This window comes from Streptomyces sp. NPDC002144 (assembly GCF_053593695.1).
In genome coordinates this window covers 1-162,823 of the sequence record NZ_JBSFDB010000025.1, presented here as the reverse complement: position 1 = coordinate 162,823, position 162,823 = coordinate 1, and the positions used below count along the sequence as shown (strand labels likewise).

Annotated in this window: 147 protein-coding genes and 5 pseudogenes; 84 read left to right on the top strand and 68 right to left on the bottom strand. The window is 69.9% G+C overall.

Annotated elements, in window-relative coordinates; translation table 11 throughout:
* Positions 1-227 precede the first annotated feature (227 nt).
* The 5 genes and pseudogenes from ACWCQ1_RS32580 to ACWCQ1_RS32560 all read left to right on the top strand — a co-directional run bounded on the left by ACWCQ1_RS32580 (position 228) and on the right by ACWCQ1_RS32560 (position 4,585).
* The gene (locus ACWCQ1_RS32580) at positions 228-1,328 is read left to right on the top strand and encodes an NAD(P)-dependent alcohol dehydrogenase (protein WP_451028003.1); all 1,101 of its coding nucleotides are present in this window, start codon (positions 228-230) and stop codon (positions 1,326-1,328) included.
* 194 nt (positions 1,329-1,522) lie between these two features.
* Complete coding sequence (locus ACWCQ1_RS32575; RefSeq protein WP_451028002.1) at positions 1,523-3,220, top strand: thiamine pyrophosphate-binding protein; 1,698 nt, start codon at positions 1,523-1,525, stop codon at positions 3,218-3,220.
* Positions 3,217-4,014, top strand: coding sequence for an SDR family oxidoreductase (locus ACWCQ1_RS32570; RefSeq protein WP_133047054.1), 798 nt, complete (start codon positions 3,217-3,219; stop codon positions 4,012-4,014). The genes ACWCQ1_RS32575 and ACWCQ1_RS32570 overlap by 4 nt, the downstream gene beginning before the upstream one ends.
* 96 nt (positions 4,015-4,110) lie before the next feature.
* Positions 4,111-4,362, top strand: a pseudogene (locus tag ACWCQ1_RS32565) (VOC family protein); the annotation flags it as partial.
* A 43-nt stretch (positions 4,363-4,405) separates the two neighbouring features.
* Positions 4,406-4,585, top strand: coding sequence for a hypothetical protein (locus tag ACWCQ1_RS32560; protein WP_451028005.1), 180 nt, complete (start codon positions 4,406-4,408; stop codon positions 4,583-4,585).
* A 63-nt stretch (positions 4,586-4,648) separates the two neighbouring features.
* On the opposite strand, the gene ACWCQ1_RS32555 is transcribed toward ACWCQ1_RS32560, so the two are convergent.
* The 8 genes from ACWCQ1_RS32555 to ACWCQ1_RS32520 all read right to left on the bottom strand — a co-directional run bounded on the left by ACWCQ1_RS32555 (position 4,649) and on the right by ACWCQ1_RS32520 (position 11,805).
* Complete coding sequence (locus tag ACWCQ1_RS32555) at positions 4,649-5,587, bottom strand: dioxygenase family protein (RefSeq protein WP_451028001.1); 939 nt, start codon at positions 5,585-5,587, stop codon at positions 4,649-4,651.
* 11 nt (positions 5,588-5,598) lie between these two features.
* Entirely contained in the window at positions 5,599-6,666 is a 1,068-nt protein-coding gene (locus ACWCQ1_RS32550; protein WP_451028000.1) for a maleylacetate reductase, read from the bottom strand.
* Positions 6,666-7,262 carry a nuclear transport factor 2 family protein gene (locus ACWCQ1_RS32545; protein ID WP_451027999.1) on the bottom strand — a complete coding sequence of 199 codons (597 nt, stop codon included), beginning with the start codon at positions 7,260-7,262 and terminating at the stop codon, positions 6,666-6,668. The genes ACWCQ1_RS32550 and ACWCQ1_RS32545 overlap by 1 nt, the downstream gene beginning before the upstream one ends.
* A 39-nt stretch (positions 7,263-7,301) precedes the next feature.
* A complete protein-coding gene (locus tag ACWCQ1_RS32540; protein WP_358604162.1) occupies positions 7,302-7,493 on the bottom strand; it encodes a hypothetical protein in 192 nt (63 codons plus the stop codon).
* Positions 7,493-8,983, bottom strand: coding sequence for an aldehyde dehydrogenase (locus tag ACWCQ1_RS32535; protein WP_358604159.1), 1,491 nt, complete (start codon positions 8,981-8,983; stop codon positions 7,493-7,495). The genes ACWCQ1_RS32540 and ACWCQ1_RS32535 overlap by 1 nt, the downstream gene beginning before the upstream one ends.
* Before the next feature lie 142 nt (positions 8,984-9,125).
* A complete protein-coding gene (locus tag ACWCQ1_RS32530; protein WP_358604156.1) occupies positions 9,126-9,539 on the bottom strand; it encodes a nuclear transport factor 2 family protein in 414 nt (137 codons plus the stop codon).
* Positions 9,536-10,498 (bottom strand): PDR/VanB family oxidoreductase, encoded by a 963-nt coding sequence (locus ACWCQ1_RS32525; protein ID WP_358604154.1) that lies wholly within the window; start codon positions 10,496-10,498, stop codon positions 9,536-9,538. The genes ACWCQ1_RS32530 and ACWCQ1_RS32525 overlap by 4 nt, the downstream gene beginning before the upstream one ends.
* Before the next feature lie 8 nt (positions 10,499-10,506).
* Complete coding sequence (locus ACWCQ1_RS32520; RefSeq protein WP_451027998.1) at positions 10,507-11,805, bottom strand: Rieske 2Fe-2S domain-containing protein; 1,299 nt, start codon at positions 11,803-11,805, stop codon at positions 10,507-10,509.
* Positions 11,806-12,024: 219 nt separating this feature from the next.
* On the opposite strand from ACWCQ1_RS32520, the gene ACWCQ1_RS32515 reads away from it, so the two are divergent.
* Together ACWCQ1_RS32515 and ACWCQ1_RS32510 are read left to right on the top strand one after the other, a co-directional pair.
* Complete coding sequence (locus tag ACWCQ1_RS32515) at positions 12,025-12,666, top strand: TetR/AcrR family transcriptional regulator (protein ID WP_358604148.1); 642 nt, start codon at positions 12,025-12,027, stop codon at positions 12,664-12,666.
* Positions 12,667-12,793: 127 nt separating this feature from the next.
* A complete protein-coding gene (locus ACWCQ1_RS32510) occupies positions 12,794-13,216 on the top strand; it encodes a GlcG/HbpS family heme-binding protein (protein ID WP_451027997.1) in 423 nt (140 codons plus the stop codon).
* 43 nt (positions 13,217-13,259) lie between these two features.
* Here ACWCQ1_RS32510 and ACWCQ1_RS32505 read toward each other — a convergent pair whose 3' ends face one another.
* Positions 13,260-14,141 carry a LysR family transcriptional regulator gene (locus ACWCQ1_RS32505; protein WP_208776560.1) on the bottom strand — a complete coding sequence of 294 codons (882 nt, stop codon included), beginning with the start codon at positions 14,139-14,141 and terminating at the stop codon, positions 13,260-13,262.
* A gap of 71 nt (positions 14,142-14,212) precedes the next feature.
* On the opposite strand from ACWCQ1_RS32505, the gene ACWCQ1_RS32500 reads away from it, so the two are divergent.
* The 3 genes from ACWCQ1_RS32500 to ACWCQ1_RS32490 are packed head-to-tail and all read left to right on the top strand — an operon-like array spanning position 14,213 to position 16,754.
* A complete protein-coding gene (locus ACWCQ1_RS32500; protein WP_133047042.1) occupies positions 14,213-15,418 on the top strand; it encodes a thiolase family protein in 1,206 nt (401 codons plus the stop codon).
* Entirely contained in the window at positions 15,415-16,110 is a 696-nt protein-coding gene (locus ACWCQ1_RS32495; protein ID WP_208776562.1) for a 3-oxoacid CoA-transferase subunit A, read from the top strand. Before ACWCQ1_RS32500 ends, ACWCQ1_RS32495 begins: the two co-directional genes overlap by 4 nt.
* Positions 16,107-16,754 (top strand): 3-oxoacid CoA-transferase subunit B, encoded by a 648-nt coding sequence (locus tag ACWCQ1_RS32490; protein WP_451027996.1) that lies wholly within the window; start codon positions 16,107-16,109, stop codon positions 16,752-16,754. The genes ACWCQ1_RS32495 and ACWCQ1_RS32490 overlap by 4 nt, the downstream gene beginning before the upstream one ends.
* An 86-nt stretch (positions 16,755-16,840) precedes the next feature.
* Here ACWCQ1_RS32490 and ACWCQ1_RS32485 read toward each other — a convergent pair whose 3' ends face one another.
* Positions 16,841-17,920 (bottom strand): lipocalin family protein, encoded by a 1,080-nt coding sequence (locus tag ACWCQ1_RS32485; protein WP_358604130.1) that lies wholly within the window; start codon positions 17,918-17,920, stop codon positions 16,841-16,843.
* Between the two features lie 379 nt (positions 17,921-18,299).
* On the opposite strand from ACWCQ1_RS32485, the gene ACWCQ1_RS32480 reads away from it, so the two are divergent.
* Entirely contained in the window at positions 18,300-18,875 is a 576-nt protein-coding gene (locus ACWCQ1_RS32480; protein ID WP_451027995.1) for a TetR/AcrR family transcriptional regulator, read from the top strand.
* A 330-nt stretch (positions 18,876-19,205) separates the two neighbouring features.
* Here ACWCQ1_RS32480 and ACWCQ1_RS32475 read toward each other — a convergent pair whose 3' ends face one another.
* On the bottom strand, positions 19,206-20,081 hold the full coding sequence (locus ACWCQ1_RS32475; RefSeq protein WP_358604124.1) for a LysR family transcriptional regulator: 876 nt from the start codon (positions 20,079-20,081) through the stop codon (positions 19,206-19,208).
* Between the two features lie 123 nt (positions 20,082-20,204).
* On the opposite strand from ACWCQ1_RS32475, the gene ACWCQ1_RS32470 reads away from it, so the two are divergent.
* From ACWCQ1_RS32470 to ACWCQ1_RS32440, 7 genes and pseudogenes are all read left to right on the top strand, one after another.
* The gene (locus ACWCQ1_RS32470; RefSeq protein WP_451027994.1) at positions 20,205-21,200 is read left to right on the top strand and encodes an NADP-dependent oxidoreductase; all 996 of its coding nucleotides are present in this window, start codon (positions 20,205-20,207) and stop codon (positions 21,198-21,200) included.
* A gap of 379 nt (positions 21,201-21,579) precedes the next feature.
* Positions 21,580-22,122, top strand: a complete 543-nt coding sequence (locus ACWCQ1_RS32465) for a hypothetical protein (RefSeq protein ID WP_451027993.1) — start codon at positions 21,580-21,582, stop codon at positions 22,120-22,122.
* 241 nt (positions 22,123-22,363) lie between these two features.
* Positions 22,364-22,546: pseudogene (locus ACWCQ1_RS32460) on the top strand (acetyl-CoA C-acyltransferase); the annotation flags it as partial.
* A 143-nt stretch (positions 22,547-22,689) separates the two neighbouring features.
* The gene (locus ACWCQ1_RS32455) at positions 22,690-23,940 is read left to right on the top strand and encodes a substrate-binding domain-containing protein (protein ID WP_358604115.1); all 1,251 of its coding nucleotides are present in this window, start codon (positions 22,690-22,692) and stop codon (positions 23,938-23,940) included.
* Entirely contained in the window at positions 23,937-25,526 is a 1,590-nt protein-coding gene (locus ACWCQ1_RS32450; RefSeq protein ID WP_451027992.1) for a sugar ABC transporter ATP-binding protein, read from the top strand. Before ACWCQ1_RS32455 ends, ACWCQ1_RS32450 begins: the two co-directional genes overlap by 4 nt.
* Positions 25,519-26,481 carry an ABC transporter permease gene (locus ACWCQ1_RS32445; RefSeq protein ID WP_451027991.1) on the top strand — a complete coding sequence of 321 codons (963 nt, stop codon included), beginning with the start codon at positions 25,519-25,521 and terminating at the stop codon, positions 26,479-26,481. Before ACWCQ1_RS32450 ends, ACWCQ1_RS32445 begins: the two co-directional genes overlap by 8 nt.
* Positions 26,478-27,527: an ABC transporter permease gene (locus ACWCQ1_RS32440; RefSeq protein ID WP_358604106.1), complete on the top strand. Its 1,050-nt coding sequence runs from the start codon at positions 26,478-26,480 to the stop codon at positions 27,525-27,527. The genes ACWCQ1_RS32445 and ACWCQ1_RS32440 overlap by 4 nt, the downstream gene beginning before the upstream one ends.
* A 51-nt stretch (positions 27,528-27,578) precedes the next feature.
* Here the strand turns inward: ACWCQ1_RS32440 and ACWCQ1_RS32435 are convergent, their stop codons facing one another.
* Positions 27,579-28,043 (bottom strand): MarR family winged helix-turn-helix transcriptional regulator, encoded by a 465-nt coding sequence (locus ACWCQ1_RS32435; protein ID WP_358604103.1) that lies wholly within the window; start codon positions 28,041-28,043, stop codon positions 27,579-27,581.
* Positions 28,044-28,123: 80 nt separating this feature from the next.
* Between ACWCQ1_RS32435 and ACWCQ1_RS32430 the strand changes: the two genes are divergently transcribed.
* A complete protein-coding gene (locus ACWCQ1_RS32430; protein ID WP_358604100.1) occupies positions 28,124-28,804 on the top strand; it encodes an ester cyclase in 681 nt (226 codons plus the stop codon).
* A gap of 199 nt (positions 28,805-29,003) precedes the next feature.
* Here the strand turns inward: ACWCQ1_RS32430 and ACWCQ1_RS32425 are convergent, their stop codons facing one another.
* From ACWCQ1_RS32425 to ACWCQ1_RS32415, 3 genes are read right to left on the bottom strand one after another with little or no spacing between them, the layout of a single operon-like run.
* Positions 29,004-30,023 carry a dihydrodipicolinate synthase family protein gene (locus ACWCQ1_RS32425; RefSeq protein WP_358604097.1) on the bottom strand — a complete coding sequence of 340 codons (1,020 nt, stop codon included), beginning with the start codon at positions 30,021-30,023 and terminating at the stop codon, positions 29,004-29,006.
* A 54-nt stretch (positions 30,024-30,077) separates the two neighbouring features.
* A complete protein-coding gene (locus ACWCQ1_RS32420; RefSeq protein ID WP_358604094.1) occupies positions 30,078-31,559 on the bottom strand; it encodes an NAD-dependent succinate-semialdehyde dehydrogenase in 1,482 nt (493 codons plus the stop codon).
* A gap of 17 nt (positions 31,560-31,576) precedes the next feature.
* Positions 31,577-32,557, bottom strand: coding sequence for an ornithine cyclodeaminase family protein (locus ACWCQ1_RS32415; protein WP_451027990.1), 981 nt, complete (start codon positions 32,555-32,557; stop codon positions 31,577-31,579).
* Between the two features lie 477 nt (positions 32,558-33,034).
* On the opposite strand from ACWCQ1_RS32415, the gene ACWCQ1_RS32410 reads away from it, so the two are divergent.
* Both ACWCQ1_RS32410 and ACWCQ1_RS32405 read left to right on the top strand, forming a co-directional pair.
* Entirely contained in the window at positions 33,035-34,282 is a 1,248-nt protein-coding gene (locus ACWCQ1_RS32410; RefSeq protein WP_451027989.1) for an MFS transporter, read from the top strand.
* Between the two features lie 340 nt (positions 34,283-34,622).
* Positions 34,623-35,468 (top strand): MHYT domain-containing protein, encoded by an 846-nt coding sequence (locus tag ACWCQ1_RS32405; RefSeq protein ID WP_358604085.1) that lies wholly within the window; start codon positions 34,623-34,625, stop codon positions 35,466-35,468.
* Positions 35,469-35,610: 142 nt separating this feature from the next.
* Here ACWCQ1_RS32405 and ACWCQ1_RS32400 read toward each other — a convergent pair whose 3' ends face one another.
* On the bottom strand, positions 35,611-36,444 hold the full coding sequence (locus ACWCQ1_RS32400) for a PIG-L family deacetylase (protein WP_358604082.1): 834 nt from the start codon (positions 36,442-36,444) through the stop codon (positions 35,611-35,613).
* Positions 36,445-36,803: 359 nt separating this feature from the next.
* On the opposite strand from ACWCQ1_RS32400, the gene ACWCQ1_RS32395 reads away from it, so the two are divergent.
* Positions 36,804-37,313 (top strand): MEKHLA domain-containing protein, encoded by a 510-nt coding sequence (locus ACWCQ1_RS32395; RefSeq protein ID WP_358604079.1) that lies wholly within the window; start codon positions 36,804-36,806, stop codon positions 37,311-37,313.
* Here ACWCQ1_RS32395 and ACWCQ1_RS32390 read toward each other — a convergent pair.
* The gene (locus ACWCQ1_RS32390) at positions 37,302-40,127 is read right to left on the bottom strand and encodes a SpoIIE family protein phosphatase (protein WP_451027988.1); all 2,826 of its coding nucleotides are present in this window, start codon (positions 40,125-40,127) and stop codon (positions 37,302-37,304) included. The genes ACWCQ1_RS32395 and ACWCQ1_RS32390 overlap by 12 nt on opposite strands.
* 110 nt (positions 40,128-40,237) lie before the next feature.
* A complete protein-coding gene (locus ACWCQ1_RS32385) occupies positions 40,238-41,461 on the bottom strand; it encodes an acetyl-CoA C-acetyltransferase (RefSeq protein WP_358604073.1) in 1,224 nt (407 codons plus the stop codon).
* Between the two features lie 320 nt (positions 41,462-41,781).
* Here ACWCQ1_RS32385 and ACWCQ1_RS32380 point away from each other — a divergent pair, with 320 nt between their 5' ends.
* Genes ACWCQ1_RS32380 through ACWCQ1_RS32365 form a run of 4 tightly spaced genes read left to right on the top strand, consistent with a single transcriptional unit; the run spans position 41,782 to position 45,865 of the window.
* The gene (locus ACWCQ1_RS32380; protein WP_451027987.1) at positions 41,782-42,651 is read left to right on the top strand and encodes an ABC transporter substrate-binding protein; all 870 of its coding nucleotides are present in this window, start codon (positions 41,782-41,784) and stop codon (positions 42,649-42,651) included.
* The gene (locus ACWCQ1_RS32375; RefSeq protein WP_451027986.1) at positions 42,648-43,250 is read left to right on the top strand and encodes a hotdog fold thioesterase; all 603 of its coding nucleotides are present in this window, start codon (positions 42,648-42,650) and stop codon (positions 43,248-43,250) included. Before ACWCQ1_RS32380 ends, ACWCQ1_RS32375 begins: the two co-directional genes overlap by 4 nt.
* 32 nt (positions 43,251-43,282) lie before the next feature.
* Positions 43,283-44,884 (top strand): bifunctional 3-(3-hydroxy-phenyl)propionate/3-hydroxycinnamic acid hydroxylase, encoded by a 1,602-nt coding sequence (locus ACWCQ1_RS32370; RefSeq protein WP_358604064.1) that lies wholly within the window; start codon positions 43,283-43,285, stop codon positions 44,882-44,884.
* 42 nt (positions 44,885-44,926) lie between these two features.
* Positions 44,927-45,865, top strand: coding sequence for a VOC family protein (locus tag ACWCQ1_RS32365; RefSeq protein WP_358604061.1), 939 nt, complete (start codon positions 44,927-44,929; stop codon positions 45,863-45,865).
* A gap of 41 nt (positions 45,866-45,906) precedes the next feature.
* Here ACWCQ1_RS32365 and ACWCQ1_RS32360 read toward each other — a convergent pair whose 3' ends face one another.
* The gene (locus tag ACWCQ1_RS32360) at positions 45,907-46,506 is read right to left on the bottom strand and encodes a TetR/AcrR family transcriptional regulator (protein ID WP_358604059.1); all 600 of its coding nucleotides are present in this window, start codon (positions 46,504-46,506) and stop codon (positions 45,907-45,909) included.
* Positions 46,507-46,619: 113 nt separating this feature from the next.
* Here ACWCQ1_RS32360 and ACWCQ1_RS32355 point away from each other — a divergent pair, with 113 nt between their 5' ends.
* From ACWCQ1_RS32355 to ACWCQ1_RS32340, 4 genes are read left to right on the top strand one after another with little or no spacing between them, the layout of a single operon-like run.
* The gene (locus ACWCQ1_RS32355; protein ID WP_451027985.1) at positions 46,620-47,639 is read left to right on the top strand and encodes a fumarylacetoacetate hydrolase family protein; all 1,020 of its coding nucleotides are present in this window, start codon (positions 46,620-46,622) and stop codon (positions 47,637-47,639) included.
* A 17-nt stretch (positions 47,640-47,656) separates the two neighbouring features.
* Entirely contained in the window at positions 47,657-48,235 is a 579-nt protein-coding gene (locus ACWCQ1_RS32350; RefSeq protein WP_133047017.1) for a cupin domain-containing protein, read from the top strand.
* Positions 48,232-50,175 carry an acetoacetate--CoA ligase gene (locus ACWCQ1_RS32345; protein WP_451027984.1) on the top strand — a complete coding sequence of 648 codons (1,944 nt, stop codon included), beginning with the start codon at positions 48,232-48,234 and terminating at the stop codon, positions 50,173-50,175. Before ACWCQ1_RS32350 ends, ACWCQ1_RS32345 begins: the two co-directional genes overlap by 4 nt.
* A 7-nt stretch (positions 50,176-50,182) precedes the next feature.
* The gene (locus ACWCQ1_RS32340; protein ID WP_451027983.1) at positions 50,183-51,136 is read left to right on the top strand and encodes a fumarylacetoacetate hydrolase family protein; all 954 of its coding nucleotides are present in this window, start codon (positions 50,183-50,185) and stop codon (positions 51,134-51,136) included.
* A gap of 6 nt (positions 51,137-51,142) precedes the next feature.
* Here ACWCQ1_RS32340 and ACWCQ1_RS32335 read toward each other — a convergent pair whose 3' ends face one another.
* A complete protein-coding gene (locus ACWCQ1_RS32335) occupies positions 51,143-51,682 on the bottom strand; it encodes a MarR family winged helix-turn-helix transcriptional regulator (RefSeq protein ID WP_451027982.1) in 540 nt (179 codons plus the stop codon).
* 169 nt (positions 51,683-51,851) lie between these two features.
* Positions 51,852-52,787, bottom strand: coding sequence for a LysR family transcriptional regulator (locus ACWCQ1_RS32330; protein ID WP_451027981.1), 936 nt, complete (start codon positions 52,785-52,787; stop codon positions 51,852-51,854).
* Positions 52,788-52,936: 149 nt separating this feature from the next.
* On the opposite strand from ACWCQ1_RS32330, the gene ACWCQ1_RS32325 reads away from it, so the two are divergent.
* From ACWCQ1_RS32325 to hpaD, 10 genes and pseudogenes are all read left to right on the top strand, one after another.
* A complete protein-coding gene (locus ACWCQ1_RS32325) occupies positions 52,937-54,130 on the top strand; it encodes a cytochrome P450 (RefSeq protein ID WP_451027980.1) in 1,194 nt (397 codons plus the stop codon).
* The gene (locus ACWCQ1_RS32320) at positions 54,127-54,465 is read left to right on the top strand and encodes a bifunctional 3-phenylpropionate/cinnamic acid dioxygenase ferredoxin subunit (RefSeq protein WP_133047012.1); all 339 of its coding nucleotides are present in this window, start codon (positions 54,127-54,129) and stop codon (positions 54,463-54,465) included. Before ACWCQ1_RS32325 ends, ACWCQ1_RS32320 begins: the two co-directional genes overlap by 4 nt.
* On the top strand, positions 54,462-55,643 hold the full coding sequence (locus tag ACWCQ1_RS32315) for an NAD(P)/FAD-dependent oxidoreductase (protein ID WP_358604037.1): 1,182 nt from the start codon (positions 54,462-54,464) through the stop codon (positions 55,641-55,643). Before ACWCQ1_RS32320 ends, ACWCQ1_RS32315 begins: the two co-directional genes overlap by 4 nt.
* A 38-nt stretch (positions 55,644-55,681) precedes the next feature.
* Positions 55,682-55,990 (top strand): annotated as a pseudogene (locus tag ACWCQ1_RS32310) (alcohol dehydrogenase catalytic domain-containing protein); the annotation flags it as partial.
* 248 nt (positions 55,991-56,238) lie between these two features.
* Complete coding sequence (locus ACWCQ1_RS32305) at positions 56,239-56,742, top strand: flavin reductase family protein (protein ID WP_358604032.1); 504 nt, start codon at positions 56,239-56,241, stop codon at positions 56,740-56,742.
* Between the two features lie 38 nt (positions 56,743-56,780).
* A complete protein-coding gene (hpaB, locus tag ACWCQ1_RS32300; protein WP_358604029.1) occupies positions 56,781-58,232 on the top strand; it encodes a 4-hydroxyphenylacetate 3-monooxygenase, oxygenase component in 1,452 nt (483 codons plus the stop codon).
* A gap of 15 nt (positions 58,233-58,247) precedes the next feature.
* A complete protein-coding gene (locus ACWCQ1_RS32295) occupies positions 58,248-59,714 on the top strand; it encodes a fumarylacetoacetate hydrolase family protein (RefSeq protein WP_451027979.1) in 1,467 nt (488 codons plus the stop codon).
* Positions 59,711-60,658, top strand: a complete 948-nt coding sequence (gene dapA / locus ACWCQ1_RS32290) for a 4-hydroxy-tetrahydrodipicolinate synthase (protein WP_451027978.1) — start codon at positions 59,711-59,713, stop codon at positions 60,656-60,658. The genes ACWCQ1_RS32295 and dapA overlap by 4 nt, the downstream gene beginning before the upstream one ends.
* Positions 60,655-62,142 (top strand): 5-carboxymethyl-2-hydroxymuconate semialdehyde dehydrogenase, encoded by a 1,488-nt coding sequence (hpaE, locus tag ACWCQ1_RS32285; protein ID WP_451027977.1) that lies wholly within the window; start codon positions 60,655-60,657, stop codon positions 62,140-62,142. Before dapA ends, hpaE begins: the two co-directional genes overlap by 4 nt.
* Positions 62,139-63,143, top strand: a complete 1,005-nt coding sequence (gene hpaD, locus ACWCQ1_RS32280; RefSeq protein WP_358604550.1) for a 3,4-dihydroxyphenylacetate 2,3-dioxygenase — start codon at positions 62,139-62,141, stop codon at positions 63,141-63,143. Before hpaE ends, hpaD begins: the two co-directional genes overlap by 4 nt.
* Positions 63,144-63,208: 65 nt before the next feature.
* Here the strand turns inward: hpaD and ACWCQ1_RS32275 are convergent, their stop codons facing one another.
* The 9 genes from ACWCQ1_RS32275 to ACWCQ1_RS32235 form a co-directional block, all read right to left on the bottom strand.
* Entirely contained in the window at positions 63,209-64,183 is a 975-nt protein-coding gene (locus ACWCQ1_RS32275) for a sugar phosphate isomerase/epimerase family protein (protein ID WP_451027976.1), read from the bottom strand.
* A complete protein-coding gene (locus ACWCQ1_RS32270) occupies positions 64,180-64,788 on the bottom strand; it encodes a nucleoside deaminase (protein ID WP_358604556.1) in 609 nt (202 codons plus the stop codon). The genes ACWCQ1_RS32275 and ACWCQ1_RS32270 overlap by 4 nt, the downstream gene beginning before the upstream one ends.
* Positions 64,789-64,803: 15 nt before the next feature.
* Entirely contained in the window at positions 64,804-66,330 is a 1,527-nt protein-coding gene (locus ACWCQ1_RS32265) for a GMC oxidoreductase (RefSeq protein ID WP_451027975.1), read from the bottom strand.
* 59 nt (positions 66,331-66,389) lie between these two features.
* Positions 66,390-67,520, bottom strand: a complete 1,131-nt coding sequence (locus ACWCQ1_RS32260; RefSeq protein WP_358604562.1) for an ROK family transcriptional regulator — start codon at positions 67,518-67,520, stop codon at positions 66,390-66,392.
* Positions 67,521-67,528: 8 nt separating this feature from the next.
* Positions 67,529-68,896 (bottom strand): carboxylesterase family protein, encoded by a 1,368-nt coding sequence (locus ACWCQ1_RS32255; RefSeq protein ID WP_358604565.1) that lies wholly within the window; start codon positions 68,894-68,896, stop codon positions 67,529-67,531.
* Positions 68,893-69,774, bottom strand: coding sequence for a carbohydrate ABC transporter permease (locus ACWCQ1_RS32250; RefSeq protein ID WP_451027974.1), 882 nt, complete (start codon positions 69,772-69,774; stop codon positions 68,893-68,895). Before ACWCQ1_RS32250 ends, ACWCQ1_RS32255 begins: the two co-directional genes overlap by 4 nt.
* On the bottom strand, positions 69,771-70,691 hold the full coding sequence (locus ACWCQ1_RS32245; protein WP_133046998.1) for a carbohydrate ABC transporter permease: 921 nt from the start codon (positions 70,689-70,691) through the stop codon (positions 69,771-69,773). The genes ACWCQ1_RS32250 and ACWCQ1_RS32245 overlap by 4 nt, the downstream gene beginning before the upstream one ends.
* 7 nt (positions 70,692-70,698) lie before the next feature.
* Positions 70,699-72,000, bottom strand: coding sequence for an extracellular solute-binding protein (locus ACWCQ1_RS32240; RefSeq protein ID WP_451027973.1), 1,302 nt, complete (start codon positions 71,998-72,000; stop codon positions 70,699-70,701).
* A 642-nt stretch (positions 72,001-72,642) separates the two neighbouring features.
* Positions 72,643-73,587 carry an AraC family transcriptional regulator gene (locus tag ACWCQ1_RS32235; RefSeq protein WP_451027972.1) on the bottom strand — a complete coding sequence of 315 codons (945 nt, stop codon included), beginning with the start codon at positions 73,585-73,587 and terminating at the stop codon, positions 72,643-72,645.
* Positions 73,588-73,770: 183 nt separating this feature from the next.
* Between ACWCQ1_RS32235 and ACWCQ1_RS32230 the strand changes: the two genes are divergently transcribed.
* The 3 genes from ACWCQ1_RS32230 to ACWCQ1_RS32220 are packed head-to-tail and all read left to right on the top strand — an operon-like array spanning position 73,771 to position 75,360.
* Positions 73,771-73,974 (top strand): hypothetical protein, encoded by a 204-nt coding sequence (locus ACWCQ1_RS32230; RefSeq protein WP_451027971.1) that lies wholly within the window; start codon positions 73,771-73,773, stop codon positions 73,972-73,974.
* Positions 73,971-74,693 carry a molybdopterin-dependent oxidoreductase gene (locus tag ACWCQ1_RS32225; RefSeq protein ID WP_451027970.1) on the top strand — a complete coding sequence of 241 codons (723 nt, stop codon included), beginning with the start codon at positions 73,971-73,973 and terminating at the stop codon, positions 74,691-74,693. Before ACWCQ1_RS32230 ends, ACWCQ1_RS32225 begins: the two co-directional genes overlap by 4 nt.
* On the top strand, positions 74,677-75,360 hold the full coding sequence (locus ACWCQ1_RS32220) for a cytochrome b/b6 domain-containing protein (RefSeq protein WP_451027969.1): 684 nt from the start codon (positions 74,677-74,679) through the stop codon (positions 75,358-75,360). The genes ACWCQ1_RS32225 and ACWCQ1_RS32220 overlap by 17 nt, the downstream gene beginning before the upstream one ends.
* On the opposite strand, the gene ACWCQ1_RS32215 is transcribed toward ACWCQ1_RS32220, so the two are convergent.
* The 7 genes from ACWCQ1_RS32215 to ACWCQ1_RS32185 form a co-directional block, all read right to left on the bottom strand.
* Positions 75,353-77,110 carry a family 43 glycosylhydrolase gene (locus ACWCQ1_RS32215; protein WP_451027968.1) on the bottom strand — a complete coding sequence of 586 codons (1,758 nt, stop codon included), beginning with the start codon at positions 77,108-77,110 and terminating at the stop codon, positions 75,353-75,355. The two genes, ACWCQ1_RS32220 and ACWCQ1_RS32215, sit on opposite strands and share 8 nt — an antisense overlap.
* A gap of 71 nt (positions 77,111-77,181) precedes the next feature.
* Positions 77,182-78,600 (bottom strand): glycoside hydrolase family 5 protein, encoded by a 1,419-nt coding sequence (locus ACWCQ1_RS32210; RefSeq protein WP_358604585.1) that lies wholly within the window; start codon positions 78,598-78,600, stop codon positions 77,182-77,184.
* Positions 78,601-78,661: 61 nt separating this feature from the next.
* On the bottom strand, positions 78,662-80,779 hold the full coding sequence (locus tag ACWCQ1_RS32205) for a beta-galactosidase (RefSeq protein ID WP_451027967.1): 2,118 nt from the start codon (positions 80,777-80,779) through the stop codon (positions 78,662-78,664).
* A 66-nt stretch (positions 80,780-80,845) separates the two neighbouring features.
* On the bottom strand, positions 80,846-82,729 hold the full coding sequence (locus tag ACWCQ1_RS32200) for a hypothetical protein (RefSeq protein WP_451027966.1): 1,884 nt from the start codon (positions 82,727-82,729) through the stop codon (positions 80,846-80,848).
* A gap of 28 nt (positions 82,730-82,757) precedes the next feature.
* The gene (locus tag ACWCQ1_RS32195) at positions 82,758-83,654 is read right to left on the bottom strand and encodes a carbohydrate ABC transporter permease (RefSeq protein ID WP_358604593.1); all 897 of its coding nucleotides are present in this window, start codon (positions 83,652-83,654) and stop codon (positions 82,758-82,760) included.
* 2 nt (positions 83,655-83,656) lie between these two features.
* Positions 83,657-84,562, bottom strand: coding sequence for a carbohydrate ABC transporter permease (locus ACWCQ1_RS32190; protein ID WP_358604596.1), 906 nt, complete (start codon positions 84,560-84,562; stop codon positions 83,657-83,659).
* The gene (locus ACWCQ1_RS32185) at positions 84,562-85,896 is read right to left on the bottom strand and encodes an ABC transporter substrate-binding protein (protein ID WP_358604599.1); all 1,335 of its coding nucleotides are present in this window, start codon (positions 85,894-85,896) and stop codon (positions 84,562-84,564) included. The genes ACWCQ1_RS32190 and ACWCQ1_RS32185 overlap by 1 nt, the downstream gene beginning before the upstream one ends.
* A 245-nt stretch (positions 85,897-86,141) precedes the next feature.
* On the opposite strand from ACWCQ1_RS32185, the gene ACWCQ1_RS32180 reads away from it, so the two are divergent.
* On the top strand, positions 86,142-87,188 hold the full coding sequence (locus tag ACWCQ1_RS32180) for a LacI family DNA-binding transcriptional regulator (protein WP_451027965.1): 1,047 nt from the start codon (positions 86,142-86,144) through the stop codon (positions 87,186-87,188).
* Between the two features lie 40 nt (positions 87,189-87,228).
* Positions 87,229-89,895, top strand: a complete 2,667-nt coding sequence (locus tag ACWCQ1_RS32175) for a family 78 glycoside hydrolase catalytic domain (RefSeq protein WP_451027964.1) — start codon at positions 87,229-87,231, stop codon at positions 89,893-89,895.
* A gap of 151 nt (positions 89,896-90,046) precedes the next feature.
* Here ACWCQ1_RS32175 and ACWCQ1_RS32170 read toward each other — a convergent pair whose 3' ends face one another.
* A complete protein-coding gene (locus tag ACWCQ1_RS32170; protein ID WP_358604608.1) occupies positions 90,047-90,709 on the bottom strand; it encodes an NAD(P)-dependent oxidoreductase in 663 nt (220 codons plus the stop codon).
* A 225-nt stretch (positions 90,710-90,934) separates the two neighbouring features.
* On the opposite strand from ACWCQ1_RS32170, the pseudogene ACWCQ1_RS32165 reads away from it, so the two are divergent.
* Positions 90,935-91,075: pseudogene (locus tag ACWCQ1_RS32165) on the top strand (winged helix-turn-helix transcriptional regulator); the annotation flags it as partial.
* A gap of 139 nt (positions 91,076-91,214) precedes the next feature.
* Here ACWCQ1_RS32165 and ACWCQ1_RS32160 read toward each other — a convergent pair.
* The 4 genes from ACWCQ1_RS32160 to ACWCQ1_RS32145 all read right to left on the bottom strand — a co-directional run bounded on the left by ACWCQ1_RS32160 (position 91,215) and on the right by ACWCQ1_RS32145 (position 97,101).
* Positions 91,215-93,425 (bottom strand): MMPL family transporter, encoded by a 2,211-nt coding sequence (locus ACWCQ1_RS32160; RefSeq protein ID WP_451027963.1) that lies wholly within the window; start codon positions 93,423-93,425, stop codon positions 91,215-91,217.
* Positions 93,426-93,821: 396 nt separating this feature from the next.
* On the bottom strand, positions 93,822-94,499 hold the full coding sequence (locus ACWCQ1_RS32155) for a response regulator transcription factor (protein ID WP_133046995.1): 678 nt from the start codon (positions 94,497-94,499) through the stop codon (positions 93,822-93,824).
* Positions 94,496-95,842 carry a sensor histidine kinase gene (locus tag ACWCQ1_RS32150; protein ID WP_451027962.1) on the bottom strand — a complete coding sequence of 449 codons (1,347 nt, stop codon included), beginning with the start codon at positions 95,840-95,842 and terminating at the stop codon, positions 94,496-94,498. Before ACWCQ1_RS32150 ends, ACWCQ1_RS32155 begins: the two co-directional genes overlap by 4 nt.
* A gap of 620 nt (positions 95,843-96,462) precedes the next feature.
* Positions 96,463-97,101, bottom strand: a complete 639-nt coding sequence (locus ACWCQ1_RS32145; RefSeq protein WP_133046993.1) for a helix-turn-helix domain-containing protein — start codon at positions 97,099-97,101, stop codon at positions 96,463-96,465.
* A gap of 139 nt (positions 97,102-97,240) precedes the next feature.
* Between ACWCQ1_RS32145 and ACWCQ1_RS32140 the strand changes: the two genes are divergently transcribed.
* From ACWCQ1_RS32140 to ACWCQ1_RS32085, 12 genes are all read left to right on the top strand, one after another.
* Positions 97,241-97,762, top strand: a complete 522-nt coding sequence (locus ACWCQ1_RS32140; RefSeq protein ID WP_451027961.1) for a flavin reductase family protein — start codon at positions 97,241-97,243, stop codon at positions 97,760-97,762.
* Positions 97,759-98,643, top strand: a complete 885-nt coding sequence (locus ACWCQ1_RS32135; protein ID WP_451027960.1) for an MBL fold metallo-hydrolase — start codon at positions 97,759-97,761, stop codon at positions 98,641-98,643. Before ACWCQ1_RS32140 ends, ACWCQ1_RS32135 begins: the two co-directional genes overlap by 4 nt.
* Position 98,644: 1 nt before the next feature.
* Complete coding sequence (locus ACWCQ1_RS32130) at positions 98,645-99,850, top strand: amidohydrolase family protein (RefSeq protein WP_451027959.1); 1,206 nt, start codon at positions 98,645-98,647, stop codon at positions 99,848-99,850.
* 156 nt (positions 99,851-100,006) lie between these two features.
* The gene (locus tag ACWCQ1_RS32125) at positions 100,007-100,765 is read left to right on the top strand and encodes an ABC transporter ATP-binding protein (protein WP_358604630.1); all 759 of its coding nucleotides are present in this window, start codon (positions 100,007-100,009) and stop codon (positions 100,763-100,765) included.
* Entirely contained in the window at positions 100,762-101,640 is an 879-nt protein-coding gene (locus tag ACWCQ1_RS32120; protein ID WP_358604633.1) for an ABC transporter permease, read from the top strand. Before ACWCQ1_RS32125 ends, ACWCQ1_RS32120 begins: the two co-directional genes overlap by 4 nt.
* A gap of 45 nt (positions 101,641-101,685) precedes the next feature.
* A complete protein-coding gene (locus ACWCQ1_RS32115) occupies positions 101,686-102,858 on the top strand; it encodes a hypothetical protein (RefSeq protein WP_451027958.1) in 1,173 nt (390 codons plus the stop codon).
* Positions 102,858-104,243, top strand: a complete 1,386-nt coding sequence (locus ACWCQ1_RS32110; protein WP_451027957.1) for an FAD-binding oxidoreductase — start codon at positions 102,858-102,860, stop codon at positions 104,241-104,243. Before ACWCQ1_RS32115 ends, ACWCQ1_RS32110 begins: the two co-directional genes overlap by 1 nt.
* On the top strand, positions 104,240-105,025 hold the full coding sequence (locus tag ACWCQ1_RS32105; RefSeq protein ID WP_358604642.1) for a creatininase family protein: 786 nt from the start codon (positions 104,240-104,242) through the stop codon (positions 105,023-105,025). The genes ACWCQ1_RS32110 and ACWCQ1_RS32105 overlap by 4 nt, the downstream gene beginning before the upstream one ends.
* 9 nt (positions 105,026-105,034) lie before the next feature.
* Entirely contained in the window at positions 105,035-105,466 is a 432-nt protein-coding gene (locus tag ACWCQ1_RS32100) for a cupin domain-containing protein (RefSeq protein ID WP_358604645.1), read from the top strand.
* A gap of 1 nt (position 105,467) precedes the next feature.
* A complete protein-coding gene (locus tag ACWCQ1_RS32095; protein WP_358604648.1) occupies positions 105,468-106,997 on the top strand; it encodes an amidase in 1,530 nt (509 codons plus the stop codon).
* Complete coding sequence (locus tag ACWCQ1_RS32090) at positions 106,990-107,754, top strand: cysteine hydrolase family protein (RefSeq protein WP_358604651.1); 765 nt, start codon at positions 106,990-106,992, stop codon at positions 107,752-107,754. Before ACWCQ1_RS32095 ends, ACWCQ1_RS32090 begins: the two co-directional genes overlap by 8 nt.
* Complete coding sequence (locus ACWCQ1_RS32085; protein ID WP_358604654.1) at positions 107,751-108,818, top strand: acetamidase/formamidase family protein; 1,068 nt, start codon at positions 107,751-107,753, stop codon at positions 108,816-108,818. The genes ACWCQ1_RS32090 and ACWCQ1_RS32085 overlap by 4 nt, the downstream gene beginning before the upstream one ends.
* A 9-nt stretch (positions 108,819-108,827) precedes the next feature.
* On the opposite strand, the gene ACWCQ1_RS32080 is transcribed toward ACWCQ1_RS32085, so the two are convergent.
* The 4 genes from ACWCQ1_RS32080 to ACWCQ1_RS32065 all read right to left on the bottom strand — a co-directional run bounded on the left by ACWCQ1_RS32080 (position 108,828) and on the right by ACWCQ1_RS32065 (position 111,619).
* A complete protein-coding gene (locus ACWCQ1_RS32080) occupies positions 108,828-109,400 on the bottom strand; it encodes a hypothetical protein (RefSeq protein ID WP_451027956.1) in 573 nt (190 codons plus the stop codon).
* A gap of 76 nt (positions 109,401-109,476) precedes the next feature.
* The gene (locus ACWCQ1_RS32075) at positions 109,477-109,728 is read right to left on the bottom strand and encodes a hypothetical protein (protein WP_451027955.1); all 252 of its coding nucleotides are present in this window, start codon (positions 109,726-109,728) and stop codon (positions 109,477-109,479) included.
* Complete coding sequence (locus tag ACWCQ1_RS32070; protein ID WP_451027954.1) at positions 109,725-110,660, bottom strand: protein-ADP-ribose hydrolase; 936 nt, start codon at positions 110,658-110,660, stop codon at positions 109,725-109,727. The genes ACWCQ1_RS32075 and ACWCQ1_RS32070 overlap by 4 nt, the downstream gene beginning before the upstream one ends.
* A gap of 197 nt (positions 110,661-110,857) precedes the next feature.
* Complete coding sequence (locus tag ACWCQ1_RS32065; protein WP_358604663.1) at positions 110,858-111,619, bottom strand: nuclear transport factor 2 family protein; 762 nt, start codon at positions 111,617-111,619, stop codon at positions 110,858-110,860.
* 151 nt (positions 111,620-111,770) lie between these two features.
* Here ACWCQ1_RS32065 and ACWCQ1_RS32060 point away from each other — a divergent pair, with 151 nt between their 5' ends.
* The 4 genes from ACWCQ1_RS32060 to ACWCQ1_RS32045 all read left to right on the top strand — a co-directional run bounded on the left by ACWCQ1_RS32060 (position 111,771) and on the right by ACWCQ1_RS32045 (position 116,693).
* Positions 111,771-112,670, top strand: coding sequence for a helix-turn-helix transcriptional regulator (locus tag ACWCQ1_RS32060; RefSeq protein WP_451028004.1), 900 nt, complete (start codon positions 111,771-111,773; stop codon positions 112,668-112,670).
* Positions 112,671-113,358: 688 nt separating this feature from the next.
* Positions 113,359-114,564: a PucR family transcriptional regulator gene (locus tag ACWCQ1_RS32055; protein ID WP_451027953.1), complete on the top strand. Its 1,206-nt coding sequence runs from the start codon at positions 113,359-113,361 to the stop codon at positions 114,562-114,564.
* Between the two features lie 264 nt (positions 114,565-114,828).
* Positions 114,829-116,052, top strand: coding sequence for an acyl-CoA dehydrogenase family protein (locus ACWCQ1_RS32050; protein ID WP_358604669.1), 1,224 nt, complete (start codon positions 114,829-114,831; stop codon positions 116,050-116,052).
* 65 nt (positions 116,053-116,117) lie between these two features.
* On the top strand, positions 116,118-116,693 hold the full coding sequence (locus ACWCQ1_RS32045) for a flavin reductase family protein (RefSeq protein WP_358604672.1): 576 nt from the start codon (positions 116,118-116,120) through the stop codon (positions 116,691-116,693).
* 201 nt (positions 116,694-116,894) lie between these two features.
* On the opposite strand, the gene ACWCQ1_RS32040 is transcribed toward ACWCQ1_RS32045, so the two are convergent.
* A complete protein-coding gene (locus tag ACWCQ1_RS32040; protein WP_451027952.1) occupies positions 116,895-117,968 on the bottom strand; it encodes a maleylacetate reductase in 1,074 nt (357 codons plus the stop codon).
* Complete coding sequence (locus ACWCQ1_RS32035) at positions 117,965-118,846, bottom strand: dioxygenase family protein (protein WP_451027951.1); 882 nt, start codon at positions 118,844-118,846, stop codon at positions 117,965-117,967. The genes ACWCQ1_RS32040 and ACWCQ1_RS32035 overlap by 4 nt, the downstream gene beginning before the upstream one ends.
* A gap of 146 nt (positions 118,847-118,992) precedes the next feature.
* Between ACWCQ1_RS32035 and ACWCQ1_RS32030 the strand changes: the two genes are divergently transcribed.
* Positions 118,993-120,036 (top strand): AraC family transcriptional regulator, encoded by a 1,044-nt coding sequence (locus tag ACWCQ1_RS32030; RefSeq protein WP_451027950.1) that lies wholly within the window; start codon positions 118,993-118,995, stop codon positions 120,034-120,036.
* Between the two features lie 124 nt (positions 120,037-120,160).
* On the opposite strand, the gene ACWCQ1_RS32025 is transcribed toward ACWCQ1_RS32030, so the two are convergent.
* Both ACWCQ1_RS32025 and ACWCQ1_RS32020 read right to left on the bottom strand, forming a co-directional pair.
* Positions 120,161-120,601, bottom strand: a complete 441-nt coding sequence (locus ACWCQ1_RS32025; RefSeq protein WP_133047766.1) for a DUF6069 family protein — start codon at positions 120,599-120,601, stop codon at positions 120,161-120,163.
* Positions 120,602-120,661: 60 nt separating this feature from the next.
* Positions 120,662-121,270, bottom strand: a complete 609-nt coding sequence (locus ACWCQ1_RS32020) for an NAD(P)-dependent oxidoreductase (RefSeq protein WP_451027949.1) — start codon at positions 121,268-121,270, stop codon at positions 120,662-120,664.
* 146 nt (positions 121,271-121,416) lie between these two features.
* Here ACWCQ1_RS32020 and ACWCQ1_RS32015 point away from each other — a divergent pair, with 146 nt between their 5' ends.
* Both ACWCQ1_RS32015 and ACWCQ1_RS32010 read left to right on the top strand, forming a co-directional pair.
* Entirely contained in the window at positions 121,417-121,929 is a 513-nt protein-coding gene (locus ACWCQ1_RS32015; protein WP_451027948.1) for a MarR family winged helix-turn-helix transcriptional regulator, read from the top strand.
* Positions 121,930-122,049: 120 nt separating this feature from the next.
* Positions 122,050-122,901 carry a fructosamine kinase family protein gene (locus tag ACWCQ1_RS32010; protein WP_358604687.1) on the top strand — a complete coding sequence of 284 codons (852 nt, stop codon included), beginning with the start codon at positions 122,050-122,052 and terminating at the stop codon, positions 122,899-122,901.
* A 75-nt stretch (positions 122,902-122,976) separates the two neighbouring features.
* On the opposite strand, the gene ACWCQ1_RS32005 is transcribed toward ACWCQ1_RS32010, so the two are convergent.
* Positions 122,977-123,882 carry a fumarylacetoacetate hydrolase family protein gene (locus tag ACWCQ1_RS32005; protein ID WP_451027947.1) on the bottom strand — a complete coding sequence of 302 codons (906 nt, stop codon included), beginning with the start codon at positions 123,880-123,882 and terminating at the stop codon, positions 122,977-122,979.
* A gap of 79 nt (positions 123,883-123,961) precedes the next feature.
* Here ACWCQ1_RS32005 and ACWCQ1_RS32000 point away from each other — a divergent pair, with 79 nt between their 5' ends.
* On the top strand, positions 123,962-124,657 hold the full coding sequence (locus tag ACWCQ1_RS32000; RefSeq protein WP_358604693.1) for a FadR/GntR family transcriptional regulator: 696 nt from the start codon (positions 123,962-123,964) through the stop codon (positions 124,655-124,657).
* A gap of 23 nt (positions 124,658-124,680) precedes the next feature.
* The gene (locus tag ACWCQ1_RS31995; RefSeq protein ID WP_451027946.1) at positions 124,681-125,925 is read left to right on the top strand and encodes a DUF3500 domain-containing protein; all 1,245 of its coding nucleotides are present in this window, start codon (positions 124,681-124,683) and stop codon (positions 125,923-125,925) included.
* 15 nt (positions 125,926-125,940) lie between these two features.
* On the opposite strand, the gene ACWCQ1_RS31990 is transcribed toward ACWCQ1_RS31995, so the two are convergent.
* Positions 125,941-126,588: an NAD(P)-dependent oxidoreductase gene (locus ACWCQ1_RS31990; RefSeq protein WP_358604697.1), complete on the bottom strand. Its 648-nt coding sequence runs from the start codon at positions 126,586-126,588 to the stop codon at positions 125,941-125,943.
* A 137-nt stretch (positions 126,589-126,725) separates the two neighbouring features.
* On the opposite strand from ACWCQ1_RS31990, the gene ACWCQ1_RS31985 reads away from it, so the two are divergent.
* Positions 126,726-127,163, top strand: coding sequence for an Rrf2 family transcriptional regulator (locus ACWCQ1_RS31985; protein WP_358604699.1), 438 nt, complete (start codon positions 126,726-126,728; stop codon positions 127,161-127,163).
* 14 nt (positions 127,164-127,177) lie between these two features.
* On the opposite strand, the gene ACWCQ1_RS31980 is transcribed toward ACWCQ1_RS31985, so the two are convergent.
* Genes ACWCQ1_RS31980 through ACWCQ1_RS31965 form a run of 4 tightly spaced genes read right to left on the bottom strand, consistent with a single transcriptional unit; the run spans position 127,178 to position 131,075 of the window.
* A complete protein-coding gene (locus ACWCQ1_RS31980) occupies positions 127,178-128,011 on the bottom strand; it encodes an SDR family oxidoreductase (protein WP_451027945.1) in 834 nt (277 codons plus the stop codon).
* 36 nt (positions 128,012-128,047) lie between these two features.
* On the bottom strand, positions 128,048-128,863 hold the full coding sequence (locus ACWCQ1_RS31975) for an enoyl-CoA hydratase-related protein (RefSeq protein ID WP_358604704.1): 816 nt from the start codon (positions 128,861-128,863) through the stop codon (positions 128,048-128,050).
* Positions 128,860-129,762, bottom strand: coding sequence for a fumarylacetoacetate hydrolase family protein (locus tag ACWCQ1_RS31970; protein WP_358604707.1), 903 nt, complete (start codon positions 129,760-129,762; stop codon positions 128,860-128,862). The genes ACWCQ1_RS31975 and ACWCQ1_RS31970 overlap by 4 nt, the downstream gene beginning before the upstream one ends.
* A gap of 17 nt (positions 129,763-129,779) precedes the next feature.
* Positions 129,780-131,075 carry a CaiB/BaiF CoA transferase family protein gene (locus tag ACWCQ1_RS31965; RefSeq protein WP_451027944.1) on the bottom strand — a complete coding sequence of 432 codons (1,296 nt, stop codon included), beginning with the start codon at positions 131,073-131,075 and terminating at the stop codon, positions 129,780-129,782.
* Between the two features lie 319 nt (positions 131,076-131,394).
* Between ACWCQ1_RS31965 and ACWCQ1_RS31960 the strand changes: the two genes are divergently transcribed.
* Positions 131,395-132,012 (top strand): TetR/AcrR family transcriptional regulator, encoded by a 618-nt coding sequence (locus tag ACWCQ1_RS31960; RefSeq protein ID WP_358604713.1) that lies wholly within the window; start codon positions 131,395-131,397, stop codon positions 132,010-132,012.
* Between the two features lie 246 nt (positions 132,013-132,258).
* On the opposite strand, the gene ACWCQ1_RS31955 is transcribed toward ACWCQ1_RS31960, so the two are convergent.
* Both ACWCQ1_RS31955 and ACWCQ1_RS31950 read right to left on the bottom strand, forming a co-directional pair.
* Positions 132,259-133,032 carry an IclR family transcriptional regulator gene (locus ACWCQ1_RS31955; RefSeq protein ID WP_358604753.1) on the bottom strand — a complete coding sequence of 258 codons (774 nt, stop codon included), beginning with the start codon at positions 133,030-133,032 and terminating at the stop codon, positions 132,259-132,261.
* Between the two features lie 266 nt (positions 133,033-133,298).
* Positions 133,299-133,586 (bottom strand): annotated as a pseudogene (locus ACWCQ1_RS31950) (LysR family transcriptional regulator); the annotation flags it as partial.
* Positions 133,587-134,044: 458 nt separating this feature from the next.
* On the opposite strand from ACWCQ1_RS31950, the gene ACWCQ1_RS31945 reads away from it, so the two are divergent.
* The 4 genes from ACWCQ1_RS31945 to ACWCQ1_RS31930 all read left to right on the top strand — a co-directional run bounded on the left by ACWCQ1_RS31945 (position 134,045) and on the right by ACWCQ1_RS31930 (position 136,993).
* Positions 134,045-134,659, top strand: a complete 615-nt coding sequence (locus ACWCQ1_RS31945; protein ID WP_358604716.1) for a DUF1326 domain-containing protein — start codon at positions 134,045-134,047, stop codon at positions 134,657-134,659.
* The gene (locus ACWCQ1_RS31940) at positions 134,656-135,414 is read left to right on the top strand and encodes a DUF2182 domain-containing protein (protein WP_451027943.1); all 759 of its coding nucleotides are present in this window, start codon (positions 134,656-134,658) and stop codon (positions 135,412-135,414) included. Before ACWCQ1_RS31945 ends, ACWCQ1_RS31940 begins: the two co-directional genes overlap by 4 nt.
* 374 nt (positions 135,415-135,788) lie before the next feature.
* A complete protein-coding gene (locus tag ACWCQ1_RS31935; RefSeq protein WP_451027942.1) occupies positions 135,789-136,493 on the top strand; it encodes an alpha/beta fold hydrolase in 705 nt (234 codons plus the stop codon).
* Positions 136,490-136,993, top strand: coding sequence for a hypothetical protein (locus tag ACWCQ1_RS31930; RefSeq protein WP_451027941.1), 504 nt, complete (start codon positions 136,490-136,492; stop codon positions 136,991-136,993). Before ACWCQ1_RS31935 ends, ACWCQ1_RS31930 begins: the two co-directional genes overlap by 4 nt.
* Positions 136,994-137,194: 201 nt before the next feature.
* Here ACWCQ1_RS31930 and ACWCQ1_RS31925 read toward each other — a convergent pair whose 3' ends face one another.
* The 3 genes from ACWCQ1_RS31925 to ACWCQ1_RS31915 form a co-directional block, all read right to left on the bottom strand.
* Positions 137,195-137,971 (bottom strand): maleylpyruvate isomerase family mycothiol-dependent enzyme, encoded by a 777-nt coding sequence (locus ACWCQ1_RS31925; protein WP_451027940.1) that lies wholly within the window; start codon positions 137,969-137,971, stop codon positions 137,195-137,197.
* Between the two features lie 665 nt (positions 137,972-138,636).
* A complete protein-coding gene (locus ACWCQ1_RS31920) occupies positions 138,637-138,867 on the bottom strand; it encodes a tautomerase family protein (RefSeq protein ID WP_133047777.1) in 231 nt (76 codons plus the stop codon).
* 296 nt (positions 138,868-139,163) lie between these two features.
* Positions 139,164-139,928, bottom strand: coding sequence for an SDR family oxidoreductase (locus tag ACWCQ1_RS31915; RefSeq protein ID WP_451027939.1), 765 nt, complete (start codon positions 139,926-139,928; stop codon positions 139,164-139,166).
* A gap of 179 nt (positions 139,929-140,107) precedes the next feature.
* On the opposite strand from ACWCQ1_RS31915, the gene ACWCQ1_RS31910 reads away from it, so the two are divergent.
* Positions 140,108-141,013, top strand: coding sequence for a helix-turn-helix transcriptional regulator (locus tag ACWCQ1_RS31910; protein WP_451027938.1), 906 nt, complete (start codon positions 140,108-140,110; stop codon positions 141,011-141,013).
* Positions 141,014-141,342: 329 nt separating this feature from the next.
* On the opposite strand, the gene ACWCQ1_RS31905 is transcribed toward ACWCQ1_RS31910, so the two are convergent.
* Complete coding sequence (locus ACWCQ1_RS31905; RefSeq protein ID WP_451027937.1) at positions 141,343-141,819, bottom strand: MarR family winged helix-turn-helix transcriptional regulator; 477 nt, start codon at positions 141,817-141,819, stop codon at positions 141,343-141,345.
* A 172-nt stretch (positions 141,820-141,991) separates the two neighbouring features.
* Here ACWCQ1_RS31905 and ACWCQ1_RS31900 point away from each other — a divergent pair, with 172 nt between their 5' ends.
* The 4 genes from ACWCQ1_RS31900 (at position 141,992) to ACWCQ1_RS31885 (ending at position 147,918) form a co-directional block, all read left to right on the top strand.
* Positions 141,992-142,816, top strand: a complete 825-nt coding sequence (locus tag ACWCQ1_RS31900) for an alpha/beta hydrolase (protein WP_358604738.1) — start codon at positions 141,992-141,994, stop codon at positions 142,814-142,816.
* Between the two features lie 592 nt (positions 142,817-143,408).
* Complete coding sequence (locus ACWCQ1_RS31895) at positions 143,409-145,055, top strand: serine/threonine-protein kinase (protein WP_451027936.1); 1,647 nt, start codon at positions 143,409-143,411, stop codon at positions 145,053-145,055.
* Positions 145,052-145,807, top strand: coding sequence for a hypothetical protein (locus ACWCQ1_RS31890; protein WP_451027935.1), 756 nt, complete (start codon positions 145,052-145,054; stop codon positions 145,805-145,807). Before ACWCQ1_RS31895 ends, ACWCQ1_RS31890 begins: the two co-directional genes overlap by 4 nt.
* A gap of 245 nt (positions 145,808-146,052) precedes the next feature.
* Positions 146,053-147,918, top strand: coding sequence for a ricin-type beta-trefoil lectin domain protein (locus tag ACWCQ1_RS31885; protein ID WP_451027934.1), 1,866 nt, complete (start codon positions 146,053-146,055; stop codon positions 147,916-147,918).
* Between the two features lie 37 nt (positions 147,919-147,955).
* On the opposite strand, the gene ACWCQ1_RS31880 is transcribed toward ACWCQ1_RS31885, so the two are convergent.
* Positions 147,956-150,064 (bottom strand): helicase C-terminal domain-containing protein, encoded by a 2,109-nt coding sequence (locus ACWCQ1_RS31880; RefSeq protein ID WP_451027933.1) that lies wholly within the window; start codon positions 150,062-150,064, stop codon positions 147,956-147,958.
* A 794-nt stretch (positions 150,065-150,858) separates the two neighbouring features.
* Between ACWCQ1_RS31880 and ACWCQ1_RS31875 the strand changes: the two genes are divergently transcribed.
* Positions 150,859-151,464, top strand: a complete 606-nt coding sequence (locus ACWCQ1_RS31875) for a dihydrofolate reductase family protein (RefSeq protein WP_451027932.1) — start codon at positions 150,859-150,861, stop codon at positions 151,462-151,464.
* 241 nt (positions 151,465-151,705) lie between these two features.
* Here the strand turns inward: ACWCQ1_RS31875 and ACWCQ1_RS31870 are convergent, their stop codons facing one another.
* Entirely contained in the window at positions 151,706-152,149 is a 444-nt protein-coding gene (locus ACWCQ1_RS31870) for a spore-associated protein A (RefSeq protein ID WP_451027931.1), read from the bottom strand.
* An 85-nt stretch (positions 152,150-152,234) separates the two neighbouring features.
* Positions 152,235-152,609, bottom strand: coding sequence for a hypothetical protein (locus ACWCQ1_RS31865; protein WP_133047787.1), 375 nt, complete (start codon positions 152,607-152,609; stop codon positions 152,235-152,237).
* A 438-nt stretch (positions 152,610-153,047) separates the two neighbouring features.
* On the opposite strand from ACWCQ1_RS31865, the gene ACWCQ1_RS31860 reads away from it, so the two are divergent.
* The 3 genes from ACWCQ1_RS31860 to ACWCQ1_RS31850 all read left to right on the top strand — a co-directional run bounded on the left by ACWCQ1_RS31860 (position 153,048) and on the right by ACWCQ1_RS31850 (position 158,468).
* Complete coding sequence (locus ACWCQ1_RS31860; RefSeq protein WP_451027930.1) at positions 153,048-153,584, top strand: AAA family ATPase; 537 nt, start codon at positions 153,048-153,050, stop codon at positions 153,582-153,584.
* Between the two features lie 270 nt (positions 153,585-153,854).
* Complete coding sequence (locus ACWCQ1_RS31855) at positions 153,855-154,931, top strand: pyridoxamine 5'-phosphate oxidase family protein (RefSeq protein ID WP_451027929.1); 1,077 nt, start codon at positions 153,855-153,857, stop codon at positions 154,929-154,931.
* A gap of 129 nt (positions 154,932-155,060) precedes the next feature.
* On the top strand, positions 155,061-158,468 hold the full coding sequence (locus ACWCQ1_RS31850) for a BTAD domain-containing putative transcriptional regulator (RefSeq protein WP_451027928.1): 3,408 nt from the start codon (positions 155,061-155,063) through the stop codon (positions 158,466-158,468).
* Positions 158,469-158,473: 5 nt separating this feature from the next.
* On the opposite strand, the gene ACWCQ1_RS31845 is transcribed toward ACWCQ1_RS31850, so the two are convergent.
* Both ACWCQ1_RS31845 and ACWCQ1_RS31840 read right to left on the bottom strand, forming a co-directional pair.
* A complete protein-coding gene (locus ACWCQ1_RS31845) occupies positions 158,474-159,391 on the bottom strand; it encodes a TIGR03619 family F420-dependent LLM class oxidoreductase (protein ID WP_133047790.1) in 918 nt (305 codons plus the stop codon).
* Between the two features lie 85 nt (positions 159,392-159,476).
* Positions 159,477-160,160: a hemerythrin domain-containing protein gene (locus tag ACWCQ1_RS31840; RefSeq protein WP_165955057.1), complete on the bottom strand. Its 684-nt coding sequence runs from the start codon at positions 160,158-160,160 to the stop codon at positions 159,477-159,479.
* 339 nt (positions 160,161-160,499) lie between these two features.
* Between ACWCQ1_RS31840 and ACWCQ1_RS31835 the strand changes: the two genes are divergently transcribed.
* Positions 160,500-161,042: a DUF4760 domain-containing protein gene (locus ACWCQ1_RS31835; protein WP_133047792.1), complete on the top strand. Its 543-nt coding sequence runs from the start codon at positions 160,500-160,502 to the stop codon at positions 161,040-161,042.
* Positions 161,043-161,156: 114 nt separating this feature from the next.
* On the opposite strand, the gene ACWCQ1_RS31830 is transcribed toward ACWCQ1_RS31835, so the two are convergent.
* On the bottom strand, positions 161,157-161,714 hold the full coding sequence (locus ACWCQ1_RS31830) for a CGNR zinc finger domain-containing protein (protein ID WP_451027927.1): 558 nt from the start codon (positions 161,712-161,714) through the stop codon (positions 161,157-161,159).
* An 83-nt stretch (positions 161,715-161,797) separates the two neighbouring features.
* Here ACWCQ1_RS31830 and ACWCQ1_RS31825 point away from each other — a divergent pair, with 83 nt between their 5' ends.
* On the top strand, positions 161,798-162,670 hold the full coding sequence (locus ACWCQ1_RS31825) for an alpha/beta fold hydrolase (protein WP_451027926.1): 873 nt from the start codon (positions 161,798-161,800) through the stop codon (positions 162,668-162,670).
* Positions 162,671-162,823 lie beyond the last annotated feature (153 nt).

Below are 162,823 nucleotides of genomic sequence, written 5' to 3'. Positions count from 1 at the left end.
CAGCAGTCTTACGCCAGCTCCACAGACCTGACATCCCGCCAGCCCGGCGGTAGGCCCGGCCAGCTTGGTCATCGCCGACCAGACGCCACACAAACCACCACTCACCTGCGGCTGGTTGGCGGTGAACGCCGATCCGCCCTGGCGGCGCATCGGCTTTCCGTGCCCTGCTCCGCAGGAGTCCGCTTCCTCCCCCGCCTGACGGCGGGGGTATCCACGGAGGAATCCCGATGAAGGTCATCGCGGCGGTGTCGCGCCACAGCCGGACCGTGCTCGAACTCGAACAGGTCGACCTCGAGGACCCGAGAGCGGACGAAGTCCTGGTGCGCATGGTGGCAACCGGCATCTGCCACACCGACATCAACGCGCACAACGGCCGTGGGGTGCCCGTTCCGCACCCGATCGTGCTGGGGCACGAGGGCGCGGGGGTCGTGGAGGCGGTCGGCGCCGGGGTGACCCGTCTCGTGCCCGGTGACCACGTCGTGCTGTCGGGCAACTCCTGCGGTGTGTGTACCCGTTGCCTCGACGCCCGGCCCACGTATTGCCGTGAGGCGATGCGGGTGGCCTTCGGCGGCGCGCGACTCGACGGCAGCTCACCGATCAGCCAGGCCGGTGACCGGGTCGCGGCGATGTTCTTCGGTCAGTCGTCCTTCGCCACGTACGCGCTGGCGCCCGCACGGAGCGCGGTCCTGCTGTCGAAGGACGTCCCGCTGCACCTGATGGGGCCGCTCGGCTGCGGTGTCATCACGGGGGCGGGCTCGGTCCTGGAGGCGTTGCGGCTCCGCCCGGGACAGTCGATCGCGGTGTTCGGCACCGGAGGTGTGGGGCTCGCCGCCGTCATGGCCGCCCGTCTGGCCGGTGCCCGGCGCATCGTCGCCGTGGACATGAACCGGCCGCGGCTGGAGCTGGCCACGGAGCTGGGTGCGACCGACACCGTGCCGGGCGGTGCCGGTGCCGAACAGGCGTTGCGAGACATCGAACCCGAGGGCTTCGACTTCGCGTACGTCACCGCGGACGTACCGTCCGTCTATGCGACCGCGACGACCTGCCTGGGGGTGGAAGGCACCCTGGGATATGTCGTGGCACCGGCGGGCGAATGGACTCCGGACACCGGTTTCCTGCTCGCCGGCGGTCGCAGGCTGCAGGGGATCATCGGAGGCTCAGCCAATCCCCACGTCCTGATACCCCAGTTCGTCGACTACTGGCGAGCGGGCCGGTTCCCGTTCGACCGGATGATCGAGGAGTTCCCCTTCAGCGACTTCGCCCATGCGTGGACGGAGACCGGTTCCGGGCGTGTGATCAAGGCCGTGCTCAGGATGCCCGAATCCTGACATTGCTTCCGCGAACAGTTCGGTCCGCGCGGTTCCGATCTTTCCCATGCCGGGCAAGGCGTTGACCGTCCAACGAACACATCCGTTGTCGTGACCCAGCTCCTGCTCAAGACTCCCGTACGGGCGGCCCGACTTCGGGCCTGGCCCCCAGCATGTGTCGAAGCCTTGCATCGCCCAGAGAGGCGGACCAACGAATGGCAACCGCAACCGGCAGCGCACTCGTCGTGCGAACCCTGCAGCGAGCCGGAGTCAATGTGGCCTTCGGCCTGCCCGGAGCGCACATCGACGGCATCCTCCAGGACGCCCTCGACGCCAAGCTGCGCGTCGTCGACGTACGGCACGAGATGAACGCCGGTCACGCCGCCGAGGGATACGCGCGGGTCACCGGGGAGCTGGGGGTCGCCGTCGTCACGGCGGGCGGTGGTTTCACCAACGTCCTGACCTCGGTCGCCAACGCCCATCTGGACCGCACCCCCGTCCTGTACATCGCGGGCTCCGGGCCCCTGGAGACGGACCAGATCAACGACCAGCAGGCCGGCTTCGACCAGGTCGCCATGGCGGCCCCGGTGACCAAGTTCGCACACCGCGTCACCCGCACCGAGCTGATCCCGCGCCTGGTCGCCCAGGCGATCCGTATCGCCCGGTCGGAACCCAGGGGCCCGGTGCTCCTGGACATTCCCTGGGACGTCCTGCGCCAGTCGGTGGACGTCGACGAAGTCGACGACTACCGCATCGAGGTCGACGGCACCGGCGTATCCCCGGCCGGTGCCGTCGACCGTATCCTCGAGGCGCTCAGCGCCGCCCGGCGCCCCATCGCGCTGGTCGGCAAGTCCTTCGTCACCGCCGAGGCGCGGGCCCGGCTGCACGAGTTCGCCGCCCGTACCGGAGTGCCCCTGTTCTCCGACTGGGAGGGCCTCGGGGCGATCGTCGGCTCCGAACGCCACGTCGGGCTCCTGCAGACCCTGGCCACCGTCCCCGAGGACGCGCGGCCCGACCTGGTCCTCATGCTGGGGCTGCGCTTCGGAATGGCCACACAGTTCGGCACGGGCCGACTGCTGCCGAAGGGTTCGCGCATCTTCCAGATCGACCCCGACGGCCGGGAACTCGGCAGGCTGCAGGATGTCGAACTCGGCATCCAGGCCGACCCGGTCGGCACGATCGGCCTGTTGAACGAGCGGCTGAGCGAGCGCGCCGCGCCCTCGGGGCGCGACGACTGGCTCGCGACCCTGCGGGACATCTCCGCCACCCGGCGCTCCGCCCTCGCCGCCGAGACCGAGCAGCACGAGGACGCCGCGATCCACCCGTACCTCGCGGTCCGTACGATCGCCGAGAGCGTCCCCGACCAGGCGACCGTCGTCGTCGACGGCGCCCTGACCGAGCTGTGGCTCTCCGAGACCATCGCGCTCGCGCCGCTGTCCCACTACCTCGGCCACGGATACCTCAGTTCCATGGGAAGCAACTTCGGCGTGGCGCTGGGAGCCCAGTACGCCGCCCCCGACAAGGCGACCATCCTCGTCACCGGCGACGGCGCCGTCGGCTACAGCCTCGCCGAGTTCGACTCCCTCGTCCGGGCGGGACTCCCGGTCGTCGTGATCGTGCTGAACAACCGGGCGTGGGGCGCCACCCTGCACACCCAGCAGTTCTTCTTCGGACAGGACCGCGTTACCAACAACCGCCTGGAGAACGGCTCCTACAGCGCGGTGGCACGCGCACTCGGCGCCGACGGCGTCGACGTCACCGAGCTCGACCAGCTGCGCCCGGCGATCGAGGCCGCTCTCGCGGCCCGCCGGCCGACCTGCATCGACGTACGAGTCAGCCTCGCGCCCATTCCTCCGGAGGAGCGCGTCCTCAATGGCGGAGCTCCCTTCGGTGGTATCGAGGTCGACGCATGAGCCGTGACCTGCCGGTCGTGGACCGGCGGCAGCGCTTCCTCGGCAAGACCTGCCTCGTCACCGGCGGCAGCAGAGGACTGGGCCTGGCCGCGGCACAGGCCTTCGCGCGTGAGGGCGCACGCGTGGTCATCATCGCGCGAGACCCGGACCAGCTGAAGATCGCGAGCGGCATCATCGGCGACGGCACGGTCACCGTCGCGGCCGACCTCTCCTCGGTGGTCGGCATCAAGGCCGCGATCGGCGAGGTCGCCGCACAGGTCGAGCGAGTGGACGCCGCCTACGTCAACGCCGGGCACGCCGGCATGAAGCGCCTCGACGACATGGACGAGGCCACCTGGGACAGGGTGTTCGACACCAACGTCAAGGGCTCGTTCTTCCTCATGCAGGCGCTCAGGCCCCTGCTGGCACCCGGCGCAGCCGTCGTCTTCTGCGGCTCGGCGGCCGGCCGCAGGGCCAGCGCGGGAACCGCCGCCTACGGAACCAGCAAGGCCGCACTGGAGCACCTGACGCGCATCCTCGCCGCCGAGGTCGTCGCCGACGGCATCCGCGTCAACATCGTCATCCCGGCCGGCATGAACACCGACATCGCCTCCCGCACGACGGGCCTCGCACCCGGGGGAGCCGACGCCTTCCGTGAGCGCCTCAGACTCAGCACCCCCATGCTCCGCGAAGGGGAGCCCGAGGAACTCGCCGACGCCGTGCTCTTCCTGGCCTCGTCCGAAGCCGCATACATCACCGGTTCGGCCCTCCTGGTGGACGGCGGCCTCACCAGCTTCCTCCGCCCGTCCGCCTAGGCCCCCGAGAGGACGACCACCGTGGAGTTCCCCTTCGGCCAGCCGACCGACGCCGTCATCCAGGTCGCCTACGCCGTCCCCGACCTGACCGCCGGAATGCGCTGGTGGACCGAACACCTCGGCGTCGGCCCCTGGTTCGTGAACCACAGGATCGGCGGCGAGGGCTCCACCTACCGTGGTGCGCCGGGCAGGGCCGAGTTCACCCTGGCGCTCGCCTTCTCGGGGCACATGATGATCGAGCTCCTCCAGACCCTCGACGACGAGCCGTCGATCTACAAGGACGCCTGTGAACGCCATGGTTACGGCTTCCACCACGTCGCCAAGATCGTGCCGGACGTCAGGGCGGAGGTCGAACGCCGTGAGGCGAGCGGGGCGATGGTGCGCTTTCACGATGTCGCACCGGGGGGGCGAGGTCTTCTTCCTGGACGGCGGCGAAGACGCCCCGGGGATGATCGAGCTGGTCCAGGACAACGACATCACCCGGCAGTTGTTCACCTCCGTCTGGCGGGCATCGGTCGACTGGGACGGGTCGCGCCCCGTCAGGGACTTCGCGGAGTTGCTGCCGGACTGACCATTCGGCCGAAAACGACGGAGGGGCGGTCCTACGGGACCGCCCCTCCACCGCGTGTCCGGGTCACACATCCGCAGGCGCGAGGACGATGTCGAAGCGGACCCGGCTCCACGTGCCGTCGATGACACGGCCGTCGGGCGTCGGGGTGCCCGCGGGCTGCCGCTCGAACCGTTTGATCAGTGAGTCCTTGACGCCGAAGACAGTGTCCTTGCGGCCGATCGGGTCACCCTCGGGGAAGATGTGGGTCACGAGGGTGCGCGCGCCCTCGTGGGACACCATGAAGTGGAGGTGCGCGGCACGAAGCGGCGAGCGGCCGACCGCGTCGAGCATCCTGCCGACCGGTCCGTCGTCGGGAATGGGGTACGGCGTCGGAGTGAGCGCCCAGAAGCGGTAGGCGCCGTCGGCTGCGGAGAACAGGTGCGCGCGGCCCGCGCGCTTGCCGGCGTCGTACTGCACGTCGTAGAGCCCGTCCTCGTCGGCCTCCCAGACCTCGATCCGCGCACCGGCGAGCGGCACGCCGTCCGTGTCGGTGACGGTGCCCTCGACCCAGCAGGGTTCGCCGGGTGCGCCGAAGGCGATGTCCTCGCCGAGTTCGACCGCGGGGGAGTCCTCGACGAAGAACGGACCGAAGACGGTGGCCTCGGTAGCGCCCTTGTACGCCTGGTTGTTGACGTTGATCGTCTGCATGCTCGCGCCGAGGGTGTCGGAGAGCAGGATGAACTCCTGCCGTACGTCGTCGGTGATGTGACCGGCCTTGGTGAGGAAGTTGATCGCCGCGCCCCATTCCTCCTCGGTCAGCCGGACTTCCCGGATGAAGGAATGCAGGTGTTTGACGAGAGCGACCATGAGTTCCTTGAGCCGTGCGTCCTCGCAGGCGTCGAAGGAGGCGATGACGTTGTCCGCCAGCCGCTGTTCGACCGCCTGCTGTTCCGGCGACACCTCGCGGTAGACCGTGCCGCGGGCAGCGGCCCGGACGGAGTCGGGGTTGACGTAGGTAGCCATGGCGGCCTCTTTCAGGTGATCGGTTCGCCGGCCCACGCCGCCTGCAGCAGCAGGGTCAGGTTCGCGTAGGTGACGGGGGTGGGGTTGTTGGCGGGGATCGCCTTGATGATCGGCCCCAGCGCCTTGGCGATGCCGGTCTCCGGCATGCCGTAGTCGCGCAGTGCCCTCGGCGCGCCCAGAAGTTCACGCAGGGCGGCCAGGCCGGCGCTCGCCGTGCGGGTTCCGCACTCCGCGCCGATGGCCTGGCCGATGCGCGCTTCCGCCTCAGGGGCGTGCGGGGCGTTGAAGGCCAGAACGTAGGGGAGCACGACCGCGTGGGTCTGGGCGTGGGGGAGATCGAACATGCCACCCAGGACATGGCAGATCTTGTGATGCATGCCGGAGCCGGCCGAGGCGAACGCGACAGCCGCCAGATAGGCGCCGTACAGGGTCTGTTCGATGCCCGCGACGCTCGTCGCGTCCTTCGCCACCTTCGGCAGGCCGGCCGCCAGTGCGCGGATGCCCTCCTGGGCCAGCGCCCGGTCGATGGGGTCTGCGCGCGGCCCCCACATCGAGTCCACGCAGTGGGCCATGGCGTTCAGGCCGCTGGCCACGGTCATGTCGCCGGGCAGAGTGGTCAGCAGAGCGGCGTCGTAGACGACCGACGCGGGCAGCACCCTGTCGTCCACGCCGGTGGTCTTGGTCTCGCCCTCGGTCAGGCCCCACACGTTGGTCGCCTCGGACCCCGCGTACGTGGTGGGCACCGCGACGATCGGCAGTCCGGTGGTCATCGCCACCGCCTTGGCCAGACCCGTGGTCGAGCCGCCGCCGACGCTGACCAGGATGTCGGCGCCCGCGTCGGCCGCGGCTCGACGGGCCCGCTCCGCGACGTCGACCGGTACGTGCATCACGACTTCCTCATGACGCAGCACGACCGGGATCTCCTTGGCGATCGGGTCGGCCAGTTCCTTCTCGCGGTCCGAAGCGATCAGCATGACCTTCGTGCCGCCGAGTGCCTCGACCTCCGCCGCCACGGCGGCAGGCGATCCCCCGGCCGCGAACACGACCCGCTGGGGAAGGGTCTCGTGGGTGAATCGCATCAGGCTTCCGTCAGCCACTGTCTGCCTTCCGAGTAGAGCTGCTCGACCGCTTGGCCGGTGAGGCCGGGGAGTCCTTGTTTCACCGTGAAACCCGCCTTCGTCTGCAGGTAGGCCAGGTGCCGGTAGCCGGTCGGGAACCGGTTCAGCAGGTCGGGGTCAAGGGTGAGTGAGGCGGCGGGGTCGACGACGTCGAGCCGGTCCTTCTCGTAGATCGGCTGCCGGCGTACGAGGGTCCAGCGGCCCTCGTGGCGGGCGAGGAAGTCGTAGAAGCGGCCCGTGCAGACGACGTCGACCTCGACGCCGTCGACGCTCGCGCGCTGGTTGATGGTCATCTTCGTCTGGGCGACGGCCCGGTCTCCGACGATGTCCGCGGTGTGGCCGCCGAGGAAGTGGAGGATGCTGACGCCGTTGTCGAAGCCCTCGCGGCTGGCCTTGATGAAGTCGGCGGCGCTGCCCTGGAACCAGGTGGCGCTCATCCAGCCGTCGCGCGGGTGCCAGACCGTGGCGAAGCGGTCCCAGTCCCCGGCGTCGCGCCACAGCGCCCAGTTCTCGACGAGCTGCCGGATCTCGTTTCGATCGTCGTCGCCCTGCGACATGTTGACTCCTTGAAAGGGGCGGAGGGTACGCGGATCTCGTCAGAGAGTCCGGAAGAACTCCTCCAGTTCCCGGTCGAGCTGTCGGGAGGCTTCTGTCTCCCGGGCGTCCGCCAGCCATGCCGCTCCCACCGCGGGGCTGAAAGCCGCGGCGAGGAACCACAGCCGGGGGAGCGGGGACCGACGCAGGGGCGCACGCCGTGTCGCGTGCGCCTCGCGCTCTCGACGCATCATCAGATGGGGTAGTGGCGGGATCCGGACTGGATGGTGATCCAGCGTAGTTCCGTGAACTCCTCGAGCGCGGCGCGGGAGCCGAATCGGCCCCAGCCGCTGGCGCCGACCCCGCCGAAGGGCATCTGGGGTTCGTCGTGCACGGTGGCACCGTTGATGTGGCAGATACCGGACTTGATCCGGCGGGCCACGTCGAGCGCCGCGGCGGCGTCCTTGCCGAAGACGGCGGCGGAGAGGCCGTATTCGGTGTCGTTGGCGACCGCGACGGCCTCGTCGGTCGAGTCCACCTCGATGATCGAGACGACCGGGCCGAAGGACTCCTCGTGGTAGATGCGCATGTCCGAGGTGACACCGCGCACCACGGTGGGCTTCACGAACAGGCCGTCGGCCGTACCCCCGGTCAGGATCTGCGCGCCCTTGTCCCGGGCGTCCTCGATCAGCGCGATGACGTGGTCCCGGGCGGCCGTGTGGACCAGGGGGCCGATCTGGGAGCCGGGGTCGCTCGGGGGCCCGACGACCAGCTTGGCGGCGCGCTCGGCCAGCCGGGCGGACAAATCGTCCGCCAACGCCCTGTTGACGATGACCCGTTCCGTCGACATGCAGATCTCGCCCTGGTTCATGAAGGCCCCGAAGCTCGCCGCCGCGGCGGCCTCCTCCAGATCGGCGTCGGGAAGCACCAGGAAGGGAGCCTTGCCGCCGAGTTCGAGGACCACCCGGGTCAGGTGGCGGCCGCCGAGTTCGCCGATGATGCGGCCGACCCTGCTGGAGCCCGTGAAGTTCACGCGGGTGACGGCCGGGTGGGCGATCAGGGCCTCGACGACGGCCGGACCGTCCTCGGGTGCGTTGCTGATGAGGTTGACCGCTCCGGCGGGTACTCCGGCGTCGTGCAGCACCTGGACGATGGCGGCCTGGGTGAGCGGGGTCTGCTCGGAGGACTTCAGCACCACGGTGTTGCCCCACACCAGCGGCCACACGATGGCGCGTACGCCGAGGATCAGTGGGGCGTTCCAGGGTGCGATGCCGACGACGACACCGACCGGCTGGCGTACACCGAGGGCGGTGAGGCCGGGCACGTCCGAGGGGATGACCTCGCCGACGGCCGCGTAGGCCTGGGCCGCCGCCTCCACGAGCATGCCCTTTGCCACGTGCACGTTGAAGCCGCACCACGGAAGCGTGGCACCCATCTCGCGGCTCATCGTGGCGACGATGTCGTCGGTGCGTTCGCCGAGCAGGACGGCCGCTCGCTCCAGGACCGCCCGCCGGGCGGCCGGCGGGAGCCCCGACCACTCGTCGAGAGCGGCCGACGCGGCGTTCACCGCGAGGTCGACATCCTCGACGGAGGCCGCGGCGACCCGGGCGATCGGTTCGCCGGTCAGCGCCTCGGTCGTCTCGAAGTAGCGGCCGTCCCGGGCCGCGACGCGCTCGCCCGCGATGAGGAGGTCGCTGGTCCGGACCGCGCCGGACGTGGGTGTCTCGATCTCAGTGGCTGACATGTGTTGCCCCATCTCCACGACAGCGGCGCCATCGCCGCTCGAACCTGCATGTCGAACTCTCGGCGGTCGGCGTCCCGCCCTGAACCCTCTTGTCCGTTCATCGAACAGCGGCGTGGGACCAGGGCGGACGGCGGCCGGGGTGTCAGACCGGCGGCAGACGCTTGGCCTGGTGCATGTGCGCGAGCCGCCAGCCCTCGGCGGTCTCCTCCCACACGCGCGTCACCGCCTCCTGGACCGGGAACGGCGGAAGGTTCTCGTCGAAGACGATGTGCATCTCCTGCAGGCACGTGGTGATCGCGGTGTTGCCGCGCACCGTGATGCTGAGTTCCTCGGCCTTCGCGAAGACGTGGCGGCGGCGGGTCCAGGTGAAATGGGCGAAGGTCCTGCCGTCGTCGATCTTTCCGACCGGGCCGTGGACCGCCCGGCTGTCGTCGAGCATGAGGGCGGTCATCGCCTCCTCGCCCTCGGTGAGCGCCACGAGCCAGGCGGCCTCCGCCTCTTCGATCGCCCGTACGGTGGCGGCGACTGTGGCGGCTGTGGCGGACGTCGTCGTCATAGATCAAGCTCCAGAATCGGTGAGTGTGCTCGCGAGGAGCACGTCGTGAACAGGCCGTCGGCGCGTTCGCGGTCGGTCAGGATGTCGTCGCGGTGGTCGGGTTCGCCGGCGAGGACGCGCACGATGCACTCGCCGCAGATCCCCTGCTGGCAGGAGTACGGGGCGTCGACGCCGCTTGCGAGCAGGACGTCGAGGACGCTCTCGCCCTCCTTGATCTCGTATTCGCCGCCGGACTTGGCGAGCCGCACCGTGAACGCGCCGCCGCCGGCGGGCGAGCCGGTGTCCTGCGCGGGGGCGAAACGCTCCTTGTGGATCGCTTCGGCGGGCCATCCCGCTCCCTGGGCGGCGGAGATCACGAAGTCCATGAATCCTCCGGGCCCGCAGACGTAGATCGCCGTGTCGGGGGAGGGCGGGCCGAGGTCGCCGGCGACGGTGAACCGCTGCTCGTCCGGACCGTCGTCGAAGTGCAGCCGGACACGGTGGTTGTGCTCCAGCTCGTCGAGGAACGCCGACTCCGCCCGGCTGCGCGCACAGTAGTGCAACTCGTAGTCCGCGCCGCCGGCTTCGAGCGCGTGCGCCATGGCGAGCAGGGGGGTGACGCCGATGCCGCCGGCCACCAGCAGATGGCGGCTTGCCTCGCCGGACACGCCGAACCGGTTGCGCGGACGGGAGATCCGCAGCCGGTCGCCCTCGCGGAGCCGGTGCATCCCGAGGGAGCCGCCGCGTGACGCCGTCTCGGCCAGCACGGCCAGCCGGTAGCGGGTGCGGTCGTGCGGCGGGCCGCACAGGGAGTACTGGCGGACCAGCCTCGCGGCGCCGTCCACGAGTACGTCGACATGGGCGCCGGCGGCGAACTCCGGGAGGTCGGCGCCGGCGGGACTGACCAGGTCGAGCACCACGATCCGGGCGGTCGCGTCGTGCCGGGCGACCACGATGGTGTCGAGCCACTCGTCGCTCATGCCGCCGCTCAGTTCACAGCGGTGGCGGAGGCGTCGGCGTTCTCGCTCGCGGGACGCCTGCCGAGGGTGAACAGACCGGACTGGGTGTGGTGGACCTCCGACGCGTCGCGGATGACGTTGATGGGATCACGCCCGGCCTCGACGTCGTCGGCCATCGTCAGAAGCATCCGGCGCAGCATGACGACGCCGCGGTCTCCGGTGGCCAGGGTCTCCTCGGAGTCCAGGGTGATGGCGCCCTGCGAGCCCTGGGCCTCCGCGTCGCCGGGGAACCTCTGGCGTTCCTCGTCGGTCAGTTCGTGGTTCTGCTTGCCGTTCTGGGTGATGCCGATGACGAAGCGGACCATGCGCTCGGGGTCGTTGGTGCGGATGGAGAAGAAGAGGCGGTGGCTGGTGTCGTCGGAGGGCACGACCCACAGCAACTGGTCCGGCCGTATGTCGGGAGCCATCTTCACGAAGTCCGCCAGGCCGAAGACATTGGGAAGGTGTTGCTCGACGGCGAAGCCGTACTCGGTGACCTCGCCGTCCTCGCCCTCGACCTCGAAGCGCTGGGTGTACTTCACGCCGTGGTCGGTGCGTTCGTAGGTCAGGCGGTCGGCGATGGTGGCCGGGTCGAAGAAGTTCTCGGGGTAGCCGAAGGTGCCGGTGCCCAGCATCTGGTAGCCGCTGTGGGTGGAGTGCAGCCAGGTGACGTGGGTGGGGTCGGCGGAGTTCTCGTAGATGTTGAGCCAGCTGAAGTCGGCCGGCATGCCGGTGACCGCGGCGTGCGGGACCGGCCAGCTGGCGAAGTACCTCTCGTCCTCGGCGGGGTTCTCCAAGGCGTCGTAGCGGGGGAGTTCGGGCTTGAGTTCGGGCGGGCCCATGTAGACGAAGACCAGGCCGTAGCGCTCCGCGACGGGGTACCAGGGCTGCCGGGCGGCGTCGCGCCTGCGCCCGAGGGCCGGCTCGCAGGCCTGCTCGACGCAGCGGCCCTGGACGTCGAACTTCCAGCCGTGGTAGCAGCAGCGGATGCCGTCGTCCTCGACGCGGCCGTAGAAGAGGCTGGCGCCGCGGTGGGTGCAGCGCTCGATCACGACACCGGGGTTGCCGTGTCCGTCGCGGAAGACGACGAGGTCCTCGCCGAGGACGCGGGTCTTGTGCGGCAGGGCGCCGGCGACGAGCGTCTCGGAGCTGGCGATGGGGTGCCAGTAGCGGCGCAGGGCCTCGCCCATGGGCGTACCGGGCCCGACCTGGCGGAGGCGGGCGTTGTAGGAGGGTTTCGGGCGGCCGTAGCCGGTGCCGGTGTCGGTCTGTGGTGCGGTGGTGGTCATCGTGCTGTCTCCCGTGCGGCTCGGGGGCACAGCCGGTGGCCCGTGCAGGGCGTTGTGGGGGGACCTGCGAGGGCTCCGTCGTGTGCGACCCTCAAACTGATAAGTAGATTCACATTCGCATTTTCCTTCCTCGGGCGTCAAGAGGAAGTTCTGCCGCGGTCTTGACGGGGAGGTTGTGCGGTGGCCGAAGTGGATGTCGGCTCCGTATACGGTGGGCGGGTGACTACCGAACCGTCGCTCGATCTTCCGCAGCCACAGCAGGCGCGCAGTCGGCGGACCCAGCAGCGGATCCTGGAAGCCGGCACGGCCCTTCTCGAGGAGGGCGGCACCGAAGCGCTCACCATCGCGGCCGTCGCCGCTCGGGCGGGCGTCTCCGTGGGCAGTGTGTACCGCCGTTTCGGCGGCAAGGACCGGCTGATCGCGGGTCTCCAGCACGCCATGATCGAGGAGTTCCGCGCCGACATCATCCGCCGGTTCGCTCCGCTGCGCAGCGATGCGGCCACGATGGTCACCTCGGCGGTCGCCGGGCTCACCGAGACGTTCGAGGCGCACGCGCGTCTGATGCGCGTCTTCGTCATCGCGAGCACCACGGATCCCGCGGTGGCCCGGGCGGGATCCGCGGCCAGCATCGACGCCGGCCAGGTCTTCCGGCGGTTCCTGGAGCCGCTCGTGCCGATGATCGATGCGCCGGAGCCCGAGTTGCGGCTCGATGTCGCCTTCCGCCTGGTGTACGCGGCGTGCATGAACCGTGTGCTGCACGGCGAACGCTTCGAGTCCGAGCGGCCGCTGACATGGCGCCAGCTCACCGACGAACTGGGCGACGCCCTCTGCCTGTACCTGCTCGGTGCGCCGCCGAAGTGATCCGCTGGGTGGATCTCCCGATGCGAATGTGATTCCATCTTCACATTCGCACCCGGTGGCGGCACCCGGCCCGAGCCACGGGTGACGGCCGGTCGACCGCTCGGTCGACGAGGGAAGGAACCGCTCCATGCGAGAGCCGCTCAGCTACGAGATCGCCCACGGTGCCGCGCTTGCCGCTCTGGAAGCGGGAAGAGCCGGCGGGCACAAGGTGTGCGCCGTCGTGGTCAACCGCAGTGGCGTCACGAAGGTCCTGCTCAGTGACGACGGCGTCGGTCTTCTCGGGGTGGAGACCGCGCGACGCAAGGCCTACACCTCCGCCGTCAGCGGTGTCCCGACGGCCACATTCGCCGCCTTCGCCGCGTCCCCTCAGATGCGGGTGGCGCCTCCCCACCTGGTCGACTCCAACCTGCTGCCGGTGGCCGGCGGCGTGCCGCTCGTGACGGCCGACGGGGAGGTCATCGGCGCCATCGGGGTGGGCGGCGCGGACGACACCACGGACGACCGGATCGCGAACCAGGCGCGCGACGCGGTCGCGAAGATCGTGGCGTAGGGCTCCTGCCCGGAAATCCGCCGGCGCCCCGGGCCCCTCTTTCTCAGGCCGCCGTCCGGATGACTCCCACGGTGCGCACCAGGTGCGGCTCGGAGCGGTCGGCACGGTGGGCGACGGCCAGCTCCACACGTGCGTCGGCCCCGGTCAGCGGCACGTAGGCGACACCGTCGAGCGCCAGCGCGGTCACCGGTTCCGGCACGACGGCGACGCCGAGGCCACCGGCCACGAGCGTGACCAGCGTCGAGGTCTCACCGACCTCATGGCGCAGATGCGGCTCGACACCGGCGTCCCGCAGGAGGCCCAGCACGACGTCGTACATCACGGACCGGCGGTCGGCGGAGTGCACGATCAGGTCGGCGCCGGCGAGGTCCGTGACGCGCAGGCGTTTCCGGCGCGCGAGGGGGTGCTCGACCGGTACGGCCACCACCAGCCGGTCCCTGCGCAGGGTGTGCACGGTGAGGGAGAGGTCGGCCGCCGGCGGACGCAGCAGCGCGACGTCGATCGCGCCGGTGCGCAGCGCCTCGACCTGGTCGGGTGCGAGCATCTCGCCGCGGAAGGAGAAGTCGACACCGGGCAGTTCCTCCGTGAGCCGGCGCGAGAGCGCGGGCAGGAGGCTGTACGTCGCCGAGCCCACGCAGCCGATCGCGAGGTGCCCGACCGAGCCCGCGGCGACGAGGCGCGCGTGCTGGGCGGCCTCGTCGACATCGGCCAGGATGCCGCGTGCCCGCTGGAGATAGGCCCGGCCGGCCTCGGTCAGGTCGACGCGGCGCGTGGTGCGGTGCAGCAGCTCCACGCCGAGCTCGGCCTCCAGCTGCCGGATCTGCTGGGACAGCGGGGGCTGCGCCATGTGGAGACGCTCGGCGGCACGGCCGAAGTGCCGTTCCTCGGCCACCGCCACGAAGTACCGGAGATGACGCAGATCCATATCTCACTCATATCAATCGGCTTGGATATGCGTACTTCAGAATATCGCGGCCCGGGACTAGCGTCACTGACATGAGCGCTTTCATCTATGCCGCGACCCGGACGCCGTTCGGCCGCTTCAACGGCGCGCTGGCCGGCGTCCGCCCGGACGACCTCGCCGCCGCCGCGATCACCTCGACGCTCGCCAGGGTGCCCGGTCTCGACCCCGCCGCGATCGGCGACGTGGTGTGGGGCAACGCCAACGGCGCGGGGGAGGAGAACCGCAACGTCGGACGCATGGCCGCGCTGCTCGCCGGCCTTCCGGTGAGCGTGCCCGGCACCACGGTCAACCGGCTGTGCGGGTCGAGCCTCGACGCGGCGATGACCGCCAGCCGCACCATCGAGTCCGGCGATGCCGAGGTGGTGCTCACCGGGGGCGTGGAGTCGATGACGCGCGCACCCTGGGTGCTGCCCAAGTCGGCGAAACCGTTCCCGGCGGGCGACGTCACCGCTGTCTCGACCACCCTCGGCTGGCGGCTGGTCAACCCGCGGATGCCGAAGGAGTGGACGGTCAGCCTCGGCGAATCCAACGAGCAACTCCGCGAACGCTTCGGGATCTCCCGGGAGCGCCAGGACGAGTTCGCCGCCCGCTCCCACCAACTCGCCCACGCCGCTTGGGAGTCGGGCTTCTACGACGACCTGGTGGCACCGGTCGACGGCGTCGACCTCACGCGCGACGAGGGCATCCGGCCCGGATCCACACCGCAGGTGCTCGCGGGCCTCAAGCCGGTCTTCCGCACACCGGAGCAGGGCGGCACCATCACCGCGGGCAACGCCAGCCCGCTCAACGACGGCGCGTCCGCGGTGCTGCTGGGCAGCGAGAAGGCCGCCGCCGCGATCGGCGCCGACCCCGTCGCCCGTATCGCCGGGCGTGGTGTGATGGCGCTGGAGCCGCAGTCCTTCGGCTACGCCCCGGTCGAGGCCGCCAACCGTGCGCTGGCCCGCGCCGGGATCGGCTGGGACCAGGTGGGCGCGGTCGAGCTGAACGAGGCCTTCGCGGTGCAGTCGCTCGCCTGCCTGGACGCGTGGAAGATCGACCCCGCCATCGTCAACCAGAAGGGCGGAGCCATCGCGATCGGCCACCCGCTGGGCGCCTCGGGCGGCCGCATCCTCGCCACGCTGGCCAAGGTGCTGCGCGAGACACGGCAGCGCTACGGCGTCGCCGCGATCTGCATCGGAGTCGGCCAGGGCCTGGCCGTCGTACTGGAGAACTGCGCTGCCACGGAGGCGGCCCAGTGAGCCGGGCGGAGCTGGTCGACAACGCCGACGCGGCGGTCGCCGGGATCGAGGACGGGTCCACCGTCCTGGTCGGCGGCTTCGGGCTGGCCGGCATGCCGTTCGACCTGATCGACGCGCTCATCCGCCAGGGCGCCAAGGACCTCACCATCGTGTCCAACAACGCCGGCAACGGCGACGTCGGCCTGGCCGCGCTGCTGGCCGCGGGCCGGGTGCGCAAGGTGCTCTGCTCCTTTCCGCGCCAGGCTGACTCCTGGGTCTTCGACGACCTCTACCGAGCGGGGAAGATCGAACTGGAGGTCGTCCCGCAGGGCAACCTCGCCGAGCGGATGCGCGCGGCCGGTGCCGGCATCGGCGCCTTCTACTGCCCGACCGCGGTCGGCACGCCCCTGGCCGAGGGCAAGGAAGTACGGGAGATCGACGGCCGCACGTACCTGCTGGAGTACCCGATCAAGGGCGACTACGCGCTGATCGGCGCACATGTCGCGGACACCCTGGGCAACCTCGTCTACCGCAAGACCGCTCGCAACTTCGGACCCGTCATGGCCACGGCGGCCACGACGACCATCGTCCAGGTCGAACAGGTCGTCGAGCCAGGCGCGCTCGACCCCGAAGCCGTCGTCACCCCGTCCATCTACGTCGACCGGATCGTCCAGGTGACGGCCCGTCACTACACCGTCCAGGGGGCACGATGACCACCACGACCATCGACCACCGCCTCTCCATGGACGAACTGGCCGCCGTCATCGCACGCGACATCCCGGCCGGTTCCTTCGTCAACCTCGGCATCGGACAGCCCACCAAGATCGCCGATCATCTGCCCGCCGACTCCGGGGTGGTGCTGCACACCGAGAACGGCATGCTCAACATGGGCCCCAAGGCCGAGGGCGACGCGGTCGACCCCGACCTCACCAACGCCGGCAAGGTCCCGGTCACCGAACTGCCGGGCGCGGCCTACTTCCACCACGCCGACTCCTTCGCCATGATGCGCGGCGGACACCTCGACGTCTGCGTCCTCGGCGCCTACCAGGTCGCCTTCAACGGCGACCTCGCCAACTGGCACACCGGCAAACCCGACGACATCCCCGCCGTCGGCGGCGCCATGGACCTCGCCATCGGCGCCAAGGACGTCTACGTGATGATGACCCTCTTCACCCGCTCCGGCGAGACCAAACTCGTACCGCAATGCACCTACCCCCTCACCGGCGTCGGCTGCGTCAGCCGCGTCTACACCGACCACGGCGTCTTCGACGTCGGCACCGAGGGCGTACGGATCAGGGAGACGTACGGCATTGGCGCCGACGAACTCGCGGAGCGATGCGGCATCACGCTCCCTTAGGCTCCCCGCACAGCCGTGCCATCTGGCGATGGCCTCGGCGCCACCCTCCCCCCGGGAGGCGGCGCCGAGGCCATCGACGCATCGCGTTACTTGCCGCCGGCGATCTCGATGTAGGTGTTGCCGGTGACCGGGCGGTGGCCGTAGGAGCCGGTGACGGCGGCGCTGCCTTCGTAGCCGGGTCCGGGCACCAGCAGTTCCTGGTTCTTGGCGTAGACGGTGACGTTCAACTTGGCGTGCTCGCCGGGGATGCTGACCTTCCAGCGCGTGGGGTAGCTCCTGCCGCTGGTCGGGCTGGTCCAGCGGGTGGACTCGTCCGGCGTGAGGGTCGCCTCCGCGACGGTCTGCGTGCCGTCGGGCTTCACGATGGTGGCGAAGTTGTTCGTCCTGTCGCCGTACTTCTGGTTCCAGACGCTGACCTCGTCGCCGTTGGACAGGTTGAGGTTCATCCAGGACCAGGACGCGGTGCCGGTGGTGAGGTCGGGCAGAGGGCCCCACTGGCGGTCCAGCCAGGACTGCCCGCGGAGCTTGTCCGTGCGGCCGTTGAGGGTCAGGGTGCCGGAGGTGTCCACCGTGGGCAGGGCGTATTCGTAGTTGGCGTACTTCGCGTCACCGAACATGGGGAAGTAGCCCGTGCCCAGGTTGTAGAGGACGCTTCCGCGGGGGCGCAGTGTGACGTCGATGGTTCCCTCGGGAACCTTGGCGCGCAGCTTCATCTCCGTGGCGTCGCCGGTCCAAGTGATGTTGTCGGTGTGGATGTCCACGCCCCGCTTGTCGGACAGGCCCTTCCCGGACGGGAGGGGGATCTCCGACCGCGTGTACCAGCCGGTGTCCTCGTTGACCACGGACACCTTCGAGATGGCGCCTGCCTGCTTACCGATGCTGGAGTTCAGGTAGTGGACCAGGAAGCCGTACCGGTGGCCCCCGGCGGTCACGTGTGCGGTCACATACCAGGACTGGTTGGGCTGGCCGGGGTCGAAGGTGAGATTCGCGGCGGGGTCGACGAGGACCGGGACGCTCGTCTTGGACAGCCCCTTCGGGGAGGCGGTGGGGTGCGCCGGGGCCGAGCCGGCGGTCGTCGCCGTGGCCGTTCCTCCCGAAGCGAGGGTGAGTGAGGCGATGAGCGCGGCGGCGATGCCGGCGGCACCGAGGGTGGCAGTCTTGCGCATGATGACTCCTTGTTCGGCTTCCCTGCGCTGCTGCATCCAGGTAGCGTACGAAACTGTTTCGTACTCTTCCGTGACGCACTGATGGGTGGGTAGAGACTGTGGCGGGTGTTCCGCCCGGACGGTGGGGTGCAGAGGGCTGGGTTCGGAAGTGTCGTACGTTCGGCCTTCCGGAAGAAATCCTACACCCGTAGGATTATCTCTTGGTCGTTCGGTGTCAAGCAGGGAACGGGCGCCAAGATCGCGATGGCTACGCTGGTTCGACCGACGGGCGGACGCCCGTGCAACCGTCTGAGGAGGACGTTTGGTGGACAAGCCGAGTACTGCCCGGCGCCCTGGCCGCCCCAGGGCGGATTCCACCGCCGTGCCCGGGGAACGGGACGTGCTGCTACGGGGCCTGGAGGCTTTCGCGACCCTCGGGTACGACCGGGCGTCGGCGCGGGAGCTCGCACGTCGTCTGGGGGTCGGGCCCACGTTTATCAACGACCGTTACGGTTCCAAGGCGGCCTACTGGCGTGCGGTGGTGGACGCCGCGCTCGGCGCTCAGCTCGCGGGCATGGCGCAGCCAGTTCCGGGGAGCGCCGATGAGGACGTGGTTCGGCAGTTCGTCATGGAGTTCTACCGGGTCAGCATCGACGAGCCGTACCTCGCCATGCTGATAGCGGATGAGTCGACACGAGACACCGAGCGGCTGGATTACCTCTACGAGCGGTACATCGAGCCGCAGCTGGCCCTCGTCGTGCCCAGTATCGAGAGGTTGATGGCGGCCGGGCGCATGGCACGGGTCCCGATGGACATCGTGTTCTTCGCCATCATCGCTCCCGTATCGGGGCTGGTGCAGGAACCCCTCGCCCGGCGCCTGGGCAGCCCGGAACACATGCAGCAGGCGGACCGCCTCGCGAGGGCGGAGGCCCTGGCCGGCCTGGTCGTGGAGGGGCTGCTGGCGACACGAGGGTGAACCGGCCTGGAAGCCGCCCGACTTGACCTGTCGTTCAGCACCGCCCCAGGGATACTTCGTCTCCGCGCAGGACTCACTGCCGATGTACTCGATCTGGAAGTGGGGTGCGGAGGAACCATCAGCAGGAATGGCTGACCCGGCTCGCCGCCAGTGAGGCGATCGTTTGCTCCGGCCTGACGCGCCCGACCATGGCAACAGCAACCCGTTGCACCGTCTGCTCATGGCACGGACAGTTCCTGTCGAGCGGTGGCGAGCCTGCGGCGAGCCGGCGGAACTCTGCCCGGACGCCTTGGTGGACCTGGCGCCCTGGTCATGCCCGACTTCGTCCGGTCAGGCGGCCGGGGCGGTGAGGACGGCCTCGGCAGCCAGCCGGAGATTCCGGATCATCGGATTCGGGTCGCCCTTGCGGCTGGCCAGGACGACCTGGCTGGGGGGAGCGCCCTCGACCGGGACGGTGACGAGGTCGGGACGCAGTGAGCTGCGCCGGTCGCCGACCGGTAGCACGGCGATCGCCTCGCCGCTCGCGACGAGTTCGAGCTTGTCCTCGTAGCTCTCGATCGGCCGTACGCCGGCCCCGAGGATCCGGTAGGAAGTCCAGCCCGAGGTCTCGAACGCGCACGGTGCCGCCTCTTCGTCGGCCAGTTCTTCCGCGGTCACCGACGGGCGGTCGGCCCAGGGATGGCCGCGCGGGACCACCAGCATCCGGGGCTCCTCATACAGCGGGGTGGTGACCACGTCGTCGTCGGCGAGCGGCAGCGGGGACCGCGCGATCAGGGCGTCGACGCGCTTGTCCGACAGTGCCCCCACCTCGCGGCAACTCAGATGCCGGGTGGCGATCTCGGCGTCCGGGTGACGGCGGCGCAGTTCTCGTACGGCGGCAGTGATCACCAGGTCTTCGACGTAGCCGATGGTGATGCGGTCGGTCCGGGTTTGTTCACGCACGGCCAACTCGGCCTCGCGGGCGGCGTGCAGCAGGGCCTGGGCCCGGGGGAGGAACGTCTGGCCGGCCGGAGTGAGCCGGGTGCCCTGGGGGGTGCGGTCCAGCAGGCGTGTGCCGAGATGCTTCTCGAGCCGTTGGATCTGGCGGCTCAGCGCCGGTTGGGCAACGTGCAGTTCGGCGGCGGCCCGGCCGAAGTGCTGGTGTGCCGCGACCACGGTGAAGTAGCGCACCAGGCGCAGTTCCAGGTCCTGTCCGAGATCGTTCACTCGTCCCAGGGTACGCGTCATGCCGTTTCGGAATGATCGGGTTGCCGAACCGGTCTTGGACGTCCGTGCCGTCCCGAGCCTTGACTGAAGGAGCAACGTTTCCCGGAGAAAGCGACAGGCGCGATGAAGGCGATCCAGTTCCATGAGGCGGGCGGGCCGGAAGTTCTGCGGTACGACGAGGTGCCGGTTCCCGAGATCGGGCCGGGCGAGGTGCTCGTCCGGGTGCACGCGGTGGGCATCAACCCACCGGACTGGTACCTGCGCGAGGGGATGAAGGTCATGCCGGCCGAGATGAGGCCGGCGCTCGAATTCCCCCTGATCCCGGGAACGGACATGTCGGGCGTGGTCGAGGCGGTCGCTGCGGACGTGGCGGGGTTCGCCGTCGGTGACGAGGTCTTCGGCATGCTGAGGTTCCCCGGATTCGACGGCCGGACGTACGCCGAATACGTGGCCTCGCCGGCTTCGCACCTGGCGCACAAGCCGGCCGGCATCGACCACGTACAGGCGGCCGGGGCGCCGATGGCCGTGCTGACGGCCTGGCAGTACCTCGTTGATCTCGGCCACGACGTGCCGTCTCCCTTCACCGGCAAGGTGCACCAGCCGGTGCCCATCACGCCCGGGATGACCGTGCTGGTCAACGGGGCCGCCGGTGGAGTGGGCCATTTCGCCGTACAGCTGGCGAAGTGGAATGGCGCACATGTCATCGCGGTGGCCTCGGGCCGGCACGAGCAGTTCCTGCGCAAGCTCGGCGCCGATGAGTTCATCGACTACACCACGACGCGGGCCGCGGACGTGGTCAGCGGCGTCGACCTGGTCGTCGACACCGTCGGTGGCCCGGACAGCTCACGCTTCCTGACCGTGCTCAAGCGCGGCGGCACCATGCTTCCGGTGTTCTTCGCCGAGTACGACCCGGAAGTGACGGCGCGTCTGGGCATCACCGTCTCCAACATTCAGGTGCGTTCCAACGGCCCCCAACTCGCCGAGATCGGACGCCTCTTCGACGAGGGCAAGCTGCAGGTCGGGGTGGACAGCACCTACCCGCTGGCCGAGGCGGGCCGCGCACACACGCGGGCTGCGCAGGGCCACATCCAAGGCAAGATCGTGCTGACGGTGGTTTAGCTGTATTCGGGCGGGAGGTTGGTGACACACCTGCTGCCAATTGTTGATCATGAGTGGACCTCCGGGCGTGGTGGAGATTGCCGTCTTCACTCAGCTCGGAGGTCCTGGCGACTCAGGGCATGCTCATCGCTGGGTAAACCGCCTCCAGGCTCAGGGATGGCGGCGACCGCACGACTCCGTCCTTGAGGCCCGCCGGGCCTGCGCCGGGACCCGAGCACCTCTCTGAGGCCACCCAGGTCTTTGCCTGAACGGTGAGCCGGATCTGCGCTGCCACCCATGCCGCCCCTGGCGGCCTTGACCCGCTGACCGGGCGGGTGGTCCGCCCGGTGCACACCGCACCGCACGCTGCGAGTAGCACCAGCCCGGCGGCCTGGTCCACGTGGACGTCAAGAAGCTCGGAAGGATCCTCGATAGCGACGGCCAGCGGGCCCACGACCGCCGCGAGGACGTCCGCGGCCGCTGCATCGGCTACGAATGCGTGCACGCGGCCGTCGACGACCGCTCCCGCCGGGCCGCCGAGATCCTGGCCGATGAAAAGGGCACCACCCGCACGGCCTTCCTCACCCGCGCGGCCGAGTTCTTCACCCGCATCGAGCGCGTGATAGCCGACAACGCCAGGAACCACCGCACCTCCGCCCCATCCTGCGCCGCGGCCGGGGTGGTCTTGGGGCGCCCTGCGTCGGGTCCATCGAACCCGGCCAACCGCGCCTTCGCCGACCCGCCACAGCTCATGAGCGATGTCCGTGGCCCCGCCCGCGGGCGAACTCCATGGGTTTGCGGGATCGAGTGCTGGATCCCCGCCGCGAGGCCGGCGATTCGTGGCCCGTCGCGATGGTGGGCTCGGCGTTCTTCCGGGTGTTCCTTCCCGAAGAGGTGGGCACACGGTAGGACGTTCGAAACGAAACGTCTAGTTCTCTTCTGATGTAACGAGCAGGGTGTCGTCGTGTATCCGGAACCCTCCTCCAGCGTTACATCTACGCGATGTACGAGGTCTTCCGGTCGGCCCCTTTGAGGTCTATGGTCGACGCGAAACGGACCGTTTAGCAAGCGGTCCCGTCCCTGCTTGTGTCCTTGTCCCCAGCACACGCTCGGCGGTCCAAGGCGACTTGGCGTCCCGGGATGCCCGGGTCGCCATTGCATCCCCTCCCTCCGCCGCGAAAGGGCTCACTCACATGCCTGAGGCCGTCGTCGCCGCTGTCCGCGCTTACGCCCGAGAACTCGGCATCCCCTTCGAGAGGCTCAACGTGCACGGCGGAGCGATCGCCCTCGGCCACCCCTTCGGTATGACCGGGGCCCGCCTCGGCGGCGGCCAGGGCATGGCCCTCGTCCTGGAGCGCCTCGGCTAGTCAGCAAGCCGTACTCCGTACGTCCGCGAGAGATGGCTCGCGGCGATCAGTTGGATACCAGACGCCGTTCCCCGGTTGCTTCAGCCCCCTGCCCAGGCGACGCGCACCGACCGATGTCTGAGCGACAAGAAATGGAAAGAGCAATGGTCACACCCAGTGGACGCGCCAAGCGCCGCGTTCTCGCCCTCGCCGCGCTCGCCACCGCGATGACGTCGCTCGCGGCCTGCGCAGGATCGAACTCCACGAGCACCACGAGCGCCAAGGCGCCCAAGACTGTCGCCCCCGGCAAGTGCGGATCGGTACCGCGGAAGGCCCCCAAGGACAGCTCTGGCGTCCTCTCCTCACTCGGAGGTTCGGTCGCGGCGAACTACAACGGCTTCACCCAGCCGATCGAGGCCTCGGCCTGGAAGAACTGGAAGCCGTCGCACCCCGCCCCCTACAAGGTCGCGATCTCCTGGCCGCCGCCGATCAACACCTTCCAGGCAGAGACGGTCGACGGGGTCAAGAAGACCCTCACCGCGAGCGGGAAGGTCACCATCACCAAGGTGCTCGCACCGACCTCCCCGGCCGACGTGCCGGGCCAGCTGCAGCAGATGAACCAGCTCATCGCCGACAAACCCGACCTGATCATCGCGCAGCCCATCGCCCCGGGCCCCTCGGCCCAGGTCATCGACGCGGCCGCCAAGGCGGGCATCCCCGTCGTCTCGGGGTGGACCACCACACCCACGGCAGCAGCGGTGAACGTCGGGTTGAACAACTGGCTGCAGGCGGCGACGACGGCGGCCAAGGTCGTCCAGTCGATGGGCGGCAAGGGATCCGTCCTCCTCGTGCACGGCATCCCCGGCGTCCAGCAGGACGCGGACGCCATGGCCGGCTTCCGGGCCGCCCTCGCGCTCTGCCCGGACATCAAGGTCGCAGGTGAGGTGACGGGCGGCTACGTCAACGCGACGACGAAGGCAGCAGTACTGCAGTTCCTGTCGACGCACCCGGCGGGCGTGAACGGCGTCCTGCAGTCCGGCAACATGGGCCTCGGCGTGATCAACGCCTTCCAGCAGCTGGGCAAGCAGGTGCCGCCGCTCTCCGACCTCGGCTCGACCCGGGGCACGATCGCCTACGCGCACAAGAACGCGTCGAACTACCAGGAGTTCGGCACCGGGACGCCCAACAAGGCGATCGGCACCGCCATCGGCAAGGTGGCGTTGATGATGCTCGCCGGCGACGGGCCGAAGACGAACCAGATCATCACGCAGCCGGACTACATCACCAACGGCGACCTCGACGGGATCTACCAGAAGGGCTGGACCACCACGACCACGGGTGAGGCGGCGCGTCCGTCCGACGACTTCATGTCGGACTCCTACATCGCGAACTTCTTCACCAAGAGCGCGCGATGACGACGGCAGGCACACCCCGCACGGCCGAGGCCGAAGAGCCCACGGCCGCGCGGACACCGACAACGGGTGAGGCGATGCGGATCGAGGCGGTCGGGGTCACGAAGTCGTTCGGCGCCACCCGGGCGCTCACCTCCGGCACGCTGCGTCTCGCGCCGGGCGAGGTGCACACGGTGATCGGTGAGAACGGCAGCGGCAAGAGCACCCTCGTCAAGATCCTCTCGGGGGTGCACACCATGGACGGTGGCACCCTCACCGTCGACGGCACGCCGATCGACCGGATCACCTCGCCCAGGCACGCGCGGGACCTCGGCATCGCCACGGTGTTCCAGGAGGTGCTCACCGTGGCGAGCCGCTCCGTCCTCGACAACATCTGGCTCGGCACGGACGGAGTGATCCGTCAGACCGTACCGAAGGCCGAGCGGCGCCGACGCGCCGAGGAGGTCCTGGGCCGCCTCGCCGACACGCCGATCGACCTCGACCGGCCCGCGGGTGAACTCTCGCTCTCACAGCGCCAGTTGTGCTGCATCGCCCGTGCACTCGTCACCGATCCGCGCATCCTGATCCTCGACGAGTCCACATCCGCCCTCGACCTCGACTCACGCGACCGTCTGTTCGAGGTGGTCCGCGAGCTCACCGCCGCCGGCACGAGCGTGCTGTTCATCTCGCACCGGATGGACGAGATCTTCACGATCACCGACGTCATCACGGTCTTCCGCTCCGGCGCGACGGTCACCGAACGGACACCGGTGGCACAGTCTTCGGTCCCGGCCCTCATCCGCGACATGACCGGCGGCGAGGTGCGTGAGTCCGCCGCCGAGACCGAAGGCACCCGGGAATTCGGTCCGGTGGTGCTCGAAGCCGAGCAGGTCCGCCTCACCCCGGCCGCCGCGCCCGTGGACCTGTCGGTACGGGCGGGCGAACTCGTCGGGCTGGTCGGACTCGAAGGCCAGGGGCAGGACCGCTTCCTCCACGCGCTGCGCGGCGTGCCGGCGCAGTCCGGAACGGTCAGCCGGGTCGTTGACGAGTCGCGGCACCGCGTCACCGGACCGGAGGACGCCTACCAGCACGGCGTCGTCTACGTCCCGCGCGAACGGCGCGGGGAGGCGATGCTCGAACACCTCTCCATCCGGGAGAACTTCGGCCTGCCCACCCTGCGCCGGGACACCCGGGCCGGCCTGGTCCGGCCCGCGCGCACCCTCGCCCGCCTGCGCCGCCACGCCGAGCGCCTGCGGCTGGCGATGCGTTCGCACGGCGACTCGATCTCCACCCTGAGCGGCGGCAACCAGCAGAAGGTCGTCATCGCACGGTGGCTGGCCTCCGAGCCGGCGGTGCTGCTGCTCAATGATCCGACCCGCGGTGTGGACCTCAAGGCCAAGCGCGACCTCTACGCCGTGCTGCGGGGGCTGTGCGCCGACGGGGTCGCCGTCGTGATGCTCTCCAGCGAGGTCGACGAACTGCTCGAACTCATGGACCGGGTCATCGTCTTCCGCGAGTCGGCCGTGGTCGCCGAGATCCCCCGCTCCTCGCTCAGCAGGTCGGCGCTCGTCGGCGCCTACTTCGGCCACAAGGACCGTACCGATGACTAGACACCTCTCTCTGCTCCGCTCCCGCCCGTACGCCTTCGTACTCGTGCTCGTCGCGGTCCTCGTGATCGCGAACGCCGTGGTCCGGCCCTCGTTCCTCGACCCCGCCCAGTGGCCGGCACTGCTCGGCACGCTCGCGCCGTTCGCGATCCTCGGCATGGCGTCGACACCACCCGTGCTCGGCGGCGGCGGGGTCGACCTCTCCGTCGGCCCGCTGGCGACCGTCATCAACTGCCTCCTGGTCTCCGTACTCATGCCGCACGGGCTCGGCGGGCCGTTCGTGGCGATCCCGCTGCTCCTGCTCCTCGGCCTCGTCGCCGGCGCCGTCAACGGTGTGCTGGTGGCCGTGGTCAGGCTCGATCCGGTCATCACGACACTCGGCTCGCTGTTCATCCTCACGGGGATCGCACTGAAGATCGCCGCCACGCCGACGGACCTCCGGCGGAACTGGACGACCGGCCTCGCCGACCTGATCGGAGGCTGGTTCCCGGGCGCGCTGCTGACGATGGCCGCTCCGGCGGTGCTGTGGCTCGCCCTGCGCCGAACCGCCTTCATCCGCAACCTCTACGCCGTCGGCGGAGACGACGCCGCGTCGTTCTCGGCGGGTGTCAACGTCACCGCCGTACGCATCGGCGCCTACGCCGTCGCAGGCCTGTTCGCCGCGATCGGCGGTGTCGCGCTGACGGCGCTCATCCAGTCCTCCGACTCGTCGCTCGGCACGACCTACGCCCTCGTCGCGCTCGCCGCGGTCTCGCTGGGCGGCACCTCGCTCGCTGGCGGCAGCGGGGGAGTGCTGGGCTCGTTCCTGGGCGCCTGCGGGATCTTCCTGCTGCAGGAACTGCTCTCCGCGACGGGCGCTTCGTCCAACTACGTGCAGCTGGCGTACGGCGTGCTGCTCGTCCTCGGAGTGATCCTCGGCGCGACGCTCGCCCGCGGCAAGAAGGAGGTGTCCGCATGAGCAGCACCAGCAGTGCGCCGAACACCCTCGCGCCCGAGCGGCGGGAGGCGCCGGACGCACCAGGCGGGGCCCGGGCGCTGTGGCGCGCGTTCACCGCGACCCAGCAGCGGGTTCCGGTGTTCCAACTCGTGGCCGTCCTCGCGGTGTTCGGCTGGGGCGCGGTGGGAGTGCCCGGATTCACCGAGCATTCGGCGGTCATGTCGATGCTGGTCCTGGCGAGCCTGCTGGGCCTGGCGTCGGTCGGCCAGACCCTCGTCGTGCTCGTCGGCGGCCTGGACCTCGCGGTGGCCGGCTACGTCTCCGTCGGCGCGGTCGCGGCCGCCCAGCTTGCCGGAAAGCATCACTGGTCGCTGGCCGCGACCGCCGCGGTGGTCGTCGCTCTGACCGGTCTCGCGGGTGCGGCGAGCGGCTGGGTGTGCCAACGCTTCGCCGTCCAACCGCTCGTCGTGACCCTGGGCATGTACTCGATCCTGGTCAGCGGGATCCTCATCGTCACCGGCGGCAAGATCGTCGACCCACCGCCCGCCGTCCTGTCGCAGTGGACGTCCGTCGCCGGCTCGACCTTCGGGCTGCAGGTGCCCCCGGTGGTCGTGATGTGGGTGGTGGTCTCGCTCGTCCTGGGCATCGTGCTGGCGCGCACGCGCGTCGGTCGGCAGCTCTACGCCACTGGCGCCAACCCCCGTGCGGCGGCACTCATGATGATCGACGTGGGCCGGGTCCGGGTCCTCGTCTTCGCCTTCGCCGGCGCGTTCGCGGGCGTGGTCGGCATGCTCGTCGCCGGCTTCGCGAGCGGCGCGACACCGAACTCGGGCGATCCGTATCTCTTCTCCGGCATCGCCGCGGTCGTGGTCGGCGGCACCATGATCGGCACGGCTCGCGGCAGCTACACCCGTACCGTGCTCGGTGCGCTGGTGCTGACCGAGCTCACGACGATTCTCGCCGGCCAGGGTTTCGGGGAGGGCGACAACCGCATCCTCTACGGTCTCGCGCTGCTGGTGGTCGTCACCGCGTACGGCCGACAGCGCCGGCTCAACGACCGGGTCTGAGCACCCTCCACCGCACAGGGGGTCGAAGTCCGCGGCGAACCCGTCTGCGGGCTAGATCTTGCGCTCGACGATCCGGCGTCGGATGTCGGCGAAGCCTTCCGTCAGGACGTCCAGCTGCTCTTCGGTGAGGGCCTCGATCACCAGCTCGCGGACCAGGCTGACATGGCCGGGTGCCGCACGGTCCACCAACTCGATGCCGCGCGGAGTGATCGTGGCGATCACTCCGCGGTCATCAGTGGCACAGGCCCTGCGACTGACCAGGCCATCCTTCTCCAACTGCGCGATCTGGTAGGTCAGGCCGCTTTTGGTGACCGCCAGTGTTTCGGCGAGCGCCAGCATCCGCATCGACCCGTCGGGTGAGCCGGCGAGGTGGGACAGGATGCCGTACTGCACGTGGGAGAGCCCGGCATCGGTGCGCAACTGCTGATCGAGCACCCGGTTCAGCAGCGTGCTGGCGGTGATGAACGTGAGCCACGCCTGCTGCTCACGCTGGTCGAGCCACTTGGATTCTTCCACGAATCAAAACTACCACTCTTGTTCGAGTTGGAACTTCCTGCTAGCGTCCCCGTGTAGTTCAAGTTCGAACCTCTTCCCCGATGTGGCGTGATGTGACGCCATTTGTGCTGCGCGAACGGCGGCGCGTTCGAGGGCTTCGTTATTTCAAGGAGGACGAGATGATCAATCGTCGTGCTGTGCTCCGGGGCGGGGGCGCTGCCGCATTGGGCGCGCTCGCCATCACCGCGGTGGAAGGCGGGGGCGAATCAGCGTTCGCGTCGGTCATGCCCGCACTGCTGGGCGACCCCGCCGAGACCGGCGGGTCCCTGGGCTACCCCAAGCATCTGACCCACCAGGAGCGGCGCAATCTGGAGACCTTCGACGAGCTGGACTTCGTCGTCTACTCCGGCCAGCAGTGGGACCGGGTGCGTGAAAGCCACGCGGAGAACGTCCGTGCGCACTGGCCCGACGGTCACTACACCGACGGCCTGGCCAGGCATATCGAGGACATGAAGTTCAACTTCATCTTCGCCCCCGACGCCCGTACCAAGCTGCACCCCGTCCGCGTGGCCAAGGACAACTTCACCGCCGTCACCGGAGTCACCACCGGCACGTTCACCAGACCCATGCCCGACGGTAGCGGCGGCTTCATCCCGCCCACCGGCAAGAAATACTCCCTCAACATGGTCACCGTCGGCATCTGGAACAAGCGTGGCGTGATGGACGAGGAATTCATCATCTACGACCAGCTCACCCTCATGCGGCAAATCGGGCTCGCCTGAATTCCCCCTCGTTTGATATTCCCGGACATCCCCGCCAGGTCGGCGGCTCCACCTGCATCGAGGTCACCGGCCGCTGAACGACGGCTCGGGCGTCGACGAATGACGCCCGCAGCCTGATCGCACGAGCCTCGTCCTCGCCGCTGCCGGCGCTGCCCATGGTGGACAGCGCCGGCAGCGGCATGTCTGGGCCGGGTGTGTGTCAGGCGGGGTTCCTGCCGATGAAGAACTCCCGGAACGGATCCATGCTCGGTTCGAGGCCGGAGTCGACCAGGCCCTTGCGCAGCGCTGCCATCTGGCCGTCCTGCAGGCGCATCGTGGGCTGCCGCAGGGGGCCGCCGTTGTAGCCCTGGAGCCAGCCCTGGAACTTCCAGGCCATCCGGTTGAGCACGGACCCGCCGTGCAGGCCCTGGAAGAGGGCGGCCTTGGTCTTCCGCGCCGGGTGCAGCTGCCAGAAGATCTGCGTGGCGTCGTCGTACTTGCCTTCCCGCAGCAGTTCCATCACTCGGGGAATCACCGGGCCGTAGTACTCGTGGTCACTGGTGGCCGACAGCTGGATGGGCATGACCTGCGAAAGGGGGATCAGGTCGGCCTCGATCGGTACGGAGATGACGACCTCGTCGCCGAAGAGCCGGTTGCACTCGACGGCGCTCTGGATGTTCGGGAATCCGCCCTCGGTCTTGATCACCGCCAGGTTGGGGATGTCGTCGATGAGGCGACGGATGAGCCGGGTCGGGATGTCGGAAGGGTGGATCCGGGCGGAGAAGTTCCAGATCGTCATCGGGAACAGGATGATGCCGAGGCTGGTGGCCTCGCAGACGGCCTTGGTGTAGTCGTAGACCTCCTGTTCGGACTCGGGGTAGAAGTTCGGCGGGTACGCCAGCAGCACGAGGTCGGCGCCTGCCTCCTCGGCGCCGCGCACCGCCTCCAGGTTCTGCTCGAGGTTGTTCCAGCTCGCATGGTGGACGACATAGAAGTCGTCTCCGGCCTCGTCCTTGGAGATGCGAAGGAAGTCCAGGTACTCCGGCAGGGTGATGCTGATCTCCGAGACGCCGAGCGTGCCGATGAACCCGTGTTCCTTGGCCAGCCGGATGTCGTGCCGGACGGCCTGCTCGTTGATGCCGAGGAGGTCGTTCGTGAAGGACGGAATGGTGCAGTTGACGGCGCCGACGAGCTTCTCGCGCGCCCAGGCGCGGGCTTCCGCGCGGCCGTATGCGGGCATGGTGCTGCTTCCTTTCGGATCATGGGTCGCCTACGAGGGTGGGGGAGGGGCGGCTCACATCGGGCCGGCGCCTTCCCAGGACAGGTACTTCATCTCCATGTACTCGTCGATGCCGTAGACGGAGCCCTCACGGCCGATGCCCGACTGCTTGATGCCGCCGAAGGGTGCCACCTCGTTGGAGATGAGTCCCGAGTTGATACCGATCATCCCGGCCTCGATCGCGGCCGCGACGCGCCAGATGCGCTCGGCGTCCCGGCTGTAGAGGTAGGCGGCGAGTCCGAACTCGGTGTCGTTGGCCATGGTCACGGCGTCGGTCTCGTCGGTGAACCGGATCAAGGGTGTGACGGGACCGAAGGTCTCCTCGCGAGTGATCACCATGCCGGGGACGACGTCGGCCAGGACCGTCGGCTGGAAATAGAGCCCGCCCCGCTCGTGCCGCGACCCGCCGCAGAGGACCCGGGCACCGCGGCCCGTCGCGTCGGCCACGTGCTCCTCGACCTTGGCGACGGCCGCCTGGTCGATGAGGGGACCCTGCAGGACACCGGGTTCAAAACCGTCGCCCACGGGCAACTCGCGCACGCGCTTGGCCAGTTCCTCGGCGAAACGGTCGTAGACGCCGGACTGTACGTACACCCGGTTGGCGCTGATGCAGGCCTGACCGGTGTTGCGGTACTTGGCGGCGAGCACGCCGGAGACGGCGACGTCGAGATCGGCGTCGTCGAAGACCAGGACCGGGGCGTTGCCGCCGAGTTCCATGGAGACCTTCTTCACGGTCTCGGCGGACTGGGCGATCAGCAGGCGGCCCACCTCGGTCGATCCGGTGAAGGTCACCTTGCGCACGATCGGGTTGCCCGTCAGCTCGGGGCCGATCTCGCGGGCGTTGCCGGTCACGACGTTGAACACGCCCGCCGGGATCCCGGCTCGCTCGGCCAGTTCGGCGAGCGCCAGGGCGGTGAGCGGCGTCTGCTCGGCGGGTTTGACGACCATCGTGCAGCCGGCGGCGAGGGCGGGCGCCGCCTTGCGGGTGATCATCGCCGCGGGGAAGTTCCACGGCGTGATCGCGGCGCAGACGCCGACGGGCTCCTTGAGGACAAGGACCCGGCGCGAGGGGTCGGGTGCGGGGAAGATGTCCCCGCGGATCCGCTTCGCCTCCTCCGCGAACCACTCGATGAACGAGGCCGCGTAGGCCATCTCGCCCCGGGCCTCCGCGAGCGGCTTGCCCTCTTCGAGGGTGATGAGCCGGGCGAGGTCCTCCGTGTGCTCGGTGACGAGGTCGAACCAGCGGCGCAGGATCTGGGCGCGCTGCTTTCCGGACAGGGCCCGCCAGGCCGGGAGTGCCCGGTTCGCGGCGTCGATCGCCTCGGTGACCTGTGCACGGCTCAGCGAGGGAAGTTCGGCGAGCTTCTCGCCGGTCGCTGGGTTGTGCACGCCGAAGCGACCGGAGTCGCCCTGGTCGATCCACTGTCCGCCGGCATACGCGGCCGTACGGAGCAGCGCCGGGTCGTCGAGGCCGCGGGCGTCGGTGATCGTGGTCATGTCTCGTCTCTCGTCGCTCACTTCTGAACCGGCTGGATGCGGATGGGGAGTTGGACGCCGAGTCCGGCTTCCTGGGCGCGGCGGGCGCACATCGCGGCGACCGCGAGGTCCTGGATCGCCGAGCCGACGGACTTGTACAGAACGATCTGCCGGTCGCTGGTGCGTCCGGGGCCAGTGCCGCCGACGAGGGAGGCCAGGGAACTGGTCCTGCCGCTGACGTCGATGCCCGCCTGACGCGCGGCGATCAGGTCACCGGTGTCGTGGAGTACCTCCTCGACGACGTCGGCGATGACGACGTCAGCGCGCCTGATCACCTCGGTGTCGACCTCGCGCTGTTCGCGCACCGTCGATCCGATGGAGACCACGGTCATGCCCGGCTCCAGCCATGCGCCGAGCAGGATCGGGGTCTCGTCGTAGGAGCGTGCGGCGCAGATCACCAAGGAGGTGCCGGCGATCGCGGCCTGCGGGGACTCGGCGGGGACGACCGCCGTGCCGAGATCGGCGAGTTCGTCGGCGAAGCGGGCGCGGCTCTCGGCCCTGGGGCTGTAGACGTGCACGGACTTGAGGTCCCGCACGGCGGCCAGGGCGCGTACGTGCTTCTTGGCCTCGAAACCGGATCCGATGACGGAGACGTCCAAGGGGCCCGGCAGGGCGAGCGCCCCGGCCGCGAGCGCCGAGGTGGCCGCGGTCCGGTAGCCCGTGATCGAGTTGCCGTCGAGGAGGGCGACCAGTTCGGCGGACGACTGGTCGAAGAGCGAGATCAGGTACGAGAACTGCCGGGGACCCATGGCGCCTGCGATCGTCTTCGTGCCCATCAGGCCGCTGTCGCCCGGCACGCCGCTCAGGGTCCGGACCCAATTGCCCCCGCCTCGGGCGATGACCCGGGTCGGGAAGCGGGCGTCGTCGTCGGCGGCCGCGTACGCCTCGCGCAGAGCCACGATGGCGAGGTTCCAGTCGAACGCCGACTGAACGGTCGCGTCGTCGAGCAGGAGAGTCATGCGCGCCGGTCCTTCCGTTGTGGCAGGCATCGTCGCCTACCTCTCAGTGCCTCGATCCTAAACGATCCGTCTCGTATGAATAAGACCCCCAATGACGGCTTGTCTTTCGCCCTCTCCTTGCCGAAAGCCCTGGCAAGGATGTCATTACTGCGACGCGGATCGAAGCGATTCACATCCTAGACGCTCCGTTTCGATACTCCTAGGGTGGGACGCGCTGTGCAAGGGGCCCAATGGCGCCGTCCTGCTCGGGCCCCTGGGCGGACGAGTGCGCGACCTTCCCGTGTCAGAGGCCCAGTCGAACGTGACCGGGCGGTCGGTGCGGGCCTTGCACGACCCGGCCGGGATGTGCACGCCAAGGCTACGACTGTTGAAAGCGCTCTCTGGCGTGGTGGAATGGCATGTACATATATCCCGGCCCGGGCGGGATGACGAGACCCCGGCCGGGAGCCGCCCCACCTCGGACGGAGAAGTGCCCTCATGGACCAGGCCGTGCGTCGGAGGCGTCACGCGCTGTTCCTGCTCTTCCTGCTGACCGGGATCGCCATGTCCTCCTGGGTGACACGCACACCCGCGATCCGCGATCGGCTGGACCTCTCCACCGAAGGCATGGGCCTGGTGCTGTTCGGCCTGTCGCTCGGCTCGATGGCGGGCATCTCCTGCTCGGGACGCCTGGTGTCCAGACTCGGGACGCGGCCCGTCATCGTCTGGGGGACCTGGCTCCTCGTCGCGGGGATGGCGGTGATCTCTTGGGGGAGCGTCTCTGCTTCCGTGCCGGTTGTGGCCGCGGGACTGTGCGCCTTCGGCGCCGGGATGGGCGTCGGTGACGTGGCGGTGAACGTCGACGGCACGGACGTGGAGCGGCTCGGCAGCCGGACCACCCTGCCCGCGCTGCACGGCTGCTTCAGCCTGGGCACCGTGCTGGGCGCCGGAGCAGGCATGGCCGCGACAGGAGCAGGCGTACCGGTGCACTGGCACCTGGCGGCGATCGTCCTCCTCGCTGCCGGACTCCTCCTCTACGCGGCACGCGCCATCCCGGAAGGCACCGGCCGCGCCGCCCCCGAAGAGCCGCACGAAGCCGACGCCGACAAACATCTCCCGGCGGTGTGGAAGGACGGGCGGCTTCTGCTCATCGGTGCGATCGTGCTGGCCATGGCATTGGCCGAGGGGTCCGCCAACGACTGGCTGCCGCTGCTGATGGTCGACGGACACGGCATGGACGCCACGGCGGGCTCCCTCGTGTACGCGGGTTTCGCCGCCGCGATGACGCTGGGCCGCTTCGGCGGCACCTTCTTCCTCGACCGTTTCGGCCGCACCGCCGTCGTCCGTGCCAGTGCCTTCTCCGGTGCGCTCGGCCTGCTCATCGTCATTGTCTCCGACAATGCCGTCCTGGCCGGAGCGGCCGTGCTGCTGTGGGGACTGGGCGCCTCGCTCGGCTTCCCTCTGGCCCTGTCCGCCGCCGGGGAGTCAGGCCCGAACCAGACGGCGAGGGTCAGTCTCGTCGCCGTCATCGGCTACGTCGCCTTTCTCGTCGGTCCGCCCGGACTGGGTTTCCTCGGAGGTCACTTCGGCCTGCGCCCCGCCATGCTCGTCGTCATGGCGTGTGTCGCGTGCGCCGCTTTCCTGGCCCCCGCGGTGGAGACCGGGGCCCGCACCCTGAGCGCCGCCGCGGGGGGCGCCACCGAAGCCGACGCGACCGCCAGGGCCGAGGACATGGGTTCGGTGTAGATCAGCCCCGCCGCGGGAGCGGACACGCTGATACCCACGGACGCGTCAGGGCATGACCTCACGCCACATGTCGCCACGGCCCTGCTCGGCAGCCGAGAACCTGGAAGAACCGTTTCACCGAATGTGTAGGTTCTGTGTGCGCGACGTGGTTGAATCATGCACAACTCGGCCAGGTGGCTTGATCTGATCGATCCGGTTCCCCCATGCCCCGCACGCGTCGCGGGGCCCCGTGCGCTCCGTTCCTGTCCGCCGGGCCTGGCTGTGACCGTCCTCGCCGTGCAACGTCGTAGTCGACGTCATGCCTGCTGGGCGGCGTGCCGTCCCGCAGGAAGGAACTGTCGTGAACGCCACCGTCTCCAACTTCCATTACGGCGCCGTGACTCCCGTGGCCGCCTATCTCATGGCCTGCCTGGGCGCGGCACTGGGGCTGCGATGCACGACGCGTTCGCTGCGCCGCCCGCAGCGAAGAGCCGGCTGGCTGGCACTCGGGGCCATTTCGATCGGTTCGGGCATCTGGACGATGCACTTCATCGGCATGATCGGATTCAGCGTCCAGGGCGCCGCGCTCAGTTACGACACACCGAAGACCGTGCTCAGCCTCGCCGTCGCCATCGCGGTGGTCGCGGTCGGGGTGTTCCTCGTCGGCTACCGCGGCGGCTCACCCGTGAACCTGGGCGTCGCGGGGACGATCACCGGACTCGGTGTCGCGGTCATGCACTACCTGGGAATGGACGCTGTCCACACGGACGGGACCCTGCACTACGACACGACGACGGTGGCGTTGTCCGTCGTGATCGCGATCGCGGCGGCCACGGCGGCTCTGTGGGCGGCCGTTTCCATCCACACGTTCTGGTCCAGCCTGGGCGCCAGTCTGGTCATGGGAGTGGCCGTCACCGGAATGCACTACACGGGGATGACCGCGGTCTCCGTTCACATCACCGGGGCCAATGATGCGTCACAGTCGTCCACCAACCTGATCTCGTTCCTCCTGGCGATGCTCGCCGGCCCGCTCGTGGTCCTCCTGGTGGCGGCCGTGATCGTCATGTTCGACCCCGACTTGATGGTCGGAGACGAAGCACCGATCCGGGCGGTCGCCGGGACCGGGGCCTACGACCCCGCCGCCCCCTATCCGTCCCAGTACCAGGCACATAACCAGACGCACCGTACGGGAGGTTACGCGCCCTGACGGCCGTGCGCCGGGCCGCCTCGGGTGCGTCTGTGCCTGTAACTCCCAGGCGCCCGGGCCCCGGGATGTGTGCCCGGTGTTCGACTCGACCGGCCCGTGTGGTCCAGTCGATGGGCTCACCGGGCCGGTCGGACCGGTGAGGTCAGCGCAGTCCGGCGAAGAGGTCGTTCTCGGGTACGGCCGTGCCGGTCGGGTCCTCGACGCGCAGGAAGGTCTCCGTACCCATCAGTTCGCCGAACCTCTCCCGGCCCATCTTGAGGAAGAAGATGTTCTCGCCCTGGCTGGCGTGCGCGGCCAGCGCGTCGAACTTCTGGCCGCTGAACGCGGTGGTGTCCACCCACGTGGTGATCTCGTCGTCGGGAAGCCCGATCTGGGCCGTGGCGGCGGACTCGGCGGGGTCCGGCTCCGGCACGTCCTGACCGGACTCGCGCATGAGCTCGCCGAACCGCTGCATCGCCGAGTGGGGCATCGTGGTCCAGTACACCTTCGGAGTCAGCTCGGTCAGCTTCAACGCCGCCATGGTGATGCGATGGGCCTGGATGTGGTCGGGGTGGCCGTAGAAGCCGTTCTCGTCGTAGGTGACGACCACATCGGGCCGGTAGTGCCGCATGAGTTGGGCGAGCCGGCCGGCGGCTTCCGGGACGGGGGTCTGCCAGAAGGAGTGGGGGGCGTCGTTGGTCGGCCAGCCCATCATCCCGGAGTCGGCATAGCCGAGCATCTCCAGATCGCTGATCTTAAGAATGTCGCAGCTCGCCTCGAGTTCCTGGCGGCGCATCGCGGCGACGGCCGCCGGATCGTGCCCGGGATCACCCGGCTTGACGCCTCCCGGTCCGTCACCGCATGCGCCGTCGGTACAGGTCACGAGCACCGTGCGAATGCCTTCCGCCGCGTATCGCGCCAGGACTCCTCCGGTTCCGGTGGCCTCGTCATCGGGGTGGGCGTGCACGGCCATGAGCGTCAAAGGCCGGTCCGTCATGAAACAGTCCTCCTGCAGAGCGACGTCGTGGTCCAAGCAGCGCGGCGGGCGTGCCGTGATGCCGGTGCCAGGATCTTGGCGGGGCGCACGGTCCTGCGGTTTCAGTGGTTCACCTTGGTACCGTGCCGCCTTCTCTGTCGATGCAACCGCTCCGGCAGGACGGTCTGTTCCCGGCCCGCCGACTCGACACCGGCTGTCGTCGATTACTAGGAGCGGCTGAAGGAGATGCCGCGGCGCGAGCGGCGGGGCTCGTGAGCTGGACCCGGGGGACGTGGCACATGAATGCGAACGCATACTTGGTCGCGGCGCACGCACATGATCCACTCCCTTCCCGGGGACGGACGAGAGGCCCACCTCGAATGACCACGCTCTTCGACGACGGCGCTGACCCCACTCCCGGCGCGTCCCGGGTCACGCACGGCCGCGATGAGGCATTCACCCAGCTCCTTCTGTCCAGTTACCGGCGGCTGACCGGCTCCTCGCTGAGTCCGGCAGCACCTCTCGGCGATCAGGCTCGCTGGTTCTACGAGGACGCGCCGTTCGGACTGCTCGCACACGACACGAGCGCGGACCCGGTCTTCCTTTACGCGAACAGAACCGCCCAGCAGTGCTTCGAGTACTCCTGGGAGGAGTTCGTGCGGCTCCCGTCCCGGCTTTCCGCCCCCGCGGAAGGACAGGGGGACAGAGCGGAGTTCGTGCGATCGGTGGCGGAACACGGGTATGCGTCCGGCTACCGAGGCCTGAGGATCGCCCAGTCCGGCCGACGGTTCTGGATAGAGGACGTCACCATGTGGAACCTTGTGGATGCCGACGGCCTCGTCCGCGGACAGGCGGCCGTGTTCCGGTCATGGACGGACCTACCGCATTGACTCCGACGTCGGGAGGTGCCGCGCCGCATCGTGATCCGGGGGAAGCGCCTGCTCCGTCCAGATGCATTTGCCGTCGACGGTGTATCGGGTGCCCCACCGTTGGGAGAGCGCCGCGACGAGTTGAAGTCCGCGGCCGCCCTCGTCGGTGTCGAGGGCGCGGCGGACCCGGGGTGTGGTGAGGCTGTGATCCGATACTTCGCAGGTAAGGACACGGCCCCTTTGCAGCCGTAGCCCGAGGGGGCCCCGGGCGTGTCGTATGCCATTGCCGACCAGTTCGCTGGCGATCAGCTCGGTGGTCATGACGAGGTCGTCAAGGTGCCAGGTGTCGAGCTGCCGCCGTACGTGCTCACGGGCCTCACCCGCTGCGACCGGGCCCTCGGGAAGCTCCCAGGAGACCGCGGCCCCGGAGGGAAGACCGCCCGTCTGGGCGACGAGTACGGCGGCGTCGTCACTGCTCGCCGCCTGCCCCGGCCACAGGGTGCTGACGAGCATGTCGCAGAGCTGGTCCACGGAACCGGCCATGGCTGAGGGGCCGGCATGGTGTGAGGCAGCGAGTACGGCGGCCAGTTGCTTCATGCCGCCGTCGATGTCCCGGCTCGCTGATTCCACCAGGCCGTCGGTGTACAGGACCAGGACGGTTCCGTCCGGCACGTCGACATGACCGGTTTCGACGGGTGGGGTCGCCGCGCCGAGTGGTGGATTCGCAGGCAGGTCGGGGAAACGGACACGTCCGTCGGGCAGCAGCAGTGCGGGCGGAGCATGCCCGGTGCGGGCCATGGTGCAGACGCGGGTGACCGGGTCGTACAGGACGTACAGGCAGGTGGCGTAGAAGTCGTCGCCGAGGTCGCTGACCAGGTCGTTGAGCTGGGCGAGCAGTTCGTCGGGGGACAGTTCGAGGCTGGTGAGGGTGTGCACGGCGGTGCGCAGGCGTCCCATGGTGGCGGCTTCGGGAAGGCCGTGGCCCATGACGTCGCCGATGATGAAGGCGACCCGGTCCGCGGAGAGCGCGATGACGTCGTACCAGTCGCCGCCCACGCCCGAGCCGGTCGGCAGGTAACGGGCCGCTGTGGTCGCGGTGGGCAGGACCGGCAGTTCCCGGGGGAGAAGTCCGCGTTGCAGTTCCGTGGCGCGGCGGTGCTCGTCGTCGTAGAGCCGGGCTCGTTCCAGGGCCTGGGCCATCAGACCGCTGACCGCGGTGAGCAGCGTCTGCTCCTCCTCGGTGAAACGGCGCGACTCGGCGAAGGAGATCACGCAGCAGCCGATCGGGCGCCCGGATGCGATCAGGGGGAGAAATACCCAAGCGTGCTTCTCGCCCCGGAACGCATGGTCGGCGGCGTCGGGATAGCGGCGCACGAAGTCCTGCCGTGACGTCAGGTACACCGGGGTCCGGCGCTGTAGGGCTTCGCGGTTGGGCGCCGGGAAGGACGCGCGGGCGCCGCGGACGCGGTCGACGAATTCCGGCGGATATCCGACGGTCTCCGCCAGCCGCAGGAGATCACCTTCGAGGAACTGGACCATGAGTCCGACAGCGCCGAAGAGCGGCCGCAGCTCGGCGGCGATGGCATCCACGACATCCCGCACCGTGACAGCGCGCGCGAGAGCCGTCGTGAGCCGCCCCAGCTGGGCGGCGCGCTCAGCGGCGATCTGTCCTGTGTCCGTACGTTCCGCGTCCGACAGGTGCCTGTCGGTGATGTCCGCGAAGTGGAGTACCGGACCGTGCGGTGACGGCGTGAGGCGGATGCGGTACCAGCGCTGGTCGGTGGGCCACTGGACGTCGAACTCGGCAGGAGCCCCCTGCGCCATGGCCCGCCGGCAACGGGTTTCCAGTCCTGTCGAGCGCATGGCGGACTGCTCCCACAGCGGCCGCCCCAGCAACGTTCGGGCAGGCTCGAACAGACGCTCGGCCTGGGTGTTGACCGAGGTGATGGTCCAGTCCGGGTCCGCCGTCACGAACCCGTCGGCCATGTGCCGCAGGGTACGGGCGGCCGACTCGGCGCGGTTCCTCAGCTCCGTGTTGTCCCAGACAGTGCCACCGACGTGCGTCAGCTCGTGGTCGTCACCGGCGACCCAACCGTGCATCTGTACCCAGCGCACCTCGTCGTCACGGCGCCGTAGCCGGAACTCCGCTGTGTATGAGCGGCGGGTGACGAATGCTCCCGCGATGTCGGCCATCACCTGGGGCAGGTCGTCAGGGTGGATGGCGGCCGCCCAACTCCCCATCCTGCCGTCGAAGGTTTTGGGGTCGATGTCGAGCAACACCAGCAGGGCCTCGTCCCCCGTTACCTCGCCGGAGCGGACGTCCCAGTCCCAGACACCGACGCCGGCCGCGGGGGCCACCTGCTGAAGCACGGACGGGGCAGTGCGCCGGCCGTCGTGCCCTGGTAGCACCCCGCGCCGCCACCACGCAGAGACGCCTCGGGCGATCGCACGAAGGAAGTCCTGCTCCGCGCGGGAAGGCGGATCGGGCGCCGTCGTGATCACGGAGAGCGTACCGACCCGTCGCTCCGACGCCGTCAGGGGGACGGCGACCATCCCGGTGCCGAGAGGGAGGAAGCCGGCCCGTGGATCGGTCGAGGGCAGCCACACGGCCGTGCCGTCGCGCAGCGCCGATGCCGGGGCGGTCCCTCCGGCCCGGTCCGCGGTCCGCCATTCCTCCAGGACATCCAGGGGAACGTCGAGGGCGGAGGCCAACCGCAGCTGTGGTTCGCCGCTCCCGGCCAGATGCACCATCCCGCCGAGCCCCTCGATGGCCACGACGGCCTGACGGAGAGCCAGTCGCAGCTCAGGCTCGCTCCCTCCGTCGATGAGGTGCACCGGCGGACGACTCTGTCCCGGTCCTGCGATGTTCTCCACTGCGCGCTCGCTCTGAGTGGGCCCCTGGGGTCAACTATATGGTCGCTGACCGGACACCATGCGGCGCGCGATCAGCTGAGACGTTCCAGCACCATGGCCATGCCCTGCCCTCCGCCGACGCACATGGTCTCCACACCCAGCTGCGCGTCGCGCGTGCGCAGTCCGTTGATCAAAGTGGTCATGATGCGCGCACCCGTACTGCCGAACGGATGGCCCAGTGCGATCGCCCCGCCGTGCACGTTGAGCCTCTCCAGCGGGATGCGGAGCTCCCGCTGGGAGGCGAGGACCTGAACGGCGAAGGCCTCGTTCATCTCGAACAGGTCGACGTCTCCGACCGACAGGCCGGCGTGTGCGAGGGCGCGTCGGGTGGCCTCGACCGGTCCCAGGCCCATGATCTCGGGGGAGAGGCCCGAAACGCCGGTGGCCAGGATCCTGGCCAGGGGGGTGATGCCGAGTTCCCGCGCCCTGACGTCGCTCATGATGACCACGGCGGCGGCCCCGTCGTTCAAGGGGCAGGAGTTCCCGGCAGTGACCGTGCCGTCAGGCCGGAAGGCCGGCCGGAGACCTGCCAGGGCCTCGTAAGTGGTGCCGGGGCGTGGGCTGTCGTCGGTCGCGATCACCGTGTCGTCGGGCAGCCGGACAGGGGTGATCTCCCGGGCGTGGAACCCCGCCTCGGCGGCCTGGGCGTACAGCTGCTGGCTGCGCAGGGCGTAGCGGTCCTGTTCCTCGCGGCTGATCTTGAACAGGCCCGCGACGTTCTCCGCGGTCTGTCCCATGCCTATGTAGACGTCGGGCAGCAGGCCGTCGGAGCGGGGATCGGTCCACGGCCGGTTGGTGCGCGCGTCCTCCGAGGTGCGCTGCCTGGCCTGCTCGAATGCCGGGTTCAGGACGTCGTCGGCATCGGCCCCGGTGGGGCCGAAGTGCTGGTAGCGGGAGACGCATTCGACACCTGCGCTGACGAAGACGTGGCCTTCTCCCGCCTTGATGGCGTGGAAGGCCATCCGGGCGGTCTGCAAGGAGGACGAGCAGAAGCGGTTGACCGTGGTGCCGGGCACCGCGTCCAGTCCCAGCTGCACGGACACCCGGCGGGCGATGTTGGCGCCGTGCTCGCCGCTCGGCTCGGCGCAGCCCAGGTGGAGGTCGTCGATCCGTGTCGGGTCCAGTTCGGGCAGCTGGTCGAGGGCCGCGCGGATCGCTGTCGCCGCGAGGTCGTCGGGGCGGACATCCTTGAGGGACCCCTTGAAAGCGCGCCCGACAGGCGTGCGGGCGGCAGCTACTACGACGGCTTCGGGCATGTCATGCACCTCTCGGGATGGTCGACGGCTCGCGGAGTCGCGCGACTCGAGCGCGTTCCTCCGGTAAGCAGGATGCTAAACGGATCGTTTCGCAAATGGCGTGTGCGCACCGGGCTGACCGGGCTCGGCGACTCGAATGCACCCAAAGGCGCGGCGCGGCTCGGTGGAGCTTGTTTCGCCAGGTCATTACCGGTGAAGTCGGGCGTGGCGCGGTCGGGTCCCCCTGGGGCGGACCCAGGAAAATATTACGTACATCGATCCTAGACGTTCCGTTTCGATTGACCTAGTGTGATGGCACCTCGCGCAGAGAGGAGCGCTCAATGACGGCGCGGTTTCGACAGGCGGTGTTCGTTCCGCCCCCCGTGTGTGTCGTCGCCGACGAGCTGGGCCACTTCGCCCGGGCCGGCCTTGAGGTCGAGACCGTGCTGATCGAGTCGTCGACCGACCAGCGTGACCGGCTGCTGACCGACGACGTCGATGCGGCCGTCACGGCCATCGACAACCTGATCGTCTGGAATTCCGGCGGAGGCGACCTCCGGGTCGTCGCCCAGGTCGAGTCGACGACACCCCTCCGGCTGGTCGCACAAGCCTCGGTGAGGAGGCTGGAGGACCTGCGTGGAGCAACCCTCGGCGTCGATGCGCCGGACAACGGCTTCGCCGTCGTGCTGCGTCATCTCCTCGGCCACCACGGCCTCCCGCCCGGCGCATACGAGTTCGAGCCGGTGGGCGGAGTGCGCGAGCGCTTCGAGGCCCTGTGTTCAGGCGCGATCGACGCGGCATGGCTGGGGCCGCCGTTGGACGAGCTGGCACTGCAGGAGGGGTTGGTGTCGCTGCTCGCGGTCGAGGACGAGGTGCCGGACTTCCCCGGGCAGGGTGTCGTGGCCGGTCCCGCGACGCGGCAGGCGGGACGGGACAAGCTCTCGCGCTACCTCACGGCCCTGGAGGCGTCGCGCGACTGGCTGTACACCACCCCCGACGAAGAGATCCTGGACGTGCTGACCAGAGGTGGGTACGGACCGGCCTCGGCGCGGGCCGCGCTGCGCGCCCGCCCCGTGTCGCTGGCCCCCGCTCGCGTCGGCCTGGAGTGCATCCTGACGATGCGCGACAAACTCGGCATGATGCCCGGCCGGGCGCCCGGTGTCGAAGACTTGTACGATGGCCGCCCGCTCGGTCTGGAGCTACGTCCGTGACGGCCGACCTCGTCACCGCCGACGGCCATCGCGATCACTCGGGGCGGGGCGTGGACGGCCAGGTGGCTGCGAGCGTGCGCAGGATGCTCGACGAGGACCGCACGTCCGAGCTCCTCGGAATCCAGGTCGAGTCGGCCGTCGCAGGGCGGGCCCGCGCACGGATGCGGGTCCGGCCGGACATGGTCAACGGGCACGCGATCGTGCACGGCGGACTCGTGTTCGCGTTGGCCGACACCACCTTCGCCTGTGCTGTCAACAGCTTCGGCCCCCCGGTCGTCACGGCCGGCGCGGACATCGTCTTCCGGCGCCCGGGCCACCTCGGTGACGACCTGGTCGCCGAAGCCATGACCCGCTCCCGGCAGGGCCGCACGGTGATCTGTGAGGTCACGGTGCGGCGCGGCGACGACGTCATCGCCGAGTTCAGCGGGCGGGGGGCGCAGATCGCCGCCGGGGGCGGGAAGCCGTCCGCGGCGGGCAGTCCGGTCCGGACGGGTTCGCCGGACAGTGCCGGTCAAAAGGACGACCGGCCCCTTCGAACGGGCGCGGACACCGACGCGGTGGACGGACCAGCCGCGCCGGGGCACGCGCCGGGCGGCTAAGCCGCGGACGCCGAGCGCGCGCGGGCCGTCCGGTGGACGCGCGGGCGCGCGGAGAGCAAAAGGTATATCCAAGCATCAGAGCCGCTAATGGAGTTCAAGTGTCACAGGACTGCGAAGTCATCGTTGTCGGTGGTGGACCTGTCGGGGTGATGGCCCTCACCCTGCTCGGGCATGCCGGTGTACGGGCCGTGGGGATCGAACGCGAGCCCGAGCTGTGGCAGCAGGCGCGGGCCGTGCATTTCGACGGTGAGACCGTTCGTTCCTTCCAGGCCATGGGCCTGGCGGAGGAACTCTCCGCCCGGATCAAACCGATGTGCGTCTACCGCATGGAGAACGAGGCCGGCGAAACCTTGGTGGCCCCTGCCACAGGGCAGATAGGGCCCCAGGGATGGCACTCGGAGGTCCTCTTCCACCAGCCCGAGGTCGACACGCTGCTGCGTGCCGAAGTCGCCCGGCTCGCCGGTGTGGAACTCCGCCTCGGCACCACGCTGCTGGACATCCAGCAGGACGACGGCTCGGTCCGCTGTACCGTCAGTACACCGGACGGCGCGACAGAGGTGATCACCGCGCGATGGGTGATCGCCTGTGACGGTGCCACCTCGACCGTCCGGCGCACGCTCGGGATTCCCGGCGAGAACCTCGGCACCGACGACCCCTGGCTCGTCGTCGACGGACACCTGCGCGGGACGCCGGGCATCGAGGGGGACATGGTCTTCCTCGGCCGGCACACCCGCCCCGCGCTCTGGATCAACCTCCCCGGTGACCGGGTGCGCATGGAGTTCAAGGTCCTCCCCGAGGACGACCGGGAGGAGATCGCGACACCGGAGGGCATTGCCAGGCTGAGCCGGGGTGTTCTCACGCCGCTGAACTTCGAGCCCGACCGCGTCGCCGTCTACACCTTCCGCGCGCGACTGGCCACCGCCTGGCGGGCCGGCAACGTGTTCCTCGCCGGTGACGCCGCCCACCTGGCACCTCCGCTCTTCGGCCAGGGACTGTGCGCCGGTCTTCGGGACGTGGCCAACCTCGTGTGGAAGATCCGGCTCGTCTCCCGCGGCAGGGCCCCCGAGTCCCTGCTCGACACCTACGAGTCCGAACGCCGGGACCACGCCAGGTACTGGGTACAGCAGGCGGCGACCATGGCCGGACTCGTCCAGACCACCGACCCCGAGATGGCCGCCCGGCGGGACGCGCACATCCGCGCCAACCCGGCGGACGCCTACCCGTCGGCACCCCCGCTCGGCCCGGGTCTGCACACGGGCCCCGCCGACCCGCACGCCGGACATCTGTCGATGCAGCCCATGCTGTCCGACGGGACACGGCTCGACGACCTCGTGGGGCGCCGGTTCCTGCTCGCGGCCACGCCGGAACTGCTGGCCGGGCTGCCCGCCGCCGTGAGCAAGGCGCTGGAGGACGACCTCGAGGTCGCCGTACTGACCTCCCCCCAGCAGGTCGGCCAACTGCTTGCGTCGATCGAGGCGCCCGCCGTCGTGGTCCGCCCCGACCGCTATGTGCTCGGTACGGCGCACACCCCCGAACAGCTCGAAGCGCTGCTCCGGCTCCTGCCCCTCACGGGCACCCCGGAACCCCGGGCCGAGACGAGCACGCCGCGGCAAGCGACCACCGCCCAGCACTGACCAGCGGGCGCACCCGCACTGTCTCACCCACAGGAGTTCACCATGCACGACCAACCCATCACGCACCTGCGGCACGTAGACATCGCCGTTCAGGACTACGACAAGCAGGTCGCCTTCTACGAGCAGCAGTGGGGGCTGACCAAGGTCGGTTCCGACGGCGATGTCACGTACTTCGCCGCCGAGGGCTCGCCCGAGCAGTACGTCGTGCGGGTCCGCCGCTCCCAGGACAAGCGCCTCGACCTGGTCTCCTTCGGCGCCCCCGACCGCGCCACGGTGGACGGCCTGGTGACCCGCCTCGCCACCGACGGCGTGAAGCTGGTGAGTGAGCCGGACACGCTCCAGACGCCCGGCGGCGGCTACGGCTTCCGGTTCTTCGACGTGGAGGGGCGCACCATCGAGGTCTCCACCGAGGTGGCCACCCGCACCCACCGCAAGATCGAGGAACGTGAGGACATCCCGGTGCGGCTCTCGCACGTGGTCCTCAACTCCCCGGAACCCGAGCGCATGATGGCCTTCTACGAGAAGTACCTGGACTTCCGCCTCTCGGACACCAACGTGCACCCGCAGCTCGGCGGGATCATGTGGTTCCTGCGCTGCAACCCCCAGCACCACAGCATCGCGATCGCCCGCTGTCCCCATGTCTCGCTGCACCACGCGTCCTTCGAGATGCGCGGCCTGGAGGAGTACATGCGCGGCAGTGGCCGTCTGATGCGCGACGGGGTGTACAAGGTCTGGGGGCCGGGCCGGCACCGCGCCGGGGACAACACCTTCACGTACTTCCACGACCCCAACGGCAACACCATGGAGTACACGACGGAGCTGGAGACCCTCGACGAGGACACCTGGCACCCCCACCTGTACAGCACGGAGGACCCGGAGACCTCGGACGTGTGGGGGACGTCCAACCCGATGAACGAATTCGTGTCGCGGGAGATGTTCAACGACCCGGACCGTGGGCTGTTCGTCGCACCGCCGGTGTGACCTTCAGGCCCGAGGCGTGCGAGACGCCCCAGGGGAGAGGCTCAGGCCTCTCCGCCCGTCGGCGGACGCGCTTGCAGGCCGCGGATTCCCAGATCCACGAGCTGTTCGGCGAGCGCGTCGTCGAGAGGGCTGATCCCGAAGAGAAGGTGGAAGTAGACCGGGGCGTAGAACAACTGGGCTGCCGAACCGGGATCGAGGTCCGCCCGGAAGACGCCTTCGTCGATTCCTCTGCGCATCAGCTTCTCCACGGCCGCGGAGCGCTCCTGCCAGAACCGGGCGCGGAAGCTGGCCATCACCTCGGGGTCGTACTGCCCCTCGGCGATGATCTGGGCGACCAGCTTGCCCTGCGGGCCGGCGTACCGGGAGATCAGCGACTTGAGGTGCGTCAGGAGGGCGTCGCGCACCGGCACCCCTTCGGGGATGCGGGTGTGCGCCAGGTGGTTCTCCATGAAGGCGTCGATGACGACCGCGGCCTTGTTCGGCCACCAGCGGTAGATCGTCGCCTTGCTGACCTTGGCCCGCTTGGCGATCGCCTCCACGGTCAGCTTCTGCACCGTGATGGCGCGCCTGCCGTCGCGGACAAGGAGATCCATGGTCGCGTCGAGGATCGCTCGACGACTCGATTCGCTTCGTACAGCCACGGAGCCAAATTACCCCACGGGCGACCCCATCTCCCAATGAAGAGGGGGATCGACAAGGCAACTCACCCGCCATACGATACGAAACGTTTCGATTAGACATGGGAGATGGAAACATGAAGCTGGGTCGGATTTCCGCACCTTCCCCGGACGGCGACCAGATCAGGCTCGTGGCCGTGCGGCCCGACGAGGACCGGGTCGTCGACCTGGCCAGGGCCTACGCCCTGGCCAGGCAGGCCGAGGGTGCCACACCGGACGCTGCCCGCCGACTGGCCGCCGCGCTCTTCCCGTCGAGCATGGCCGCCGCCATCGCCGCCGGGCCGGCGTTCCTCGACGCCGCCCACTGGGCCGTGGAGCGGGCCTCCGACGACGCCTCGCTGCCGATCGAGGGGCTGTCCTGGGCGGCGGCCGTCGACCCGCCGGTCATCCGGGACGGCCTGACCTTCCCGGCACACATGAAGGGTTTCGCCGAGAAGGTGGGTGGCGGACTGCCCAACCCGCAGCTGTTCAAAACACCCGGCTACTTCAAGGGATCCACCGGAGTGGTGTACGGCCACGACGAGGAGATCCCCTACCCGGGCTACTCCGAGTTCGTCGACTACGAGCTGGAGATGGGCCTCATCGTCGGAGCCGCGGGCCGCAACCTGACCCCCGACGGCGCCCGCGCCCACCTGTTCGGCGTCACGATCTTCAACGACTTCAGCGCCCGCGACCTCCAGGGGTCCGAGATGGGCATGGGCATGGGCCCGCAGAAGTGCAAGGACTACGCGTACGGCATCGGCCCGTGGATCACGACCGTCGACGAGCTGCCCTCCGTCGAAGGGCTCAAGGGCGTGGTCCGCGTCAACGGCGAGGTCTGGAGCGAGACGAGCGCCGAGGGAATGATCTACACCCCGGAAGAACTCCTGGCCTACGTTTCCATCAACGACCGGCTCCAGCCCGGCGACCTCATCGGCTCCGGCACCCTGCCCTACGGCTCCGGACTGGAGATCGACCGGCGTCTGTCGCCCGGAGACGTCCTCGAACTCGAACTCGAAGGCGTCGGCGTCCTGCGCAACCGCCTGAGCGCCGAACCCGACCAGGCCCCCTGGTGGCCCGAGCCCCGCCCGTACCCCTTCGGTACGCCGGCCAACTGACCACGGGATCAAAACAGATGACCAACCCGCACACCGTGAAGCCGGTACGGCGCATCGTCACCGGCCACACCGCCGACGGCCGCTCGACGGTCGTCAACGACGGCCCGGCCCCCAACGTCTTCGTCTCCGACACGGTCGAGGGGTTCGGCGCGACCGTCCCTTGGCAGACCGAACCGGGCGATGTCAGCAACGACGGCAACCAGGACGCGGCCTCCGCCGACGTCCAGGTGCCGATGTACCCCAAGCTCGGCGGAACGGTCTTCCGGATCGCGAGCTTCCCGCCCGACAGCGCGTACACGGACGCCGCCGCCGACTCCCTCTTCGGCGACATCGACGGCGAGCACGCCCGCGACGCCGCGGACCACAGCGACGGCGACCGCCACTTCTGGTTCCACCGCACGGACAGCCTGGACTACGCCCTTGTCCTGGAGGGCGAGATATGGCTGCTGCTGGACGAGGGGGAAGTCCTCGCCCGGGCCGGTGACGTGATCATCCAGCGGGGCACGAGCCACTCCTGGTCCAACCGCAGTGACACGACCTGCCGGGTGGCCTTCGTCCTCCTCGGCGCCCTGCCCGTCGACACCGCCATCTCATGAGCACCGCGCACGACATCCTGTGGACGCCGAGCCCCGCGCGGCAGGAGGGCAGTGAACTGGCTCGCTACCGCCGTACGTTGAAGGACTACGGCGGCGGTGCCGACTACCTCGATCTGTGGCGCTGGTCGACGGAGGACCTCGGCCGGTTCTGGGAGTCCGTCGCCGAGTTCGAGGACGTACGACTCGGTGGTACCGCGGCTGGCCCGGTGGCTCCGCAGGAGATGCCCGGAGGCACCTGGTTTCCCGGCCGTACCGTGAACTACGCCGAGCACGTGCTGCGCCGCTGCCCGGAAGAGGCGCTCGTCGTCGTGGACGACGACGGCACGTCCCACCAGCTCTCCCGAGCCGGCCTGCGCGGCCAGGTCGCCGCCCTCTCCGCCGCGCTGCGCCGGATGGGCGTGGCCCGCGGTGACCGAGTGGCCGCCGTCCTGCCCAACCGTGCGGAGGTAGTCGTGGGGCTGCTCGCCTGTGCCGCGGTGGGGGCCGTCTGGTCGGTGTGCTCCCCGGAGTTCGGCGCGGACGGGGTGCTCTCCCGGTTCGCCCAGCTGGAGCCCAAGGTCCTTCTGCTCACGGACGGCTACCACTACGGCGGACGGACGCACGAGCGCACCGACGAGATGCTCACCGTGATCGACCGGCTGCCGTCGGCGGAGCATGTGCTCTGGGTCGATCACCTCCATCCCGGTAGCCTGCCCACGGCGGACCGCCCCGTGTCGCTCTGGGGCACGGTCACCGCCGGGGGAGGCGAGCCGGAGTTCGACGACCTGCCCTTCGACCACCCGCTGTGGGTGCTGTTCTCCTCCGGTACCACCGGGGCGCCCAAGGGCATCGTGCACGGCCACGGCGGTGTCCTGCTGGAACACCTGAAGGTTCTGCGGCTGCACGCGGACCTGCGGGCAGGCGACCGCTACCTGACCGTCGCCAGCACCAGCTGGGTGGTGTGGAACATGCTGGTCTCCGGACTCGCGGTCGGCGCCACGATCGTTCTGCTGGACGGCAACCCGGTCCGCCCCGACCTGGGCCGCGTCTTCCGCGTCGCCGCTGAACAGGGAGTCGACACACTCGGCGTCAGCGCCGGCTACCTGCACGCCTGTCTCAAGGCCGGTCTCGCCCCCGAGGCCGGGGCGCTGCGGACCTTGCAGGTGACCGGATCACCGCTGTCCACCGACGGATTCCGCTGGGTCTACGACCGGCTCGGCGACGTGTGGCTGACGTCCATGAGCGGCGGCACCGACGTGTGCTCGATCTTCGTCGGCGGGGCCCCCACACTGCCCGTCCGCGTGGGACGCATCCAGGCACCCGCCCTGGGCGTCTGCGTCGCGGCGTGGGACGAGGACGGCAAGCCCGTCGTCGGCAGGCGGGGCGAACTGGTGATCACGCAGCCGATGCCCTCGATGCCCCTGTCCTTCTGGAACGACCCGGACGGCCGGCGCTACCACGAGAGCTACTTCTCCGTGTACGCCGGAGCCTGGCGGCACGGTGACTTCATCGAGTTCGAGCCCGACGGCAGCAGCGTCATCCACGGCCGCTCGGACTCCACGCTGAACCGGCAGGGCGTGCGCATGGGACCGGCGGACATCTACCGGGTCGTCGAGGCGCTGCCCGAGGTCCGCGAAGCCCTCGTGGTCGGTGCCGAACTGGGCGAGGACGCCTACTACATGCCGCTGTTCGTCGCCCTGCAGGAGGACACCGACGCCGAAGCGGTGACACGGCGCATCAACGACGCGCTCCGCGAGGAGCTGTCACCGCGGCACGTGCCGGACGAGGTCGTGCCCATGCGCGGGATCCCGCACACCCGCACCGGAAAGAAGATAGAGGTGCCGGTCAAGCGCCTGCTGCAGGGAGCCTCCCTGAGCGACGTCGTGGACCTGGGCGCTGTGGACGACAGCGCACTGCTCCAGGAATACGCGGAGTTCGCCCACACCCGCCGGAAAGCATGAGGTAGCCATGAGCCAGACCCCCTTCTCCCTGGGCACGTTCACCGACGGACAGTCCGGTCCGTTCCCCGGCATCGTCGTGGCCGACACGGTGTACGACACCCGGACCGTCCTGCCCGCGGCCACGACCACCTCGGACCTGCTGGCCGACTGGGACACGTCGCTGGAAGCGCTCCAGTCCCTGGCCGACGCACCCGAGGGTGACGGGCGGCCGGTCGGCGAACTCACGGTGCTCGCCCCGGTCCAGCCGCCGGGCCAGATCCTCGCCGCCGGGGCCAACTACCGTGAGCACGTCATCCAGATCACCGTGGCGCACCGCCTCGGGAACGCGGACGCCTCCGAGGAGGAACTGCGCGAGCAGGCCGCCCGGGAGATCGACGAGCGCGCCGCGCACGGCGAGCCCTACGTCTGGGTGGGCGTCCCGTCCGCGATCAGCGGCCCGCACGACGACGTCGTCCTGCCCTCCCTCGGCGAGAACCACGACTGGGAACTCGAACTCGGCGTGATCATCGGACGCGAGGCCCGCGAGGTGAGCCACGACGAGTCACTGGCCCACGTCGCCGGATACACCATCTGCAACGACCTGACGACGCGCAGCCTGGTGGCGCGACCGGACATTCCGATGATGGGCACCGACTGGATGCGGGCGAAGAACCAGCCCACGTTCTATCCCACGGGCCCGTACCTCGTGCCGGCGCGCTTCGTGCCCGACCCGCAGGACCTGGACATCACGCTCCGGCTCAACGGCAAGGTCATGCAGAAGGGCAACACCAACGACATGATCTTCGGTGTGGCGGCCCTCGTCTCGTACATCTCGCACCGGGTGACGCTGCGGCCGGGCGACATGGTCATCACCGGCTCCCCCCAGGGGAACGGCTCGCACTACGGCCGGTTCCTGCGCGCGGGCGACGTGATGGAGAGCGAGATCACCGGACTCGGCTCACAGCGGAACCTGGTCAGGTAGCCACAGTCACGTCCGTTGCCTGACCTCGAACCGCAGGGAGTGGGCGGTGAGCTTCTCCAGCAGTGTGACGAGCGTATTCTGTTCGTCCGTGCTGAGCGAGCCCGCCCACTCCTGTTCGCGTTCGTTGTGCGCCTGGAAAGCCGCGGTGATGGCCTGCAGACCGCTCTCGGTGAGGTTGAGGTCGACCGCGCGGCCGTCGTGCGGCGAGCGTGTCCTGCTGACGAGGCCGTCCCGCTCCAGCGTGTTCACCAACGCCGACACGGCCGCGCGGCTCATACCGGAGAGCTCGGCGACCTTCTTCGCCTCCACGGGGCCCGTCAGCCAGATCGCGAACAGCACGCGGAAGCCGGGCCACGACCACCCACGGGGACGGTGGACGGTGGATTCCAGGTCGTAGACCAGCATGTTCGCGGCCCGGGTGAGGCTGAGCACCAATCGCATCGCCAGCGGATCGACGCCGGGCAGCTCACGGCTCGCGCGGTGGACCGCGTGATCGATGAACGACCAGAAATGCAGGTCCTCGTTGTCCGGGTGCTCGTGGTTCACACCAGGAGTGTAGGACGGGGGCCGACAGGGCCTTCGGCCCGCCCGCACGGCGGCGGTCGTGAGCCGGTGCCTTTCCGGAAAGCAGTAACGAAACGAAACGGCCAGTACCGAAAGCTTCGGAAGTCGGCGTTGTCGACATTCCCGGTATGCCACTGGCGGACAGGCGGTGTTACAGAAGATCGCGGTCCTCGATCGCCGGCCGTGCGGGTCCGGCCGCGAGGGTGCGGTGGCAGAAGTCGGCGAACGCCTTGGCTCGCCGGGTCAGCTTGGCGCGGGCGGGCCAGGCCAGAAGTACGGGCATGTCGGCGACCTCCTCCCGGATCTCGCATTCGGCCAGCGGTACGCCCTCGTGGCTGACGCCGGAGGTGGGCCGCTGGATCAGAAGTGAGTAGCCGAGGCCCCGCGCCACCAGTGAGCGCACCGTTTCGAAGCTGCTCGTCGTGTGCCGGATCACGGGCCGGATGCCGAGCGAGGCGAGCAGTTCCGTGAAGTACCGCCGGCTCGGCGGGTTGTCGAGCATGATCATCGGTTCGTCCGCGAGGTCGTGCAGGCTCACCGGTGCCTGCCCGGCCAGGGGGTGAGTGCGGGCCAGCAGCACGTGCGGGCGGGTGATGTACAGCGTCTCCTGCTGGATGCCCTGCTGCAGGTCGAGGTCGTACAGCAAGGCAATTTCGCAGCTGCCGTCGAGGAGTTTCTCCTGCAGTTCCACCTGGGTGCCCTCCACGAAGCTCAGTCGCACCGTCGGATGTTCGGCGGCGAAACCCTCCAGGACGCCGGGCATCAGGAACGGGGCCAGGGTCGTGTAGCAGCCGACGGTCAGGTTGCCGGAGAGCCCCCCGCCCAGGTTGCGTGCACTGGAGACGAGTTCGTCCGCGTGGGCGAGCAGCGGGCGCGCGTCCGCGAGCACGGCCAGGCCGGCCTGGGTGATGGTCAGCCCCTTGGCCTGGCGGCGCAGGAAGAGCTGGACGCCGAGGGTGCGCTCCAGCTCGCTGACGGCCAGGGCGATCGTGGACTGGGAGATGTGCTCGCGTGCGGCGGCGCCCGCGATGGTTCCGGCCTCGGCCGCCGCCACGAAGAACCGGAGCTGGCGCAGGGAGAGCGTCATGAGCTCGTACCTCAGGAATCCTGTGGTTATTGCCGGTGTATTGCTGGATTCCAGAGTATTCCGTGCTCACGTGGCGTACCGCACAGTCGTTGCAGCCCGATGCGGCCGACATCCCCTTCCCGATGCGGCCGACACCGTGAGGAGCCGCTATGCCCATCGCAAGAAATCTCACCAGCAAAGACCTCTACGCCGACCCGTACCCCGTCTACCGCGAGCTCAGGGACCAGGAGCCCTGGGCCTGGTCGGCCGGGCTCGGCATGTGGCTCGTCAGCCGCTACGAAGACGTCGTCTTCGTCGACGAGCACCCCGAGATCTTCGGCGCGCACCAGGAGAACTCCCTCGCCGAACGCACCATGGGCCTGGTCATGATCCGTACCGACGGCGACGCCCACCGCAGGCTGCGCTCCGCGGTGGACGGCCCGCTCAAGCGCCGCAACGTGCGCCGGCAGTGGTCGGCGGGGCTCACCGCGCACGCCACGGAACTCGCCGAAGGGCTCACTTCCACGCCGGAGTTCGACCTCGTGTCGGACTTCGCGGCGCCCTTCGCCGCTCAGGCGCTGATGCGGACCGCCGGGCTGCCCGACGTGAACACCGAGCAGGTGGTCCAGTGGTCGCGTGCCTTCATCGCGGGTCTGGCCAACCACGACGACGACCCGGCGGTCTGGGAGCGTGCCGGACGCGCCAGATCCGAGGTGGGGGAGCTGGTCCGCGAGGCCGTGGCCCGCGTGACGGCCGCACCGGATCACACCGTGATCTCCGCGATGGTGCACGCCGAACTCGCCGAGCCGCTGACCGTCGAGGAGATCGCCACTCAGGTGCGTTTGATGATCTCCGGCGGCTTCAACGAGCCCTGGCACGCGCTCGCCACGCTGGTCTGGCAGCTGTGCGAACAGCCCCAGCTGCGCGACCGCGTGCTGGCCGACTCCGAGGCCCTCGACGCGGCCATCGAGGAGACGATGCGCTGGCTCACCCCCGTCGGGGCCTTCCCGCGGCAGCTCGCCGTCGACCACACGGTGGGGGACGTGACGCTACGGGCCGGGGACAAGCTGCTCGCGCTCGCCGCGTCGGCCAACCGGGACGACCGCAAGTTCGCCGCCCCGGACGCCTTCGACATCGACCGCCCCGAACTCTCGGACCACCTCGCCTTCTCGCTGGGCGCCCACTACTGCCTGGGCACCTATCTGGCGCGGGAGCAGCTCCGTACCGCGGTGCCCGCGCTGTTCGCATCGCTCGCCGGGCTGCGCGTCACCGGCACTCCGAACCTGGTCGGCTGGATGTTCCGCGGGCCGGAATCGGTCCTCATGCGTCATGACGCCCAGGGCGTGAAGGGGGCGGCACAGTGATCCAGCTCTGTCCGCTCGCGGACCTCACCCCCGGTGTGGTCACCCGCATTGCCAGGCCCGACGTGCCGGTTCCCCTGGCGCTCGTCAAGGTCGGCGAACGCGTCTTCTGCGTCGACGACACCTGCTCCCACGAGACCGCCTCGCTCTCCGACGGCTGGCTGGACGGCCATGAGATCGAGTGCCCGCTGCACGAGTCACGGTTCGACCTGCGGACCGGCAAGCCCGACTGTCCGCCGGCGCGGCGGCCCATCCGTACGCACGCCGTCCAGGTCGTCGACGGCATGGTGTGCGTCGACGCGTCCTCGGTGGCGCCGGCCGCGGAGACCGCGCGATGACCACGATCGCCGTCGTCGGCACCGGACTGGCCGGTGTCCGGGCCGCCGAGGCCCTGCGCGCCGAAGGCCACGACGGGCGTCTCGTCCTGGTCGGCGAGGAGACCTCGCAGCCCTACGACCGGCCTCCGCTGTCCAAGCAGGTGCTGCTGGGCACGTACGAAGCCCAGGACATCGCGCTGACGGACGACGACCTGCTGGCCGTGCTCGACGCCGAGTGGCTGCTCGGTACCCGCGCCACCGCCCTCGATCCGTCCTCACGGTCCCTCACCCTCGCCGACGGGCGAAGCCTGCGCGTGGACGGCGTGGCCATCGCGACGGGCGCCCGCGCTCGCACACTCCCCGGAATGCCGCCGCTCGACGGGGTGCACACCCTCCGCACCCTGGACGACGCACACCGACTGCGCAAGGACCTGTCCCAGCCGGGCCGGGTGGTCGTGGTGGGAGGCGGGTTCATCGGTGCCGAGGTCGCCTCCGTGGCGCGTTCCCTCGGCCACGAGGTGACCATCGTCGAGTACGAACAGAGGCCGCTGCTGCGGCAACTGGGCCCCGAGGCCGCCGGCGTCCTGGCCCGCCTGCACACGGACCACGGCGTCACCCTGGTGACCGGAGTGGGTGTCACCGGCCTCCTCGGCGAGCACGGGGTGCGGGCGGTGGCGTTGTCCGACGGCCGTTTCCTGCCCGCGGACGTGGTGGTCGTCGGAGTGGGAGCGGTGCCCAACACCGAGTGGCTGGCGGGCTCCGGTGTCGACTGCGACAACGGCGTTCTCACGGACGAGTGGTGCCGGACCACCGTGCCGGGGGTGGTCGCGGCGGGCGATGTGGCCGCGTACCGCTGCCGTGCCGGTCGGCTGCGCATCGAGCACTGGACGAACGCGCGGGACATGCCGGTCATCGCCGCCCGGTCGCTGCTGGCGGAGTTGCGCGGCGAGGACCCGATGACACAGCCGGCCCACGACCCGCTGCCCTACGTCTGGTCGGACCAGTACGGCGTCCACGTCCAGATCGCCGGCCGGCCCGGCGCCGACGACCGGCTCGAACTCGTCTCGGGCTCGTACGACGACAGCTTCACGGCCGTGTACCGACGTGACGGCGAGATCGCCGGCGTGCTCGCCGTCGACAGCCCCAGGGAGTTCGGGCGTCTGCGGCGGGATCTCCGCACCACCTGGGCATCGCGTTAGCCGCAACGCTCACCCGTCTTACGAGAGGAAGAACAGACATGTCCCAGGAGGTGAGGGCTGTTGTCGCCCGCGGCAAGGGTGCACCCGTGTCGGTGGAGACCATCCTGGTACCCGACCCGGGGCCGGGCGAGGCCCTGGTGCGGGTGCTGGCCTGCGGGGTGTGCCACACCGACCTGCACTACCGGGAGGGCGCCATCGGCGACGACTTCCTCTTTCTGCTCGGTCACGAGGCGGCGGGAGTCGTCGAAGCGGTCGGCGAGGGTGTCACCGAGGTCACCCTGGGTGATTTCGTCATCCTCGGCTGCTGGCTCCCACCGGCGACACGCTCATCGCCGGCGGCCCGGGGGGCAAGGACCACGACCATCGGGGCCGAGGCTCCGCATCTTCAGGAGTGGATCGCCCGCGGTCACTGAATTCTCCCGCTCCGGGGCTTCCCAACAGCGAGCGGCCCAGGTACCGTCCAAATAATCAAAGCTTTGATTACATGCTTCGAGCAGCATCTCTACCGCTTCGCCCACCGGCCTGCGGGACCGGCGCCGGCCCTCCCCCGCCTCGCGAAGGACACAGCCGGCGATCCACTCAAGGAGTCCTCCCGATGTCCCAAGCCCTCGCCCCGCCCAGCCCCGGCGCCCTGCGCGCCTGCATGTCCCGGTTCGCCACCGGCGTCACCGTCGTGACGTACGCGGGCGAGGACGGTCCCCGGGGCGCGACCATGAACTCCTTCACGTCCGTCTCCGCCGATCCCGCACTGGTGCTCGTCAGCGTCGCCCGACGCGCCCGCTGCCACGACCAGCTGATCGACAGCTCCTTCTGCGTCAACATCCTCGGTGCCGAGCAGGAGCCGCTGGCCCGGCTGTTCGCCGGGGTGCAGGGCGCCGCCGAGCCGCGCTGGGCGACCGCGGCCCGGGTACCCCGCCTCGCCAACCCCCTGGCATGGGTGGAGTGCGAGCCATGGCGTGCCTACGACGGAGGGGACCACACCCTCGTCGTCGGCCGCGTCACCGACCTCGGCCACCGTGACGGCGACGCCCTCACCTACGCCTGGAGCCGCTTCGGCACCGCGGCCGAGTCCACCGACGGCATCGAACACCTCATCTGAAACGCCACCCCGCTGATCACCTCCCCAGGAGAACCACCATGGCCGCACGCACCGGCAAGGAATACCTGGAGCGCCTCGCCGCCTCCCGCCCCACCGTCCACATCCAGGGCGAGACCCTCACCGGCGGCATCCAGGACCACCCCGGCTTCCGCAACGTCGTCCGCACCTACGCCGAACTGTTCGACCTCCAGCACTCGGACGAGCACAAGGACGTCCTCACCTACACCTCACCCACGTCCGGCGAGCCGGTCGGCACCTCCTTCCTCACCCCGAAGACCCCGGAGGACCTGGTCAAGCGCCGCAAGGCGTACAAGGTGTGGGCCGACCACAGCAACGGCATGCTCGGCCGCACCGGCGACTACATGAACAGCTCCCTCATGGCCCTCGCCTCGGCCGCCGACTGGTTCGCCCAGGCCAACCCCGCATTCGGCGAGAACATCCGCCGCTACTACGAGAAGGTCCGCGAAGAGGACCTCCTGTGCACCCACACGCTGATCCCGCCGCAGGTCAACCGTTCCGTCGCCGGTACCCAGCAGGCCGGCGGCAAGCTGGCCGCGCGGATCGTGAAGGAGGACGACAACGGCGTAGTGATCCACGGCGCCCGCATGCTGGCCACCATCGCCCCGTTCGCCGACGAGATGCTCGTCTTCCCCTCGACCGTGCTGCGCGGCACCCCCGAGGACAAGCCGTACTCCTACGCCTTCGCCATCCCCAACGACACCCCCGGCCTGCGCTACATCGCCCGCGAACCGCTCGACTACGACCGTCCCCGCCACGACCACCCCCTCGGCTCCCGTTTCGAGGAGTCGGACTGCGTGGTCGTCTTCGACAACGTGCACGTGCCGTACGAGCGCTGCTTCGCCCTCGGCGACGCCGAACTGTGCAACGGCTTCTACTCGCAGACGTCGTCCGTGGTGCACATGACCCATCAGGTCGTCACCCGCACCACCGCCAAGACCGAGTACATCCTCGGCCTGGTCACCCTGCTCACCGAGGCCATCGGTATCGAGCAGTTCCAGCACGTCCAGGAGGACATCGCCGAGATCATCGCCACGCTGGAGACGCTGCGGGCTTTTCTGCGCGCCGCCGAGGCCGACGCCGAGGTCAACGAGTACGGCGTGCTCACCCCGGCCTTCGCCCCGCTCAACGCGGCCCGCAACCTCTACCCCAAGCTGTACCAGCGCTTCCCGCAGATCCTGCGCAAGCTCGGCGCCTCCGGCCTGATGGCCACCCCGACCGAACTCGACATCGAGGGACCCGCAGCCGCCGACATCGAGGCGTACCTGCAGTCGGCCACCCTGACCGGCCCCGAGCGCGTGAAGCTGTTCCGTCTGGTGTGGGACACCTGCATCTCCGCCTTCTCCAGCCGCCAGGCGCTGTACGAGTACTACTTCTTCGGCGACCCCGTGCGGATGGCCGGCGCCTACGTGAAGAGCTACGACCGCGAGCCGTACAAGGCCAGGGTCCAGGCCTTCCTCGACCGCGCCTGATCCCGGACGGACGACATGACGCACCCGCTCGGAAACCCTCCGTCGAAGATCATCGCCCTGCATCTCAACTACCCGAGCCGCGCCAAGGAGCGCGGCCGGATCCCCGCCCACCCGTCCTACTTCCTCAAGCCGCCCTCGTCGCTCGCGGGCACGAAGGACGCACTCGTCCGCCCCGAGGGATGCGAACTCCTCGGATTCGAGGGCGAGATCGCCCTCGTCATCGGCTCGCGCGCACAGCGGGTGCGGCCCGAGGACGGATGGCAGTACGTGCGCTGGGTGACCGCCGCCAACGACGCGGGCGTGTACGACCTGCGCTACGCCGACCGCGGCTCCAACCTCCGCTCCAAGGGCGGCGACGGCTTCACGCCGATCGGGCCGCGCCTGCTGGACGCGCGCGAACTCGACCCGGCCGCGCTCCGGTTGCGGACGTGGGTCAACGGCGAACTGGTCCAGGACGACACCACCGACGCCCTGCTGTTCCCGTTCGGCGAACTGATCGCGGACCTGTCGCGGCAGGTGACCCTGGAACCGGGGGACGTCATCCTCACCGGTACGCCGGCCGGCGCCTCCGTAGTGGTGCCCGGTGATCTGGTCGAGGTGGAAGTGTCCGGCAGCGGCCTGTCCACCGGCCGCCTGCGCAGTCCTGTCGCCGCCGGGCCCGCCCTGGAGCCGTACGGTGCGATGCCCAAGGCCGATCCGGCGGAGCGGGAGGCCGCGTACGGGACGGCGTACACGCCCGCACCCCTGCTGGACAGGCGGATCGAGGACGGGCTGCGCTCGGTCGCCGTCGCCACCCTCAGCGCGCAACTCCGTTCCCGCGGCCTGCCGCACATGTCCATCGACGGCGTCCGCCCCACCCTGCCGGACCGGACCATGGTCGGCGTCGCCCACACCCTGCGCTACCTGCCGCTGCGCGAGGACCTCTTCAAGAGGTTCGGCAACGGCATGAACGCCCAGAAGCGGGCGATCGAGGAGCTGCGGCCGGGCCACGTGCTCGTCATGGACGCCCGCCGCGACACTTCCGCCGGGACTCTCGGCGACATCCTCGCGCTGCGCGCCCAGGTGCGAGGCGCGGCCGGGGTCGTCACCGACGGCGGCCTGCGCGACAGTGCCGCGGTCACCGAACTGGGCCTGCCCGTCTACCACGGTGGCGAGCACCCCTCCGTCCTGGGCCGCCGCCACGTCCCCTGGGACACGGGCGTGCCCATCGCCTGCGGCGGCGCCTTGGTCCAGCCCGGCGACCTGATCGTCGGCGACGCGGACGGCGTCGTGGTCGTACCACCCGAGCTGGCCGAGGAGCTGATCGCCGACTGCCGGGAGCAGGAGCTGCGGGAGCGCTTCATCACCGAGCAGGTGCGCGCCGGGCACAGCGTCGACGGGCTGTATCCCCTCGGTCCCGACTGGCGCGAACCGTTCGAGCGGTGGCGCCGCGGCCACGACCCCTCGCAGACCTCGCCCGCTTCGCAAGGAGAACCCGCATGAAGTTCCGCAGTGACCCCTCCGCCATCCGCGGATCCATCGCCCCGGTCGTCACCCCCTTCACCGACGAGGGCGACGTCGACCACGACAGCCTGAGCGCCCTGATCCGCTTCCAGCTGGAGTCCGGTTCGCATGGCATCTCGCTCGGCGGTTCCACCGGCGAGCCCAGCGCGCAGACTGTCGCCGAGCGGATCGCCGCCATGCGCACGGCCGTAGCGGAGATCGGCGACCGGGTGCCCTTCCTGCCCGGCACCGGCTCGCACAAGCTGAACGAGACCCTCGAACTGACGGCCGCTGCCCAGGACTTGGGCGCCGACGCGGCACTAGTGATCACCCCTTACTACGCGCGTCCCACCCAGGAGGCGCTGTACCAGTGGTACGCGAGGGTGGCCCGGGAGTTCCCCGACCTGCCGATCGTCGCGTACAACGTGCCCTCCCGCACCGCGGTCGACATCGCCCCCGAGACGGTGAAGCGGCTGTTCACCGACTTCGACAACTTCGTCGGGGTCAAGGAGACCACCAAGGACTTCGAGCACTTCTCCCGCGTGCTGCACGCCTGCGGCCGCTCGCTGCTCGTGTGGTCCGGCATCGAGCTGCTGTGCCTGCCTCTGCTGGCTCTCGGCGGTGCCGGGTTCGTGTCGGCCGTCGCCAACCTTGCGCCGAACGCGGTGGCGCGCATGTACGAGCTGTGGGAGGCCGGCGACTTCGAGGCCGCCCGGGACCTGCACTACCGCCTGCACCCGCTGGTCGACCTGCTGTTCGTGGAGACCAACCCGGCACCGGCCAAGTGGGTCCTCGCCCAGCAGGGCCGGATCGCGTCGGCGCACGTGAGGCCGCCGCTCGTCACCCCCACCGACCAGGGCCTCGCCCGCATCCGCGCCCTCCTCGCCGAGGGCGGGGACCTTACGCAGCAGCTCGGAACCCAGCAGATCGGAGCCGGCAAGTGAGCACCACCCCCGAGGGCCTGCCCTCGATCATCCGGCACTGGATCGGCGGCGAACTCGTCGACGCGGTGGACGGCCGCACCTTCGACGTCACCGACCCCGTGTCCAACTCCGCCTACGCACAGGCCGCGCGCGGTGCACAGGCCGACGTCCAGCGGGCCGTCGAGGCGGCGCGGGCCGCCTTCCCCGGCTGGTCGTCGATCTCCAACCGCGAGCGCGCCGGCGTCCTCTACCGGATCGCCGACGCCGTCGAGGCGCGCCACGACCGCCTCGCGCACTTCGAGTCGTACGACTCGGGTCTGCCGATCACCCAGGCCAAGGGTCAGGCCCGGCGCGCCGCCGAGAACTTCCGCTACTTCGCGGACGTGATCGTCGCACTCGGCGAGGAGGCCTTCCGGCAGGGGGACGAGCAGTTCAGCTACGTGGTGCGCACCCCGGTCGGGGTCGCCGGCCTGATCACGCCGTGGAACACCCCGTTCATGCTGGAGAGCTGGAAGCTCGCGCCGGCCCTCGCCTCGGGCTGCACGCTCGTCCTCAAGCCCGCCGAGTGGACGCCTCTGTCGGCGTCGCTCTGGCCGGAGATCCTCGCCGAGGCGGGGGTGCCGGCCGGAGTCGTCAACATCGTCCACGGCATCGGCGAGGAGGCCGGGCAGGCCCTCGTCGACCACCCGGACGTGCCGCTGATCTCCTTCACGGGCTCGACCGACACCGGAAAGCACATCATCCGGTCCTCCGCCGAGCACCTGAAGACCACGTCGATGGAGCTGGGCGGCAAGTCCCCGGTCGTCGTCTTCGCCGACGCCGACATCGAGGCGGCCCTGGACTCCGTGGTCTTCGGCGTGTTCTCGCTCAACGGCGAGCGCTGCACGGCGGGTTCCCGGGTGCTCGTCGAGCGCCCGCTCTACGAGGAGTTCACCCGCCGCCTCGCCGAACGAGCCGAGCGGGTCAAGGTCGGCCTGCCGTCCGACCCGGCCACCGAGGTCGGCGCGCTGGTCCACACCGAGCACTACGAGCGCGTCCTGAACTACGTCGAGATCGGCAAGAAGGAGGCCCGGCTGGTGGCGGGCGGCGCCCGCCCGGACCACCTGACCGAGGGCAACTACCTTCAGCCGACCGTCTTCGCGGACGTCTCCCGTGACGCCCGCATCTTCCAGGAGGAGATCTTCGGTCCGGTGGTCGCCGTCGCCCCCTTCGACGACGAGGCCGAGGCCGTCGAGCTGGCCAACGCCACCCGGTTCGGCCTGGCCGCCTACATCTGGACCTCGAACCTCAAGCGCGGCCACCGCATCGCCCACGCCGTCGAGTCCGGCATGCTCTGGATCAACTCCCACAACGTCCGTGACCTGCGCACCCCCTTCGGCGGCGTCAAGGCCTCGGGCGTCGGCCGCGAGGGAGGCGCCCACAGCATCGACTTCTACACCGAGTCCAAGATCGTCCACGTCGCGCTCGGTGACGTCCACACCCCTCGGTTCGGAGCCGCCCGATGACCGCCGTACCCGCACCGGACGTGGTCCGCTCGGCCTACGCCCAGCTGGCCGTCACGGATCTCGCCAAGGCCCGCTGGTTCTGGGTGGACATGCTCGGCTTCCACATCCAGTACGAGGACGCCGACTCCCTCTACCTGCGCGGGACCGACGAACTCACCCATCACTCGCTCGTGCTGCGCAAGGGTGAGATCGCCGCGCTCGACCACATCTCCTACCGAGTCCGCACTCCGGACGACGTCGACAAGGCGGAGAAGTTCTTCACCGAACTCGGCCGCCCCGTCAAGCGGTTGAAGAAGGGCGGGGGCACGGTCGGCGTCGGCGACGCCGTACGCGTCATCGACCCGCTGGGCTTCCCGGTCGAGTTCTTCCACGAGATCGAGCGCGGTGAGCGCCTCATCCAGCGTTACGACCTCCACCGCGGCGCCCAGATCGCCCGCCTCGACCACTTCAACATCTGCACCCCCGACATTCCCGCCGCCTACGCCCACTACAAGTCCCTCGGCTTCGGCTGCTCCGAGACCATCGAGGGCGACGAGCACGAGCTGTACGCGGCCTGGATGTACCGCAAACAGACCGTCCACGACGTCGCCTTCACCGGTGGCGCGGGCCCTCGGCTGCACCACCTCGGTGTGGCCACGCACGAGTCCCACCAGGTGCTGCGCACCGCCGACATCTTCGGCGCGCTGCACGAGGAGAAGTACATCGAGCGCGGGCCCGGCCGGCACGGTGTCTCCAACGCCTTCTACGTCTATCTGCGCGACCCGGACGGCCACCGGGTGGAGATCTACACCTCCGACTACTACACCGGCGACCCCGACCACGAGACGTACCGCTGGAACGTCCACGACGACCGCCGCCGCGACTTCTGGGGCAACGCGGTGATCGAGTCCTGGTACAAGGAGGCGACCCCGGTCCTCGACCTCGACGGGCGGCCGCAGCCGGTGAGCAGCGCGCTACTGGACGAGTCCGCCGTCCAGGTCGGCGCCGACGGACTCGGCTGACGGTGAGAACCGGCTCCGGCGCCGGGTGCGGCACCGGAGCCGGTCCGTGATCCGTCCCACCGCGATCACCGCATCCGCACCCCCGGCAGTGCCCGGACCCTCTCCACAACGGCCCTTCCCGCCCGCAGAGCGGCAACGGGATCGGCCGCCTCGTCCAGTTCGACGAGGACGATGTCGGCGCCGGGAGTACGGGACATCGCGTCGGCCCATGCCTTCCAGTCCACGATGCCGGTGCCCAGTGCGGTCATGTAGGGCTGCTGCTGGGCGAAGACCGTCTCGTCGATGGTGAGTTCGACGTCGATCGGCTTGACGGCGTCCTTCCAGTGCGCGAGCGCGACGCGCTGGGAGTGACGGCGCGCGACGGCGACGGGGTCGCCGCCACCGAGCGCGATGTGGCATGAGTCGGGGCACAGCCACACGTAGCGCGGATCTGTCAGGGCCATGAACAGGTCGATGTCCCTTTCGTACCAGAGGGTGCTGTTGGACTCCGTGTGGAAGGCGAGCTTCACGCCGTACCGGGAGACGGCCTCGCCGACCGCGTGGGCGATGTCGGCCATCCGGTTCATGTACGCGGCGTCCACGAAGAACGGCGGCCGCGTCCCGAACGTCCGCCGCATCGGCAGTCCGGTGACGAGCAGTTCCGCCCCCGCCTCGGCGAGGAAGGCGGCGCGTCGCTCGGCGTCGGCGACGATCGCGGGCAGGTTGCCGCCCTGCAGCCAGTCGGGGGCATCGCTGCCGGCGACGAACGCGCTCACCACGAACAGGCCGTGTGCCGCCAGCTCACGGCGGAAGGCATCCGCGCCGCCGAAGGCGCGCAGAGCCGGGTCGATGTCGCCGGGCGCGAAGGTCAGCTCCAGGCCGCTCACCCCGGCTTGGGCGAGTGCGTCCATCACTCGTGCCCAGAAGAGCCGGGGGTGGTCGTGGGCCCAGCGGCGCAGGGCGTCGGCGGAGTCCAGTCCCCAGAAGTCCGGGTGGTAGAAGGTGATGACGTCGGTCGCGAAGCGGGGTGTGGGCGGTGCCGGCGGATCCAGGAGGGTCATACGGCGCCTGCGCGGGCGTTGTAGACGGTGACGCCGTGGGCGTCGACGGCGTCCCGGTAGCCGCGGAACACGGCGAGTGCCTCGTCCCGCAGTACATCCCGTACGATCGTGATGCCGCGTGCCTCGAACTGTTCGGCCCAGTCCGCGCCGAGTGGGCCCTCGTCGAAGGTCGTGATCTCCTCCAGGTCCGGCCCCTCGCCCGCGACCACGAGACCCCGCACCCCGGACCACATCGTCGCGCCGTAACAGAGCACGCAGGGACGCCAGTTGACGACCAGCTCGTGCGCCGGCAGGCCCTCGCCCCCGAGGTCCCAGCCACCGGTCGCCTTCTGGGCGAGGCCCAGCGCGAGGACCTCGGCGTGCGCGCTGGAGACACCGGAGGCGAGTACGACGTTCACGCCGACCGAGATGATCCGGCCGCTGCCCTGCTCGGCGACGAGTGCCGCGAACGGACCGCCGTTGCCCTCACGCCAGTTGCGGTCGGCGAGGCGGTGCACGAGGCGCATCCGGTCCTCACGGTCAGGGATGACGTCCGGTACGTCGGCGAGTTCGTCATCGATCCACGCGGGCAGCGCCACGCGGTATTCCTTCGGGATGTCGATCACGGTTCCAAAGCCCTCTCAATTGATGGCGGACGCGGTGATGCGTTCGGCAACGGCGCGCGCGGCCCGTACGGCGGTCACCGCGCCGGCCAGTGTCACGTTGGCGGCCATCGCGGTGGGTATCACGCCGTTTCCGGCGAGATACAGGTTGTCGAAGCCCCACACCCGGCCGTCGGGATCGCACACGCTGGTTCCGTCGTCGGCGCTGCCTGCCCGCACGGTGCCGGTCTGGTGCAGTGACGAGCCGGGTGGGAGCAGGGCCAGTTCGGTCTCGGGATCGAGCGTGCCGAACTCCGAGGCGAGGGACCGGGCTTGCTCCAAGGCCCGGCTGATCAGCTCGCGGTCGGCGTCGGAGTAGCCGAACTCGACGGTGAACCGTGGCATTCCGGTGAGGTCGGTGTCCGACTCCGAGAAGAGGAGCCGGTTCTCGGGACGGGACTCGACGGGGGCATACAGCGACAGGCCCACCGAGTGCGCCAGGGGGCGGCCGGCCTCGTCCACGTACGTGCGGTTCATGATCTGCCCGTGGAACGGCTGCGCCGGTCCGTTGTGCGGCAGCCAGAGCGAGTCCGTGGCGAACTCGCCGTCACGCGGCAGGGGCAGGGCGTCGAGAGGGATGCCGAACCGGTCGAGGTCGAGCAGCACCCGCGCACTGATGAACGCGTGCTCGTTGAGGTGACGCCCCAGTGCCGCGGGCCGTATGCCGGACGCGAACAGCAGTTGCGGGGTGCGCAGCGCGTCGGCGCACACCACCACGGCCTCCGCGAGGAGTTCGGACTCGGCGCCGTCGGACACGCGACGCAGCCGGGCGCCGGCGGCCCGGCCGCCCTCGATGACGACGGACGTGGCGAGAGTGCCGGTCAGGAGGGTGAAGGCCGGGTCCCCGCCCGCCGCGATCGCGGGGAAGACCGTGCCCGGAGCCGTGCGCGGCATGGGTCCGACCAGTGTCGCGCTGACCGCCATCGGCATCGGCTGGGGCCGCCGGTCGTCCGTCCCGACGCCGTCGTAGCGTCGGCGCAGCACGTCCAGTACCCGCTGCCCGACCGGGGTCGGGCCGATGGCGGCGGGCGTGACCGCGAGCAGACGGTGCGCGGTGCCCAGGTCCGTCGCCCAGCGGTCCGGGTCGCCGAAGTCGAACACCTCGTGGCCGGCGGGCCAGGGCGTCGCGGCGGTCCAGTGCACTCCCATGCCGCCCGCGTTCCACGCGAGCGCGGCGGCCGGCATCGCCTCGGCGTCCTCGCCGAAGGCGAGCGCGTGGAACATGCCGGGTGCCAGGCCGGTGAGGCTGTCCGCGACGTCGCGCACCACCTCGGCGCCCGTGTACAGGCCCTGGATGCCGACGGCGACCCGTTCGTTGTAGCGCGACCACAGGGCCGGGTCATCGAGGTCGTGCAGGTGCAGACCGGGGGCCGAACCGATCGGCCGGCCGCCGTCGACCATGGTGATGTCCAGCGTCGGATCGGTGTCCCGCAGCAGCCGGGCCACGACGGATCCCATGATGCCGCTGCCCACGATGAGAACGCCGGTCCTGCTGGTGCCGGTCATGGTCGGGCTCCTGTTCTGGTGGAACGTGTGTGAGGGGAAAGTGCGGGTGGGACGCGCGATCACGCGCTCGGGACGGGCGGGCCGAACAACTCGGTGTCCATGTGGTCGAGCACGAACTTGACGGCGCCGATGAGCGGGCCGTCGGAGCCCAGGACGGTGGCGCGCAGTTCCACGGCGGGGGTACGCGCGCTGTGCATCGCCTCGCGCACGCGGGGCAGCAGCACGTCGGCCGCGTCCTCCAGCCCGCCGCCGAGCACGATGAGGGACGGCGCGACCGTCCACGACAGGGTGGTGAGGATCGACGCGATGTTCTCCACGAACTCGTCGACCTCCGCGAGCGCCGCCGTATCGCCGGCCCGAGCCGCCTCGAAGCGGCCGAGCGCGACACGCCGCCGGACCGGATCAGGAGAGGTCAGCCACGCCACGGGACGGTCCTCGACCGAGCCGGCCGGCAGCGACACCGCCTCGGCGATCTCGCCCGCGGCGCCCTCGAAACCACGGTGTACGTCCCCGCGTATGAGGATGCCCAGACCGGTCCGGTTCCCGAGCATCGCCCAGACGACGTTGTCGTGGTCACCCGCCGTACCCCGCCAACGCTCCGCGAGGGCACCGAGATTGGTGTCGTTGTCCGCGAACCACGGCACGCCGATGCGCCGCTCGAGTTCCTCGGGCAGGTGTACGCCTTCCCATCGCGTGGTGTGCACCAGACGGCGTACGACGCCGTCGTCGTCGATCGCGCCACCGCTCGCGATCGCGCCGGCCCGCAGCCGGTCGGCCGAGCCGCCCGCGTCGTCGAGCGCCTCCAGCACCAGCGCCGCCGCGTCGTCGAGCGTGGCCTGCGGATCCTGGTAGACCCGCAGCGGTCCGTGCGCCCGGCCGACGATGCGGCCGCGTACGTCGGCGACGACCGCGGAGGCACCAAAGGTGTTGACGCGCACAGCCGCCAGCAGCGCGTGGTCGGCCCGCAGGACGTACCGGCGGGCGGGGCGCCCGGCGCAGCCGCTGACCGGCACCCGGTCGAGCTCGCTGACCCAGCCCGCGTCGACGAGGGAGTCCAGGATGAGCTCGATGGTGCGGCGGGACAGACCCACCCGCTCGGACAGCTCGGCCAGCGTCATGGCCCCGGCCGACACCGCCAGCGCACGAAGGATCACCGAGGTGTTGACCCGCCGGACGGCGCTCTGGTTCATCCCGGGCATCAACACGCCTCCGACCTGACGGACCCCGAAGCCACCACAGGATCGAACACACCCGTGGTGTCGGCCACCGGTGTCGCCCCGGGCCTGCCGTACTCGCGAGCGGGATCCCCGAGCCTCCCTGTCGCCGGCGCCCAGGCCGGTGACCGGCCGTGGACGAAAGCGGCGAGGTCGGCGTGCATGGACGTGGCGAGTTCCGAGGGTGGCTGCGTCCCGAGGGCTGCGGTGGTACCCGGCGCGTCGAGTACGTCGAAGAAGAACGGGATGTCGGCGCAGTGCACGGCTCCGCCGAGTACGGGGGAGGGCCACTCGAAGGAGTACAGCCAGGTGCCGGCGGTGGCGTCGCGACGCGAGGTCGCCGCCCGCGGACAGGCGGCGCGGAACAGGGTGTCCGTCACACGGGTGCCCGCCGCGCGGGCGGCGGCGTTGCGGATGCCGGGGGCGCCGCCGTCGAACTCGTCGCCCGTCGCGCCGAGCAGCAGCGGTACGCCGTGTCCGTGCACGGCCAGTCCCTCGGCAAGGGGGACCGGAAGGATGTCGTCGCCGACGACCGGACCGAGTACGAGCGGGCCGTCGTCGCCACGTTCGCTCCGCAGCAGGCTGACGCCCTGCTGAACGCTTTCCACCGTGAGGCCGCCGAAGCCGTCGCGCGTCGGCGGCACGCCGAGCCGGTCACCGAGCCGCCCGGCGAAGGAGCGCGCGGCGTCCGCGTCCACCTCGAAGAAGCCGCCGGACACACTGACCGCTCGGTGGAAGCGACCACTGCCGAGGGGTGAGGAGAGCAGCGCGAGCACCGCCCCGCCGCCCGCCGACTGGCCGGCCACGGTGACCCGGCCCGGATCACCGCCGAAAGCCGCGATGTTCTCCCGCACCCAGTCGAGCGCGAGCAGCAGGTCGCGCAGCCCGAGGTTCGGGGGTACGCCGTCCAGCGGGGCGAACCCGTCGACGCCGAGCCGGTAGCCGGGCGTCACCGTGACGATTCCGTCGCGGGCGAAGGCGCGGCCGTCGTACCACGGACTGGCCGGGCTGCCCGCGAGGAAGCCGCCGCCGTGGATCCACACCAGCACCGGGCGGGACACACCGCTCGCGGGGGCGACCACACTCAGGTTCAGTACATCGTCGCCCGGCACCGACGGTTCCGGAATGGTGGTCGTGGTGAACAGTGGTACGCGCTGCGAAGTGGCACCGTGCCGGGACGCGTCGAACGGCTGCGTGAACCGGCCGCGTGGCACCGGTGCCGCGAACCTCCGTGCACCGACGGGTGCTTCGGCGAACGGGATGCCGAGGAAACGCCGAACGCGGCCGGTGCGGCGGCCGATGACCGTACCCGCGGGAGCCTCCACCACGTCCACCATGTCCACCGCCGTCACCGCATTCCCGTTCCGGAGATGCCCTGCACGAAGTAGCGCTGCAGGAACAGGAAGAGGACGAGGACCGGCAGCATCACGACGATCGCGCCGGCGAGCATCAGGCCGTAGTCGGTGACGTGCGCGGCGGCCTGGCTGGTGGCGGCGAGGCCCACCGGCAGCGTGTAGCTGGAAGTGCTCTGCGCGACGATGAGCGGCCAGATGAAGTTGTTCCACGAGAAGAGGAACGACATGATCGTGATCGTCGCGACAGCGGGGCCCGCAAGGGGCAGGAAGATCCTGAAGAAGATCCGGAACTCGCCCGCACCGTCGATCCGGGCCGCTTCCAGCAGTTCGTCGGGGACCGACAGGGCGTACTGCCGCATGATGAACACGGACAGGGGCAGCGCCGCACCGGGCAGGGCGATACCGGTGAGGGTGTCGGCCAGCCCCAGGTCGACGGTGATCACGAACTGGGTGACGAACACCGTGGTGAACGGCACCATCATCGCCGCCATGACCGCGCCGAACGCGATCCGCTTGCCCGCGAAGTCCAGTTTGGCGAGCGCGTACCCCGCGGCCGACGCCGCCACGATGTTGCCGGCGACGACGATGACCGCGACCACGACGCTGTTGACCAGGAACCGGCCGAAGCCCTCGGTCCTGAACAGTCGTACGAAGTTGTCGAGGGTGACGTGGTGCGGAAGCCAGGCGCCGGGGTCGGAGCGGATCTCGTCGAGGCTGCGCAGCGAGCCGCTGAGCACCCAGACGAACGGCAGCATCGTGAGCAACGCGCACAGCACGAGCGCGCCGTACAGCAGGGGACGGGCGACGGACCGGCGGCGGACGTGCGTTCGTTCGCCTGTGATCTCGGCATTCCGCAGTGCGGCGATGGTGGTCATGCGCGAGGCCTCAGCATTCGGAACTGGACGATGCTCACCAGCGTCACGAGCAGGAGCATCACGAAGGACGCCGCCGAGGACACGCCGAACTCGCCGACGCCGAACTCGTGGTAGGTGTACAGCGCCATCGACTCGGTGGAGCCCAGCGGGCCGCCGCCCGTGAGCAGATACGGCTCGTCGAACACCTGGAGGTAGAAGACGGTCAGCAGCACCGACACCATCAGCGTGGTCGGCATCAGCAACGGCAGGGTGATGTGCCTGAGTTGACGCCACCGGCCGGCTCCGTCGAGAGAGGCGGCCTCGTACACGTCCTGCGGCACAGCCTGCAGACCGGCGAGGAACAGCACCATCGCGATGCCGAAGTTGCGCCAGACGCCGAGGGCGATGACCACGGGCATGGCCAGGTGCGTGTCGTCCAGCCAGTTCGGCCCGCCGAAACCGATGGCACCGAGCACCTTGTTGACGGTGCCGTCGGCGTTGAAGGCGTACTGCCAGATCATGGCGACGGCCACCACGTTCGTGACGACCGGTGCGAAGAAGACGGTACGGAAGGCGCCGCGCAGCCGCCGGATGCCGGAGTTGAGCACGAGGGCGAGCACGAACCCGAACCCCATCGTCAACGGCACACCGACGGCCACGAACAGGACAGTGTTGAGGATGTCCCGCAGGAAGGTCGGGTCCTCCAGCAGCCGGAGGTAGTTCTGGATTCCGGTGACGTTGACGGCGAGCGGATGCCGCAGGTCACTGCCGTGCAGATCGGTGAGGCTGAACCCGAGCGCGGCGATCGTGGGTATCGCCGTGTAGAGCAGGAACACCAGGGCGAACGGTGCGAGGAAGAGCCAGGCGACGGCGGTTCGCCGGGCGCCCCGGGGCCGGCGCGCACCGCGCGGCGTCGCCGGCCCGATGATGGCGGTCATCCGGAGATCACCCCTTGCCCGTGCCGAGACTCTCGGCGTACGCCTGCACGTTGGCGGCTGCCTTCGCGGCGGTCCCCTTGCCCTTGGCGACGGCCTCCATCTCCTTGCCCAGCCGGGTGGCGACCTGCTGCCACGTGCTCACCTGCGGGAACGCCCGGGTGTTCTTCAGCTGCGAGAGGAAGGCGTCCAGCAGCGGCTGGCCCGCGATGGCGGGGTTGGCCCAGGCGGAGGCGACGGCCGGCAGCGAGCTGTACGCCTTGTACTGCGCGACCTGGGTGCTCGGCTTGGAGAGGTACCGAATGAACTTCCAGGCCGCGTCCGCGTTGCCGCTGTCGGCGAGCACGCCCCAACTGCCTCCGGCGGAGAAGGAGACGCTCCCCGACGATCCGGCCGGCAGGGGTGCGGTGGCCACGTCGGAGGCCGTCCAGCCGGTCTTCTTGGCGACCGCGTCGAGCTGGCCGACGACCCATGGGCCGGTGATCATGCAGGCGGTCTTGCCCGACACGAAGTACGGCTGCGCGTCGAGGAAGGTGGGACCGCTGGTGTCGGCGATGCCCGAGGTGAAGAACGACGCGTTGTACTTGATCGCGTCGACCATCGCCGGCGTGTCGAGCGTCCACTTGCCGTCGGCCGAGAGCAGCGAGCCGCCCGCCTGCCAGGCGTACATCGCGACGTCCTGGCCGTTGAAGATGTCCCAGCCGATGTCCGCCCCGAGCCCGTGCCCGGCTCCGGCGCGCTGCAGCGCCTTGAAGAACGGCACCATGTCGTCCCATGTCGTCGGCGCCTTGACGCCCGCCTTCCTGGCGAGGTCGGCGCGATAGACGAGCGCGTACGTGTAGGCGTACCAGGGCACCGTGTAGGCGACGTTCTTCACCACACCGGCGTCCCACAGACTGCGGAAGAAGGTGGACGGGTCGACGAGACCGTCCGGGACGGGGCGCAGAATGGACGGATCGAGGAACTGCGCCTGCGCCTCGGGGAAGAACTGGGCGACATCGGGCCCCTTGCCCGCCGCGATCGCCGACTGGAGCTTGGTGTAGTACTCGGCGTTCGGGATCAGCGTGAACTTCACCGTGAGCTTGGGGTTCGCGGCCTTGAAGGGCTTGATGACCTTGTCCAGCACGTCGGCATCGCCCTGGGCGGCCCAGACGTTGACGGTTCCCTTGGCCGGGGAGTCGTCGACGGGCTTGGCGGAGGCGGTGGCCGCGGTGTTTTCACTGCCGCGACCGCAGCCTGCGAGGGCGAGGCTGCCGAGGAGAGCTGTGCCGGCGGTCAGCTGGAGGACACCGCGTCTGGAGGGGTGGGACACTCTGGGGCTCCTGTCTCATGGGCGCTGAGCACAGTGGAATTTCGGGGGAAGTAGCGATTTCGGTCCGGGGGACGTGATCGATGTTCTGGTGCCGTTGCGGCGTGGCAGTGACAGTAGGAGGGGTGCGTTGCCATGGCATCGCGCGTCCGTCACCGCGAAATTTCGGAACTTGTAGCAAAATCCCGTTTTGCCGCACCGGGTCGTTGTGTGGTCAGTCCCGTAATCGCCGAGCGAAGTCGCTGTTCAGGCGAGCGGCGACGCGTCGTCTCCGCCGCACCTACCCAGCCTCGGTCCCCTGGCCTTGCCTGTCCGGAGACGGCAGCCTTGGCCGCCTCCGGCCGTCAGCGCATCGAACCGCAACGTCGCAGGACGGTTCTTTGACCTCGGCGAGCAGGGTGCCGGCCATCGCGCACTCGTCGCCGACGCCGACCGGCGACGCCACCGGGGCCTGGCGTAGTCGGCACGGAGCGATGATGTTGTCGGCCTCATCCCTCCAGGGAGTTGTGTCGTCGGCATCCGGCCGTCTCGCCCGTGCCGAGGCGCCTGAAGATTACGGTCCGCTTGACCCGCGCCCACCGAGCGTCGGTCAGTCGCACAGCCAGGCCAGTGGCCGCGTGGTCTGAGCGGGCCGCCCAGGCCGGATCAGGGCTGACGTCGATACCGGCCCGGGGCCGTACCGTGTGCTCTCTTGAAGGCGTTGGCGAACGCGAACTCCGAGGTGTAGCCGACGCTGTTGGCCACGGTGGCGAGCGGGGCGTCGGACTCACGGAGCAGCCTGGCGGCGATGGTCATCCGCCACCAGGTCAGATAGCTCAACGGCGGCCGGCCGAGCAGAGCGGTGAATCGCCGGGCGAGGGCGGGCCGTGACACTCCGGCGTGAGCGGCCAGTTCCCCGACGGTCCACTGCCGGGACGGATCGGCGTGGATGGCCTGAAGCGCGGACGCCGTGGCGGGGTCGCGCAGTGCCGCTGCCCAGCCGGCGGATTTGTGGTGGCTCGACTCCGCGTCGTGCCAGGTGCGCAAGATGTAGAGCAGAAGCATGTCCAGCAGTGCGCGCACGATGGCGTCGGAGCCTTCGCGGGGTTGTTTCAACTCGCCGTTGAGCAGTTCGATGGCGGAACGCAACTCCGCTCGCTGTCCTTGGCGAGCGGGAAGGTGGATGAGTTCCGGAAGCTCCTGGAGCAGCGGGTGGGGCCGGGACTCGTCCAGCAGATACGCGCCGCAGAGCATGACGGTGGGCGTCGCCTGGGCGTGCCGCGAGTTACCCGCCAGAGCGGTGCGGGTGTGTTCGTGCCTGATCGAAGCGCCGACCAGTGTGGGTATGGGTGCGTCGGCCATGGGTGTGGAGGGATGGTCGGCGATCCCGAATTCGGATCCGTGACGCAGGAAAGCCACATCTCCGGACTCGAGCGGGACCGGTGCGCCGTGCCGCGGGACCAGCCAGCATGTCCCCTGGAGTACGACGTGGAAACCCGCTCCGGGGACGGTGGTGGGCAGGCGCCCGGCGAACGGGCCGTGGTGCTCGACGCGCAGAGAACGCGCGCGGCCGATGCGCATGGCCGTGATCACGTCGCTGAGCACATCCATGAAGGCAGCCTATGGGCACCTGAGAGAGTTTGACGCATGAAGTTGAGAGTTGCACTTATGGGCAGTCTCCCTCTCTCGGCGTACCGTGACCTCGGAGTAGATGATCAACGCCTTCGCTTTCCGAGGCCACGGAGCGGAACCTCGAAGAGGCACGCAGCGCCTCGACCTTCTTGGGAGCACGGAATGAAGATCTGGATTCGGCTGGTCGTCGGAGCCCTGCTGCTCCTCTCCGGGGTGGTGTGGAGCCTGCAGGGCTCGAACGTGATCGGGGGCAGCGGTATGTCGGGGCAGGCCCAGTGGCTGGTGATCGGGCTGTTCGTGGCCGTCATCGGCGCGATCCTGCTCGTCGGCGGAGTCAGGAAGCTGCGGGCGGGAGAGAGGGCTTGACCGAGAACGCGGACGGCGAGGGCAGGCCGGTCGGGCGACGGGTCATCCTCGGCATCCTCGGGCTCGGCGCCGTCGCGGTGCCCGCCGGCGCGCGCCTGCAAGACGCGACGGACGGCCTGCTCGCCACCGTGAGCAGCAAGGACCCCACAGGTCTGACCGGACTGCTGCCGGGCGGCGGGGGTTTCCGCTTCTACTCCGTCGCCGACAGCATCCCGCATCGCTCTCCCGCCGACTACCGGCTCACGGTGAACGGCCTCGTGGACCGTCCGGCGACGTACACACTGGAGCAGTTGAAAGCCATGCCGCGCACCCGTCTGATCCGGGACGTTCAGTGCGTCACCGGCTGGCGGGTCCCGCAGACGCCTTTCGCCGGGGTCCGGCTTTCGCACCTGTTGGAGACAGCCGGGGTGAAACCGGGTGCCAAGGCGGTGCACTTCAGCTGCTTCGACGGTGTGTACACCGAAAGCCTCACCCTGGACCAGGCAGGACGCCCCGACATGCTCGTCGCCTACGAGATGCAGGACACGCCGGTCACCGCCGCGCACGGCGGTCCCGTGCGGCTGTACGCGGCGCCGATGTACTTCTACAAGTCGGCGAAGTGGCTCTCCGAGATCACGGTCACCGACCGCGTCATACCCGGCTACTGGGAGCCGCGCGGCTATGACATCGACGCGTGGGTCGGGAAGTCGAACGGACGCGACGATGACTCAACCGGCTGAACCGCCCGAGCTGATACGGCGCTTCACCGCCGCCGAACGCTGGATCCACCGCACCACGGCCGCGTTGATGGGCACCGCCCTGGTCACCGCCGCCTTCCTCTACCTGCCCGCACTGGCAGAGCTGATCGGCCGGCGCAGCCTGCTGGTGACCGTGCACGAGTGGGCGGGCGTCACCATGCCCGTCCCGCTGCTGGCCGGGCTGGCCTCGCAAGCCTTCCGCGCCGACCTCGTCCGCCTCAACCGGTTCGGTCCCCACGACCGAGGCTGGATACGGGCGACGCTGCGCGGCCGCTCGCACCCGTCGGGAAAGTTCAACGCGGGTCAGAAGCTGTACGCGGCCGTGATCTCCGGAGCCGCGTTGGTGATGATCGGTACCGGCCTCATCATGTGGTTTCCGCGTCTGACCCCGCTGTTCCTGCGCACGGGAGCGACCTTCGTCCATGACTGGCTGGCCCTGCTCATCGGTGCCCTGGTCGGCGGACACATCTGGATGGCATCCCGCTATCCCGAGGCACGCACCGGGCTGCGCACCGGCTTCGTTCCACGCTCATGGGCCAGGCGCCACCATCCACTGTGGGAGAAAGAGCTGTCGGCCGACCAGCAGGCGGTGACGGCCGCTGCCCCAGTCCGTTCATCCGCCGAGAGCGAGACCGGCCCGCTCAGCTGACGTCCGGCTGGTTCACTTGCACCGGCTCACCGGGGGCGATGCCGCCCTCGCCGAACGCGTCCACCGCCACCCAGTACTCCGCGTCCGCATTGAGCGAGCGCAGGTCGAGCGAGGTCCGCTCGTACACCAGCCAGCTGTGGTACAGCTTCTGGGGATGGCGGCCGTAACGGATGTTGTAGCCGGTGGCCCCGCTGGTGGCGTCCCATTCGATCCTGGCGGTGCGGCCGTCGACACGGTGGGCCCGGGCACGGACCGAGCGCGGGGGCGCGACGTCACCCGTCCCGAAGACGCGTACTCCGCTGACCGCGAGAACGCCGTCGAACGGCATACGGCCGCCGGTGACCCGGATGTAGCGGGCGCGCAGGGGTGCGTCGAGCACGATGAATGCGTGCGGGGCATCCACGTCCGTCTGCCGGCTGTCGCGCACGACGGTCCATCGCTGCCCGTCCTGGGAGACCTCCACCAGGGTCTCCGCCGGCTGATGACGGGGAAAGATGCCGCGCCAGATGTGAGGGTTCCAGTCCGCTCCTTCGGGGACCTGCGGGGCGACGGCTCCCAGTTCGTGATCCGCCAGATTGACCTGCACGGCGTGCACCGTCTTGGTCACGCCGAGGTCGATGGTGAGGGACGCGCCGGGTTCGCGGCTCCCGGCTGCCCACCAGGTGCGGATGTCCTCGTCGACAGCGGATGCCGGGCTGTGGCCGGGGGCGGCGGACGAGGCGGTGGCCTGCGCCTTGTAGGAGAGCAGCATCCAGGGCGGGGGCGTCCATGGGTCGAACGGCACGTCCGGGACGACGAAGGGGTAGTCGGCGTAGTTCTGGTTGCAGAAGAGGACGCCGTCCTGGTCGAACCCTGCCGGGAAGATCCCGACGCGCCGCTCGAAGTCGTCGTTCACCGAGATGCGCATGGTCGACGCGTGCCACCAGTTTCCATGCCGGTCCTGGAAGGTGCTTCCGTGGCCCGCCCCGGTGATGAAGCCGCCGGGTTTCGAGGAGAACGGGCTGTCGAGCGAGTACTCGAACGGGCCCAGCGGGGACGGGGCCGTGTAGTAGCCGTCGGCGTAGGTGTTGAGTTGCGTGGCGGGCGCCGCGTACTGCAGATAATAGGTGTCCTGGTGCTTGGTCATCCAAGCGCCCTCTATGTAGGGCTTGCCTTCGAGTCTGGCGAGGAGTTGCTCCTGGCCGGGGCGCGTCGGTGTGGTGACATGGTCCTCGCCGACCTGTTCCCAACCGTGATGGGGGACATCGGCCCGGATCATCGGCACCGGTTCACCGATCCGCTCGAAGGTGTCCGAGAGGCGCGCCCCGTAGAGGGGTGTGTTGTTGTCGCAGCCCCAGTAGAGGTAGACGGCGCCGTCGTCGTCCTGGAAGAGGTTCGGGTCCCAGAAGGGGAAGGTGCCCGGCGTGACCTCGGCGAAGTCGTCAGCCAACGGATCCACGCTGCGAAAGAAGGGGCAGTTGTCCCTTTTCCTGGACGCGCTGATGTACAGGGCTCCGTCGACCTCCCGGACATCCGGTGCGTAGTCCAGGGCGGGCAGCTTGGATGTCGCGCGGTACTCCCACCGCAGCAGATCCGCCGAGTGCCAGAAACCCGCCGACATCGACACGAACATGTAGAAGCGGCCTCGGTACAGCACGACGGACGGATCCGCCGCCTCCCGGTGGACGGACCGGCTGTCGGAGGTGCGTATGTCCTGGTAGCGGTAAGCGAGGTCGAGGGGATTGCAGAGGACACGTTGGGAGGAATGCACTGTTCGGTCTCCGGGGTCGGTGACGGAGGATGGCGAGGTCGGCCCCGCGGACGGCAGGGGCTGGTCGTACGTCATCCGCCGGCGAGGGCGTCCAGCAGCCAGTCGCGCCGTACGCACTGCTGAAGCGCGAAGGAGTCGGCCAGGGCGATGACGTCGTCGTCGCCGAGTCCGCGGAAGAGTTCGGCGTACTCCTGGACCAGAGGCTGGCCCAGCAGGATGTGCCGCAGGAGGACGTCCATCCACTGGCGGGTGCTGAAGGGCCGGCCGGTGAAGCCCGGGAACTCGTCGGCGATGAGGTGTTCGAGCGGCTTGGCCAGTTCGCGGATCGCGCCCTCGGGGGAGCTCCACGCCTCCGCGCCCAGGCGGTGCTTCTTCGCCATGAATCCGCTGAAGTGCCGTTGGTAGGCGCTGTGCGGCGCGGTGTGGACGAGTCCTTGCAGGCCGCCGTCCTTGTACGTCCAGATGGTCCAGCTCGCCTCGTGCCGCCGGTAGATGTCCAGCTGGTCGGCCAGGAGTTGGGCGCGCTGTTCGTCGCGTGCCGGGTCGCCGGCGTAGACGGGTCCGAACTCGCCCACCCAGACAGGGGTGTTGGTCTTGCGCATGTACGCGGTGCGGCGCAGGAAGGCTTCCTCGACCTGTTCCTTGTCGATCCAGGTGCCGTCCGTCTGACCGGGGTATCCGCCGCTGCGGGCGAAGCCTGCGCGCGCGTAGTCGTGGCAGGTGTAGACGGCGTTGTCGATGGGGGCGTCGAAGACGTCGAAGTCGGTGGAGTAGTGGTTGCCGTCGAGGAAGAGGATGTGGTGAGGGTCGACCGCGCGGATCGCCGCGGCGAGGCGGTCGTAGAAGGCGGGCAGCACCTGTCCCGAGTCGTCGGCGGGCTCGTTGACCGGGTTGTAGCCCGCCACCCACGGATGGTCCTTGTAACGGTCGGCGATGACCTCCCACAGGCGCACCACCCGGTCCTGGAAGTGCGGGTGGTCCCAGAAGAACGGCAGGTGCGTCGGGTTGTCGGAGTGCCACTGGTGGTTCTGGCCGCCGGGCAGGGAGTGCAGGTCGATGATGGTGTAGATGCCGTACCGCGCGCACAGGTCCACCACCCGGTCGAGCTGGGTGAAGCCCCCCTCGCGGATCTCGAACGGGCGGGCGTCGTCCTCGAGATGGCGGTAGTTGACCGGCAGGCGCAGGCAGTTGAGGCCCTTGGCGGCGAGCAGCGCGGCGTCGGCCTCGTCGAAGAAGGCCGTCAGGAACCGGTCGAAGAACAGGTCATAGCGGCGCTCGCCGAGCACCTCCCGTACCGCGGAGCGCATCGCGGCCTCGTTGCCCGGGAAGCCGGTGATGAAGTTCTCCATGTTCATCCAGCCGCCGAGGCCGGCGCCCCGGAGCCGGACGGGCGTGCCGTCGTATGTCTCCAGCCGGGTGCCGGAGACCTTGAGCAGCGGGTTCGGGGGAGTGGCGGATCGGGAGGGGGCAGAGGGTGGCGTCGTGGCCAAGGCAGGCGGTTCCTTCGTGAAGGGTGACGGGCGGTGATGCGGGTAGGCGTTGGTACGGCCCTCAGGTGCCGGCCGGCTTGTCGACGGCCACGAAGACGCGTACGTCCCAGGGCCCCAGACGCAGGTGGGCGCCGGCGGGTACGACGGTGCCGTCCAACACGTCTGTCAGCGTGGTCGGCGCGGTCACGTGTACGGGGTCCCAGTCCCAGTTGTGGACGACGTGGACCCGGCGCGCGTTGGGGGAGGTGCCCGTGGCGGCGGTGACCGACGGCGGGAGGTCGTGCCAGCCGCTGCGCGGGGTCGGCGCGAGCCAGGTGGCCAGCGCACGGGCGAGATCGTCGCCCGGAACGGTGCCGACGCAGGTGACGCGGCCCGCGCCGTGCGGGCGTGTGGTGACCGCGGCCCAGCGGCCGAAGTGCGGGTGGTCGTATGCGGCCAGGACCTGCGCGTTCCGGGTGGTCAGGCCCTCGATCCAGCGCGTGGCCGTGGCCTGTTCGGGTAGGTGCAGCGGGCTGCCGGGCGTGGCGCGCAGCGGGATGTCGGCCGTCAGGTTGCTGAACTCCTCGTAGCTTGCCCCGGCGGCCTCGACGAGCCGGCCCGGAGCCGGTTCGTGCCGGGCTCTGGCCTCGTGGTCGGCGTAACCGGTGCGCGGCCCGAGTACGAGGTGTCCGCCGGCGTGCGCGTAGGCGGCGAGCCAGTCCAGGGTGGAGTCGGTGGCCAGGTACAGCGCCGGGACGACGAGGACGGGATGGCGGCGTGCCGCTTCCTCGGGGCTCGGGCCGGGGCGTTCGCCGCTGGGGTCGTGCAGCTGGCGGGCGTGCACGATACGGACCTGGCGGCCGGATGCGAAGGCGCCGCGGTAGAAGGGGTCGAAGATCCCGTGGTAGGCGTTGGCATCGGGGCCGCCGTCGGGGTCGGCCAGCGGCGGGTACTTCTGCATCAGCCATTTGCTCGGCGTCGAGTAGACCAGGGTGAGGTCCGCGTCCGGCTCCAGTCCGGCGACCAGGGCGCCCGCGGTCTCGAACTCCGCTCCCAGGCGGGCCAGTTCGTCGTAGACGCGGCCTGGTCCGCCACTGTGCGGCAGGATTCCGCCCACATACGTCTCGGTCCCGAAGTGCAGCGTGTGCCAGTGCCAGTACTCGATCATCCGCGCTCCGCGGGCCACCAGTGCCCAGGCGGCCTGACGCCACTGGCCGTCGTAGGCGGGGCGGTTGTCCCAGGGCGGGCCGATGGTGCCGGCGTTGGTCTCGGTGACCAGGAACGGCGCTTGGCGGGAGGCGTACATCCAGTCCCCGATCTGGGAGACGGACCAGGCGCGTTCGCCGTACGACAGCGCGTCCTGCATGCCGTAGTAGGGGTTGCCCGCGGCGATGTCGAGGGTCTCGTTCAGCTCGTGGTCCTCGACTCCCGGGCGGGGGTAGGAGACGCAGGTCGTCACGAACTGCCCGGGGGCCGCGAACTCGCGGACGATTCCCGCCTGCCAGGCGACGAACTCGGTGGTCTGGCGGGCCTGGAACTCCCGCCAGGCGACGTCGTACTGCGGCTGGGTGTTGCCGTCCGGGAGCCACAGGTCGGCCCAGGTGCTCAGCCGATGCGACCAGTAGACCAGGCCCCACTCGCGGTTGAGGGTCTCCACGTCGCCGTACCGGTGCCGGAGGTGGTCGGTGAAGCGCTGGAAGACAGCGTGGTTGTGGAAGAGCTCCAGGCCGGGCTCGTTGTCGACCTGGAAGCCGATCACTGCCGGGTGCCGGGCGTAGCGGGCGAGGATGCGGCGGACAACGCGCTCGGCGTGGAAGAGGAAGGCGGGATGGGTGTAGTCGACCTCCTGGCGGGCGCCCCAGGGGATGCGTTCGCCGGTGCGCCGTTCGCCCGCGATCTCGGGGTACTGGCGGGCCAGCCAGGGCGGGATCGCGTAGGTGGGGGTGCCCAGGATGACGGAGATGCCGCGTTCGTGGGCGCCGTCGAGGACCGGTTGGAGCCAGTCGAGGTCGAAGACGTCGTTCTCCGGCTCCCATGTCGACCACACGGACTCGCCGACCCGGATGACGGTGAAGCGGGCCTCGGCCATGAGATCGAGATCGGCGTTGAGTTGTTCGTCGGCCCGGTCGGTGCCGTAGGGGGGCCGGTACTCGTGGTAGTACGCGGCGCCGAAGAGGACGTGAGCGGGCAGGTCCGCCATGAAGGGGGCCTCCTGGAGGCAGAGTGGGAGGAGGGGCGGCGGAGGGGAGGATCCGCCGCCCCCGGATCAGCTGCCGTTGGCCGGCTGGCTGTACGTGGTTCCGTCGAGGGTGGTGGTGAGTGTGCCGACGGCCTGGAAGTCGTTGCTGAGCATCACGGACGGCCCGAGCGTGAAGCCGCCGGGGCCGGTGCGCTTGGTGCCGGTGTGCCGGCCGGTCAGCGTCAGGTCCTCGGTCCAGGTGACGCAGGCGAGGGCCGAGGCGGTACCCGGGGTGCAGCCGAGCGCGGTGTTGGAGACACGCTCCACCTTTTCGGTGCCATTGATGACGTTCGTACCGTCGTCGCTGTAGTTGTCGTAGGCGACGGCGATGCTGAGTGTCTGGTCACCGGCGCTGTCGTTGGTGATCCGTACGGTGGCCGAACCGCGGTCCTGGCCGCGCAGGGTGTACGTCCCGGTCGGCACTGGTGAGGTCTTCGGCGGGTTCTGGCCCGGCGTGTACGCCACGCCCCAGGTGTCGTCGGAGACCGGAGCGGGAGACACCGGCGTGCTGGGCTTGAGGCCGGGAAAGCGGGCGATCATCAGCCGGCTGTTGCGGCCTCCTGGTTCCGTCGAGTCCGCGCAGCGGTGCGGTGTCGGATTCGCGCCGCAGGCCAGGTTCTCGGTGTAGACGACGGCGGTGCTGTCGGCGAGCCACGCGGGATCGGCGGCGGCATTCCAGTTCGGGTCGGAACCGGCGTTGATCTGGAAGCCGTCACCGGTTTTGGGGTCGACGAGCCAGGGGGAGAAGTACCGGCGGTTGCCGTTGTTGCGGATCCCTGAGACGTACGGCGCGGTGGACAACTGGGCGGTGAGCGGAGGCACTCCGGGCATCCCGGCGATGAAGTCGAGGCGTCCGGAACCCCTCACCTCCTCGGCGAGCAGCCACCTGCCGTCGGGGGACATCGCCATGGGGTCCGTGTACTGGGCCTGCCGGGTCAGCGGCCGGGACTGGCCCGTGGCCAGGTCGGTGGCCCAGGCGTCCATGCTGTCGGAACGGAGGCTCTGGATGCCGAGCACCGCCCGTCCGTCGCTGGTGAAGCCGCGCGGTTCGCCGATCATGCCGGCCTGGTTGAGCCGCAGTCGGTTGCCGTCCTCGACGGTCAGCGGCTGATAGGCGGGTGAGGGGTTCGCCAGGACCGAGACCTTGGTCAGTTCGTAGCGCCGGTCGTGCCGGTCGTAGGCGAGCCGGCCGACGTACGCGATCTCCGTGAGGGCCCTGAAGTCGAGGACGTCCCAGACCAGGTGGACCCCGTCGGGGCTGAGCCGCCATTCACGGCCGTTGTTGATGCCGGAGGCGTCGCGGGCGTACAGCGGCTTGCCGTTCCAGTAGATGGGCGTGATACGGGTGTTGGCGGGGGTGCAGCGGGGGTCGGTGACCGCGTAGGCGGCTCCCTCTGGGCCGCATTCGAGGATGCCGTTGCTCACCAGGACACGTCTGTGGTCGGGCAGTTCGTTCGCGGGCGGGTAGGTGAGCTGGCTGGTGTCGATGTCCGGTCCGTACGACACCCCGCAGGTGATGCATTTCCATGCCTCGCCGTTCGGGAACGTTCCACCGTCGGTGTGGACCACCAGGACCTGATTGCCGGTGTAGACGCTCGCGGGGCCCGACTGCGGTGCTCCGGCGTAGGTGATGCCCAGGAACACGTACTTCGGGTCCCTCGCGGGGCCGGGTGTTCCGATGCCGCCCCAGTCGGCCGAGACACAGCCCGTGGGATGGGTGCACACCCCGTCCGCCGGGACGGTCGGCGGCACGGGCAGTTCCTTGATGGCGACCTGCGGTCGACCGGTGGCGGGCGACGCGTCGGCGGCCTGGACCTGGGTGCTGGAGAGAGTGGCGGCGAGCAGCAGCGCCGCCGTGGCCGCGGCGGCTCTCGCGAGGGTGGCACGCTTGCGGCGAACTCGTGTGATCATTGCAGCTTCCTTTCTGGTCGTTGCCTGGTCACTTGAGTGCTCCCGCCGACAGCCCGCTGATGATGTGCCGCTGCGCGACGGCGTAGAAGATGACGATCGGCAGCACCGCGATGAGTGAGGCGGCGAGCAGGATCTGCTGTTGCGGGGAGTCCGCGGAGACGAAGTTGGTGAGCCCTCGCTGCACCGGCATCAGCGAGCTGTCGTTGAACAGCACCAGACCCATGAGGTACTCGTTCCAGACCCCCATGGCCTGGATGACGGCCACCGCGACAAGCCCCGGCTTGGCCAGCGGGAGGATGATCCGCCAGAACGTGCCGAGCAGGGAGGCACCGTCGATCGCGGCGGCCTCCTCCAGCTCCCTGGGCTGGCTGGCGAAGAAGCCGCGCATGATCAGGATGGAGATGGGCAGCCCGCCGGCGATGAGTACGAGGATGTAGCCGATCCGGGTGTTGGCGAGCCCGAGTGTGATCAGCAGCTTGTACTGGGCGATGAACGAGGCCGGCATCGGGATGATCATGATGACGAGAAGGGCGGCCACGACCGCACCTCGGCCAGGGAAGTCGATGCGCGCGAGGGCGTACCCGGCCAGGCTCGCGATGACCAGGATCCCGAGGACCGCGGCCGCCGTGTAGAGGAGGCTGTTGGGCAGGTACTGGCTGAACCCGCCCTCGTTCCAGGCGGTGGCGAAATTGCCCCATTCGAAGGGGTGGGGGATCGGGTTGGTCCCCTTGTACAGCTGCTTGGCGCTCTGCAGGGATCCGCTCAGCACCCACAGCACCGGCACCAGAGCCTCGAGCGCGCCCGCGACTAGCAGCGCGTACAGAGCCATGCGCGGCAGCCGGCCGGCGGGGCGTCGTGGGCCGGGGACCGGCTGCGACACCGACGAGGTACTGGACTTCTGTGCCGGGTCGAGAAGCGTGTTCACGGTCAACGTCCCTTCTCCGTCCGGGAGTCGGTGCTGCCGCCGAGCCTGCGGGAGACCCACAGCTGGAGGCAGGCCAGGGCGATCAGGCACAGCCCGAAGATGACGGACATCGCGGCCGCGCGGCCGTACTCGCTGTACTGGAAGGCCTGTTGGTAGATGTGCAGGGTGGGGACCTCGGTATGGCCCGCGGGGCCACCGTTGGTCAGCACCTGGACCGTGCCGAAGATCTGCAGACCGCTGAGCAGGGTCAGCACGCTGACGATGCCGGTGACGTGGGACATGCCGGGCCAGGTGACATAACGGAACTGGGCCCAGCCCCGGGCTCCGTCCAGTGACGAGGCCTCGTACAGCTCCTTGGGCACGTCCTGCCGGCCGGCGAGGAAGAGGATGAAGCCGAAGCCCCAGTGGTACCAGACGAACACGGCGGCGACGGCGATCACAGCGGTCGTGGGGTCGCCCAGCCAGTTGTGCTGAAGACCGTCGAGGCCGACGGTCTTCAGCGTCTGGTTGACGACCCCGATGTTCGGGTCGAGGAACCAGGAGAACATCACACCCACCACGACCGTGGAGAACACCCCGGGCAGGTAGTAGACGGTGCGGAAGAACGCGGACCCGCGGCGGGCGCGGTGCACGGCCAGGGCCATGACCATCGACACCGCGTTGGCGACGACCAGGCCGACCACGCCGTAGAGGACGGCGTTCTTCATCGAGCCCCAGAACTGGGTGTCGTGCAGCACGTAACGGTAGTTGTCGAGCCCGACGTAGGGGGTGTCCAGGCTTACCCCGTCCCAGGACTGGAAGCTCAGCTGGATGCCCTGTACGAACGGGACCACCGTGAACAGGGCGATCACGGCAAGCGCCGGCGCGAGGAAGAGCCAGGCCGCCAGAACGCGACTGCGGCGCCGCATTACGCGCTCTTCTGCGCCGCGTCGAGGTCGCCGAGGACCTGGTCGACCGTGCGCTCCTTGAGGATGAGCGCCTGAGTGCCCTTCTGCAGGGCGGTGTTGACCTGTTCCAGGATCTGGTTCTGGACGAGCTGGATGTCGGAGATCTTCGCCGCGATGCCCGCCAGCTGCTCGGGGACGTCCTTGTCCGACACGGCGCGCGCGGAGGGGATCAGCGGAACCCCCTTGGCCCAGGCCTGCTGCTGCTTGGCGGCGGTCAGCCACTTCAGGAACTTCAGCGCCTCGGCCGCCTTCTTGCTGCGGGGGTTGACGGCCGCGCCCTTGGCGGCGCCGCCGACCAGACGTGGGGCCTGGGTGCCGTCATCGGCCTTGGGCAGGGGGAAGGAACGGAAGTCGGTGAAGTCCGGGGCCGTCGCACGCGCCACGCCGACGGCCGAGGTGCCGTCGAAGATGGCCGCGACGCCCTGGGTGTTGAAGAAGGCCTTCTCCACAGTGGGGTTGTCGGTGGTGCCGCTGGGCAGTGAGCCGGTGGCGATCACGCCGGCGTCCCGCAGATCGGCGATGAGCTGCAGGGTCTTGCGCCAGCCCGCGCTCTTCCAGCTGTTCTTGCCCACGAAGGTGGCGTTCAGCTCCTCGTCGGACATGTAGTTGGACGCGTAGGACTGGATCACCTGGTTGGACAGGCTCGTCGCGAACCAGAAGGGGCCCTTCCCGGACTTCTTGATCTTGCGCAGCTGGTCGATGAACTCGCTCATGGAGGCGGGCGCCTGGTCCGGATCGAGCCCTGCCGCCTTGTACAGAGCGGCGTTGACGAAGATGCCGAGGGCCGGGGTCTCCCAGTGGGCGCTGTAGATGCCCGGCTTCACATGCTGCGGGTTGTCCGCCCCGAACGTCGTGGTCTTGAGCGTGGCGGGCCGGAAGGTGTCGCCCCAGCCGCCCTTCATCTGGTCCGTGAGGTCCATGGCCCAGCCGGCCTTGTAGTAGGGGGCCATGGAGTGGCCGTCCACCACCGAGTACATGTCCGGCATGTCGCGGGACTGCGAGCTCGACTGGAGTTTGGTCAGGAAGTCGGTCGGACCGACGTCGTCGATCCTGATCTTCACGCCGGTCTGCTGGGTGTACTGCTTGGCCAGCGCCTTCAGCGTCGCGGCCTGGCCCCGGGACTGGTTCATGAAGACGACCTCGGAGCCGCCGCCCGACGAGCTGCTCCCGCCCGAGCCGCAGGCGGCCAGCGTGGTGGCGGCCAGTCCGCCGCCGACTGCGCCGAGGAAACCGCGGCGGGACAGGAACGGGGCGGCGGCCGGCGAAGCCGTCTGCGCGGTGTGGTCTCGCCTCATCGCGAGCCTCCTCCATGGTTCAGGGTGCCGAAACTTCACGGCGTAATTGATCGAAAGGATTTCCGTCCGATTTACTGACGGTGCACGCTAGATACGGTGGAGATCGTCGTCAACCCTTTGAACACGGCTTGTTTCAGCAGGAGATCGCAGAGCATCGGACCGATAGGTGACCGAAAAAAGTTTCGGTGCTACGGTGCTCCGCGTGAGGAAGTAGTCTGACCGGCACGCTCGTCAAAGGGGGAGTCATGGCATCCGCTTCCAGCCGCGTCACACTGGCGCAGATCGCCGAGTACGCCGGTGTCTCGGTGGCCACCGTGTCCAAGGTCATCAACGGGCGCCCCGACGTGGCGCAGCAGACCCGCGACCTGGTGCTGGACCTGATGCGTCAGTACAACTACGGCGGCAACCGTGACGACCTGCGCGCCCACCCCACCGTGGAGCTGTTCTTCGGCTTCGAGCGGCTGAGCATCTACCACACCGAGCTCATCCAGAGCGTGGTCGACGCCGCGGCCCGTGAGGGCGTCGCCGTGGTGGTCAGCAGGCGCGGTGAGCGCGACCCGGCGGCCGACCCCGCCGCCTGGGCCCGTGGCCTGGTCGCCGCCGGCCGGCGCGCGGTCATCACGGTGACGGCGAACACCCTCTCGGGCCCGGTCCTCGATGCCCTCAACCGGGTCCGGCTGCCGGTGGTGCTGCTCGACCCGGAGTCGCTGCCCGACGGCTCGATCGTCAGCGTCGGCGCGACCAACTTCGCCGGCGGCAACGCGGCCGCCGCGCATCTGCTCTCCCTCGGCCACCGTCGCATCGCCTTTCTCGGCGGCACCGAGCACGCCTGGTCCAACCAGGCCCGGCTGCACGGATTCCGCAGTGCGATGGAGGCGGCCGGCGTGCCCGTGCTGGGCGAACTGGTCCGCCACGCCGGTACGTTCCACGCCGCCGAGGGGGTCGAGCACGGCGGACGGCTGGTGGCAGTGGAGCCGACGCCCACCGCGGTGTTCGCCGCCTCCGACGAACTGGCCGCCGGGGTCATCGAAGCCGCCCGGCTGCGTGGTCTGCGCGTCCCCGACGACATCAGCGTCGTCGGATTCGACAACACCCCGCTGGCCCAGGTGATCTCACCCCCACTGACCACCATCCACGGTCCCGTCCCGGAGATGGGGACCGTGGCCCTGCGCACCGCCCTGCGCCTGGCCGCCGCCGAGGACATCGACTCCCATCACGTCGAGCTGGCCACCCGCCTGGTGGTCCGTGAGTCGACCCGGGCACTGTCGGCCCCGAGCGACGCCACCTCCTGAACCGACCGGCCACCCCACGGAAAGGGAGGCGACGGCACCGATGGCCACGCCTGCTCCGTACGACCTCGCCATTGACTTCGGCGGCGACCAATTCCCTGTCTCCGGCAGCAGCCCCCGCCTGTCGTGGAAGCCCCCCACCGGGATACCGGCCCACGCCGCCCACGAACTGGAGATCCACGTCGAGGACCGGCCGCCGCTGACGACCCCCGTCCACGACCACCGGTACGTCGACTGGTCGGCCCCGCCCCTGAGCAGCGGCGAGCGCGTCCGCTGGCGCGTCCGCTCCCGCGGCGAGGCGATGATCTCGCCGTGGAGCGCCTGGCACGCCTTCGAGGCCGGCCTGCTCGACGAGGACTGGACGGCACACTGGATCACACCGGCCGGCGACCCGGACAACGCGCGCCTGCCCTTCGGTACCCGCCCCGCGCACATCCTGCGCACCACCTTCACCGCGGCCGAGGTCGTCCGCGCCCGCCTGTACTCCACGGCCCTGGGCGTGTACGAGGTCTTCCTCAACGGCGAACGCGCGGGCACCGTCGAACTCGCCCCGGGCTCGACGTCGTACGACCGCACCCTGTACGCCCAGGCAGCCGACGTCACCTCGTCCCTCCTCCCCGGCGTCAACGCGGTCGAGATCGTGCTGTCCGACGGCTGGTACCGCGGCCAGGTCGGAGCGTTCCGCAAACCCGCCGGGTGGGGCGAACTCCTCGCCGCCCGCCTGGAGTTGCACCTGGAACTCGCCGACGGCTCGCGTCAGACCGTACGCACCGACGAGCGCTGGACCTCCGCCCTCAGCCCCATCACCCGAGCGGACCTGATGGACGGCCAGATCACCGACTTCCTCGCGGCCCGCGGCCCCGAACGGCCGGTCCTCGTCGACGCCGTGACCGCGCCCCCGATCGACTGGTCCCCGGCCCCGCCCGTGCGCCGTATCGAGGACCGCCCCGTCGCCGCGCTCACCCGGCTGCCGGACGGCGCCTGGATCGCCGACTTCGGGCAGAACGCCTCCGGCTGGATCGCCCTCACCGACCTCGGCCCCGCCAGCACCCGCACCGTGATCGACCACGGCGAGCACCTCGACCCCGTCACCGGCGACCTGACCACCACCCACCTCGACATCCAGCGTCCGGGCGACCCGGTGACTGTCTTCGTCCAGCACGACGAAGTCGTCTCCTCCGGTGCTGCCGGCGAGCTCTTCGAGCCCCGCCACACCGTGCACGGCTTCCGCTACGCCCGCCTCCAGCGCGGCGAGGTGCCGCTGGACGCGTCAAGCCTGACCATGCGGGTGGTCCACACCGACCTGCGCCCCACCGGCACCTTCGCCTGTTCCCACCAGGACCTCAACCAGCTGCACGAGGTGGCCCGTTGGAGCTTCCGCGGCAACGCCGTCGACGTCCCCACCGACTGCCCCACCCGCGAACGGATCGGCTGGACCGGCGACTACCAGGTCTTCCTCCCCAGCGCTGCCCGCCTCTACGACGTCTCCGGGTTCAGCCGCAAGTGGCTGCGTTCGGTCCGCGACGACCAGCTCGACGACGGGCGCATCGCGAACTTCTCGCCGGACGGGCGGCGCATCAAGCTCCGCGGCGACAAGCGCCTCGACATGATGACGGGTTCCGCCGGCTGGGGCGACGCCATCGTGTTGGTGCCGTGGGAGCTCTACCGGACCTACGGCGACCGGCAGGTACTCGCCGAGAACTGGGACGCGATGGTGCGCTGGGTGGAATGGGCGCTCGCCACCGCCCGCACCGCCCGCCACCCCTCCCGCGTGGCCCGCTCCGAAGTTCCCTTGCCGCACGAGGAGTTCATCTGGGACGGCTCCTTCCACTGGGGCGAGTGGGCCGAGCCGAAACCCCGCACCGAGGACTGCTCGCCCGTCGAATCGACGGACGACGAGCCCGAAGCCTGGATGAAGACCGACAAGGGCGAGGTGGGCACCGCATTCCTCTACCGCTCGACCGTCACGCTCGCCGGGATCGCCCGTGTCCTGGGCTACGAGGCCGCGACCGCCCGCTACACCGGACTCGGAGAGCGGATCAAGGAAGCGTGGCGGACGGAGTTCCTCGACGACACCGGGCGTACGACCGTCGACACCCAGGCGAGTTACGTACGCGCCCTCGCCTACGGCCTGGCGCCCGAGAAGCTGCGCGACGCCGTCACCGCGCGGCTGACCGAACTCATCGAGAAGGCGGGCACCCACCTGGGCACCGGGTTCCTCTCCACCGCCCACCTCCTGCCGGTCCTCGCCGACACCGGCCACGCCGATCTCGCCTACCGGGTGCTCCTCCAGCGCACCTCGCCCTCCTGGCTCGGCATGCTCGACCGCGGTGCCACCACGGTGTGGGAGGAGTGGGACGGCGTCGACGAGGACGGCAACGCGCACGCCTCGCTCAACCACTACAGCAAGGGCGCTGTCATCCACTTCCTGCACACCCACACCCTCGGCCTGCGACAGGCGCCGAACTCGGTGGCCTGGGAACGGTTCGTCGTCGCCCCGGTGCCCCACGCGTCGGTCGACTGGGCACGCGGCACCTTCGACAGCCCGCGCGGCACCATCGCGGTGGAGTGGCGCGTGGCGGATGGCGAACTCGACATCACCGTCGACGTTCCGCCCACTGCCTCCGCCACCGTTGTCTTCCCCGACGGTACGGAACTGACCGCCGGGCCAGGCACCTCCACGGCGCGCCGACGCCTGACTGACTGCTAAGGCAGTTGACTTCACCCTCAGGGCCAAGAAACGCCTGGCCCAGGAGATCTTCGAGTACCGCCTGCCCGGCCTGAACGAGCGGCGTCGGCTGCTGCTGGCCCGTCAGCGTCCGGACGATCTCAGGGATCCCGATGTGGGAAGAGCAGGGCGCTCAGCCCCGTGCGTTCCAGACGAGTGGTGCCTTGTGGATCCAAGTGCCCTGTTCCACGGTGTCCAGGAGGAAGCCGGCGAGGTCGGCGCGGTTGATCCGTGTGCCCGGCTTGTCGGCTCCGGCCTCGGCCGCCCGCACCGGGGTGACGACGGAACCGTCGGCGAGAAGGACGGCCCGGACGAGGGTCCAGTCGGTGTCGGAGGCGCGCACGACCTCGTCGACGCCGTCGTGATCGTCGAAGCCGGCCTTGAGGTTGGAGAACCTGACGAGGGCCTTGAAGAGCGGGTTGAGGTCGTCCCGGCCGTCCCCGGCGTTCTGCGTGGAGGTCACGACGATCCGGCGGATGCCCTGTTCGCTCATCACCGTGAGGGTGTTGCGGGTGGCGTCGGTCATGAACATGGGCGGGCTGACGGGCTTGGCCCAAGGATTGTCGGAGGCGCGGGAGTTGTTGAGCGCGCTGATGACCGCCGCACAGCCCTGCGTGGCCTTGCGGAGGTCATCGATGTTCGAGGGCGTGCCCTGGATCAGCTCGACACCGTGCGGGGCCTGGACCGCGTCAGGATCGCGCACCAGCGCGCGCACGCGGTGGCCGTGTGCGACGGCCTGAGTGAGCACATGGCTTCCGGTGCGGCCACTGCCGCCGAGAACGAGCAGATCGGTCATGGTGCCACCTTGGTGGTGAGGGGCGGGACGCCCCATGCCGTCGGGGGTCTGGCGGCAGGGGCCTGGGAAGGGGTACGACCACTGTTGGACGTGCAGGCGAAGCCAGTTCCGACTCTCTGTGCGTTGGAGTTCATCCGCGTCTCACAGCGCATGCTCAGTCTGACCCTGCGTCAACTGCAGGAGGACGGGCTGGTGACACGTACCGCCTAGGCGGAGGTACCCCTCCGCGTGGAGTACGCGCTCACGCCCCTCAGCCGTAGCCTGCACGAGATCGTCAAGCAGCTGTTCGGCTGGGCCGCCGAGCACCACGAGGAGATCCGGGCACATCGAGCCCGCGTGGCCGAGACCGCAGCCGCTGGGCGCTGACCTGGGACTCGTGATCCGAGGAAGGAACCGGATCTCACCGAGCTGTCGCGCACACGAGTCCTGATGGGGCGTCCCGGTCGATCACCTCCGGGCCGCCCCACCACGGGTTCCTGTTCCCTCTCGCCGCGCGGGACGGTGATCAGGAACTGCTGGACGGCTCCGGTGCAAGGGTCGGGCTGTCCGTCGACGTCTCGTCGACGGGCTCGTCCGGCGGGTCGACGGAGAGGTGGGGCAGCCTGCGGTCGAGCCAGCCGGGCAGCCACCAGTTGGCGTTGCCGAACAGGTGCATCGCGGCGGGCACCAGGATGGTGCGCAGGATGAACGCGTCCAGGGCGACCGCGGAGGCCAGGCCGATGCCGAACTCGGCGATCGTACGCTGCCCGCCGAAGACGAAGGCGATGAAGACGCAGACCATGATGGCGGCGGCGGCCGTGATGACCCGCGCGGTCTCGACCTGGCCGACCCGCACCGCTCGGGCGTTGTCCTTGGTGTGCACCCACTCCTCGTGCATCCGGCTGACCAGGAACACCTGGTAGTCCATGGACAGACCGAACAGGATGGCGATCATCATCACGGGAAGGAAGGCCTCCACCGGGCCGGCCCGGCCCAGCCCCAGTGAGTCGGAGCCCCAGCCCCACTGGAACACCGCGACCAGGACCCCGAAGGAGGCTCCGGCGGCCAGCAGGTTCATCACCGCCGCGGTGACCGGGATCAGCAGGCTGCGGAAGGCGAGCAGGAGCAGCAGCCCGCCGAGGACCACGATCACCGCGATGAACAGCGGCAGTTTGCTCGAGAGCACACTTGCGAAGTCGTCGAATATCGCGGTCGACCCACCGACGTAGACCTTGAGGGTCGTGCCCTTCTCGGCCGCGGGGACCACATCGTCACGCAGGTGATCGATCAGGTCGGAGGTCTCCTTGGCCTGCGGGGAGGAGGTGGGGAAGACCTGGACGATCCCCACCGTGGAGCCGGGCCGGATGGGCGCCGCGACGACGCTCGCGACCCCGTGGACGTCCTTGAGCTGGGTGGACAGTTGCGTCAGGGCGGTCTTGTCCGCGGCCGTGGGGGCCTGGGCGACCAGCTGCAGCGGGCCGTTGAAGCCGGGGCCGAAGCCGTCGGCCAGCAGGTCGTAGGCCTTGCGGGTGGTGTTGGACGCCGGGTCGTTGCCCGAGTCGGACGACCCCAGGCGCAGGGAGAGCACCGGGATGGTCAGGACGACCATCACGACCAGCGCGATCGCGGACAGCGCGCGGGGGCGCCGTTCCACCACGGCGGCCCAGCGGGCCCAGGGTCCGGACACGACGTTCTCGGGCAGGGGCTCGTCCGCCGCCAGTCGGCGCCGTGCCCGCCGGCCGAGGACCCGCTTGCCGAACAACGCCAGCAGGGCCGGGAGCAGGGTCACCGCGGCCACCACGGTCACCGCCACCGTCAGCGCCGAGGCGATGGCGACGCCGTTGAGGAACTTGGTCTGCAGGACGAACATGCCGAGCAGGGCGATGCAGACGGTTCCGCCGGCGAACAGCACGGCACGCCCCGACGTGTTCACGGCCCTGGCCAGGGACTCCTCGACGTCGAGCCCGGACTGAAGGCCCTTGCGGTGCCGGGTGACGATGAACAGGGCGTAGTCGATGCCCACGCCGAGGCCGATGAGGGCGGACAGGGTCGGGGCGATCTCACCGATGGTCACCGCATGGCTGAGCAGACCGGTGGTGAGGATGGCCGTGCCGACGCCGGCGACCGCGGTCAGGATCGGCAGGAGCATGGCGAACAGCGAGCCGAAGGCGAGGAAGAGCACCACCGCGGCGGCCACCACGCCGACGAGTTCGCTGGTGGCCGGTGGCGTCTGCTCGGTGCTCTTGATCGCCTGACCGCCCAGTTCGACCTTCAGGCCGTCGGTCCTGGCCGCCTCGGCGGTGTCGATCACCCGCTGGATGTCCGACTTGTCGAGTTCCTGCTGGACCTTGGCGAAGTTCACCTGGGCGTAGGCGATGCGGCCGTCCTTGCTGATCTGGGCCGCACCCTGCCGGCTGTAGGGGCTGGTGACACCGCTCACCTCGGGCAGCTTGGAGATCTTGTCCAGGGTGCCGGTCATCCGCTCCTTCGTCGCGCTGTCGCGGACAGAGCCGGAGTCGACCTGCCACACCACCGTGTCGGTGTCACCGGCCTGCGCCGGGAAGGACGACTTCAGCAGGTTGAGGGCACGGGTGGACTCGGTGTTCGGCAGGGAGAAGCTGTTGCTGTAGGCGCTCCCGGCGCCCTGCGAGGCGACGACCAGTCCGCCGAGCAGGCCGAGCCACAGAAGGACGACGACGAGCCGGTGTTGATAGCACCAGCGGGCGAGAGTAGACAATGGGGCTCCGCGTTCAGGAGTGGCTGGTTCGGCAGGTGCCGACAGATGGAAGGGACCGGCTCGTTGTCCGGCTGGGTGGCTCCCTGCGCCATGCGGGAGGCGGCGGGGTCACGGGGGACTCTCGGCGAGGTGTCCGCTTCGTGGGTTGCTGCGCTTCGATCATGGTCACTACCGCACGTCCGGGGCCCCTACCGGGCTTCGTGACCAGAAACGTTAGGAGCCCGGGAACCGCGAATCTTGGTACCCAGGGGAGCAATGACGCGCCCGCGGTAGTACCGCGGTACTACGGCGAGTGGAACGTTCGTACTGCCTCCGGTGGTTGCCTCGTGCGGCCGGCACGGGGCGAGGGCAGCGACCGGACAGGGCGTGCGGCAGGCGTCGCAGTACCCCGGTGCCTCACTCGGGTGGGCGCGGGTGGGCGAGCCCCAGGTCGTAGGCGAGGATGACGGCCTGGACGCGGTCACGGGCCCCCAGTTTGGCCAGGACACGGCCGATGTACGTCTTCACCGTGGACTCCGACAGCACCAGACGCTCGGCGATCTCACCGTTGGTCCAGCCCCGGCCGATGGCGCCGAAGATCTCCCGCTCGCGTTCGGTCAGCGAGCGGACCCTGTGGTCGTCGTCGGGCGTGCGGCCGGGCGAGGTCTGGGGCAGGTGATGGGCATAGGCGTCCAGCAGTCGTCGGGTGAGTGCCGGAGCGATGATGGCGTCGCCCCCGGCGACCGCGCGGATGCCGGCCAGCAGTTCGTCCGGTTGGGCGTCCTTGAGGAGGAAGCCGCTGGCTCCCGCGCGCAGGGCCGCGTGAGCGTACTCGTCCAGGTCGAAGGTGGTCAGGACGAGGACCCGGGAGCGGCCGCCGGAGGCGATGATGCGGCGGGTCGCCTCGATTCCGTCCATGCCGGGCATCCGGACGTCCATCAGGATGACGTCGGGGCGGAGTTCGGCTGCCATGCGGACGGCCTCGCCGCCGTGCTCCGCCTCGCCGACGACCTCGGTGCCGGGAGAGCTCTCCAGCAGCATGCGGAAGCCGAATCGCTGCAGCGGCTGGTCATCGACGATGAGCACGGTGGTCACTGCGCGCCACCCGCGTGGGAAGGCCGGGGGACACCGGTGATCGGGGTGAGGTCGAGGACGGTTCGCACCGCCCAGCCTCCGCTGGGAGCGGGCGCCGCGCTGACGGTTCCGTTGTAAAGGGCGGCGCGTTCTCTCATACCGGTGAGACCTTGTCCCTGGTCGTGGGGTGGTTCGGGGTGGGCGGCCTGCGCGCCCGGGCCGGTGTCGTGGACGTCGATGCGCAGATCCATGTCGCCCGCGGTCAGCGTCAGGTCGATGCGTGTGTCACGGCCCGCGTGTTTGAGGGCGTTGGTGAGCGCTTCCTGGACGATTCGGTACGCGGTCAGCTGGACACCTCGGTCGAGGTTGTCCAACTCCCCGCTGGTGCGGTAGACGACCTGCGGGCCGGCGGCGCGGATGCGGGTGCAGAGGGCGTCGATGTCCACGATCCGGGGCTGCGGGCTGAGCTGGGCGGTGTCGGAGGCGGCGCGCTGGTCGCGCAGGACGCCGAGCGTGCGGCGCAGTTCACCCAGTGCCTGGCGTCCGGTGTCGCTGATCATGAGCAGGGCCTGTTTGCCGCGTTCGGGGGTGATGTCGGCCGCCCGCGCCCCGCCGTCCGCGAGGGTGATGATGACGGAGAGGTTGTGGCCGACGATGTCGTGCATCTCGCGGGCGACGCGGGTGCGTTCGGTGGCGGCGGCCAGTTGGATACGTTGGTCGCGTTCGATCTCCAGTCGGGCCGCGCGGTCGTGCAGGGCCGCCAGTTGAGCCCGCCGCACGCGCACGGCAAGCCCCAGCGCGACCGCGGCGACCACGGTGGTGCTGAGGAAGAACATCCCGTCCACCATCGACACCTCGCCCCTCAGCCGCAGGGCGATGAGTCCCAGGCCGAGGGCCAGCGCCGCGCAGGCCAGGGGCAGGTGGCGCGGGCGCCCGCGCAGAGCAAGGTGGTAGAGGGCGATCAGCACGGCCATTCCGGCGCGCAGCCAGACCCCCAGAGCGCACACGAGGAGGAAAACCGCGGCGATCACGGTGAAGGTCATGGCAGGCCGCCTGCGCCGCCACAGCAGGGGCAGCACCAGGCCCGCCTGCAACGCGATCGTCCCCGGCCAGGGCAGGCGGGTGAAGTCCACGTCGAACTCCAGCGGGCGCTGCGGTGATATCAGGTCGGGCACGCACAGCAGAAGAACCAGAACGACGACCGCACCGGCGTCCAGCAGCCAGGGACGGTCCCGGTCGATCTCTCCGAAGCGCTTCCCGGCACAGGACGCCCGTCTGACCAACGGGTGGTCCCATATGGCCTCGGTTCCCGCGTGAGACGGGTGGTGGGCTGTCCCCGGCAGGGTGCCGTCGTCGGTGATCATGGGTGTCCCCTGTCCGTCATGGCCCGGCGCATGGCGGCACGGTGACCGCCTGAGTCGGTACCGCACCGACCGGGACCGAGGTCACGCATCAGTGCGCACCAGAGGGTACGCAGCCCCCAGCAGGGTGAGCGAGGTCCAGCCCATGGCACCGGCCCGCTTCCCGGCCACCGCTTGCGACCCGGTCGGCTCGGTGGCCTGCGCCGGCAGGCGCCGCGGAACACCGTGGCTGCTGGGCCGGCGCCGTCAAGTGGACGAATGCGGATGGACCCAGGCGGAGCGACTTGGCCCCCCACAACGCGCAGATCTGCTGCACTGGCGCCGACCATGGTCACTACCTCGCATTGGCTACCGGCCCTACCGGACTCCGTCAACAGGCACGCTAGGAGGTTGACAGCCGCGAATCCTGGTACCCAGGACAGCATTGACGCGGACGCGGTAGTACCGCGGTACCACCTGGAGCGGAACGTTCTGCTCGGTGAGGGCCGACCGCCGGTCCCAACCTGCCTCCCGCCTCTCCGGCGACGGTGGCGATGCCGCCGGGCGGAGGGGCGAGCACGCGCCCGGATGATCCAGCACGCACAACTTGGCAGGTGAATCCGGTGATCCGGCGCGCGGTGTGCTCAGCCGTGGTGATCGGCCTCGCCCGTCGCGTTCTGGACGGTGAGCAGCCGGACCTGTGAACCGTCGCCGACGGCGCGCCAGCGGTGGGAGGTGCCGCCGGGGTAGTGGATGCTGTCCCCGGGGCCGAGCCGGTGCAGGCCGCCCGTGTCGTCCGTCCGGAGTTCGATCTCGATCTCGCCGGCGATGACGTAGACGAACTCGTCACCGGGGTGGTCGTAGAAGTCGGCGAACACCTCCCCGACGCCGGTGTACTCCACGGGATGGAAGGAGTAGGCGGGCGTGCCGAGCATCCGTGCGGTGCCGCCGGTGTTGCTCACGGGCAGGCCCGCGCCCGCGCGCACCAGGTGGACGGTGTCGGCCGCGCCGTCGGTGTGCGGAGCCGCCGTGGCCATGAGCGCCTGCTGGGTGGTGCCGAGGGCGCGGGCGATCCGGTGCAGGGAGGGCATGCTGGGCCGGGTCAACCCCCGCTCCAACTGGCTGAGGAACGGGTGGGAGAGCTCGGCGCGCTCGGCGAGCTGGACGAGGGTCAGGCCGCGTTCCTTGCGCAGTTTCCGGATCGCGCCGCCGAGTTCGGCGCGCAGCAGAGCGTCCGTCTCTCCGGCGGCGGGAGGCGTGGTGTTGGCGGTTCGGGCCGGCATGGCAGGAATCCTAAAGGGTGGAGGTGGGTGTGCCGCTGGGGTCCGAGGAGCGGTGGCGGAGGGTTTTACGCCGGTGAAACACGAGGGTCCTACCCTCAATGTTGATGGTACGAACATTCCTCGCTTCCAGGGAGCCCTCATGGCCGCGGCCCTACCCGACCGTTCCGTCGTCTCCCCGCCCGACTCCGCCTTCCTCGACGCCATGGCGGCCCTGGCCGGAGGCGTCTGTGTCGTCACCGCTCTGACGGGGGAGGGGCGTCCGGTCGGCTTCACGAGCACCGCCGTCATGAGTCTGAGCCGGCAACCGCAACTGCTCGCCATCGGCGTCGGCAGCGGCGTGCGTTCACTGCCCGCGTTGCTCGACGGCCGCAGGTTCGCCCTGAACATCCTGCACTCCGGCGGCGAACACGTCTCCCGGCGCTTCGCCGACCGCACCGTGGACCGGTTCGCGGATCTTGAGTGGTCGGCCGAGGAGGGGAGCGGGCTGCCGATGCTGCTCGCGCACAGCTCGTACACGGTGCTGTGCAGCGTCGTACGCGACCTTCGGGCCGGCGACCACCATCTGATCGTCGCGGCCGTCGACGACGTGGTGACCGGTACGGGCGGACCGACCGCGCTCGTGCACCACGACCGCCGGTACCACGTGCTCGGTGCCGCGTGAGCCGCCTGGGCTGGTTCCAGGTCGCCGAGACAGGTCCGGGAGCCTTCGTCATCGCCGAGCCCGGCCACGTCAACAGCTACCTCCTGCTCGGCGACGAACTGGCCCTCCTCTACGACACGGGCATGGGCATCGCCGACATCGGCGAGCAGGTCCGGCGCCTGACCCGGCTGCCACTCCTCGTCGTCAACTCCCACCACCACTTCGACCACCGCGGCGGCAACGCCTCCCTGGCCGCACACGTCGCGGACATCGCCGTACACGCCGACGGAGCCGCGCTGCACACGGCTCCGGCCCCGCACGAGTGGCTGGAGACGTACGCGCACATCGCGCACGACCTCCGCAAACGGTACGAGGAGTTCCACGCCGTGGACGCCGGCGGGTTCTTCCTGACCGACTCCCGCGTCGAGGTGCGGCCGGTCCCCGACCTGGCGGACTGGCGGATCGAGGCCGTACGACCCACCCGGCTGCTGCGCGAAGGGGACGTACTGGACCTGGGCGGTCGGAGCCTGAACGTCCTGCACACCCCCGGGCACTCACCGGACGGCATCTGCCTGTGGGAGCCGGCCACCGGGCTGCTGCTGGCCGGTGACACCCTCATCAGCGGAACCTTCTTCGCCCACGTGCCCGGCGCCGACGTGCGCGCCTTCGCCGGCTCCACGCGCCGTCTCGCCGAACTGCCCGTCACCACCGCCCTGCTCGGCCACAACCTGCGGCATCGGGAGTCGGCGGACTTCGTGGGCCGGGTCGCCGACGCCTTCGCGGCCGTACGGGACGGCACAACCCGCCCGTACGCCTCGACCGACATGTTCGGCGCCGCCGTACGACGGCATGACTTCGACGGGTTCGCGGTGCTCACCGCGCCGCACGGAACGGACCAATGACATGCCACCACTGCTGTTGCGCGGCGCACGGCTGCCGGGCGGAGACGTCCGTGACGTCCTGCTCGACCCGGACAGCGGGCTCGTGGCCCGGGTGGCGCCGACCGGTCTGCTGCCGTCCGTTTCGGACGAACTGGACCTGACCGGCTACCTGCTCATGACCGCGGGCGCCGAACCGCACGCCCACCTGGACAAGGCCCTGACCTGGGACCGCGTGGGCGCACCGGCCGGAGACCTGCTCGCCGCCGTCGAGGCCTGGCGCGCCCACACCCTGCGCGTCACCGAGGAGGACGTCTTCCGGCGCGCCGCGAAGACGGTCGACGATCTGTGCGCGAACGGGGTGACGGCGGTGAGGTCCCATGTGGACCTCCTGACCGCGGGCGGCGATCCGCTGCGCGGGCTGCGGGCCCTGCTCCGGCTGCGGAAGCGGCTGCGGGGACGCGTACGGCTGCAGATCGCCGTGCTCCACGTCGACGCTCCGGAGGAGTTGCTGCACGAGGCCCTCGACCTCGGCGCGGACCTGCTGGGTGACTGCCCGCACCTGTCCGCCGACCCCGCCGCGTCGCTGGAACGCACCCTGCGCATCGCCGCCGAACACCACGTCGGCGTCGACCTGCACGCCGACGAGACCCTCGACCCGGACGCGGGAGACCTGCGCCTGCTCGCCCGGAGCGTGCGGGAGCGCGGCCTGGCCGCCGGTGTCACCGCGAGCCACTGCGTGAGTCTCGGCATGGTGGAACCGGACGAGGCGATGCGCACGGCCAAGGAGGTCGCGGCGGCGGGGATCGGTGTGGTCGCACTGCCGCTGACGAACCTCTACCTCCAGGGCCGCGGACACCCGTCCGGTACACCGCGCGGGCTGACCGCCCTTCGGGCACTGCTGGACGCGGGCGTCCAGGTCGCGGCCGGGGGCGACAACATCCGGGACCCCTTCAACCCGGTGGGCCGGGCCGACCCCCTGGAGACCGCGTCCCTGCTGGTCACGGCCGGTCACCTCTCGCCGGACGAAGCACTGCACGCGGTCACGGCGGGTGCCCGCGCGGTGCTCGGGCTGCCTGCCGCGGGGCCGTACGAAGGTGCCGTGGCCGATCTTCTGGCAGTGCGGGCGGACTCCGTGTCGGAGGTCCTCGGCGCGTCCTGCCCCGACCGGCTCGTCTTCGCCGGCGGACGGCTGGTCAGCCGTACGTCGGTGCACCGCGAGCTCTTCTGACCGGGACTCGACGAACGGCCTGGATCGCAACGAACGCCCTGGTTCCCAACCCACGCCCCGGATCGCGAGGCGAACAGATACGGCCAGGACACTGGCCGGAAACAATCAATGTTCATGCTATCAACATTCCTGACTGTGGCACTGAAGGGAGCTGATGTGCCGACCACCGCCGAGAAGACGCTCGACGCGACGCTGCGATTCGAGGGCGTCGACAAGCACTTCACCAACGGGACCACCGCCCTCACCGGCGTCGAACTGCGCGTCGCGCCCGGTGAGTTCGTCGCCGTCGTCGGCCCCTCGGGCTGCGGCAAGTCCACCCTGCTCCGCCTCGCCTCCGGCCTGGACACCGCCACCGGAGGCGCGGTCCACGCCCCTGTCGACTCCGTCGGCTACGTCTTCCAGGACCCGACCCTGCTGCCCTGGCGCACCGTCCTGGCCAACGTCGAACTCCCCGCCGAACTCGCCGGGACGGCAAAGGCCGAACGCCGTGAACGAGCCCTGGAAGCCCTGCGGCTGGTAGGGCTGGAGGGCTTCGAGAAGCAGCTGCCCAGGCAGCTGTCCGGCGGCATGCGGATGCGCGTGTCCCTGGCCCGCGCCCTGATGACCCGGCCCTCCCTCTTCCTCCTCGACGAACCCTTCGGCGCCCTCGACGAGATGACCCGCCTGCGCATGCAGGAGGAACTCCAGCGCATCTACGCCGAGACCGGCTTCGCCGCCCTGTTCATCACCCACTCGGTGACCGAGGCCGTCTTCCTGGCGAGCCGGGTCGTGGTGATGTCGGCCCGCCCCGGCCGCGTCACCGCCTCCTTCGACGTCCCCTTCCCCCACCCCCGCCCGGCCGAGCTGCGCTACGACCCCGAGTTCGGCCGGATCGCCGGCGAGGTCTCGGCGGCTCTGCGAGGAGGATCCCAGTGAGCGCCGACATCACCACCCGTGCCGACGTGGCCGTTCCCGTGACGGACCCGCCGTCGAAGGCCGAGCCGACGACGACCGCCCGGCGCCGCCGGATCCGGCCCGCCGCGGTGCTCACCCCGCTGGGATCCCTGGGTGCGGCCATCGGGGTCTGGTACGCCGTGACCTATCTGCTGCTCAGCCCCGCCCGACGCTTCCTCGTCCCGCCGCCCGACCAGGTCCTCACCGTCTCGTTCCTCGACTGGACCCATCTGCAGCCGATGCTCCAGGCGCTGTGGCTCACCGCCCAGGTCGCGCTCGTCGGCCTGCTCATCGCCTCCGCGCTGGGCGTGACGGTGGCGGTGCTGATGAGCAGGGCGCGCTGGCTGGAACGCTCGCTGTATCCGTACGCGGTGATCCTGCAGACCGTGCCGATCCTCGCGATCGTGCCGCTGATCGGCCTCTGGTTCGGCTTCGGCTTCACCAGCCGGGTGGTCGTCTGCGTCCTGATCGCCCTCTTCCCGATGATCGCCAACACCCTGTTCGGCATCCAGTCGGTCGACCGCACCCACCACGACCTGTTCACCCTCCAGCGCGCGAACCGCTTCTCCCGCCTGCGCAAGCTGGAACTGCCGGCCGCGCTCCCGTCGATCTTCACCGGTCTGCGCACCTCCTCAGGTCTTTCCGTGATCGGCGCGATCGTCGGGGACATGTTCTTCAAGCAGGGCGAGCCCGGCATCGGCACCCTGCTCGACGTCTACCGCTCCCGGCTGCAGTCCGAGGACCTGTTCGCCGCGATCATCCTCGCCTCGCTGTTCGGCGTGGCGGTCTTCGCCCTCTTCACTCTGGTCGCCCGGCTCGCCGTCGGCTCCTGGCACGCCTCGGCCGACCGGCCGTAACCCCCCCGCTCTCCTTCCCCGTCCCGTCCCTCAGGGAGCTCAGCCATGCCCACATCCACCAGACGCGTCGCCGTCGCGGGCGTTTCCTCCGCAATCATCCTGGTATCCGCCACCGCCTGCGGCGGCGGTTCCACGGCCGCGACCGGCTCCGCCACCAAGATCCAGGCCGCCCCCGCCGCCCAGCGCCTGGCCGGCGTCTGCCCCAAGACGGTCGTCGTCCAGGTCGACTGGGAGCCCGAGGCCGAACACGGCCCGCTCTACAATCTCGTCGGCCCCGGCTACAGCGTCGACAGCGACAAGAAGCGGGTCACCGGACCGCTGGTCATCGGCGGCAAGGACACCGGTGTCGACATCCAGATCCGGGCCGGCGGCTCCGCCATCGGCTACCAGAGCGTCCCCTCGCAGATGTACGTCGACAAGAGCATCACCCTCGGCACGGTCACCACCGACGTGGCCATCTCGGCGTCCGCCAAGCAGCCGGTCACGGCCGTCGCGGCACTGATGAAGAAGAGCCCGCAGGTCCTGATGTGGGACCCGGCCACCCACCCCGACTGGAAGACGATCGCCGACATCGGCAAGTCGAACGAGAAGGTCGTCTACGTCAACGGCAGCACCTACGCCGCGCTGCTGGTCTCCAAGGGCCTGATCAAGAAGAGCCAGCTGGACGGGAGTTACGACGGCGCACCCGCCCGCTTCGTCGCCAGCCCCGGCATCGCGCAGCAGGGCTTCGCCACCGCCGAGCCGTACATCTACCAGCACGAGGTGGCGGCCTGGAAGAAGCCGATCAAGTACCAGCTGCTCTCGGACGTCGGCTTCAACGTCTACCCCGAGTCGCTGTCCGTGCGCAGCGGCGAGCTGACGTCGCTCAGCCCCTGCCTGAAGAAGCTCGTCCCCATCCTGCAGCAGTCCGCGGCCGATTTCGCGGCCAAGCCCTCGGCGACCGTCAAGCTCATCAGCGATCTGGTCCAGCAGTACAACACCGGCTGGGTCTACTCCGAGGGCACCGGCACCTTCGCCGCGAAGCAGATGGTCAAGCTGGGCATCCTCGGCAACGAGGCCGACGGCAGCCTCGGCAGCTTCGACATGAAGCGCGTCGCCTCCGCCCTGAAGACCTTCACGCCCCTCGTCCAGCAGAGCGGCGCCAAGGTCAAGCCGGGGCTGACGGCCCGCGATCTGGCGACCGACGAGTTCATCGACCCCTCGATCGGACTGAAGTGATGACGACCGCGAACCTGACCGCACTCACCGAACTCGTCGCCGGCGAAGGCGCGGCAGCCACCCCCGATCCGACGCAGCGTCAGGCAACGCCCGGTATCGAGGAGTTCTGCGCGGAGGCGGCTGAACTCCTCGGCGCCGACGGGGTGATCCGTGACCGGGACGCACGGGAGAAGGCCTCCTGCGACTGGGCCCACATGTCACCCATCCTCTCGGCCAAACTCCCCGCGGGCCACGCCGAGGTCGTCCTGCGCCCCACCGCGCACGAGCAGATCCCCGGCCTCCTCGCCCTGGCCCACCGCCACCGCATCCCCCTCACCCCCCGCGGCAAGGGCACCGGCAACTACGGCCAGGCGATCCCGCTGTCCGACGGGGCCGTGCTCGACCTCACCGGCTGCGGCCGGATCCTCGACGCGGGCGACGGCTGGATCCGCGCCGAGGCCGGGGCGAAGATGTCCGACCTGGAGGCCCACGCCCGCACGCTCAGCCAGGAGCTGTGGATGTTCCCCTCCACCTTCGGCACCACGCTCGGCGGCTTCCTCTCCGGCGGCAGCGGCGGCACCGGCTCCCTGGTCCACAAGACCAACAGCGACGGTTTCGTCACCGAGTTGACCGTCGCGCCCTGCACGGCCGACGCCACCCCCTTCACGGTCCGTGACGCGGACACCCTGCCCTACATCCACGCCTACGGCACCACCGGCATCATCACCACCGCCACCGTGCGCCTTCAACCGGCCCGCACCTGGACGGGGTTGTTCGCCGCCTTCACCGACTGGCACTCCGCCACCGCCGCGCTCTCCGCACTCGTACACCTCGAGCCGGCGCCGCGTCTGGCGTCGCTGGACGAGGCCCGGCTCGTGCGGGTCTACCAGCCCGACCCCGCCTTCGACCCCGCGGCGCTGAGCCTGCGCGCGATCATCCAGGAGGACGCCGTCGACGCGGCACGGGCGATCGTCACGTCGCACGGCGGGATGGTCCGCGAGGTCCGGCCCGCACCGGACGGCCCCGCCCTGATCAGCTCCATGTCCTTCAACCACCCCACCTACCACCTGATGAAGGCCGAGGACGGCTGGTTCCACCTGGAGATCGCCGGCGACGTCCTGCTCGGTGACACCACTGAGATCAAGCAGGTCTTCCCCGACACCGTGCTCCACCTGGAGGGCATGCGTTCCGGCACGGTCGGCATGCTCATGGCCCGCTACCAGGACGAGACGAGCGTCTACGACGGCATCGCCGCCCTGAATGACCTGGGCGTCGGCGTGCACAGCCCGCACAACTGGTACGTCGACCGCCGCCTCGACCTCGTCCGGGACACAGCCCGTACCGCTGATCCGCTCGGCCTGCTCAACCCCGGCAAGATTCCCGCCGGTTCGGAGGAGAGCGCATGACCTTCACCAGGTTCATCGACCTGAGCGGGCCGGAGATCGCGGACTTCGGAGAGGACACCGTCGCGGTGCTGCCGGTCGGCGCGATCGAACAGCACGGCCCCCATCTGCCCGTGGCCACCGACTACTACATGGCCGAGGCCGTCGCCGACGGCGCCGCACGGCTCGCGGGGGAGAGCTGCGACATCACCCTGCTGCCCGGACTCGCCTACACCAAGTCCGACGAACACGCCTGGTCCGCGGGCACGTTGTGGCTCACCGCCCGCACCCTGCTGTCCGTCCTCGACGACATCGGCCGCTCGCTGGCCGCAGGCCCCGTCCGCCGTCTCGCCTTCCTCAACGCCCACGGCGGCAACAGCGCCCTGCTCGGCGTCGCCCTGCGCGAACTGCGCACCCGGCACGGTCTGCGCACCTTCCTGCTGCACGCCTCGCTCCCCGCCGACCAGGGCGGCACCTCCCCGGCGGGCGAACTCGGCATGGGCGTGCACGGCGGCATCAAGGAGACCGCCGCCATGCTCCACCTCCACCCCGACCTGGTCGACATGACGCGGGCCCGCCGCAGCGTCCCCGAACACCTCACCGAGTACGAGCACATCGGCTTCGGCAAGCCGGTCTCCTTCGGCTGGACCAGCGACGACTTCGCCACCCCCGACGGGGTGATCGGCGACCCCACCGGGGCCACGCCCGAACTCGGCCGCAAACTCGTGGACTCCTCCGTCGCCGCGGCCGCCGCCGCCCTGCGCGAATGCGCGCGCTTCCGCCCCGACCGCCCGACCACCCGCTAGGGACCCCCCATGGCCAACGCCCCGCTGCACACCCCCCTGCGCGACATCACCGCCCACCACATCACCGCGGGCGACACCGTCAAGCTCGCCGTCCTCACCGGCCCCCGGGACGGCTCGCCCACCACGGTCGTCTTCGAGGTGTGGGAACCCGGTGGCGCCCAGCCCCTCAACTGGCACCCGGAGTCGGTCGAGACGTTCCTGGTCCTCGCCGGCCATGGCCGTGCCGCCAGCGACGAGCACGAGCGCGACCTTGCTCCGGGCGACGTCCTGGTGCTGCCCGCCGGCTCCAAGCACCGCATCGTCAACACGTCCGCAACCGAACGCCTCTACACGGTCACGGTCATGTCCCCCGACGAGGGCTTCGCCGACCTCATCGAAAGCGGACCCGCCGCCACGCTGGATGAGCAGGACCTCGCCGTGCTGCGCGCGGGAACATCGTGACATGGATGATCTTCTCGCCGCCTTCTGGGCGTACGAACGGGCCCTGATGGCCAACGACCTGGCGGGCCTGGACCGCTGGTTCCTCGACGCGCCGGACACCCTGCGCGCCGAAGGGGACACCGTCCTGGTGGGCCACGCCGCGATCGCCGACTTCCGGCGCGGGCGGGGCGGGGCCCCGGCACGAGTGGTCGAGCGGGTGCACGTCGTGCGCCCGGCGCCGCGGGTCGCGGTCGTCACCGCCGAGACCCGGCGGCAGGACGGCACGCGCGGGCTGCAGACCCAGGTGTGGCAGCACACCGACGCCGGGTGGCGGATCGCCGCCGCGCACGTCAGCGCCGCAGCCGCACCCCGGCCGGACGACCGCCCCGATCCGGCGGTGTGGCGTGTGGCCGGTCCCCTGGTCGAGTCGAGCGGCCAGGGCCCGCTGGCACACGTCCGCACCGCTGTGAAGGACCTGTTCGCCGTGGCGGGACAGCGCATCGGTGCGGGAAACCCGGCCTGGCTGGCCGAATCCCGCACCGAAGAGGCGCACTCGGACGCGGTACGACGCCTGCTCGACGCGGGCGCCGAACTCACCGGCATCGCCCAGACAGACGAACTGGCCTTCAGCCTCGCCGGGACCAACGCGCACTACGGCACCCCCGTGAACCCCGCCGCCCCCGGCCGGATCACCGGCGGCTCCAGCAGCGGCCCGGCCGCCGCCGTGGCCCGCGGCTGGGCCGACCTGGGGCTGGCCACCGACACCGCCGGCTCGATCCGCGTCCCCGCCTCCTACTGCGGCCTGTACGGCTGGCGGCCCACGCACGCGGCCACACCCACCAGCGGCCTGCTGGCGCTTGCGCCCTCCTTCGACACCGCCGGCCTCCTGGCCCGCGATCCGCACCTCCTGCGCACCGCGGCCCAGGCGCTGCTGACCACCGACGAGCCCTCCACACCAGTGACCCAACTCCTGGTCGACGACGACCTGGTGGCCCTCGCCGAACCCGAGGTGCGGTCCTCGTTCGAGGCGGCATGCCGTGCGTCGGCCCTGCCGGTGACCCGTGCGTCCACCGGGATCTCCGAGCACTTGGAGGGCTGGTTCGCCGCCTTCCGGACCGTGCAGGCGGCGGAGGCGTGGGAGGGACACGGTGCCTGGATCACCGCGCACCCGGGTGCGCTCGCGCCGGACGTGGCGGCGCGCTTCGACAACGGGCGCCGGATCGCCTCGGCCCAACGCGCCCAGGCGGAACAGGAGTTGACGGACGCGCGGAAGCTGCTGGACGCCGTCATCCCGCCCGGTACCACCCTGTTGCTGCCCGCCACGAGCGGCCCCGCCCCGCTCGCCGACGCACCGCCCGCCGAGGTGGAGGCCGTGCGTGCCGCCACCCTGCGCCTGACCTGCCTCGCCTCACTGGCCGGTCTCCCGGCGGTCGTCGCCCCGCTGCTGCGGGTGCGCTCCCTGCCCGTGGGGCTGTGCGCGCTGGGCGCCCGCGGCACCGACCGTGCCCTGCTGGACTTCGTCACCGAATGGAGGAGCCCCGCGCATGCCTGAGGTCCACCGTCTCATCGGACCCAACTCCCGCAACGCCTGGCGCGTGGACGGGCCAGTGGTCACCCTGGCCCGCCCCCACCGCGCCCCGCATCCGGTCACCGTCGAGGCGCTCCCGCAGAGCGTGACCACCGACCTCGCGGCCACCGCGCTGATCGTCGTCGACATGCAGAACGACTTCTGCTCACCGGACGGCTGGCTCGCCTCCATCGGCGTCGACGTGACCCCGGCCCGCGCCCCGATCCCCTTCATCGCCGGCCTGCTGCCGCTCCTGCGCGCCGCCGACGTCCCCGTGATCTGGCTCAACTGGGGCAACCGCCCCGACCGGGCCAACCTCCCGCCCGGCGTCCTGCACGTCTACGACCCCGACGGCACTGGGGGCGGCATCGGGGCCCCGCTGCCGGGCGGCCGGGTCCTGGAGCAGGGCAGCCCCTCGGCCGCGATCGTCGAAGGGCTCGAGCCGGCGGACAGCGACCTCCACGTCGCCAAGTACCGGATGAGCGGCTTCCAGGACACCGAACTGGACAGCGTGCTGCGCAACCTGCGGGTCGACACCCTGCTGTTCGCCGGCGTCAACGCCGACCAGTGCGTCCTGTCCACGCTCATGGACGCCGCGAACCTGGGCTACGACGTCCTCCTGCTCGAGGACGCGGTGGCCACCACCTCGCCCGCGTACTGCATGGACGCCACGCTCTACAACGTCCGCCAGTGCTTCGGCTTCACCCTCACCTCACACGCCCTCCAGGAGGCCCTGAAGTGAACCTCCTCCAGCCCGGGCTGGGCCCCCTCGACGGTGACCACTACCTGCCCGCCGATCCCTCCCGGGTGCACTGGGGCCTGCTGCCCAACGCCACCGCCAAACCGGCGCTGACCGTGCGCACGGGCGAGACCGTCACCTTCGACACCATCAGCCACGAGGGCATCCTGGAGGACCAGGGCCGCGACCCGGCCGCCTTCTTCGGCCAGGCCGGCATCCCCAAGGACGGTCTGCTGCACGACGCCGTGGAACTGGCCGCCTCCGCACGCGAGCACGAGCCTTCACTGCACGGCCCGCACGTCGTCACCGGACCCGTGGCGGTCCAGGGCGCGCGACCGGGCGACGTCCTGGAGGTCGAGATCCTGACCCTGCACCGCCGCGCGCCCTACGGCGTGATCAGCAACCGGCACGGCAAGGGAGCCCTCCCGGGCGAGTACCCGCTCACACCCCCGGGCGAGCCGTCAAGCCTGGTCGCGACCGTCGGACCGGACGGCCGGGGACGGCTGCCCGTCGGCCACGGCCGCCAACTCGCCTTCCCGCTACGCCCGTTCCTTGGGATCATGGGGGTGGCCCCGGCCACAGAATCCCCGGTCCACTCCGTTCCACCCGGCCCGCACGGCGGGAACATCGACGTCCGCCACCTCGGCACCGGCGCCCGGCTCTTCCTGCCCGTCCAGGTCCCCGACGCCCTCTTCTACGTCGGCGACCCCCACTTCTCCCAAGGCGACGGCGAAGTCTCCCTCACCGCCTTCGAAGCCCCGTTGCGCGCCACCCTCCGCCTCACCGTCCACCGCGACGAGGCCACCCGCTCCCTGGCCGCCCGGCTGCGCGCCCCCTTCGCGGAGACCGCGACCGAGCACATCGTCCTCGGCCTCGACCACGACCTCGACGAGGCCCTGCGCAACGCCGTACGTGACGCACTCACCCTGCTCACCGAGCGGTTCGGCATCCCCGGACCCGTCGGCCTGGCCTACCTCAGCGCGGCCGCGGACTTCCACGTCTCCCAGGTGGTCGACATCGTCAAGGGCGTCCACGGCCGCATCTCCAAGGCGGACCTGACCTGCTGACGGCTCGGCTCACCCGGGTGAAGGTGCCTGGGTGGGCTCGGCGGTCGGGTGCGGCAAGGCGAGTGCGTCGAGCAGTCGTTCGGCCCCCACAGGGACGGGCAGAGTCCGGCCGTCGAGGTCCGCCGGGGTTTCGGGATGGGTCGGATTGACGCGTACGAGGCGTGCGTTGGGGAAGTGCCGGGTCAGTTGTTCGCCGGGCCATCGGATCACGCCAGGCGTGTTGAACCCGGCGCCGAGTTCCAGGACGACCAGGCGGGTGTCGACGGGCGCTGTTCCCAGCCAGTGCTGGAGGCGACGGCCCGCCGGAAGGTAGGGAGTGTCGACGAACTCGGGCCCGACACGGACGTTGATCTCGACATCCCGGCCGCAGTTCGGGCAGCGGGGGAGGGCGCTCGGGTCCGTTATGGCACCGGTGTCCGGGTCGTATGCGGCCAGGAGCCGCGCGACGAGGGAGCGGCTGTCCCAGGTGGTGGAGGTGCAGGGAGTGGCGCACTGGTATCGGCCGTAGTCGCCCTGCGGTGTGAAGATCCGGTCGGGGGTGAAGCCGCCCCGGGCGAAGAGGGCATCCACGTTGGACGTCATCACCCAGTGGTCCTTGTCGCCGACGAGGGAGCGCAGACGCCGGTAGAGCGGATGGGGGCCCGAGGAGTAGCGGATGTCATTGATGTGGACGGCCCAGTAACCCCACAGCAGGGCGGGCGGCAGAGGGACGCCGACGAAGATAGCGGGAGCGCAGGCCCAGGCGGTGCAGGGCGGGGAAGAGCTCCTTGAAGCGGTCCTCGTCTCCGTAGTCGTATCCGGCGGCGGCGCTGAGCCCGGCCCCGGCGGTGATCAGGACACGGTCGGCCTCGGTGAGCCAGGTGCGAATCGTGTCGGCGGTGGCGGCCAACTCGAAGGTGAGGTCGTTCATCGGGGACTGGGTCCTTCGGGCAGGGCTTCGTGGTAGGCAGCGAGGTCGTGATCCGTGTACACGTTGAAGATCACGCGGTCGAACCGTTCCGGGTGCGCGTCGAGCCAGTCGGCCACGGTGTTCAGGGCGATGCGGGCGGCCGGTTTCCGGGGGTAGCCGAAGACGCCGGTGCTGATGCCGCAGAACGCGACGCAGCGTATGGCGTCCACCTCCACGGCGAGGTCGAGGCACGCACGGTACGCGGACGCCAGTGCCCGCTCGTGGAGCGGGAGTACGGGACCGTCGACGATGGGGCCGACGGTGTGCAGGACGTAGCGGGCGGGCAGGTGGTAGCCCCGGGTGATCTTGGCCGTGCCGGTTGGCTCCGGGTGGGCTTGCAGGGACATGACGGTGTGACAGTCGGTACGCAGGCGGGGACCGGCGGCGGCGTGGACGGCGTTGTCGACGCACGGGTGCATCGGGGTGAAACAGCCGAGCAGGGCGCTGTTGGCGGCGTTCACTATGGCGTCAGCGCCGAGTGTGGTGATGTCTCCCCGCCACAGTGCCGTCCGGCCGGCGGCCCGGTAGGTGCTGTGGGGAAGCGTGTCGCGGAGTGTGGGCAGGGAGGACGCGTCGACGGTGTCGCGCGCCAGACGTTCGCCGGCGAGCAGCGCGTCGAGTACCCGGGCGGTCCGGGTGGGCAGCGGGCCCGGTTCCCGGACTGTCAGCACGGCGCGCAGGAGTTGCCGGGAGGCCATGTCGTCGAGCCGCTCAGCTGCACCGGGGCGCCATCCGGCCCTCACGGCCACCGGATCGTGGCCCAGCAGGCCGAGTGCCTCGCGGACCAGATCGGCATGCCGATCCCCGGGTGCGGGACCGACGTCCGACCGGAATGGCCCGTCGAGAGAAATGGCGCCCCTGTAGGCGGCGAGCGGCAGCGGGGTGGCGTACACGGTGAACCTCCGGGCGGGCGCACGTCGCCGCGCCCTCACCCGGGGGCGGGCAGGAGCACGGCGGCGTGTCCAGCGTCATGTGATGGGCGATGGACGCATGCCGGGGGCTTCGACTCAGCCGGGCACGAACAGGTCGTGCGCCACGTCGGCGTGTGTCAGGCCACTCGGCGCGTCTTGCGTCGCCGGTGCGGTGGGCCTCAGAACAGGCCGTTGTCGTGGGGCAGTTGGGCCGGGATCGGGGCGATGACGTCCCAGTGCTCGACGATCTTGCCGCTCTGGACCCGGAAGAGGTCGTAGTACGCCACCGGGACGCCGAACTCCCCCTCGGACTGGAGCAGCACGAACTCGCCCTCGGCGATGACCTTGTGGACGGTCTTGTAGACGAGGTTCTTCCCCTGTTCCGCCCACTTCGCGGCTGCGGCGCCGAAGCCGTCGAGGCCGTCGGCGGCCTCCGGGTTGTGCTGATGGTAGGTCTCTGTGGAGATGTAGTCGGTGAGCACCGAGTAGTCGGCGCCGACCAGGACCTTCTGCGCGAACTCGGCGACCAGGGCGCGGCTGGCCGCGGTCTCCTCGGGTGCGGTGACCTGGGAGGGGCCGTCGGTCTGCGAGCGGCCCGACGCCGTCTGCGGTACCAGAGGGGTCAGGGCGTCCCAGTGCTCGGCGAGCTTTCCGTCGGCATCGACGCGGAAGATGTCGAAGGCGACCAGCGGCTCCGGGCCGAAGCCGTGATACGTCCCGTGCAGGGCGACCAGGTCGCCGTCGGCGATGACCCGGGCACCCTCGTACCGGAAGCCGTCCGGCAGGCCGGAGACAAGCTGACGCAGGGCCTCGGGGCCGTCGGCGGCCAGCGCGCTGTGCTGTGTGTAACCGGCAGCGACCCAACGGTCAACGGCGCCCGGGTCCTTCTGGCCGAACAGCTCACCGGCTGCGGCGAGGACGGTGTTCTTGGTGTCGCTCATGATGGATCTCCTCACGGGACAGGTGTCGACGGATGCGTTGACCGACTCCGTCGGCTTACCGTTTTCTGACACTGAGTAGGATGTGGGGTGTGCCAGCAATGAGAATCTATGCCCGGGGAACAGGCAGAAGGGGATACGCTGACGACTGATGATGGTCAGAATCCGACATGACGCCGTCGGGGGAATCCCGACAGTCTCCTTCGCTCCGCCCATCGGCACCCCCGCCGGTGTCGAGGTGCTGTCCCTCGCCGACCTGTGCCACCGCGTACCGGGCGAGCGGCTCACGGTCCCTCAGCGCCCGGACTTCCATCACCTGATCACGCTCGCCGGAGGAACCCTGGGGCACACGGTCGACTTCACCCCCTACTTCCTCGAAGCCGGTTCATGGCTGTGGGTTCGCCCCGGCCAGGTGCAGCAGTGGGGCGACCTCACTGATGCGGAGGGAACGGCGATTCTGTTCCGCCAGGACTTCCTCGATCCGGCCACCAGCGCCGGAGCCCGCGTGGAAGACCCGCACGCGCCGATCCTGCGCCGACCCCTGTCCGACGACTCCAGGGCCCTGCGCCTGGCCGTCGACCACCTGACCGCCGAGTTCCACGCGCTCGGAGACCTGCCCCTGGAGCTCCACACTGCGGCCCTGCGCCACCTGCTGGCCGTCCTCGTCCTGCGCCTGGCCCACCTCACCGTCCCCGTCGGCAGCCCAGCCCCCGAACCCGACGCCACCTACCTGCGCTTCCGCGACGCGGTGGAAAGGGACTTCGCCCACACCCGCCGCGTCGAGGACTACGCCGACGCGCTGGGCTACTCGGCCCGCACCCTCTCCCGCGCCACCCTCGCCTCCGCCGGAATCGGCGCCAAGGAGTTCATCGACCGCCGTGTCGTCCTCGAAGCCAAGCGCCTGCTGGCGCACAGCGATCAGACGGCCGCCCGAATCGCCGACCGACTCGGCTTCTCCAGCGCGACCCACTTCAGCAAGTACTTCCACCAACGCACCGGACAGACCCCGATCACCTTCCGCGACACGGTTCGCGGGCACACCCCAAATGCGTGAGGGTCGGGGCGTGGTGACCCCCATCTGCCGCCTCCCGCGCGACGCGCGGCACGATCCTGACTTCCCGGCAGCTCGCCCCGGCCGTCGACGTCGTAAGGGTCCGATCCTCCGTCGCACCCGGCTCGCCGAACCGTGGACGGTGTCGAGGACGGCGCCGACTGGCCGACCTTGTCGGGCTATCTCACCGGTACGACGTACGACGTACGATGTCAACGGCGGCGCGCACATCCACTGACCCGCCCCTCGATGTTCCAGCCGGAGCGATGCGTCCGGCCGGGTCGGAGTTCGCCCGGGCAACAGACAGCCGGGTCACGTCACCCGGCTGGGACCGGCCCGACCCGTGAGGCCCACGCAATCGGAGGGCGTGCGGCGGCGGACGCGGACCAGCGGCTCACCGGCGCCGGCTCCCGGAACTCAGGCCTGGCCGCCGGCCGCGGAGCGGCCCCGCCGCAAGTGTCGGCGGAGGTGTTGTACACGATCACCGTGCTTCGGCTGCTGCACCCGGACCCTCGAGGTGGTCCAATGTTCATATTCATCCGGGATCCGGCGAGCAGAATCGCGCGGACTGGCGCGGGCTCGTCGTAGGGGGCCGGGACGGGAGGCGGGGTTGGGCGAGGACCTCGGCGCGTGGGTGAGACGGCTGCACCCGGCCGTGGAACCGGGGGAGCCCGCGTGCACTCCGGAGACGATGCGCCGTGCGATCGACCAGGTCGGTGATCAACCGGTCGCGTGGGCGCTGGGGGTCGCCGCCGACATCGTCGGGCGTGGCGCGTTCCCGGAACCGCTCCGTGGCGGCCCGCGAGGCTCCCAGGTCCTGCGCTCCAGTATCGAGTCGATCATCATTGCGACGCTCGTCGCCATCGAGGCCGACGGCCACCCACCGGCCAACATCCCGGCTGAGGCGGGCGCGCAGCTCGTGGACCTGGTCCGCCGCCGGGTACCTCTAGAGCTGATCCTCAGCCATCAGCGCAGGATCCACTCACAGCTGGCCGACCACTTCATGGGCGGCTGTCGTGCCCTGGTACCGATCCCCGATCTCGCCGCATCGCTGGAACACGTCTCTCGTGTGCTCTTCGAGTTCGCGGACGCGTTCGCCACCATCACCGCCGAGATGTACGGCGCTGAGAACGAGCGGTTCATGAAGAGCACCGCCGCTGCGAGGTACGAGACGGTCCTGGCGCTCCTGGCGGGAGAGGGTTCTGCCGACGCGGCCTCCCGACAGCTGGCCTACCCGCTGGCGAACTCGTATCACCTCGGGCTGGTGCTGCATTCCGCGACCTTGCCGAGGCACACGGCGGACGACCTGGAGCACGTGGCCCGGTCCCTGCTGCGCGGCATCGGTGCGAACGCGCAGCTGGTGGTGCCGGTTGACCGGACGGAGGCATGGGCGTGGGGAGCCTTCCGGGCGCGTCCACCGCGGGCAGAGCCGCTGCTGCCTGACGGGTCCGACGTCATGGTCGGCGTCGCATGCCCGCACCGAGGGGTCGAAGGCTTCCGCGCCACCCACAAGGAGGCTCTCGATGCGACGCGGGTCGGGGCCTTCAGGGGGAGCTCGAAGGAGTACGCGGGTGTCGTCCGGTACGACGAGGTCCGACTGCTCTCGCTGCTGATCGCGGACCCTGACAAGGCCGCGCGCTTCGTGCGGGACGAGCTCGGCGCCCTGGGAGGGAGCGCGGGTTCCGTTCTCCGCCAGACCGTGCGCGCCTACCTCGACTGCCACGGCAGTCCCCAGGAGGCCGCCAAGAAGCTGCAGGTCGCGAAGAACACGGTCATCTACCGGGTCAAGCGGGCCGAGGAGCTTCTCGGCCGCTCCGTCAGGGACTCGCAGCTCGAACTGCACGCGGCACTGCGCCTGGCCGAGCTGTTGCCGGATCTGCAGGACACCGCTCACTGACGGGCACCGTTCACGAATCCCGCGCGCCTCCCTGCCGTCGGGCCACGTCGACCACCGGGGATTCGGGCTGATCGGCCCCTCGTTCGCGTCGCGCGAGCCGTGAATGGGCCGACGTGCCGCCGTTTTGGACCCGGGGCGCAATCGGTGTCGAAAGGTTGGCCGCCCAGCCATAGGGAGGGGCCTCGCACGCGGACTTCAATCGGTGGCAGGACGACACGACCGGCCGCCGCTTCGCCAGGTGAGCCGGCTGGGCAAGGAGGCCTCATGACGACTCTCGATGGCGTCACGACGTTCGGACAGCAGACGCAGAGCGAAGTACGCGAACGCCTTCTGGGGACCGCCCGCGACCTGCGACCGCTCCTGCGCGAGCACGCCGATGAAAGCGAGCGCAACCGCCGTCTCGCCGGGGAGACGGAGCGGGCCCTGCGCGAGTCCGGACTGTTCCAGGCCCTGACACCGCGCCGGTCGGGCGGGGCCGGGGGAGACGTCCGCACCCTCATCGAACTGTCCGCCGAGCTCTCGCGGGGAGACTCCTCCGCGGGCTGGGTCGCCTTCATAGCCAACACCACCGCGTTCGGCATGGGCCTCTTCTCCGACGACGTACGGGAACTGGTGTACGGCCCGGACCCCCGCAACGTCGCGATCAGCCAGTTCGCCCCCGGCGGGACCGCCGAGAAGGTCGACGGTGGCTACCGCATCAACGGCAAGTGGGGCTTCGCCTCCGGCTGCTACCAGGCCCAGTGGACGCTGAACGCGTTCCTGGTCCTCGACGCGGAGGGCCGGCCCACGGAGGTGCGGTGGGCCCTGATGCCGCTGGCCGACATGCGGATCGAGGACACGTGGTACGTCGTCGGGATGGCGGGGACCGGCAGCAACACCCTCGTGGCAGAGGACCTCTTCGTCGAGGACCGGTGCACCCTGAACCTGGAGACGTTCATGGGCACGACTGTCTTCCCGGTCTGGCACGAAGACGAGACCAGCTACCGGGCGTCGCTCAACTCTCTCGCCTGCCTCGGCCTGTGCGGCCCGCTGCTGGGCATGGCCGAGGCCGCCTGGGACTTCACCATGGAGAACATCGGCAAGGGCCGGCCTATCAGCTACTGGGCCTACACCGACCGCCGGGACGCCCCCAGCTACCGACTCGCCCTTGCCGACGCGCGGGTCGCGATCGATGCCGGAAGGATGCACCTGCTCCGGTCCGCCGACGAGATGGACGACGCCGCCCGCGAGGGCCGGGTCCTCGACACGGCGGCCCGGGCCCGCATCCGCGGCGACTCCGAGATCGCGACCCGCAACTTCCGCCAGGCCGTCACGCTCCTGCTCGACATCGTCGGCACGAGCAGCTTCGCCCAGTCCAACCCGCTCCAGCGCGTTTGGCGGGACCTGACCGTCGCCAGCGGCCACGGCCTCAACAACCCCCTGCTGAACCGGGAGATCTACGGCCAGAGCCTCGTGGGCCGCGACACCGCGGAGGTCGGTTCGCTCTGAATCCGTCGTGCGTGGCCCTGAGGGCCACCACGGCGCGACTCGACACGTCGAAAGGAACCTCCACCATGACGGCAGTCGTCATGCCTCCGCCCGCTCACCCCCCGATCCACCTGACCGCGGCGGAACGGGCGCAGTCCCTGCCGGCCGAGACCTTCAGGTCAGCGTTCCGTATGCACCCCTCCGGCGTCGCCGTGGTGACCGCCGACCCGGGCGGCCGGCCGGTCGCGATCACGGTCAGCTCGCTGGCCTCCGTCAGCGCCGAACCACCGCTGATCGTCTTCTCCGTCTCCTCGAGGGCCTCCAGCAGCTCGGTCCTGCAGCAGGCCGACAGCACCGTTATCCACATGGTGGGCAGCGACCAGCTCTGGCTCGCGCGACTCGGGGCCACCAGCGGGGTCGACCGCTTCGCCGATACGAGCGCGTGGACGCGGCTGGCCACGGGCGAACCGGTCTTCACGGCAGCCCCCGCGTGGGTGCGAGGAAAGGTGGTCTCGCGTATCGAGGCGGGTGAGGCCTCGATCTTCGTCGTCCACGCGGTGTCGGCGTCCGTACCGGAGGAGGCCGCCGAACCGGTGGCGGCCCCGCTCGTCTACCACTCCCGCTCCTGGCACCGGCTCGACGACCAGTCGAGGCTGACGTAATCCGGGCCGCAGATCTCTACCCTTTCGAGACGTGTGGGCGAACCGAGAGTGAGCTGGGCAACCTCGGCGTCCGAAGGTGTCGAGGATGTGTCGGTGTTCGGCAGCCCACAGCCGGTGGGGCGTCGTCCAACTCGTTTTCAGGCCAGGCGTACAGGACCACGTCGGCGCTCCGGCGGCGTCCGACGCCTGGCTAACGTGCCCTCAGGACGCGGGGGGCCGTCCGGACCAGGCGGCGTGGAGGAGTCGGCCGAGCCCTTCCGCGGTGACCGCGCGGGGGTTGGTGTAGGGGTTGGACAGCGCGGCCTGGACGATGCGGTCGATGTCGGCCTCGGCCATGCCGAGTTCCCGCAGGGATCGCGGTGCGCCCAGTCGGCCGGTGAGGTCCCACAGGTGCGTGGCGGGGTCGGCCGTGGTGCCGAGGGCGCGCCCGAGTGCGGTCACCGCTTTGGGCGCCGCTTCCTGGTTGTAGGCCAGGGCATGGGGGAGTACGACGGTGTGGGTGGGGGCGTGCGGTAGGTCGAGGGTGCCGCCGAGGGCGTGGCAGAGCTTGTGGTGCAGGGACATGGTGGTGGCCCCGAGGCAGGCGCCGCACAGCCACGCGCCGTACTGGGCACGGGCGCGGGCGTCGAGGTCGGTGCCGTCGGCGACGACGTCGGGGAGCGCGGCGGCCAGCGCACGTACGCCTTCCTCGGCCATCAGGTCGATGACGGGGGAGGCGTCCGGGGCGTACAGGGCCTCCACCGCGTGCGCGATCGCGTTCATGCCGCTGGTCGCCGAGACGGCCGTCGGCAGGGCGAGGGTGAGCGCGGGGTCGTACAGCACCGACACGGGCAGGACGCGCGGGTCCCTGCCGGTGCGTTTGACGCCGTTCTCGGTGAGGCCCCATACCGGGGTCATCTCGGACCCGGAGTAGGTCGTCGGTACGGCGATGACCGGTAGGCCGTACTTCAGGGCGACGATTTTCCCGAGGCCGATCGCCGAGCCACCGCCGACGGCGACGCAGCCGTCCGCGTTCACCTCCTTCGCGCGCCGTTGGGCCTCGGCCGCCGACTCCGTGGGCACGTGCATCCGGGCGTGGGGGTGCAGGGCCACCGCTCTGCTGCCGAGGAGGGCGGCGACGGTTTCGGCGAGTTCCCGCCGGCCGGGCGAGCACAGCACCATGACCCGCTCGAGTCCGGCGTGGTCGATCTCGTCCGCGAGCCGGTCGAGGGCGTCGATGCCCATCACCACCCGCATCGGGAGAGCCTGGTAGGCGAAGGCGGGCGGGATGGTCACCGAGCGTCCTTCGGCGTCTCGGGCTCGATGGCGATGTCGATCTCGGCCAGCCGGAACGGAGCGGTGACCCGGTACTGACGGGCCTTGTCCTCGTCGTCGACCTGCGCGAAGTCGACGACGAGGCTCTCCTTGACGGCGAAGACGGCGTCCGAGTCCAGATAGGGGCCGTCGGCGACGAAGATGTGCGTCGTCAGCGGCCGGTGTCCGTCGGCCTCGACGATGAAATGGATGTGGGCCGGCCGGTACGGGTGCCGCTCGGTGGCGTCGAGCAGCACTCCTACCGGACCGTCGGTCGGAATGGGGTAGTGGCTCGGCACCACGGTACGGAACCACACCCGGCCTTCGTCGTCGGTAGGGAAGAGGCCGCGTCCGTTGCCCGGCGGCTGTACGTCGGGCTGCTGCACGTCGTAGAAACCGTCCTCGGTGCATTGCCACACGTCGACGCTCGCGCCGTTCAGAGGGGTGCCGTCCGCCGATGTGACCCGCAGCGACACGACACAGGGTTTGTCGCCGCCCAGCAGATCGATGCTGTCCCCGCTTCCGCGCTGGGGGGACTCCACCATGTGGAAGGGCCCCAGGACCGTGCTCTCGGTGCCGCCGCCCTGCTCGTTCAGGGTCTCCACCAGCATGGAGACACCCAGCACGTCGGAGAGCAGGATGAACTCCTGGCGGGTGGGGTCACATTTCTGCCCGACGGCGGTGAGGTAGTCCACGGCGTACTCCCACTCCGGGATCGTCGGGCGCAACTCGCGGACGTAGCCGTGCAGATGGCGGACGAGCCCTTGGAGCAGTTCACGCAGCCGCGGGTCCGGCGTGTCACGGAAACTGTCCACGGCGGCGGCCGTGATGGCCTGCACCGCCTCGTCGGTGCCGGGCATGACTGACCTACCTCCAGTGCTGGCGCGGGCGTTCAGGGAGAAACGCTAGGGAGGCGTCGGCCGAGGCGATATCCGCGGAGCGCGACCGGCAGCCGAATCACGCGGCGCGATACGGCCGGCCGGTGACACGGCGTAGGAGGGGCACCGTGGATCACCCCTTGTTGCGGGGGCTGGGCGGGGAGGACAATGGCGGCATGGGCCGCGCACCTTTGGCGAGCCACGTGCTGTGCCGTGATTCAGGCTTCGACGACTTCCGCGAACGCCTCAACGAGCTGTTCTACCCGGCGGACGTCATCCCGCTCTCGGGCGCCGACGGCCCCGGCGGCGAGCTGCGTGGCGCGCGCACCGAGCACATCACCCTCGGCCTGATGACCTACGGCCAGCGCACACGGGTCGATCCCGGGCGTACGCCCTCGCACTACCACGTCAACGTCGTGCTGCGAGGTGCCATCGAAGCGACAACGGGACGCCAGGAGTTGGTAGCCACCGCCGGCGACGCCATGGTCTTCCCGCCGACACGTCAGCACAGGCTGATGAGTTGCGGTGACGGTGCGCGCCATCTGGGGATCAAGATCGACCGGAGACTCGTCGAGGCCGAACTCCAGGCCCTCCTTGGCCGCCCCCTCCAGGCTCCGTTGGACTTCGCGTTCGGCTTCGACCTCACCTCCGCGCCCGGCCGCAGCTGGCGCAACACGTTGGACCTGCTGCTGACCGAGTCCGACAGCACTGACGGGCTCATAGGGCAGCCCGCAGTCCAGCACCACTTGGAACGCCTCCTCGTCAGCGGCCTGTTGCTGGCCCAGACGCACAACTACACGGACGAGCTGCTGCGTCCCCGGCCTCCGGCCTACCCACGGACCGTACGAAAGGCTGTCGACCTCGTCGACGCCCACCCCGAAACACCCTTCACTCTCGGGCAGCTGGCCCAGGCGGCAGGCGTGAGCGCCCGCCGCCTCCAGGAAGGCTTCAGGGAGCACCTCGGCGTGACGCCGATGACGTATCTGCGCAACGTCCGTTTGGACCGTGTCCACACCGACCTCCTCACGGGCGCCACCGGAGTCACCGAGGCGGCCGGGCGGTGGGGCTTCACCCACCTCAGCCGTTTCTCCGCCGCCTACCGCAGTCGCTTCGGCGTAGCGCCCTCCGAGACCCTGGCCGGGGCCACCGGCCAGGACCGGGGCGAGAGGTGAGGGGCCGATCGGGGATGGGCCCGCGCACCGTTGTCGAGACACGGCGCACGGGCCACGGTCGTACGGTGTCTGCTGGCTGCCGTACGACCGAGTGAGAGCTTGCGCCCTTTCGGGGCGCAAGGGGTTAGTCCTGCGCGGCAGGAAGCGGAAGAAGTCGGTGGAACGCCGGGACGGCGACGGCGGCGACCACGACGTGCATGACCATCAAGGCGACGACGGCACCCCAACTGGTGCCGGCCCGGCTGCCGGAGACACCGACCATGATGTCCGGGATCAGACTGAGAAGCACGACGACGGGCACGAGGGTGCGCAGCAGACGCGCGGGGCGCGCCGAACGGGCGCGCACGACCGCCCAGGCGGCAGCGCCGATCAGGACACCGAACACGGTGAGGGGCGCGTAGGCGGACAGCTGGAGGGGCTGGAAATCGTGCGAGGCGCCCGCGGCGTGGGCCGTCGCGGCGACGACGGCGTTGAGAGCGACGGCGACGACCGCGGTGCCGATCAGGCCGCCGGTGACGAGGAGGCCGCTGGGGCGGGCCGGACGGGTGGCGAGTTGCTGGCTCAAGGAGTTCTCCAGAAAGGGTATCGAGCGGGGGCAGGGGCTGGGCCGGGGGAGTGGGCCAGGTCAGCCGGCGATGACGACGGAACGGCGTCCGGCAGTGCCGTCGGTGGCGGCGGTGAGCAGCCAGGCGGCGACGTCCGCGCGGCTGATGGTGTCGCCCATGCGCAAGGTGGCTGATTCAGGCAGCAGTTTGACGGCGCCGGTGGCGGGGCCATTGGTCAGGCGGACGGCGTGGACGAGGGTGTAGTCGAGGTCGCTGGCGCGCAGTGCCTCCTCGGCGGCCGCCTTGTCCTTGACCATGGCACCCATGGCTGTGCTGGACATGAGTTTGGCGGGCGCGCTCAGACGCTCGCGCAGCACCGCGAAGGAGGACAACTCGACGAACCGGCTGACGCCGGTGGTGGCGGCGCCGGAGATGACGGCGCGCGTGGCGTCGGTGATGACCGATCCGCCGGTCGCGCCGAGTGTGCTGATCACTGCGGCGACGCCTGTCATGGCCTGCGTGACATCGCCGGCGTCGGTGGCCTGCCCTGCAACGACGTCAAGGCCAGGCCGCGCGTCCAGCTTCTCGGGTGAGCGCACGAGGGTCCGCACGGTGTGGCCTGCGGTCAATGCCTGGTCGACCACGAGACGTCCGGTCGCGCCGGTGGTGCCCAGCACGAGCAGTTTCACAGTGACTCCTGAAGGTTGCGATGCTGCTCGGAACCCCGGGCAGTCACTTCAAGGTTTAAGTCAGAACGTAGCGTCAATGACTTCAAGGTTCAAGTGAAGGCTGGGTGGATTAACTTCAAGCGTGAAGCCTCGGTAGATTGGAGCGCATGACGAACAGCCCTGCTGACGAGGTACCCTGCTGGCTCGACGAGGAGGAGCGTCATGCCTGGCTCGCGCTGGTGGGCGTCATGCGGCGTCTGGAGCAGGCGCTCGACGCGCAGCTGCGCGAGGAAGGGCTGACGCACTTCGAGTACGGGGTGATGGCGGCGCTGTCGGAGTCGCCGGAGCGGGAACTGCGCATGAGTGACCTCGCCGCTTTCGCCGAGGGTTCGCTCTCGCGCCTCTCCCAAGTCGTGACCCGCCTCGAACGCAAGGGATACGCGCACCGCCGGCCGGATCCGGCCGACGGGCGCTACACCCTGGCCACCCTGACCGACGCGGGATACGAGAAGATCGTCAGTGCCGCTCCCGGCCACGTCGCGGAAGTACGCCGACTGGTGTTCGACCCGTTGACCAAGGCGCAGGTCAGACAGCTCGAGAACATTGGCCGGCGCATCGTCCGCGCCATCGATCCCACAGCCTCCCCGACAACGCTGGACCTTCCTTCGAAGCACAGCTGACGACGGGACGCGGCGATCACCCACCGCACGTGCTCTCCGAAGAATGGACCGACCTGGCCTTTTCGTGGCCCGTTCAGGACGGACAGTGCATCCTCTGGACGCCCTGTGGAAACTGGCTTCGTGAACGCGCGTTGGAAGAGCCTGCCGAGCGCGGTCGTCCCGAGCGTGGTCGAGGCAGAGACTCTGTCGGGCGGCGCGGTCAACGACGTCTGGCGTCTGACGCTCGCCGACGGAACGCCGTACGTCCTCAAAGGCGCCCTTGACGCGCCGGCCGACTTGTTCCCGCGGGAGGCGGAGGGGTTGGAAGCGCTCCGTGAGCGGGCGGGGGTGCGGACACCCCGGGTATTCGAGGTGAGCGCGCATCACCTCCTCATGGAGGCGCTGCGGCCACGGCCCGACACCGATGAGTTCTGGGAGGCGGCCGGCCGGGCTTTCGCCGGACTCCATGCGGTGCGCGGAGAGGGGTTCGGCTGGGAGAGCGACGGATGGCTGGGCCTGTTGCGGCAGGAGAACGACCCCACAGAGGACGGGCACGAATTCTTCGCCGAGCGCAGGATCCGCCGCTATCTGCGCGAGCCCAAGGTCCGTGGCGCCCTCGAACCGTCCGACCTGGCGGGACTGGAGCGCATCTGCGAGCGCCTTCCCCACCTCGTCCCCGAGGCCCCGAGCGTGCTCAACCACGGCGACCTGTGGCGCGGCAACGTCGTTGCGAGCGCGGCCGGCGAACCGGTGTTCATCGATCCGGCGGTGTGCTGGATGTGGGCCGAGTCGGACCTGAGCATGGTCTATAGCTGCGATCCTCCGCCGGACCGCTTCTTCCGTGCATACGAGGAGTTCTCCCCGCCGGCCGACGGCTGGCGGGAGCGCATGCCGCTGTTGCACCTGCGTGAACACCTCAGTGTGCTGGCGCACTTCGGGGCGTACGGCGACACTGTGGCGCAGGTCCGGCACGTTGTGCGTACCTTTGCCTGAACCCCGCTGAGCATGCCTATCGCGGGTCCGCCGCCTGCATCCGCATCCAGTTGCGAAACGCCCGTCGCTCTGCGGTCAGCCCGTCCCCTTGTGGCCTGGCAAGGCCCCCGCGCCCTCGTCGGCAACCGCCCTGGAAGAGGGATTCCGGCGGTGCTCCGGGCCTACGATCGTGTTGCGCAGGGTCCCGAGGCGTTCGACCTCGACCTCGACCACATCGCCGGGTCCCAGCAGCCAGGGCGGCGTGCGGGCGTAGCCGACGCCGGAGGGAGTGCCGGTGGCCAGCAGGTCGCCCGGGCGCAGGGTGAGGGTGCGGGAGATGTGGGACAGCGTCTCGCCCACGCGGTGGACCATCTGGTCGGTGGAGGCGTCCTGCACAGTTCGGCCGTTGACCCGTGTCCGCAAGCGCAGTCCGTCCCGCAGGTCACCCACCTCGGCGGCAGGCACCATGGGGCCCAGTGGGCCGGAGCGGTCGGCATTCTTCCCGAGGATCCACTGCGAGGTGAGTTTCTGCGCCCGCCGCGCGGTGACGTCGTTGAACGTCGAGTAGCCGACCACCGCGTCGAGGGCCTCGACGGGATCGGCGTCCACCAGTGTGCGGCCCACCCAGGCCACGACCTCGCCCTCCCAGTCCAGGCCGTCCTCGGTGGCGGGTACGGGGATCTCGGCCCCGCCGACCGTCAGCGACCGCGTCCACCGCGCGAACAGCGTGGGGTACTCGGGCAGTTCCTGGTCCTTGAAGGACCCTTCGGCGACGTGGTCGAGGTAGTTCAGCCCCACGCAGAGCATCTGCGCGTCCGGCAGCACCGGCGGTACCAGGTTCGCCTGACCGATGGGCAGGGTCTCGCCGTCGGGGCGGGCCAGGCAGCCTTCGGCATCGGCCCAGAACTCCTGCAGCCCGGCCACCAGGGTGAGCCTCTTGCCGTCGGGCGACAGATCGGCCACCCGCACCTCGTCGCCGTACGCCACTCCCACGATCTGCATCCGCACTCCCCGGCTCGAAAGGAGACGGCACAGTCGCCGCACCCTTCTAAAGGTTATAACCTTATGATCTAATGACGCCATGGCAATCGAGAAACGCGCCCTGCTGGCCGGGCTGAGCGCTCCCGGGGGCACGCGGGCCGAGCAACTCGCCGCCGCACTTGAAGGCCGGATCCGTGAACTGAGTCCCGGTTCCGTCATCGGCACCATCGAGGAGATCCGGCGGGAGTCCGGGCTGGCGCGTGCCACGGTCAGCGAGGCCATCCGGCTCCTGCGTGACAGGGGGGTGCTGGAGATCCGGCCCGGTCGCGGCGGCGGCCTGTTCGTCGCTGACCAGAGCCCGGTGGTCCGGTTGCGGCACACACTGCTCAGCGTCGCGGGGGAGCCGGGCACGGTCGCGGACGCCATCGAGTTGCGCGACCGTCTCGAGGAGCTCATCGCGGTCGGTGCCGCCCGGTGCGCCGGTGAGGCCGACATCCCGCCACTGCGGTCCTGTCTGGACGACATGGCCGCCGCGCCGGACTGGGACGCCTTCCTGCGTGCCAACTGGGCGCTGCACGAACGCATCGCACAGCTGTGCCCGAACACGATGGCCCGCGCGGTCTACGTCGGCACGCTCGGGCACTTGACGTCCTCCACCGCTCGTACTGCCGACGGGGACACCGACGCCTACCGGGCCAGGCGGCTGCGGATCCACATCGAACTGGTGGATGCCATCGCCTCCGGGGACGAGGACGCGGTTCGAGCGGCCGTCGTGCGCCACAACCACACCGACTGAACGCACAGCACGCAGGAGTCGTGATGCCATCAGGCGAGTACCGCAAGTACCTCTTCCCGTCGGACTCGCCGCGCCTGTCCTCGATCAGGGGCCTTGACGCCTACCAATACCGCGAGGCGGCCAAGGCTGACCCGTTCACCGGTGGGCTGATCCGCGGCTGGAAGCCCCTGCAGTTCGCCGAGTTCCGCGGGGTGACCGAGGACGGCACACTGCGACCCCAGGTGCACGCCTGGGAGCCCGTCCGCAAGGGTGAGGAGGCACCCGTCGGCGACATGGTCGCCGCCGCGCGGGACCTGCTGACGGCACTGGACGACGACGGCCGCGCCAAGCTGCTCCACCCGGTGGACGCTGTGGAGTGGCAGACCTGGGCCAACCCGGAGTTCCTGCAGATCGACACCGGCATCCGCCTGGAGTTCCAGCCCCCCGAGGTCCGGAAGAAGGCCCTCGCCCTGGTCGAGGCGTCACTCAGCCCCGAGGGCTTCCGCCTGGTGCACGACATGATGCTGATCAACGGCTTCCTCGGCGAGGTCGTGGGCCTGGAGACCATCCTCAACGAGTTCAGCTACAACGTCGCGCTCTACGGCGACCCCGACCCCACCGCTCCGTGGGGCTGGCAGCTGTTCGGACACCACTGCGCCGTCAACTGCCTCGTCGTCGAGGGCCGCATGGTCGTCAGCCCCGTCTTTCTGGGAGCGGAACCCAACGAGATCGACGACGGCCCCCGCGCCGGCACGCTGGCCCTGACCGACCGGATCCGGCTCGGCACGGACCTGATGGCCGCGCTGCCGCTGAAACAGCGCGCGGCCGCGACCGTGTACGAGCACATGGTCGACCCCGCCATGCCGCCTGACCGCATTCACCCCGGCGACGAACGCCACCTCGCCGGCGCCTTCCAGGACAACCGGACGATCCCTCTTGAGGGCCTCCGGGCCGGAGACATGCCCGAGCAGGCCCGTGAGGTCCTCTTGAGGATCGCCGCATCGTTCGTGTCCCTGCTGCCCACCGGCCCGCGCGCGGGCCGGATGCGCGAGATACGCGACCACCTCGACCAGACCTGGTTCAGCTGGATCGGCGGACACGAGGTCGGCGACGTCTTCTACTACCGGCTCCAGTCACCGGTGCTCATCGCCGAACTCGACCACCACTGCGGCGTCTTCCTCGACTACGGCACCCCGAAGCCGTTCCACATCCACACCGTGCTGCGCACCCCGCACGGAAACGACTACGGCCGCGCATACGTCCGCGCATGGCAGGCCCGGAACACCTGAGACGAACCGTCCGCCTCAGTAACCGACGGTGAACCGTGCCTGGTGGTGGGCCGGCTTGTCTATTTCGTCGACGAAGGCGATGGCGTAGTCGGCGCCGGAGATCGCGGACTTTCCGGCGGCGTCGGAGAGCAGCACATCACCGCCGAGGCGGAAGACACCGGTGCGTTCGCCAGGGGCGTGGGCGCCGTACTCCGCGGAGGGGCTGAGGAAGAACCAGTCCGCCTCGGTGTCGGCGGCCAGCAGCGCATCCAGAGCCTGCGCGAGGTGACCTGCCTCGATCTTGACAGCCGGGGGCAGATCACCCGCCACGTCGATCAGGCGCGGTCCGCCTTCCGCCACGTGCAGACTGCCCGCGCCGCCCACAACGCCGAGCCGAGCGCCACCGTCGGCTGCCGCTTTGAGGAGCGACGGGACGAGCGGGAGCAGGAACGGCTCGCCGTCCACGCTGCCGTGTACCGCGACGGCCAGGACGTCGCTCTTGGCCGCAAGGTCGCGCACCAGCGCCTCGTCCTCGATGGACCCGGCGACCGGGGTGAGACCGGGGCGGACCTCGGCGGAGCCGGTGCGGTTGACCGCGATGACCTCGTGGCCGCGGCGCAGAGCCTCGTCGGTGATGTGGCCGCCGGCGTAGCCGGTGGCGCCGATGACGGTGATGACTGCCATGGGTGATCTCCCTCGGTGAGTGCGTCTGTCACGCACAGCGCCGGCCGAAACGCCGGCCAATTCGAAACTGCGACGCTTACAAATAGAACTGTAACAGCGCTAGATACGATTCGTGCGGTGGGTCGTACCATGAAGTCATGGCACAGCCCACGAACACCCAGTTCGCGGTCGGCGTCCACCTGCTCACCCTGCTGGCGGCCCTGCCCGGTGAATGGCGGGACTCGCAGTCCCTCGCCTTCAGCCCCGCGACCAACGCCGCACACGCGCGGCGCATCCTCGGTCAACTGCGCGCCGCCGGACTGGTCCGTTCCCACCCAGGTCCACGCGGTGGCTGGATGCTCGAGCGCGACGCCGAGGAGATCGACCTGGCCACGGTCTGGATCGCCCTCAACGGCGAGGACCCCGTCCTCGGCATGCACGCGCCGCAGCCTGATTGCGGCGCCGGCAAGCGCGTGCAGGACAGTCTCCTCGCTCTGGACCGACGAGCACGCCGTGCCTTGCTGGCGGAACTTGCCCGCACCACCATCGCCGACGTGCTGCGAGAAGGAAGGGCCACGGCCTTGGACGACGCCTGAGTGAATGGGCCTGGTCATCCCACGTGTGGTGATTCCACGAAAAGGTCGAACTCCGGTTCGTGGCCGCCGCCGTACCCGGTGAGATCCGTGAGTCCGGCCGCGGTCAGGACGTTGGCGTCGATGAGGGTTTGGCCGCTCTGTTCGTGGGGCGCGCGGTGGAGCACGGCGAGGGCCGCGTCCGCCATGATCTCGGGGTTTCGTGACCGGGAAGCGCTCTCGCTGCCCAGGACGTTGGAGACAGCGGCGGTTGCGATCATGGTCTGCGGCCAGAGGCAGTTCGCGGCGATGCCGTGCTCCGCGAACTCGGTGGCCCAGCCGAGGGTGAGCAGTGTCATGCCGTACTTGGACAGCGTGTAGCCAGGGTGGGCGCCGAGCCAGCGCGGGGCGAGGTTGAGCGGTGGCGACAGGGTCAGGATGTGGGCGTGGTCGGACTGCTTGAGGTAGGGCAGGCAGGTTCGGGTCAGCAGGAACGTGCCCCTGCTGTTGATCGACTGCATGAGGTCGAAGCGCTTGAGAGGGAGTTCGTCGGTGCCGCGCACATCGAGGGCGCTGGCGTTGTTGACGCAGATGTCGACTCCGCCGAACCGGTCGACCGCGGTGGCGACCGCTCGCTCGACGTCGGCCTCCTCGCGGACGTCGCCGACCACCGCGACGGCGGATCCGCCGGCGGCCTCGATCGTGGCGACCGCTGTGTGCACGGTCCCGGGCAGCCTCGGGTCCGGTGTGTCGGTCTTGGCCAGGAACACCGCGTTGGCACCCTCACGGGCCGCGGCGGTGAGGATGGCGAGCCCGATGCCACGGCTGCCGCCGGACATCACGATGGTCCGGCCCTTCAATGACGTCCCCATGCCGGGGTGCTCCCGTCGTCGATCGTGCGGTGGGATTCAGCGGCCGGTGAAGCGCGCGGGCCGCTTCTCGAGGAAGGCGAGGGCGCCTTCGCGGAGGTCGTTTGAGGTACGGCAGCGGACGATGGCCTCTGCGGCCAGGTCCCTCGCGGCACTGGCCGCCGTTTCGTCGCCTTCGCTCAGGCGCCGGACGGCCCGCACGGATGCCTTGGCGGCGCGGACCGACAGGGGTGCGTTCGCGGCGATGGTGGCGGCGAGTTCGTCGACGACCCTGCCCAGTTCGTCGGGTTCGACGACCCGGTCGACCAGTCCCATGGCATGGGCCTCGGCAGCCGGGAGCCGACGTCCGGTGAACAGCAGGTCGCTCGCGGCTGCCGGTCCCACCGTCTGGACGAGTGCGGCGGTCTGCGCCAAGGGGTAACCGACGCCCAGGCGGGCGGCGGGGATGGCCAGGACACTCCGGCTGTCCGCGTAGCGGAGGTCAGCGCCCAGTGCGAGGGCCATGCCCGCACCCAGGCAGTAGCCGTGGATGCGGGCGATGACGGGTACCGGGAGCGCCGACAGTTGGGTGAACAGCGTCGTGGCCGCGTCGTCGGCCGCCTGCCGTGCGGCCTCGTCCTGCCGGTCCGGGAACTCGCTGATGTCGGCACCGGAGACGAAGGCCCGTTCGCCGGCACCGCGGAGGACGACCACACGTACCTCCGGGTCCTCCTCCAAGGCTCGCAGCGCGGTGGCGAGTTCGGCCATCATCGCCACGGACAGGGCGTTGTGCCGGGTGGGATTGCTGATCTCCACGGTGCCGACCGCGTCCCGGACCTCGGTGCGGACACATGGTGAGGCGGTCACCGCGGTCATGCTGTCTTCTCCGCAACGAAGTGGTTGCGCAGCGCGCCGATCCCCTCGATCCGCACTTCGAACTCCGACCCCTCGCGCAGGAGCACCTTCGGCTCGCGCACGAATCCCACCCCCGCCGGAGTACCGGTGAGGATCAGGTCACCCGGCTCCAGGGTCATCACGGTGGTGATGTAGGCCAGCAACTCCGGTACACCGAAGAGGAGTCGGGAGGTGCGGTCGTCCTGCAGCACCTCCCCGTCGAGCGTGCCGGTGACGGCGAGGTCGGGCCGGACGCCGCCGAGTCGGGCGGCGGGCACGACGACCGGCCCGAGGGGGGTGAGAGCGTCCCATGCCTTTCCGGCGACCCGCTGCGTCGTGTGGAACTGGAAGTCGCGGACGGAGACGTCGTTGGCCGCGGTGTACCCGAAGACGATGCTCTCCGCGTCCTCGGCCGCGACCCGGCGTGCACGGGTACCGATGACCACGGCGAGTTCGCTTTCGTAGTCGATCTGGTCCGATTCCGGTGGCAGTGCCACGTCGGCGAAGGGAGCCGTCAGCGAGGTGTGCCACTTGGGAAAGAGATCGGGGTGAGCGGGGCCTGTGTCGCGTCCGCCCTCGTGGACGTGCGCGAGGTAGTTCTGGCCGATGCAGATGACCTTGCCCGGACGTCCGACCGGGCTCAGCAGCAGGTGGTCCGGCGCATCGATCACGGCGCCTGCCTCGATGGCGGCCAGGTCACCCCCGGCCGCCTCCAACAGCGCGGGCAGGTCGTCGAAGACGTCTTTGTCCACCAGGGCCAGGCGGGCCTTGACCGCCCCGTCCCGCCGCAGCGCGACCACGGGGCCGCTGCCGTGCAGGACCCGGGCAAGGCCGAGACCGTCCGTCCAGGCCACCGGTGAGGTATGTGCCGCAGTGATCATGAAAGGGCCCTCCTGGTTCATTTCCGAGCCTTGGCACCGAGGGGGGCGCGGGCGGCCGCTCCCGTCTTCGCGTGGGCGGCGCCGGTCGCGGCGTCGCCGGCATCGTGCACACCGACGACACCGTCCTCGACCAGCGCGGCGATCTGCTCGTCGCCGTATCCCAGCTCAGCGAGGACCGCGGCCGAGTCCGCGCCCAGTTCGGGCGCGCGACCACGGGCGCGTGGCGCCCCGTCGGCGACGATGGGAGTGTTCACGATCGTCGGCTCCGCGAAGCGCTCCTCGTCGTGCACGAACAGGCCGCGTACGGCGAACTGCTCGTCGGCGAGGATGTCGCCGATGCCGTTGACCGGGCCGCAGGGGACCCCGGCCGCCCGCAGCGCGTCCATCCAGTGATCCCGGGGCGCGGTAGCGAAGCGTTCCTGGATGATCTCCGCTAGGGGCGCACGATGCAGGAAGCGTTCGTACTCCGTGGCGAAGCGCGGATCGTCGCGCAGATCCAGCTCCAGGACGGCGCACAGCGCCTCCCACGCCCGGTCGACCGCGCCGAGAACGAGGGTGGCGCCGTCCTGGCAGGTGAACGCCTCATATGGGGCGGCCAGTCGGTGTGCCGTGCCCAGCGGCGCCGGTTCCACCCCGGTTGCCACGTAGTCGGCGATCTCCCACAGCGACCAGGCGGCCACCGAGTCCGCCAGCGCGACGTCGACGTACGCGCCGCCGCCACCGGCGCGTGCGCGCAGCAGGGCGGCCAGCACCCCGATAGCGCCCCACATGCCGGTGCCCACGTCGGACACGGGGAACCCCGCCTTGGCCAGTTGGCCGTCGACCGACCCGGTCACGGACATCAGCCCGCTGTAGGCCTGTGCGATCAGGTCGATGCCCTTCGCGTCGCGCATCGGCCCGAACTGTCCGAAGCCGGAGATCGAGCAGTAGACCAGGTCGGGGCACTGCGGCCGGAGGTCCTCGTAGCCCAGGCCGAGCCGCGCCATCGCGCCGGCGCGGAAGATCTCCACCAGGACGTCGCTGCGCCGCGCAAGGGACCGCACGATCTCGGCTCCTGCGGGTGACTTCATGTCGATCGCGAGGCTCTGCTTGTCGCGGTGGGTCAGGTCGAAGGGGATCGCTCTGCGCTCCGGGCCCATGCGGCGGGAGCGCATGCGGTCACCCGTGACCGGTTCGATCTTGAGGACGTCCGCGCCGAGGTCGGAAAGGATGGTCGTGCAGTAAGGGCCGGCCAGGGCTCCGGTCACGTCGAGGACGCGTACGCCTTGGAGGAAGGCCGCGCCGGGCTCGGCGGTCTCCGATGTCGCTGTCATGAGGCCCTTCCTTCCTTCCTCCTTGGTCCGCATTGTGGACCATTGGACCGTTATAAGGACCTGTGCAAACTTAGGCCGGACATTCCAGGAGCGTCAAGCGCGGTGGCGGTGGTGGGCCCCGCTTGGGACCGTGAGCCCCGGGAGTGGTCGGTCCCTCCTGCTTGACGCTCTGGAGCGTCGGTCCTAACCTTGCTCGAGGTTCTTATTGCGGTTCACCGATCCACGATACGGACCGGGCGGGAATAAAGGGGTGGGGCCATCCCGATGCCGGCTGGTTTGTTCTGTAGGTATCCGAGTCGTTCCTACCGGAGGCCCTCGTATGTGGGACCAGCCGATCCGCCGCAAACGACTGACGGCCGGGCGGTGGGCCGAACTGCTCACCACCGCTCTCGACATCATGCGCGAAGTCGGCTACGAGGCGTTGACCATGGAGGCAGTGGCGGTCCGAGCCCGCTGCAGCAAGGCCACCCTGTACCGGCTGTGGCACGGCAAGCCGCAGATGATCGTGGCGGCGCTGCATGCCACGCGTCCAGTGGACATAGGCTCCATCGACACCGGCACGTTGCGCGGTGACCTCCTGGCCCTGTGCGGCCAACTGGTGGCAGACGTCCAGCGGGACACGGAGTTGTTGGCGGCGCTCGCCCATGCCGTGCTCATCGACCCGGAACTGGCATCGGCCATGCGCACGTCGCTCGTGGAACCCGAGTCCGCCGCATTGGACGGATTCGTGGAACGCGCCGTCCAACGCGGCGAACTGACGGCCCGGCCGACGGCCGCTGAATTCCTGCCCCAGCTGGTGTTCGTCGCGCTGATGGCCCGGCCCCTGACCGAGGGGGCCTTCCTCGACATGGACTACGTAACGCGCTACATCGACCTGGCCGTCATGCCCGCACTGCTGAACGACCGGCCTGTTGCTCCTCCGGCTGTCGGGTCATGAGTCATGTCCCGAACTCCTTCCGGCGCACTCCGCTGTGACGCGTCAGCCTCCTCGCCGGCTACTCGTTGCCGCGGGGCACGGTGAGATCACCTGACTTGACTACGCCCGCCCCGGGGCGATGCGAAGGACACGGTCGCTGCCCGTAGACGGTCGGCGAGTTAACCGCAAGGCGCGGCGAGGGGCAACGTTGCCTGTGATCCATCCTCAGGACCGCCAAACGCCACCCGGCGACATGCCGGGCGTTGGTCAGCGGCGTGCGAGTTCCGCGGAGATCCTTTTCGTCGCCTCCATCACCAGCTGTCCGTAGGGTTCGTGCAGGTCGTCGGTGAGTCGGTAGCTGGGCAGGGAGATCGACAGGGCGGCCACGGGTCGGCCCTCGCGGTCGTTGATGGCGGAGCCGATGGCGGAGACGTCCGGTCGCCACCGGCCCGGATTGATGGCGAAGCCTCGTTGTGCGACGGTCTCGAGTTCGGCGAGCAGGTCGGTGCGGGCGAGGCGTGTGCCGGTGGCCAGGTCGACGACGGGCGGGATGCGGGCGAGGAGTTCCGGCACGGGGAGGCGGGAGAGATAGGCCCAGCCCGATGCGGTGAGGACCATGGGGGCCCGTTCGCCGACCTGTGCGACCGTTTGGACGGGGCGACTCGACGGTACCTTGTCGATCAGGATCAGTGAGTCGCCGTCGGGGACGGACAGGTGGATGTTCTCGTCGGTTTGCCGGCCGAGTTCTTCGAGCATGGGGCGGGCTCGTTCCCGAACGTCGTCCTGGGTCATGACCCTTGCTCCGACGGCGAGTGCCCGGGCGGTGAGGATCCAGCGCTGTTCTCCGGGTGCTCCCTGGGGGGCCAGCCAGCCGGCCTCGCCGAGGGTGCGCAGGATCCGGTGGACGGTCGCCTTGGGGATGCCCAGCATCCTGGCGAGGGCGCTGATGCCGACGGGCTGGTTCTGGGCCACGGCCTCGAGGACGTCGAGGGATCGCAGGACCGACTGCATGCCCTGCCGCGTGTCCGGCGACTCGCTCACGCTCTCTCCTTCGGTGGTGGACACCGTAAATCCTAGTGAGGGCGCCGTGCGCGGTGCTTCTGCGGCACCTGACCCCACGGTTCGCTTGATGGATCGCTTGACCGTATCGTGAGCAACTTTCTGCCGGGATCCGTGAGGGTCGATCGAATGCGGCCACGTACGCCCGCCTCCTGGTCCCCGGCTGCCCACGATCAGCCGCTGCCCGGCCTTCCCCCACCTGACGGACCGTCTGCCGCCCAAGGGGCCGCCGGGCACCAGCACATGCGCGCCACCACCACGCCCGGATGCCGTTCGGCGAAGGAACGGATCAGCGTGGTGAGCGGCTCCACGGCCTGGGACGGCATCGACGCCACATCCAGCCGCCCCTCCCGCAAGTCATGCACCGACGCCACGCTCGCCCGGGTGACCTCGGCTCCGCACGGCCGCACGGGCGGGGCCGATCAGTGCCGGCCCGCCTCCGTCAGCACCGCTCGGCGCCCAATCCTGTGGAACAGCTCCGTCCCCAGATCCCGCTCCAGCGCACGCACCGTCTGCGACAGGGACGGCTGCGAGACGTCACGTCGGCGAAGTGAGTCACTTCGTCCTTGTGAGATGAGTGGCTCGTGGGTGTCAGCGCCGGGATGGTCTGCCCGCGCTCGAGCCACCGGGGCAGCCGGGAGGGTGACTGTCCCAACGCCGGGGCGGGGCGTCGGGGATGTCGTCCCTCATGGCGGCCGTGCGCTCGTCGTAGCGAACCAAAGCCTCGTCCAGGCTCAGGCCGGCGGCTGCCGCCCGCCAAGTCCTGATGTCGACGACGCGGGAAGGACGTATTCATCGTGCCCGTCGATCGCGAGCACGAGTCCGAGGCCGCGGGTGCCCTTGCTCCCGGTGCCAGGATGGTCAGCCGCGCAGGCAGCGGATCTGCCGCCGCGGTTGCTGAAGATTAGCCTGGAGAAGAGCGGCACCGGGACGGACGGATTCTTCCGATGCATCTTCTTACCGAGGGGGACGTAAAAGAGGGAGGCGAAGAGCCATGCCCTGGAATCTGAACGGTACGTATTTCGAGAGCTGCAACTGCGACGTGGTGTGCCCCTGTACCACCTCGGGCCTCACCGCACCGGCCGACCACGAGCGCTGCCAAGTGACCCTCGCGTTCCATGTGGACAGCGGGAACGTGGACGGCGTGGACGTCTCCGACCGCAGCGTCGCCGTCTTCATCGACGCGCCCCGGGTCATGGCCGAGGGCGGCTGGCAGGTGGCGCTGTATCTCGACGGTGGCGCCGACGACGGCCAGGCGGATGCGCTGGGCAAGGTCTTCTCCGGCCAGGCCGGCGGCCCGATGGCGGCGCTCACCCCCCTCATCGGCGAGGTCCTCGGCGTGGAGCGGGTTCCCATCGACTACCGCGATGACGGCCGTCACCACTCCGCGCGAGTGGGCGACGCCATCGACATCGAGATCGTGGACCAGGTTGCCCCGCAGTTCGGCGAGGACGGTCCGGTCATGAGCCTGACCGGCATGTTCCACCCGGTGAACAGCACGCTGACCATCGCCCGTTCCACCCGGGCGACGGGCGACGGTGTGTACGGCCGGACCTGGGACTTCTCCGGCGGCAACGGACACGCGGCGCCCTTCACGTGGTCGGCGTGACTGATCGGCCTGTCACCGTCCGGCGCGGGGTGGGCCCCGCCGGATTGCTGCTGGTCGTGGCGGCTGCCGCCTGGGTCTGGGTGGTGACGCGCTGGGGCGGCATGGAGGCGATGCCGGGCACCATGGGCCTGGGCCTACCCGCCTTCCTTGCCGTGTGGACGCTGATGATGGCTGCGATGATGCTGCCCGCCACCACGCCCGTCGCCGCGCTGTACGCACGCACCATCGTCGTGCACCGCGCCCCGCGCATGGTCGTTTTCACCGTCGCCTACCTGCTTGTCTGGGCGGCGGCCGGGCTGCCCGCGTACGGGCTGGCTGTCGGTCTGGAACGGGCGGTGAGCCTTCCCGCCACTGCGGGCACCGCAGTGGCCGCGGCCGTGTTCGCGGTCAACGGCGTCTACCAGCTCACGCCCCTCAAAGACCGCTGCCTGGCGAGGTGTCGCTCACCGATCGGGCTGATGTTGCGCTACACCTCGTACCCGGGGCCCTCGCGCGACCTGCGCGCAGGAGCCCACCATGGGGCCTTCTGCCTGGGCTGTTGCTGGTCGCTCATGGTGCTGCTGGCGGTATTCGGCGTGATGAACCTGTGGGCCATGGTGGCCCTGACCGCCGTGATCACCACCGAGAAGCTCGCTCCGGCCGGCCACTTCGTGGCCCGTGCTGTGGGGGTCGCCTCGATCGCTCTGGCCGTCGCCGTCTTCTGGGTTCCAGCGCTGGCTCCGGGACTCACAGGTAGCGGTACGACCGGGATGTGAGGACGGAGGCCGTATCCCCGCCGAGGAGGAACACGCCGGGCGGGCAGATGACGTGGGCTGATTGCTGTTCACCCTTGGCCGCGCCATCCAGAGCCTACGGGGCGGTCGCGTCGGCCGCACTGCATTGGACCGCGTCCCCTGCATCACTCGCGCCCTGTCGGTTCCCGGCCCCTGCCCGCCAGCGCAACTGTTCGGTGGGCAGTCGTCGTGCACCCCTGAGTGCGCCCCGCCGATCGGAGGAGCGGCGCCCACCCGATCAGTCACTCTCCGTGCGCCACGCCATCGTGCTCCCTGTCAGGTCCGCGAGACGCGGAGATGCTGACACCCCCTGGGGAACAACCGTTCCTCGGGTCGAACAGGCATCGGAGGCGACCATGCAGCCACTGACTCCCGTTGACCACAAGGTCAAGCACAAATCGACCATCCCGGCGAACGTCGACGTAGAGATCGAGCTCTTCGTACGGGAATACAAGAAGGCCACCGGGCCCGCCGGCACCCCCAAGCCGGTCCTCATGCTCCACGGCAGGAGCGTTCCGGCCCTTCCCGGCTTCGACCTCGTGCTCCCTCCCAAGGGAGGTTCCCCGAACCCGGACACCAGCTACAGCTGGGCGCAGTTCCTGGCGGGCAAGGGCTACGACGTCTACATCATGGACCTCCAGGGCTCCGGGCTCTCCCCCCGCCCGAAGATGGACGAACCGTGCAACGCCAACCCCGCCCAGCGGGGACTCCTGGAGACCAATCCCGGCACCGGGACGTGCTCCCCGACGGCGCCCTACCCGCACCAACTGGGCAACTCCCAGAGCGAATGGGACGAACTGGCCACCGTCGTCAAGTTCATCAGGGAGCGGTGCGACAACGAGAAGGTCTCCTTCATCGGCTGGTCCGCGGCCTCGTTCGTCATGGGCCGTACGCGCTGCAGCATCCCGGGGACGTGGCGAGCATGTTCCTCCTCGCGCCCATCTTCCCTCCGGCCGGCCGTTGGTCGACGCACACCGAGGCACCCTTCGCTCCACCTCCAGGCACGGGCCTGCCGACTCAGCCTGAGTCCAAGCCGGCCGCGGTCTTCGGTTTCCCGATGAACCTGACCAGCAAGGCCAGCCTGCAGGCCACCATCAGCGACAAGGAGCTGGCCGGACACGTGTGGCGGTCCATCATGGACTGCGACAGCGTCGGCCAGAAGTGGGGCGGTACCACAGCCGGGGCGCCGGAAGGCGTCATGCGGTGGCGTAACTCCTACTGGTGGGGCTGGAACTCGAGCACCGTGCCGTACGGCTCCACGCTCGGCACCGCTGTGCCGGTGTGCATCGTCTACGGAGACCAGGACAAGACGGCCAATACGGCTGTGGAGTTGGGGGCCGTGCTGCACTTCTCCGTTCCGGACCTGTACCAGGCGATTCCCGGCGCCGACAAGCTGATGATCCGGGTCGAGGGCTGGGACCACCAGCCGGTCTGGGAACGCCGGCCCAACCAGATGCTGCAGCAGATGTCCTGGAAGTGGCTCGACGACAAGAAGGTGTACGGCGTCGAGAGCGGAAGCTGGGTCATGGACGCGGACGGCGTGGTGACGGAAGTGGAGTAAAGCTCCGGACGGCGGGCGGGGCGAGCAGGGACCCGGCGGGGGAGTGAGGGGTACGTCGTCGGTCCACTGGGGGTGTCCGTTGCCAACTCGTGCAGAGAGTGCGGTCGCGAGGGAGTCCATGTCCGGCGTCACAACCTGACGGTGGACTCTCTCATCTCATGTGCGAGACCAACCCTTGGAATCGGTCATCCGGTGAAACCCCTAGTCCTCAGGTTCCCAGGCGCGGAGCAGGTCAAGCAGCTGCGGGTCCCCTTCGAGTTGCAGGGAGTCCGCCGAGATGCGGTCGTACAGGTAGAGGACCAGGTCACTGGCCGTGCCGCGAACGGAGACGCCTGCCGCGTCGGGGACCTCGGCGGCAGCGGGCAGCCGGGTGGTCCGCGCACCGTCACCGTCGGCCGTCAGGCGCCAGGAGGGACCCTCGGTGGCGTGGAAGTCGAAGGCGGTGGGCTTGTGCGGCCAGGCGCTCGTCGTGTAGCAGGTGATGAACAGGGTCTCCTCGACACCGTCGAGCGCCACCTCCACCGGCAGTGGGACCGGCTCGCCCACGGTGAGTTGGGCGTCGTAGGTATGCACCGCGATCTCCTGCACCTGGTGGCGGGCGACGCCACCGGCGGTGTGCGGCGTCTGCGTGTTGCCCCAGCCGGTGAAGCAGCCCTGGTCCGGACCGGCCTGCCGCAGGGCCGCCAGCAACAGCTCGGTCGAGGCGGTCAGCCAGGCCAGTACGGCCTCGCGCTCCTGCGGCGCGACCGCGTTACCCTGGGCCGGGGTCCTGGACGTGGCGTCCGGCCCGGCGGCGACCGTGGCGGCCCAGCGGCGGCGGCCCTCGCCGATGTGCTGCACCAGGTCGGACAGCGTCCACCCGGGGCAGGTCGGCACAGGCAGGTCGAGGCTGGGCGCGGCGGCGATCGCGGCGCGGAAGGCGGTTGCACGGTCGTCGACCAGCCGCAGTAGATCGGGGAACTCCAGTGTCTTGTGCACGGCGGTAGTTCTATCAGCTTGATCCTTTTGGCCGACAGCGGTTTTCCCAGCCGGTACGGCGGGGAGCCCTGACCCAGGCGACAGCTCCACGATCCACTCGATCGCTCCGGACGCCTCGGTCTCGTCCAAGATCGCGACGGACAGCCGCCCCCCAGGTGTCTTCCACGGCGTTGACGGGCGCGTTCCGTGGGCGCCTCTGCACATACGGCCACCCGAGTGCCTGACGGCCAACGGAAGAGCCCCCGTACGAGGTCACCGTCGTCGTCGGAAGCGGGGATCCCGGCGATCTCTCTGATCTGGTCGGTGAACCAGTCCAGGACCGACATGACAGCTTTCGGTTCACGGCGTGGCAGCGGGGCGCCGCCGGAGCGCCAGGGTGACTGTATCCGGCCAAGAACGGCGTGGCCTCCTGGTCATGGCCATCGAGGAGGAGCCCCGGCGGTGCCCGGCAGGAGGGAGCGGTGAACATCGACTCTCCCTCCTGCCGGGAGCGTCAGCACGCGCCCGGAGCCGCCATCGGCAACCTTCCGCCTGGCAGGGACAAGCGGCTCGACTTGGGGCTGACCGCGGACGTGCCCCGTCCCCGTACCCCGGTGACACTGCCGGCCGCTCGGGTACGGAGACACATCAGGGCCTCGCCGGTCCCAGCGGCCCGGCCGGTGCGGTCAGGCTCCGCTGGTGTCGGTCGGTGTCGCCTCGCCGAGCATGGCGAGGGTCAGCACGTTGCCGGAGATGCCCCAGCCGCCGTCGGCGACCTCTTCGACCAGAACCATGGTGTTGTTGCGGGCGCGCTCGCCGTAGATCTCGACATACAGCTCGGTGGTGCGGCTGACGATCTCCTCCTTCTGCTTCGGGGTGAGGGTCTTCTCGGGGACCTTGAAGTTCGCGAAAGGCATGGTGGGTTGTTCCTTCTCTCAGCTGGGTGTTGCAGGGAGCTGCCTGCGATGAGCAGGCTGTCCAGTCCGATGCCGGCGGAAGAAGTCCGCGCGGAGGCGGTCGGCCACCGCGGAGACGACTTCGCTGCCGTCCGTCTCGGCTGGGGTCTATGAGGGTGCGCAGAGGCCGAGTGCCGTGCTTCGTCGCGACCAGTCGCTACGACGGCTTCAGCGACCTCGGAGACGTCGCGCCGAAGGGATGAGCACAGCGAGGCGCTTGCCTGAATCGCCCATAGAGATGGGTGGTTGAGGGAGGCTCAGATGATTCCGCCGTTGGCACGGACGATTTGCCCGTTGATCCAGTGGCCGGCGGGGGAGGCCAGGAACGCGACGACCTCGGCGATGTCGGCCGGGGTGCCGAGCCGTTCCAGCGGGGGCTGGGCGGCCAGGCGGGCGATGGTCTCCTCGTCCTTGCCGTCCAGGAACATGTCCGTGGCCGTGGGGCCGGGTGCCACGACGTTCGCGGTGACGTCCCGTCCCCGCAGTTCCCGGGCCAGGATCGGCGTCAGCGCCTCGATCGCGCCCTTGCTGGCGGAGTACGCGCCGTAGGTCGGGAACGCCAGCCCCACCACGGATGTGGAGAACATCACGATCGCGCCGCCGGGACGCACCCGACGGGCGGCCTGCTGAGCGACGACGAAGGTGCCGCGAACGTTGGTGCGATGAAGGTCGTCCAGGACGGCCAGGTCCAGCTCGGCGATCGGCGCCATCTGGGCCCGCCCGGCCGCGTGCACGACGACGTCGACACCGCCGAACTCCGCTTCGGCCAGGTCGAACAGGGCCGCGACGGCGTGTTCGTCGGCGACGTCGGCGCGCACCGCGATCGCCTGGGCGCCGCCCTCGACGGCCTCCTTCACGGCGGCTTCGGCCTGCTCGTGGTTGCCGGCATGGCCGACCACGACCGTGTACCCGTCGGCGGCCAGCCGGCCGACGGTCTGGCGGCCGATGCCACGCGAGCCGCCGGTGACGATCGCGACACGGGGTGGGGTGGCGGTCCGGTCCAGGGACGTGCGGGTGGGCATGGCTGGCTCCTGTGATCGATGCGAGGGGGTGCTGGAGGCGAGGGGGGCGGCGAGGTGCTTGCCGTCGCCCCTGCTGCGTCCTCCACGATCGCCCCCTTCCCCACCCCCAGCCAGGGTTGCGTCTACCCAGGGGTTGCCACCCCCTGGCTACGGTCCTGCGCGTCCACGACCATGGAGGGGTGAACCTTCCCGAACTCGGTGCTTTCCTCAGGACCCGCCGCGACCGCATCCGGCCCGCCGACGTCGGTCTTACCCACGGCCCGCGCCGGCGCGTCTCCGGGCTGCGCCGCGAGGAAGTCGCCCAGCTCGCAGGGCTGTCGGCCGACTACTACACCGAGTTGGAACGCGGCGGCGGCAAGAATGGCGTGCAGCCCTCGGCGCAGACCCTGGCCGCCCTCGCCAGAGCCCTGCGTCTGAACGGAGACGAGCGCGACCACCTGTTCCTCCTCGCCGAACGGCCGATCCCCCGGTCGACGCACGGACCATCGGCCCATGTACAGCCCGCGCTCTTGGGCCTGCTGGACCGCCTTTCCAGCACACCGGCACGCGTCATCACCGACCTGCACGAGACCCTGGTGGAAAACGACCTGGCCCGGAACCTGCTCGGCGGGTCCCCGGCCCACCGCGGCCCGACGGCGAGCTTCGTCTACCGCTGGTTCACCGACCCGCGGACACGAGAGATCCACCCGCCGGAGGATCACCCGCACCACTCCCGGGTGTTCGTGACCGACCTGCGGGCGGCAGCCGCCCGGCGCGGCCGGGACGCGGAGGTCGCGAAGATGATCGGCGTCCTTCGCCGCCGCAGCCAGGAGTTCGCGGCGCTCTGGGACACCTACGACGTCGCGGTGCGCCGTATGGACCGCAAGAAGATCATCCACCCCCTGCTCGGCGTCATCGAACTCGACTGCTACAACCTCCTCAGTGAGGACGGACGGCAACGCCTGCTGTGGTTCACCGCCCCGCCCGGAAGCCGCGGAGCCGAACAGCTGGAACTGCTGTCCGTCGTAGGGACCCAGGAGCTGAGCGTCACGGAAGGCGCGGCGCCGGAGGGGGTGCCGGCGGCGGAATCCGGCTCACAGCACTGAGCCGCGCCGCGGAAACGGCAGAGCGTCTTCTCCGTTCGGCGAGAACGGCGAGACAAGCGGGCAGAACAGTGCTGGTTTTGCCGCGGGGGCAAGGTGGGTGCCCGGTCAGTCGGCCGCCGCGCCCGTCCACCGTACCAACCCCTCTGCGCGCGGCCGGAACGAGGCCGTTCGGGCGGGGTGTGGCTGACGCTGCAAGCACGTGTGTGTCCATGTCCGCCAGCGCCCGGTCTCCAGGGCGCGTATGGAGTTGTGATCGATCTGCGGGATTCGCCTCGCAGCAAAGGCTGATCACATGGCCAGCGGGCGATCGCGCGGGATGCACCTGCCGGTCAGCCTGTGGGCAGGCCGATCTGATGGCGCTCGAGCACGGAGCGGAGCTCCGAAAGGACCTGTATGGCGGCCAGTCCTGAGGGGCCACCGAGGGCGCCTGCGGTCAGCTCGGCCAGCGTTTCAGTGAAGGTCGCCTCCGCCGCCTCGACGAGTTGCAGGCCGTCATCGGTCAGGTCCAGTAGTGATGAGCGACGATCCGATGGATTGGTTCGCCGTATGACCCATGCCTGCTTCTCTAGACGGTCGATGCCCTTGCTGGTCGCACCGATCCCGATGGCGAACTCAGCGGCAAGGTCCGCGACCCGGGACCCAGGGTGGTCGCGCAGGAAGCGCAGGGATTCGAACTGCGAGGTGACGATCCCGTGCCGCTTGCGAAGACGGTCGTTCAGCGCGTTGTAGAGGCGCGTCTCACAGCGAACGAGGTCGGCGAAGAAGCCCGGGAGGTCGACCCGGCCACCGCTTGACTTAGATGCCATGGCATATATCTTAGCACCCATACAGATGCCTGGGCATATAGTTCCTTGGCATGCACTCGTGATGGAGGCGACAGTGAGCAGGCAACAGCGCGCGGAGATCGACGCGATGGTCCGGCAGCCCGGGCCTGAGGGCCCTCGGTCGGTGGACGAGCTCCGCGCCGGGTTCAGGGCGATGATGGCCGAGATGATCGTCCCGGCCGGGATCCGCACTCAGGCTGCGACGCTGGGCGACCGGCCCGCGGTGCTCGTCGAGCCGGCCGACACTCCGACGGCCGGGACGATCCTCTACTTTCACGGCGGCTCCTACGTGGTCGGTTCACCGGAGACGGCGATGTCGCTGACCGGGAACCTGGTGACCAAAACAGGATTCAGGGCGTTCTCGCTGGATTACCGGCTTGCCCCTGAACACCCCTTCCCGGCCGCGATCGAGGACGGGTTGAGCGCCTACCGCGCACTTCTCGACAGCGGCGAAGACCCTTCGGCGATCGCGTTCGCCGGGGACTCCGCCGGTGGCGGCCTCACTGTCGCCACCTGCCTAGCCGCTCGTGGCGCGGGCTTGCCCATGCCCGCCGCGATCGTGGCGTTCTCCCCAGGACTCGACATGACCCGGACAGGCGGGAGCATGGACAGCAAGGCGGGCATCGATCCGTTCTTCACGCGTGAGGGCCTGGAACACACCGGGGCCATGTACCTAGCGGGACAGGACCCGGACCAGCCCATGCTCAGCCCCGCCATCCGCGCCGACCTGACCGGCTTCCCCCCGATACTTCTGCAGGCGGGCACCAACGAAGTGCTCCTGGACGACTCCGCACGTATGGCCACGCGGGCGAGGGAAGCCGGAGTGGACGTCATCCTGGACATCACCGCTGACGTTCCACATGTCTTCCAGGCGTTTGCCGGCGTCCTGGACGAAGCCGGCGAGGCACTGGAGCGCGCCGCTCTCTTTCTCCGTCAGCGCATCCGCAGCAAGGGCACGGCACACGCACCAGCAAGCTGACGGCGGCATACACCCTCACGCGGGCGACGGCCCACACCCCGGGCCTCTGTCTCACCGTTCCCCTCCCTGTCAGCCAGGGCCCCGCCCCGCACCGAGGGCCGCTCAAGACCCGCCACGACAGTGATCTTTACAAGGAACGGAACACGGTCGAGCGGCTCATCAACAAGCTGAAGGCATGGCGGGGCATCGCCACTCGATACGACAAGTCGCCCGAGAGCTACCTCGCCGGCCGCCATCTCCGGGCCTCAATCATTTGGATCAACGACCTGCTGAAGACAACTGGCTGATCACAACGTCACACAGGCCCTAGCACCGCCACGCTCGCAACCGGCGCGCTCACCGCCGCAGCGGCCGCGCTGACATCCTCCGCCGATCCCGTCCTCAGGGGCGAGTCACGACAGAAGCCCTCGTTGGCAGGCGCGAGCGCCTACTCGGACTTTCTGTACATAGTTCGTGAGGCGGGATGCGTGGACCGGGGGACGAGTAGGGTCCTGTGCCGGCAACCGCGGTGGCTGAAATTGTGTCTCTCAATCCAAGGTTCCAGCGCTTCGGAGTCGGTCAAGTACGGCGGTACACCGGCCGGGGGGATAATGTGAGCACGTGGGTGGTGCCCGGATACACCGAGTCTCTTGAGCTCGGGGCGGGGGCGAGCGGTCGCGTAGTGCTGGCCGTGCATGCGGAGACCGGTGTTCCGGTCGCGGTGAAGTACCTCAGTGAGTCCCTGCGTACCCGGCCGGGTTTCGTGTACGAGTTCCGGTCGGAGGCGCGTCTGCTTGGCGGGCTGCAAAGCCCGTACGTGGCCGGCCTGTATGAGTACGTGGAGAGCCCCGACGGTGCCGCCATCGTGATGGAACTGGTGGACGGCATCTCCTTGCGAACGCTGCTGACCCGTCAGGGACCGCTTGATCCCGAGGCCGCACTCGTTCTCCTCAAGGGGTCGCTGCTCGGCCTGGCGGACGCGCACCGCGTCGGTGTCGTCCACCGCGACTACAAGCCCGAGAACGTCCTGATCGAAACGGCCGGATCGTCCAAGCTGGTCGATTTCGGAATCGCGGTGGATGCCGGTACGAGCGCCGGCGTGGCCGGGACCCCGTCCTACATGGCTCCCGAGCAATGGACGGGTGCCCCCGCGTCCCGCGCCGCGGACGTGTACGCGGCCACTGCGACCTTCTTCGAGTGCCTGACGGGTCACAAACCGTACTCGGGCGACAACATCGCCGAACTCGCCCTGCAGCACGTCGACGCACCCGTCCCCGTCGAACAGGTTCCAGAAGCGGTCCGTGAGCTGGTCCGCCGCGGTCTGGCGAAGGCACCGGAGGAGCGGCCGGCGGACGCCGATACCTTCGTGCGAGAGCTGGAGACGGTTGCGGGTGCCGCCTATGGTGCCGACTGGGAAGAACGCGGCCGGGCCCGGCTCGCCGCCCTGGTGGCCCTGCTGGTACTGCTGTTGCCCTCGGCCCGCGCTCCCCGTAGCACCACGGATACAGCACGCACGGTGCTGAGTCAGCCGCCACGCCACCAATGGACCCGGTCGTGGCTACCCGGCCGACCCGGGATGCTCGTCTCGGCTGCCGTCGTACTCCTGGGCATCCTGCTCACGTACGGCATCCACCAGGCCCAGGCAGGCGCCGCGCAACGGACCGCCGAGGCTCTGGCCACCACCGCAGCACAGGCCGGCACCGACTCGGCGGCACCCACCGGAGCGCCCGCGACGCCCACCACTCCGGCCGATCTGTCGCCGTCCCCCGGTCTAGCGTCCCCCGGTCTTTCTGTCTCGGCCGCGCCGACCACCGAGACCGGTGAGCCCCCGGCCTCCGCCACCACGCCTCCCACCGACGGGACGACGTCCGGCGCGGCAACCACCTCCACGACAGCGACACCGACGACCACCACCGCCACCACGCCGGCCGGCCCCGCCGTCAAGGATGTCGCGGTGTCGGCCTTCCAGCAGACAGGTCCCACGACCGCCACCGCGACCATCACCGTCACCACGGACGGGACCGGACCGCTGTCCGTCACGGTCTCGTGGCTCACGGGCAACACCGGTGGGCAACCGGGCTCTGCCGACGGTACGTCCCAGACCTTCGAGCGCAGCGGCGCCACCCAGTACTCGATCACCGTCGACCACACCTTCCAGAACGACGGCTGCTACTGGACGGTTCAGGCCACGACCAGTCCGGTGGCCGCGTCCGGTGGTGCTTCGCAGCAGATCCTTACCAGACAGTGCGAGATCCGATGACCACTCAGAACGACACCGGTCCCACGTCCGCGGAGGAGGCGGAGGAGCCCACCCGGGTGCTCGCGCCCGTCGACGCGCAGAGCGCCACCCTCCACCTCGGCCCTGCTGACGGCAGCGCACCGGACGTCGAATCCTCCGCGTCCGACAGCGAGTACAGCGCCACCGTGCTTGCCAGCCACTGGATCCAGCGCCCCGAGTCCGACGACACGCTCGTCGACCGGCCGTCGGCGAGCGTTCCCTCGGTACGGCCCGACCGCGTCGAGGGGAGCGTGCTGCGTTTCGGCCCCGGTGTGACAGCCGCCTTTGCCCACCGGACCGCACAGACACCGCCAACTGCGTCGTCGCCCCCCACGCCCGCCGGTCGGAAGCTGCGCCGACACGCTCTGCCGGTGCTCGTGGTGACAGCCGTCCTCGCGTTCCTGGCCTGGCAGCGCTTCGGGCAATCCCTTGAGGCCACCGGGATGGCGGTCACGGCCCGGCCGACAGTTCTGCGATGCGACAACACCGCGGACGTCGTCGGCCTCGTCACCACCAACGGCCGTCCCGGCACACTCTCCTACCGTTGGATTCGAAGCGACGGCACATCGTCCGGCGTCCTGCACGAGGTGATGGTCCGCGGGCAGACACACGCACGTCTGCACCTGCGGTGGACATATCAAGGGCGGGGACATCGCACGGCACAGGCCGAACTGCGCATCCTCGCCCCTGCCGCCCGCGCAGCCACCGCCCACTTCACGTACGACTGTCCCTGACCGGCCTACGCCAGCTCCGGTGCCGCCGACCTCCCCGGCCGTGAGTCGGCCTGGCTGCGACCGGCAGTTGCCGTCTTGACCCAGCAACCGGTAGCCACAAGCTGAGGCCGGTTCTTGGTATGGACCTTTTCTCGGCTCTCTGGTTCACTCTGGCTCGGGCTGTTTACTCATGACTTAGATCACGTCGTGAGTTAACTCGCGCCCCGCAGGCCCGTCAAGACGTACCGTCAGGAAGGGATGCCCCCGTGAGAAGACCCCCACACGCACTGCGGCTGCTGCTGGCCGGCGTGCTCTCCGCGGCCGGCTTCACCGCGTTCGTTCCCCCCGCGCACGCGGCCGGTGAACAGGTCACCGCCTGGCTTACCACCACCGACGACTCCGCCGGGCGCCATGTCACGCGCGGACTTCAGCCACAGGCACCGTTCGCCTTCCAGTCCGGAACCGGTGGCGGAGGCGAGAACATCACCGTCGACGAGAACACCCGCTACCAGACCTTCACCGGCGGTGGCGCGTCCTTCACGGACACCGCGGCCTGGCTGATGAACTCCAGCGGCGCGCTCTCGCAGGCGACACGCGACGCCACCATGAAGAAGCTCTTCTCGCCGACGGACGGCATCGGGCTGTCGTTCCTGCGCAATCCGATGGGAGCCTCGGACCTCGCACGCTACGGCTACACCTACGACGACGTCCCGGCCGGCCAGACCGACCCGAACCTGAACAGCTTCTCCATCGGGCACGACCTCGCGGACGTCGTCCCGCTGACCAAGCAGGCGCTCCAGCTCAACCCCTCTCTGACTGTCATGGCCTCGCCATGGACGGCTCCGGCCTGGATGAAGGACAGCGGCTCGCTCAACGGCGGCTGGCTGAAGGCGGAGGACTACGGGGCCTACGCGAACTACTTCGTGAAGTACCTCCAGGCGTACAGGAGCCAAGGCGTCAACGTCTCCTACGTCACCCCGCAGAACGAGCCCACCTGCTGCTCCGGCTATCCGTCGATGAGCTGGAACGCCTCCGGCATCCAGTACTTCCTCAAGAGCGAACTGCTCCCGAAGCTGCAGTCCGCGGGCCTGTCCACCAAGGTCCTCGCGCACGACTGGAACTGGGACGTCTACGACTCCTACGCGGCCGCCTCCGTCGACGACGCCGCGATCCGCAACCACCCCAACTTCGGCGGCATCGCCTGGCACGGCTACGGCGGGGACGTCTCCAAACAGACCACGGTGCACAACCAGTACCCCCACCTGGACGCGTTCGGCACCGAGCACTCCGGCGGCACCTGGATCGCCAACCAGCAGCGCGAGGACATGAACAACATCATCGACTACACCCGCAACTGGGCGAAGTCGGTGACCAAATGGTCCCTCGCGGTGGACCAGAACATGGGCCCGCACAACGGCGGTTGCGGCACCTGCACCGGACTGATCACCGTACACAACGGCGACGGGGCGAGTGGGACAGTCGACTACACCATCGAGTACTACACGATGGGCCAGCTCACGAAGTTCGTCCGTCCCGGCGCCCAGCGCATCGCCTCCACCGCGTCCACCAACGTGCCGAACGTTGCCTGGCGCAACCCCGACGGCTCCAAGGCACTGATCGCCTACAACGACGCCTCCAGCGCCAAGACGGTCACCATCAACTGGGGCTCCCAGCACGCCACTTACTCCCTGCCGGGCAAGACCTCGGCCACCTTCACCTGGAACGGCACCCAGTCCGGCGGGGGCAGCATGAGCGGCTCGTTCGTGGGCCTGGCCGGCAAGTGCCTGGACGTGGCGGGCGGTTCGAGCGCGAACGGCACGGCCGTCCAGCTCTACGACTGCAACGGCTCCGCAGCCCAGCAGTGGACCGTCCAGGGCGACGGGTCCGTCCGCGCCCTGGGCAAGTGCCTCGACGTCACGTCCGCGTCGACCTCGGACGGGGCCAAGGTGCAGCTGTACGACTGCAACGGCACCGGTGCCCAGCAGTGGTCGTACAACTCCACCACCGGGGACGTCGTGAACACCGCGGCCAACAAGTGCCTGGACGTGACCGACAACTCCTCGGCGAACGGCGCCCGCGCGCAGATCTGGAGCTGCACAGGCGCCGCCAACCAGAAGTGGCGCCTTCAGTAGGGGCAGCCGACTGCGCCCCCCGGTCCGCCGCTCGGCGCTAGACCGCGGGCATCACTCCGTGAATGCGTGACAGGGTGAACACCCGCTCGTCGTCGCGTAGATGACACCACGCGTACAGATAAGGCGGGTCAAGCTCGAGGCCGCTGACGGTGCGGATCGTGCGGCTGCCCGAGGCGGCGACGTAGTCGATGGTGATTGCCTTGCCGTCGTCGACGGCGTGGGCGAGTTGGCGGACGTCGGTAGGGGAGATGTGGGTCGCGTGTCCGGCGATGATCTCTTCGGTGTCGGTGGTGAAGGGGACGCCGTTGTACGGGTCTGGGGCGGGTTGGGCGAAGGGCGCGTCCGCCAGCCGGGCGGCAAGCGCGGTCAGTTCGGCCCGCTGTGGGGCGGCGGTCGTGCGGGACCGGTCACCGGGCCCGCCGATCGCTGTGCGCTGGGTCGGTACCGGCGGCGTCGCCCGGTGGCTGCGGGGTCGTTCGACGCGCACGGCTCCGTCGGCCGTCTCTGCCACGGGCGCGTATCCCTCGGCGCGCAGTGCCGTGAGGGTCTTCTCGAGCGGGGTGCGGCTGACAAGGACGGTGGGGGCGAGGTGTCGCAGGCCCAGTTTGGAGAGTTTGCGGTGGGCGGCGATCTCGGCGAGGAGGGCGGGTTCCTCGCCGTGGATGACGCAGGCGGCCGAGGTGACGCGGATCCGTCCATGGCCGCGTGCGGTGTCCGTGATCAGGTATGCCAGGGGCTGGGGCAGCGGGTTGACGGCTACGGCGGCGAGGTCGGCTTGGATGGCGTCCGGGCTGCGGCCGGCGTCCAGACCGCGGCGGACGCTTGCCGGGCTGAACCGCCACGTCGAGGCCGTACCGCTGGTCTCCCGCTCGGCGACCGAGTCCAGGAGCGCGACCAGACGTGCGGCGGGTGTGCCGGTGACGACGGCGGTCAGGTCGCTGCCGAAGCGGGCCGTTGTGGTGGCGGCGGGAAGCAGCCGATCGCAGGCCGTGGCCAGTTCTTCGGTGCTGTCGGCCAGCAGGGCGGCGCCGATCGGGGACAACGCGCCGCGAGCGAGGACACCGAGCAGCTCGGCCTCCCGGATCGTGGTGGCGAACGGTGTTGTGTCCTGCGGCAGGACCTCGGCGAGAGGCCGTGACCAGTGGGTGAGAGGGCCCAGTTCGGCCGCGTCCTTCGCGCCCTGCCCGGCCGGCAGCCGGGAAGCGGCGGTGAGCAGCCCCTGCCGGGCCTGGAGGCAGCCGGTGCAGGAGGGGTTATTGGCCAGGGCTGCCAGCGTCTTGTTGTCCTCGTCCCGGGTCTGCGAGGGGGTGAGTCCCAGCGTCCACCAGGCGTCCAGCAGCACCGGGAGCCGCTCTGCGGGTTCCGCCTCGGCCCAGGCGTCGTATGCGTCCGTCGTCGTGACCCGGTCACCGTCACGGACCAGGAGACCGGCCTGGTACGCCGTCTCCAGGGTGAGGCGCACGACGGTGTCCTCGCAGCGCGCCGCTTTGCCGAGCCGGGCCAGTTCGCGCGCTCCGACACCGCCCGACTTCAACCGGGCGGGCGGAGCCGTCGCGCACACCGACAGGACCGAGGCGGCGTGGGCGGCGAACGCCGTGGCCGCGGAGGCCGCCTCACTGTCGACCTCCGCCGGGGTGACGGGTGCCAGGAGCGGGACGGGCGGTGTCGGGTCGAACGGAGCGTGCCAGCCCGGCCCGCGCAGCGCGAGCGCCACCTCCGCGGGCATACGCGCGGGGCCGTAGTCGTAGCGCCCCTGGACCAGCAGTCCGCGCTCCAGCGCCCAGCGAGCACCCGGCTCGGAGACGGACTCCACTCCGAAGCCAACGAATGCCTGAGGTCGATACGCGGCGTCCGCCCGCCGCTCCAGCAGTTTCCTGGTGTCGGCCGGAGCCCGGGCGACGATCTCGGCGATACGTGCCGGGTCAGTGTGGTGCTCCACCAGTGTCGCGAGACGCTGCGACTTGGTGCTCGGAGGCCGGACACCCAGGGTCGCGAGCATGCGCCGCAACTCCTCGGATGTCGCATCCTTCAACAGCGTCGCCAGCGACTGGTCCAGCCCGAGCGGGGCGTCCCACGCCCGCCGTAGCGCGGAGGCCATGTGCAGCTTGCCCTCGCTGTCCGGCCAGACCAGCGCACGACTGAACAATGTCTGAAGCGCAGCTTCCAATCCGCGTGCGGCCTCTCCTTCTGTCGCGCCGAGCAGATCCGCCAGGCCATGTCGAGAGACCGGCGAACTCAGGACCGCCAGTGCCTCGGCCGCCTGCAGGGCAGGCAGCGGGAGCGAGGGCAGCGCGAGCGCCACCGAGCCCGGGCGTTGCAAGCGTTCAGCCAGTTCGCTGACCGAGCGGGGCTGAGGCGGGGCCACGGAGTCCGGCCGTGCCGCAAGTACTTGCTCCAGAACCTCGACGTCGAGGTGGTGCAGCCACGCTGCCAGACTCGACTTACCGGACTTCACTGATCACTGCACCTCACGTGGGGGAACGTCACCCTTCGCGCCGACAGGCTGGGCGAAGCGTGGCAGGCCGTACGGCTTCAAGCATGGCGCACCACGCGGGCGGTTGGGGGTGCGTCGTCACAGATGGACGAAAGCAGAATTGGGATTGACAGATCTCCCAGGGCACCACGCGCACGCCACTCCGCTCCGTGCGGTGCGCGTCAGGCCGTGGCGGCGGCCCTCGGCACGTCGGTGCCGGTCTCGGATGCCGTCGAGGCCGCGCGGCGCCTCGGTGCGGTCAAAAACCGCCGTTTCCCAGCCAGTGGAGATCATTCCCCGACTGCGTGTATAGGGCAATCATGTAGGCGGCGCCCTCCGGAGCAGTGCCGTCGCGCCGACACGATTGGTTGCGGCGTTAGGGGTTTTCTCGTTACTCCGCAGCGCGGCCGATGAGTTTGTGGTCCCCGGCCGGTCCACGCTCGTGAGACCTAGGAAAGGACACCGCCATGTCAGAGCTTCTCGTCGACTTCATCACCTCCCTCGACGGCTACGCATCGGGAGAGGGATGGCCCGGCTTCTGGGGCCTCGAGGGCCCGGAGTACCTCGCCTGGCTCGGCGAGCAGCCCGAGGCCACCTACCTGATGGGAGCGAACACCTACCGCCTGATGTCGGGCTTCGCCGCAGGCGAGGTCCCGAAAGGTCAGGACGAGTTCAGGCCCGAGGAAGAGGCGTCCGTCGACGAACTCACTCAAGCCTCCAAGGTGGTGTTCTCCTCCTCACTCGAGGAGCCACTGACGTGGGCCAACTGCACGCTCGTCCGCGACGACGCCGTCGAGGCGGTCCGTGCCATGAAGTCGAGTGGCCCAGGGCTCCTGAGCACGATCGGCAGCCTGAGCCTGTGCCGGTCCCTGCTGCGAGCCGGGCTCGTCGACCGCTTCCGGGTCGTGATGTTCCCGGTGATCACCGGGGCCACGGGCGAAGAACGCATCTACGACGGCTATCCGGACGTTGCCCTCGAGATGATCGACCACCGCACCTTCGACGGCCGTATCCAGCTGGTCGAGTACAGGCCTCGCGTGCTCGAGCACCCACCGCTCGCCGTCCCTGCATGACGTCGCCCCGTGCCTGTGGCCAAGGGTGTAGAGCAGCAGTTCGTCCGAAGGGCAGCAGCACATGTACACCACGGTGGGCACGAGCGGCATCGGCACCCGGCGCACCACCGTCAAGGCGCTCAAGGACGGCTACTGCCGTTGGCGTTTCACCGGCACCGCCACCACCGGCCCGGCCAAGGTCGCCAGCGACCTCGGTCGGCGGTGCCGGAGGCGGGTGGTGGTCCCGCCCCCGGATGCTGGATCAGCTGCAGTGGCCGGAATCGCTCGCCGAGGCGTTGCCGATGGTGCCGCTCCACGCGACGCAGGAGCCGCGGCCGTTGACGTAGACGGGGCCGGCGTAGCTCGTGTACGTGCCGGAGTCGACGGAGGGCTCGTCGGAGTCGCCGAGGGCGTCCAGGGTCACCTCCATGTTGATCTTCCTTCCCACGGCGTTGCGCACGGTCACGGCGCAGTTCTTGCCGGTCGATTGGTTCCAGGTGAGGAATACCTTGCCGGAGTTGCCGACCGGCGTGGAGTCGATGACCGTGTAGCCGGTGCCGCAGGCACCGTTGTACGTCGCCGTGGGCGCCGCCTGGGTGGTGGTCTGGGACGTGGCCGCCGAGGCCTGGGTGGTCGCGGCGAGCGTGCCTCCGAGGGCCAGCACTGCCAGCGCGGTGGCGGTGGTGGCGCGACGGGACAGCTTCATGGTTTTCCCCCTGCTGATGTGTTCGACGAGGGTCGTGTCGGTCAATGCCCGGAAGCGTGTGCCGATCACGCCTGTCGGCGGGTGGCTACGGCCGGTTCAGCACGACCGAGTTAATGGGCGTGAGGTTGTAGACGCCGAACTCGTTCAGCCCGATGGTGATCACGCAGTCGGCGCCGTTGTAGCCGTTGCACAGCTGGGCGGTGGCATTGGCGCTGCCGTACTGGTTGTTGAGCACGTAGTGGTTGCCGAACTGGTTGCTCAGGTTGTGGGCGCCGTAGCTGTAGTAGATGTTGGTGGGAGTGCTGTTGTGGATGTCGGCGTCCCGGGGGTAGATGCAGACCGCCCCGCCCGGACAGCCATACACGGTTCGGTCACTCGCGTTGGCCGAGCTGGTGCCGATCGCTGCCACGGCGGCCGTGGCGACGGCGAGCGCGGCGGCGCCTCGCATGATGGTGCGCATGGTGGTGTCCCTCCGTCACGACCGGCGCGTAGCCGGCCCTCCCCACCGGCACCAGGCGGATGCCGGGCCGGTCCCTTCCGGTGACGTGACCGGAAAGGCGGTTTCCTTCTGCGGCTGCCCGTCAGGCTCAGGCCGCCGGTCTCACGTTGGTGACGCACTCGTACTGGCCTGCGGCGAGCCGGGATCGGCGACCTGGTCGACCGACGGGTCCCGACCTGCCGTGGCCGCACCAACCCTGCGGCGGTTGGGGCGCCTGGTCCAGCAATTCGATCCTGTTCAAAGCGAGTGGGCGGCCTGGCAGCTCTCGGACCGGGGCGCAACGGAGGGACCTCGCAGAGATGTCCGGCAACGGGCGAGGTGCCCGGGGTGGAGGCTTCGACTCGCGTGATCGCGGCGATAGCGTCGTTGGCCCGGGACTGTCGTGGCTACGCTGGCCGCGTGACAGTTGTGTGGGTGACGGGCAACTCAGGCACCGGTAAGTCCACGGTCTGCGGGGAGTTGCGCGCGCGGGGCCACATTGCGTTCGACGGCGACGAGGACGGCTTCTGCCGCTGGGCCGACCGGTCCAATGGCGAGGTCGTGATGGATCCTCCCTATCCGGTCCCTGAGGGCTGGCTCGAACGATACGGGTGGATGATCGTCCGCGAGCGCGTTGAGGCCCTCGTCGAGGAGTCTCGTTCCCGTACCGCGTTCTTGTGTGGGTCGGCGGAGAACGAGGAAGACGTCCGCGAACTTTTCGACGTCACCGTCTGTCTGGTCATCGACGAGGACACCCTCCGTCACCGGCTTGCGACCCGCACGACGAACGCATTCGGTCAACATCCCGAAGAGCTCGCAGCGGCCCTGGAGTGGAATCCTCGGATGCGAGGGATCTACGAGGGTCTTGGCGCGACGGTCATCGACGCCTCCAAGCCGGTGAACGAGGTGGTGGACAGCGTGATCGACGCGGTTCAGGCGCTGAGGGGTAATGCGTAAGGCGATGGTCGCCCCACGCATTCGAAAGGGGCCAGCGCGCTGACCGCGCATACGCAGCGACTTCGGATGGCGGCCCCGTACCGCCACACGCGCACCCGGTTCGAGCAACATGCGGTCGCCCGTGCGTTGTCCCCGCTCGCGTGACGGTAGGACCTGACTGCGGTGAGGCAAGGCGAGTCCGCCGAGGCGATCACCGGCATAGTGACACCCCCAGTACTCGATGCGGGTGGCAAGTCGGCGCCAAGTGCCGGCCAAGAGGGAGCGGCCACGGTGTCGTATCCGCTGTCGGCATCGATCTTGGAGCAACCGCGCGTGTCCCCTCGAACCACCTCCCAAGGCATTCCCGACCACGACACGGTCGCCACTCACCGCGTGTCCCGCTCGGGATCCGACCCCGCGCCCTTTGACGTCCTCGACGCCTACCGCACCTGCGAGTTCGTCACCCTGGGCCGAGACGAGACCCCGGTGGCCTGGCCCACGGCGGTCGCCCGTCGCGACGACGGGACCCTGCTGGTGACCACCTGTCTCGCGTTCGCGCAGAAGGCGTTGAATGTACGGCGCGACGGCCGGGTTGCCCTGCTCTTCTCCGATCCGACGGGCAGTGGCCTCGGCCACGCCCCGCAGGTGTTCATCAGTGGCCGCGCCGAGTGTCCCGACACGATCATGACGGGTCCCCAGGGGACCGAGGAGTACTGGCGCAGGCTCTTCGAGCGGCAGCCGCACAGCCGCGCGTATCTGACACTCCCCATGAGGCCGCTCATGTCCTGGTATTACCTGCGCCTGCTTATCACGGTTGAAGCCGAACACGTCGTCGTGCGACCGCCGTTGGAACATCTGACGCACGGCGAAGCGCTGGTGTCCGTGCCGGATACCCGGTCACTGCTCGGAGCGGCGCAGCTGGGGCGCGCGCCGTCGGCAGTCCTGGCAGCACGGGACGCTTCGGGGGCTCCGGTCCTGGCCCGCACCGTGCCGCGGCCGACTCGGGCGGGCTACCTGGTCGACGTGCCGGCCGACTGCCCCGTCGAGAGCGGGCCGGCAGGCCTGCTGGTCCACCGGCACGACGAACGGCTCAACCACATGTACAACGCCTTCGTGCGCGGCACTGTGGAGCGCACCGAGGTGGGCTGGCTGCTGGTGCCTTCCGCGGTGATCGAACCCATGGGCTCGGGCCGCGCGAGCGACGCCCTGAGGATTCTGCGTCAGACGAAGCGGTCGACCGACCGCTACCTTGCACGCCGGGGGCTGAGCCGCCCGAAGGTCGAATGGGACAGGTTCCGCACCCTCCTGCGGTCGGCGCCGGTCGCACCGTCCGCTCCGTTGCCGGTGAAGGGCTCCCCCCACCACTGAGTCGGGCGACGCCGCTGACGGTGGACGGGTGACGCCTTCGCGGCGTGCCGGTCCACGAGTCCCTCGTTCGTTTCCGACGCGATCCCGGAAGACATTCCGTCGCTCCCGCACTACTACGATGTTCTTGTCATGATCAGTTTTAAGGTGCTCGGTCCGTTCCAGGTGGAGGTCGACGGACAGCCCGCGGACACGCGGGGCCGGCTCCCACGCATGGTCCTGGTCCAACTGCTGCTCGCCCAAGGCGCGGTCGTGCCCACGGATCGCATCGTCGAGAGGTTGTGGCCCAGCCGCGTCCCACCGAGCGCGCAGGCATCGCTCCACGCCTACATCGCGCGTCTGCGGCGGACCCTGGAACCGGGACGGGCGCCGCGGACCCCGGCCCAGATCTTGCTCAGCGCACCCTATGGCTACGCCCTCGCTGTGGGGCGGGATGCTGTGGACGCGTGGGTGTTCGAAGACCGGGTGGCTGCTGGTTCGACGACGGGGCTGCCCGCCCACCTGGTTGCCGACCGCCTGTCCCGGGCGCTCGACGGGTGGGACGGGCAGCCGTACGCCGAGTTCGCGGACGAGCCGTGGACCGTGGGTGAGCGCACCCGCCTGGAGGAGATCCGTCGCACCGCACGCGAGCGGCTCACCGCGGCACAGTTGCGCTGCGGTCAGGCCGCGCAAGCGCTCGCCGAGGCACGGGCGCTGACCAGGGACCAGCCCCTGCACGAGGAGGGGTGGCGGCTGCTGGCGCTGGCGCTTTGGGCTCGCGACCGCCAAGGAGACGCACTGACGGTGCTGCGACAGGCCCGGCGCGTCCTCGGCGAGGAACTCGGCATCGACCCCGGCCCCGCCCTGGTGGAGCTGGAGCACGCACTGCTGCACCGGCGGCTCGACCTCCTGCACCGGGAGACCGGCGTGCCCGCGGCGGTCTCCGCGCACCCCGGCGCGCCGCGAGCCGGGCAGGCCGTGGAGGAGTCGGTCGCGGCCGAGGAGCAGCGCGCGCAGGCCACTCCCACGGTGCTGACGACGGACCGTCTGCTGGGTCGCGACGAGGAGCTGGCCCGGCTGGCCTTGGCCGCCGATCTGGCCCGGACCGGCCGGTCGCAGGTGGTTCTCGTCTCCGGCGAAGCGGGCATCGGCAAGTCGAGCCTGCTGGAAGCGGCCCTGGGGCAACTGCCCGCGCAGGGCTGGCTGTCGGCCATCGGGCGGTGCCCGGAGAGCGAGGGCGCCCCGCCCGGCCGTGCCTGGTTCGACTTGCTGCCGTGTCTGGCGCAGAGCGCTCCGCCAGGCCCGTACGCCGACGAACTCGCGGCGCTGCTCGCTCCCGGCACCTTGAGCGGCGCCGAGCAGCCGGACGGCAGCCCGGCGCTGCGCTTTCGTCTCCACAAGGCTTTGCTCGGGTGGCTCCGGGATGCCACGCGAGGGCAACCCCTGGCGATCTTCGTGGATGACCTGCACCGGGGCGATCAGGAGAGCGTGGAGCTGTTCCTGCTGTGCGCCGAACAACTGCGTGACGTCCCCCTGCTCCTGGTCGGCTCGTTCCGCACCGGCGAGGGCGATCTGACCGCGGCCCTGGCCCGGCTGGCCACCTGCGCCCCCGTACGGCTGGCGCTCGGAGGACTGTCGGACACCGAGGCGAAGGCCCTCTTGAGGCGCTCGGACGCCGGCATGAGCGAGCGGGCCGCCGTGGCCCTGGCCGAACGGGCCGGAGGCAACCCCTTCTACCTGCGCGAGAGTTGCCTGCTGCTGGCCGGCGAGGGTGAGGAGAGGGCCCTGGCCAGCATCCCTCAGGGGGTCCAGGACGTGCTGCGGCGCCGGCTGGCCCTGCTCGCGCCGACCGCCACGGCGGGACTGCGCCTGGCCGCCGTCGCCGGACGTGAGGCACCGGTCTCGCTGTTGATCCACGCGGCCGACCACGATGCCGACCAGCTCCTCGACGCCCTGGACGCCGGTGTCACCGCGGGACTGCTCACCGAACCGAGGCCCGGCACGATCCGGTTCACCCACGCTCTCGTACGGGACGCGCTGGAAGCCGACCTCACCCGCCTGCGGCTGGCCCGCATGCACTCCCGGCTGGGCCGGAGCCTGATCGCCCTGGGTTCGGCCGATGTCGCCGCCATCGCCCATCACCTCCTCCAGGCGGCCCCGGTGCTGACCGACGACGCCGAACCCGCGGTCCACCACGCCCGCCTCGCGGGCGAGCAGGCCGTACGCCGTTACGCTCCGCAGAACGCCGAAACGCTGCTCGACGCGGCCCTGGGCCTGCTGGCTGCTCACCCGGCGGCCTTCGCGGGCCAGGACGTCCCGCTGCTGCGGGTCCGCCTACTGGGCCATCTGGTCGACTGCCGGATCCGGATGGGTGCCGTCGTGCCCGCACGCGAAGCGCAGCGGCAAGCCGTGCGGATCGCTCGTGCCGAGGGTCGGGACGATCTGCTGACCGCGGCGTACACGACCTGGACCGAACCGACCCCCTGGCGGGTTCGCGCCTACGCGGACTCCGACCGCGAAGCCGTCGAGGAACTCGACAGGCTGCTGCAGACCGGGAGCCCGGACGACCGGCAGCGGGTCCTGCTCCTCGACCAGCTTGCCGACGCCCTCCACGACAGCGATCCACGGGCCGTCGCCGTCGCGCGCCAGGCGGTCGAACGCGCCCGTGCCCTGGGTGATCCCCGGCTGTGGGGCCTGACCCTCACCTCGCTGCTGCGCCGGGTCGACTGCGAGCTCGATCCCGTGGCCTACGAGCAACTGCACGAAGAACTCACCGAGTTGGCTGACTCCCAGGACATTCCCGAGCTTTCCTGGATGAGCGCCTACACCGCCGCCCGCCTGGCAGCCGCGGCCAACGAGCCGGCGCGCATGGAGCAGTGCCTCGTACGGGCTGACGAGATCGCCCGTACCTATGAGCTCCACGGTGCGTTCGCGGTGGCCAGGCTGCGTCGCCCCTTGCTCGCCATGGCGCAGGGCCGTTTCGAGGAGGCGGAGCAGGAACTGGGCGCGGCGGTGGCGGACCTGAGGGCGGCCGGCGCGGTGGACCTCAGCGGGCTCGCGGGTCTGGCCGTCGGCTGCATTCGGCTCCAGCAGGGCCGCCTCGCCGAGGTCCTCCCCATGCTCCTTGAGGTGTGGGAGCAGTACCAGCCGCACAACGAAGCCCTCACGGCCCTTGCCCTGCTCGCCGCGGACCGGCCCGACGAGGCCCGGGAGGTCTTCGGCAGGCGCGCGCCGCTGCTGCGGGACTTTGCCTATCCGATCCTGGCCGGCCTGCGTGGTGTGGCTGCGATCGCCTTCGGTGATCGGGAGGCCGCCGCCGGGATCTACGCGGACTTGCTGCCCCTCCAGGGGCGGGCAGGGGGTGCGAGCAGCCTCAGCATCGTCTACCGGCCCGTCGCCCAGACGCTGGGCGACCTCGCCCGGTTTCTGGGCAACCCGGACCGGGCCAGGCGTCACTACCTCGAGGCTGTACGGGTGGCCGCCGCCTGGGAGTCGCCCCACTGGGAGGCCTCCGCCCGAGCCGCCCTGGCCGCTCTGCCGGCGGAGCCCACCTCGCCGTAGCCACGCTAGGGGTGAGCACCTCCCAGTTCGGCCATGAACTCCGCCGCCAGATCGAGGTACTCCTGCGGCGAGTCCGTCGTCAGCTGGAGGTCCACCAGTACCTCGTCGGTGTCCGCCCGGCACATCGTCCTCAGATGGTCGCAGAGCTGGCTCACGGTTCCCCGCTGGTGGGTCTCCGCCGGATTCGCCGCGGCCTGGGTGACGTGGGCGTTGATGCGAAACACCCGACGCAGCGCGTCCGGGTCGCGCCCCGCCCGCTCGGCCGCTTCGCGGGCCACTGCCCACAGGGCGTCGAAGTACGGCAGCGGCATCGAGGCCGCGAGCCAGCCGTCCGCACGCCTGCCGACCCGCTCCAGGGCGACCGGGGTGAAGCCGCCCAGCAGGAGGGGCGGTCGCGGCCTTTGCAACGGCTGAGGCAGGACGGTGGACGAGGGGATGGTCCACAGCGGGCCCTTGTGGGCGACCGTGCCGGACCGCCACACGGCCTCGAGGACGTCCAGCGTCTCCTCCAGCCGGCCACCGCGTCCGTGCCAGGGCACTGCGACGGCCTCGTACTCCTCACGCATCCAGCCCAGCCCGAGCCCGACGTCGAGACGCCCTCGGCTGATCAGGTCCAGGGTGGTGAGCGCTCGGGCGAGGACCAGGGGCGGCTGCCACAGGGCGTTGAGGGTGCTGCTGCCCAGGCGTACCCGCTCGGTCACCGAGGCCGCCACGCCGAGCGCGAGCAGCGGATCGAGGTGCGTGCCGTACCGGGCCGGCATCGTGCCGCCCGGGTAGCCCTCGGGCGGAGTCACCGGCGCCAGCAGCCGGTCGGCCACCCAAAGGCTGTGACAGCCGAGCGTCTCCAGGGCCGCGCACATGACGGCAGTGTGATCGGGGTCGGCGAAGGGGCCGAATTGGGGGACGGAGAATCCGATGCGCATCGGTCAGGAGTTTCCTCAAGCGGGTCGGTCGGTACAGGGTGGACGGCGGGCCGGGTGTCCGGGCCACGTGGCAGGGCGTGGCGGCTCATACGGACGTGTGGCGGCCGCGGATGCGGCGGGTTTCGCGCCGGTACTGTCGCTGTCCGAGGATCTTCCACATCACCCTGGCGGCGACCGGCAGACGGGCGAGGAACTCTTGGCGCTCATCGGGCGGGCAGTCCTCCAGGATGGCGCCCAGCGCGATCATCAGACGGTTTCTGGGCGTCTCGGCCAGACCTCGTTCCCCGACCGCGCGCCATTCGCTCTCGTTGACGTGGCGCACGACCAGCGGCATGACCATCTGCTCCTCCTCATCGAGGTGGGCGCTCAACTGGCGGTGGTGTCGGCGCAGCGCCTCGGCCAGCTCGTCACGGTCGGCTGCCAGCGCCTGCGTCCGCCACCGGTCCATGAGCACCTGGACCTCGTCCATCCCGGTGCTGAGCTCGTGGTGCTGCGCCTCCATCGCCAGCACCTGCTCGGCGTCCAGATCGAGGTGGGGGAGCAGGACGGGCCAGAGCATCTGGTCTTCCCCGGTGTGATGGGCGTGCAGCCCGACGGTGTACTCGCGCCAGTGCTCGGCGAGGATCCCCGCGCGGGCGGTGTCCAAAGGCGCAACGTCCTGGACGAGTTCGGCCAGCAAGCGCGACTCACGGCGGAACACCCGGTGGATCATCGCCATCTCGAGGATGTAGGGGTGGGCGGTGGAATGGGAAGCATTGCTCGTCGTCATGCCCTCTAGCCTGCTGACGACAATTGCCACCCACTTGCACGGCACTTGCCGTCCCCGCCCGGCACTGAGGCCAGCGGGGGTCTTCCGGTATAGCCTCGGCGGAAGCTGGGTGCAACGACAAGCCCGGCCACGACCTCGTCGGCCCTGACACCGGGTTCTTCCGAGCCGGCCTGCGCCGCATGGCCCGCCGAGCGAACTGGCCCAGCTGCGGGGCGCCATCGGCACATTCCGAGTGATCTGGACAATGCTCGCTGGGAGTTGATCGAGCCAGGCCTGGTGTTCTCAAACCCGTCCCACGCCCTGTATGCACCACGGGTGTGTGCTCCATACGGTGATCGCATGGACAGTTCCGTCATTTTCAACGTCGTCACCACGGGTATCGCCGTTGTCGCCGTGGTGACCTCCGTCGTCTTCAACGCCAGACAGGTCCGCACCGCGCAGCACGCCAACCACATATCCGTCATGGTCGATCTGCTCCAGGAGTTCCGCTCGGCAGACTTCCATGAGCAGCACGACTACCTCTGCACGCGCCTGGGCGCAGAGCACGATCCGGAAGGCGGTGTACGGGGTTTGCCCTCGGAAGCCAAGGCGGCCTTCTACAACGTCGTGTACTACTACCAGTCCTTCGCGAACCTCGCCGTGTTCGACATGCTCGACGAAACCCTCATGGTCACGGTGTTGCGGACCCGGATCGTCTCGGTCTGGCAGGCCGTGCGGCCGTTCGTGGAACGCGAGCGGGAGTTGCGCGGCGAGACCGGCCGAGGCTCATACATGTCGATCTTCGAGGAGCTGGCGCGACTGGCGGCGGCGCTACCGCCAGAACACGTCTTCGAGGCAATGGCCCGCACCCGACGACCAGCTCGCTCCCGGCTGCTTCGCTGAACGGCCGTGGTCCGTGGCAAGCCGTTGGCGGGAATTGGTGGGGCGGAGGTCGAGCCTCGGACGCGAGACAGCAGTTTGGGGATCGAGGGGGCGAGAGGGTGTGGGACGTTCGGGTCACTTGGCCTTGGTGCGTTGGTAGTGGCGGGCGACGCGTACCCGGTTGCCGCATCGGGTGGCGGAGCACCAGCGGCGCCGCGGATGGGCGGCCAGGAAGAGCATGACGCAGTCGTCCGCTTCGCACTGCCGGACTCTGGTGACCGCGGGATCTGCCAGCAGTTCGGCGGCCGCCTCCGCGAGGCAGGCGGCCAGCCGCAGGCCCGGTGAGCCGTCGCGTCGGCGTGTGGCGACCACCGCCGACCCGTTCCACGCCAGCTGGTTGATCGCCGGCGCGGCGCGCTGCGCCTGATTGAGCGCGTCCAGGTCGGCAGCCAGGGGCTGGTCGCCTCGGCGGGCGCGGTCGATGGCGCGGGCGGTGTGCTCCCGTACGGCGCGCACGGCAGCCAGGTCCGTGGCGGTGACGGCCTGTGGCACCTCATCCGGCAGACGGTCGGCCTGAAGGGTCCACCAGTGCCGCAGATCATCCGGGGTCGCGAGCAGATCGCCTGCGGTCGGACGGGTGTTGACCAGGTCCAGCGCCAGCGGTTCTCCGGTCAGCGGAACGAGATCACTCATAGGTCTAATGGTACAACACGGCATTGACACGTTAGCTTGATCGAGGTAATCCTAATGCTTGAATGCCATTGAAAGGAATTAGCATGAATGCGACAGTCGCCCGTATCGCTCACCGACACATCGATGTCGACGGCGTCCGTGTCTTCTACCGGGAGTCCCTCCCGGAACGGGCCGACGCGCCGGTGCTGCTGCTCCTGCACGGCTTCCCGTCCGCCTCCCACCAGTTCCGCGGCCTCATCGACGCGCTCGGCTCGGGCTACCGGCTGATCGCCCCGGACTACCCCGGCTTCGGCCACACCCAGGTCCCGGACGGCTTCTGCTACTCCTTCGATCGGCTCGCCGACATCACCGAAGGCTTCATCCAGAGCCTTGGCCTTGAACGGTTCGTGATGTACGTCTTCGACTTCGGCGCGCCCATCGGCTTCCGCCTCGCCGAACGCCACCCGGAGTGGATCGCGGGCCTGGTCGTGCAGAACGGCAACGCCTACGAGGAGGGGCTCTCCGGCGCAGCCCGAGGCCTCATCGCCCTCACGCCCCAAACTCCGGGCGTCGAGGACGCCATCCAGGGCATGCTCACCCTCGCCGGTACCCGCAGCCAGTACGAGACCGGCGTCCCCGATCCCGACCTCATCGCCCCTGACGGATACACCCTCGACCAGCACTTCCTCGACCTGCCCGGTCGCAAGGAAGCCCAGCAGGCACTGATCTTCGACTACCACACCAACGTCGAGCGTTACGAGCACTGGCACGCTTGGCTGCGCCAGCACACCCCGCCCACCCTCATCACCTGGGGAAGAAACGACCCCTTCTTCCCCGAGCCCGGGGCGCACGCCTACCTCCGCGATCTGCCCGGCGCAGAACTCCACCTCTTCGACACCGGCCACTTCGCCCTGGAAACCCATCTGCCGCAGATCGCCCTGCTGGTCGCCGACTTCCTCGACCAGGCCTGGAATTGACTTCTCGCCCAGCTGAAGCAGGGAGATTCTTCCCTCGCGGGTTGAGCTTTCTGTTTCCCAGACAGCAGCTGCCCCGAATTAACGGCAAGGGACGTGGGTACGCCCAGCAGTCTTACGCCAGCTCCACAGACCTGACATCCCGCCAGCCCGGCG

What these genes read in the sequence shown, in the direction of transcription:
- ACWCQ1_RS32510 (WP_451027997.1), top strand. Translation starts at nt 12,794, where the DNA reads ATGCGAGAGCCGCTCAGCTACGAGATCGCCCACGGTGCCGCGCTTGCC.
- ACWCQ1_RS31850 (WP_451027928.1), top strand. Translation starts at nt 155,061, where the DNA reads ATGATCAGTTTTAAGGTGCTCGGTCCGTTCCAGGTGGAGGTCGACGGA.
- ACWCQ1_RS32365 (WP_358604061.1), top strand. Translation starts at nt 44,927, where the DNA reads ATGCACGACCAACCCATCACGCACCTGCGGCACGTAGACATCGCCGTT.
- ACWCQ1_RS32250 (WP_451027974.1), bottom strand. Translation starts at nt 69,774, where the DNA reads ATGACCACCATCGCCGCACTGCGGAATGCCGAGATCACAGGCGAACGA.
- ACWCQ1_RS32080 (WP_451027956.1), bottom strand. Translation starts at nt 109,400, where the DNA reads ATGACGTCCAACGTGGATGCCCTCTTCGCCCGGGGCGGCTTCACCCCC.
- ACWCQ1_RS32100 (WP_358604645.1), top strand. Translation starts at nt 105,035, where the DNA reads ATGGCCAACGCCCCGCTGCACACCCCCCTGCGCGACATCACCGCCCAC.
- ACWCQ1_RS31845 (WP_133047790.1), bottom strand. Translation starts at nt 159,391, where the DNA reads ATGCGCATCGGATTCTCCGTCCCCCAATTCGGCCCCTTCGCCGACCCC.
- dapA (WP_451027978.1), top strand. Translation starts at nt 59,711, where the DNA reads ATGAAGTTCCGCAGTGACCCCTCCGCCATCCGCGGATCCATCGCCCCG.
- ACWCQ1_RS32265 (WP_451027975.1), bottom strand. Translation starts at nt 66,330, where the DNA reads ATGACCGGCACCAGCAGGACCGGCGTTCTCATCGTGGGCAGCGGCATC.
- ACWCQ1_RS32570 (WP_133047054.1), top strand. Translation starts at nt 3,217, where the DNA reads ATGAGCCGTGACCTGCCGGTCGTGGACCGGCGGCAGCGCTTCCTCGGC.
- ACWCQ1_RS31875 (WP_451027932.1), top strand. Translation starts at nt 150,859, where the DNA reads ATGTCAGAGCTTCTCGTCGACTTCATCACCTCCCTCGACGGCTACGCA.
- ACWCQ1_RS32305 (WP_358604032.1), top strand. Translation starts at nt 56,239, where the DNA reads ATGTCCCAAGCCCTCGCCCCGCCCAGCCCCGGCGCCCTGCGCGCCTGC.
- hpaD (WP_358604550.1), top strand. Translation starts at nt 62,139, where the DNA reads ATGACCGCCGTACCCGCACCGGACGTGGTCCGCTCGGCCTACGCCCAG.
- ACWCQ1_RS32200 (WP_451027966.1), bottom strand. Translation starts at nt 82,729, where the DNA reads ATGATCACACGAGTTCGCCGCAAGCGTGCCACCCTCGCGAGAGCCGCC.
- ACWCQ1_RS32575 (WP_451028002.1), top strand. Translation starts at nt 1,523, where the DNA reads ATGGCAACCGCAACCGGCAGCGCACTCGTCGTGCGAACCCTGCAGCGA.
- ACWCQ1_RS31975 (WP_358604704.1), bottom strand. Translation starts at nt 128,863, where the DNA reads ATGACCGCGGTGACCGCCTCACCATGTGTCCGCACCGAGGTCCGGGAC.
- ACWCQ1_RS32190 (WP_358604596.1), bottom strand. Translation starts at nt 84,562, where the DNA reads ATGCGGCGCCGCAGTCGCGTTCTGGCGGCCTGGCTCTTCCTCGCGCCG.
- ACWCQ1_RS32550 (WP_451028000.1), bottom strand. Translation starts at nt 6,666, where the DNA reads ATGCGATTCACCCACGAGACCCTTCCCCAGCGGGTCGTGTTCGCGGCC.
- ACWCQ1_RS31930 (WP_451027941.1), top strand. Translation starts at nt 136,490, where the DNA reads ATGAACCTGACCAGCAAGGCCAGCCTGCAGGCCACCATCAGCGACAAG.
- ACWCQ1_RS31865 (WP_133047787.1), bottom strand. Translation starts at nt 152,609, where the DNA reads ATGCGCACCATCATGCGAGGCGCCGCCGCGCTCGCCGTCGCCACGGCC.
- ACWCQ1_RS32445 (WP_451027991.1), top strand. Translation starts at nt 25,519, where the DNA reads ATGACTAGACACCTCTCTCTGCTCCGCTCCCGCCCGTACGCCTTCGTA.
- ACWCQ1_RS32400 (WP_358604082.1), bottom strand. Translation starts at nt 36,444, where the DNA reads ATGACGGACCGGCCTTTGACGCTCATGGCCGTGCACGCCCACCCCGAT.
- ACWCQ1_RS32340 (WP_451027983.1), top strand. Translation starts at nt 50,183, where the DNA reads ATGAGCCAGACCCCCTTCTCCCTGGGCACGTTCACCGACGGACAGTCC.
- ACWCQ1_RS32395 (WP_358604079.1), top strand. Translation starts at nt 36,804, where the DNA reads ATGACCACGCTCTTCGACGACGGCGCTGACCCCACTCCCGGCGCGTCC.
- ACWCQ1_RS32485 (WP_358604130.1), bottom strand. Translation starts at nt 17,920, where the DNA reads ATGCGCAAGACTGCCACCCTCGGTGCCGCCGGCATCGCCGCCGCGCTC.
- ACWCQ1_RS32530 (WP_358604156.1), bottom strand. Translation starts at nt 9,539, where the DNA reads ATGACGACGACGTCCGCCACAGCCGCCACAGTCGCCGCCACCGTACGG.
- ACWCQ1_RS32410 (WP_451027989.1), top strand. Translation starts at nt 33,035, where the DNA reads ATGGACCAGGCCGTGCGTCGGAGGCGTCACGCGCTGTTCCTGCTCTTC.
- ACWCQ1_RS32330 (WP_451027981.1), bottom strand. Translation starts at nt 52,787, where the DNA reads ATGACGCTCTCCCTGCGCCAGCTCCGGTTCTTCGTGGCGGCGGCCGAG.
- ACWCQ1_RS31970 (WP_358604707.1), bottom strand. Translation starts at nt 129,762, where the DNA reads ATGATCACTGCGGCACATACCTCACCGGTGGCCTGGACGGACGGTCTC.
- ACWCQ1_RS32345 (WP_451027984.1), top strand. Translation starts at nt 48,232, where the DNA reads ATGAGCACCGCGCACGACATCCTGTGGACGCCGAGCCCCGCGCGGCAG.
- ACWCQ1_RS32090 (WP_358604651.1), top strand. Translation starts at nt 106,990, where the DNA reads ATGCCTGAGGTCCACCGTCTCATCGGACCCAACTCCCGCAACGCCTGG.
- ACWCQ1_RS32115 (WP_451027958.1), top strand. Translation starts at nt 101,686, where the DNA reads ATGCCCACATCCACCAGACGCGTCGCCGTCGCGGGCGTTTCCTCCGCA.
- ACWCQ1_RS32430 (WP_358604100.1), top strand. Translation starts at nt 28,124, where the DNA reads ATGTGGCGTGATGTGACGCCATTTGTGCTGCGCGAACGGCGGCGCGTT.
- ACWCQ1_RS32045 (WP_358604672.1), top strand. Translation starts at nt 116,118, where the DNA reads ATGACGGCAGTCGTCATGCCTCCGCCCGCTCACCCCCCGATCCACCTG.
- ACWCQ1_RS31890 (WP_451027935.1), top strand. Translation starts at nt 145,052, where the DNA reads ATGACCACTCAGAACGACACCGGTCCCACGTCCGCGGAGGAGGCGGAG.
- ACWCQ1_RS32470 (WP_451027994.1), top strand. Translation starts at nt 20,205, where the DNA reads ATGAAGGCGATCCAGTTCCATGAGGCGGGCGGGCCGGAAGTTCTGCGG.
- ACWCQ1_RS32060 (WP_451028004.1), top strand. Translation starts at nt 111,771, where the DNA reads ATGGTCAGAATCCGACATGACGCCGTCGGGGGAATCCCGACAGTCTCC.
- ACWCQ1_RS32535 (WP_358604159.1), bottom strand. Translation starts at nt 8,983, where the DNA reads ATGTCAGCCACTGAGATCGAGACACCCACGTCCGGCGCGGTCCGGACC.
- ACWCQ1_RS31870 (WP_451027931.1), bottom strand. Translation starts at nt 152,149, where the DNA reads ATGAAGCTGTCCCGTCGCGCCACCACCGCCACCGCGCTGGCAGTGCTG.
- ACWCQ1_RS32540 (WP_358604162.1), bottom strand. Translation starts at nt 7,493, where the DNA reads ATGATGCGTCGAGAGCGCGAGGCGCACGCGACACGGCGTGCGCCCCTG.
- ACWCQ1_RS32500 (WP_133047042.1), top strand. Translation starts at nt 14,213, where the DNA reads ATGAGCGCTTTCATCTATGCCGCGACCCGGACGCCGTTCGGCCGCTTC.
- ACWCQ1_RS32015 (WP_451027948.1), top strand. Translation starts at nt 121,417, where the DNA reads ATGACGAACAGCCCTGCTGACGAGGTACCCTGCTGGCTCGACGAGGAG.
- ACWCQ1_RS32425 (WP_358604097.1), bottom strand. Translation starts at nt 30,023, where the DNA reads ATGCCCGCATACGGCCGCGCGGAAGCCCGCGCCTGGGCGCGCGAGAAG.
- ACWCQ1_RS31995 (WP_451027946.1), top strand. Translation starts at nt 124,681, where the DNA reads ATGCCATCAGGCGAGTACCGCAAGTACCTCTTCCCGTCGGACTCGCCG.
- ACWCQ1_RS32065 (WP_358604663.1), bottom strand. Translation starts at nt 111,619, where the DNA reads ATGAGCGACACCAAGAACACCGTCCTCGCCGCAGCCGGTGAGCTGTTC.
- ACWCQ1_RS31965 (WP_451027944.1), bottom strand. Translation starts at nt 131,075, where the DNA reads ATGACAGCGACATCGGAGACCGCCGAGCCCGGCGCGGCCTTCCTCCAA.
- ACWCQ1_RS32355 (WP_451027985.1), top strand. Translation starts at nt 46,620, where the DNA reads ATGAAGCTGGGTCGGATTTCCGCACCTTCCCCGGACGGCGACCAGATC.
- hpaB (WP_358604029.1), top strand. Translation starts at nt 56,781, where the DNA reads ATGGCCGCACGCACCGGCAAGGAATACCTGGAGCGCCTCGCCGCCTCC.
- ACWCQ1_RS31830 (WP_451027927.1), bottom strand. Translation starts at nt 161,714, where the DNA reads ATGAGTGATCTCGTTCCGCTGACCGGAGAACCGCTGGCGCTGGACCTG.
- ACWCQ1_RS32185 (WP_358604599.1), bottom strand. Translation starts at nt 85,896, where the DNA reads ATGAGGCGAGACCACACCGCGCAGACGGCTTCGCCGGCCGCCGCCCCG.
- ACWCQ1_RS32350 (WP_133047017.1), top strand. Translation starts at nt 47,657, where the DNA reads ATGACCAACCCGCACACCGTGAAGCCGGTACGGCGCATCGTCACCGGC.
- ACWCQ1_RS32580 (WP_451028003.1), top strand. Translation starts at nt 228, where the DNA reads ATGAAGGTCATCGCGGCGGTGTCGCGCCACAGCCGGACCGTGCTCGAA.
- ACWCQ1_RS32525 (WP_358604154.1), bottom strand. Translation starts at nt 10,498, where the DNA reads ATGAGCGACGAGTGGCTCGACACCATCGTGGTCGCCCGGCACGACGCG.
- ACWCQ1_RS31990 (WP_358604697.1), bottom strand. Translation starts at nt 126,588, where the DNA reads ATGGCAGTCATCACCGTCATCGGCGCCACCGGCTACGCCGGCGGCCAC.
- ACWCQ1_RS32170 (WP_358604608.1), bottom strand. Translation starts at nt 90,709, where the DNA reads ATGACCGATCTGCTCGTTCTCGGCGGCAGTGGCCGCACCGGAAGCCAT.
- ACWCQ1_RS31945 (WP_358604716.1), top strand. Translation starts at nt 134,045, where the DNA reads ATGCCCTGGAATCTGAACGGTACGTATTTCGAGAGCTGCAACTGCGAC.
- ACWCQ1_RS32245 (WP_133046998.1), bottom strand. Translation starts at nt 70,691, where the DNA reads ATGACCGCCATCATCGGGCCGGCGACGCCGCGCGGTGCGCGCCGGCCC.
- ACWCQ1_RS32095 (WP_358604648.1), top strand. Translation starts at nt 105,468, where the DNA reads ATGGATGATCTTCTCGCCGCCTTCTGGGCGTACGAACGGGCCCTGATG.
- ACWCQ1_RS31920 (WP_133047777.1), bottom strand. Translation starts at nt 138,867, where the DNA reads ATGCCTTTCGCGAACTTCAAGGTCCCCGAGAAGACCCTCACCCCGAAG.
- ACWCQ1_RS32075 (WP_451027955.1), bottom strand. Translation starts at nt 109,728, where the DNA reads ATGAACGACCTCACCTTCGAGTTGGCCGCCACCGCCGACACGATTCGC.
- ACWCQ1_RS32415 (WP_451027990.1), bottom strand. Translation starts at nt 32,557, where the DNA reads ATGACTCTCCTGCTCGACGACGCGACCGTTCAGTCGGCGTTCGACTGG.
- ACWCQ1_RS32105 (WP_358604642.1), top strand. Translation starts at nt 104,240, where the DNA reads ATGACCTTCACCAGGTTCATCGACCTGAGCGGGCCGGAGATCGCGGAC.
- ACWCQ1_RS31915 (WP_451027939.1), bottom strand. Translation starts at nt 139,928, where the DNA reads ATGCCCACCCGCACGTCCCTGGACCGGACCGCCACCCCACCCCGTGTC.
- ACWCQ1_RS32560 (WP_451028005.1), top strand. Translation starts at nt 4,406, where the DNA reads ATGTCGCACCGGGGGGGCGAGGTCTTCTTCCTGGACGGCGGCGAAGAC.
- ACWCQ1_RS32000 (WP_358604693.1), top strand. Translation starts at nt 123,962, where the DNA reads ATGGCAATCGAGAAACGCGCCCTGCTGGCCGGGCTGAGCGCTCCCGGG.
- ACWCQ1_RS32230 (WP_451027971.1), top strand. Translation starts at nt 73,771, where the DNA reads ATGAAGATCTGGATTCGGCTGGTCGTCGGAGCCCTGCTGCTCCTCTCC.
- ACWCQ1_RS32050 (WP_358604669.1), top strand. Translation starts at nt 114,829, where the DNA reads ATGACGACTCTCGATGGCGTCACGACGTTCGGACAGCAGACGCAGAGC.
- ACWCQ1_RS31960 (WP_358604713.1), top strand. Translation starts at nt 131,395, where the DNA reads ATGTGGGACCAGCCGATCCGCCGCAAACGACTGACGGCCGGGCGGTGG.
- ACWCQ1_RS32520 (WP_451027998.1), bottom strand. Translation starts at nt 11,805, where the DNA reads ATGACCACCACCGCACCACAGACCGACACCGGCACCGGCTACGGCCGC.
- ACWCQ1_RS32145 (WP_133046993.1), bottom strand. Translation starts at nt 97,101, where the DNA reads ATGCCGGCCCGAACCGCCAACACCACGCCTCCCGCCGCCGGAGAGACG.
- ACWCQ1_RS32005 (WP_451027947.1), bottom strand. Translation starts at nt 123,882, where the DNA reads ATGCAGATCGTGGGAGTGGCGTACGGCGACGAGGTGCGGGTGGCCGAT.
- ACWCQ1_RS32110 (WP_451027957.1), top strand. Translation starts at nt 102,858, where the DNA reads ATGACGACCGCGAACCTGACCGCACTCACCGAACTCGTCGCCGGCGAA.
- ACWCQ1_RS32260 (WP_358604562.1), bottom strand. Translation starts at nt 67,520, where the DNA reads ATGAACCAGAGCGCCGTCCGGCGGGTCAACACCTCGGTGATCCTTCGT.
- ACWCQ1_RS31825 (WP_451027926.1), top strand. Translation starts at nt 161,798, where the DNA reads ATGAATGCGACAGTCGCCCGTATCGCTCACCGACACATCGATGTCGAC.
- ACWCQ1_RS32055 (WP_451027953.1), top strand. Translation starts at nt 113,359, where the DNA reads ATGCGCCGTGCGATCGACCAGGTCGGTGATCAACCGGTCGCGTGGGCG.
- ACWCQ1_RS32380 (WP_451027987.1), top strand. Translation starts at nt 41,782, where the DNA reads ATGACGGCGCGGTTTCGACAGGCGGTGTTCGTTCCGCCCCCCGTGTGT.
- ACWCQ1_RS32490 (WP_451027996.1), top strand. Translation starts at nt 16,107, where the DNA reads ATGACCACCACGACCATCGACCACCGCCTCTCCATGGACGAACTGGCC.
- ACWCQ1_RS32420 (WP_358604094.1), bottom strand. Translation starts at nt 31,559, where the DNA reads ATGACCACGATCACCGACGCCCGCGGCCTCGACGACCCGGCGCTGCTC.
- ACWCQ1_RS32440 (WP_358604106.1), top strand. Translation starts at nt 26,478, where the DNA reads ATGAGCAGCACCAGCAGTGCGCCGAACACCCTCGCGCCCGAGCGGCGG.
- ACWCQ1_RS31980 (WP_451027945.1), bottom strand. Translation starts at nt 128,011, where the DNA reads ATGGGGACGTCATTGAAGGGCCGGACCATCGTGATGTCCGGCGGCAGC.
- ACWCQ1_RS32180 (WP_451027965.1), top strand. Translation starts at nt 86,142, where the DNA reads ATGGCATCCGCTTCCAGCCGCGTCACACTGGCGCAGATCGCCGAGTAC.
- ACWCQ1_RS32175 (WP_451027964.1), top strand. Translation starts at nt 87,229, where the DNA reads ATGGCCACGCCTGCTCCGTACGACCTCGCCATTGACTTCGGCGGCGAC.
- ACWCQ1_RS32130 (WP_451027959.1), top strand. Translation starts at nt 98,645, where the DNA reads ATGCCACCACTGCTGTTGCGCGGCGCACGGCTGCCGGGCGGAGACGTC.
- ACWCQ1_RS32295 (WP_451027979.1), top strand. Translation starts at nt 58,248, where the DNA reads ATGACGCACCCGCTCGGAAACCCTCCGTCGAAGATCATCGCCCTGCAT.
- ACWCQ1_RS32150 (WP_451027962.1), bottom strand. Translation starts at nt 95,842, where the DNA reads ATGATCACCGACGACGGCACCCTGCCGGGGACAGCCCACCACCCGTCT.
- ACWCQ1_RS31935 (WP_451027942.1), top strand. Translation starts at nt 135,789, where the DNA reads ATGCAGCCACTGACTCCCGTTGACCACAAGGTCAAGCACAAATCGACC.
- ACWCQ1_RS32205 (WP_451027967.1), bottom strand. Translation starts at nt 80,779, where the DNA reads ATGGCGGACCTGCCCGCTCACGTCCTCTTCGGCGCCGCGTACTACCAC.
- ACWCQ1_RS32220 (WP_451027969.1), top strand. Translation starts at nt 74,677, where the DNA reads ATGACTCAACCGGCTGAACCGCCCGAGCTGATACGGCGCTTCACCGCC.
- ACWCQ1_RS31840 (WP_165955057.1), bottom strand. Translation starts at nt 160,160, where the DNA reads ATGACGACGAGCAATGCTTCCCATTCCACCGCCCACCCCTACATCCTC.
- ACWCQ1_RS32450 (WP_451027992.1), top strand. Translation starts at nt 23,937, where the DNA reads ATGACGACGGCAGGCACACCCCGCACGGCCGAGGCCGAAGAGCCCACG.
- ACWCQ1_RS32140 (WP_451027961.1), top strand. Translation starts at nt 97,241, where the DNA reads ATGGCCGCGGCCCTACCCGACCGTTCCGTCGTCTCCCCGCCCGACTCC.
- ACWCQ1_RS31900 (WP_358604738.1), top strand. Translation starts at nt 141,992, where the DNA reads ATGATGGCCGAGATGATCGTCCCGGCCGGGATCCGCACTCAGGCTGCG.
- ACWCQ1_RS32035 (WP_451027951.1), bottom strand. Translation starts at nt 118,846, where the DNA reads ATGCCCGGCACCGACGAGGCGGTGCAGGCCATCACGGCCGCCGCCGTG.
- ACWCQ1_RS32235 (WP_451027972.1), bottom strand. Translation starts at nt 73,587, where the DNA reads ATGGATGTGCTCAGCGACGTGATCACGGCCATGCGCATCGGCCGCGCG.
- ACWCQ1_RS32505 (WP_208776560.1), bottom strand. Translation starts at nt 14,141, where the DNA reads ATGGATCTGCGTCATCTCCGGTACTTCGTGGCGGTGGCCGAGGAACGG.
- ACWCQ1_RS32455 (WP_358604115.1), top strand. Translation starts at nt 22,690, where the DNA reads ATGGTCACACCCAGTGGACGCGCCAAGCGCCGCGTTCTCGCCCTCGCC.
- ACWCQ1_RS32275 (WP_451027976.1), bottom strand. Translation starts at nt 64,183, where the DNA reads ATGACCCTCCTGGATCCGCCGGCACCGCCCACACCCCGCTTCGCGACC.
- ACWCQ1_RS32315 (WP_358604037.1), top strand. Translation starts at nt 54,462, where the DNA reads ATGACCACGATCGCCGTCGTCGGCACCGGACTGGCCGGTGTCCGGGCC.
- ACWCQ1_RS32555 (WP_451028001.1), bottom strand. Translation starts at nt 5,587, where the DNA reads ATGGCTACCTACGTCAACCCCGACTCCGTCCGGGCCGCTGCCCGCGGC.
- ACWCQ1_RS32325 (WP_451027980.1), top strand. Translation starts at nt 52,937, where the DNA reads ATGCCCATCGCAAGAAATCTCACCAGCAAAGACCTCTACGCCGACCCG.
- ACWCQ1_RS32545 (WP_451027999.1), bottom strand. Translation starts at nt 7,262, where the DNA reads ATGTCGCAGGGCGACGACGATCGAAACGAGATCCGGCAGCTCGTCGAG.
- ACWCQ1_RS31905 (WP_451027937.1), bottom strand. Translation starts at nt 141,819, where the DNA reads ATGGCATCTAAGTCAAGCGGTGGCCGGGTCGACCTCCCGGGCTTCTTC.
- ACWCQ1_RS32385 (WP_358604073.1), bottom strand. Translation starts at nt 41,461, where the DNA reads ATGCCCGAAGCCGTCGTAGTAGCTGCCGCCCGCACGCCTGTCGGGCGC.
- ACWCQ1_RS31835 (WP_133047792.1), top strand. Translation starts at nt 160,500, where the DNA reads ATGGACAGTTCCGTCATTTTCAACGTCGTCACCACGGGTATCGCCGTT.
- ACWCQ1_RS31985 (WP_358604699.1), top strand. Translation starts at nt 126,726, where the DNA reads ATGGCACAGCCCACGAACACCCAGTTCGCGGTCGGCGTCCACCTGCTC.